216 protein-coding genes, 2 tRNA genes, 1 other RNA gene, 4 pseudogenes and 1 riboswitch (2 of these 224 cut by a window edge) are annotated in these 225,339 nt (G+C 63.0%); of the genes and pseudogenes, 91 read left to right on the top strand and 132 right to left on the bottom strand.

The features are described from left to right. From AC1DPX_RS09910 to AC1DPX_RS09935, 6 genes and pseudogenes are all read left to right on the top strand, one after another. A protein-coding gene (locus tag AC1DPX_RS09910; RefSeq protein ID WP_095204071.1) for a malate--CoA ligase subunit beta crosses the window boundary here: on the top strand, positions 1-598 show its 3' portion. The gene continues 590 nt to the left of window position 1, outside the view; 598 of the gene's 1,188 nt are visible here — the last part of the coding sequence; the start codon falls outside the window, past its left edge; its stop codon occupies positions 596-598. Between the two features lie 128 nt (positions 599-726). Continuing rightward, on the top strand, positions 727-1,626 hold the full coding sequence (sucD, locus tag AC1DPX_RS09915; RefSeq protein WP_477236226.1) for a succinate--CoA ligase subunit alpha: 900 nt from the start codon (positions 727-729) through the stop codon (positions 1,624-1,626). Positions 1,627-1,660: 34 nt separating this feature from the next. Then, on the top strand, positions 1,661-4,432 hold the full coding sequence (locus AC1DPX_RS09920; RefSeq protein WP_477236228.1) for a phosphoenolpyruvate carboxylase: 2,772 nt from the start codon (positions 1,661-1,663) through the stop codon (positions 4,430-4,432). A gap of 302 nt (positions 4,433-4,734) precedes the next feature. Then, positions 4,735-5,598: a MipA/OmpV family protein gene (locus tag AC1DPX_RS09925; protein ID WP_477236230.1), complete on the top strand. Its 864-nt coding sequence runs from the start codon at positions 4,735-4,737 to the stop codon at positions 5,596-5,598. Between the two features lie 17 nt (positions 5,599-5,615). Beyond that, a pseudogene (locus AC1DPX_RS09930) lies at positions 5,616-6,382 on the top strand (response regulator). Further along, complete coding sequence (locus AC1DPX_RS09935; RefSeq protein WP_477236232.1) at positions 6,379-7,704, top strand: HAMP domain-containing sensor histidine kinase; 1,326 nt, start codon at positions 6,379-6,381, stop codon at positions 7,702-7,704. Before AC1DPX_RS09930 ends, AC1DPX_RS09935 begins: the two are co-directional and overlap by 4 nt. A gap of 233 nt (positions 7,705-7,937) precedes the next feature. Here the strand turns inward: AC1DPX_RS09935 and AC1DPX_RS09940 are convergent, their stop codons facing one another. Genes AC1DPX_RS09940 through AC1DPX_RS09950 form a run of 3 tightly spaced genes read right to left on the bottom strand, consistent with a single transcriptional unit; the run spans position 7,938 to position 10,237 of the window. After that, positions 7,938-8,504 (bottom strand): hypothetical protein, encoded by a 567-nt coding sequence (locus AC1DPX_RS09940; protein ID WP_477236234.1) that lies wholly within the window; start codon positions 8,502-8,504, stop codon positions 7,938-7,940. A gap of 45 nt (positions 8,505-8,549) precedes the next feature. Continuing rightward, on the bottom strand, positions 8,550-9,779 hold the full coding sequence (locus tag AC1DPX_RS09945) for a type II restriction endonuclease (RefSeq protein ID WP_477236236.1): 1,230 nt from the start codon (positions 9,777-9,779) through the stop codon (positions 8,550-8,552). Continuing rightward, positions 9,761-10,237, bottom strand: coding sequence for a very short patch repair endonuclease (locus AC1DPX_RS09950; protein ID WP_477236238.1), 477 nt, complete (start codon positions 10,235-10,237; stop codon positions 9,761-9,763). The genes AC1DPX_RS09945 and AC1DPX_RS09950 overlap by 19 nt, the downstream gene beginning before the upstream one ends. Between AC1DPX_RS09950 and AC1DPX_RS09955 the strand changes: the two genes are divergently transcribed. Further along, the gene (locus AC1DPX_RS09955; RefSeq protein ID WP_477236240.1) at positions 10,230-10,538 is read left to right on the top strand and encodes a hypothetical protein; all 309 of its coding nucleotides are present in this window, start codon (positions 10,230-10,232) and stop codon (positions 10,536-10,538) included. The two genes, AC1DPX_RS09950 and AC1DPX_RS09955, sit on opposite strands and share 8 nt — an antisense overlap. On the opposite strand, the gene dcm is transcribed toward AC1DPX_RS09955, so the two are convergent. After that, entirely contained in the window at positions 10,535-11,893 is a 1,359-nt protein-coding gene (gene dcm, locus AC1DPX_RS09960; protein ID WP_477236242.1) for a DNA (cytosine-5-)-methyltransferase, read from the bottom strand. The two genes, AC1DPX_RS09955 and dcm, sit on opposite strands and share 4 nt — an antisense overlap. Positions 11,894-11,978: 85 nt before the next feature. Between dcm and AC1DPX_RS09965 the strand changes: the two genes are divergently transcribed. After that, positions 11,979-12,134 carry a hypothetical protein gene (locus AC1DPX_RS09965; protein WP_477236244.1) on the top strand — a complete coding sequence of 52 codons (156 nt, stop codon included), beginning with the start codon at positions 11,979-11,981 and terminating at the stop codon, positions 12,132-12,134. 259 nt (positions 12,135-12,393) lie between these two features. Here the strand turns inward: AC1DPX_RS09965 and AC1DPX_RS09970 are convergent, their stop codons facing one another. The 3 genes from AC1DPX_RS09970 to AC1DPX_RS09980 are packed head-to-tail and all read right to left on the bottom strand — an operon-like array spanning position 12,394 to position 13,369. Further along, positions 12,394-12,870 carry a hypothetical protein gene (locus AC1DPX_RS09970; RefSeq protein ID WP_477236246.1) on the bottom strand — a complete coding sequence of 159 codons (477 nt, stop codon included), beginning with the start codon at positions 12,868-12,870 and terminating at the stop codon, positions 12,394-12,396. Beyond that, positions 12,867-13,205, bottom strand: a complete 339-nt coding sequence (locus AC1DPX_RS09975; RefSeq protein WP_477236248.1) for a hypothetical protein — start codon at positions 13,203-13,205, stop codon at positions 12,867-12,869. The genes AC1DPX_RS09970 and AC1DPX_RS09975 overlap by 4 nt, the downstream gene beginning before the upstream one ends. Next, positions 13,193-13,369, bottom strand: coding sequence for a hypothetical protein (locus tag AC1DPX_RS09980; protein WP_477236250.1), 177 nt, complete (start codon positions 13,367-13,369; stop codon positions 13,193-13,195). Before AC1DPX_RS09980 ends, AC1DPX_RS09975 begins: the two co-directional genes overlap by 13 nt. Before the next feature lie 225 nt (positions 13,370-13,594). Here AC1DPX_RS09980 and AC1DPX_RS09985 point away from each other — a divergent pair, with 225 nt between their 5' ends. Further along, positions 13,595-14,269 carry a hypothetical protein gene (locus AC1DPX_RS09985; RefSeq protein WP_477236252.1) on the top strand — a complete coding sequence of 225 codons (675 nt, stop codon included), beginning with the start codon at positions 13,595-13,597 and terminating at the stop codon, positions 14,267-14,269. Between the two features lie 282 nt (positions 14,270-14,551). Here AC1DPX_RS09985 and AC1DPX_RS09990 read toward each other — a convergent pair whose 3' ends face one another. From AC1DPX_RS09990 to AC1DPX_RS10000, 3 genes are all read right to left on the bottom strand, one after another. After that, positions 14,552-15,124: a recombinase family protein gene (locus tag AC1DPX_RS09990; RefSeq protein WP_477236254.1), complete on the bottom strand. Its 573-nt coding sequence runs from the start codon at positions 15,122-15,124 to the stop codon at positions 14,552-14,554. A 465-nt stretch (positions 15,125-15,589) separates the two neighbouring features. Next, positions 15,590-16,393 carry a hypothetical protein gene (locus tag AC1DPX_RS09995; protein ID WP_477236256.1) on the bottom strand — a complete coding sequence of 268 codons (804 nt, stop codon included), beginning with the start codon at positions 16,391-16,393 and terminating at the stop codon, positions 15,590-15,592. A gap of 64 nt (positions 16,394-16,457) precedes the next feature. Further along, complete coding sequence (locus AC1DPX_RS10000) at positions 16,458-17,066, bottom strand: hypothetical protein (RefSeq protein ID WP_477236258.1); 609 nt, start codon at positions 17,064-17,066, stop codon at positions 16,458-16,460. Between the two features lie 174 nt (positions 17,067-17,240). On the opposite strand from AC1DPX_RS10000, the gene AC1DPX_RS10005 reads away from it, so the two are divergent. Next, positions 17,241-17,363 (top strand): hypothetical protein, encoded by a 123-nt coding sequence (locus AC1DPX_RS10005; protein WP_477236260.1) that lies wholly within the window; start codon positions 17,241-17,243, stop codon positions 17,361-17,363. Positions 17,364-17,796: 433 nt separating this feature from the next. Here AC1DPX_RS10005 and AC1DPX_RS10010 read toward each other — a convergent pair whose 3' ends face one another. The 3 genes from AC1DPX_RS10010 to AC1DPX_RS10020 all read right to left on the bottom strand — a co-directional run bounded on the left by AC1DPX_RS10010 (position 17,797) and on the right by AC1DPX_RS10020 (position 23,749). Continuing rightward, entirely contained in the window at positions 17,797-21,015 is a 3,219-nt protein-coding gene (locus AC1DPX_RS10010) for a primase-helicase family protein (protein ID WP_477236262.1), read from the bottom strand. A 292-nt stretch (positions 21,016-21,307) separates the two neighbouring features. After that, on the bottom strand, positions 21,308-21,760 hold the full coding sequence (locus AC1DPX_RS10015; protein WP_477236264.1) for a hypothetical protein: 453 nt from the start codon (positions 21,758-21,760) through the stop codon (positions 21,308-21,310). Positions 21,761-22,093: 333 nt separating this feature from the next. After that, the gene (locus AC1DPX_RS10020) at positions 22,094-23,749 is read right to left on the bottom strand and encodes a DUF6538 domain-containing protein (protein WP_477236266.1); all 1,656 of its coding nucleotides are present in this window, start codon (positions 23,747-23,749) and stop codon (positions 22,094-22,096) included. Between the two features lie 159 nt (positions 23,750-23,908). Between AC1DPX_RS10020 and AC1DPX_RS10025 the strand changes: the two genes are divergently transcribed. From AC1DPX_RS10025 to AC1DPX_RS10050, 6 genes are all read left to right on the top strand, one after another. Continuing rightward, entirely contained in the window at positions 23,909-24,346 is a 438-nt protein-coding gene (locus tag AC1DPX_RS10025; protein ID WP_477236268.1) for a GIY-YIG nuclease family protein, read from the top strand. 43 nt (positions 24,347-24,389) lie between these two features. Continuing rightward, positions 24,390-25,250, top strand: a complete 861-nt coding sequence (locus AC1DPX_RS10030) for an adenine nucleotide alpha hydrolase family protein (protein ID WP_477236270.1) — start codon at positions 24,390-24,392, stop codon at positions 25,248-25,250. Next, positions 25,247-25,564, top strand: a complete 318-nt coding sequence (locus tag AC1DPX_RS10035; RefSeq protein ID WP_477236272.1) for a hypothetical protein — start codon at positions 25,247-25,249, stop codon at positions 25,562-25,564. The genes AC1DPX_RS10030 and AC1DPX_RS10035 overlap by 4 nt, the downstream gene beginning before the upstream one ends. Positions 25,565-25,805: 241 nt before the next feature. Beyond that, positions 25,806-26,054 (top strand): hypothetical protein, encoded by a 249-nt coding sequence (locus tag AC1DPX_RS10040; RefSeq protein WP_477236274.1) that lies wholly within the window; start codon positions 25,806-25,808, stop codon positions 26,052-26,054. A 3-nt stretch (positions 26,055-26,057) separates the two neighbouring features. After that, entirely contained in the window at positions 26,058-26,192 is a 135-nt protein-coding gene (locus AC1DPX_RS10045; RefSeq protein WP_477236276.1) for a hypothetical protein, read from the top strand. A 217-nt stretch (positions 26,193-26,409) separates the two neighbouring features. Then, positions 26,410-26,646, top strand: a complete 237-nt coding sequence (locus AC1DPX_RS10050) for a hypothetical protein (RefSeq protein ID WP_477236278.1) — start codon at positions 26,410-26,412, stop codon at positions 26,644-26,646. A 141-nt stretch (positions 26,647-26,787) separates the two neighbouring features. Here the strand turns inward: AC1DPX_RS10050 and AC1DPX_RS10055 are convergent, their stop codons facing one another. The 10 genes from AC1DPX_RS10055 to AC1DPX_RS10100 form a co-directional block, all read right to left on the bottom strand. Then, a complete protein-coding gene (locus tag AC1DPX_RS10055; RefSeq protein ID WP_477236280.1) occupies positions 26,788-27,822 on the bottom strand; it encodes a hypothetical protein in 1,035 nt (344 codons plus the stop codon). Between the two features lie 32 nt (positions 27,823-27,854). Continuing rightward, positions 27,855-28,292, bottom strand: coding sequence for a hypothetical protein (locus AC1DPX_RS10060; protein ID WP_477236282.1), 438 nt, complete (start codon positions 28,290-28,292; stop codon positions 27,855-27,857). A gap of 91 nt (positions 28,293-28,383) precedes the next feature. Beyond that, positions 28,384-28,950 (bottom strand): hypothetical protein, encoded by a 567-nt coding sequence (locus tag AC1DPX_RS10065; protein WP_477236284.1) that lies wholly within the window; start codon positions 28,948-28,950, stop codon positions 28,384-28,386. After that, positions 28,951-29,469: a hypothetical protein gene (locus AC1DPX_RS10070; protein ID WP_477236286.1), complete on the bottom strand. Its 519-nt coding sequence runs from the start codon at positions 29,467-29,469 to the stop codon at positions 28,951-28,953. 2 nt (positions 29,470-29,471) lie between these two features. After that, a complete protein-coding gene (locus tag AC1DPX_RS10075) occupies positions 29,472-30,152 on the bottom strand; it encodes a trypsin-like peptidase domain-containing protein (protein WP_477236288.1) in 681 nt (226 codons plus the stop codon). Between the two features lie 248 nt (positions 30,153-30,400). Then, the gene (locus AC1DPX_RS10080) at positions 30,401-30,730 is read right to left on the bottom strand and encodes a hypothetical protein (RefSeq protein ID WP_477236290.1); all 330 of its coding nucleotides are present in this window, start codon (positions 30,728-30,730) and stop codon (positions 30,401-30,403) included. Further along, on the bottom strand, positions 30,718-30,909 hold the full coding sequence (locus AC1DPX_RS10085; RefSeq protein WP_477236292.1) for a hypothetical protein: 192 nt from the start codon (positions 30,907-30,909) through the stop codon (positions 30,718-30,720). The genes AC1DPX_RS10080 and AC1DPX_RS10085 overlap by 13 nt, the downstream gene beginning before the upstream one ends. Further along, positions 30,894-31,127, bottom strand: coding sequence for a hypothetical protein (locus AC1DPX_RS10090; protein ID WP_477236294.1), 234 nt, complete (start codon positions 31,125-31,127; stop codon positions 30,894-30,896). The genes AC1DPX_RS10085 and AC1DPX_RS10090 overlap by 16 nt, the downstream gene beginning before the upstream one ends. Before the next feature lies 1 nt (position 31,128). Then, positions 31,129-31,353 (bottom strand): hypothetical protein, encoded by a 225-nt coding sequence (locus tag AC1DPX_RS10095; RefSeq protein ID WP_477236296.1) that lies wholly within the window; start codon positions 31,351-31,353, stop codon positions 31,129-31,131. Between the two features lie 12 nt (positions 31,354-31,365). Continuing rightward, entirely contained in the window at positions 31,366-31,950 is a 585-nt protein-coding gene (locus tag AC1DPX_RS10100; protein ID WP_477236298.1) for a lysozyme, read from the bottom strand. Between the two features lie 83 nt (positions 31,951-32,033). On the opposite strand from AC1DPX_RS10100, the gene AC1DPX_RS10105 reads away from it, so the two are divergent. Both AC1DPX_RS10105 and AC1DPX_RS10110 read left to right on the top strand, forming a co-directional pair. Beyond that, positions 32,034-33,284: a glycosyltransferase family protein gene (locus tag AC1DPX_RS10105; RefSeq protein WP_477236300.1), complete on the top strand. Its 1,251-nt coding sequence runs from the start codon at positions 32,034-32,036 to the stop codon at positions 33,282-33,284. Next, positions 33,281-33,550 carry a hypothetical protein gene (locus tag AC1DPX_RS10110; RefSeq protein WP_477236302.1) on the top strand — a complete coding sequence of 90 codons (270 nt, stop codon included), beginning with the start codon at positions 33,281-33,283 and terminating at the stop codon, positions 33,548-33,550. The genes AC1DPX_RS10105 and AC1DPX_RS10110 overlap by 4 nt, the downstream gene beginning before the upstream one ends. Here the strand turns inward: AC1DPX_RS10110 and AC1DPX_RS10115 are convergent. Continuing rightward, positions 33,507-35,555 (bottom strand): beta strand repeat-containing protein, encoded by a 2,049-nt coding sequence (locus tag AC1DPX_RS10115; protein WP_477236304.1) that lies wholly within the window; start codon positions 35,553-35,555, stop codon positions 33,507-33,509. The two genes, AC1DPX_RS10110 and AC1DPX_RS10115, sit on opposite strands and share 44 nt — an antisense overlap. 83 nt (positions 35,556-35,638) lie before the next feature. On the opposite strand from AC1DPX_RS10115, the gene AC1DPX_RS10120 reads away from it, so the two are divergent. From AC1DPX_RS10120 to AC1DPX_RS10140, 5 genes are all read left to right on the top strand, one after another. After that, positions 35,639-35,830 (top strand): hypothetical protein, encoded by a 192-nt coding sequence (locus AC1DPX_RS10120; protein WP_477236306.1) that lies wholly within the window; start codon positions 35,639-35,641, stop codon positions 35,828-35,830. A 63-nt stretch (positions 35,831-35,893) separates the two neighbouring features. After that, positions 35,894-36,733: a hypothetical protein gene (locus tag AC1DPX_RS10125; protein WP_477236308.1), complete on the top strand. Its 840-nt coding sequence runs from the start codon at positions 35,894-35,896 to the stop codon at positions 36,731-36,733. Further along, the gene (locus AC1DPX_RS10130) at positions 36,730-36,969 is read left to right on the top strand and encodes a hypothetical protein (RefSeq protein WP_477236310.1); all 240 of its coding nucleotides are present in this window, start codon (positions 36,730-36,732) and stop codon (positions 36,967-36,969) included. Before AC1DPX_RS10125 ends, AC1DPX_RS10130 begins: the two co-directional genes overlap by 4 nt. Next, positions 36,966-37,139 (top strand): hypothetical protein, encoded by a 174-nt coding sequence (locus AC1DPX_RS10135; protein WP_477236312.1) that lies wholly within the window; start codon positions 36,966-36,968, stop codon positions 37,137-37,139. The genes AC1DPX_RS10130 and AC1DPX_RS10135 overlap by 4 nt, the downstream gene beginning before the upstream one ends. After that, positions 37,136-38,221: a tyrosine-type recombinase/integrase gene (locus AC1DPX_RS10140; RefSeq protein WP_477236315.1), complete on the top strand. Its 1,086-nt coding sequence runs from the start codon at positions 37,136-37,138 to the stop codon at positions 38,219-38,221. The genes AC1DPX_RS10135 and AC1DPX_RS10140 overlap by 4 nt, the downstream gene beginning before the upstream one ends. A gap of 30 nt (positions 38,222-38,251) precedes the next feature. Here the strand turns inward: AC1DPX_RS10140 and AC1DPX_RS10145 are convergent. Then, positions 38,252-38,336 (bottom strand) — tRNA-Leu (locus AC1DPX_RS10145). 188 nt (positions 38,337-38,524) lie between these two features. On the opposite strand from AC1DPX_RS10145, the gene lipB reads away from it, so the two are divergent. Beyond that, the gene (gene lipB, locus AC1DPX_RS10150) at positions 38,525-39,268 is read left to right on the top strand and encodes a lipoyl(octanoyl) transferase LipB (protein ID WP_202359201.1); all 744 of its coding nucleotides are present in this window, start codon (positions 38,525-38,527) and stop codon (positions 39,266-39,268) included. 20 nt (positions 39,269-39,288) lie between these two features. On the opposite strand, the gene AC1DPX_RS10155 is transcribed toward lipB, so the two are convergent. The 23 genes from AC1DPX_RS10155 to AC1DPX_RS10265 form a co-directional block, all read right to left on the bottom strand. Next, a complete protein-coding gene (locus AC1DPX_RS10155; protein WP_477236317.1) occupies positions 39,289-40,539 on the bottom strand; it encodes a site-2 protease family protein in 1,251 nt (416 codons plus the stop codon). A gap of 672 nt (positions 40,540-41,211) precedes the next feature. Further along, positions 41,212-41,940: an ABC transporter ATP-binding protein gene (locus AC1DPX_RS10160; RefSeq protein ID WP_477236319.1), complete on the bottom strand. Its 729-nt coding sequence runs from the start codon at positions 41,938-41,940 to the stop codon at positions 41,212-41,214. Next, the gene (locus AC1DPX_RS10165; RefSeq protein WP_202359199.1) at positions 41,892-43,178 is read right to left on the bottom strand and encodes a lipoprotein-releasing ABC transporter permease subunit; all 1,287 of its coding nucleotides are present in this window, start codon (positions 43,176-43,178) and stop codon (positions 41,892-41,894) included. The genes AC1DPX_RS10160 and AC1DPX_RS10165 overlap by 49 nt, the downstream gene beginning before the upstream one ends. Continuing rightward, positions 43,175-44,503, bottom strand: a complete 1,329-nt coding sequence (gene proS / locus AC1DPX_RS10170; protein WP_477236321.1) for a proline--tRNA ligase — start codon at positions 44,501-44,503, stop codon at positions 43,175-43,177. The genes AC1DPX_RS10165 and proS overlap by 4 nt, the downstream gene beginning before the upstream one ends. Before the next feature lie 654 nt (positions 44,504-45,157). Further along, complete coding sequence (locus AC1DPX_RS10175) at positions 45,158-45,442, bottom strand: DUF1467 family protein (RefSeq protein ID WP_010910093.1); 285 nt, start codon at positions 45,440-45,442, stop codon at positions 45,158-45,160. Next, complete coding sequence (gene mce / locus AC1DPX_RS10180) at positions 45,439-45,843, bottom strand: methylmalonyl-CoA epimerase (protein WP_202359197.1); 405 nt, start codon at positions 45,841-45,843, stop codon at positions 45,439-45,441. Before mce ends, AC1DPX_RS10175 begins: the two co-directional genes overlap by 4 nt. Positions 45,844-45,985: 142 nt before the next feature. Next, a complete protein-coding gene (locus AC1DPX_RS10185; RefSeq protein ID WP_477236323.1) occupies positions 45,986-47,656 on the bottom strand; it encodes a ribonuclease J in 1,671 nt (556 codons plus the stop codon). Positions 47,657-47,689: 33 nt separating this feature from the next. After that, complete coding sequence (locus tag AC1DPX_RS10190; protein ID WP_202359195.1) at positions 47,690-48,511, bottom strand: biotin--[acetyl-CoA-carboxylase] ligase; 822 nt, start codon at positions 48,509-48,511, stop codon at positions 47,690-47,692. A gap of 4 nt (positions 48,512-48,515) precedes the next feature. Further along, positions 48,516-49,952 (bottom strand): NADH-quinone oxidoreductase subunit NuoN, encoded by a 1,437-nt coding sequence (gene nuoN, locus AC1DPX_RS10195; protein WP_202359194.1) that lies wholly within the window; start codon positions 49,950-49,952, stop codon positions 48,516-48,518. A gap of 19 nt (positions 49,953-49,971) precedes the next feature. Then, the gene (locus AC1DPX_RS10200) at positions 49,972-51,477 is read right to left on the bottom strand and encodes an NADH-quinone oxidoreductase subunit M (protein ID WP_477236324.1); all 1,506 of its coding nucleotides are present in this window, start codon (positions 51,475-51,477) and stop codon (positions 49,972-49,974) included. After that, complete coding sequence (nuoL, locus tag AC1DPX_RS10205; protein WP_477236326.1) at positions 51,477-53,450, bottom strand: NADH-quinone oxidoreductase subunit L; 1,974 nt, start codon at positions 53,448-53,450, stop codon at positions 51,477-51,479. Before nuoL ends, AC1DPX_RS10200 begins: the two co-directional genes overlap by 1 nt. A 10-nt stretch (positions 53,451-53,460) precedes the next feature. Next, entirely contained in the window at positions 53,461-53,769 is a 309-nt protein-coding gene (gene nuoK / locus AC1DPX_RS10210) for an NADH-quinone oxidoreductase subunit NuoK (protein ID WP_019858930.1), read from the bottom strand. A 1-nt stretch (position 53,770) separates the two neighbouring features. Next, entirely contained in the window at positions 53,771-54,391 is a 621-nt protein-coding gene (locus tag AC1DPX_RS10215; protein WP_202359191.1) for an NADH-quinone oxidoreductase subunit J, read from the bottom strand. Between the two features lie 234 nt (positions 54,392-54,625). Continuing rightward, positions 54,626-55,117, bottom strand: coding sequence for an NADH-quinone oxidoreductase subunit NuoI (gene nuoI / locus AC1DPX_RS10220; RefSeq protein ID WP_095204089.1), 492 nt, complete (start codon positions 55,115-55,117; stop codon positions 54,626-54,628). Beyond that, a complete protein-coding gene (gene nuoH / locus AC1DPX_RS10225) occupies positions 55,117-56,160 on the bottom strand; it encodes an NADH-quinone oxidoreductase subunit NuoH (RefSeq protein WP_284273884.1) in 1,044 nt (347 codons plus the stop codon). The genes nuoI and nuoH overlap by 1 nt, the downstream gene beginning before the upstream one ends. A gap of 2 nt (positions 56,161-56,162) precedes the next feature. Continuing rightward, positions 56,163-58,244 (bottom strand): NADH-quinone oxidoreductase subunit NuoG, encoded by a 2,082-nt coding sequence (gene nuoG / locus AC1DPX_RS10230; RefSeq protein ID WP_477236328.1) that lies wholly within the window; start codon positions 58,242-58,244, stop codon positions 56,163-56,165. Between the two features lie 73 nt (positions 58,245-58,317). After that, complete coding sequence (locus AC1DPX_RS10235) at positions 58,318-59,013, bottom strand: NADH-ubiquinone dehydrogenase (protein ID WP_202359188.1); 696 nt, start codon at positions 59,011-59,013, stop codon at positions 58,318-58,320. A 79-nt stretch (positions 59,014-59,092) separates the two neighbouring features. Beyond that, positions 59,093-60,397, bottom strand: a complete 1,305-nt coding sequence (gene nuoF / locus AC1DPX_RS10240; RefSeq protein WP_202359187.1) for an NADH-quinone oxidoreductase subunit NuoF — start codon at positions 60,395-60,397, stop codon at positions 59,093-59,095. A gap of 10 nt (positions 60,398-60,407) precedes the next feature. Next, positions 60,408-61,688 (bottom strand): NADH-quinone oxidoreductase subunit E, encoded by a 1,281-nt coding sequence (locus tag AC1DPX_RS10245; protein WP_477236330.1) that lies wholly within the window; start codon positions 61,686-61,688, stop codon positions 60,408-60,410. Then, positions 61,689-62,879 carry an NADH-quinone oxidoreductase subunit D gene (locus AC1DPX_RS10250; protein WP_202359185.1) on the bottom strand — a complete coding sequence of 397 codons (1,191 nt, stop codon included), beginning with the start codon at positions 62,877-62,879 and terminating at the stop codon, positions 61,689-61,691. 9 nt (positions 62,880-62,888) lie between these two features. Then, positions 62,889-63,494, bottom strand: a complete 606-nt coding sequence (locus AC1DPX_RS10255) for an NADH-quinone oxidoreductase subunit C (protein WP_477236332.1) — start codon at positions 63,492-63,494, stop codon at positions 62,889-62,891. A 4-nt stretch (positions 63,495-63,498) separates the two neighbouring features. Beyond that, positions 63,499-64,080, bottom strand: coding sequence for a NuoB/complex I 20 kDa subunit family protein (locus tag AC1DPX_RS10260; protein ID WP_015317338.1), 582 nt, complete (start codon positions 64,078-64,080; stop codon positions 63,499-63,501). Further along, the gene (locus AC1DPX_RS10265; protein WP_095204098.1) at positions 64,071-64,436 is read right to left on the bottom strand and encodes an NADH-quinone oxidoreductase subunit A; all 366 of its coding nucleotides are present in this window, start codon (positions 64,434-64,436) and stop codon (positions 64,071-64,073) included. The genes AC1DPX_RS10260 and AC1DPX_RS10265 overlap by 10 nt, the downstream gene beginning before the upstream one ends. A 333-nt stretch (positions 64,437-64,769) precedes the next feature. Here AC1DPX_RS10265 and AC1DPX_RS10270 point away from each other — a divergent pair, with 333 nt between their 5' ends. From AC1DPX_RS10270 to AC1DPX_RS10305, 8 genes are all read left to right on the top strand, one after another. After that, positions 64,770-65,969 carry a winged helix-turn-helix domain-containing protein gene (locus tag AC1DPX_RS10270; protein WP_477236334.1) on the top strand — a complete coding sequence of 400 codons (1,200 nt, stop codon included), beginning with the start codon at positions 64,770-64,772 and terminating at the stop codon, positions 65,967-65,969. A 29-nt stretch (positions 65,970-65,998) separates the two neighbouring features. After that, positions 65,999-66,204: riboswitch (cobalamin riboswitch) on the top strand. Between the two features lie 39 nt (positions 66,205-66,243). Continuing rightward, entirely contained in the window at positions 66,244-66,672 is a 429-nt protein-coding gene (locus tag AC1DPX_RS10275) for a DUF1636 family protein (RefSeq protein WP_477236336.1), read from the top strand. A 2-nt stretch (positions 66,673-66,674) separates the two neighbouring features. Beyond that, positions 66,675-67,712 carry a cobalamin biosynthesis protein CobW gene (gene cobW / locus AC1DPX_RS10280; protein ID WP_477236338.1) on the top strand — a complete coding sequence of 346 codons (1,038 nt, stop codon included), beginning with the start codon at positions 66,675-66,677 and terminating at the stop codon, positions 67,710-67,712. Positions 67,713-67,731: 19 nt separating this feature from the next. Then, positions 67,732-71,460: a cobaltochelatase subunit CobN gene (locus AC1DPX_RS10285; protein ID WP_477236340.1), complete on the top strand. Its 3,729-nt coding sequence runs from the start codon at positions 67,732-67,734 to the stop codon at positions 71,458-71,460. Beyond that, positions 71,457-72,956, top strand: coding sequence for a precorrin-3B synthase (gene cobG, locus AC1DPX_RS10290; protein ID WP_477236342.1), 1,500 nt, complete (start codon positions 71,457-71,459; stop codon positions 72,954-72,956). Before AC1DPX_RS10285 ends, cobG begins: the two co-directional genes overlap by 4 nt. 2 nt (positions 72,957-72,958) lie before the next feature. Next, complete coding sequence (locus AC1DPX_RS10295; RefSeq protein WP_477236344.1) at positions 72,959-73,591, top strand: precorrin-8X methylmutase; 633 nt, start codon at positions 72,959-72,961, stop codon at positions 73,589-73,591. After that, positions 73,588-74,346, top strand: coding sequence for a precorrin-2 C(20)-methyltransferase (locus AC1DPX_RS10300; protein ID WP_477236346.1), 759 nt, complete (start codon positions 73,588-73,590; stop codon positions 74,344-74,346). The genes AC1DPX_RS10295 and AC1DPX_RS10300 overlap by 4 nt, the downstream gene beginning before the upstream one ends. Further along, a complete protein-coding gene (locus tag AC1DPX_RS10305; RefSeq protein ID WP_477236348.1) occupies positions 74,343-75,107 on the top strand; it encodes a precorrin-3B C(17)-methyltransferase in 765 nt (254 codons plus the stop codon). Before AC1DPX_RS10300 ends, AC1DPX_RS10305 begins: the two co-directional genes overlap by 4 nt. Here AC1DPX_RS10305 and AC1DPX_RS10310 read toward each other — a convergent pair. Next, a complete protein-coding gene (locus tag AC1DPX_RS10310; protein WP_477236350.1) occupies positions 75,071-75,850 on the bottom strand; it encodes a cobalt-precorrin-6A reductase in 780 nt (259 codons plus the stop codon). The genes AC1DPX_RS10305 and AC1DPX_RS10310 overlap by 37 nt on opposite strands. A gap of 26 nt (positions 75,851-75,876) precedes the next feature. Next, a pseudogene (locus AC1DPX_RS10315) lies at positions 75,877-75,999 on the bottom strand (cytochrome c-type biogenesis protein); the annotation flags it as partial. A 5-nt stretch (positions 76,000-76,004) separates the two neighbouring features. Between AC1DPX_RS10315 and cbiE the strand changes: the two are divergent. From cbiE to cobT, 8 genes and pseudogenes are all read left to right on the top strand, one after another. Continuing rightward, the gene (gene cbiE, locus AC1DPX_RS10320; protein ID WP_477236352.1) at positions 76,005-77,231 is read left to right on the top strand and encodes a precorrin-6y C5,15-methyltransferase (decarboxylating) subunit CbiE; all 1,227 of its coding nucleotides are present in this window, start codon (positions 76,005-76,007) and stop codon (positions 77,229-77,231) included. Beyond that, positions 77,231-77,410 (top strand): annotated as a pseudogene (locus tag AC1DPX_RS10325) (cobalamin biosynthesis protein); the annotation flags it as partial. The gene cbiE and the pseudogene AC1DPX_RS10325, both read left to right, overlap by 1 nt. Positions 77,411-77,605: 195 nt before the next feature. Then, positions 77,606-77,776 (top strand): annotated as a pseudogene (locus AC1DPX_RS10330) (cobalamin biosynthesis protein); the annotation flags it as partial. Next, positions 77,773-78,537, top strand: coding sequence for a precorrin-4 C(11)-methyltransferase (cobM, locus tag AC1DPX_RS10335; RefSeq protein ID WP_477236353.1), 765 nt, complete (start codon positions 77,773-77,775; stop codon positions 78,535-78,537). The pseudogene AC1DPX_RS10330 and the gene cobM, both read left to right, overlap by 4 nt. Continuing rightward, complete coding sequence (gene cobA, locus AC1DPX_RS10340; RefSeq protein WP_477236355.1) at positions 78,534-79,352, top strand: uroporphyrinogen-III C-methyltransferase; 819 nt, start codon at positions 78,534-78,536, stop codon at positions 79,350-79,352. Before cobM ends, cobA begins: the two co-directional genes overlap by 4 nt. Then, the gene (locus AC1DPX_RS10345) at positions 79,349-80,668 is read left to right on the top strand and encodes a cobyrinate a,c-diamide synthase (RefSeq protein ID WP_477236357.1); all 1,320 of its coding nucleotides are present in this window, start codon (positions 79,349-79,351) and stop codon (positions 80,666-80,668) included. The genes cobA and AC1DPX_RS10345 overlap by 4 nt, the downstream gene beginning before the upstream one ends. Next, a complete protein-coding gene (gene cobS, locus AC1DPX_RS10350) occupies positions 80,665-81,441 on the top strand; it encodes an adenosylcobinamide-GDP ribazoletransferase (protein ID WP_202359170.1) in 777 nt (258 codons plus the stop codon). The genes AC1DPX_RS10345 and cobS overlap by 4 nt, the downstream gene beginning before the upstream one ends. A gap of 39 nt (positions 81,442-81,480) precedes the next feature. Next, positions 81,481-82,491 (top strand): nicotinate-nucleotide--dimethylbenzimidazole phosphoribosyltransferase, encoded by a 1,011-nt coding sequence (gene cobT, locus AC1DPX_RS10355; RefSeq protein ID WP_477236359.1) that lies wholly within the window; start codon positions 81,481-81,483, stop codon positions 82,489-82,491. A gap of 61 nt (positions 82,492-82,552) precedes the next feature. On the opposite strand, the gene AC1DPX_RS10360 is transcribed toward cobT, so the two are convergent. Beyond that, on the bottom strand, positions 82,553-83,995 hold the full coding sequence (locus AC1DPX_RS10360; RefSeq protein ID WP_477236361.1) for a LuxR C-terminal-related transcriptional regulator: 1,443 nt from the start codon (positions 83,993-83,995) through the stop codon (positions 82,553-82,555). Positions 83,996-84,209: 214 nt separating this feature from the next. Between AC1DPX_RS10360 and AC1DPX_RS10365 the strand changes: the two genes are divergently transcribed. Then, positions 84,210-84,566, top strand: a complete 357-nt coding sequence (locus AC1DPX_RS10365) for a hypothetical protein (protein ID WP_477236363.1) — start codon at positions 84,210-84,212, stop codon at positions 84,564-84,566. A 202-nt stretch (positions 84,567-84,768) separates the two neighbouring features. Here the strand turns inward: AC1DPX_RS10365 and AC1DPX_RS10370 are convergent. Next, a tRNA-Lys gene (locus AC1DPX_RS10370) sits at positions 84,769-84,844 on the bottom strand. A gap of 106 nt (positions 84,845-84,950) precedes the next feature. Next, complete coding sequence (locus tag AC1DPX_RS10375; RefSeq protein ID WP_477236365.1) at positions 84,951-85,859, bottom strand: PhzF family phenazine biosynthesis protein; 909 nt, start codon at positions 85,857-85,859, stop codon at positions 84,951-84,953. 101 nt (positions 85,860-85,960) lie between these two features. On the opposite strand from AC1DPX_RS10375, the gene AC1DPX_RS10380 reads away from it, so the two are divergent. The 4 genes from AC1DPX_RS10380 to AC1DPX_RS10395 all read left to right on the top strand — a co-directional run bounded on the left by AC1DPX_RS10380 (position 85,961) and on the right by AC1DPX_RS10395 (position 89,547). Further along, positions 85,961-87,253 (top strand): efflux RND transporter periplasmic adaptor subunit, encoded by a 1,293-nt coding sequence (locus tag AC1DPX_RS10380; protein ID WP_477236367.1) that lies wholly within the window; start codon positions 85,961-85,963, stop codon positions 87,251-87,253. Positions 87,254-87,257: 4 nt separating this feature from the next. After that, positions 87,258-87,965, top strand: coding sequence for an ABC transporter ATP-binding protein (locus tag AC1DPX_RS10385; RefSeq protein WP_202359164.1), 708 nt, complete (start codon positions 87,258-87,260; stop codon positions 87,963-87,965). Further along, positions 87,962-89,179: an ABC transporter permease gene (locus AC1DPX_RS10390; RefSeq protein WP_477236369.1), complete on the top strand. Its 1,218-nt coding sequence runs from the start codon at positions 87,962-87,964 to the stop codon at positions 89,177-89,179. The genes AC1DPX_RS10385 and AC1DPX_RS10390 overlap by 4 nt, the downstream gene beginning before the upstream one ends. A gap of 125 nt (positions 89,180-89,304) precedes the next feature. After that, positions 89,305-89,547: a hypothetical protein gene (locus tag AC1DPX_RS10395; protein ID WP_202359162.1), complete on the top strand. Its 243-nt coding sequence runs from the start codon at positions 89,305-89,307 to the stop codon at positions 89,545-89,547. Here AC1DPX_RS10395 and AC1DPX_RS10400 read toward each other — a convergent pair. After that, positions 89,544-90,260, bottom strand: a complete 717-nt coding sequence (locus AC1DPX_RS10400; RefSeq protein WP_477236371.1) for a hypothetical protein — start codon at positions 90,258-90,260, stop codon at positions 89,544-89,546. The genes AC1DPX_RS10395 and AC1DPX_RS10400 overlap by 4 nt on opposite strands. A gap of 2 nt (positions 90,261-90,262) precedes the next feature. Further along, a complete protein-coding gene (locus AC1DPX_RS10405) occupies positions 90,263-91,378 on the bottom strand; it encodes an endonuclease/exonuclease/phosphatase family protein (protein WP_477236373.1) in 1,116 nt (371 codons plus the stop codon). Positions 91,379-91,565: 187 nt separating this feature from the next. Here AC1DPX_RS10405 and AC1DPX_RS10410 point away from each other — a divergent pair, with 187 nt between their 5' ends. Both AC1DPX_RS10410 and AC1DPX_RS10415 read left to right on the top strand, forming a co-directional pair. After that, positions 91,566-92,102, top strand: a complete 537-nt coding sequence (locus AC1DPX_RS10410) for a BA14K family protein (RefSeq protein WP_477236375.1) — start codon at positions 91,566-91,568, stop codon at positions 92,100-92,102. 179 nt (positions 92,103-92,281) lie between these two features. After that, entirely contained in the window at positions 92,282-93,571 is a 1,290-nt protein-coding gene (locus AC1DPX_RS10415) for a lipase family protein (RefSeq protein ID WP_202359158.1), read from the top strand. 173 nt (positions 93,572-93,744) lie between these two features. Here the strand turns inward: AC1DPX_RS10415 and ilvC are convergent, their stop codons facing one another. The 3 genes from ilvC to AC1DPX_RS10430 all read right to left on the bottom strand — a co-directional run bounded on the left by ilvC (position 93,745) and on the right by AC1DPX_RS10430 (position 96,065). Next, the gene (ilvC, locus tag AC1DPX_RS10420) at positions 93,745-94,764 is read right to left on the bottom strand and encodes a ketol-acid reductoisomerase (RefSeq protein ID WP_010910140.1); all 1,020 of its coding nucleotides are present in this window, start codon (positions 94,762-94,764) and stop codon (positions 93,745-93,747) included. Positions 94,765-94,788: 24 nt separating this feature from the next. Next, complete coding sequence (locus tag AC1DPX_RS10425; RefSeq protein ID WP_202359157.1) at positions 94,789-95,442, bottom strand: TetR/AcrR family transcriptional regulator; 654 nt, start codon at positions 95,440-95,442, stop codon at positions 94,789-94,791. Positions 95,443-95,606: 164 nt separating this feature from the next. Further along, a complete protein-coding gene (locus AC1DPX_RS10430) occupies positions 95,607-96,065 on the bottom strand; it encodes a MarR family winged helix-turn-helix transcriptional regulator (RefSeq protein ID WP_202359156.1) in 459 nt (152 codons plus the stop codon). A 97-nt stretch (positions 96,066-96,162) separates the two neighbouring features. Here AC1DPX_RS10430 and AC1DPX_RS10435 point away from each other — a divergent pair, with 97 nt between their 5' ends. Further along, positions 96,163-96,468, top strand: a complete 306-nt coding sequence (locus AC1DPX_RS10435) for a Rieske (2Fe-2S) protein (RefSeq protein WP_202359155.1) — start codon at positions 96,163-96,165, stop codon at positions 96,466-96,468. A gap of 1 nt (position 96,469) precedes the next feature. Continuing rightward, complete coding sequence (locus tag AC1DPX_RS10440) at positions 96,470-97,201, top strand: glutathione S-transferase family protein (RefSeq protein ID WP_477236377.1); 732 nt, start codon at positions 96,470-96,472, stop codon at positions 97,199-97,201. A gap of 36 nt (positions 97,202-97,237) precedes the next feature. Here AC1DPX_RS10440 and AC1DPX_RS10445 read toward each other — a convergent pair whose 3' ends face one another. The 3 genes from AC1DPX_RS10445 to AC1DPX_RS10455 all read right to left on the bottom strand — a co-directional run bounded on the left by AC1DPX_RS10445 (position 97,238) and on the right by AC1DPX_RS10455 (position 101,831). After that, positions 97,238-100,018, bottom strand: a complete 2,781-nt coding sequence (locus AC1DPX_RS10445) for a CHAT domain-containing protein (protein WP_477236379.1) — start codon at positions 100,016-100,018, stop codon at positions 97,238-97,240. Between the two features lie 62 nt (positions 100,019-100,080). Next, positions 100,081-101,367 (bottom strand): FAD-dependent oxidoreductase, encoded by a 1,287-nt coding sequence (locus AC1DPX_RS10450; RefSeq protein WP_477236381.1) that lies wholly within the window; start codon positions 101,365-101,367, stop codon positions 100,081-100,083. 53 nt (positions 101,368-101,420) lie between these two features. Continuing rightward, positions 101,421-101,831, bottom strand: coding sequence for a winged helix-turn-helix transcriptional regulator (locus AC1DPX_RS10455; protein WP_202359151.1), 411 nt, complete (start codon positions 101,829-101,831; stop codon positions 101,421-101,423). Positions 101,832-101,966: 135 nt separating this feature from the next. Between AC1DPX_RS10455 and AC1DPX_RS10460 the strand changes: the two genes are divergently transcribed. Continuing rightward, positions 101,967-102,860: an SDR family oxidoreductase gene (locus tag AC1DPX_RS10460; protein WP_477236383.1), complete on the top strand. Its 894-nt coding sequence runs from the start codon at positions 101,967-101,969 to the stop codon at positions 102,858-102,860. Positions 102,861-102,894: 34 nt separating this feature from the next. Here AC1DPX_RS10460 and AC1DPX_RS10465 read toward each other — a convergent pair whose 3' ends face one another. The 4 genes from AC1DPX_RS10465 to AC1DPX_RS10480 all read right to left on the bottom strand — a co-directional run bounded on the left by AC1DPX_RS10465 (position 102,895) and on the right by AC1DPX_RS10480 (position 108,048). Then, positions 102,895-103,026 (bottom strand): hypothetical protein, encoded by a 132-nt coding sequence (locus AC1DPX_RS10465; RefSeq protein ID WP_477236385.1) that lies wholly within the window; start codon positions 103,024-103,026, stop codon positions 102,895-102,897. A 193-nt stretch (positions 103,027-103,219) separates the two neighbouring features. Further along, a complete protein-coding gene (locus AC1DPX_RS10470; RefSeq protein ID WP_477236386.1) occupies positions 103,220-105,139 on the bottom strand; it encodes a potassium transporter Kup in 1,920 nt (639 codons plus the stop codon). Positions 105,140-105,295: 156 nt separating this feature from the next. Then, a complete protein-coding gene (locus AC1DPX_RS10475) occupies positions 105,296-107,209 on the bottom strand; it encodes a potassium transporter Kup (protein WP_477236388.1) in 1,914 nt (637 codons plus the stop codon). A gap of 98 nt (positions 107,210-107,307) precedes the next feature. After that, entirely contained in the window at positions 107,308-108,048 is a 741-nt protein-coding gene (locus AC1DPX_RS10480; protein WP_202359146.1) for a pyridoxine 5'-phosphate synthase, read from the bottom strand. 161 nt (positions 108,049-108,209) lie between these two features. Between AC1DPX_RS10480 and AC1DPX_RS10485 the strand changes: the two genes are divergently transcribed. After that, the gene (locus tag AC1DPX_RS10485) at positions 108,210-108,629 is read left to right on the top strand and encodes a SpoIIAA family protein (RefSeq protein WP_477236390.1); all 420 of its coding nucleotides are present in this window, start codon (positions 108,210-108,212) and stop codon (positions 108,627-108,629) included. Between the two features lie 2 nt (positions 108,630-108,631). Here AC1DPX_RS10485 and AC1DPX_RS10490 read toward each other — a convergent pair whose 3' ends face one another. From AC1DPX_RS10490 to AC1DPX_RS10535, 10 genes are all read right to left on the bottom strand, one after another. Beyond that, positions 108,632-109,759: an ATP-dependent DNA helicase gene (locus tag AC1DPX_RS10490; protein WP_010910153.1), complete on the bottom strand. Its 1,128-nt coding sequence runs from the start codon at positions 109,757-109,759 to the stop codon at positions 108,632-108,634. A 136-nt stretch (positions 109,760-109,895) separates the two neighbouring features. Continuing rightward, positions 109,896-110,255, bottom strand: a complete 360-nt coding sequence (locus AC1DPX_RS10495; RefSeq protein ID WP_202359144.1) for a nitrile hydratase accessory protein — start codon at positions 110,253-110,255, stop codon at positions 109,896-109,898. Continuing rightward, positions 110,242-110,901, bottom strand: a complete 660-nt coding sequence (nthB, locus tag AC1DPX_RS10500) for a nitrile hydratase subunit beta (protein ID WP_202359143.1) — start codon at positions 110,899-110,901, stop codon at positions 110,242-110,244. Before nthB ends, AC1DPX_RS10495 begins: the two co-directional genes overlap by 14 nt. Further along, a complete protein-coding gene (gene nthA, locus AC1DPX_RS10505; protein ID WP_477236392.1) occupies positions 110,898-111,521 on the bottom strand; it encodes a nitrile hydratase subunit alpha in 624 nt (207 codons plus the stop codon). Before nthA ends, nthB begins: the two co-directional genes overlap by 4 nt. Positions 111,522-111,599: 78 nt before the next feature. Beyond that, positions 111,600-114,761, bottom strand: coding sequence for an efflux RND transporter permease subunit (locus AC1DPX_RS10510; RefSeq protein ID WP_202359141.1), 3,162 nt, complete (start codon positions 114,759-114,761; stop codon positions 111,600-111,602). After that, entirely contained in the window at positions 114,758-116,035 is a 1,278-nt protein-coding gene (locus AC1DPX_RS10515) for an efflux RND transporter periplasmic adaptor subunit (RefSeq protein ID WP_477236394.1), read from the bottom strand. Before AC1DPX_RS10515 ends, AC1DPX_RS10510 begins: the two co-directional genes overlap by 4 nt. 221 nt (positions 116,036-116,256) lie before the next feature. Then, on the bottom strand, positions 116,257-116,727 hold the full coding sequence (locus tag AC1DPX_RS10520; protein ID WP_477236396.1) for a nucleoside deaminase: 471 nt from the start codon (positions 116,725-116,727) through the stop codon (positions 116,257-116,259). Positions 116,728-116,848: 121 nt separating this feature from the next. Next, positions 116,849-117,445: a LysE family translocator gene (locus AC1DPX_RS10525; protein ID WP_202359138.1), complete on the bottom strand. Its 597-nt coding sequence runs from the start codon at positions 117,443-117,445 to the stop codon at positions 116,849-116,851. Between the two features lie 116 nt (positions 117,446-117,561). Next, positions 117,562-118,137, bottom strand: coding sequence for an acetolactate synthase small subunit (gene ilvN / locus AC1DPX_RS10530; RefSeq protein ID WP_096447268.1), 576 nt, complete (start codon positions 118,135-118,137; stop codon positions 117,562-117,564). Between the two features lie 77 nt (positions 118,138-118,214). Beyond that, entirely contained in the window at positions 118,215-119,996 is a 1,782-nt protein-coding gene (locus AC1DPX_RS10535) for an acetolactate synthase 3 large subunit (RefSeq protein WP_202359137.1), read from the bottom strand. 476 nt (positions 119,997-120,472) lie between these two features. Between AC1DPX_RS10535 and AC1DPX_RS10540 the strand changes: the two genes are divergently transcribed. Beyond that, entirely contained in the window at positions 120,473-122,275 is a 1,803-nt protein-coding gene (locus AC1DPX_RS10540; protein WP_202359136.1) for an NAD(P)/FAD-dependent oxidoreductase, read from the top strand. A gap of 88 nt (positions 122,276-122,363) precedes the next feature. Here the strand turns inward: AC1DPX_RS10540 and AC1DPX_RS10545 are convergent, their stop codons facing one another. The 3 genes from AC1DPX_RS10545 to tmpA form a co-directional block, all read right to left on the bottom strand. Next, the gene (locus AC1DPX_RS10545) at positions 122,364-123,506 is read right to left on the bottom strand and encodes a PcfJ domain-containing protein (protein WP_477236398.1); all 1,143 of its coding nucleotides are present in this window, start codon (positions 123,504-123,506) and stop codon (positions 122,364-122,366) included. A gap of 711 nt (positions 123,507-124,217) precedes the next feature. Next, on the bottom strand, positions 124,218-124,802 hold the full coding sequence (tmpB, locus tag AC1DPX_RS10550; protein ID WP_477236400.1) for a (R)-1-hydroxy-2-trimethylaminoethylphosphonate oxygenase: 585 nt from the start codon (positions 124,800-124,802) through the stop codon (positions 124,218-124,220). After that, complete coding sequence (gene tmpA, locus AC1DPX_RS10555; RefSeq protein ID WP_477236402.1) at positions 124,799-125,950, bottom strand: 2-trimethylaminoethylphosphonate dioxygenase; 1,152 nt, start codon at positions 125,948-125,950, stop codon at positions 124,799-124,801. Before tmpA ends, tmpB begins: the two co-directional genes overlap by 4 nt. A 119-nt stretch (positions 125,951-126,069) precedes the next feature. Here tmpA and AC1DPX_RS10560 point away from each other — a divergent pair, with 119 nt between their 5' ends. Beyond that, positions 126,070-126,957 (top strand): LysR family transcriptional regulator, encoded by an 888-nt coding sequence (locus AC1DPX_RS10560; RefSeq protein WP_477236404.1) that lies wholly within the window; start codon positions 126,070-126,072, stop codon positions 126,955-126,957. A gap of 10 nt (positions 126,958-126,967) precedes the next feature. Here the strand turns inward: AC1DPX_RS10560 and AC1DPX_RS10565 are convergent, their stop codons facing one another. From AC1DPX_RS10565 to AC1DPX_RS10575, 3 genes are read right to left on the bottom strand one after another with little or no spacing between them, the layout of a single operon-like run. Further along, positions 126,968-127,498: a GNAT family N-acetyltransferase gene (locus tag AC1DPX_RS10565; RefSeq protein WP_477236406.1), complete on the bottom strand. Its 531-nt coding sequence runs from the start codon at positions 127,496-127,498 to the stop codon at positions 126,968-126,970. A 30-nt stretch (positions 127,499-127,528) separates the two neighbouring features. Then, positions 127,529-127,837, bottom strand: a complete 309-nt coding sequence (locus AC1DPX_RS10570) for a hypothetical protein (protein ID WP_095202239.1) — start codon at positions 127,835-127,837, stop codon at positions 127,529-127,531. Between the two features lie 4 nt (positions 127,838-127,841). Further along, positions 127,842-128,405, bottom strand: coding sequence for a helix-turn-helix domain-containing protein (locus AC1DPX_RS10575; protein WP_202359130.1), 564 nt, complete (start codon positions 128,403-128,405; stop codon positions 127,842-127,844). Between the two features lie 154 nt (positions 128,406-128,559). Here AC1DPX_RS10575 and AC1DPX_RS10580 point away from each other — a divergent pair, with 154 nt between their 5' ends. Next, positions 128,560-130,392, top strand: a complete 1,833-nt coding sequence (locus AC1DPX_RS10580; RefSeq protein WP_477236408.1) for an ATP-binding protein — start codon at positions 128,560-128,562, stop codon at positions 130,390-130,392. 226 nt (positions 130,393-130,618) lie between these two features. Here AC1DPX_RS10580 and AC1DPX_RS10585 read toward each other — a convergent pair whose 3' ends face one another. Continuing rightward, entirely contained in the window at positions 130,619-131,410 is a 792-nt protein-coding gene (locus AC1DPX_RS10585) for a GGDEF domain-containing protein (RefSeq protein WP_477236410.1), read from the bottom strand. Positions 131,411-131,514: 104 nt separating this feature from the next. After that, a complete protein-coding gene (gene miaA, locus AC1DPX_RS10590) occupies positions 131,515-132,480 on the bottom strand; it encodes a tRNA (adenosine(37)-N6)-dimethylallyltransferase MiaA (RefSeq protein ID WP_477236412.1) in 966 nt (321 codons plus the stop codon). Between miaA and serB the strand changes: the two genes are divergently transcribed. Further along, positions 132,470-133,357, top strand: coding sequence for a phosphoserine phosphatase SerB (serB, locus tag AC1DPX_RS10595; protein WP_477236414.1), 888 nt, complete (start codon positions 132,470-132,472; stop codon positions 133,355-133,357). The two genes, miaA and serB, sit on opposite strands and share 11 nt — an antisense overlap. Beyond that, positions 133,354-133,926 (top strand): GNAT family N-acetyltransferase, encoded by a 573-nt coding sequence (locus tag AC1DPX_RS10600; RefSeq protein WP_477236416.1) that lies wholly within the window; start codon positions 133,354-133,356, stop codon positions 133,924-133,926. The genes serB and AC1DPX_RS10600 overlap by 4 nt, the downstream gene beginning before the upstream one ends. Before the next feature lie 31 nt (positions 133,927-133,957). On the opposite strand, the gene AC1DPX_RS10605 is transcribed toward AC1DPX_RS10600, so the two are convergent. The 6 genes from AC1DPX_RS10605 to AC1DPX_RS10630 form a co-directional block, all read right to left on the bottom strand. After that, positions 133,958-135,472 carry a DegQ family serine endoprotease gene (locus AC1DPX_RS10605; protein ID WP_202359125.1) on the bottom strand — a complete coding sequence of 505 codons (1,515 nt, stop codon included), beginning with the start codon at positions 135,470-135,472 and terminating at the stop codon, positions 133,958-133,960. A gap of 147 nt (positions 135,473-135,619) precedes the next feature. Next, a complete protein-coding gene (locus tag AC1DPX_RS10610) occupies positions 135,620-135,808 on the bottom strand; it encodes a DUF2065 domain-containing protein (protein WP_202359124.1) in 189 nt (62 codons plus the stop codon). Between the two features lie 3 nt (positions 135,809-135,811). Then, positions 135,812-136,762, bottom strand: coding sequence for a protease modulator HflC (gene hflC, locus AC1DPX_RS10615; RefSeq protein ID WP_202359123.1), 951 nt, complete (start codon positions 136,760-136,762; stop codon positions 135,812-135,814). Beyond that, positions 136,762-137,877, bottom strand: coding sequence for an FtsH protease activity modulator HflK (gene hflK / locus AC1DPX_RS10620; protein ID WP_202359122.1), 1,116 nt, complete (start codon positions 137,875-137,877; stop codon positions 136,762-136,764). Before hflK ends, hflC begins: the two co-directional genes overlap by 1 nt. Positions 137,878-138,045: 168 nt before the next feature. Further along, positions 138,046-138,564 carry a dihydrofolate reductase gene (locus AC1DPX_RS10625; RefSeq protein ID WP_477236418.1) on the bottom strand — a complete coding sequence of 173 codons (519 nt, stop codon included), beginning with the start codon at positions 138,562-138,564 and terminating at the stop codon, positions 138,046-138,048. Continuing rightward, positions 138,564-139,580, bottom strand: coding sequence for a DUF4424 domain-containing protein (locus tag AC1DPX_RS10630; RefSeq protein WP_477236420.1), 1,017 nt, complete (start codon positions 139,578-139,580; stop codon positions 138,564-138,566). The genes AC1DPX_RS10625 and AC1DPX_RS10630 overlap by 1 nt, the downstream gene beginning before the upstream one ends. A gap of 167 nt (positions 139,581-139,747) precedes the next feature. Between AC1DPX_RS10630 and cobF the strand changes: the two genes are divergently transcribed. Continuing rightward, positions 139,748-140,512, top strand: a complete 765-nt coding sequence (gene cobF / locus AC1DPX_RS10635; RefSeq protein ID WP_477236422.1) for a precorrin-6A synthase (deacetylating) — start codon at positions 139,748-139,750, stop codon at positions 140,510-140,512. Between the two features lie 140 nt (positions 140,513-140,652). Here the strand turns inward: cobF and AC1DPX_RS10640 are convergent, their stop codons facing one another. The 4 genes from AC1DPX_RS10640 to modA form a co-directional block, all read right to left on the bottom strand. Further along, the gene (locus AC1DPX_RS10640; RefSeq protein ID WP_010910183.1) at positions 140,653-140,994 is read right to left on the bottom strand and encodes a winged helix-turn-helix domain-containing protein; all 342 of its coding nucleotides are present in this window, start codon (positions 140,992-140,994) and stop codon (positions 140,653-140,655) included. 91 nt (positions 140,995-141,085) lie between these two features. Then, positions 141,086-142,198, bottom strand: coding sequence for a molybdenum ABC transporter ATP-binding protein (modC, locus tag AC1DPX_RS10645; protein WP_477236424.1), 1,113 nt, complete (start codon positions 142,196-142,198; stop codon positions 141,086-141,088). Further along, entirely contained in the window at positions 142,195-142,899 is a 705-nt protein-coding gene (gene modB, locus AC1DPX_RS10650; RefSeq protein ID WP_477236426.1) for a molybdate ABC transporter permease subunit, read from the bottom strand. Before modB ends, modC begins: the two co-directional genes overlap by 4 nt. A gap of 20 nt (positions 142,900-142,919) precedes the next feature. Continuing rightward, the gene (gene modA, locus AC1DPX_RS10655) at positions 142,920-143,714 is read right to left on the bottom strand and encodes a molybdate ABC transporter substrate-binding protein (protein WP_477236428.1); all 795 of its coding nucleotides are present in this window, start codon (positions 143,712-143,714) and stop codon (positions 142,920-142,922) included. A 209-nt stretch (positions 143,715-143,923) separates the two neighbouring features. Here modA and AC1DPX_RS10660 point away from each other — a divergent pair, with 209 nt between their 5' ends. After that, complete coding sequence (locus tag AC1DPX_RS10660; RefSeq protein ID WP_063172453.1) at positions 143,924-144,133, top strand: TOBE domain-containing protein; 210 nt, start codon at positions 143,924-143,926, stop codon at positions 144,131-144,133. Positions 144,134-144,194: 61 nt separating this feature from the next. Here the strand turns inward: AC1DPX_RS10660 and AC1DPX_RS10665 are convergent, their stop codons facing one another. Continuing rightward, positions 144,195-144,989 (bottom strand): thymidylate synthase, encoded by a 795-nt coding sequence (locus AC1DPX_RS10665; protein ID WP_202359115.1) that lies wholly within the window; start codon positions 144,987-144,989, stop codon positions 144,195-144,197. Between the two features lie 205 nt (positions 144,990-145,194). Next, positions 145,195-145,506, bottom strand: coding sequence for a DUF2853 family protein (locus AC1DPX_RS10670; RefSeq protein WP_064983857.1), 312 nt, complete (start codon positions 145,504-145,506; stop codon positions 145,195-145,197). Positions 145,507-145,674: 168 nt separating this feature from the next. Here AC1DPX_RS10670 and ssrA point away from each other — a divergent pair. Together ssrA and AC1DPX_RS10680 are read left to right on the top strand one after the other, a co-directional pair. Then, positions 145,675-146,034, top strand: a transfer-messenger RNA (tmRNA) gene (ssrA, locus tag AC1DPX_RS10675). A gap of 113 nt (positions 146,035-146,147) precedes the next feature. Beyond that, positions 146,148-146,702, top strand: a complete 555-nt coding sequence (locus tag AC1DPX_RS10680; protein ID WP_477237481.1) for an AAA family ATPase — start codon at positions 146,148-146,150, stop codon at positions 146,700-146,702. Between the two features lie 46 nt (positions 146,703-146,748). On the opposite strand, the gene AC1DPX_RS10685 is transcribed toward AC1DPX_RS10680, so the two are convergent. Then, on the bottom strand, positions 146,749-147,954 hold the full coding sequence (locus tag AC1DPX_RS10685) for a multidrug effflux MFS transporter (protein ID WP_010910191.1): 1,206 nt from the start codon (positions 147,952-147,954) through the stop codon (positions 146,749-146,751). A gap of 188 nt (positions 147,955-148,142) precedes the next feature. On the opposite strand from AC1DPX_RS10685, the gene AC1DPX_RS10690 reads away from it, so the two are divergent. The 4 genes from AC1DPX_RS10690 to AC1DPX_RS10705 all read left to right on the top strand — a co-directional run bounded on the left by AC1DPX_RS10690 (position 148,143) and on the right by AC1DPX_RS10705 (position 149,956). Continuing rightward, positions 148,143-148,832, top strand: a complete 690-nt coding sequence (locus AC1DPX_RS10690; RefSeq protein WP_202359114.1) for a TetR/AcrR family transcriptional regulator — start codon at positions 148,143-148,145, stop codon at positions 148,830-148,832. Positions 148,833-148,978: 146 nt separating this feature from the next. After that, the gene (locus tag AC1DPX_RS10695; RefSeq protein WP_477236430.1) at positions 148,979-149,515 is read left to right on the top strand and encodes an SspB family protein; all 537 of its coding nucleotides are present in this window, start codon (positions 148,979-148,981) and stop codon (positions 149,513-149,515) included. Positions 149,516-149,526: 11 nt separating this feature from the next. Then, positions 149,527-149,721 (top strand): DUF4169 family protein, encoded by a 195-nt coding sequence (locus tag AC1DPX_RS10700; protein WP_202359112.1) that lies wholly within the window; start codon positions 149,527-149,529, stop codon positions 149,719-149,721. A 10-nt stretch (positions 149,722-149,731) separates the two neighbouring features. Next, a complete protein-coding gene (locus AC1DPX_RS10705) occupies positions 149,732-149,956 on the top strand; it encodes a ribbon-helix-helix domain-containing protein (RefSeq protein ID WP_477236432.1) in 225 nt (74 codons plus the stop codon). Positions 149,957-150,078: 122 nt separating this feature from the next. Here AC1DPX_RS10705 and AC1DPX_RS10710 read toward each other — a convergent pair whose 3' ends face one another. Further along, a complete protein-coding gene (locus AC1DPX_RS10710; protein ID WP_477236434.1) occupies positions 150,079-151,875 on the bottom strand; it encodes a chloride channel protein in 1,797 nt (598 codons plus the stop codon). Positions 151,876-152,026: 151 nt separating this feature from the next. Between AC1DPX_RS10710 and AC1DPX_RS10715 the strand changes: the two genes are divergently transcribed. The 3 genes from AC1DPX_RS10715 to AC1DPX_RS10725 all read left to right on the top strand — a co-directional run bounded on the left by AC1DPX_RS10715 (position 152,027) and on the right by AC1DPX_RS10725 (position 153,818). Further along, positions 152,027-152,464, top strand: coding sequence for a MarR family winged helix-turn-helix transcriptional regulator (locus AC1DPX_RS10715; RefSeq protein ID WP_244730839.1), 438 nt, complete (start codon positions 152,027-152,029; stop codon positions 152,462-152,464). 127 nt (positions 152,465-152,591) lie between these two features. Then, entirely contained in the window at positions 152,592-152,897 is a 306-nt protein-coding gene (locus AC1DPX_RS10720; RefSeq protein WP_202359109.1) for a hypothetical protein, read from the top strand. Between the two features lie 33 nt (positions 152,898-152,930). Next, complete coding sequence (locus AC1DPX_RS10725) at positions 152,931-153,818, top strand: sigma-70 family RNA polymerase sigma factor (RefSeq protein WP_477236436.1); 888 nt, start codon at positions 152,931-152,933, stop codon at positions 153,816-153,818. A gap of 58 nt (positions 153,819-153,876) precedes the next feature. Here the strand turns inward: AC1DPX_RS10725 and AC1DPX_RS10730 are convergent, their stop codons facing one another. Beyond that, positions 153,877-157,893: an AsmA family protein gene (locus AC1DPX_RS10730; RefSeq protein ID WP_477236438.1), complete on the bottom strand. Its 4,017-nt coding sequence runs from the start codon at positions 157,891-157,893 to the stop codon at positions 153,877-153,879. Positions 157,894-158,026: 133 nt separating this feature from the next. Between AC1DPX_RS10730 and AC1DPX_RS10735 the strand changes: the two genes are divergently transcribed. Continuing rightward, the gene (locus AC1DPX_RS10735; protein WP_477236440.1) at positions 158,027-158,995 is read left to right on the top strand and encodes a Dyp-type peroxidase; all 969 of its coding nucleotides are present in this window, start codon (positions 158,027-158,029) and stop codon (positions 158,993-158,995) included. A gap of 48 nt (positions 158,996-159,043) precedes the next feature. Here the strand turns inward: AC1DPX_RS10735 and AC1DPX_RS10740 are convergent, their stop codons facing one another. Both AC1DPX_RS10740 and AC1DPX_RS10745 read right to left on the bottom strand, forming a co-directional pair. Further along, a complete protein-coding gene (locus tag AC1DPX_RS10740) occupies positions 159,044-159,586 on the bottom strand; it encodes a hypothetical protein (protein ID WP_477236442.1) in 543 nt (180 codons plus the stop codon). 81 nt (positions 159,587-159,667) lie between these two features. Then, positions 159,668-161,083 (bottom strand): FAD-binding oxidoreductase, encoded by a 1,416-nt coding sequence (locus AC1DPX_RS10745; protein WP_477236444.1) that lies wholly within the window; start codon positions 161,081-161,083, stop codon positions 159,668-159,670. 102 nt (positions 161,084-161,185) lie between these two features. Between AC1DPX_RS10745 and AC1DPX_RS10750 the strand changes: the two genes are divergently transcribed. Then, complete coding sequence (locus tag AC1DPX_RS10750) at positions 161,186-161,665, top strand: thioesterase family protein (RefSeq protein WP_477236446.1); 480 nt, start codon at positions 161,186-161,188, stop codon at positions 161,663-161,665. Positions 161,666-161,926: 261 nt separating this feature from the next. Next, positions 161,927-162,124 carry a hypothetical protein gene (locus tag AC1DPX_RS10755; RefSeq protein WP_013894716.1) on the top strand — a complete coding sequence of 66 codons (198 nt, stop codon included), beginning with the start codon at positions 161,927-161,929 and terminating at the stop codon, positions 162,122-162,124. A gap of 33 nt (positions 162,125-162,157) precedes the next feature. On the opposite strand, the gene AC1DPX_RS10760 is transcribed toward AC1DPX_RS10755, so the two are convergent. After that, the gene (locus AC1DPX_RS10760) at positions 162,158-162,637 is read right to left on the bottom strand and encodes an Lrp/AsnC family transcriptional regulator (protein ID WP_477236448.1); all 480 of its coding nucleotides are present in this window, start codon (positions 162,635-162,637) and stop codon (positions 162,158-162,160) included. Between the two features lie 89 nt (positions 162,638-162,726). Between AC1DPX_RS10760 and AC1DPX_RS10765 the strand changes: the two genes are divergently transcribed. From AC1DPX_RS10765 to AC1DPX_RS10775, 3 genes are all read left to right on the top strand, one after another. Next, entirely contained in the window at positions 162,727-163,626 is a 900-nt protein-coding gene (locus AC1DPX_RS10765) for an EamA family transporter (protein ID WP_477236450.1), read from the top strand. Positions 163,627-163,770: 144 nt separating this feature from the next. Beyond that, entirely contained in the window at positions 163,771-164,922 is a 1,152-nt protein-coding gene (locus AC1DPX_RS10770) for a histidine kinase dimerization/phosphoacceptor domain -containing protein (RefSeq protein ID WP_477236452.1), read from the top strand. After that, on the top strand, positions 164,915-165,361 hold the full coding sequence (locus AC1DPX_RS10775; RefSeq protein WP_477236454.1) for a response regulator: 447 nt from the start codon (positions 164,915-164,917) through the stop codon (positions 165,359-165,361). The genes AC1DPX_RS10770 and AC1DPX_RS10775 overlap by 8 nt, the downstream gene beginning before the upstream one ends. Positions 165,362-165,366: 5 nt before the next feature. Here AC1DPX_RS10775 and AC1DPX_RS10780 read toward each other — a convergent pair whose 3' ends face one another. Further along, entirely contained in the window at positions 165,367-166,215 is an 849-nt protein-coding gene (locus AC1DPX_RS10780) for a dienelactone hydrolase family protein (RefSeq protein ID WP_477237483.1), read from the bottom strand. A gap of 267 nt (positions 166,216-166,482) precedes the next feature. Between AC1DPX_RS10780 and AC1DPX_RS10785 the strand changes: the two genes are divergently transcribed. Beyond that, positions 166,483-166,653, top strand: coding sequence for a hypothetical protein (locus AC1DPX_RS10785; RefSeq protein WP_477236456.1), 171 nt, complete (start codon positions 166,483-166,485; stop codon positions 166,651-166,653). Positions 166,654-166,662: 9 nt separating this feature from the next. After that, positions 166,663-167,100, top strand: coding sequence for a hypothetical protein (locus AC1DPX_RS10790; protein WP_202359097.1), 438 nt, complete (start codon positions 166,663-166,665; stop codon positions 167,098-167,100). Positions 167,101-167,106: 6 nt separating this feature from the next. Here the strand turns inward: AC1DPX_RS10790 and AC1DPX_RS10795 are convergent, their stop codons facing one another. Continuing rightward, positions 167,107-169,422, bottom strand: coding sequence for a glucose/quinate/shikimate family membrane-bound PQQ-dependent dehydrogenase (locus tag AC1DPX_RS10795; RefSeq protein ID WP_477236458.1), 2,316 nt, complete (start codon positions 169,420-169,422; stop codon positions 167,107-167,109). A gap of 194 nt (positions 169,423-169,616) precedes the next feature. Here AC1DPX_RS10795 and AC1DPX_RS10800 point away from each other — a divergent pair, with 194 nt between their 5' ends. The 3 genes from AC1DPX_RS10800 to AC1DPX_RS10810 all read left to right on the top strand — a co-directional run bounded on the left by AC1DPX_RS10800 (position 169,617) and on the right by AC1DPX_RS10810 (position 174,655). Then, entirely contained in the window at positions 169,617-170,453 is an 837-nt protein-coding gene (locus tag AC1DPX_RS10800; protein ID WP_477236460.1) for a DUF2059 domain-containing protein, read from the top strand. A gap of 83 nt (positions 170,454-170,536) precedes the next feature. After that, entirely contained in the window at positions 170,537-173,080 is a 2,544-nt protein-coding gene (locus AC1DPX_RS10805; protein ID WP_477236462.1) for an ATP-dependent helicase, read from the top strand. A 21-nt stretch (positions 173,081-173,101) separates the two neighbouring features. Beyond that, the gene (locus AC1DPX_RS10810) at positions 173,102-174,655 is read left to right on the top strand and encodes an SIR2 family protein (protein ID WP_477236464.1); all 1,554 of its coding nucleotides are present in this window, start codon (positions 173,102-173,104) and stop codon (positions 174,653-174,655) included. Between the two features lie 98 nt (positions 174,656-174,753). Here AC1DPX_RS10810 and AC1DPX_RS10815 read toward each other — a convergent pair whose 3' ends face one another. The 5 genes from AC1DPX_RS10815 to AC1DPX_RS10835 all read right to left on the bottom strand — a co-directional run bounded on the left by AC1DPX_RS10815 (position 174,754) and on the right by AC1DPX_RS10835 (position 179,706). Then, the gene (locus AC1DPX_RS10815; protein ID WP_477236466.1) at positions 174,754-175,800 is read right to left on the bottom strand and encodes an ABC transporter permease; all 1,047 of its coding nucleotides are present in this window, start codon (positions 175,798-175,800) and stop codon (positions 174,754-174,756) included. Next, positions 175,797-176,594, bottom strand: a complete 798-nt coding sequence (locus AC1DPX_RS10820) for an ATP-binding cassette domain-containing protein (RefSeq protein ID WP_202359092.1) — start codon at positions 176,592-176,594, stop codon at positions 175,797-175,799. Before AC1DPX_RS10820 ends, AC1DPX_RS10815 begins: the two co-directional genes overlap by 4 nt. Before the next feature lie 85 nt (positions 176,595-176,679). Continuing rightward, complete coding sequence (locus tag AC1DPX_RS10825) at positions 176,680-177,687, bottom strand: substrate-binding domain-containing protein (protein ID WP_477236468.1); 1,008 nt, start codon at positions 177,685-177,687, stop codon at positions 176,680-176,682. A gap of 81 nt (positions 177,688-177,768) precedes the next feature. Further along, entirely contained in the window at positions 177,769-178,674 is a 906-nt protein-coding gene (locus tag AC1DPX_RS10830) for a sugar phosphate isomerase/epimerase family protein (protein WP_477236470.1), read from the bottom strand. Between the two features lie 12 nt (positions 178,675-178,686). Beyond that, positions 178,687-179,706: a Gfo/Idh/MocA family protein gene (locus tag AC1DPX_RS10835; RefSeq protein ID WP_477236472.1), complete on the bottom strand. Its 1,020-nt coding sequence runs from the start codon at positions 179,704-179,706 to the stop codon at positions 178,687-178,689. Positions 179,707-179,901: 195 nt separating this feature from the next. Between AC1DPX_RS10835 and AC1DPX_RS10840 the strand changes: the two genes are divergently transcribed. Beyond that, positions 179,902-180,927, top strand: coding sequence for a LacI family DNA-binding transcriptional regulator (locus AC1DPX_RS10840; protein WP_202359088.1), 1,026 nt, complete (start codon positions 179,902-179,904; stop codon positions 180,925-180,927). Positions 180,928-180,945: 18 nt separating this feature from the next. Here the strand turns inward: AC1DPX_RS10840 and AC1DPX_RS10845 are convergent, their stop codons facing one another. Then, positions 180,946-181,260, bottom strand: a complete 315-nt coding sequence (locus tag AC1DPX_RS10845; protein WP_044548017.1) for a ferritin family protein — start codon at positions 181,258-181,260, stop codon at positions 180,946-180,948. Positions 181,261-181,315: 55 nt separating this feature from the next. Next, entirely contained in the window at positions 181,316-182,260 is a 945-nt protein-coding gene (locus AC1DPX_RS10850; RefSeq protein WP_477236474.1) for a bestrophin-like domain, read from the bottom strand. Between AC1DPX_RS10850 and AC1DPX_RS10855 the strand changes: the two genes are divergently transcribed. The 5 genes from AC1DPX_RS10855 to AC1DPX_RS10875 all read left to right on the top strand — a co-directional run bounded on the left by AC1DPX_RS10855 (position 182,245) and on the right by AC1DPX_RS10875 (position 187,800). Beyond that, the gene (locus AC1DPX_RS10855) at positions 182,245-183,327 is read left to right on the top strand and encodes a sensor histidine kinase (protein ID WP_477236476.1); all 1,083 of its coding nucleotides are present in this window, start codon (positions 182,245-182,247) and stop codon (positions 183,325-183,327) included. The genes AC1DPX_RS10850 and AC1DPX_RS10855 overlap by 16 nt on opposite strands. 5 nt (positions 183,328-183,332) lie before the next feature. Continuing rightward, positions 183,333-183,944 carry a response regulator transcription factor gene (locus AC1DPX_RS10860; protein WP_477237485.1) on the top strand — a complete coding sequence of 204 codons (612 nt, stop codon included), beginning with the start codon at positions 183,333-183,335 and terminating at the stop codon, positions 183,942-183,944. 364 nt (positions 183,945-184,308) lie between these two features. Further along, positions 184,309-184,554, top strand: coding sequence for a hypothetical protein (locus AC1DPX_RS10865; protein WP_477236478.1), 246 nt, complete (start codon positions 184,309-184,311; stop codon positions 184,552-184,554). A gap of 147 nt (positions 184,555-184,701) precedes the next feature. Then, complete coding sequence (locus tag AC1DPX_RS10870; protein ID WP_477236480.1) at positions 184,702-186,456, top strand: ABC transporter permease; 1,755 nt, start codon at positions 184,702-184,704, stop codon at positions 186,454-186,456. A gap of 24 nt (positions 186,457-186,480) precedes the next feature. After that, positions 186,481-187,800 carry an ABC transporter ATP-binding protein gene (locus tag AC1DPX_RS10875; protein WP_477236482.1) on the top strand — a complete coding sequence of 440 codons (1,320 nt, stop codon included), beginning with the start codon at positions 186,481-186,483 and terminating at the stop codon, positions 187,798-187,800. Positions 187,801-187,822: 22 nt separating this feature from the next. Here the strand turns inward: AC1DPX_RS10875 and AC1DPX_RS10880 are convergent, their stop codons facing one another. After that, entirely contained in the window at positions 187,823-189,376 is a 1,554-nt protein-coding gene (locus AC1DPX_RS10880) for a trimethylamine methyltransferase family protein (RefSeq protein WP_477236484.1), read from the bottom strand. Positions 189,377-189,388: 12 nt separating this feature from the next. After that, positions 189,389-191,800 carry a GcvT family protein gene (locus AC1DPX_RS10885; protein WP_477236486.1) on the bottom strand — a complete coding sequence of 804 codons (2,412 nt, stop codon included), beginning with the start codon at positions 191,798-191,800 and terminating at the stop codon, positions 189,389-189,391. Between the two features lie 292 nt (positions 191,801-192,092). Between AC1DPX_RS10885 and AC1DPX_RS10890 the strand changes: the two genes are divergently transcribed. Then, on the top strand, positions 192,093-193,556 hold the full coding sequence (locus AC1DPX_RS10890; RefSeq protein ID WP_477236488.1) for an esterase-like activity of phytase family protein: 1,464 nt from the start codon (positions 192,093-192,095) through the stop codon (positions 193,554-193,556). 153 nt (positions 193,557-193,709) lie between these two features. Here AC1DPX_RS10890 and AC1DPX_RS10895 read toward each other — a convergent pair whose 3' ends face one another. Together AC1DPX_RS10895 and AC1DPX_RS10900 are read right to left on the bottom strand one after the other, a co-directional pair. After that, positions 193,710-195,329 carry a patatin-like phospholipase family protein gene (locus AC1DPX_RS10895; RefSeq protein ID WP_202359078.1) on the bottom strand — a complete coding sequence of 540 codons (1,620 nt, stop codon included), beginning with the start codon at positions 195,327-195,329 and terminating at the stop codon, positions 193,710-193,712. Between the two features lie 185 nt (positions 195,330-195,514). Continuing rightward, the gene (locus tag AC1DPX_RS10900; RefSeq protein WP_477236490.1) at positions 195,515-196,306 is read right to left on the bottom strand and encodes a L,D-transpeptidase; all 792 of its coding nucleotides are present in this window, start codon (positions 196,304-196,306) and stop codon (positions 195,515-195,517) included. A 223-nt stretch (positions 196,307-196,529) separates the two neighbouring features. Between AC1DPX_RS10900 and AC1DPX_RS10905 the strand changes: the two genes are divergently transcribed. Together AC1DPX_RS10905 and AC1DPX_RS10910 are read left to right on the top strand one after the other, a co-directional pair. Next, the gene (locus tag AC1DPX_RS10905; RefSeq protein WP_477236492.1) at positions 196,530-197,990 is read left to right on the top strand and encodes an MATE family efflux transporter; all 1,461 of its coding nucleotides are present in this window, start codon (positions 196,530-196,532) and stop codon (positions 197,988-197,990) included. A gap of 121 nt (positions 197,991-198,111) precedes the next feature. Next, positions 198,112-198,687 carry a TMEM175 family protein gene (locus tag AC1DPX_RS10910; RefSeq protein WP_202359075.1) on the top strand — a complete coding sequence of 192 codons (576 nt, stop codon included), beginning with the start codon at positions 198,112-198,114 and terminating at the stop codon, positions 198,685-198,687. Positions 198,688-198,702: 15 nt separating this feature from the next. Here AC1DPX_RS10910 and AC1DPX_RS10915 read toward each other — a convergent pair whose 3' ends face one another. Continuing rightward, complete coding sequence (locus AC1DPX_RS10915; RefSeq protein ID WP_095773965.1) at positions 198,703-198,984, bottom strand: hypothetical protein; 282 nt, start codon at positions 198,982-198,984, stop codon at positions 198,703-198,705. 135 nt (positions 198,985-199,119) lie between these two features. Here AC1DPX_RS10915 and AC1DPX_RS10920 point away from each other — a divergent pair, with 135 nt between their 5' ends. Beyond that, on the top strand, positions 199,120-199,986 hold the full coding sequence (locus tag AC1DPX_RS10920; RefSeq protein ID WP_202359386.1) for an SDR family NAD(P)-dependent oxidoreductase: 867 nt from the start codon (positions 199,120-199,122) through the stop codon (positions 199,984-199,986). Between the two features lie 11 nt (positions 199,987-199,997). Here the strand turns inward: AC1DPX_RS10920 and AC1DPX_RS10925 are convergent, their stop codons facing one another. The 3 genes from AC1DPX_RS10925 to AC1DPX_RS10935 all read right to left on the bottom strand — a co-directional run bounded on the left by AC1DPX_RS10925 (position 199,998) and on the right by AC1DPX_RS10935 (position 201,984). Then, positions 199,998-200,423, bottom strand: a complete 426-nt coding sequence (locus AC1DPX_RS10925; RefSeq protein ID WP_202359074.1) for a low affinity iron permease family protein — start codon at positions 200,421-200,423, stop codon at positions 199,998-200,000. Positions 200,424-200,738: 315 nt separating this feature from the next. Next, positions 200,739-201,380 (bottom strand): transferase hexapeptide repeat family protein, encoded by a 642-nt coding sequence (locus AC1DPX_RS10930; protein ID WP_477236494.1) that lies wholly within the window; start codon positions 201,378-201,380, stop codon positions 200,739-200,741. 85 nt (positions 201,381-201,465) lie between these two features. Then, the gene (locus tag AC1DPX_RS10935; protein WP_477236496.1) at positions 201,466-201,984 is read right to left on the bottom strand and encodes a CreA family protein; all 519 of its coding nucleotides are present in this window, start codon (positions 201,982-201,984) and stop codon (positions 201,466-201,468) included. Positions 201,985-202,172: 188 nt separating this feature from the next. Between AC1DPX_RS10935 and AC1DPX_RS10940 the strand changes: the two genes are divergently transcribed. Together AC1DPX_RS10940 and AC1DPX_RS10945 are read left to right on the top strand one after the other, a co-directional pair. Then, positions 202,173-202,751: an SCO family protein gene (locus AC1DPX_RS10940; RefSeq protein ID WP_477236498.1), complete on the top strand. Its 579-nt coding sequence runs from the start codon at positions 202,173-202,175 to the stop codon at positions 202,749-202,751. Between the two features lie 10 nt (positions 202,752-202,761). Continuing rightward, positions 202,762-203,634 carry a 50S ribosomal protein L11 methyltransferase gene (locus AC1DPX_RS10945; RefSeq protein WP_477236500.1) on the top strand — a complete coding sequence of 291 codons (873 nt, stop codon included), beginning with the start codon at positions 202,762-202,764 and terminating at the stop codon, positions 203,632-203,634. A gap of 198 nt (positions 203,635-203,832) precedes the next feature. On the opposite strand, the gene AC1DPX_RS10950 is transcribed toward AC1DPX_RS10945, so the two are convergent. Continuing rightward, the gene (locus AC1DPX_RS10950; protein ID WP_477236502.1) at positions 203,833-206,865 is read right to left on the bottom strand and encodes an autotransporter outer membrane beta-barrel domain-containing protein; all 3,033 of its coding nucleotides are present in this window, start codon (positions 206,863-206,865) and stop codon (positions 203,833-203,835) included. Positions 206,866-207,499: 634 nt separating this feature from the next. Between AC1DPX_RS10950 and AC1DPX_RS10955 the strand changes: the two genes are divergently transcribed. Then, complete coding sequence (locus AC1DPX_RS10955) at positions 207,500-209,344, top strand: aminopeptidase P family protein (RefSeq protein WP_477236504.1); 1,845 nt, start codon at positions 207,500-207,502, stop codon at positions 209,342-209,344. A 95-nt stretch (positions 209,345-209,439) separates the two neighbouring features. On the opposite strand, the gene AC1DPX_RS10960 is transcribed toward AC1DPX_RS10955, so the two are convergent. From AC1DPX_RS10960 to murC, 13 genes are all read right to left on the bottom strand, one after another. Further along, positions 209,440-209,736: an AzlD family protein gene (locus tag AC1DPX_RS10960; RefSeq protein ID WP_202359067.1), complete on the bottom strand. Its 297-nt coding sequence runs from the start codon at positions 209,734-209,736 to the stop codon at positions 209,440-209,442. After that, positions 209,733-210,461, bottom strand: coding sequence for an AzlC family ABC transporter permease (locus tag AC1DPX_RS10965; protein WP_202359066.1), 729 nt, complete (start codon positions 210,459-210,461; stop codon positions 209,733-209,735). The genes AC1DPX_RS10960 and AC1DPX_RS10965 overlap by 4 nt, the downstream gene beginning before the upstream one ends. Before the next feature lie 114 nt (positions 210,462-210,575). After that, a complete protein-coding gene (locus AC1DPX_RS10970; protein ID WP_477236506.1) occupies positions 210,576-211,265 on the bottom strand; it encodes a DUF2461 domain-containing protein in 690 nt (229 codons plus the stop codon). After that, positions 211,262-213,466 carry an NAD-dependent DNA ligase LigA gene (ligA, locus tag AC1DPX_RS10975; RefSeq protein WP_477236508.1) on the bottom strand — a complete coding sequence of 735 codons (2,205 nt, stop codon included), beginning with the start codon at positions 213,464-213,466 and terminating at the stop codon, positions 211,262-211,264. Before ligA ends, AC1DPX_RS10970 begins: the two co-directional genes overlap by 4 nt. Before the next feature lie 129 nt (positions 213,467-213,595). Next, positions 213,596-215,269 (bottom strand): DNA repair protein RecN, encoded by a 1,674-nt coding sequence (gene recN / locus AC1DPX_RS10980; RefSeq protein WP_477236510.1) that lies wholly within the window; start codon positions 215,267-215,269, stop codon positions 213,596-213,598. A 122-nt stretch (positions 215,270-215,391) separates the two neighbouring features. Then, entirely contained in the window at positions 215,392-216,261 is an 870-nt protein-coding gene (locus AC1DPX_RS10985) for an outer membrane protein assembly factor BamD (protein ID WP_202359062.1), read from the bottom strand. 264 nt (positions 216,262-216,525) lie between these two features. Then, a complete protein-coding gene (gene lpxC, locus AC1DPX_RS10990) occupies positions 216,526-217,476 on the bottom strand; it encodes a UDP-3-O-acyl-N-acetylglucosamine deacetylase (protein WP_477236512.1) in 951 nt (316 codons plus the stop codon). A 279-nt stretch (positions 217,477-217,755) separates the two neighbouring features. Further along, on the bottom strand, positions 217,756-219,441 hold the full coding sequence (gene ftsZ / locus AC1DPX_RS10995; protein ID WP_477236514.1) for a cell division protein FtsZ: 1,686 nt from the start codon (positions 219,439-219,441) through the stop codon (positions 217,756-217,758). A 66-nt stretch (positions 219,442-219,507) separates the two neighbouring features. Next, entirely contained in the window at positions 219,508-220,815 is a 1,308-nt protein-coding gene (gene ftsA, locus AC1DPX_RS11000; RefSeq protein ID WP_010910249.1) for a cell division protein FtsA, read from the bottom strand. Further along, on the bottom strand, positions 220,812-221,753 hold the full coding sequence (locus AC1DPX_RS11005) for a cell division protein FtsQ/DivIB (protein ID WP_477236516.1): 942 nt from the start codon (positions 221,751-221,753) through the stop codon (positions 220,812-220,814). Before AC1DPX_RS11005 ends, ftsA begins: the two co-directional genes overlap by 4 nt. Continuing rightward, positions 221,741-222,667 carry a D-alanine--D-alanine ligase gene (locus AC1DPX_RS11010; RefSeq protein ID WP_477236518.1) on the bottom strand — a complete coding sequence of 309 codons (927 nt, stop codon included), beginning with the start codon at positions 222,665-222,667 and terminating at the stop codon, positions 221,741-221,743. Before AC1DPX_RS11010 ends, AC1DPX_RS11005 begins: the two co-directional genes overlap by 13 nt. Positions 222,668-223,112: 445 nt before the next feature. Beyond that, positions 223,113-224,078 carry a UDP-N-acetylmuramate dehydrogenase gene (gene murB, locus AC1DPX_RS11015; protein WP_477236520.1) on the bottom strand — a complete coding sequence of 322 codons (966 nt, stop codon included), beginning with the start codon at positions 224,076-224,078 and terminating at the stop codon, positions 223,113-223,115. Then, on the bottom strand, positions 224,075-225,339 hold the 3' portion of the coding sequence (gene murC, locus AC1DPX_RS11020) for a UDP-N-acetylmuramate--L-alanine ligase (RefSeq protein ID WP_477236521.1). It continues 136 nt past the right edge of the window; the window shows 1,265 of its 1,401 coding nt (coding positions 137-1,401); its start codon lies off the right edge, out of view; the stop codon is at positions 224,075-224,077. The genes murB and murC overlap by 4 nt, the downstream gene beginning before the upstream one ends.

The raw sequence follows: 225,339 nt of genomic DNA on the forward strand, positions 1-225,339 counted from the left end.
GATCAACCCGCTGGTGGTGACGCGCGACGGCAATCTGATCGCGCTCGACGCAAAAATGTCGTTCGACGAGAACGCGCTGTTCCGGCGGCCGGAAATCTCCGAACTGCGCGACAAGAGCCAGGAAGACCCGCGCGAAACCTTCGCCAGCGACCGCGGCCTCTCCTATGTCGGCCTCGACGGCAATATTGGCTGCATCATCAATGGCGCGGGTCTCGCCATGGCGACCATGGACATGATCAAGATCGCCGGCGGCGAGCCGGCCAACTTCCTCGACATCGGCGGCGGCGCCTCGCCCGAGCGGGTGGCGAAATCCTTCCGCGCCGTGCTCGGCGACAAGAATGTCGAGACCATCCTTGTCAACATCTTCGCCGGCATCAACCGCTGCGACTGGGTCGCCGAAGGCGTGATCAAGGCGATACGCGAAGTCGGCGTCAACGTACCGCTGGTGGTGCGCCTATCCGGCACCAAGGCCGAGGAAGGCCGCCGCATCCTGGCCGATTCCGGCGAGGCGGTGATCGTTGCCGACACGCTGGCCGAAGCCGCCGAAAAAGCCGTCGCCGCCTGGCGCGCGGCCGCCAAGAAGAAAAAAGCAGCCTAGAGCCTGATAATTTCAGGTCGAATCGACCTGAAATCTGAATCCGTCTCTAAAATCAAACAGATAGAGCATGATGTCGTCCGAAAACCGCTTCACACTTTTCGGCATGATGCTCTAGGGAGGTCGAAAAAATGGCAATTCTGCTCAACCGCAGCACCCGGGTCATCGTCCAGGGTTTCACCGGCAAGATTGGCAGCTTTCACGCCGAGGACATGAAACGCTACGGCACCAAGCTGGTCGGCGGCGTCACGCCCGGCAAGGGCGGCCAGAAGCATCTCGGCCTGCCCGTCTTCAACACGGTCAAGGGCGCGGTGCGCGAGACCCGCGCCGAGGCGAGCATCGTCTTCGTGCCGCCGCCCTTTGCCGCCGATTCGATCATGGAAGCGGCGGATGCCGGCATAAAACTCTGTGTCTGCATCACCGACGGCATCCCCTCGCAGGRCATGATGCAGGTCAAACGCTACATGCTGCGCTACCGCTACGAAGACCGCATGCGGCTGATCGGCCCGAACTGTGCCGGCATGATCACGCCGGGACAGGCGCTGATGGGCATCATGCCGGGCAGCATCTACCTGCCCGGCCGCGTCGGCATTGTCGGCCGCTCCGGCACGCTCGGCTACGAGGCGGCCTCGCAGATGAAGGCGCTCGGCATCGGTGTGTCGACCAGCGTCGGCATCGGCGGCGACCCGATCAACGGCTCCTCGTTCAAGGACATGCTGAAACTGTTCGAGCAGGACGACGAGACCGACGCCGTGGTGATGATCGGCGAGATCGGCGGACCGCAGGAGGCCGAAGCCGCGATCTGGGCGCGCGACAACATGCGCAAGCCGCTGATCGCCTACATCGCCGGCCTCTCCGCCCCGAAAGGCCGCCGCATGGGCCACGCCGGCGCCATCATCTCGGCCTTCGGCGAGTCGGCGCAGGAGAAGGTCGAGATCCTGAAGGAGGCAGGCGTCATCATCGTGCCGACGCCGTCGTCCTTTGGCGAGGTGGTGGCCGATACGCTGGCGCGGATGAAGAAGGCGGCGTGACGGCAGACCGGGCCAAGGCCGCATAGCGCAAGACGTGAAGTCTGTTCCAGCGGCGCTGAAGCCGCTGGAGGACGTCCAGGGCACGGCTATAGCAGCAATCGATGCGGACGGATCAGGAAAGCAGTTGGAACAGAGCAGACGCATCAACTTTCGCGAGGACGAGCGCAGCCTTTTGTTGCGTCTGCTGCTGCAGGTCGCAAGCGCGCGAGAGCCCGAGATCGCCGCCGTCCTGACGGGACGCAGGTCGCTTGTCTCGCTCGCCGCCGAGCAGCGCATCCCGGCGCTTCAGGCGAGCGGCGTATGGTTCCAGTTGCTGGCGATTGCAGACGAGTTGTTTGCCATGCGGGCGCGTCGCGAACTCGAACAAGGCGCGGGTGTCGACGAAGTGCCAGGCTCCTTCGCCAGCGTCATCGCGCAGATGGCAGCCAACGGCCACTCAGCGCAGGAAGTCCAGGCGACGCTCAATGAGCTTTGCGTCGGCCCGACCATGACCGCGCACCCGACCGAGGCCAAACGCGTCACGGTGCTGGAGATCCACCGCCGTATCTATCGCAAGCTGACCGAGCTCGATCAGCCGCGCTGGGCGCCGCGCGAACGCGACCTGTTGATCGCCGATCTGGAAAGCGAGATCGAGCTTCTGTGGATGACGGGCGAGTTGCGACTTGAGCGTCCGACCGTCGAACGCGAGATCGCCTGGGGACTGCATTTCTTTCGCGAAGTCATCTTCGAGGCAACGCCGCAGCTCTACGGCAAGCTTCAAGGCGCCTTCGCGCGTCACTATCCGGGAGAGCCGATCAGCATTCCCTCCTTCATGCGCTATGCCTCGTGGATCGGCGGCGATCGCGATGGCAATCCCAATGTGACGGCCGCAGTCACCGCCCATGCCATGACCGAATACCGCGATACCGCCATAGTCTGGTATCTGACGCAGTTGCAGCGGCTGGTGACGGTGCTCAGCGCCAGCTCGAATGTCGTCGCTCTGCCGGCAAGCTTCGAACCGGTGCTGCAAACCGCGCTTGATAAAAGCGGACAGGCGCACATGATCGCCGCCCGCAATCCTGATGAACCGCTTCGCCAGTTCGCTTCGGCCTTGCTTGCCCGGCTGGAGGCCACGCGAAACGGCGGCATGGCGGCGTACCACTCGGCAGAGGCGTTTCGCGCTGATCTGGACAGCCTGTCTCGTGTTCTCGAAGCGATCGGAGGACGCGCGGCAGCCAAGCGTTTTGTCCAACCCCTGCTCTGGCAAGTCGGAAGCTTCGGCTTGCGTACGGTCTCGCTCGACGTCCGGCAGAACTCCACGGTGGTCAACCGGGTGCTGGCCGAGCTGTTTGCGCTGACAAATCCCGCCGATCCGGTCGCAGCCGGCACGCCGCAATGGTCGGCGCGCATTCGCGCGGCCGTCAGCCAGGGCGAGCGGCTGGAGATCGACGCAGGCCGGCTCTCGCCTGAAGCAGCTGAACTGCTTTCGACATTCTCTGTCATCCGCGACCATACTTCCGGCTTGGACGCCGACGCAGTCGGCGCTTTCGTCCTCAGCATGACCCGCTCGGCCGACGATCTTCTGGCGGTCTATCTGCTGGCGCAATATTGCGGACTTTCAACCCCGCCCGGCGGCGGCACGATCAGGCTGCGGATCGTGCCGTTGTTCGAGACCATCGCTGATCTGCAGGCCGCCCCTGGCATCCTGAATGATTTGCTCGCCGTTTCGCTGGTGAGGCGGACGGTGCGAGATTTCGGGGCGCGCCAGGAAATCATGCTTGGCTATTCAGATTCCAACAAGGATGGCGGTTTCCTCGCGTCCAATTGGGAACTGGCAAAAGCGCAAAAGCGCCTCGCTGCCGTCGGGCACAAGCACAAGGTCAGGATCGGTTTCTTCCACGGTCGCGGCGGCTCTGTCAGCCGTGGCGGCGCGCCGACCGGCCGGGCGATCGCGGCGCAGCCCGAAGGCACTGTCGCTGGAGCCATGCGGGTGACCGAGCAGGGCGAGGTCGTATCGTCGAAATTCGCCAATCGCGGCACCGGGCTCAACCAGCTCGAGATTCTCGCCGCCGGCGTGCTGGCCCACAGTGCCGGATCGCCCGGTGATGTCGAGGCGAAGGAAACGCCGGAGTTCAATGAAGCGCTGGAAGCGCTGGCAGGCATGTCGCAGGCATCCTATGCCGGGCTGATGGCTGAGCCTGGCTTCCTCGACTATTTCAACCAGGCGAGCCCGGTCGCGGAACTGGCGCTCCTGAAAATGGGTTCCCGGCCGGAGCGCCGTTTCGGCGCCAGCGGCATTGCCGACCTGCGCGCCATTCCATGGGTGTTCGCCTGGAGCCAGAACCGTCATCTGTTGACCGGCTGGTATGGCATCGGCAGCGCGCTCAGCGCCTTCGTCACGGTGCGCGGCGAGGCCGGGCGCGAGCTTCTGGCTCGCATGTTCGAGCACTCGCGCTTCTTCCGCCTGATCGTCGACGAGGCGGAAAAGACGCTTTACCAGTCCGACATGGAGATCGCGCGGCTCTACGCCCGCCTGGTGTCCGACAGCGATGCGGCCCGACGGATCTACGCCCGCATCGCCGCCGAATACGGGCTGACGCGGCGCCTGATTGGTGACCTCACGGGAGGTGATCTCTCCGCGCGCTTTCCGATGTTCAAGCGGCGCTTCGACAATCTGCGGCGACAGATGGATGACATTCACCGGCTGCAGGTCGATCTGCTGCGTGAAGTTCGGACAAATACCGGGGCAGTGGATCAAAAGCGGGCCACCGACGCTCTGCTCGTATCGATCAATTGCATCTCGGCCGGCCTTGGGTGGACGGGATAGGCCCGGTTTTCGCCAAGCCGTGGTTGTCCAAGGCACCTGCAGCGCATGGCTTGCGGCGGCAGGAAACAGTAGAAATCCGAAAGAGGCCGGTGTCGTCGTCGTACCAACGCCGTCTTCGCTTGGTGAGGTCGTGGCCGATACGCTGGCTGACGCCAGGCCGTTTGTGGACGCGCTCTTACAGGAGCCAAGATCAGGCCAAGATTGCGCAACAAAACTTAACATCACTTCACGCATGCAGCCATTTTCACCTGAAATAGTCCGAGCATCGGGGGCTCTTACGGCCTCGCTGCTCTGGAGCATGCATGTACAAAATGGTTTCTGGACTCGTCGCCGGCCGGGCCTCTCTCGCGGCGATGGCAATCCTGTTTTCAACGGAGATCGTGCAGGCGGCGGACGCTATTGCCGTCGATACCGATGCCGCCGATACCGGGGATTTGCCCCCACCACCCAATCCTTCGCGTTTCGGGCGCTTCGAACAGAAGCTGGCCGACTGGCATGTCGTCCTGGGCGGCGGCGCCATCATCGTCCCCAAATATGAGGGCAGCAACGAGTTCAAGGTCATGCCGGTGCCTTTCATATCGGCGACATTCCTTGACACTGTGAGGATCGATCCGACGGGCGCCAATATCGCCCTCTATGAACAGGGGCCGTTCGAACTCAGCGCGCGGCTTGGCTACGACATGGGCCGCAAGGAAGACGATGCCGATCGTCTGCGCGGCCTGGGTGATGTCGACATGGGCGCGGTCGTCGGCGCCAAGGCGGCGGTGAAATTCGGTCCGGCGAAAATCTACGCGCAAGTGGACAAGACCGTCGGCGGCAGCGACGGGATGGAGGGCACGCTCGGCATCGAGGTGACCCGGCCGCTTTCCCCGTCATGGATGGTCGGCGCCGGCGCATCGGTCGTCTTCGCCGACGAAAAATACATGCAGGCCTATTTCGGCGTCACCCCGGAACAATCGGCTCGCTCGGGGCTGGCCCAATACAACGCCGGCGCGGGGTTCAAGCGCGCAGATTTTTCGATTTCCGCCACATATATGCTCAATCGCAACTGGATGGTGCGTGGCCAGGCGGGGGTCGGCATTCTTATGGGGGACGCTGCCGACAGCCCTGTTGTCGTCGACAAGGTCCAGCCCTCGGGAATGCTTCTCGTCGGATATCGGTTTTGATGCCCACACATGATGCAATGCAGGCCGCGGTAAGCTCCAGCCGGAGCGATTTGAACGCCGAGTTCAGATCGCCGAGGCAAGGCCCGCATATCCTCATTGTCGAAGATGATATCGAGATCGCCCGCATGCTGGGCGAGACGCTCGCGGAAAACGGCATGATCGTGGAATCGCCGGCAACGGCGTCCGCATGAACGCCGCGCTCCGCAATCAGAAATTCGACCTGATCGTGCTCGACATCATGCTGCCTGGCGAAAACGGCCTCAGCATCTGCCGCCGGCTTCGCGCGCAAACGAACGTTCCGATCGTGATGCTGACGGCGCTTGGCGAGGAAATCGACCGCATCTTCGGACTGGAGATCGGCGCCGACGACTACGTGACGAAACCGTTCAGCGCGCGCGAACTGACGGCAAGGATAAGGGCATTGCTGCGCCGCACGGCCTACGCTCCCGACGAACGCGACCGCACGAAGGTGCTTCGCTTCAACGGCTGGCGCCTCGATCCCGTTCGCCGGCAATTGCATGATCCCAGCAATGCGCGGGTTGCGACCACGACGCATGAATTCGATCTTTTGCTGGCGTTCTGCCGCAATGCGGGCCGGGTTCTGTCGCGCGAGGAGCTTCTCAGCGTCACCCATGCCGGACTTGCCGGCCCGATCGAGCGCAGCATCGATGTCCATGTCAGCCGGATCCGCCAGAAGATCGAAAAGGACGCGCGCGATCCGGTTCTTCTCAAGACTGTCCGGCTGGGCGGCTACATCTTCACCGCCACGGTGGAGGAAGCGTGAGGGATCTGGTCCGCCGCTTCCTGCCGCAGTCGGTGCGCGGGCAGTTCGCGGCAATCATTTTCATGGCCGTGATCGTGATCATGTCCGCCGGATCGGCCTTCGAAGGCCTGATCGAGAATGCCGACCTCCCCGTCGTGGAAGACAGCGCCAAGCGAGCTGCCGTTGTCGCTGACTTGTTGCGCGAAACGCCAACCGAAGCCCGCAGCGCTGTTCTGGCCGCGGCGACGCGCGCCGGCTTTGATTTCAAGATCCTGCCCAGGGAGCTGATCAGCACCATTCCAGATTCCTATCTGCAATGGCGAAGCATCACATGGCTTCTCCAGATCGAGAGCAGCGCGGTCGCCGGGCGCTGGATACGGATCGGCGGCCGATACGCGTTTGTCATCGATCTGGACCAGCAGAGCGTCCTGGCGCATTTCGGCATGCCCGATTCCTGGCTGACATCAGGCTTCGTGCGTGTCTCGTTCTACAGGTTCATGGCTTTCATCGCCTTGCCCGTCCTGATCTGGCTGTTTGCGGTCTGGGCCGTGACGGAGCCGTTGAAGCGCATCTCGAACGCCGTGGGGGAAGCCGAGATCGAGAACGGCAACGAGCTTTTCGCCGAACGCGGCTCCATCGAAATGGTCGGTCTGGCGCGCGCGCTGAACAGGATGAGGACCCGCATCCGCACCATGATCGAGAACCGCACGCGCATGCTGCGCAGCGTCAGCCATGATCTGCGCACGCCGTTGACGCGGCTGCGGCTTCGCGCCGAGCGCATGGATGACGGCCCCGTTCGAACCGCCATATTGTCCGATATCAGGCACATCGAGGACCTGATCGACGAGACCCTGACCTATCTGCGCAACGACGTCTCGACGGAAAAGCTGCAGCGGGCCGATATTGCCAGCGTGCTGCAGACCGTCTGCGCCGAATTCTCCGATGTCGGGTTTTCGGTTTCCTATTCCGGGCCGGACAGGCTTCTGGGCTGGTGCAAGCCCAACGCGCTGGCGCGCGCGATCACCAATCTGTGCGACAACGGGGTCAAATTCGCCGCCAACGTCACCGTCGCCTTGACGCAGACCGACACGGCGGCGCGCATCGCGGTCGGCGACGATGGGCCGGGCATTTCAATGACGGCGCGCTCCCGCGTTTTCGAACCCTTCTTCAAGGAGGACATGTCGCGCGGCGTTGCCTCAAAGCATGGCTTCGGGCTGGGCCTGTCGATCGTGGCTGATATAATCCAGGGTCACGGCGGCAAGATCGAGTTGCACGACAACCAGCCAACCGGCCTCGTCGTGACCGTCGACCTGCCGAATGGACCTGATGTCCAGCCGCAATAGAGCGGCCGGCGCCGTACTCAGGGTCTGATGATCGCCGTATTGCCGGAGGCTACTTCAAGGCGTCCGAAGGCTTGCTTCAGGAAATTTTGGTGCGGTCGAGAAGACTCGATTTTCGAACACGACTATTGGAAATGCAGCCTAATGCGTTGATTCCGAAAGAAAAATTTGCTCATTAACCGAACTGCAAATTAGGTCACCCAACCCCGCTTTTAGGTCACCTTTTAGGTTACTGTTTAGGTCACCTGAAGCGGGGGCGGAGGAAGATACCGCCCGACCTTATCGGTAAAGTCCGCCGATGCACGAAGGGCCGTCTGCACTTCTAAAAGGGCCTTGCTTTTGAGAGTCTCGCAGTGATTTTTCGTTGAAGTGTCAAAAATCTTGCCTGTAATCGCATCTAACTTGAGCCCTCTTTCGTAATCATGCCCATGGAGAGGGGATGGAAATTCGTCCGCGTCGTTCTTGTGAAAGCGCCACTTGTATCCGTTCCCCTTGATCGTCTTCTCGTCCAGACGACGGCTTACTCCGCTTAAAACTTCGACCTCGCTTTCGTCGGTTTCGATTTCAAAACCTACGACCGATTTGACCGGCATGTATTCTGGCAACTTCTGTAGCTGCCACAAAAAATGCGCGATGGGGTCAATCCACTCCTCGCTCACCGTCTCATAGGTAATGTCCAACCGAACGATCGAACGACCATTGACGAAATGGTGCGAACCGACGGTCTTACCATTCACGGTAAAGCGTCCGTCAGGTTCAAGTTGTAGACCCGCAGCGTCGTTAGGCCTGCTCATTCCGCTCATTCTTTCACCAAAACCCGACGAACCGTTTTCATCAATTGCCCATCGCTACGGCAGCAATGTCAGTCGAACGTCGCCCAAGAAACTTTCCAGCGTCATAAGGTGCGGCTGCACTTCTTTGGGATAAGCCTTGTGCAGTTCCTCCGGCACCACAAGCTGCACCTTAGCATCCTGCATTTCCCTGAACTGCCCTTCCGAGACACCTTCCTGCAATGTCAAAAGATGCTTCGTCTCGATCCTGTTGGCTTCGTTGATGACCTGACGCCAGCGATCCTTTACGGTCGTCTTGGCCGCAAGCATACGAAGCTTCTCGGCAGGGAATGTCATGTCCGCGTAGGCCGCTGCGGACGGGAACAGAAAGTCTGGAATCTTGCCGCCTTCGATCACCGGCTTGTGGTGAAACTCTACCAGCGGCCGGAAACCTTCTTCGGTGAAAATCTCTTTGGCGTGTAGCTCTAGCGAATTTCCTGCACGGGATTTTCGACTTTGGAGCACCGATTGCGCCATGCCTACAAAGTCGGTGATTGTGGTGAAGCCCTCTTTGATCTTAGGCAGGAAGAACGCTTCCTCCACGCTCTGGAAAACCTCGTACTCGCATTTGCGGCGCTTCATGAGCCGGTCGTCGGGTTTGAGGAGCTTCACGGGACGAAGCTCAACCGCCTTGCGAATGACCTCGACGCCGCTGGGGAACTTCAACAGCCATGCGGCAGGAATTTCTGCCGTGGTAAGGCGGCAATCGGTGCGTATCGGCTTGCGGAACAGGTCAGGACGCCCCACGCCCGGTATCCAGAACACAGCCTGCTTAGGCTCTACCGGCCCGATGCGCTCTTCAATAAGGTCCTCTTCAAGCGTATGGTCGCAAACCCAGACGTGACACGCCGTTGCCGCTTTCGCGTCATCGAGAGCGAACGCGAAAACCGTCAATGCGCCGGTGCTTTCTGGATTGAGAAGTGGCGACTCCTTGCCGCCGAAGTTGGTCATCCGCGTTTCGTTCCGGGTGCCATCGCCGAAAACCCTGCCATTATACCAGATGGCAGTCGCCGTCACGCGGGCGGCATGGGAATCGATTATGACATCGACCGAAACGCGCGGGTTTTTCTCGTTCGGATTGTTGAGCTTCGGAAATAGGTCGAAGAGGAACCCCTTGGGGACATACGGCCCGGCCTGATGCGCCTTGTTCGCTAGCGTGTCGTTGGCTGAAAGGCGCTTCACATACCAGACGAACTGGTCCGGCTTGTCGAACTCGTCAAGCCAGTCGCTTAGGTCTCCAATTGCCATAGTCTCCCCCTGATCTCTTCCCGCGACGAGCCGCCCTTGATCCATTCCGAAGACCGGGAGATGACTTCGCCAAGCCCGATTTTCCCATGCCCGCGAAGTGCGCATTCCCAGATTGTCAGGGTGCGCCACTCTGTTGACTCAAGCAACTCTGAGACTGTCTGGTCCCTTAGTCTATTAGCCGCGATCTTTTCAGCCCAAAACTCTGTCCGTGTACTAGGAAGCCGGAACAGATTGCACTCATGACCATGCCAGAAGCACCCATGAACGAAGATGGCGACGCGATACCGGGGAAGCACCAGATCGGGTCGACCGGGCACCGTCTTGGGGTGAAGCCTGAAACGGAAACCCTGTGCATGCAGAGCGCGCCGGATCACGAGTTCGGGTTTGGTATTCTTGGCCCGGATGCCGCTCATCATCCGGCTACGCGTAGCGGCGTCCACAATATCAGCCATGGTCATTGCCAGGCAGTGCGGGCAGAAATCTGCGATGAAGTGTACGATTGAATTTATGGTTCAGCAAAAACCGCTGGCTGAGGTCTGGAGTGATGATTTGGCGCGGATCCTCGGACCCTACCGCGACTACATCGAAGCTGTCTTTGCAGCCGCTAGGGAACGGGAGTTGCTGGACGAAATAGAGGTCGTCTTCTTTCTGGAGGATGAGAAATCGTGGGGCGTCCGCTTCACCGGCGCGCCCTTGGCCGTCCACTACGCTACCGATCTCATCGGTCCGATTGCCGACATCAAGCGCCGACCACATTAGGCCGATAGCTTTAGCGGGCGCACAGCCTCCATGAGGTAGGGCTCCATATAGTTGGCCACGGCTTCAACAGCGGGCACCACGACGGCGTTGCCGAACTGCTTGTAAGCCTGTGTGTCGGAAACCGGGATCACCATCGGCGAACGGCCGGGTTGGTCAAAACCCATGAGCCGGGCGCACTCTCGCGGCGTCAATCGACGGGGAATTTTCGCACCTTGCCTTATCAGGATTTCGGAGCCGTCCTTGTAGTATCGGGCGGAAAGTGTCCGTGCGACATCCTTGTCGTCGAACAGGCCAAAGCCGAACCCATTGCCCTTGGCCCGATGCTTGTCGGCGTAGTCCTGTAGGTAGCCCCAAAGGTGCGCGGAAAGGGTGTACTTGGCCGCGACCCGGCCGTCGCTTTCCGTGAAGAGCTTTTCAGCTTCGTCGCCCTTCTTGTGGAGAATCGTGCCAAGCTTTGGACCTTTCAGCGGATCAGGCACGACCATCCGGTCGAAGCTGAAACCAACGTCCTCCTTGAAGCCGACGATGAAGATGCGCTCACGATGTTGTGGCACCCACGACTTCGCGTCGAGAACGCGCTTGTCTACATGGTAGCCAAGCTCCTTGGTGAGTACGTCATAGATTACGCGGAACGTGTGACCCTTGTCGTGGTTCACAAGGTTCTTCACGTTCTCCAGCACGAAAGCCTTCGGCTGACAGTCGCGGATAATGCGCGCTACGTCGAAGAACAGGGTGCCCTGCGCTTCGCAGGCAAACCCGTGCGGACGGTTCAGGGCGTTCTTCTTGGACACGCCAGCAATGGAAAACGGCTGGCAAGGGAATCCGGCAAGAAGCAAATCATGCTTCGGTATAGACGCGGAATCCACAAGGCGAATATCACCTTGGATCTCATGATCGTCGCCGGGAAAGTTCGCCCTATACGTCTTCTGAGAGTAGGCATCCCATTCGCTCGTGAAGACGCACTTTCCGCCGATCGGCTCAAAACCCCTTCTCAGGCCCCCGATACCGGCGAACAGATCGATGAATGTGAACGCCGGGGCGCTTTCCTGTGCGGGCGTCCGGCGGATCGACCGCAGAAGGTCCAGCGCCGCCTTGCGCGGTTTTACTTCGCCGTTCTCCCACCGATAGACCGTGCGCTCACAATAGCCGGTTCGTTCGGCGGCTTCTGGCACCGATAGCCCAGCCTGTTGCCGGAGGGTCGAAAATTCTGTCATGTCACGCGCCTTGCTGGGAACAATTTTGACAGAGTGGCAGATTCGATTCCAGGGAACAATATGAGAACAAATGTTTTGTTGGGGATGAGTGTGCAGGCCTGAAAAGATCAGCCATGCGACGAAGGTCAGTTCGCCAATCAAGGGAACGTCCCGAGGCGGGAAGAAGACCGCCGGTGGGTTAATGGACGGTAGTGCTACGGCCGTCCAGCAGCCGGAGGGCTGCCGCTTGATCGCGTTCGGCCTTGGCCAGCATATTGGCCAACCGAGCGTGATCGAGGCTACCGGGCGGAAGGTTTTCGACCTGCCAACGCAGGCGCTGGATTTCGACTTCGAGGGCAGCGGCAAGATGCATCAATCCCACGGGAGATCACCTGCCGCGTAAGCGGCTCGCTCGCGTTCAAGCACACGGATGGAGGTCGCCAAAGTCGCCCTTTGGTGAGGGTCGCGCGAACGTTCGAAACGCGCGTGCATTGCGCGCAGCCGCGAATCCAACTCGGCTAGAACACGCTCGGACTGTTCATTCATATGATGGACTCCAGAAGGTCCCCGCGCCTGCCCAAAAGCCCCCGAAAAGACAGGCGCGGGGTGTGACCGGCTTTAACCGGCCGGTTGCGCGTGCGGGGTGTCACGCGCAATGAGAATTAGGGGACCAAGTAAGGCTCTACGAACATTCGAGCCCGGTCCACGTGGAAGCGGGTTTGGCGCAAATGCTCCGGGATTTCGGCCTGCGCCTCGCGATGGGCCTGCTCCAAAACCTGAAACCATTCAAAGACCTCTCCCCGCGCCGTAGGAGTGAGACCCGCGTCGGCCAGCTTCTGCGTGTTGAGCTTCGGCGGGCCGGAAGGTTTTGCCGTGCTGATGTCATCGGTCGTGTTGGTGCCATCGACTGGAGTCCCCATGCGGCGGAAGATTTCCCGCTGGAACTCGTCGAGGTCATCGACCGACTGCCCGCACAGGTATTGGAATTGTGCCTCCGAATATCTCGGCACCGTCTCGGATACAGGGTCGGGAACACCGTGCAGATTCGCATATTCCAGCTTCGAAGCGCTGCCCGGTTCAAAGTCCTCGACGGACGCCTTGCCGCAGGCGGCAAGGTATTCTTTCTGGGCGACGTTCATGCGTCCACCTTCGCGTTGATAGTCACCGGCTTGCGCTCTGCTGCGCGCGCAGCAGAAATAGCAGCAAGTGCGACCCCATAGTCGACCCACTCTGCCCCGTAGTGGAGCACCTGTTCTTGGGCATTCTGCCAGTCGAGATAATCGACGGTGCGACCATCTGGCAATCTAATAGCGAAGGCTGTCATTCTGTTTCTTTCTTTTTGAAGTTCGAGTGTGGCGCGCCGCTGGATCAGCGACAGACGAATTAGTTCCGAAACCGTGCGTCCTGTCCGCTCTTGCTCTTCGCAGAGGAAGGCGAATAGCTCATCCGAGACAGATGTACTTACGCGAGGCATCGCTCAATCTCGCTGCGAACCTCATCAGCGCGCATTTCAGCGTCGAGAATCGCCCGAATTTCCGATGAGACGGAAGTCTCATTGGCGCGGGCGCGCCGTTGCAGCCAGTCGACCTGCTTAAGCGAGACGTAGGATGAAAGCTGAGTGCCATTCTTGGTGCGCATTTCGAGGTGTCCAATCTGCGCTCTTCTTAACATAGGAATGTGTTCCTAGTCAAGGTAGCTGGCGGCTCAGATGGAGCTATCATATTAAAATCATTGCGTAATTAAGTTAGGAACGCTTGGGCTGACACAAAGCGCGGTGTGCGGCCGACCGCATGACGCGCGCTATCGCCGCTATCGCGGGGAAAGCGATGTTGCCATATCCTGACTAGGGGCTAGTCTGTGCCAATGGCCAATAACGACACGTCCCCGTGGATGCACTTTGAGCAGAGCACCGAGGACCCGCGTATCGCGATACTACACATAACGCTTCCCACCGCCCCCTCTAATCCTCCCCCACCGTTTTCATTGGATGCGGCGGTGGAGTATGCCATCGCAGCTATGCACGGCGGCCCAGCGGATGATCTCAGGCGCGCGCTCGGCAAGATCGGCGAGGACACCGGGGATGCCTACCGAAAGGTCTTGGAAGCCGCAACGCGCTGTGACCGGGTGCCTGATGATTTTCGAGAGGCGCTGCATTCGGATTGGACGGTGCGAGGGTTTCGCCATCGTGCTGACGTCCGGGATGACGACCTGTTTATCCGCGCCTTTCGTCGGGTGTTCTCACCTTACAGCGGAAGTAGATTAGTGCTGTATCGCGGGGAACGTTCTAGCGAACTTGAGGCTGGACGCATCGGGCTCAATTGGTCGACTGACCAAGATGTCGCGAGGATGTTTGCGTCTGGACTCTGCACGACCTACGGATGCGACGGGGTCCTGCTCACGGCGATCGCAGAGCCCTCGGCGATCATCACAGGCCCGAACGACCATAGCGCCAACAGGCTCGGCGAAATGGAGCATATTGTTGACCCGAGAATGCTAATTGAACTTGTGGAAGTGGCCCGGTTTCCGCCCTACAGCTAGTTTCGTACTCACACATCTGCACTCAATCCCTTCGCGACGATGAAGAGACGACCCTGACCGGTGTAGCGGGCAATCCGCTAGGAGAGTAAACTTGGGGGATGAGTGCAGACACCCCTTGAGACTTTATATTCTCGCCAAACGCATCGTACGCAGTACAACTATGCCAGGTACCCGTTACCCCGATGGGTCCCCTTGAGGGTGTATTTCTGAGAAGTTGTTGAAGGCCAAGAAAAAGGCCGGGACTGGCCCGGCCTTCTGCACTCAATCCTGATCGATCGGACGCTATGCGGGCGCGCGTGCATGCTTCTCCATGATCTTCTGGACCGTGGCCTTGGAGAAGCCGATATCCTTGGCAATAGCGCGGATCGACACGTTGTCGGCCCTCATGGCCGCAACGCGAGCTTCTATATCGTCTGTGAGGCGCTTCGGCCGTCCACCAGTGATGCCCTTGGCGCGGGCGTTTGCAATGCCTTCCATCTGCCTTTCTTTCCGGATGGCCGCTTCGAACTCGGCAATACTGGCGAGGATGGAGAAGACCAGTTTTCCGGTGCGGCTGGAGGTATCGAGCGTCGGGTCGTCCAGCACCTTGAACGCTACGCCCTTACGGTCCAGTTCGGCGACGATCTTGTGCAGATGCAGGGTTGAGCGCGCCAAGCGGTCAAGCTTGGTGACAATGAGCGTGTCGCCTTCCCGAACGTATTCGAGGCAGCGGGCCAGTTCCGGCCGGTTGTCATCCAACCCTGACTTCTTCTCTTCGAACAGCTTGATCGCGCCAGCGGCCGACAGCCTGTCCTTCTGTGTCTGATAGTCCTGCGAACGGGAGGAAACCCGGCAATACCCAATCAGTTCACCCATACGCGTACCCTCTTCTCTAAGACTTTGATGGACAGACGATAGTGTACGCGAAGGGTACGGTCAATCGGAATGTGCCAACAAAGTAAACATTTGTGGACACTGAAAGCCTTAATTTCCAAGGCGTTCAAGAGGGGTCAGTGGCAGGATAACCTTGATGTGGAAGGGTTATCGCGAAGGTCGAGTGCAGATGCCCTCGGCGCGCCTTTTACCGGCCGGGATCGCACTGATACAAGGCTTACTGTCTTCAGCGGTGCGCGTGACTGGCTGGCGTGTGCTTTTCTCAGGCGGGGATCGCATTGATACAGGCCTTACTACCTCCAGCGGCGCACTGGCGCGCGCTTTTTGTTGGTCTGGGTTGCATTGATACAGCCCGTACCGCCACCGGAGTTGCACGAGCGCGAAGGAACGCCCGATATACAGGCGCGACGATTTCCCGACCTGTCAAAAATTTGTGGAAAGCGCGGTCTAATCGAACACAGAAGGGGGCGGAGGGACTTGAGGCGCGATGCGCATCATGAACGACCGAACTGCCGAGAAAATTTCCTCCGCCTCCTGAACGGAATACCTGCGCTGAATGTGCATAGTTGGATTGCGCCAGACCAACTTTACCGCAGTGAGATCGCCTTCGACCAAAAGGAAGAATGGCTCTAGCCCCTTCCAATCAATCGTTTTGGCTGCCCGCTTTTCTTCGGCCTTTTTTCTTATCTGGATGAGGTAGGATTCCCAGCTAGGTGCATAGGGTATCTCCAGCATTGCACCTATGGCCCGCAAGCCATACTCCATGACACGCATGAGATGATAAACCGTGGCAGTCCCTTGCCCGAATGCCAGACACTTTCCAGCGTCCTCCATATCGGGGATGGCCAGTGGAAATTTATCCGCCGCCTCCGGGCCAAAGAGTGGCGTGCCCGGTTCGAAATACTTTGCCTTGGAACCATCCATGACAAATATCTGGACTAGAGATAGTTCATCATGTAGCCGTGAATTTATATCTTTGTACATCCGCCCTAGAGACCCGTAGGTTAACTTCTTCGCGTTGAGCAAGAGTAGAAGATTGCGGACAGCTATGGCCGTCACCCTAGCGTCCAGAACCTCCAGTGATTTCATCAAGTCACCCGCTAGGCCCGCTATGTGATCACTTGGTTCCTGCGGTATGATGGTCTCTGGGTCTAGATCGGTGTCGTGGGTCTTTAGGGCGTCGATGAATGTATGAGACTCCTGCAACAGGGTCGCAGCAGCGTAAAATTCGCTAGCGTTGAATTTCAGCATATCCCAAAACCCCGCGATTTGCCGGACGCTAAGGGAGCGCCCCGTTCCCTGTCGAAATCAATGTCTACGCTGGAGGCGCGCCTGTTGTCGGTAGCTTCGACAGGAAATCTCTGATCATCTGTGGAGGCTCGCTGTCTAATTCAAAAGGAACGCGTTTGAACTCAATAACCCAATCCGTATACCAGACGATAGCGGCTTTAAGCTCGGCGAAATTCTCTGCTATTTGTGTAATTTCCAGCGCTCTATAACCGCGCGTTTCAAAGGCTTTGAGAAATCGCTCTTCAACATTGTCCTTGTTAGTATCAGCGTGCCCAAGAGTTCCCATGTCGGCAGATTGATATTTGGACACTAAGCGATATCCATCCTCAAAGCGAACAATCTCATAGTGGGCCAATTGATTCCTTGAACGATTCCGCTTTGCCACGGCATCACTGATCTTGAACCACAAAGCTTGCGCGGTGGGATCGCTGATGAGCAATGGCAGCATCTGACTCACGATCGTGAGCTTGGGTGCCAAGCTTATAATGTTGCCCCAGACTATCGTCGCTGGCGCGGGGTTCTTGGTCTGCATGAACCGCCACAGCACGGTCGTTAAGGTCCCTTCAACGCGAGACCAGTTGTGGAGAGCCGTCCCCACGGCGATGAAGATTTCATTGTATTCCTCATCGGCCAAGTCTTGCCCCCTTGTGGTTGTGCAACCGAGCAACTACCTCAATTACTGAATTAGGAACAGCCGAAGCGTGTGGGGGCCACCACAGGGCTGTTTAAATCTGGAAACGCCCCCGCTGCTGGTCTTATGCGCGATGTTCGGCTCATCAAGGGACGCGCGCAAGGTAGGAGAACCCGAATGACGGTGTTCCTTTCTATCGAAACCAGCCAGCCAAACGGGGCGATGCACCGTATGGCAATAGGGTGCACACTGCCCCTATCGCTGATTTCGGCAATTGCTGCTCTCGCGCGGCTGTTCTGACGAAAAAGAGCATCTCGGAAACGAGGTGCTCTTTTTTGCTTTTCGCACGTATCATCCCGGCCGTCCTCTCTGCACTCAACCGACGAAGGTGACGGTACTGGGTTCGCGATGGTGAACCGGGCGCGCCAGAGGCAAAGGACAACCGGTTGAGTGCAGAGACCTGAAGCGGTAGGTGGCGGTTTCCCCAACCTCCCCAACCTCCCCAACCTTTTTTTGACCCATGATAGGAATCCCGAAATCACCTTTTTCGAAAGCGTGACAACGGTGTGTGACAATCGAGAGCGGGAGGACTCGCCGTTTCAATACATATTTGAAAATTAGCCCGGGAAGGTTGGGGAGGTGGGGAAATGCGACTTGCCGGGTGGCGTGTTTGACCGGGGGCGCGGACGTAGGTTGGGGAAAGGTTGGGGAGGCGAAAAGCCTCCCCATTGTATCACTCGCGGCCGAAGACGCCATTGATGAAGTTGTCGGCGGCGTTCTCATAGGCTAGCAACGCGGCATCATACTCCACCCCTTCCGCCCTCTTCGGCGGCAAGATCAGGTCGCCAGCACTGACAACCGAGGTATGGTCCAACGGGACCTTGGACTTCTCCGCATAGAACTCCCGCAGGGCAAGCAGCGACGGCAGCACAAAGCTGCGCCCCGTCTTCCCGTCGCCGTCTACCTCGATAAGCGACGGCTCGCCTTTCTGCTTACGGAACGCGCCGATGAAGAACATGCTGATTGCTTCGGGCGATACTTCCTTGCCGTCGCGCGCCTTCACCATCGATCGATAGCTTCGATAGACAGTCTCCTTCGCAACATTGACGGACTTGTCTACCCACTTCTGACGTTCCGGTTCTGTCAATTCGCTATCACCGTCCGAATTGGTGAACGTTCCATCCGCCAGCACGGCGCGCAACCAACGGTCCTCCGCCTTCATGTTGATGAGAATCTGACTGATCAGCGCATCGGTGAGCGGTGGGTTGCGGAGTTCAACGCCGTAGTCGCGTTCCACGGCTGCTATATCGAGCCTAAGCAGGTCATAGAGCATCGCCGCCGCAACCTTGCCAGCCCGAAGCTGGTCCGCGAGCTTCTGAAAATAGGCCGTGTTGCCCTTCATCTCGGCACTGGCTACCGTGACCGCGTAGCGGCGGGCATCTCCCGTAGCCCTCACCACGTTCTCGGCATTCGACAAGAGGATAAAACGCCGATAGTCGCCGACTTCGATGGCGTCCATGAACTTGTTCTCCATCATCATCCGATCGCTGGTAATCATGTCTTTGATGATGGAGTCGATCTTCGGGTCTCCGGCGAAGAAGGCCTCCTCCGCGACGGCGAGCATCTTGCCCGACATGTGGCCGTTAAAATTACCGGTAAGCTGTCGCGGGTCGCTGACCTTAACGCTATGGCGGCTGCCCCAAATCTGGCGCACGAAGTCGGTGAAAAGGCTCTTGCCCGTGCCTTCTACGCTGAGAATGGCAAGCGCTGTGCCGATCTTCCGGCCAGGATTCTGAACCATGTCGGCAAGCCATGCGACGACGTAGGCAAAGAGCCGCTTGTCGCCGTTGCAGACGATGCGGAAGACGTGGCGCTGCAAGTCCGTCCAGTCGCCCGCAACCGGGTCGATCGCGAAACCTCGATACATGTTCAGATGATCGCCGGGAGTACTATCCGGCTCGCCGTGGCGGAAGGGCTCAAACACTACGGCAGTGCGGTGATCGCGGGCGGGTGATTTTACCCATGCCGAAAACACCGGATCCCGATCCTTTCCGGCCGTCCACGGGGCATAGATGTCCTTAGCCGCCCGGAGCTTCAACCAGCCTTCGCCACTGCTTCGCTTCTGATAGATGACGGCGTCGCCGCCACGCTGAACGATCGCGATTTCCTTGTTCAGGGCAGCGATTGCCAGTTCCATCTTCTTGAAATGCGTGGTCGGCTTACTCGATGCGAGCTCATCTGTACTGGCAACGCCGTCGCGCGCCCCGACCGCGCCAAAATCCTCCAGTGCCATGGCGAAGTCCTCTTCGACCATGCAGCTATAGGCCGGATTAGTCAGAGCTTCGATCGGAAACCAGTCCAGTTCAATGGCCCGTTTGATCCGGTCCAGCGCATCGCGATCGGCACAAGAGTCGTGGCTGCAATAGAAGGCGAACCGCTCGGCATGCCCGCCATCCTCGATGTAGGCACCGGGATCGTCTTCCGTTCCCTCGCTTCCGTGGTCGTCACCATGCGGGCAGACGCATGCGAACTTGGACGGGGCGCGCTCGATCCGCCGATGCTCCGGGCAGCAATCGGCGAATACACGGGTCGGCTCGAAATGTCCCCCGAAGATCGCGGCCCACTTCCGCAGATTGAAGCTGGCGATCATATGGCGGTCACGGTCGTCAGCGCCGCCCATGGCACTTCCGGCCGCGTCAAACGGGTCGGCCGGAGCAGCCTTGTAGTCCTTGACCGAAACCTTGGTGATCGTCGTCCAGTCGAGTTTCTTTCCGGCGTTGACGATAATCCGGGCGTTGGCCGCGTCCGGAGCCTTGGACGGCAGGTAGAAGAGCCGTGCGCAGTCGCGCGCGGCGCGGTCGACCTTAATTGCAAGTTCAGTTGCCAGCCCGAGAATCATATCACCCCATGCAGCCTGAGCGTCCTTCTGGCTGCCTGGCTGTTGGGCCATCACGTACGGCTTATGCAGAAGGAAAACCAACCGGAACTTGTCCAGCGGACGGCAACGCAAGTTGATCTTGATGCCATCGACTTCGTGCGTTGTGTCCACATATTCGGCGGACGCGATCACGTCCCCAACGTACTTTCCTTCGTCGGTCATGAAGAGTCGAATGAGGCGGCTGGCCTCATCGCTGGAAAGGTCGTCCAGCTTCGTCGGATGCCCGTTGTCACCCGCCCACTTGATGAAGCGGTCCTTCTTGTAGTCGATCTTCTGAGAACCGTGTGAGTGGGTTGTGTAGGCGATGAAGAAGAGTCCCTTCGACCTGAGCATGGTGACGGTTTTCGCCATGTTCTCACCGCTATCGACGTCGAGCCCCATCATGTGCAGTCTGATGACAGCATTGTTTGTGCGCCGCCCATCCTTTAGGACGCCGAGAACGAAACATTTGCCGTCCTTGTTACCGACTCGAATCTTCGTGAGGTCCGAGTTCAGGAAATTGCTGAACGGCGCTTCCTTCGAGTTCGCAAACACCTTTGCATCGCGCTTACCTGCGGTGGCAAGCTGGAGCTTGGTGTTGAGGATATCGGGACTAAGCTCGCCGATGACGCTCGCGGCGTTGAGAGTCGACTCGACGGACGGACAGAATGCGGCTTCAATCTCCGCTACCGTGACAATGTCGAACTTGCCGCACTCTGTCAGATGCTTTGCATCATCATCACAGAGCCGATAGTCGTCATCAGCGCCCAGCACGTCGAACTCAACGTAAGCGTCTTCTGTGTCCTGCTCCTGCCACCGCGCGACAAGTGCCTTGGCGGGCTCCCCTTCATGGTCGGCAACGAGATAGACAAGATGCGTGCTGTCGCGATCACCATAGAGGACGTACGACGGCGGCAATCGCGCGGCGGCATCTCGGGCTTCGTCACGATCGACAAAAGCAAGGCGGACACCGTGGCGACCGTGTACGGCCGCCCGAAAAGGCGTGAGTGGATCAAGGGAGGTTGTGGCAGTCAAGGGATACTCCGAAAGTCAGGGCGCACGGCGGCGCTCGCCGCGATGTATGTCGCGGGCGTTGGTCAATGACGGCGCGTTTTCAGAGGTTGCTGGCCTTTTTCGAGAACTCGCGTCGTCGGCTAATTGGATTACGTCGTCCCCGACGACGGGCTGTCTTTTCGAGATGCCACCCGCCCCCAGAGTGGGAACGGGTGGCCGCGATTTCTCGAAGTCCAGCAGTTTTGATATAGGATATCTATCCTAAAATGGCAATGGAGCTTAGTAAGAAGTTAGGAACGCTCGTATTCGTGCGTCATGCAATATTTGAAGTGACTGGCATCGCTTCGTCTTCTTCTCGCAATTCGATTTCGTCATTGACTCGGTCGGCCAGCCGCCAAGGATTTCCTGCAAGAAACATGGTTCGGCCAAACGTGGCTTCCGTGTCCGTCTCACCCAGCCGGAACGATTTTCCACGTGGACGCATAACCGAGATTTCGTAGTCGATCGCGCATTCGGCCGTCTCGCCAGAAGTGTCCTCGCGAACGTCGAAAAGAGTCATGTCGATGACAACGTTGCGCCCGCGCCCGCGCAAATCGGCGGCAGCAGCCTTGCATGCAGCCGACCACTGGAAATGATGGTCGATCCACGCCCGCTTGATCTCAGGTGATGCGTGGAAGAGTTCCTGCCATGCGGCTACGCCGAACGGATCAGCGTGAGGATTATAGAGCGCCAGAACGGCTTTGGAGAGGTTCGGAGCATCGAACATGTGTGTCCTTCCAAGCGGGCAAGCCGCTTTGGTTCAAAGGGAATTGGGAGGTTCAGGAAAGGGCTCACCGAGCCTGCGCAAACTTGCGCATTGCACAGTCTGTGCGCGCATCCACCGGATGCGGTGTGCCTCACCGAGGCAGGAATGTCGGGAAAAGGGTGGAGATGTGGCTATGCCACCGTCAGGTTGCTTGTCTCATATTATTGCGGCGCTTTGATGGTGAAATAAACTCCGTCCCAAGTATAATTCGGAGTGAATTGGCGTCGCGAACTGATCTCTGCTCTCAACCGTCACGCCGACTTTTTTCGCGGCGTGACGCAGATGATCTTCGATCTATGCAGCAACGGCGGTGGCAGACTCGTCCTGATCGTCCGACGCCTTTACCCGGCCGGGCCGCACAGTCGTTTTCAGCGGGTCTACCTTTGTAAGGTGCTCCAGAAGAACGCCCATGCTGTAGCCGTCGCCGTAGCCCTTTTCAGAGCTTCGCAGCGCCTCGTCGGACTTCCCGTCCCCTTCCGTCTCCCGGCCCGCCAGCGCTGCTCTAATTTCAAACTGCACGCCTGCATTGCGCGCGGCGTCGGTCCACGTGTGGCGGAAGGAATGGAAGACAAGTTTCTCATCGCCGATCTCTCCCTTACCCCGCAGAAGACGCGCGAACCTCTTGCCGTAGGGGCCACCGAAACGGCCTCGCTGGTCGGGCTCGCAAGAGGCGAAGAGCTTCGGTCCCTTTGACCGGCGTCTGGCAAGTTGCACGAATTTCAAGAAGCCCATTGCGATCAAAGCAGGATGAATTGGAATGGTCCTGACACTTGCCTTGTTCTTAAGCTTCTTGCCGGTGTCGCCATGCGTCTCGTTTATCGCGTCGGTGATGCGCATACAGGGAATGCCCGCCTCATCCCGAATGTCGTTCTCATCAAGTTGACAGATTTCCTCCAAACGCGCCCCCTGATAAAGGGCGATATGCGGAATCCAGAAGTCATCATCCTTTGGCGACTTTTCCGCTTCGAGGGCGGCAAGGAGAGTCCGTAGGTGACCAACAGAAAACGGCTTGCGTCCGTCCTCTCTTGCGTCTGATTTCTTGCCCTTGACCTTTAGATTCCTGAACCCGTCGAAGGGGTTCGAATCGAGGAAGCCCCGCGCCACAGCGTGATTAACGATCACGCGCATTCCTTGCAGGTGCTTGGTGACCGTGGCCTCAGACACGGTCTTCCAACCCTTCCGTTGCCCGAGGAACACGATCTGGTCAAAGGTGAGTTCAAGCTTTGCGACTGGAATGTTGGCAGGGAGTTCGGGAAGCCGGTCCGCGAAGATTCGAAGGTGATCTTTTGTCAGCGACTTCACCGGGAGGTCGCCATTGATCTCGCAGAACCGACGCGCGGCGTAACTGAACTGGCGGACGGTCTGGTCGGGCTGTTTCGTCTTTTCTGCCCAATCCGCAACGATCTCATGCAGACCGGGGTCTGTGATGATGCTGGTCATGCCCTTCATCTCATCGACCACGACGCCCAGCTTATGCAAGGTGCGAGCCTTCTCGCGGATGATCTGTGCCAGTTCGGCAAGCTCGGCAGCGTCGGCCTTTCCTTCGAGCCGCTGGAGCTGTGCGGCAATGCGATCGACGAGCATGTCGTCGGGGACAATGGCCGACATGATGGAACCGGTATCGAGGAACCGGTGCTGAGAAACGTCGCTCACGATCTCTCGGCGAAGAGACGGGACGCCTCCGGCACTCTCCAGTTCACGGCTCTCGGCAGGTGTCAGGTGGGTCGAATAGTCCTGCACGCGCGTCAGCGCCTTGGCGCGGTCGATCGCATCGTCTGTTTTGACGATATAGGGCCTCACCAATTTCTCCGCGATCTTTCGATCGGGCGTGGCGAGCGACCGACTGCGGAACAGCTTCGAGTCGACCTTGTCTTTTAGTTCAGGAGGAATGGCCCGCTGGAAATACCAGATGCCGCCGTCGCCGCCACGCTGTTTCAGATAACTAGCCATGACCGGCCAATTTCACCGGAAACGTGGGCGAGTCAACAAGAGGTTAGGAACGCTTTAGGTCAGTTTTTAGAACACCTGTCAGGTCAGGCGGGGGAAGAAACCTTGCATTTACAAGGGATTCAACGGTTTGGCTAAGAGAGCCATTGGTGCGGTCGAGAATTGTCGCACTATGAGGCCGGCAAAGGACTTAAAACCAAAATGCCCCTCACCTCGTCCCTTGATTCCACAACAGAACCGGCGCTGAAGACCTCACCCAAGCGCAACCCGCCGATGGTCTATCTCATCCGCTCCGGCAAATACATCAAGATCGGGATGACGACAGATATCCGGCGCCGGATCGAGACGCTTCAGATCGGCAACCCGATCAAGCTTGTGCTGGTCGGCCTCATCCCTGGCGGCACCAAAGCAGAGCGTGAATTCCAGGACAAGTTCGGCGATGGTCTGCATCGCGGCGAGTGGTTCAAGATCACGCCCGACCTCAAGGCGTTCATCGACCACGAGTTGGCTGCGCTGAACGAGACGGCAGCCGAACAGATCACAGCGAACCGGCGCGACTTGGCGATGCAGGCATTCATGAAAATGCAGGCGGCGGCATGAAGGGTTCTGTTTTCTGTGCAACGCAACCCCATTCTGAGGCCCCATGACCATAGCTCTGTGTAACGCGGTTTCTTCTTCCGTTCCTCTACAGCAGGACGGATTGTCGCGCCGGATCGATGGTCCACGGCTGCGGGTGCTCAGCCTCGGGGCTGGCGTCCAATCGACAACGCTGGCGCTGATGGCGGCTCGCGGCGAGATTGAACCGCCCGACTGCGCAATCTTCGCGGACACGGGGGATGAACCGAAGGCCGTCTATGAGCACCTTGCTTGGCTGCGTTCCGGCATATTGCCGTTCCCGGTCCATATTGCACAGTGCAGCCGAAGCTTGAGTGGAGCCCTGATCGCTGGCGATGAGGATGGCGCTCGCATCCCGTGGCATGTTGGACATGGAGGCATGGGCGGCCGCAACTGCACCCGCAATTGGAAGATCAGGCCGATCAGGCGAAAGATACGGGATTTGCTTGGCGTTGGGCTTCGCGGCTACATTGCCCCAGGCACGGTCGAAAGCTGGGTCGGCATCTCACTGGACGAGATCACTCGCATCAAGCCAAGCGGATGCCAGTTCATCCACAACCGGCATCCGCTAATAGAAGCACGGATGAGCCGTCAGGATTGCTACAAGTGGCTGGAGGAACGACAGTACCGCATTCCGCCGAAGTCGCGGTGTAAATATTGCCCGTTCCAAGGCAACGAAGGCTGGCGCAGCCTATGGGAGAATCCTGACGAATGGGCTGAGACCGTCGAACTGGACGGTTGGCTTAGGGAGCCTGCGCAGGTCATTCGGTTCCATGGCCAGATGTATCTTCACCATAGCCGGGTGCCACTTGCCGAGGCCAACATTGCGCTCGCTGACACCGGCCCAGACCTATTTGGCCACGAGTGCGAAGGGATGTGCGGCGTATGACAACCGTCAAAACGATCCGATACGACATCTTCATTGCTGGCGATCTTGCCCGCGCGAAACAGACGTGTCGCAGCTACTGTTACGATATCGGCCTATGCGTCACAGTCGAGCCGGTGACATACATCTATACAGGAGGCGAGGAAGAAGGCGTCCGCGTCGGCCTCATCCACTACCCACGGTTCCCAAGCACGAAAGAAGCGATTGCCGAGCATGCCAAGGCCTTGGCGGATATGCTCATGCTGAGCCTGTTCCAGCACTCTTACAGCATCGTCGGGCCTGACGAGACGGAATGGTTTTCGCGCCGTCCGCCCTGACGCTCTCAACCAAGGAGAAGGCAAATGAGTGACCGGACCTTAATGCTTTTGGCTGCTGCGCTTATGGTGGTGGCAATGTCTATTGGGCCGAGGCCATTGGCTCTGATCCCTATCTCGATAGCATTGGTCCTCGTGATATGCGCTCTGCACCAAATCGTTCGCATTGAGATAGGGTGGTTCAAGTTCGGCTCTTACGGCAAAGAGTCCTGACCGCCCTCCCCCACCAAGAAGGAGCCTAGGAATGGAAGACGTGCCAGACGACATCCAGTACGCCGCCGGTCGGGTAGTGGCCGATATGTCCGACGATATGTGCATGACGCTGCAATTTGTGGAGAAGATGGCCAAGCCGATCGCGGCAGCAATCTATGCCGAGCGTGAGCGGTGCGCCAAGCTATGTGAAGGCGACTTTGACAGCGAGATGCGGGCTTATGGCAACGCTTTCGCTGAAATGATACGAGCCGACGCCTCTCCCTCTACCAGAGGGGAATGAACGATGACGAAGCGCGATGTTGTTGAGGCTATGGTTATCGGCCTAGTCGGCGCGGTGATCACCGGCGTCGGACTTTGGCTTGTGCTTGATGCGTATACGCGCATTGCCTACGCTTCGCTTGGGATACAGTATCCTTAAATAGCGCAGGGCTATGGAGCGGGGAAGTGAGGCGTCCCGGCCATTGATGCGCGCAAGTGGCGCAGTGCATGGTTATTCCGGCGCACCGCCTCACTGATTTTTATAGCGCAACCGCGCCGAAAATGCTAGTCTTTTCAGATGAATGAGCAACAAATCAACCGCTTCGATCTGATCACGCGAGGGCGCCGGGATGGCGCACTCCGAGATCGGAGAGAACATGGAAGCGAAAAAGGAAAGACGGCGGCGCGATCTTCAGCGCATGAAGGTCAGGGCCGCGCGGATCGGTAAGCGTAACGGCGGCAACTGGAGCAAGCTCTACAATCACCTAGCCCATTGCTCGCGCGCCTGTTGCGGCAATCCACGCCGCAGCTTTTGGTATTCAGCGGAAGAGCAAATGACGATGCAGGAGCGCCGGTTTTACGCCGAGGAGATCAGCGCTTCACCTCAAACCTAAGAGTTGAAACGAACTGCATAGCAGCCTCTAGCACCTCAACATAGCTGACATCGCCTATCTTAACGCCGTCGAAAAAAAGTTGGCGCACGGGTGTCCTTCCATCTTCAGCGAGAGTGACCTTGATGGCCATCTTGGGTGGCATCATGAGTAGCGCTCCGCCAGTTCTAGCATCGAAACGAACTGATCGCTCTCCACTCGCCCGCCACGCAGCCTCAGCAGATGCACCCCATAGGTTAGGCCTGTAGTAGCGCCATCGCAATATTTTGGCGTATATCCATGCGGCATGGCAGAGCCGAGGTTAGTGATGGTGATCGCATTGTTGATGCCGATCTTTGGAACCGTCACGTTGTTGTTGCGGTGGGTGTGCCCGAAGACGATGGAATGCGTGGCTTGGTTGCCGATGGTGTTTTCGGGGTAGCGCCCGCCGATCGGCTTCTGCATGATGCTCATGGGGACGTGTACAAAGCCAACGCCCTCGAAAAATAGCCAATGCCGGTATGGAGTGGTCCGCCAACGGTAGCGAGCAAAGAACTGCTGGACCTGAAGCGTTAGGGTGCCGGCGAGGTTAGGCGCCAGCTCCTCCAATCGGTCAACTCTGTTCTCATGATTGCCAAATACGACATCGTGCGGGATTTCCCCTGCCCCGATCTCGGAATGGTAGATGTCGAAAGCGTCTTGCCCTGCCTCGATCTCCTCAATGAAGGCTGGGCGCTTCATCTGACTAGCCGAGCCCGCCGCGCTGTGCATTTCGCAGGATTCGAAGTCGAAGCAGTCGCCTATCTGGAGAACGTTGTCAGGGCGCATCTCTGCCACGTAGCGGCCTATCCAGCGCATGTGTTCGAAGTCCATGCCTGGCTTAAGGTGCAGATCCCCGATCGCCACCATGCGCCTTACAGGAAGGTCTTTGGTGACGGAGAGATTGTAGGCACGGACCCGGACCCGAGGCTTGGTCTCCTCGATGCCCTCGATGTCGGGCGTGTAGTTGGTTTGGGCGGCTTCTGCGTCTTCCGCATCTATCTTGGACAGGTATCGGTCCATAGACTGGCGGGGGATTCCTAGCGACCCTGCGAGACCTCGCTTGTTTATTGACCCGTCAGGGCGTTTGAAATCTGGGATGTGCTGCCGAATGCGAAGCAGCAAATCTGGCGGCGTGGCGTTGACACCGTCCGCGTTCATGAGCGGCTCCGATCTGTTGGAGTATTCGGGTATTATGGGAGAGTGATTGCTGGCGTCTCTGCCGTCTTCGGCGGCTCACCGGTTACAGGTGGCGGGCCGTCATATTGAGCTCCACCTTCGCCGTCCAGTTTGACGTGCGGGCCTTGGCCTGTGCCTTGGGCGCCATCCATGGCTTGCTGAAGCGCATCACCTTGGGCAGCCGACCATGGGAGCCGGTAGAAGACAGGCGGGTTGCCGCCCTCTTTCAGGAGCACCCATATTCCCACGTTGGGAACGATGTCAGCGCCAACGACAGTATAGTCTCCGGCCGGCGGCTTGGTGAAGCGCGGTGTGCCAGTTGGCAGATAAATGCAGAAAGCTGCCACAACGACGCAGAATGGCAGGAGGATCGCGGCGAGCTTTCGACCAGTCATCCAGGCCATGACGCAAAGAATGCCGCACAGGCCAAGCCAGGCGCTTGCGATGATCATTCGTCACCCATCCACCAGAGCCCGAACGCACTTGCGCCAACCATGACGACGACAATCCCGACAAAGCAGAGGGACATAAGCGCGAATTGGTTCATTTCGCGGACCTCAGTGGAGAAAACACCGTGTTCAGGCTGTCAGGGACGACCTTGCCGTCGATAAGCCGGAACTGAGCTATCGTGCGCTCCTGCTTCTGGTGGATGTCGAGCGTGGTTTCATAGATGAGCTTGAAGCCGTCAGCGCCCCCGCCAAGCCGGATTTCGGCATGGACGGAGACGACCGGATCGGTGAGGGAGTAGCCGTGCGCGTTGAAAACATAGCGGCCATCGGGAAGCTGGCGGGCGAATTCGCATTCGAAGTGGGGAGCATTGTCGGTGCCGAGATCATCGCGGACCAGATCAATCGTCTTGCCGCTTTTCCGCGAGTATCCAGTTGCCTTGGGATCATCGGGCGACCCGCCCCAGAGGTCGATGTCATTGTGGTTGGATGACCAATAGATGCACACCATGAGCGAGCCAGGTGGCTTGACGCTATCGGCCGGGTTGGACTTGACCGGCGGGTTGATGCTCAGGAGGACAAAGAACACCGTGGAGAGCAGGAGGCTCACCAGCGAAAGCAGCAGATCGACATGACCGAACAGCCACTTGAATGGACCGCCCATCTACATGGCTTCCAGTTCGAGTAGGCGCATCTCTGTATAGAGCATAGTGGCGTTGAAAGTTGTCCACAGCGACAGGGACGCGCCGATAATGGTCGAGCCAAACGTCATGCTTGCGCCGGAAAGCACCTGGACGCCAAGCTTCTGGACGCCTTCAGCGGTAGCCAGGGATTGCACGTCGATACCATGGAACCCCGCTTTGATGCCAATGGCGTTCCCGATGATGCTAAGGATGAAGAGCGAGCCGGAGAAGATCAGCAGATGTTCCGCCCGGATGATCATCGCGCGGATACTCTTAAGCCGCCCATTGGCCGTGTAATCCGGCTTGTCGCGGATTGCCTCAACTTTGAAGGCAATGCGAAATGTCGAGATCAGGCCGATCAGGAACAGTCCGGCCATAATCTCGGCCATGTGGGCGATGTCGCCTTCAGTGACGCGGGCGATATATCCCAGCCATGCAGCCCAGATGACGAGGCAGATGCCGGCGACGTTTGCGACGAAAAGTCGGTAAGGAAGGGTCATCGTTACGCCCTTCCGAGCAAGCGGCAGATCGCGGTGCTTGGGACCATGTAGGAGTAGCCGAACGTGCCCCGGTCACTCACGGCGCCGGACACAAGGATGCCGACGATCTCTCCGTCATTGTCGAAGATCGGGCCACCAGAAACACCTGGAGCCGCCGTGGCATCCATAGTGACGAGTGAACGCCACAGGCCCTTGCCGTCCATGTTTTCGAGGCCAGTCTTTTCCAGGCTGGAGATGCGGCCCCATGAAGTCGCGAACTCAGTGTCGAGCGGATTACCGACAATGGTGATGTCTTCGCCAATGGTCGTTGCGGCGCAAGCCATGGGAGAGCCGGGCTCGTCCTTCAGAGCTTCGACATAGATAATCGATACGTCATAGGCATGGTTTGACCAGAGGACTTCGGCCGTTCCTGATTTGCCGGCGCGCGTCTTGACCGTCAGACTTGTCGCATCTTCGGTCACATGGCCGGCCGTAAGAAAGACACCGTGCCCGAGGCTAACGCCAGAACCGTGGCCGTCACCCTTCTCCTTGGTGATATCGATGCGAACGGTGGTGAATGGCTTTTCGATCAGTGCAGCGGGGGCAGCTTTAATAGGTTGAGGACCGGGCGCCGTGGCCCAGAACAGACAGGCCATAAAAACGATGGCGGCCACCCACACGATCGGACTTCTAAGAGCGTTCATGAAAGGAATCCTGCTGCATCTAGATGAAGTGCGATCGTTTGGCACACAAGGCCAATGAYGATGAGAGCGGACGCAATAACCATAACGCCAAGACACAGGATAGCAGGCAAATGCTCTTTCATCTCAGTCCACCTTTGTTTGAAAAGATGCCAAGCGCGCATTGATTTGCTTGTAAAAGTGTCGTACCGTTTCTGCTAAATAGCAAACGAAACGGTTGTTTTCCCCACGGAATATTAGTGGGTTGTGGATTATGACTTGTTGAAAAACGCCTGCGAGCCAATGACTAGCAGCCAGACAACCCCGGAGACGAGAGCAAGGATGATCGCCCCGCCGATTTTCGCGCTCGCTCCTTCGAATATGGTCCGCATCCGGCGAAGGAACATGAAGTCTGCTGAGGCGGCTACCTGGTTCATGTCGCCATCGAGGCGAAGACCGGCATCCTTGAGTTCAGCCCGGATCGCCGGGGCCATGGAGCGCTTTAGCGCCTCATCGATGATCGATACCAGCTCGGCCTTCTGGTGATCGGTGAAGCCTTTGGAGGCTGGTGCTCGATGCTTCGGCGGCGTCACGGCTTCCACCCGCAAAGCTTCTGGCCTTTTTCATTGTGAGCCAGGATTGCCGCGACTGAGGCGTCAGAGAGCGTTGAAACCTCCGCCTTCGTCGGTCGGATAGGATGTTCGACCTTGCAGAAGGAGCCGCCCGTGGTCGTGCAGCCGGCTATCGCCATCAGGGCAGCAAGCGTCAGGATTTTGACCATTGGCTGAGCCTTCCTCTGTTGTCTTCGGGGGCTCGGCCCGCCACAGCATCATCGATCTTGTTGGCTTCGGAGGTGGCGGCGGCATCAGCCGCAATCTGTTTTGCCCGCTCGGCGGCCTTGCCCTTGGCATAGGCTGTTATAAGGCCGGTGAGTGCTATGCCGCCCGCAAGGAGATAGGGCCATATCTGCCCGAGCATGGATACCAAGAGAGCGCCCATCCTACTTCTCCTCAGCCGGCGGTGGCGGTGCGACCATGCCGGCCGGGCCGTCACGAACTGCATTGATCACCAGTTTGAGCAGCGCCAGACCCCCGCTGATCTGCAATGCGGTATGGTCGGTCACGCCGAACATGGTCCAGTCGAAGCCGACGAGCGCACCGCCGCAGATGAGCGTTATCAGGACGTTGAGGAAGTTGTGGAAACTGTTGGAGTTGAACCACTTCATAGGTCTGCCCTTTCAGAACAGGTTCGAAACGAATGCGGTGATGTGGTGCCAGAAGGCCATGGCTGTGGCTGCGAAAGCGACGAGGAGTCCGGCGGCGGCCGCTGGCTTGTTAATGGTCTGCGGTGGCAACGGTTGCTGCTCGCGCACAACGCTCGCTGGCGGGGCCTTGCTGGCAGCCAGGAACTGCTTCTGCTCTGTCTTGCGCCGCCCTATGATCTCAGACGGCTTGTTCCACATCATGAACGCATCAGCGGCACCAGCCACATTGCCGGCGTTCAAGCGCTTGACGAGCGTGGATTGGGCAAAGGCGCCAGCGCCGATGTTGAGGGCCAGCGACACAAGCGCATCGAACTGGCCCTGAGAGAGCGGCACCGTCACTGCCTTGTTCACCGCCGCCTCAAATGTGGCTAGGTCGCGCGACAGGATCTCATCGGACTGCGCAGCGGTGATCGACATGCCGGCCTTGGGTGCAGGGGCCCCAGCAGCAGCGGTGTGACCTACGCCGATCGTCCAGATGCCCTTGGTGTCTCGATACGCCTTAAGCTTATTACCCTCACGCTGCGCTATGGCCGCGCGGCCGGCTGCACTAGTCTGCATGGAGAGTTTCCTTTCGGATGGTGATTGGATATATGGTCTGCCCGAATTGCTAAATGCGGCCGGCAAACAGGAGACGGGCTAACTTGAAATCAATTGCTCTGCTGACGACATGGCAGGAGGTCTGCGGCATCGCGCACTACTCTGCCTTCTTGAAGCGCGCCCTCGATCCCCATGTTGACATCACGGTCATCCCCACGCCGCGAGAGGTCATCTATGGCGCCAAGACCAGGCTGGAAATGCAGGCCGCCGACGCCCTGATAAGCGACATCGCTGGTCAGTTGAAAAACTTCGATGCCACATGCATCCAGTTCGAGCCGGGCCTATACGGCCGCGACAGTCGGAAGTCCGTACCACGAGTCAGGAAGATCATCGCCGCGTCCAATGACGTGGTTATGTCGTTCCATCACTTCCCGCGCTATGAGCTGTTGTCGTTGCCGGAAATCATTCGCCCCCTTCGCCCAAGGGCCGTTCTCCGCAATCTCGTTGGCAATACCCTGACAAAACGCCGCGAATCCCTATGGAACGGGCTGTGGCAGGCTTTGGACGCACACGCCGCCAAAGGCCACCGGGTGACGGTAATAGCTCACACGAAGACCGACGCCCGCTATCTCAAACTGAACATGCCGCGCGTCCAGGTTCTGGACAATCCGCTTTCCTACATGGACGACGACTTTATCGCGAGTATGCCAAAGCTCGCCGAGGCATCATCGCTTGCCGGCCTGACACCGATCCCTAAACCCGAGACGCGCTATATCGGGGTGTTCGGGTTCCTCGATTTCTACAAAGGCTTCGAGACCGCCATCATGGCGCTGAAGCATCTGCCCGCCGAATATGAACTGCTCATGTTCAGCGGCGTTCACGCTTCCTCGCTCGTCCCGAGCCAAGGCATTGCCCCCTATCTTCAGACGCTGCTCAAACTAGTTGAGAAGCGGAAGATGATGTCGCGGGTGCATTTTATAGGATCGGTCTCCGATAATGACATGTTGCTCGGGATGACGATGTGCGACGCTGTGGTCATCCCCTACATCAATTCACAGCATACCGGATCTGGCCCTGCATCCCAGGCAATCGAATTGTCACGGCCTACCTATGTTTCACGTAACCGGCAATTCGGCGAATTTGCCAAATACTACCCCGACAATTTCGAATTTTTCGACATCGGCAACCATCTGGAATTAGCGCAGAAAATACTGCGCCACCCTCCCGGTCGCGATGTTGAAGTCAATGGAATCCGCATGGTAGAGTACCCGCGCAAGCCAAGGCCAGTCACGATCAAAGACACAGTTGCCAATTATCTTAAGGGTTTTGGTGTGGAGCCAAAGGAAAGCGTATGAGCGTCAAAGCAGAATTTATCAACTGCCTGAACACCATCAGCCATGTCCGCGCCGGCTGGGATTATGACCTCCCGGCAGACCGGCGCACACAGGAAGACGACCTTGGGAAAGAAGCCCTTGACCGGTTGAGATCAATTTGGGTCGAGCATCCGGACCAGCATGACACCTTGCTTGCCGCCTATGCCTTTGTTGCCCCACTGGTATCAATGAGGGAGATCGAGGCTAACAGATTGCCTCAACCAGCGTCGGCAACACAGAGTATGTGACCACCAGCGTATGGTTGGGCCCTAGATGCACAGCGTGGTTGGACGATTGCAGCATGTTGGCGCCGTTCACAGTAACCAGAGAAACGGTGCCGGCATTGATATACACGGTGCGAGGATAGGGCTTGGTTGCGATCGTCGCGGGCGATGCCCCGACCGTGAGTGCCGCAGTGGCGAGCGTGTCGTTGTAGCCGTGGTTGTTGACCAGACGGTTCTTCGTCCCCGATGCGCTATAGGTAACAGGCGTCGTGCTGGTGAGGTTGTTCCCCTCCACGACCACCCCGTCAGTGGTTCCCGCCAGAACAAGGCCGGTGGTGTTGACGGCGTATAGACCGTGGGCGGCAAGGACATTGCCAATGATGCGGCCCTTGGCAACGTCGGTGAACGACACTCCGGTCGTATGACCGCCGATCTTGCAATTGAAGACGCCGATATTACCGACGCCCAGAGCTTCAACACCATTGCCCGTGCCGGTCATCAAGGCGTTCATCACATCGACTGAATTGACCGTACCGCCGCCCGCATTGGTGATCAGCACGTCTTGGCCAACCCCCTTGATCCATGGCGCGTCGATGACGACTTCGTTGACCTTTCCCGTTCCAGTCGGGGCAATGCGGACAGAGGGTCCGGAAGCATCATCATATTGCGTGTTGACGGACTTGAAGAGCCCGATCGCCTGCCCGTTGCCAGGCGCCATGTTGAGGTTGCTCGCTGCCCCGATGAACTGAGAATTGCTCACCATGCAATCCTGAACGTTCGTAATGTTCAGGTGCGCAAAAGGATGCGTGGCCCCACTCTGCCGGCAGATAACATTGTCGAGGATGAGCGCAAAGCCGTCGCTGACATCGATGCTGACGCCAGTTGCGTCGACCGTATCCAAAATATCAACATGGCTGAGGTTTGCCAAAGCTACATTTGGAATGGTGATCCCTCGGAAAGCCCCAACCATATTGACGCGGTGGATGTCGAGGGTCGAGGCATTCGTCGTGACCTTGATAAAAGAACCTGCCGAGCGTGTCACTGTGGCATCGATCCCGAGGTCAAGGACGTGTGCATTCGCACCGTCGAGCGAGATCACATCAAGCGTTGCCGATGTGGTCCTGATTTTCGATACAGCGCGACCGGCGCCCAAGAGAGCGACATTGGCTGGGATATTGCCGAGAGACGTGACGCGATAGATACCGACAGGGAAAAACACAAACCCGCCGCCAGCTGCCGACACAGCAGCAATAGCCGCAACAATCGCGGCGGTGTCGTTTGTCGAATTATCGCCAAGAGCACCAAAGTCCTTGACGCTCACAATATCCAGACCCTTAGCCCGCCATGTGCGCGTTACGGCACCTGTGCCGGCCTGAAGGAACCCTGCATAGGTCGGATCTGTGCCGGCGCCGTTGGCCTGAAGCAGATAGCCAGCGGTTGAAGCGGCGAGCCGCGTGTTCGTCGTGGCATTGCGGAAAATCAGATCGCCGCGTGTCGTGGTTGGAGAAAGGGCATCGAAGGCCGCTGCGGCTGTGGTTTGCCCGGTGCCGCCGTTTCCAATGCCAAGCGTACCCGTCACACCAGTCGAAAGTGGAAGACCCGTCAGGTTTGTTGCAGTTCCAGATGCAGGCGTTCCGAGAGCGCCGCCGACGAAATAGGCCGCTCCCGTGCCGACTTCATCAGACAACAGCGCCCTCAGGTTTGCAGATGACGGAGTGGCTACGAACGTGTCGAAGCCTGCCGCGCGGGTGATTGCGGCCCATGATGTCAGATTGGTGCTGAATGCCTGAACGTCAGTGCCGATTGCGAGGCCGAGATTGGTGCGCGCGCCCGCAGCGGTAGACGCGCCTGTACCGCCATCCACAACGGCAACATCGGTCCCACCCGGGACCACTGCCGCACAATTGATGAGGCCGCCGCCGCTCTCAGCACAGCCGGGGCAGCGGAGCCGGTGAAGCAGCTTGGCGGCGCTCCTGACGATCTGCACAACCTCATCAAGGTTGTCTTCGCCGACATGACGATCGAGCAAATGGGCGAGGTTTGCAGACAGGTCATCGCCCGGCGCATGTCGCCGCTCGCCTCCCCGCCTTCCGATACCGAGGAGAAGGCGTGATGGGCAAGCGATACGTCCAGCATTCCGATCTGTGCGGTTGCGAGCGCTGCGCAATCCAGGCAGATCGTGAAAATCCGCAGCCGGTTTTCGACGTGGTGGAAGACCCGAATATTCTCGATTGCGGTTGCTCCAAATGGCGCGGCTGTGACTGCGCCCTCTATGACGATTTCGGCGAGGATGACGGGCCATAATCCGCGCAATTCGTTGCTTCGATTTGCCGATTATGTTACTGTTTTTCAAAGGAAAAAGCAACCATGAGCGCAAAATTTGACCGCTGGATTGAGAAGCTAACCGTCGATGTCATTGAGGGCGAGTTCGGCTATGAGCCTGGCGAGTTTAACGTCATGCCTGCCAACTGGCATCCGCTTTACAGGCAAGGCTTGACGCCGCTTGAGGCATTCCAACGCGCACTCGCAGCGCATCGTCAGGAGCCGCCTAGCGACGCCCTGAAGAATGCCATGAAGCTTGTCTTAGCCACCGGTCTCGGAGAAACGCTCATGACCGGCGAAACCCCACCCGCCGCCAAGGGCGTGACAGACGAGATGGTCGAGGCTGGCGCAAAGGCATGCCGCAACATCACCTTCAACGCCTTGACCATGGATGAATGCCGCGATGCTGTTCGCGTCGCCCTCCTCGCAGCCCTATCGCTACCCGCTCCAGGGGAGGGAGAGGCGCCGCACCCGCTTGCAATCTACGCGGACAGCTACGCCATGATGTCGCGCATGGATGACGGCAAAGTGGATTGTCGCTCGGTCGAAGTGGACATTCGACAGAACATGATCCCGGTCACACAAGCCCTTTCCACCCCCTCATCTGGAGGACTGGCGGTGAAGGTCAAGCCGCTGCGGTGGGAGCAGCCTGATGGCGACGCGGCGACCGAGACATCCTCTTGGCTAGGCCACGGGACGGACCTCTGCCAGTACTATATCGGCTTTCAGGGTGGTTCGTGGTGGACTCCGTTCGACGGTGAAGACGGCGAGGAATATCCAACTATCGAAGCCGCCAAGGCCGCCGCTCAGTCTGAGTACGAAGCCCGCATCCTGAGCGCCCTCGACCGCACCACCCTTCCTACGGCGGAAGGAGAGAAGCCATGAGCGAGCGCAAGCCGATAGAAGCCCGCAAGGCCGCCGGATGGGCAATGTACAGCGCCTACGGTTGGATCTTCACAGATTCAGTCTGGAGCCGCCGTAGCGAGGTCGTGGCCTATGCCAACAACGACGCCGCTCCCGGCTGGAACTGGGCACAATACCGCAAGCGGGGCTTCTACATCGCCAAGGTCGATATCGTTCCCCGCCGCCCCAACCCTCCCTCAGAGGGGGAGACACGGTGACGAGGGCGCTGGCGCTGACCGAACGGCAGATCACGGTCCTGTGCCGGGGCGCGGCCAAGGCTGGCCATGTGGCGGAAGTCAAGATCGGCGAGGTCGTTGTGCGCCTTATCCCCAAGGACGATGCACAGCCTGAGCGGCGAATTGACCCCGGAGAGGATATCGAGCTTTGACCGAGGGCATGCCAAGAAAGCTGCCTCCATTCGTCACCCGTCAGCGCTCGCGCCACGGAAAGGTTGTTTTCTATTTCCGCAAGGACAAGGGAAAGCGCACCAGGCTGCCCGATCTGAATGCCCCGGACTTCGATGCCAAGTATCTGGCAGCGCTTACGGCCATAGAGCCGCCACGGAAGGCTCTGGCGGGCGCCGGCAGTCTCGCATGGCTCATCACCCGCTACAAGGACAGCGGTGCCTACGCGGCCCTCTCTGCGGCAACCAGACGGCAACGGGACAACATCCTGAAGGGCGTCGTCGCCAAGGCGGGCCATCATCCTTACAAATCCATCTCACGCAAGTCGATCGTCAATGGCCGGGAAGCGCGCGCCGCGACGCCGGCACAGGCGCGGAACTATCTCGACGCCATGCGCGGGTTGTTCCGCTGGGCGCTCGATGCTGAACTGGTCGCATCAGACCCGACCGAGACCGTGAAGAACCCAAAGCGCCAAGATGGTGACGGCTTCATTGCATGGTCAGAGGATGACGTGGACGCCTTTGAGGCGCGGTGGCCGGCGGGAACCAAGGAACGGGTCTGGCTGCACGTCCTGCTCTATACGGGTCTGCGCCGGGGCGATGCCGTCATGATCGGCAAGCAGCACATCCGCGACGGCGTGGCCACCATCCGAACAGAGAAGAGCAAGTTCAAGATGGAGGTCAGCATCCCGATCCTGCCGGTGCTGGCCAAGACGCTGGCGATTGGTCCCACCGGTGATCTGGCGCTGATTGTCGGGAGCAACGGCAAGCCGCTGACAAAGGAGAGCTTCGGGAACTATTTCCGCGTGGCCTGCAATGAGGCTGGGCTCAAGAGGCGATCGGCCCACGGCGTCAGAAAGATTGGCGCAACGCGCGCCGCCGAGGCCGGAGCGACTGATAAAGAGCTTGATGCGCTGTTCGGCTGGGAAGGCGGGATGATGTCCAAACTCTACACCCAGAAGGCCGAGCGCAAGCGTCTGGCAAGGCAGGCTTCGGAAAAAATAGAGAACGCTCAACGCCCCCACCCGATTTCCGATGGCCCCCACCCTGAAAAAATGGTAGGGTAATCAGTGCTTTACAACGGCTCAAAAGCCAAATGGTGCGGTCGAGAAGACTCGAACTTCCACGGGTTGCCCCACAGCGACCTCAACGCTGCGCGTCTACCAATTCCGCCACGACCGCACGTGGTAGGAGCCGGAACCGACCGGCTCGCGGCGTGTAGCAAATCGTTTCCGGCGAAACAAGTGCGCGATGAGCAATAATCTCAACCGATTGGCATATCGGTCCACAGGATCGCAATGAGCATGCGGAACTGGACGTTTGCACCCGATATCGCCATATGGTGTGCACAAGCGAAAAAACGAAAAACCATGACAGAACGCAGCCAGATCGCCACGTCGTTCCTGCCGCTCCCCGGTTCGGCACCCGTCGAGTGGCGCATCGAGCCTGGCCTCACCGCCTATCCCGATGCGCTGGCCTTCATGGAAGCCCGCGCCGAAGCGATCCGCAGCGGGGCCGCCGGCGAAATGGTCTGGCTGGTCGAACATCCCCCGCTCTACACCGCCGGCACCAGCGCCCGCATCGAGGACCTGATCGATCCCGATCGCTTTCCGGTCTTTGCCGCCGGGCGTGGCGGCGAATACACCTATCATGGCCCCGGCCAGCGGGTCGCCTATGTCATGCTCGACCTGAAACGCCGGCGCGAGGATGTCCGCGCTTTCGTTGCCGCGCTCGAACAGTGGATCATCGGCACGCTCGCCGCCTTCAACGTGCGCGGTGAGCGCCGCGAGGACCGGGTTGGCGTCTGGGTGGTGCGGCCCGATCGCCCTCGCCTGCCGGACGGTTCGCCGGCGGAGGACAAGATCGCAGCCATCGGCATCCGCCTGCGGCGCTGGGTGAGCTTTCACGGCATCGCCATCAATGTCGAGCCGGAACTAGAGCATTTCGGCGGCATCGTACCGTGCGGCGTGCAGGACCACGGCGTCACCAGCCTCGTCGACCTTGGCCTGCCCGTCGGCATGGCCGACCTCGACCTGGCGTTGAAATCAGCCTTCGAGGGGGTATTCGGTCCCGTGGCGGCTTTGCCCGCCGAGGCCGCCCGCAAGGCGGGCTGACCCTTTCGGGCCCAACCAGCTCAAAGCAATTGCGCCGACGCCCACAGAACGCCGCAGCCATGAATGCTGAACACCGCCAGCAGCGCGCCGGCGATGGCGAAGCGGTCAGCGGTCCGGATCGGCTCCAGCTCGTGGCGTGGCTTCACGCCGCTGCCGACAGTGAGCAGGCTGAGGATCGAAAAGACCGCTCCCGTCACGATTAGAAAGCCGGAGGAGAAGCCAGCCTGTCGGCCGAGTGCCAGGAAGACGGAAAGCAGGAAGAACGAGGCTAGTGCCAGCGCGACCGGCCCCGGGCAGATCTGGCGCAGCACCTGGCCGCCGTCAAACTTCCACACCGGCACCAGATTGGCGATGTTGAACAGGGCCGCACAGCCCGCCAGCGCCGCCAGCAGCGCGGCTGCGGCCTTGTGCCCCTCGCTGCCCGCAAACGTGCTCGCGGCAATCACGATCGGCACCAGGAAGGCGGAAAACCCCGCCCCCATCAGCGCCACGAAGGCCACTTCGAAACGGCTGTTATAGGGCCGGCCGCCAATGGCGATGCCGCCGAGCAGCGGGATGAAGATCATCCGCGCCTTGCTATGGCCCATCAGCCGGAAGGCCGCCATGTGGCCGAGCTCGTGCAGGGCGACAACCGACGTCAGGATCGCGGCCAGCGCCAGCCCACCGAGATGGAGGCCGAAGAACGGCCACAGGATCAGTGCCGACAGCACGGCAAAGCCGACCTGGCTCAGCGGGTGCTCGAACCAGCCGCCCTTGCGGTACTGCCCCGTCACCGCCCAGCGCTGCAGCTTGGACAGCTCGCGGCGCATGGCGAAGTAACGGAACACCAGAAAGGCAACGCCACGGTAGCGATCCGTCCGGCCGAGCGTCACGCGCGTGCCGCCGCCTTCGGAAGCCAGCTCTGCGGTTTCGCAATAATCTTTCCAGAACGAGGCATCGAGCGCGGTATCCTCGAGCACACGCATCGAGAAGCGGCTGCCCTCGACGACATCGTCAAACCGCGCCCGGCGCTCGATCGGCTTGCCGTCGCGGCCTTCCCACGACAGCATGATGCGCGACACACCCTCCCCGTCCAGCGGTTCGGCCGACAGGATCTCACCGGACCAGCCGGCGTCGCTGCCAAGCGGCCACAGCGCCTCCCAGAGGCGCTGGCGGTCCATCGCAATCACGCGGCTGACCCTGACCGTGCGCGAACCGAGCGGCATGGTCATCAAGAGAAAGATCAGCCCGAGATTGCTGGCCACCAGAATGGCCGTGACGATGGGCGACACCTGGATGTTGCTCCTTGCCTGAGAGACGCACCCTAGCGTCGCGGCGGCAAGAAAGGCTTAACGGGGAAGCGGGTTTCACCCGCCAGGAACGACGGCGGCGAGAGCCGCCAGATCACATGGCGCCGATCCAGATCGCCATGGAAATGAGGAAGGTGCTCATGCAAACCAGTGAGATGACATCCTGAACCAGATCGGTCATAACTCTCTCCTGTTGTTGATATGTTCGCAATTTGTTCTAATTTTGTTTCAAAGTCAACGCGCAGAATCCGGCCTCGCCCAGAATCTCCGGGCGATCAAATCGGCAGGGTTAAGGAAAGGTTGACGGCGCGGCGCCTATCAACAGGTCAGGAAGATGTCGGGCGGGCCATCTTCCCGCAGCGTACGGATGAGCCCTTTGTGGCTCCTTGCACTCAATCTTAGTCGAGACAATAGTGGTAAGCCGTACGACCACCGAGTGATGGATGTGGGGCAACACGAAGGCGCCAATCAAGCTGATCGCTGGCGAAAGCGCATGAGACAAGGCCGCCGGTGGCGCCTCTCCCGCAACGTTGTAACTTGGCTGATTATCCTGGTGATGATCGTGATCTCTTCCACCCTGATCGCACTGAATACTTACTGGCGGTTCTGAGGCAGAGTCGCACGTGTGATACTCGTAAGGCGAAACTCCGCGCCCTAAAGCGGCACAACCTTGCCGTCGGCCAGCGTGACGCGCCGGTCCATGCGCGATGCCAGCTCGTGATTGTGGGTGGCGATCAGTGCCGCGAGGCCCGATTGCTTGACCAGCGCGCCCAGCGCCTCGAAGACATAGGAGGCGGTGACCGGGTCGAGATTGCCGGTCGGCTCGTCGGCCAGCAACACCAGCGGGGCATTGGCCACTGCGCGGGCAATGGCGACGCGCTGCTGTTCGCCGCCGGAGAGTTCGGACGGCCGGTGCGAGGCGCGCTTGCCGATCTGCATGTAATCCAGCAGCTGCGCGGCGCGCTCGGCCGCTTCCTTGCGCGGCAGCCCCTTGATCAGCTGCGGCATCATGATGTTTTCCAGCGCGGAAAACTCCGGGAGCAGATGGTGAAACTGGTAGACGAAGCCGACATCGTTGCGGCGGATCGACGTGCGCTCGTCATCGGAGAGCCGCCCGCAGGCCCGGCCGGCCAGGATCACGTCGCCGGCGTCGGGGCGCTCCAGCAGGCCCGCTGTGTGTAGCAGCGTCGACTTGCCGGTGCCCGACGGCGCCACCAGCGCCACCATCTCGCCGCGCTTCAACGAGAAATCGGCGCCGTTCAGAATGGTGAGCTTGCGCGGCCCCTGGACATAGTGCCGCTCGACGCTCTTCAGCTCGATAATGACCTCGGCCACTACTCGTACCTCAAGGCTTCGACCGGATCGAGGCGAGCGGCCCGCCATGCCGGAAACACCGTTGCCAGGAAGGACAGCCCAAGCGCCATGATGATGACATAGGTCGTCTCGCGCGGATCCATCTTCGCCGGCAGCTGGCTGAGGAAATAGAGTTCCGGGTTGAACAGCACCTTGCCCGTCATCCAGGAGAAGAACTGGCGGATCGATTCGATGTTGGTGCAGATGACGACGCCGAGCAGCACGCCGGCGAGCGTGCCGGTGACGCCGATCGCTGCACCCGTCATCAGGAAGATGCGCAGGATGGCGCCGCGCGAGGCGCCCATGGTGCGCAGGATGGCGATGTCGTGCCCCTTGTCCTTCACCAGCATGATCAGTCCCGAAATGATGTTGAGCGCCGCCACCAGCACGATCAGCGTCAGGATCATGAACATGACGTTGCGCTCGACCTGCAGGGCGGAAAAGAAGGTCTCGTTGCGCTGGCGCCAGTCGACCATGTCGATGGGCCGCTGCGCCGCCTCTTCCACCTTCGGTTTCAGCGCGTCGACATTGTCGGGATTGTCGACGTAGATCTCGATCGTCTGCGCGCGGCCATCCATGTTGAAATACAGCTGCGCTTCGGAGAACGGCATGTAGACGATGGACGTATCATATTCCGACATGCCGACTTCGAAGATCGCCGCGATCTTGTAGCCTTTCATCCGCGGCGTCGTGCCGATCGGCGTCACGTCGCCATCGGGCGAGATGAGCGTGATGGTGTCGCCCAGCGTCAGGCCGAGATTCTCGGCCATGCGCTTGCCGATGGCGACGCCCTCGCCCGAATCGAAACCGGTGAGCGAACCCTGCTTGATGTTGTTGGCGACGATGGCGATCTTGCCGAGATCCTCGCCCCTGATACCGCGCACCAACGCGCCGGTGCCGCCGCCGACATTGCCTTGCGCCAGCACCTGGCCGTCGATCAGTGGAATGGCGTATTTGACGCCGGGCACGCCGTTGATTCGGCCGGCGACCTGGGCGTAGTCCTCAAGCGGCGAATCGAGCGGCTGCACGATCAGATGGCCGTTGACGCCGAGGATGCGCGTCAAAAGCTCGGCGCGGAACCCGTTCATCACGGCCATGACGACGATCAGCGTCGCCACCCCCAGCATGATGCCGAGGAAGGAGATGGAGGCGATGACCGAGATCACCGTCTCCTTGCGCCGCGAGCGCAAATAGCGCCAGGCAACCGTGCGCTCGAAGAAGGAGAACGGGCCGGCGCCCGCCGATCTTGCCGCCGCCGCCTCGCTCATGCGACGACACCGAAGCGATTTATCGCATCGGCGATAGGCAGCGTTTCGCGCTCGCCGGTCCTGCGATTCTTGATCTCCACCTCGCCGGCGGCCACGCCGCGCGGTCCGACGATTACCTGCCAGGGCAGGCCGATCAGGTCGGCGGTGGCGAACTTGCCGCCCGGCCGCTGGTCGCTGTCGTCGTAAAGCACATCCTTGCCGGCGGCGGTGAAGGCGGCATTCAGCTCTTCGCTGACGCGGTCGCAATCGGCGTCACCCACCTTCATGTTGATCAGGCCGATGTCGAACGGCGCCACGGCGTCGGGCCAGATGATGCCGTTCTCGTCATGGCTGGCTTCGATGATCGCCGCGACCAGGCGCGACGGGCCGATGCCGTAGGAGCCGCCGGAGACGAAGTGATCCTTGCCGTCGGGCCCGGTCACCTTGGCGCCCATGGGCTTGGAATATTTGTCGCCGAAATGGAAGATGTGGCCAACCTCGATGCCCCGAGCCGAGACCCGGTCGGCTTCGCCGAGTTTGTCCCACGCCACCTCATCATGCATCTCGTCGGTGGCGGCGTAGGGCGTCGTCCACGTCTTGACGATGTCTGATATCTCAGCGTCGTTGGCGAAGTCGGTGTTTTCCCCGGGCACCTGGAGCGACAGATACTCGCGGTCGCAATAGACCTGGCTCTCGCCGGTATCGGCCAGGATGATGAATTCGTGGCTGAGGTCGCCGCCGATCGGCCCAGTGTCGGCCCGCATCGGAATCGCTTGCAGGCCCATGCGCGTGAAGGTCCTGAGATAGGACACGAACATCCTGTTATAGGCAGCCCTCGCGCCCTCGAAATCGAGGTCGAAGGAATAGGCGTCCTTCATCAGGAATTCGCGTGAGCGCATGACGCCAAAGCGCGGCCGCACCTCGTCTCGGAACTTCCACTGGATGTGGTAGAGATTGAGCGGCAGATCCTTGTAGGACTTGACGTAAGCGCGGACGATTTCGGTGACCACTTCCTCATTGGTCGGACCGTAGAGCATGTCGCGGTCCTGCCGGTCCTTGATGCGCAGCATCTCCTTGCCGTAGTCGTCATAGCGGCCGCTTTCGCGCCACAGATCGGCCGACTGGATGGTCGGCATCAGGATTTCCAGCGCGCCGGCGCGGTTCTGCTCCTCGCGGATTATCTGGCAGACCTTGTCCAGCACCCGCTTGCCGAGTGGCAGCCAGGAAAAACTGCCCTGCCCCTGCTGGCGGATCATGCCGGCACGCAGCATCAGCCGATGCGAGACGATCTCGGCCTCGCGCGGATTTTCTTTCAGGATGGGCAGGAAATAGCGCGACAAACGCATGGACTGGTCCGTGAATGAGAACGGCCACGCCAGAATCGGCGCGACGCAGGCTTGCTTGCCCCGGCTTCATAGCCATTTCATGACGGAATGGAAACCCGGGCATGGTGGCACATCAGCGCGCTACGGCCCGGAATCCTCCGGTTTCCGGACCAGGCCGTGCTGGCATCGAGCGTGCCGAACCTCTTCGGTTTTGGCCGCCAATTCTTTGCGCGCGTCAATCCAGAACATGCCGCAAAGGCTCAGTCGAGCCTTGCTGGTCGTTTCCCAAGCAAAGCATGCCATACTATTGTGCAGTGCAGCACGAGAATGCCTGTTTCGAGGCAAAATTCTTCGTGACATTTTCATTCGGCTTAGGCTAGTGTGCCGCGATAACCGAGAGGGCGGAGAAAAATCTGCTCTCCTACGCGGTCAAAGTCTTGGGAGGATGCGATCTAGGCGCGGTTACTCGCTGCCGCCGGAAACCGGAAACAGATCGGACGCGTTTAATTGCAAGGCCTCGTGCCTTGCATTTTTTTTGTGCAATCATCTGGTTAGCGCGGCGTGCTGCCAACTCACATGACGTTGCGTCAGCAGGCATGCGGCTGCGCAGCACGGCAGCGTCTCACCCCCCGTCCGCAGCGTACCACTGCCGTAAGAGCAGTCTTGCCGGGCGGTCTATTTCGCCGGGGTCTGGCCGAAATCCGGCACGATATGTGGGATGTCGTTGAGGCTGTAGCCCAGCCCGTGCGTCAGCCCATAGAAAATGCCCATCAGGATCGCGGTGGCGATGGTGGTGCGGATCACCGCGCGAAGCATGTGCGGCCCGCGTGGCGCGCTTGGAACCGTGCCCAGCGTCACGTCATGATCGTCGTCCTGCGTCCTGACGCTGAACGGCAGCACGGCAAACAGCACCACCCACCAGGTCGCGAAAAACAGGGCGGTGAACGAAACCCAGCTCATGATTGCTCCAGTTCGATCAGCGTGCCGAAGAAATCCTTCGGATGCAGGAACAGCACCGGCTTGCCATGCGCGCCGGTCTTCGGATTGCCGTCGCCCAGCACGCGCGCGCCGGCGGCCTTGAGCTGGTCGCGTGCGACCAGGATGTCGTCGACCTCGTAGCAGAGATGATGCATGCCGCCCGACGGGTTCTTCGCCAGGAACGCGGCGATCGGCGAGCCCTCGCCCAGCGGTTCCAGCAATTCGATCTTGGTGTTGCCGACATTGACGAACACCACAGTGACACCGTGCTCCGGCAAAGCCTGCGGCTCCGTCACTTCGGCGCCAAGCGTGTTGCGATAGGCGGCAACGGCAGCAGCCAGATCCGGCACCGCCAGCGCGACATGGTTGAGGCGTCCAAGCATGGAATGCTCCGTATCAGGGCAGTATGGCAATAAGGCAGTACGGCAATGGGGAAAGACAGGGCTAGAAGTGAGCGCATTCCTACTGCCCTACTGCCCTACTGCCCTACTGCCCTACTGCCCTACTCCCTTATTCCCCTATTCGTCACCGCGTGACGAAGACAGTCACCAGCGGCTTCTTGCCCCAGGCTTCGTTGGCCGCGCCGCGCACCGCGCGCCGCACCGCTTCCTGCACCAGATCGAGGTCCTTGCGCCGCTGGCGCGGAATCGAATCGACCGCGCCGACGGCCGCATCGATCATCAAATCCTCCAGCGTCTCGCCGCTGGCATCGGCTTCCGCGACGCCGATGGCGACCAGGTCGGGATCGCCGGCCAGTTCGTATTTGTCGTCAAGCACGACATTGACCGCGACATGGCCGGCAAAGGAAAGCTTGCGCCGGTCGCGAATGCCCATCGCCTGGTCGGTGCCGATCAGATTGCCGTCCTTGTAGATGCGGCCGAACGGCACCTGGTCGATGATGGTGGCGGGGCCAGGAGCAAGCCTCAGCATGTCGCCGTCGCGCACCTGCGCCACCTGGCCGATGCCGGAGGTCGACATCAGCGAACCCTGCGCCACCAGATGCGCCGCCTCGCCATGCACGGGAACGCCGATCTGCGGGCGCACCCATTCATACATCTTGCGCAACTCGCTGCGGCGCGGGTGGCCGGAGACATGCACCAGCGCGTCGCCATCCTCGATGATCTTGATGCCGAGATCGATCAGGCGGTTCTTGATCTCGAGGATCGCCTTCTCGTTGCCGGGAATGGTGCGCGAGGAAAACACCACCGTGTCGCCCGCCGTCAGCGACACCGATTTCATCTCGTCGCGCGACAGTTTCGCCAGTGCCGCCAGCGGTTCGCCCTGGCTGCCGGTGCAGATGATGACCAGGTTTTCGCGCGGGATGAAGCCGAAATCCTCCTCGGCGATGAATTCCGGCAGGCCGTCCATGTAGCCAAGCTCGTCGGCGACGTCGATGACGCGCTTCAGCGAGCGGCCGAGCACCAGACACTGGCGGCCGGCATCGCGCGCCGCCCTGGCGATGGAGACGATGCGTCCGACATTGGAGGAGAAGGTGGTGACGGCGACCCGGCCCTTGGCGGCCTGGATGACGCCCTTGAGCCCTTCACCGACGGCAACTTCCGACGGCGATTCGCCTTCGCGCAGCGCATTGGTCGAATCGCAGATCAGCGCCAGCACGCCCTTGTCGCCATAGGCACGAAACCGCGCCTCGTCGGTCTTCGGCCCGATCGTCGGTTCCGGATCGATCTTCCAGTCGCCCGTATGGATGACGGTGCCTGCCGGCGTGGTGATGGCAAGCGACATCGGCTCGGGGATCGAATGCGCCACCGGAATGGCTTCGATCTCGAACGGGCCGACGGTGAACTTCTCGCCTGCCCGGTAGATCGTCAGCGGGATTTTCGGTGCCCCCTGCTCGCCCTGCCGCTTGGCTTCCAGCAGCCCGGCGCTGAACGGCGTCATCCACACCGGCGCCTTCAGCTTCGGCCAGGTGTCGAGCAGCGCGCCGTAATGGTCCTCATGCGCGTGGGTGATGATGATGCCGCGCAGATTGGCGAGGTTTTCCTCGATGAAGCGCGTGTCGGGCAGGATCAGGTCGACGCCCGGATGCGCCGCGTCGGGAAAGGTGACGCCGACATCGATGACGATCCATTCGCGCGCGCTCGGCGGGCCGTAGCCGTAGAGGGCGAAGTTCATGCCGATCTCGCCGACGCCGCCGAGCGGCACGAAGACGAGTTCAGCGTTTTCCGCTTTCGCCATGATTTTTCCCTTCCTGACCCTCAGGCCAGCCCATTATACCCGAGCCGACGCCACTGCGCCGAAATGCACGTCGCCTGCCGCGATCGTCAGGACAGTCCCCTCATCGTCGCGGATCACGAAACGGCAATCCTCGTCAATGGTTTCGAACACTCCACGCACCACATTACCGTCAATTCTGACGGCAACCTCGCCGCCGAGCCCCGCCGCGCGCGCCAGCCAGCGCCGCCTGACGGCGGCAAGGCCGCGGCCTTCATCCCACAGCCGGGCGTTCTCGCTCCAGGCATCCGACAGCGCCAGGAACAGCGTTTCGGCATCGCAAGTCGCGCCCAGAGCTTGCAGCGATGTCGCGGGATAAGGCAAATCGGGCGGATGCGCCACCACATTGACGCCGATGCCGACCGCCACCGCGAAACGGCCGCCCTCCAGTATCGCCGACTCCAGCAGGATGCCGGCGAGCTTGGCGCCGGAGGCCAGCACGTCGTTCGGCCATTTCAGCTCGAAACGGTTTTGTCCCTGGCTCGCCCCATCCAGCCCGACTGATATCCGGCCCTTCGGCACCACGGCATCCAGTGCGTCGGCAAGCGACAGGCCGGCAACGAAACCCAGCGTCGCGGAAAGGCGCAGTTCACCGCCGGTGATGACAAGCAAGGTCGCCGCGAGATTGCCTTCGGGCGACACCCAGGCGCGGCCGCGCCTGCCGCGTCCGCTTTCCTGCTTCTTGGAAACGACCCACAGCTTGCCCGGGTCACCTGCCCTTGCATGGTCGAGCGCCACCGTATTGGTGGAGCCGACGCTGTCATGGGCCTCGAGCCGGAACCCTTCCGACGCCGAGGTTGGGGCCAGCCGAAATGCCATCCCGTCAGAAAAATGTCTTGGCGGCGGCTTCGGCATAGGTGCCGATCGGTCCGCCGATCAGCACATAGAACAGCACGAAGGCGCCGCAGACGCCAAGCACGACACGCAATTCGGTGGCCATCGGCACGAAGCCGCCGACCGGTTCGTCGAACCACATGATCTTGATGATGCGCAGATAGTAATACGCCCCCACCACCGAAGCCAGCACGCCAATTATCGCCAGCGCATAGAGGTTGGCGTTGATGGCGGCGAGGAAGACGTACCACTTCCCCCAGAAGCCTGCGAGCGGCGGAATGCCGGCCAGCGAGAACATCAGGATGGTGAGGATCGTGGCCATGATCGGATTGGTCGAGGAGAGCCCGGCCAGGTCGCTGATCTGCTCGACATTGCCTTCCTTGCGCCGCATGGCGAGGATGAAGGCGAAGGTGCCAAGCGTCATCACCAGATAGATCAGCATATAGATGGCGACGCCGCGCACGCCGGCCTGGCTGTTGGCGGCAAGGCCGACCAGCGCGTAGCCCATGTGGCCGATCGAGGAATAGGCCATCAGCCGCTTGATGTTGGTCTGGCCGATCGCGGCAAAGGCGCCAAGCGCCATCGAGGCGATCGAGATGAAGACGATGATCTGCTGCCAGTCGGCGGCGATCGGCTTAAACGCGCCCATGGTAACGCGCACGATCAGCGCCATCGCCGCCATCTTCGGGGCGGCCGCCAGGAACGCCGTCACCGGCGTCGGCGCGCCTTCATAGACGTCGGGCGTCCACATATGGAACGGCACCGCCGAGATCTTGAAGGCAAGGCCAGCCAGCACGAAGACCAGGCCGAAAACGAGGCCGAGCTGGCGCTCGCCGCTGCCGAGTGCAGAGGCGATTTCCTGGAAGCCGGTGTTGCCGGTGTAGCCGTAGACCAGGCTGATGCCGTAGAGCAGCATGCCCGACGACAGCGCGCCGAGGACGAAGTACTTCAGGCCGGCCTCCGTCGAACGCAGGTTATCGCGGTTGATCGCCGCCAGCACGTAGATCGCCAGCGACTGCAGTTCGAGGCCGAGATAGAGCCCGATCATGCCGTTGGCCGAGATCATCAGCATCATGCCGAGCGTGCACAGCAGGATCAGCACCGGATATTCGAACTTGTCGAAACGCTCCGCCTTGGCAAAGCGCATCGACATGACGAGCGTCACCGCTGAGCCGACCAGCGCCAGCACCTTCATGAAGCGGGCGAAGGGATCCTGGATGAAGGCGTTGCCGTAGGCACTGCCCTGCCCTGTGGAAAAGATCAGCCAGGCGCCGGCGACCACCAGCACGGCGACGGCAAGGCCTGTCACCGTATTGGCGGTGTTGGCGCGCGAATAGGCCCCGACCATCAGCAACGCGAGCGCGCCGATGGCAAGGATCAGCTCGGGCGTCGAGAGCGACAGGCTGGAGAGAAGGTCCGGCGTCATGGTTCGCAAAACCCCTGGGTCAGTTCGCCGCCGCGGTCTGCGCGGCGCCGATGGATGCGGTGACATTGGTGACGAGCGACTTGACCGATTGGGCCGTCGCGTCGAAGACGGGAGCGGGATAGACGCCGAAGAAGATGACCAGCAAGACCAGCGGGTAGATGATCACCTTCTCGCGCAGCGACAGGTCGAGCAGCCCCTTGAGGCTGTCCTTGGTCAGCGCGCCGAAGATCACCCGGCGGTGGAGCCAGAGCGCGTAGGCCGCCGACAGGATGACGCCGGTGGCAGCGAAGAACGCCACCCAGGTGTTGACCCGGAACACGCCGAGCATGGTCAGGAATTCGCCGATGAAGCCCGACGTGCCCGGCAGGCCGACATTGGCCATGGTGAAGATCAGGAACACGGTGGCGTATTTCGGCATGTTGTTGACCAGGCCGCCATAGGCCGCGATCTCACGCGTGTGCATGCGGTCATAGATGACGCCGACGCACAGGAACAGCGCGCCCGAGACCAGGCCGTGGCTGAGCATCTGGAAGATCGCGCCCTGCACGCCTTCCTGGTTCATGGCGAAGATGCCCATGGTGACGAAGCCCATATGGGCGACCGACGAATAGGCGATCAGCTTCTTCATGTCCTCCTGCATCAGCGCCACCAGCGAGGTGTAGATGATGGCGACGACCGAGAGGGTGAACACCAGCGGCGCGAACATTTCGGAGGCCAGCGGGAACATCGGCAGGGAGAAGCGCAGGAAGCCGTACCCGCCCATCTTCAGCAGAATGCCGGCCAGGATCACCGAACCCGCCGTCGGCGCCTCGACGTGCGCGTCGGGCAGCCAGGTGTGCACCGGCCACATCGGCATCTTCACCGCGAAGGAGGCGAAGAAGGCAAGCCACAGCCAGGTCTGCATGTTGGCCGGGAAGCTGTGCGTCAGCAGCGTCGGGATGTCGGTCGTGCCGGACTGGAAGAACATCGCCATGATGGCGAGCAGCATCAGCACTGAGCCGGCGAGCGTATAGAGGAAGAACTTGAACGAGGCATAGACGCGCCGCTTGCCGCCCCACACGCCGATGATGATGAACATCGGGATCAGGCCGGCCTCGAAGAAGACATAGAACAGCACGATATCCAGCGCGCAGAACACGCCGATCATCAGCGTCTCGAGCAGCAGGAAGGCGATCATGTAGGCCTTGACGCGCTTGTCGATCGCTTCCCACGACGCCAGGATGCAGAGCGGCATCAGGAAGGTCGTCAGGATGACGAACAGCATCGAAATGCCGTCGACGCCCATATGGTAGGAAATGCCGGAGTCGAGCCAGGCAACCTTTTCGACGAACTGGAAGCCAGCCTGCGAATTGTCGAACCCTGTCCAGATGAACAGCGAGACGATGAAGGTGAACGTCGTCGTCAACAGCGCGATGGCGCGGATGTTGCGGCGCGCGTTTTCGCTGTCATCCCTGATGAACAGGATCAGCAGCGCACCAACCAGCGGCAGGAAGGTGACCAGCGAGAGGATTGGCCAGGCGGTCATCAGAGCATCATCCAGGTGACGAGTGCGGCAACGCCGATCAGCATGGCGAAGGCGTAGTGGTAGAGGTAGCCGGTCTGCAGCTTGACGACGCGGTTGGTGACATCGACGACGCGCGCCGAAATGCCATCCGGCCCGAGCCCGTCAATGATGGTGCCATCCCCGGTCTTCCAAAGGAAATGGCCAAGGCGCTTGGCGGGCCGCACGAACAGGAAGTCGTAGAGCTCGTCGAAATACCACTTGTTGAGCAGGAAGGCGTAGAGCCCGCGATGCTGCGCGGCGAGATTGACGGGCATTTCCGGCGAGCGGATGTAGAACTTCCAGGCCAGCGCGAAGCCGATCAGCATGGCGATGAAGGGCGACAGCTCGACCCACAGCGGCAGTTCGTGGATTTCGTGCAGGATGTGATTGTCCGGCAGCGTGAACAGCGACGCCTTCCAGAACTCGGCATAGCCCTCGCCGATGAAGGAATTGTGGAAGATGATGCCGGCAAACAGCGCGCCGGCGGCCAGCACGAACAGCGGCACCAGCATCACCGGCGGCGATTCATGCACATGGTGCATCACCTCATGGCTCGCCCGCGGCTTGCCGTGGAAGGTCATGAAGATCAGGCGCCAGGAGTAGAACGAGGTGAAGCAGGCGGCGATGACCAGCAGGATGAAGGCAATGCCGGCGACCGAATTGTGCCCGGCAAAGGCGCTCTCGATGATGGCGTCCTTGGAGAAGAAGCCGGCGGTGCCGATCACGGTCACCGGAATGCCGACGCCGGTCAGCGCCAGCGTGCCGATCACCATCATCCAGTAGGTGGTCGGGATCAGCTTTCTCAAGCCACCCATCTTGCGCATGTCCTGCTCGTCGGAGACGGCATGGATGACCGAGCCCGAACCGAGGAACAGCAGCGCCTTGAAGAAGGCATGCGTGAACAGGTGGAAGATCGCCGCGCCATAGGCGCCGACGCCGAGCGCCACGAACATGTAGCCCAGCTGCGAGCAGGTCGAATAGGCGATGACGCGCTTGATGTCGTTCTGGACCAGACCGACGGTGGCCGCGAAGAAGGCGGTGAAGGCGCCGATGAAGGTCACCACGGTCAGCGCCGAATGCGACAGTTCGAACAGCGGCGACAGCCGCGCCAGCATGAACACGCCCGCCGTCACCATGGTGGCGGCATGGATGAGCGCGGAGACCGGCGTCGGGCCTTCCATGGCGTCCGGCAGCCAGGTGTGCAGCGGCACCTGCGCCGACTTGCCCATGGCGCCCATGAACAGGAGCAGGCAGACGACCGTCATGGCCGCCTGCTTGTCCAGCGCATAGCCGAGGAAGGTCAGCACGGCGGCGCCATGCGGCGCGCCTTCGGCCGGGATGAACGTCGCCGCATTGGCGAAGATGGTGCCGAGATTGACCGAGCCGAACAGCACGAACACGCCGAAAATGCCGAGCGCGAAGCCGAAATCGCCGACGCGGTTGACGACGAAGGCCTTGATGGCTGCGGCGTTGGCCGACGGCTTCTTGTACCAGAAACCGATCAGCAGGTAGGAGGCGAGACCGACCCCTTCCCAGCCGAAGAACATCTGCACGAGGTTGTCAGCCGTCACCAGCATCAGCATGGCGAAGGTGAACAGCGACAGATAGGCGAAGAAGCGCGGCCGGTTCGGATCGTGGTGCATGTAGCCGATCGAATAGATGTGAACCAGCGCCGACACGGTGTTGACCACCACCAGCATCACCACCGTCAGCGTGTCGATGCGCAGCGCCCAGGAGACGTCCAGCCCGCCGGACTGGATCCAGTGCAGCACCGGCACGGTGAACACCTCGCCATGGCCGAAGCCGACGCTGAAGAAGGCGACCCATGACAGAACAGCCGAAATCACCAGGAAACCGGAGGTGATGTATTCGGACGCCTTGGCGCCGAGCGACGTGCCGAACAGGCCGACGATCAGGAAGCCGAGCAGGGGAAGGAAGACGATGGCCTGATACATGGTGGTTCCGTCAACCCTTCATCATGTTCACGTCTTCGACCGCGATCGAGCCGCGGTTGCGGAAGAAGACGACGAGAATGGCAAGTCCAATGGCAGCCTCGGCCGCCGCGACCGTCAGCACGAACAGCGCGAACACCTGGCCGACCAGATCGCCGAGCGCTGCCGAAAAGGCGACGAAGTTGATGTTGACCGCAAGCAGGATCAGCTCGACCGACATCAGGATGACGATGACGTTCTTGCGGTTCAGGAAGATGCCGAACACGCCGAGCGTGAACAGGATTGCCGATACGGTCAGATAATGTGCGATGCCGACGACCATCTCAGACTCCTTCGCCCGACTTGACCTTGCGGATTTCCATGCCGGTGGCCGGCGTGCGGCCGACCTGGGCTGCGATCGACTGCCGCTTGACCCCTTCCTTGTGGCGCAGCGTCAGCACGATGGCGCCGATCATGGCAACCAGCAGGATGAGGCCCGAAATCTGGAAGTAGTAGAGGTAGTCGGTGTAGAGGATGTCGCCGAGCGCGGCCGTGTTCGAACGCGTGGCGAGATCGGGAATGGGCTTCGACACCGTCGCGGCCAGCTTCGGCGCGAATGTGTAGCCGCCGAGTACGACGATCAGCTCCGCCGCCAGGATCAGCCCGACCAGCGCGCCGATCGGCGCGTATTGCAGCGCGCCCTCTTTCATTTCGGCGAAGTCGACATCCAGCATCATGACGACGAACAGGAACAGCACCATGACCGCGCCGACATAGACGACGAGCAGGATCATCGCCAGGAATTCGGCGCCGGTCAGCATGAACAGGCCGGCGGCGTTGAAGAAGGTCAGGATCAGGAACAGCACCGAATGCACGGGGTTGCGCGACGAAATGACCATGAACGCCGAGGCCACGGCGACAAAGGCGAAGAGGTAGAAAAAGGCCGCCTCTAGTCCACTCAGCATTGGGGTTCCCCCGGGTTCCTGTCCAAACAGGACGCTCGTCCTGTTTGTTCTCTGCGACCGCCTCCGGTCGTCAAGTTGCGTGTTCCTATCGCATGTTCCGATCGGGTTGAAAGACCCGATCGAAAGAAACATGCGACACTCTTTTCATCCGGAGGATGATCTGGTCCGAAAAGTCTGCAACTTTTCGGCATCATCCTCTGGACGAGGCCCCTCGCCCCGTCCATGCGTCAAATATCAGCGGTAGGGCGAGTCCAGCGAGATGTTGCGCGCCAGTTCGCGCTCCCACCGGTCGCCATTCGCCAGCAGCTTGTCCTTGTCGTAGTAGAGCTCCTCGCGCGTCTCCGTCGCGAACTCGAAATTCGGCCCCTCGACAATGGCGTCGACCGGGCAGGCTTCCTGGCAGAAGCCGCAATAGATGCACTTCACCATGTCGATGTCGTAACGCACCGTGCGGCGCGTGCCGTCGTTACGGCGCGGGCCCGCCTCGATGGTGATGGCCTGCGCCGGGCAGATCGCCTCGCACAATTTGCAGGCAATGCAGCGTTCCTCGCCGTTGGGATAGCGGCGCAGCGCATGCTCGCCCCGGAAGCGCGGGCTGGTCGGCCCCTTCTCGTGCGGATAGTTGATCGTCTCCTTCGGCGCGAAGAACTGGCGCATCGACAGGAAGAAGGCACTGACGAAATCCTGCAGCAGCAGCGATTTGGCGGCTTGGCCGAGAGCGGACATCACGCAAACCCCGTGATCTTGAGGAAGGCTGCGGTGGCGACCACCATGAACAGCGAGATCGGCAGGAACACTTTCCAGCCCAGCCGCATCAGCTGGTCGTACCGGTAGCGCGGCACGAAGGCCTTCACCATCGAGATGCCGAAGAACACGAAGCAGACCTTCAGCACGAACCAGATGACGCCGGGCACCCAGGTGAAGGGCGCGAAGTCGAACGGCGGCAGCCATCCGCCAAGGAACAGGATGGTGGCCAGCGCGCACATCAGGACGATGGCGACATACTCGCCGAGGAAGAACAGCAGGAACGGCGTCGACGAATATTCGACCATGTGGCCGGCGACCAGTTCCGATTCGGCTTCGACCAGGTCGAAGGGCGGCCTGTTCGTCTCGGCCAGCGCCGAGATGAAGAAGATGATGAACATCGGGAACAGTGCCAGCCAGTTCCAGTCGAGGAAGGTGTTGGGCAGGCCAAGCCGCGTGCCAAGCCCACCCTGCTGCGACAGCACGATATCGCTGAGGTTGAGCGAGCCGGCGGTGAGCAGCACGGTGACGATGACGAAGCCGATCGACACTTCGTAGGAAACCATCTGCGCGGCCGAACGCAGCGCGCCGAGGAACGGGTACTTCGAGTTGGAAGCCCAGCCGCCCATGATCACGCCATAGACCTCGAGCGAAGAGATGGCGAAGACATAGAGGATGCCGACATTGACGTTGGCGATCGCCCAGCCCTGGTTGACCGGAATGACCGCCCAGGCCGAAATCGCCAGCACCGCCGACACCAGCGGCGCCAGGAGGAACACGCCCTTGTTGGCGCCTGACGGGATGACCGGTTCCTTGAAGACGAATTTCAGCAGATCGGCGAAAGCCTGCAGCGTGCCCCACGGGCCGACGACGTTCGGGCCGCGGCGCAACTGCACCGCCGCCCAGATCTTGCGGTCGGCATAGAGTATGTAGGCGACGAAGATAAGCAGCACCACGATCAGCACGACTGACTTCAGAAGAATCAGCAGCGCCGGCAGCACGTAGAAGGAGAAGAAGGTGTCCATGCTTATTCCGCCGCCTGCTTGAAGCCGCTCTTGGCCAGTGCCGAGCATTCCGCCATCACGGCGGACGCCCGCGCAATCGGGTTGGTCAGGTAGAAATCCTTGACCGGCGAGGTGAAGGTGCCCTTGTTCAGACGCCCGCCGAGCTTCGCCACGCCAGCGATATCCTCGGCATTGCCGGCCGCGACCTGATCGATGCGGGCCAGATGCGGGTATTCGCCATAGAGTTTCGCGCGCAGCTGCGGCAGCGAATCGAATGGCAGCTTCTTGCCCAGCACATCCGAAAGGGCCCTGAGAATTGCCCAGTCCTCGCGCGCATCGCCAGGCGCAAAGCCGGCGCGGTTGGTCTGCTGCACGCGCCCTTCGGTGTTGACGTAGGTGCCCGACTTCTCGGTGTAGGCAGCCGCCGGCAGGATGACGTTGGCACGGTGCGCGCCATGGTCGCCATGGGTGCCGATATAGACGACGAAAGCGCCGCCGGTCTTGCCCATGTCGATCTCGTCGGCGCAGAGCAGGAACAGCACGTCCGTTTCGCCCAGCATGCCGGCGACATCCTTGCCGCCCTCGCCCGGCACGAAGCCGAGATCGAGGCCGCCGACCCTGGCCGCCGCATTGTGCAGCACGGCAAAGCCGTTCCAGTCGGCGCGTGCGGCGTTGACGGCCGTGCTAAGCTTCGCCGCCTGGCCGAGCACGGCCGCGCCGTCGGCGCGCGCCAGCGCGCCCTGGCCGACGATGATCAGCGGATGCGTCGCCTTCTTCAGCGTCTGGAAGAACTTGCCATTGCCGTCGGCCAAATCCTTCAGCGAATCCGGCCCGGCGCCGAGCAATTCATACTCGTAGCGCGTGTCGCCGATATCACCGATGACGCCGACCGGCAGATTGCCGACCCGCCAGCGCTTGCGGATGCGGGCGTTGAGCACCGAGGCCTCGAAGCGCGGATTGGCGCCGATGATCAGCACCGCGTCGGCCTGCTCGATACCTTCGATGGTCGGGTTGAAGATGTAGCTGGCGCGGCCCAGCGCCGGATCGAGTGCTGCGCCATCCTGGCGGCAGTCGACATTCTTGGAGCCAAGCGAAGCCATCAAAAGCTTCAGCGCATAGATTTCCTCGACCGCCGCGAGATCGCCAGCGATGGCGCCGATCTTCTCGGGCGTGGTCTTCGACACCGCGTCCTTGATGGCGGTGAAAGCTTCGGCCCAGCTCGCCGGGACCAGCTTGCCGTCCTTGCGCACATAGGGGCGGTCGAGGCGCTGCGTGCGCAATCCGTCCCAGATGAAGCGGGTCTTGTCGGAGATCCACTCTTCGTTCACCTGCTCGTTGACGCGCGGCAGGATGCGCATCACTTCGCGGCCGCGGCTGTCGATGCGGATCGCCGAGCCGACAGCGTCCATCACGTCGATGGATTCGGTCTTGGTCAGTTCCCACGGCCGCGCCTGGAAGGCGAAGGGCTTGGAGGTCAGCGCGCCGACCGGGCAGAGGTCGATAACGTTGCCCTGCAGCTCCGAGGTCATCGCCTGTTCGAGATAGGTGGTGATCTCGGCATCCTCGCCGCGGCCGATCAGGCCAAGCTCGGAAATGCCGGCGACTTCCGTGGTGAAGCGGACGCAGCGCGTGCAATGGATGCAGCGGTTCATCACCGTCTTGACCAGCGGGCCGATATATTTGTCTTCGACGGCGCGCTTGTTCTCGTGATAGCGCGAGGAATCGACGCCGAAGGCCATCGCCTGGTCCTGCAGGTCGCACTCGCCGCCCTGGTCGCAGATCGGGCAATCCAGCGGATGGTTGATCAGCAGGAACTCCATCACGCCTTCCCGGGCCTTCTTGACCATAGGCGTGTTGGTGAAGATTTCCGGCGGCTCGCCATTGGGGCCGGGGCGCAGATCGCGCACGCCCATGGCGCAGGAGGCCTGCGGCTTGGGCGGCCCGCCCTTCACCTCGATCAGGCACATGCGGCAATTGCCGGCGATCGACAGCCGCTCATGGAAGCAGAAGCGCGGCACTTCCGCGCCCGCGTCTTCCGCCGCCTGCAGCAGCGTGTAGTGGTCGGGTACAGTGATCTCTTTCCCGTCGACCTTGAGCTTTGCCATTCGCTTCAAACCCCTGCGGATTTCCCGCAATCTCATTTCCCGGGCGCGGCAGACGCGGCGCCCGGCATTTCATTCACTTCTTGGCGGCCAGCACAGCCGCCTGCGCAGTCCAGTCGTCACGCCCGATGCGGCCGTTGAACGACAGATAATCGTCGACCCAGGCGATCTCCTGCGGCGACCAGGCGGCGATCTGGGCATAGGTCCAGATGCCAAGCCCGTTCAGCACCTTTTCCAGCTTCGGGCCGATGCCCGATATCGCCTTGAGGTCGGACGGCTTCGCCGGCTTGTCGATCGCCCTGGGCTGCCTGAAATCCTCGGGCAGCAGCACATCGGCGGCCTCGCCGGCCGCCGGAGCCGCATTCACCGCCGGTGCCGTGGTGGCGGCTTCCTTGGCGGCGATGTCGGTGACCTCCTGCGCGAAGGACTGCGCCTCGGCGATCATGCTCTTGGCCGTCGCCCGCGCCTTGATGGACGACGCGTTCGCGTCCTCGAATTGCTCGACGCGGGCCTCGAAATCCTCCATCAGCGGCTGCATCAGGCGCTGAGATGCCTCGACGGCGCCCGAAAGCGCGCCCATCCAGACGCCGAACGCATGGTTGGCGAGCCCGATGCCAAGCGCCGACATCGCCGCCGCACCCGCGACAGGGTGCACGAAAAGGTTGACGGCGCTGGCCATCTCCTTCGGCATCATCCTGGTCAGGTCCTGGTTCATCTTTTCGATCTGGTCCAAATTGGGCATCAATGGGTAGGGTGTCGAATACGGCGCCATAGAGTTCTCCTGGTCGTTTCTTCGTTCGCCCCGACCCGTTATTCCAGCTTCGGGCTTTCGCCCGCACTCACGATTTCTACTATTCCGCCGCCACCATCACCGGTTCGGCGCGGTGCGCGTTGCGCGAAAACTCGTCAATGCGCCGCTCCACCTCGCCTCGGAAATGCCGCATCAGGCCCTGGATCGGCCATGCCGCCGCGTCGCCCAGCGCGCAGATCGTGTGGCCCTCGACCTGTTTGGTGACGTCGAGCAGCATGTCGATCTCGCGCTTCTGCGCCTCGCCGCGCACCAGCCGCTCCATCACCCGCCACATCCAGCCGGTGCCCTCGCGGCACGGCGTGCACTGGCCGCAGCTCTCATGCTTGTAGAAATAGGACAGCCGCGCGATCGCCTTCACGACGTCGGTCGACTTGTCCATGACGATGACGGCCGCCGTGCCCAGGCCGGATTTGAGGTCGCGCAGCGCGTCGAAATCCATCGGCGTGTCGATGATCTGCTCGGCCGGCACCAGCGGCACGGAAGCGCCGCCCGGAATGACGGCGAGCAGATTGTCCCAGCCGCCGCGGATGCCGCCGCAATGCGTCTCGATCAGCTCGCGGAACGGGATCGACATCGCCTCTTCGACGGTGCACGGGTTGTTGACGTGGCCGGAGACGCAGAACAGCTTGGTGCCGACATTGTTGGGCCGGCCGAAGGACGAGAACCAGGCCGCGCCCCGGCGCAGGATGGTCGGCGCCACAGCGATCGATTCGACATTGTTGACGGTGGTCGGGCAGCCATAAAGGCCGACATTGGCCGGGAATGGCGGCTTCAGCCTGGGCTGGCCTTTCTTGCCCTCAAGGCTCTCCAGCAGTGCGGTCTCTTCGCCGCAGATATAGGCGCCGGCGCCGTGATGCATGTAGACGTCGAAATCGTAGCCCGAGGTGTTGTTCTTGCCGATCAGCTTGGCCTCATAGGCCTCCTCGATGGCCCGCTGCAGCGCCTCGCGCTCGCGGATGAACTCGCCGCGCACATAGATGTAGGCCGCGATCGCGCCCATGGCGAAGCCGGCGAGCAACGCGCCCTCGACCAGCGTGTGCGGGTCGTTGCGCAGGATGTCGCGGTCCTTACAGGTGCCGGGCTCGGATTCGTCGGCATTGATGACGAGATAGCTCGGCCGGCCATCGCTCTGCTTGGGCATGAACGACCATTTCAGCCCGGTCGGGAAGCCGGCGCCGCCACGGCCGCGCAGGCCCGACGCCTTCATCTCGTTGACGATCCAATCGCGCCCCTTGGCGACGATGCCGGGCGTGTTGTCCCAGGCGCCGCGCGCCATCGCGCCGGCCAGCGACTTGTCGAAGAGGCCGTAGATGTTGGTGAAGATGCGGTCTTTGTCCTGAAGCATTTTTCGTCCCTCAGACCGGCTTCTTGCCGAAGACGCGGATGTATTCGGCGACGCCGCCCTTGGCGAGCGCCTTTGCCTGCTTGACCCAGTCGTCGCGCTCGATGCGGCCGTGGAAGGAGAGATAGCCGTCCATCCAATCGCGCTCGGCCTTCTTCCAGGAAGCGACCTGCGCGAAGGTGAAGATGCCCAGCGTATGCAGGACGCCCTCGATCTTCGGGCCGACGCCGGAAATCAGCTTGAGATCGTCGACCGCGGCCGGCCTGTCGATGCCGGCCGGGCGATTCTTGTCCTCCAGCGATGGTTTTGCCGGCTTTGCGGCTGGCGCCTTGGCTTCCGGCGCCTTGAAGGCGGCGGCCGGTTCGGCCTTGGACTTGGGCCCGTTGCGCTGCTTGGAAACCTTCTCGACTTCCGGCGCTGCCTTGTTGGCATTGGCGGCTGAATGCAGCGGCGCCGAAACGCTCGCCGCCTTCTCCGCCGCCGGCGCCACCTTGGTCTTTGACGGTGTCTTCAACGCCGGGCTGGTTTCAGGCGCATCGGTCTTCGGCTTGCCGGCATTGGACGGCGCGACGGGAGCGGCAGCGGGCGCCGGAACGGGCGCAGCGGTGATCGCGCCGGGTGCCGCCTTGGCGGCATTGGCTGCTTCCCTCGCCTCCCTGTCACGGGTCGACTTGAGGATCGCCTTTTCGCTCTTCAGCGTGGTCAGGCCGGAGGCCGGCTCCGAGCCGGTACGGCCGTTCTGCGGTCCCGGAGCCACCGAGGCGCCCTTGCCCGCGTCATAGAGATCGATGATTTCAGCCAGCCGTTCCGGCGTCAGATCCTCGAACGTGTCCTTGAACACCATGACCATCGGTGCGTTGACGCAGGCGCCGAGGCACTCGACCTCTTCCCACGACAAGGTGCCCTTGTCGTTGGTGTGGAACTGGTCGTGGTGGATTTTCGAACGGCAGACATCCATCAGCGCTTCCGAGCCGCGCAGCATGCAGGGCGTGGTGCCGCAGACCTGGATGTGCGCGCGGGTGCCGACGGGATTGAGCTGGTACTGCGTGTAGAAGGTCGCGACCTCGAGCCCGCGAATCCTGGGCATGCCGAGCATGTCGGAAATCGTCTCGATCGCCGCCTTGGTGACCCAGCCTTCCTGCTCCTGCGCGATCATCAGCAAGGGAATGATCGCCGACTGCTCGCGGCCCTTCGGGTACTTCTTGATCCATTGCTTCGCCGCGGCCGCGTTCGCCCGGTTGAAGGCGAAGGATGCTGGCTGGACGCTGGCTTCTGCGAGACGGCGGACTGACATTTAGCGATCGACCTCACCAAACACGATGTCGAGGGAGCCGAGGACGGCGGTGACGTCGGCCAGCATGTGGCCGCGGCAGAGGAAATCCATGGCTTGCAGATGCGCGAAACCCGGCGCGCGCAGCTTGCAGCGGTACGGCTTGTTGGTGCCGTCGGAGACCAGATAGACGCCGAACTCGCCCTTCGGCGCCTCGACGGCCGCGTAGACCTCGCCGGCCGGCACGCGATAGCCCTCGGTGTAGAGCTTGAAGTGATGGATCAGCGCTTCCATCGACCGCTTCATCGCCTGGCGCTTGGGCGGAACGACCTTGCCGTCGAGGTTCGACACCGGGCCGGTGCTTTCCTTGCCGAGCAGCAGGTCGACGCACTGGCGCATGATCCGCGCCGACTGGCGCATCTCTTCCATGCGCACGAGGTAACGGTCGTAGCAGTCGCCATTCTTGCCGATCGGAATGTCGAAATCCATTTCCGAATAGCATTCATAGGGCTGCGACTTGCGCAGGTCCCATGCCGCGCCCGAACCGCGCACCATGACGCCGGAAAAGCCCCAGGCCCAGGCATCGGCCAGCGAAACGATGCCGATATCGACATTGCGCTGCTTGAAGATGCGGTTGCCGGTCAAGAGCTTGTCGAGGTCGTCGATCGACTTCAGGAACGGGTCAATCCACTTGCCGATGTCCTCGACCAGCTGGCGCGGCAGGTCCTGGTGGACGCCGCCGGGGCGGAAATAGGCGGCATGCATGCGCGAGCCGGAGGCGCGCTCATAGAACACCATCAGCTTTTCGCGCTCGACGAAACCCCACAGCGGCGGCGTCAGCGCGCCGACGTCCATGGCCTGCGTCGTCACATTGAGGATGTGCGACATGATGCGACCGATTTCGCAATACAGCACGCGGATCAGCTGGCCTCGCCTCGGCACTTCGATGCCGAGCAGGCGCTCGGCGGCCAGCGCGAAAGCATGTTCCTGGTTCATCGGCGCGCAATAGTCGAGCCGATCGAGGTAAGGCACGGCCTGCAGATAGGTTTTTGCCTCGATCAGCTTTTCCGTACCGCGATGCAAGAGCCCGATATGCGGATCGACGCGATCGACGACTTCGCCGTCGAGCTCCAGCACGAGGCGCAAAACGCCGTGCGCCGCAGGGTGTTGCGGGCCGAAATTGATGTTGAAATTGCGGACGGAGGTTTCAGCCATTCTGGCGCCTCAATTCGTCTTGGCTTTTTCGTCCCCGGGCAGCACGTAGTCGGTGCCTTCCCAAGGGGAAAGAAAATCAAAATTGCGGAATTCCTGCTTGAGCTCGACCGGCTCGTAGATGACGCGCTTGGCTTCGTCGTCGTAGCGCACCTCGACGAAGCCGGTCAGCGGGAAATCCTTGCGCAACGGATGGCCTTCGAAACCGTAGTCGGTCAAAAGCCTGCGCAGGTCGGGATGACCCGAGAACAGCACGCCATAGAGATCGTAGGTCTCGCGCTCGAACCAGTCGGCACCCGGGAAAACGCCGGTGATCGACGGCACCATCGTCTCTTCGTCGGCCTGCGCCTTGACGCGGATGCGGACATTCTGTTTCGGCGAAAGCAGGTGATAGACGACGTCGAAGCGCTTGGCGCGCGACGGATAGTCGGCGCCGCAGACATCGATGATCGAGATGAACTGGCACCGCGGATCATCGCGCAGGAAGGTCATTACCTCGACCAGATCGCGCGGCTCGACATGGATGGTGAGCTCGCCATAGGCGATATCAGCGCCATTGACGCGACCAATCAGCTTTTCGCCGAGATAGGTCGACAGTTCGCTAAGGGATGCGGCCATGGATTTACCGTTCGATCGTGCCGGTGCGGCGGATTTTCTTCTGCAGGAGAAGAATGCCGTAGAGCAAAGCTTCGGCGCTCGGCGGGCAGCCGGGCACATAGATGTCGACCGGCACGACGCGGTCGCAGCCGCGCACCACCGAATAGGAATAGTGGTAGTAGCCGCCGCCATTGGCGCAGGAGCCCATCGAGATGACGTAGCGCGGCTCCGGCATCTGGTCGTAGACCTTGCGCAGCGCCGGAGCCATCTTGTTGGTCAGCGTGCCGGCGACGATCATGATGTCGGACTGGCGCGGCGAGGCGCGCGGCGCGACACCGAAACGCTCCGAATCGTAGCGGGGCATCGAGGTGTGGATCATCTCCACCGCGCAGCACGCCAGACCGAAGGTCATGAACATCAGCGAGCCCGAGCGCGCCCAGGTGATCAGCGCCTCGGTCGAGGTGACCAGGAACCCCTTGTCGGCGAGCTCATTGTTGATTTCGAGGAAGAAGGGATCGTCCTCCCCCACCGGCCGGCCAGTGTTGGGATCGATAATGCCCTTCGGCTTCGGCGCGACGAGGGTGCCTGAACTGTCGTTCAATCCCATTCCAGCGCTCCTTTTTTCCATTCATAGGCAAAGCCGATGGTCAGCACTGCCAAAAACACCATCATCGACCAGAAACCCAGCATGCCGATCTTCGTGAAGGACACCGCCCAGGGAAACAGGAAGGCCACTTCGAGGTCGAAGATGATGAACAGGATCGACACCAGGTAGAAACGGATGTCGAATTTCATGCGGGCATCGTCGAACGAGTTGAAACCGCACTCGTAGGCGGAAAGCTTTTCGGGATCGGGATTGCGGTAAGCCACCAGGAACGGTGCGGCCAGCAGCGCCAGGCCGACGACCAGCGCCACGCCGATGAACAGGACGATGGGCAGGTATGAACTGAGGAGTGCGTTCATGCAGCGGCTTTCCGTTGGCGCCAATCCACTTTGATTACAGCACCGGACCTTAATGCGGAAGCGTGACAGATTAACCGCTGAACCGTTTTAAGGGGCCTATGCTGCAACGCGGCGAGGGTTAGCGCAGCACTTCCAGCGAAGCAAGTCAAACCTTGTTCAAAACGCCGACCTGGACGGCATATCCGGAGAAACTGGTCCGATCCGCTCCTGTTTGATTTCCTTCACTTTTCACTCCACTTTTATCTCCTGACAGGGTTGCCGCCAAAACCCTGCTAGCATGGGCCGGAATCACCCGTCAGACCAACAGCCGAAGCACCCCAGAGTGATGCCTGCATGAAGGAAAAGATCTCGCTTGCCACCGCCCGGCGCATCGCGCTCGCCGCGCAGGGGTTTCTCGATCCCCGTCCCGCCGGCACGCCCGGCCGCCGCCACTTCGCCCGCGTGCTCTCGCGCACCGGCCTGCTGCAGATCGATTCCGTCAGCGCGGTGGTGCGCGCGCATTACATGCCGCTCTATTCGCGGCTTGGCCCCTACCCGCTCGCTCTGCTCGACAATGCCGCCGTGACGCGCAAGCGCACGGTCTTCGAATACTGGGCGCACGAAGCATCCTTCCTGCCGGTCGAGACCTATCCGCTGATGCGCTGGCGCATGCAGCGCGCCGAACGGGGCGACGAGATGTATCTGGGCCTGGCCAAATGGGGCCGCGAGCACGCCGCCTATATAGAAGAGATCTACCGCGAGGTCGTCGCACGCGGTCCGATCGCCGCTTCGGCACTGGAAGGCCAGAAAGGCTCCGGCGGCTGGTGGGGCTGGAGCCATGCCAAGCATGCCTTCGAGTGGCTGTTCTGGGCCGGGCGCATCACGACGGCGCACCGCCGCGGCTTCGAGCGCTTCTACGACCTGCCCGAGCGCGTGCTGCCGCAGGCGATCCTCGACCTGCCGGTGCCCGCCCCGGAGGACGCGCACCGCGAATTGCTGCGCATTTCCGCTCGCGCCCATGGCATCGCGACATCAGGCGATTTGCGCGACTACTTTCGGCTGTCGCCGGCCAACATGAAGGGCCGGCTGGAGGAACTGGTCGAGACCGGAGAACTGCTGCAGGTGCGAGTCGAGGGTTGGGACAAGCCGGCTTACCTTCACAAGGATGCCCGCCTGCCCCGGAAAATCGAGGCGCGCGCCTTGCTCGCACCGTTCGACCCGGTCGTCTTCGAGCGCTCGCGCTCGGAGCGGCTGTTCGATTTCCACTACCGCATCGAGATCTATACGCCGGCCGAAAAGCGCCAATACGGCTACTACGTCCTCCCCTTCCTGCTCGGCGACCGGATCGTCGCCCGCGTCGACCTCAAGGCGGACCGGCCGGCCAGCGTGCTGCGCGTCCACGCCGCCTACGCCGAGCCCGGCGCGCCGCCCGAAACCGCTGCGCAACTGTTCGAGGAATTGAAACAGATGCAGGGCTGGCTCGGCCTTGAACGCATGGACGTGACGTCCGCCGGCGATCTGGGTCCGGCGCTGGCCGACATGACGGTGTCGTAAGCCCGCGTTGACACCGCTACCCGCAAAAGCCTAAATCCGGTCCAGACGGTCCCCTGCCCGCAACGGCAGGGGCTAAGAGGGAATGCGGTGCGGGGTGAAAAATCTCAAATCCGCGGCTGTCCCCGCAACTGTAAGCGAAGAGCCAAGGCCGAAAGCCACTGGGAGTTTCCCGGGAAGGCGGCACCCAAGGCGATGACCCGCGAGCCAGGAGACCTGCCGTCTGCGACAAAAGAATCCGATCGCCCGGCGGGTTTCCGGGCAAGGAGCCCGGTTTTTGGACCAGAACAGCAGTTTTTCGGCTGGCACAACGGACAATGCGTCCGCCGACAGCGAAGCCTTGGCCGGCGTCACGGTCATCGTCTGCGCCTCCTGTCGCGACGAGACCGGCTCGGACGGGCATCCCCGCGCGGGCGAACTGTTGGCGCAGGACACGCGCCGTGCCGCATCTGATGCAAATATCCGCATCCGCACGGTCGAATGCCTCGGCAATTGCAAGCGCCGGCTGAGCGCCGCCATCCTGCGCGACGGCTGCTGGAGCTATGTCTTCGGCGACCTGACCGTGGCCAGCGGCGCCGACCTCGTCACCGGCGCGAAGCTCTTCGCCACCTCGACGGACGGCCTCATCCCCTGGCGTGGCCGGCCCGATTCCCTCAAGCGCGGCCTCGTTGCCCGTATTCCTCCCCTCGGCCTGTTGAAGGATTGATCATGAGCACTTCCGTATCTCGCGTCCCCTGCACCGTCGTCACCGGCTTCCTCGGCGCCGGCAAGACGACGCTGGTCCGCCATCTCCTGGAAAACGCCGGCGGCAAGCGCATTGCCATCATCGTCAACGAGTTCGGCGACATCGGCATCGACGGCGAGATTTTGAAGGGGTGCGGCATCGACACCTGTCCGGAGGAAAACATCGTCGAACTGGCCAATGGCTGCATCTGCTGCACCGTGGCCGACGATTTCGTGCCGGCACTCGACCAGATCCTGTCGCTCAACCCCAAGGTCGACCACATCCTGATCGAAACCTCCGGCCTCGCTCTGCCCAAGCCGCTGGTCCAGGCCTTCCAGTGGCCGACGGTGAAGAGCCGCGTCACCGTCGACGGCGTCATCGCCGTGGTCGACGGTCCCGCACTTGCCGAAGGCCGCGTCGCCAACGACATGGACGCCCTACAGGCACAGAGGACTGCTGACGACTCCCTCGACCATGACGACCCGGTCGAGGAATTGTTCGAGGACCAGATCGCCTGCGCCGACCTGATCATCCTGTCGAAGAGCGACCTGATGGACGCCGCCGGTTCGGCCCGCGCCAACGCCATCATTGGCGAACACTCCGCCCGCGCCGTGAAGATCGTGCCAACCTCGCACGGCAAGGTCGATCCGTCCGTGCTGCTCGGGCTCGGGCTCGCCGTCGAGGATGACATCGAGAACCGCAAATCCCACCATGACGGCGCCTTCGACCACGAGCATGACGACTTCGACACCTTCATCGTCGACATCCCGTCGATCGCCAATCCGGACGAACTGGCCAAGCGTGTCGCCACTGCCGCCGAACAGGAAAACGTGCTGCGCGTGAAAGGCTTCGTCGAAGTCGGCGGCAAGCCGATGCGGCTCCTGCTGCAGGCCGTCGGCCCGCGCGTCAATCATTACTATGACCGCGCCTGGACGGCCGAGGACGACCGCCGCTCGCGCCTCGTCGTCATCGGCCTCAAGGGGCTGAACCGCCCGGCAATCGAGCGTATACTCGCCGGCTGATTTTCAGACACGGGCCGCGATGCATATCCTCACCACGACCTCCGCCTCGCTCGACGATCTCGCCGAGCCGGTCGATCTGCGGCAGACGCCAGCGGATATCGTGGCCCTGTCCTTCACCGACAGCGATCTCGCCGGGCTGGCGGCCGCCTGGAAGGCGGATGTCGGCCGCCTACCCTCGATGCGGCTGGCGGCACTGCGCGACCTTCGCCATCCGATGTCCGTCGATCTCTGGATCGACAGTGTCGCGCGCCACGCCAAGATCATACTGGTGCGCATCCTCGGCGGCTACGACTGGTGGCGCTATGGCTGTGACCAGTTGGCCTCGACCGCACGCGAGCGCGGCATAAAACTGGCGCTGCTTCCCGGCGAAAGCCACGACGAGGATCTCAGGCTGATCGAAGCCTCGACGCTGCCGCGCCAGGAATTGGACGCGCTGCTCGGCTATTTCCGCGAGGGCGGCCCGGCCAATATGGGCGCACTGGTGCAGCGGCTGGCGGGGTTGGCTGGACAGGATGCTTATGTGACTGAGCCGGTCAGCGTGCCGAAAGCGGGCTACTACGAGCCGAACCGCGGCGTCGTCCCCCTCCCCCTCGAGGGGAGGGTCCGGCCGCAGGCCGGGGGTGGGGTCCTCTCCGAAGCGCGCCAACGCAAAGAAACGTCGCGTCCGGTCGTACCGACCCCACCCGGCCCTGCGGGCCACCCTCCCCTCGAGGGGGAGGGAAAGGTCGTCCCGATCCTCTTCTATCGCTCGATGCTGCTCGCCGCCGATATCGCGCCGATCGATGCGCTCTTTGAAGCACTACGGCAGCGCGGCATGGCGCCTGTCCCCATCTTCGTCTCCAGCCTCAAAGATCCGGCATCCCTGGCCTTCGTGGAAACGGCCCTCGCCACGCTCAAACCCGCCGCCATCATAACCGCGACCGCTTTCGCCTCCGGCGCCGAACCCGGCGTGGAAACCCTTTTCGACCGCGCCGGCGTGCCCGTCTTCCAGGTCATCGTCGCCACCACCCGCCGCGACGTCTGGGAGAACAACCAGCGCGGCCTGGCACCCGCCGACCTCGCCATGCATGTCGTGCTGCMCGAACTGGACGGCCGCATCCTCGCCGGCGCCATTTCCTTCAAGGGCGAAAGCGATGTCGATCCCGGACTTGGCCACCGCGCCTTCGCCAATCGGCCGGAACCGGATCGCGTGGCGCAGGTGGCCGACCGTGTGGCGGCCTTCATCAAGCTGCAGGCGACACCCCGCACCGAGCGAAAACTGGCCATCCTGATCCCGGACTACCCGAGCGCGCCGGGCAGGACTGGCTATGCGGTCGGCCTGGATGTCCCGTCGAGCGTGCTGGCCATGCTGCATGACCTGAAGGAGCAGGGCTATGTGGTTGAAGGGATTCCGCAATCGCCTCGGGCGCTGCTGGGTTTGCTGGAGCGGGGCGATCGGGGGTTGAGTCTGGACGACTACCTTCGCTTGTCCACGGAGTTGCCCAAGGCCGCATACGATGCAGTCGACGGTGCGTGGGGCAACGCCAATGACGAAGCTCACGTCAATGCGCCCCCCTCTGTCCTGCCGGACATCTCCCCCACTAGGGGGGAGATTGGCAGTTCCAGCGGCGGCCTTCCGTCTTCACCCGTGGAAATTGGTGAAAGCGGGCGTGAAGGAGCAATCTCCTCCCTTGAGGGGGGTGAGGAGTGGTCCGCGCAGCGGACGGAAAGCCAATTGCTTGGCTTTCCGAGCGACCAACGCCCGGAGCGACAGCGAAGGGCCGGGTCCGGCAGGACAGAGGGGGGCGCGTCGCGCCAGCCTTCACCATCAGGCAAACAGCACTTCCCCTTCCGCGCCGCGACCTTCGGCAACATCACCGTGGCGCTGGCTCCCGATCGCGGCCGCTCCGCGGATCGCCGCGCCGACTACCACGACCCGACGCTGCCGCCGCGCCACGCCCTGATCGCCTTCGGTCTCTGGCTGCGCAAATCGCTCGGCGTCCACGCCCTGGTCCATGTCGGCGCCCACGGCACGCTGGAATGGTTGCCCGGCAAGACGGTCGCGCTGTCGCAAAGCTGCTTCCCCGAGATCGTCACCGGCTCGCTGCCCGTCATCTATCCCTTCATCGTCTCCAACCCCGGCGAAGCGGCGCAGGCCAAGCGGCGCATCGCCGCCATCACCCTTGGCCATCTGCCGCCGCCGCTGACCGGCGCCGGGCTGGATGAGGATCAGCACAAACTCGAGCGCCTGGTCGACGAATACGCCCAGGCCGACGGCCTCGACCGCCGCCGCCGCGACCGCTTGGCCAAGCTGATCGTCGACACCGCCCAAAAGACCGGCCTTGCCGCCGAAGCCGGCGTCGCCAGGACCGACGCGCCCGACGAGGCGCTGCGCCGCATCGATTCCTGGCTCTGCGACCTCAAGGATTTCGCCATCAAGGACGGCCTGCATATTTACGGCCGTGCGGCTGAGGACGAGCCCGATGCCATGCGCCGCCAGAGTGCCGAGGCTGAAAGATCGGCGCTGCTTGCCGCGCTCGATGGCCGCCACGTCAAGGCCGGTCCGGCCGGCGCACCGGCGCGTGGCCGCTCAGACGTGCTCCCCACCGGCCGCAATCTGTTCACATCGGATCCACGCACAATGCCGACGCCGACCGCCTATGATCTGGGCAAGGCGGCGGCGGAAGAAGTGGTGCGCGGCTATCTGCAATCGCATGGCGACTGGCCGCGTTCGCTGGTCATCGACCTCTGGGGTTCGGCCTCGCTGCGCACCGGCGGCGAGGAGATTGCCCAAGGCCTGGCGCTGATGGGCTGCCGGCCGCAATGGGATGCCGCCACCGGCCGCATCACCGGCATCGAATTGCTGCCGCCGGCCACGCTCGGCCGCCCGCGCGTCGACGTCACCTGGCGCATATCGGGCCTGTTCCGCGACATGTTCCCGACCCAGATCGCGCTGATCGACGCCGCCGCCAACGCCGTTGCCGCGCGCGACGAAGAGGATTCGGAAAACCCGCTCGCGGCCAGGACACGCGCCGACGGCAAGATCAGCCCGCGCATTTTCGGCACCTCGCCCGGCACTTACGGCGCCGGCGTGGAAGATTTGTTGTCGAGCGGCGACTGGGGTGCGCGCGAAGAAATCGGCCGCGCCTATCTCGACGCCACCTCGCATGCCTATGGCGGCGCCGGCGGCGAAGGCATCTCCGCCCCCGGCGCCTTCGAGACCCGCATCGCCGAGGCCGACCTGCTCGTGCACACCGGCGACGACCCTGGCCGCGACATTCTCGAAGGCTCCGCCGACGTCGCCTTCATCGGCGGGTTTTCGGCCGCCCTTGCCGCGCTTGGCCGGAATGCCGACGTCATCGTGCTCGACACCACGGACCCGCAAAAGCCGAAGCCGCGCTCGATCAGTGAGGCCGTGTCGCGGGTGGTGCGCGCCCGCGCCGTCAATGCCCGCTTCATATCGGGCCAGATGCGGCACGGCCCGCGCGGCGCCTCGGAATTCGCCGAGACGGTCGACCGGCTTGTCGGCTTTGCCGAAACCACAAATGCCATTTCGGGCGCGCTGATCGAGGCCGTGCACGACGCCTATGTCGGCGACGCGGAAGTCCGCGCCTTCATCCTGCGCGAAAACCCGGCGGCCGCGAAAGTCATCGCCGAGCGTTTCCTGTCGGCGCGCCGGCGTGGCCTGTGGCATCCCTTGCGCAATTCGATCGACGATGATCTCGCCGCGCTGATTGCCGAGGCCGAGGCGCTGGGAGTGGCGGCATGAACGCCTTCTCGCGCCGCGGCGCCTGCCCGGCTTTGTCGGCGCCGATGCAGACCGGCGATGGGCTCTTGGTGCGGCTCAACCCGGTTGCTGGAGCATTGTCGCCGAAGCTTCTGATCGGACTGGCCGAATCCGCCTTGCGGCATGGCAACGGCATCATGGAAGTCACCGCACGGGGTAGTTTGCAGATACGCGGTCTGACAACGGAAAGTGCTGCACTGCTGGCAGCTGAGGTGGACGCACTGGGCATTGCGGTGCGGACCGGCGTGCCGGTCGAGACTGGCCCGCTGGCAGGCATCGACCCGCAGGAGATCGCCGATCCGCGACCGCTGGCTGAGCGGATCAGGGTAGCGATTGAAGAGGCCGGGCTGACGCCGAGGCTGGGGCCGAAGGTTTCGGTGATTGTCGACGGCGGCGGGCAATTGGCAATGGATGCGGTAACCGCCGATGTGCGGTTGAGGGCGGTACGGGGTGATGCCGGAGTTCAGTGGCAGGTGTCTGTCGCGGGTGATGGGCGGAGCGCACGATTGCTGGTCGAGGCGGAAGACGCCGCCACGCGCGACATTGTCGTCGCAGCGCTGAGGATGGTGGCCGAGAAAGGCCGTGAGGCACACGCAAGGGATTTGTCGGAGCGGCAGTTGGTGTCTCTGGCGGGTTGGCAATGCCTGATAGGTTTGCGCGAGGCGCGCCCCTCTTTCCGACCGGACATCGCCCCCACGAGGGGGGAGACTGCTCTTTCACGCTCGCCTTCGCCAATTTCTGACGCCGAAACGGCTGAGCAAATTTCCACCTTCGCTAGAACGGCGCTGCCGGCCGGGCCGCCAATCTCCCCACCTGTAGGGGAGATGTCCGGCAGGACAGAGGGGGGCACCTCGCGCAAGCCTGTCGGCCTTTTCCCCCTAAACACCGCCACTGCCCTCGGCATTGCCCTGCCCTACGGCAGCATGCCCGCGGACAAAATCATTGCCCTCGCCCAAAGCGCCCTCACCCTCGGCACCACCGAAATCCGCCTCGCCCAAGGCCGCGCCCTGCTTTTCCTTGGCCAGCCTGCCGCCACCAACCAGCCCCTACAAACCACCGCCGCCACCTTCGGCTTCGTCACCGCCCCCACCGACCCGCGCACCCGCATCGCCGCTTGCCCCGGCACGCCCGCTTGCGCCTCCGGCCGGATCGCCACGCGCGAGATCGCAGAGACGATCGCAGCGGAAAACGCCGACATCCTCGACTTCACGCTGCACGTTTCCGGCTGCGCCAAGGGCTGCGCGCATCCCGGTCCGGCGACACTCACGATCGTCGGCGGCGAAAATGGAGCCGGACTTGTCGTGAACGCGACGGCAAAGGCCCTTCCTGCCGGCTACAGGCCGGGCTATGACGCCGCGCGCGGCATCGGTCGCGTCGCAGCGGCAATCCGCAGCGCACGATTTCAGGGCGAGACCGCCGCCGCTTGCCTGACAAGGCTCGGGCCGGCAGCAATCGCCGAGACCTACCAACAGGAATGAGCATGGCCGCCTACGACTACATCCACGACGGCACGGCGATCTACGAGCGCTCCTTCGCCATCATCCGCGCCGAGGCGGACCTGTCTCGCTTCTCCGAAGCCGAGGCCGATGTCGCCATCCGCATGATCCATGCCTGCGGCCAGGTCGAAGCATCGAGCCACTTCGTTTTCTCCACTGACTTCGTCGCCGCGGCGCGCAAGGCCCTTGCCGCCGGCGCGCCGATCTTCTGCGACGCGGAAATGGTCTCGCATGGCGTCACTCGCGCCCGGCTGCCGGCCGGCAACGAGGTGATCTGCACGCTGCGCGACCCGCGCACGCATGAGATCGCCAGGGAGATCTGCAACACCCGTTCGGCTGCCGCGATCGACCTGTGGGGCGAGCGCATGGCGGGTTCCGTCGTCGCCATCGGCAATGCGCCGACCGCACTGTTCTATCTCCTGGAGAAATTGCGCGACGGCGCGCCGAAGCCGGCGGCCATCATCGGCATGCCGGTCGGCTTCGTCGGTGCGGCCGAATCGAAAGATGCGCTGGCCGAGAATTCCTATGGCGTGCCCTATGCCATTGTGCGTGGCCGGCTTGGCGGCAGCGCCATGACCGCCGCCGCGCTCAATTCCCTGGCGAGGCCCGGCCTGTGAACGCGCTCTCCAAAGGCAAGCTCGTCGGCGTCGGCACCGGTCCCGGCGACCCCGAACTGTTGACGCTGAAGGCCGCGCGCGCCCTGGCCGAGGCCGATGTCGTCGCCTATTTCGCCAAGCGCGGCAACAACAGCAATGCGCGGGCCATCGTCGAGGCGCGCTTCCGGCCCGATATGCTGGAACTGCCGCTGCTCTATCCCGTCACCACGGAGATCGACAAGGATCACGACGACTACCGCTCGCAGATCACCGGTTTCTACGAGGAGTCGGCCGAGAAGGTCGCCGAACACCTCGAAGCCGGCAGGATGGTTGCCGTCCTGTCCGAAGGCGATCCGCTGTTCTACGGCTCCTACATGCATCTGCATGTACGCCTCGCCCATCGCTTCCCCACGGAAGTCATTCCCGGCGTCACCGCAATGTCCGGCTGCTGGTCGCAGACCGGCGTGCCGATCGTGCAGGGCGACGACGTGCTGACCGTGCTGCCCGGCACAATGAGCGAATTCGAGCTGACGCGGAGGCTGGCCGACACCGATGCCGCCGTCATCATGAAGGTCGGCCGCAACCTGCCCAAGATCAGGCGCGCGCTGGAGGCTACCGGCAAGCTGACGCGCGCTGTCTATGTCGAGCGCGGCACCATGGCCGGCAGTGTCTCGATGAAGCTCGCCGACAAACCGGACGACAAGGCGCCCTACTTCGCCATAGTGCTGGTCGCCGGTTGGTCCGGCCGGCCTGGTGCCGTGGGAGCGCAGGCATGAGCGGCCGTCTCACCGTCATCGGCCTTGGGCCCGGCAATGCCGATCAGGTCACCCCTGAAGCCAGCCGCGCCGTCGCCGAGGCGAAGTTCTTCTATGGTTACAAGCCCTATCTCGACCGGCTGGAGTTGCGCCCGGACCAGACTCGCGTCGCCTCGGACAATCGCGAGGAACTCGCCCGCTCCAAGGATGCCTTGATCAAGGCCGCCGAGGGCCATGATGTCGCCGTCGTTTCCGGCGGTGACCCCGGCGTGTTCGCCATGGCGGCGGCCGTCTGCGAGGCGATCGAGGCCGGACCGGTGGAATGGCGCGCGATCGATGTCGCGGTCGTGCCCGGCATCACCGCCATGCTCGCCGTCGCCGCCCGCATCGGCGCGCCGCTCGGCCATGATTTCTGCGCCATTTCGCTGTCCGACAATCTGAAGCCGTGGGAACTGATCGAACTGCGGCTGCTGGCGGCGGCCGGCGCCGGCTTCGTCATCGCGCTCTACAACCCGATCAGCAAGGCGCGCCCTTGGCAGCTTGGCCGCGCCTTCGAATGCCTGACGGCGATCCTGCCGGGCACCACGCCTGTCATCTTCGGCCGCGCCGCCGGCCGGCCGGACGAACGCATCGAGGTCTACCTGCTGGCCGATGTCGACGCGCAGAAGGCCGACATGGCGACCTGCATCATCATCGGTTCGCCGGAAACCCGGATCATCAAGCGCGTCGACAGGCCGGCGCTGGTCTACACGCCGCGTTCGGCAGCGGGCTCGACAAAATGATCGACCCCAAATTGGTCAACAATCGCGGCGAGCTCATCGACGGTTTCAGCCGAAGGCACCTCCGGCAGATCAGGCCTGCGCACCATGACCACCTCGATGCCAAGCGCCCGTGCCGCGACGATCTTGCCATAGGTGGCAGCGCCGCCGCTGTTCTTGGACACGACGACGTCGATGCGATGGTTTTCGAGCAGCGCGCGTTCTTCCCCCTCGCCAAACGGCCCGCGCGCCAGCAGATAGCTCGCATCCGGCACGGCCAGCTTCGGCTCGACCGGATCGACGCTGCGGATGAGATAGTGGTGCTGCGGTGCTGCTTCGAAGGCAGCAACCTCTTGCCGGCCAAGCGCCAGGAAGACACGGCGCGGCGCGATTCCAAGCGCGTGAGCGGCACTGGCAACCGTATCAACCTCAGTCCAGCGGTCGCCTTCGACAGGCTCCCAGCCGGGACGGCGCAAGGCGAGGATCGGCACGCCGGTCAGCCGCGCCGCTTGCGCGGCATTGGCGGAGATTCGCGCGGCATAGGGATGCGTGGCGTCGATCAGCAGGTCCGTGCCCGTCTCCCCGAGATAGGCGGCCAGGCCCTCGGCGCCACCAAAGCCTCCGCTTCGCACGGGCACGCCTTGCGCGACGGGGCTTTCGGTGCGCCCGGCCAAAGACAAGGTGAGCGACATATCGGCACGCGCGGCCAGCTTTCCCGCCAGTTGCCGGGCTTCGCTGGTGCCACCGAGGATCAGAATTTTCTTCATGGGCACCATGTTGAACAGCGTCGGCGCTGCCCCTCACCCTTACCCTCTCCCCGTGAAGAACGGGGAGAGGGAGGCGTCAGCGTCGGAGCTTCTCCCTTCTCCCCGTCACTATACGGGGAGAAGGTGCCGGCAGGCGGATGAGGGGCAGCGCGACATGTCAAAACAACAGCCAACGCCAAAATGGCTCACCATCGTCGGCATCGGCGAGGACGGTTTAGCGGGTCTCGGCGACGAGGCCAAGCAGCGGATTGCCAAGGCCGAATTCATCTTCGGCGGCAAGCGGCACCTGGCGCTGGTCGCGTCATTCGCCAAGGGCGAGGCGCATCCCTGGCCGGTGCCATTCGATGCCGGGATGGCTGATGTGCTGGCGCTCGCCGGCAGAAACGTCTGCGTGCTCGCCTCCGGCGATCCCTTCTTCCACGGCGTCGGCGCCACGCTCGCCCGCAAGGTCAAGCCGCGAGAGATGCATGTCATTCCCGCGCCGTCGGCCGTTTCTTTGGCGGCCGCCCGCCTTGGCTGGGCGCTGCAGGACATCGAGACCGTCTCGCTGCATGGCCGGCCGCTCGACCTCGTTCGGCCGCTGCTGCAGCCCAATGCGCGCATCCTGGCGCTGACCTCGGATGCCGAAGCGCCGGCGGCAATTGCCGGCCTGCTCACCGAACTCGACTTCGGCGCATCGCGACTGACGGTCCTGGAAGCTTTGGGCGGTCCCAAAGAGAGCCAGCGCACCGTCCGCGCCGATGCCTTCGATATCGCAAACATCAATCCGCTCAACGTGCTGGCCATCGAGATTGATTCCGATCCGCAAGCCCGAATCCTGCCCCTCACGGTTGGCCTCGCCGATCATCTGTTCGACCATGACGGGCAGATCACCAAACGTGAAATCCGCGCCATCACCTTGTCATCGCTGGCGCCAAGGCGCAGCGAATTGCTGTGGGATATCGGCGCGGGTTCTGGCTCCATCGGCATCGAATGGATGCTCGCCCACCCCCTGATGCGCGCGATTGCCATCGAGGCCGACCCGGGTCGCGCCGCCCGCATCCACCGCAACGCCGCGGCCTGCGGCGTTCCCGGCCTCGTCGTGGTCGAAGGCAGCGCTCCCAAGGCACTAGCCAGGCTGGACACGCCGGACGCGATCTTTATTGGCGGCGGCGGCAGCGACACTGGCGTGCTCAGCGCGGCCATCAAGGCGCTGCGCCCCGGCGGCCGGCTCGTCGCCAACGCGGTGACGCTCGAGATGGAAGCCTTACTCCTCGCCCAGCACACAAAACTGGGTGGCGACCTCACCCGCATAGATATTTCGCGCGCCTCGCCGGTCGGCTCGATGCAGGCCTGGCGGCCGGCCATGCCGGTCACCCAATGGAGCTGGGTGAAGCCATGATGATCGCGGGCATCGGCAGTCGCAAAGGCGTTGGCGTTGAAGACGTGCTTGCGGCGATTGAAACCGCTCTCGAAGCGCATGGGCTGGCCATGACGGCACTTTCGGCATTGGCAACGACCGAGTTCAAACGCAACGAAGAAGCCATTTTTGCTGCCGGCCGTGAGCTCAACCTCCCGGTGATAGTGGTGGATGTTGCTGGTTCCGAACCGTCGCTCCCCCTCACCCAGCCTCCGCTTCGCTCGGCTGACCCCTCCCCGGTGGGGAGAGGAGACGTTCAGCGCCGGCGCCAATCTCTTCTCCCCTCCGGGGGTCCGAAGGACGGGCGAGGCCAGCGACTCGCCCCGGCAAAGGTGGCCGCAAAGCGGCCGGATGAGGGGGCGTCTCTGCTCAGTCATTCCGATCTCTCGCAAGAACTCGCCGGCACGCCCTCGGTTTCCGAAGCGTCGGCCCTCGCCGTAGCCGGCGCCGGCGCGAAACTGCTTGGCCCCCGAATTGTGCTTGGCCCGGTCACCTGCGCCATCGCCATCAGCGGAGACGCGCCATGACTGTCCACTTCATCGGCGCCGGTCCGGGTGCCGCCGACCTCATCACGCTGCGCGGCGCAAAACTCCTGGCAAGCTGCCCGGTCTGCCTGCATGCCGGCTCGATCGTCGCGCCCGAATTGCTGCAGCATTGCGCGCCGGGGACGAAACTGATCGACACCGCTCCGATGTCGCTCGACGAGATCGAGGCGGCCTATGTCGAGGCTCACGAGGCAGGCCACGATGTCGCACGCCTGCATTCCGGCGACCTTTCGGTGTGGAGCGCGGTTGCCGAGCAGATCCGCCGGCTGGAAAAGCACGGCATTCCCTACACGCTGACGCCGGGCGTGCCCTCCTTCGCCGCGGCAGCCGCCGCACTGCGCCGCGAGCTGACCATTCCCGAAGTCGCGCAGAGCCTGGTGCTGACCCGCGTCTCCGGCCGCGCCTCAAAAATGCCGCCCGGCGAAACGCTGGCCGGCTTCGGCCGCACCGGCGCCACGCTGGCCATTCATCTTGCCATCCACGCCATCGACCGCGTCGTCGCCGAATTGACGCCGCACTATGGCGGCGATTGTCCGGTGGCGATCGTCTTCCGCGCCTCCTGGCCGGACGAGCGGGTGCTGACCGGAACGCTGGAAACGATCGAGGCACAACTGGCCGCCGATCCGATGGAGCGCACGGCGATCATCTTTGTCGGCCGCTCGCTGGCGGCGGAAGGGTTTGGCGAGAGTTCATTGTACGACGCCCACTATCAGCGGCGTTTTCGCGGACGGGACGGATTGTGAGCGGCAGCAGCAAAAACAAGGGCGAAAACGCCACGCTCGAACAGGCGCTCGCGCGGCTGAATTTCAAGCCGCGCCCGCTGGAGCCGGGCCATGTCTGGCTGGCCGGCGCCGGCCCCGGCGATCCCGGCTGCCTGACGCTGGAAGTGCTGGCGGCTTTGGCCGAAGCGGATGCGCTGGTCTACGACGCGCTGGTTTCACCTGATGTCGTCGCCGTAGCCGCGAACGCCGAGCTTTTCTTTGCCGGCAAGCGCGGCGGAAAACCGTCGATGAAGCAGGACGACATCACCGCCCTGCTGGTCCGGCTGGCGCATGAAGGCCGCCGCGTCGTCAGGCTGAAGGGCGGCGATCCCTATATTTTCGGCCGCGGCGGCGAGGAAGCCTTGGCGCTGGCGCGCGAAAACATTCCGTTTCGCGTCCTGCCGGGCCTGACGTCCGGCCTCAGCGCGCTAGCCGCCACCGGCATTCCGGCCACCATGCGCGGCATCAACAAGGCGGTGATCCTGGCGACCGGGCATGCCGCCGGCACCGACGACGACATCGACTGGGCTGCCATCGCCCGCACCGGCCAGCCGGTCGTGGTCTATATGGGCATGGCCAATCTGCCGCTGATCGCGGCCGCTCTGCTCGACGGCGGACTGGCGCCGTCGACGCCAGCGGCGGTGATCGTCGCCGCCACCACGCCACAGGAGCGGACCGTCGTCGCCACGCTCGCCACCATTGCCGAGGAAGCGGCTGCCGCAGGGCTGGCCTCGCCGGCGCTGATCGTTGTCGGCGGCATCGTCGCCATGCGCGCGGCATTGACGGGGCAGGCATGACGGCCCGCGCCATCATCATCGGCGCGCCGCGCTCCGGCTCGGGCAAGACCAGCGTCACCATCGGCATTTTGCGCGCGCTCACCCGGCGCGGCTTGAAAGTGCGCGGCGCAAAATCCGGCCCCGACTATATCGACCCCGGTTTCCACACCGCCGCCACCGGCCTGTCCGGCATCAACCTCGACAGCTGGGCGATGCCGCCCTCGCTGCTCAACGCGCTGGCGGCGCAACAGGCCGACGACACCGATTTCGTCATCCTCGAAAGCGCCATGGGCCTGTTCGACGGCATTCCGGCCGCGCCGGGGCGAACCGGCTCCGCCGCCGACCTTGCCCGGCTCTACGGCCTGCCGGTGCTGCTGGTGCTCGACGTGTCCGGCCAGTCGACCACGGCGGCCGCCGTCGCCAAGGGTTTTGCCACCTACGATGCCGATGTGCGCATGGCCGGCGTCGTGCTCAACCGGTTGGGCAGCGAGCGCCACCGGCGCCTGTCCGGCGACGCCATCGAGGCGATCGGCCTGCCCGTCGTCGGCGCCATCTTGCGCGACCCCACGCTCAATCTGCCCGAGCGGCATCTCGGCCTCGTCCAGGCCGGCGAATATGATGATCTGATGGCGCATCTCGACCGGCTGGCCGACATGGCGGAGAAATCGCTCGACCTCGATGCCGTGATGAGGCTGGCGACACCCCTCACCCCGGCGGCCGGCGATTTAGCCGATGCGCTGCAACCGCCCGGCCAACGCATCGCGCTGGCCGAGGATGCCGCCTTCACCTTCCTTTACCCGCACGTCGCCGCCTGCTGGCGCAAGGCCGGCGCGGAAATCGTCCCGTTCTCACCGCTCGCCGACGAGGCGCCCGACGACAGCTGCGACGTCTGCTGGCTGCCCGGCGGCTATCCCGAGCTTCACGCCGGCAAGCTTGCCGCCGCCGGGACCTTCAAAGCCGGCATGTCAAGATTTGCGGCGACGAAGCCGATCCATGGCGAGTGTGGCGGCTTCATGGTGCTTGGTGAAGCGCTTGAGGATGCTGCCGGCGAAACGCATCGCATGCTCGGCCTGCTCGGCCACGCCACCAGCTTCGCCAAGAGAAAAATGAACCTCGGCTATCGCGAGGCGCGGCTGCGCGCCGATTGCCCGTTAGGGGCGCAAGGCGCGCTGATCCGCGGCCACGAATTCCACTATGCGCAGATGACGGCCACCGGCAATGACGAGCCGTTGGCCGACCTCGCCGATGGCCAGGGCAATCCGATCGGCGCTTCCGGCTACCGGCGTGGTCAGGTCAGCGGTACCTTCTTCCACGCGATAGCGAGGGCCAGCGCATGAAGTTCCCGAATTTGACCCTTTCACCCCGGCAAATCCTCGACGACGTCGCGCTTTGCCTGGTCTTCTTCACCCGCCTGCCCTTGCCCGACCTCGACTTTCGCGGCCGCAGCCTCGCCGCCGCGATCTGGGCCGCACCGGTCGCCGGCCTTCTCGTTGGGCTGATCGGCGCCATCGTCTTTGCCACGGCGGAACGGTTCGGCCTCGCCATGGGACCGGCGGCCGCCATTGCCCTTGTGGCGACGGTACTGACCACCGGCTGCCTGCATGAGGATGGGCTGTCCGATGTCGCGGACGGCTTTGGCGGCGGCAAGTCGCGCGGCCGCAAACTCGACATCATGCGCGACAGCCGCATCGGCGCCTACGGCGCCATGGCGCTGGCCCTGTCGCTGCTGATCCGCTGGAACGTGCTTTCGGAACTGGTGGATCCCACTCAGGCTCTCTTTGCCCTTGTTGCCGCGCATGCGGCCTCGCGCGGTGTGCTGGGCGTCTTCATGCACCTCTTGCCGCCGGCGCGCTCCGACGGCCTCTCGGCCGGCGCCGGCACCGTCTCGCTGGAAACCGCGATCGCCGGCGCCGTGCTCGGCGCGATCCCGCTTCTCCTGCTCGGGGTCGGCGGCGCCATTGCCGCGCTGATCCTGCTCGGCCTGTTCTTTGCCGCCTTCCATGCGCTTTGCCTCAACCAGATTGGTGGCCAGACCGGCGACACGATCGGCGCCTTGCAGCAGGTGAGCGAAATATCAGTGCTTCTCGTCGCTTCCGTCGCGCTTTCCTGATCCCATTCGACTTGATTCCTTTCCGGAGACCTTGCCCCCATGCCATTCAAATCCCTCGATGAATTGCGCGCCGCCTGCCTCGACCTGCCCGCCGGCAGCGATACCGCCGCCAAGGCCGTTGCCAGCCGCCAGGACACGCTGACCAAGCCGCAAGGCAGCCTCGGCCGGCTGGAGACCATCGCCGCCTGGCTGGCGCGCTGGCAGGGCCGCGACATGCCCAAGCTTGACCGGGTAAAAGTGTTTGTCTTCGCCGGCAATCACGGTGTCACCGCGCAGGGCGTGTCGGCCTTCCCCTCGGAGGTCACCGTGCAGATGGTGGCGAACTTCGCCGGCGGGGGTGCTGCCATCAACCAGCTCGCCCGCATCGCCGGCGCCGAACTCGATGTCATCCCGCTCGATCTCGACCATCCGACCGGCGACTTCACGCAAGTGCCGGCAATGGACGAGAGAGCCTTCCTCGCCGCGGTCTCGGCAGGCTATGATGCCGTGACTAATGATCTCGACCTGGTCTGCTTCGGCGAAATGGGCATAGGCAACACCACGCCGGCCGCTGCCATTTCGGCGGCGCTCTTCGGCGGCGGCGCGGAAAAATGGACCGGGCGAGGCACCGGCGTCGACGATGCCGGCCTGAAGCGCAAGGTGGTCGCCATCGAAGCAGGCCTCAGGCGCCATGCCGCCGCTCTTGCCGACCCGCTGGGCATTGCCGCGGCCCTTGGCGGCCGCGAACTCGCCGCCATCCTCGGCGCCACGCTGGCCGCCCGCCATCTCGGCATACCCGTGCTGCTCGACGGTTTCGTCTGCACCGCCGCCGCGGCCCCACTGGCCAGGCTGCACCCGACCGGCCTCTCCCACGCCATCGCGGCCCATGTCTCTGCCGAATCGGGCCATCGCGGCCTGCTCGAGGCGCTCGGCCTGCCGCCGCTGCTCGATCTCGGCATGCGGCTCGGCGAAGGCTCCGGCGCCTGCCTCGCCGTCAACATCGTCCGCTCGGCGCTGGAGTGCCATGCAAGAATGGCAAGCTTTGCCGAGGCTGGGGTGTCGGAGAATTAAACTCCATCGAAATTTCAACACTGTTGAAACATCGAAATAACCTCATCTTGATTATTCGAGGCTATGCCAAACCCGCACAACGGGCGCCTTCTCTGATCGCAGCAATGGCGAGAGGATTGGTAACCGGATAGGTTCTGATGAACACTTCGGGCGTGAAGTCCGGGAACTCGTCCTTCAGTCGTGAATTGATCTTAGCGACCTGAGGCGTTTCATTGAGCATCGCATGAGCCATTGCCAGAAACAGAAGTGTGGCGGGCGAATCTAGCGCAGATTGACGTAGCGCGAGCAGCGATTCCCGATAAAGGCCTAGAACGTAGCTGCATCGCGCAAGCATTCCGTAATACCAGGGCACATATGGATTTAGCTGGACCGCTCGCTTGGCCAGTTCGTAGCCACGCTTCGGGTCGCTACCAACAAGAGCAAGGCTACCCGCAAGAAGGGCAAGCGAGTCAGCGTCATTTGGAGCAGCCGCCAACACTCGGTCATGTTCTTCGACAGCAGCTTCGACATCGCCCTGCAATGCCCGAAGATCGGCAAGCATAATGCGGGCGTAAACATCGGCCGGATCGAGCGCCAGCGCTTGCTTGACACATTTGCTCCAGCTCTCGATCGAGCCGGAAACGTTGTCAGTAAACCCGTTGATAGCATCCACAGCATGCGCAAGTGCCAGCGCGGTCCAGGCTCTTGCTAGACCCGGGTCGAGTTCGATTGCACGCGCCAGTAGCCGTATCGCCTCCTTGTTCGACTCACGGGTGAAAAGGTGCTTCTGTTCAAGCCCAAGCAGATAACAGTCATAGGCCTGCAAACTTGCTGGAGGCTTCCGACGAGCCGCATCGCGTCGCAGATTGGCGAGCTGACCGTGGCAAGTTGCAAGGACATTGATGACGTTTTCGGCCACGCTGTCCAGCATCGCAAACAGGTTGTTCGCGGAACGATCGTAACGCACCGTCCAAACATCGACCCCTGTATGGGCGTCGACGAGTTGAACGCGGATGCGCACCCGCTGCCCGTCCACTTGAAAACTTCCCTCGATCACGTAGTCGGCATTCAACTCTCGTCCGAGGGCTCGCACGTCAACACGCCGTCCCTTGTAGGAAAGCATTGTTTGGCGGGCGATCACCGCAAGGTCCCGGTAGCGGGCGAGATCAACTATGAGGTCCGCCGACAAACCATCAGCGATACGAGTCCAGCGCTCTTCTCCGCTTAGATTGTCGAACGGGAGAACTGCGAGGACCGGTGGACCCGACTCGTCGGTCGAAAGGCTTCCGGGTAGTGCCTGGCTGAAGTCCTGCTGGCGATGAGCGGCAAGTAGCGCAGCAAGCGCCACTTTGCTGCGAACATCGAGCTTCCGATAAATGGCCGAAAGATGGGTCCGAACGGTGGTAGGCGCTATGAAGAGCGTTTCGCCGATTTCGCGATAGGTCATTCCCTCCGCGAACTTTGCCGCGACCACCAATTCCCGCTCCGACAAGCCGGCGAGTGGATTGCCTACGGCGCGAAGCATTGTTTCGAACTCCCCATCCGCTGCCGACCCGTGGCTAAGAACCGATGGCCTTGCCTTAGTGAAATACTACAGATGCGACATCGAAAACACTGCATTTGCACGATTCCATCCGACGGGTCAGCATCCTAGCCTCCGCAGGTCGGCAGGGTCTGGTCGCATGGCAGGCCCTGGTCGATTCAGAACACGGAGGGCCTCCATGACAAGGTTGTCTGTCTTGACCGCAATACTGGTGCTGTCGGTGTCGGCGGGGCCATGCTTGTCCGAAGGCACCCAAACTAACGGCAAACTGATTTCGGAAGATGCGGTGGAAGCTGCCAGCGCTGAACTGTATTCCGACATCCTCGTGCGAGCATGCAGGAACGGATGGCGGTATCCTCGCAGCTACGTCGAAAACGGATTTAGGCGCCACCTGGCAGAGCTGAAACTGCAGCTTGTCGATCAGGGTTACATTGTCGTACCCGACATGACCGCGAATGATCCGGAGGTCCAAACAACGATATCGGGGACCAAACGCCGTCTGGTTGGCTCGCGCCAATTCAGCTGTTCCCACCCATACTGGCGCGATGAATGACCTTGGGATTGGGTTTTAGCCCTAGCCCAAGGCTGGGAGTTGCCGTTGGACAATGCAGGATCGCGCCCTTGTTGTCGGCATGTAGGGCGGTCTTGCCCGCCCTCGCAGGCCTGTTACCGGGAATTTTACCGTTTTGGAGATTTGGCGGGGCCAAACTGGCTCCCCATATCGCCTGTAGCATGTTGAAATATCAGCGGAAAAATGGTGGGTGCGCACAGGATTGAACTGTGGACCCGCTGATTAAGAGTCAGCTGCTCTACCAACTGAGCTACGCACCCACTCGGCCGGCAAAAACCGGCGTTGGCGGGCATATAGCCGCCACCATCGGCCATGTCTAGCCCTGCCGGAATCATTTCCCGACAAATCGACAAACCCTTTCAGCGATCAGAGGAAAAGCTTGCCTTCCGCCACCTTCACGGCATGGCCGCCAATGCGCGCCGAGGCCAGTTTTCCGCCTTGCACGGTCAGTTCCAGGCGAATGCGCGACGGCCGGCCCATCTCCAGCCCCTGCTCGATCCACAGCTGCGAAATACCATCCGTCGGAGCATCGAAATGCATGATGGCGCCGGCAAAGGCCGCCGCCGCCGAACCGGTCGCCGGGTCTTCATAGGAAGGCGTGCCCGGCACGATCATGCGCACATGAAAGGCGCTTTCATGGTTCACCGTCTCGCGGCAATAGACGTAGGGGCTGGCAAAGGCCCATTCGCTCTTGCGCGGCGCCAGTTCCGACCACGCCTGGTTGTCCAGCCGTATGCGGCTCGCCGCTTCGAGATTGGCGACCGGGATGGTCACATAGGGCACGCCCGCCGACCAGAAGGCGACGCGGTGATTCTCGAAGCCGACCTCATGCGGCGCCAGGCCAAGGGCGGCACCGATCGCCTGCGGATCGGCCTCCAGCTTCAAAGGCTCCGGCAATTTGGCGAGATCGAACTCGGCGAAGGTGGCGCCATCATGCGAGCTGACCGCGCAGCGCACCGGGCCGATATTTTCTTCCAGCACGAAGATACCGGCGCCGCCCTCGCCGGAGAGTTCCGCAAGCGCGATTGCCGAACCGACCGTCGGATGGCCGGCGAACGGCATTTCATAGTCCGGCGTGAAGATGCGGATGCGGTTCTTATGCTTGGGGTTGTCCGGCGGCAGCACAAAGACCGTCTCGGACAGGTTGAATTCGCGCGCGATGGCCTGCATCGCGGCGGTGTCCAGACCTTTGCAATCCAACACCACGGCCAGCGGATTGCCGGCCAGTCGCTCGGTCGTAAACACATCGTAAAGCAAGTAATTCCGGGTTTGCATTCCTGCCTCAATCCCAACATGGGCGAAATTTAATTTGATATTCGAACCGGCAAGCCTGATCTGTGCACAGATAGGGACATTACGCATCATAGGGGTCCGACGTGGACCAGATTGTCAATCTGCCAAAGACGGAATCGGATTCCGCCATCGAGACGGCGCTCGGGCTCGATAAAAAGGGGCGGAGCAAGACGCGCCGGCGTGGCTGGCTCTATGCTCTGCTGACCCTGATCGTGCTTGCCGCCGGTCTTGGCCTCTATCAATGGTACGCGGGCACGCCCGCCAGGATCGATTACACCACCGTTCCGGCCTCCAAGGCCGACCTCACCGTCCAGGTGTCGGCGACGGGTACGCTGCAGCCCCTCACCCAGGTCGACATTTCCAGCCAGCTCTCCGGCATCATCCGCTCGGTCTCGGTCAACGAGAACCAGCAGGTGAAGAAGGGCGATGTGCTGGCCGCGCTCGACACCACCAAGCTGCAGGTGCAGATCGAACGCGCCGAGGCTTCCGCCAAGGGCGCGGCCGCCAATGTCGAGGATGCCACGGTGACGCTGGCGGAGAACGAGAGCGCGCTGGTGCGCGCCGCCGCCTTGACCAAGCGCGGCATGGCGACCGACCAGTCGCTCGAGGCGGCGACCGCGACGCGCGACCGCTCGAAGGCGGCGCTGGACAGCGCGCAAGCCAATCTCGCCATCGCCAATGCCGATTTGAAATCGCAGCAGACCGACCTTGCCAACTCGACCATCTACGCGCCGATCGACGGCATCGTGCTGACGCGTTCGGTCGACCCCGGCCAGACGGTCGCCTCCTCGCTGCAGGCGCCGGTGCTGTTCATCATCGCCGCGGATCTCAGGAACATGGAACTGGTGGCGGCTGTCGACGAGGCCGACATCGGCGCGGTCAAGTCGGGCCAGCACGCGCGTTTCACAGTCGATGCTTTTCCCGACCGTCCGTTCGATGCCGAGATCCGCGATATTTCCTATGCCTCGGTCACCACGGACGGCGTCGTCACCTACAATGCGCGGCTTGAGGTCGACAACAACGAGCTGTTGCTTCGCCCGGGCATGACCGCCACCGTTTCTGTCGTCACGAGGCAAGCCAAGGGCGTGCTCACGGTCCCCTCCTCCGCGTTCCGCTATCGCCCGGCGCAGCAAGCAGCGCGTGCGTGGAGCTTCAGCGACCTGTTCACCGGCCGCATGGGCCGTCCGGGCGGCAATCGTCAGCGCCAGCCAGCGACGGCCCCCACCGATGGCTCACGCACGCTCTATGTGCTGGAGAATGGCCGGCCGCATGCGGTCAACGTCAAGATCGGCTCGACCGATGGTGAACTGACCGAGATCACGTCCGGCCTGGAGGAAGGCGCGCAGGTCATCACGGCCTCGCAGCTGCGGAGCTGATTCCGTGGCCGCGGGCGCGCCCCTCATCACCTTCGACAAGGTCTGGAAGAGCTATGGCCAGGGCGAGGCCCGCGTGCACGCGCTGGCCGGCGTCGACCTCGCCATCCGGCGCGGCGAATTCGTCGCCATCATGGGTCCGTCCGGCTCCGGCAAATCGACGGCGATGAACATCATCGGCTGCCTCGACACGCCGACCGCCGGAACCTACTCCTTCATGGGCGTCGATGCCGGCCGGCTCGACCGCAACCGCCGCGCCATGCTGCGCAACCTCTATGTCGGCTTCGTCTTCCAGGGCTACAATCTCCTGGCGCGCACCACGGCGGCCGAGAATGTCGAACTGCCGCTGATCTATCGTGGTGTGGCGGCCCGCGAGCGTCGCGACCTTGCCATGCAGGCGCTCGCCCAGGTCGGGCTTGTCGGCCGCGAGCATCACACGCCGGCGGAGCTCTCCGGCGGCCAGCAGCAGCGCGTGGCCATCGCACGCGCCATCGTCACGCGGCCGACGCTGCTCGTCGCGGACGAGCCGACCGGCAATCTCGACACGGCCCGCACGCATGAGATCATGGAGCTGCTGACAAAGCTCAACACCGAGCTCGGCCTGACCGTCACCATGGTCACGCACGAGGCCGACGTCGCCGACTATGCCGAGCGCACCATCCGCTTCCTCGACGGCCACGTCGCTTCCGACACCATGAAGGTGGAGCTGGCATGATCTGGGAAACCGTCCGCCTGTCGCTGCGCTCCATCCGCCGCAATGTGCTGCGCTCGTTCCTGACGCTGCTCGGCATCGTCATCGGTGTCGCCGCCGTCATCGCCATGCTGACCATCGGCTCCGGCACCACGCAAAAGGTCAAGGCCGACATCTCCAAGCTCGGCAGCAACCTGCTTGTCGTCCGCGCCGGGCGCCCCGCCGGCCCCGGTGGTCCAGGCGGGCTCGACCAGGTGGTACGCCCGCTCGCCGAAAAGGACCTTGCCGCACTGGTCGCCCATCTCACCGGGGCGCGCGCCATTTCGCCGGCCTCGCAAAAACAGGTGCGGGTCATTTTCGGCACCGAGAGCCTGACTTCGGGCGTCACCGGCACAGACAGCGCCTATCTCGACGCCCGCGACTGGAAGCTGGTGTCGGGCCGCCCGTTCAGCGATTCCGAAACCCGCTCGGGCACCGGCGTCTGCCTGATCGGCGAGACGGTGCGCCAGCAATTCTTCGGCGCCGGCGACCCCGAGGGCGAGATCATCCGCGTCAACCGCACCTCCTGCAAAATCATCGGCCTGCTTGAGCCGAAGGGTTACACCGGCTTCGGCCAGGACCAGGACAATGTCGTCCTGATGCCGCTGCATGCCTATCAGCGCCGCATCGCCGGTAACCGCGACATCGACAACATCTACATCGCCGCCGACGACAGCACGCCGACCAGCGAGTTGCAGCCCCGCGTCGAGGACATTTTGCGCGATGCGCGCCGCATGACGCCCGACCGCGAAAGCGATTTCGGCATCCGCGACATGACGCAGATCGCCGACGCCATGGCCAGCGCCACCACCACCATGACCGGCATGCTGGGCGCGGTCGCCGGCGTCAGCCTTTTGGTCGGCGGCATCGGCATCATGAACATCATGCTGGTCTCGGTCACCGAGCGCACGCGCGAGATCGGCATCAGGCTCGCCATCGGCGCGCATGAAAAGCACATCCTCATCCAGTTCCTGGTCGAGGCGACGGTGCTGTCGCTGCTGGGCGGCATCATCGGCATCCTGACCGGCCTGGCGCTCGCCGGCCTCGCCGCGGTGACGCTGACCATCCCCTTCGCACCAAGTCCGGCCGTCATCCTGCTCGCCGTCGGCTTCTCTGCGCTCATCGGCATGGTGTTCGGCTTCTTCCCGGCGCTGCGCGGCGCCAGGCTCGATCCGATCGACGCGCTCAGGCACGAATAAAGGGCCGGACCGGGTCCAGCACAATCGACGGCTATCCCCAACCTTGGCGCTTGCCTGCACCGATGGCACTGTCGCCGGCTGGTCGACGATGTTAAGGCAAGACGTCTCCGGCCGAGGAACAAGATATGAGCAAGAAGGCGCGACTGGTCCTGACAATGGTGATCATCGAGGCCGCGCTGGCGGGCATCTGGTGGTATCTCGCCCGTTACGGCATGGCCAATCCCGATCGCGTCACGTCAGATTTCCAGGCCGTCGTCGGCCAGACCATGGGAATGGCCATGGGTGGGTTGCTGGGCATCGGCGTTATCTTGTTCCTCGTCGCGGCCCGCAACGACCGCAAGGCGGTGCAGGACAAGGCGCGCCGCTAGCCCACGCCGAAAAAATGCCACTCGATCAGCGGCTTCATATGCGATGCCAGCCCGTCCGGCAGGTCGCCGGCATGGCCGATGATCACCGGCCCGTCGATCTCCGGATCGGTCTCGCTGGCGACGAAGGCTGAGATTCGGCGCGCGATCTCGTCGGCCGGTCCGTCGACGTGATAGCGGCGGAAGATCACCGTGCCGCTGCTCGTCGACAGGGCGTGGTAGCGCTTGCCGCGTTCGGCGGCCGACAGGTCAAGGCCGGTCTCTTCGCGCACTTCGCGGATCATGTTGAAGTCGACATCGACCAGACCGTCGCGGAAATCGATCGGCTCGAACGAGCCGGCGGCGAAATAGACACTGCCGGCACCCACCGTGTGACGTCCCATGCGGATCGCCACCAGCGCATTGTCGCCGGCCACGAGCATGGCGTGGGCATAGGCATGCTCGGCGCCGGAATTCTCGCGCTGCTTCCGCCAGAGCATGAAGGTGGAGTAATTGACCGCGTGGCAGCGGCCGATCAGGCTGTCGTCACGCCAGGCAAGCTGCGACAGCAGCACCACCGTGCCGTCGAACAGCGCCGGATTGGCCGCAATCTCCCGCTGCCAGTTCTCGGCGATCGCTTCGGCATTATCCCTGGCGAAAGGATGCGGGCCGGGATCGAGCCGGACGTCGACGGCATCGACAGGCAGGATGACATTGCGCGGCAGGTCGAAACTCATGTTTATCGAGCCATATCCAGCGTGATCGCCACCGGGCAATGGTCCGACGCTTTCGGCCGGTCCCAGCCCGCGCGCGGAAAGCGCTCGACTTCCTGGCCAGCCGGAAAGATCGTGCGCCAGGGCTGACCATTGCGGATGATGTCGGGAACGGCGGTGGCGTTCCTGGCCGCCAGCCCCCTGGACAGCAGGATGTAGTCGAGCTGGCAGAGATGCCGCTCTTCGGGTCCGCGCGTGTGATAGAAGGTCCAGCGGTTCATTTCCGGCCGCCGCTCGATGACGTTCTCGCAGAAGCCGCCCGCCGTCAGCACATTGATGCAGGACTGGGCCTCGTCGACCACCTCGAAACGGTAGCCGCCGACATCATCGCCGGCGATCTTCACGCGCTGACGGTAATCGTTCATGTCGCCGCAGATCGCCCAGCGCTTGTCGGCGGCATGATCAGCACCGAAGCGCTCCTCGATAATCCGGCGCACGGCTTGCGCCTCGGCGATGCGCACCGGCATCGTCGCCTCGCGTCCGTCGAGCCCGTTGCGCGGCGAGCCCATCGACTTGAAATGCACGAGATAGAGCGTCAGTGGCACGCCGCCGACGGTGATGTCGACTTCCAGGCAGTCGCGGCGGAAAATGCGTTCATTGGCCTGGTTGCCCAGCGCCTCCAGTTCCGGTGTGTGCAGCCCGAACTGCTCGTAGGTGACGTAGGCATGGCTGGTCATGCGCACGAATTCGATCGGCTGTCCCTGTGCGGTCTCGCTGCGCATCATCACGGCGACATCGATGCCGCGCGAATCATTGCCGGAGGTGGTATATTTCTGCCGGTAACCCTGCCCCACCATCTTGAACAGATAGCCATATTCGAAGGCCTTCAGCGCCTCGATATTGTCCACCTCCTGCATGCAGATGATGTCGGCGCGGGTGGCGGCGATCGCCAGCGCCGTCAGTTGGCGCGTATCGTCGGACTGTGCGATGGCGCGGGCCTGCTCCAGCATCTTGTACTCGGCCTCGCTCTGTATATCGAACAGCGCCAGCGTCCGATCCTCGTTGAGCTGGTTGCGATAGCCGGAAAAATCGAACCTGTTCATCAGGTTCTCGACATTGAAGGTGGCAAGGCGCAGCGACATGCCCTGACCTTTGCCTGCAGGAGCGCCGGAACACAAGATCGCAGGACCACAAGCCAGGATCGGTTGCCCTGGAAGGATTCACGCCATGGTTGACGGAACCTTTCCGTTCATCCGCCGTTCAGACGCAAAGATCCACAGTAGGCCCATTCCAGGGTAGGCGTGGGGCCTTTAGCTCTTGGAGAGTGTTATGAACTCGCTCTTTTCATCGACGGTCAAATCGGGGCTTGTTGCCCTGGGCATCATATCGGGCATCACGGCGCCATCGGCCGCCGCCCCCATCATGCAGCCGGATCTAGCGCTTCCCACAAACACGGCGGTGACGCCGGTGCGCGACGGATGGGCCGGTGGCAACAATCGCCCGGTCTACAATGACGACTGGAGATGGCGCCGATCAGGCAACTGGAACGGTCGTCGTCACTGGAACGGCGATGGCAACTGGAACGGCGGCGATGACTGGCGTTGGCGCCGCCATCACCATCGCCGCTACTACGACGACGGTGCGGGTGCCGCGATCCTTGGCCTTGGCCTGGGGCTCGGTCTCAGCAGCATGTACAACAACTACAATTACTACGACGCACCGCCCCGCCGCCACTATCGCGCCGGGCGGCTTTCCAACGCCCATGTGCGCTGGTGCTATAACAGGTACCGGTCGTATCGCGCCTGGGACAACACGTTCCAGCCCTATGGCGGCCCGCGCCAGCAATGCTGGTCGCCCTATAGCTGAGCCAACCTGAAAGCACATGATAGACGGCGTCGCGATGCGGCGCCGTTTTCTTTTGGCGCTGCCACTGAAAAGTCTTCAACAGCGCAGGAGTTGGCGCAACAGCTGGCTCACTTAACTTTTCTTGCCGCCCCCACTATTATGCACCCCGCAAGACTTTGCGGCTTGAGGGGTAATCTGAAATGTCAGAAGCGCCCATCGTCATCCTTATCCATGGAATCCGGACCGCCGCATGGTGGCAGAACCGGATCGCTTCGGTCATCGAAAGCGAAACATCAGCAACCGTCATTCCGATAAAATATGGCTATTTCGACCTGCTGCGGTTCTGGTGCCCCTTCGGCATCTGCCGGGCAGGCCCGATCGAGAAGCTGCGCCAGCAGATCGAGGGGGTCAGCAAGCACTATGGCGACAGGCCGCTGATCGTCTTTGCGCACAGCTACGGCACCTATGCGCTGACCCGGGTGATCCTGCAGAATCCCTACTTCCGGTTCGACAGGGTCATCCTGTGTGGCTCGGTGGTTCCGCAAGATTTCGACTGGCGCGCCGTCGAAGACCAGATACGCGGCCCGGAGAAGCGCAACGCCATCATCAACGAGTGCGGCACGCGCGACATCTGGCCGGTGCTGGCGCAATCCGGCACCTGGGGTTACGGCGCCACCGGAACCTACGGTTTCGGAACGTTCAATGTCCGCGACCGCTTTCACGACATCACGCACAGCGAGTACTTCACCAACGAATTCGTCAAGGCCAACTGGATCCCCCTGGTGCGCGGCGAGAAGGTGACATTCTCGGATGTGGATACCCAGGGTGGCGGAACCCCGGCATGGTTCAATCTGCTGCGGCTACCGCTGAAGTGGGTCCCGTTTGTCGCGGCCGCCGCGGTGGCGGCGGTGCTTGCCCTGCATCCGGTCTGGATACTCGGTGGCTGTCCCAGCGGCGAGAAGCCCTACAAGGGCCAATGCGTGACCGAGGATTGGCTGGCAGGCCGCAAGGATCTGAAAAAACAACTGGGCGATGTTGTTGCGGAGGTCAACAAGACGCTTGACCTCAAGGGCGGTCGTCTGTTCCCCCTGATGGACGAATATGAAGCCGAGCCGACGCCGGAAAAATGGGCCGAGATCGTCCAGGTCGCCGACGTTTTGCTGAAGCAGATCGATGACGGCGTCGCCAAGGCGCTCGACTATGATTCCAGGCTGTTCGGCGTCGGCAACAACATCATTTTGATTACGTCGACAGGCAAGCAAACCATCGACAAGAAATACAGCAACCCCTTCGTGACCGTCGAAAAGCAATGGAACGGGCGCCAGTTCGTCGTCAACCAGATCATCAAGGTGAAGGAGATGCCGACGGTCGAGCAGGCGCGGGAGTGGCACAAACAACTGTCCGAAATGCATCAGCAGTTGACCGTGGAAATGCAGAAACTGATGGATTTGCTGGATGACGACGGCGAGCCGGGCGGATCGAGCGCTTAAGCAGGATCCCCCGGTGACCGGAAATGAAAAGGGCGGCACTCGCCGCCCTTTTGCTGGATACAACCGAGTTTTCGCTCAGTTCTTGGCCTTGTCGACCAGCTTGTTTTTCGAAATCCCCGCGCGCCCGCAGGGCGAAGCCCGAGGACGCGCAAAGGCCATAACGTGGATTTCGCTCAGTTCTTGGCCTTGTCGACCAGCTTGTTCTTCGAAATCCACGGCATCATCGCGCGCAGCTTGGCGCCGACTTCCTCGATCTGGTGGCTGTCGTTCATGCGGCGGATGCCCTTGAAGCGCGACAGGCCGGCGCGGTATTCCTGCATCCATTCCGAAGTGAACTTGCCGGTCTGGATGTCCTTCAGCACGCGCTTCATCTCAGCCTTGGTCTCGGCGGTGATGATGCGCGGACCCGAGACATACTCTCCCCATTCGGCGGTGTTCGAGATCGAGTAGTTCATGTTGGCGATGCCGCCTTCATAGATCAGGTCGACGATCAGCTTGACCTCGTGCAGGCACTCGAAATAGGCCATTTCAGGCGCGTAGCCGGCTTCCACCAGCGTCTCGAAGCCGGCGCGGATCAGTTCGACCAGGCCGCCGCACAGCACGACCTGCTCGCCGAACAGGTCGGTCTCGCATTCCTCGCGGAAATTGGTCTCGATGATGCCCGAACGGCCGCCGCCGACGCCGCAGGCGTAGGACAGCGCCAGGTCGAGCGCATTGCCAGAGGCGTCCTGGTTGACGGCGACCAGGCACGGCACGCCGCCGCCCTTCTGATACTCGCCGCGCACCGTGTGGCCCGGGCCCTTCGGCGCGATCATGACGACGTCGACGGTCGACTTCGGCTCGATCAGGCCGAAATGCACGTTGAGGCCGTGCGCGAAGGCGATCGCCGCGCCGTCGCGGATGTTCGGCGCGATCTCGTTCTTGTAGATGTCGGCCTGCAGTTCGTCGGGCGTCGCCATCATCATCAGGTCGGCCCATTTGGCGGCGTCGGCCACGCTCATCACCTTGAGCCCGTCGGCCTCGACCTTCTTGGCGGTCGCCGAGCCGGCCTTGAGGCCGATGGCGATCTCCTTGGCGCCGGAATCCTTGAGGTTGAGCGCATGCGCCCGGCCCTGGCTGCCATAGCCGATGATGGCGACCTTCTTGCCCTTGATCAGGTTGAGATCGGCATCACGATCGTAATAGACGCGCATTTTACTTCCTTCCCGTTTCTAAGATCAGAGGCCTCGCGGCCCGGTTTTTGCTCCGAAAAGAGCGAGAAACTGCTGCGTCGCGCGCACGGCATCGCCGCCGATCGTCGCCTCAGTCAATTCCAGCCGGTCGCCAAGCAGCAGACGGATCTGCACGTCGCGGGCGACCAGCCCGAAAAAGGTGCGGAACGCCGTCTCGGCATCCGCGAAATCGAGAAGCCCGGCCTGGCGCCCGGCCTCGAGCACCGGCTTCAGCCGCCTCGCCAGCGCGAACCGGCCATTCTGCAGGACGACGGCGCCAAGATCGTCCTTGCCGGATCCGGCATGGCCGACGGCGACACGGTTGAGCGCGATCGAGGTGTCGCTGGAAATCACCTTCAGCCAGTCTGAAGCAAAACGCTCCAGGCTTGCCGTCAGCGAGGCAAGGTCGAGCCCCTTGCCGTCGACGGACGCCACCCGCACCTTGGAAGCCTGCCACTGCACGGTTGCCGTCAACAGCCCGTCGCGGTCGCCAAACCATTTGTAGAGGGTTTCCTTGGAACAGCTGGCCCGCCGCGCCACGGCGGTCATGGTCAGTTGATCGCCCTCCTCCACCAGCAGCCGCAAGGCCGCATCCAGAACGGCCTTCTGCCGTTCCGTCAGCGCTTGGCTGTTGTCGATGTCGGTGTTTGCCAGCAACACGCTCTGTTCCCGTTCGATGGTCGTGGCCGCGGATCACTCAATAGCCGTACCGTACGTTACGGTTCGGCATATTGCGCAATCCGATAATCGAAGCAAGAGGGAAAAGTAGAAATATTCGCCTGCGAACGGCGACAATGCGCAATGGCCAGCCGGGTTGGCCAGCCTCAATCGCCGGCGGGCGGATTGCGCAGCCGGCCAAGCAGTGCCGACACCGCGTTCAACTCATCCGGCGAGAGCCTGGCGCCAACCAGTTCGGCGATTGACCGTCCGTAGACGGCCCACATCCGGCGGCGCGTCTCGCGCCCCTTGGCTGTGATGCGGATGGTCTGGCCGCGACCGTCGTCGGCGACCTTCAGCTTCTCGACCAGCCCGTCGGCTTCGATCCGGGCCAGCAGCCGAGAGATGTTGTATTGCGCAAACAGAGTGCGTTCGATCAGTTGAAACGGCCGCAGGCCGCCCTCGCCCGCCTCGGCGAGCTCGTGCAGCACGTCGTACCAGGCAAGCGGCGGCAGGCCGCTCTCCTTCAGTGCGTCTTCGGCATTTTCCACCAGTTGGCGCGACACGCGCATCAGGCGGGCCCAGGCCTTGATGGCCTCAGGCGAAGGCGTGGCTTTCTCGGTCATGGCCCACCCTAGATGATAGATGCAAATGCATCAAGCTTGACGATCGATGCATCTGCATCTATATAGATGCAATTGCATCAACCCGAAAGGCAAACCGATGAAACACGAAATCTGCAAGGTCGCCGACGTCCCCGAGACGGGCAGCCTGATTGCCCCGTTCTTCGGCCGCGAGGTCCATGTCTGGCGCAGCGGCGAACGCATCCGCGCCGCCGCCAATGCCTGTCTGCATTTTGGCGGACCGTTGGACTGCAAGGATGGCAAGCTGGTCTGCCAATGGCACGGCGCCGCCTTCGACATGGCATCGGGCGATCGCCTCGACGGTCCTGCGCCCAGGAATTCCCGCCTGATGTTCCTCTCGACGCGCGTCGAAAACGGCGCGTTGAACTATGTCTGGGGAGAGTGAGATGACCGACAAGCTCATCCTCGTCAGCCACCCTCTCTGCCCCTATGTCCAGCGCGCGGCGATCTCGCTGACCGAGAAAGGCGTGCCGTTCGAGCGCGTCGACATCGACCTCGCCGACAAGCCTGTGTGGTTCAAGGCGATCTCGCCGCTCGGCAAGGTGCCGCTGCTGCGCGTCCAGCGAAATGGCGACGAAACGATCGTCTTCGAATCGGCCGTCATCCTCGAGTTCCTCGAGGAGACGCAGTCCAATCCCCTCCACCCGGCCGACCCTTATGCCCGTGCCCGGCATCGTGCCTGGATCGAATACGGCTCGGCCATCCTCAACGCCATCGGCCGCTTCTATTCGGCGCCGTCCGAGGCCGGCTTCCTTGCCGAGTCCGGCGCGCTATCAGGGATGTTTGGCCGCCTGGAGACTGAACTGGCGGACGATGCCTTGCGGAATGGGCCGTGGTTCGCCGGCGACCGCTTCTCGCTCGTCGATGCGGTCTACGGGCCTGTGTTCAGATATCTCGACGCTTTCGACCGGATCGGCGATTTCGGCATTCTGGACGGCAAGCCGCGCGTCCAGGCCTGGCGGCAGGCGTTGAATGATCATCCGTCAATCAAGCACGCCGTGGCGCCGGATTACCCGCAGCGCCTGCATACCTTCCTGCAGGCCAAGGGATCCTTTCTGTCGAGCCTCATCCGCCGAGGCGATCAAGACGGAGCATTTGCGTTGGCACGATCGGCTTGAACGGGGATCACGAGCAAGTCTGCGCTTCGAGCGGCCTCAGTTCTCGAACATGACAAAGGCAGCCCAGACCCGCGGATCCTGGGCGCCTGATATCTTGCCGTCGCGGGCATCGCGGCGGGTCTGGCGCAGCGCTTCCGGATAGGTTTGTCCCGCGGCAAGATGGCGGTAGAACCCGACCATGAAGGCGGCGGTTCCGGCGTCGTCCACGGGCCACAGCGTCAAAAGCGAGCGTTTGGCGCCGGCAATGTCGATTGCCGTCGGCAGGCCGCGCAAGCCTCCGACGAACGTCTCCTGGCCACGGGCCGTCTCGCAGGCGGACAGGACAAGCAGGTCGAGGCCCGACAGATCCCAGTTCATCAGTTCCATGCCATAGAGCCGGCCGTCCTCATCGTCGCGCTTCATCGACTGCCGGTCTCCCGACTGCGACAGCACGACGTGGCTCTGCCAGAGCGCATTCACGGCCCCCGCGCCGCCCTCTTTCTCATCCCGGTAAGCGCCATGGGTGGCCAGATGCGCGATCGTCGCCTGCTCCATATCCTTGCGCAGCGTCCGCTCGCTGGCCGCCGTTCCGGTGAGCATTTCGACTGAATAGTCATCGGCACGCAGGATCGAGGCGATCGCGTCGACCTCCTTGGCTGTGCCCGGCAGCGGCTCCGCCCCTTTTTCCGAACCGCGCGCATAGTCCAGCCCCCCGGCCAGCAGGGCTTTGCCCTTCTTGGGAAAACTCTGATCGACGCCGGCGTTCAACAGCGATTCCGGCCGCGTCAGCATGCGCACGACGAAACGGTCGTCGAGCGACGCGCCCTTGCCGTCCTGCAGCAAGGGAAATGGCACCGAAAACAGTTTCCCGTCCGGCACCACGAAAAGCGTATCGGCGCCACCAAGCGACGGCTCCAGCGGCGCGATCAAACCGGCATAGAGCCCGGTGAACGTGGCGTTCAGATCGATCAGGGTCACGGCGCCCCGCTCCTGCGCCGAACGCGTCGACCTCAGATTAGCCATGCGTGTTTCGCGAGCGGCCGGGATGAGCCGGCGCGGATCGCCAAGGTCATAGAGAGACGGCTTCTGGTCCTTGCGGGTAACGATGGCATAGAGGCGCTCGTCCTCCAGCGGATCGGCGCTCTCCCGATCCGCCCGCCACTTGCGGGTGATGAAGTAGTCGACCAGCGCCTCGTTCGGCTTCAGCAGGGTGCCGGCGGATGGCAGCGGCTTGTCCACCACGCTCTGGCTGAAACTGTATTTGGCCATGACTCTGGCCATGGCCTTTTGGTATGCCGCTTCAACCTGTCCCGGCTGCACCGCCCCGGGATCGTCGGAACTGTCACCGCTAGAGGCCGCCTCCTGATATGCCAGGGACAGTCGGATCCCGGCCTGGATCAAATTCTGTGTCTCAGTGTCGTTCGGATCGATCAGGCGGGACAGTCTGCGCAACAGATCGCGTTTCTCATTTTCAAGCGTCGGCCAGCGGCGCACGGCTTCGGCAAATGCCGGCACCACCGATGCATTGCCTTTTGCGAGGCGCGCATAGTCGTACAGCATGTCGTCGGCCAGGGCGCGGCTGGCCTCGGCCACGATTGGATTGCCGGCAGTGCTCACCTGGAACCAATTCCAACGCAGCATGTCCTCGTCGAGAGCCGCGAAATCGGCAGCCGCCTTCTCCGGGTTCGTCTTCGCCTTGAGATTTGCCATGGCCTGCCGAGCGGCAAAGGCCAGCGGGTGCACCACCCCGTACGTCGCTTCGGCTATGTCTTGGGCTCGCTCAAGCTGGCTCATGCCGTTTTCCTTGTCGCCCACTGCGAAGAAATGCGCGGCGAGCAGGTTGGCGATCTTGATTGCCAGTATCTCGGGATAGTTCGGGTCGATGGTCAGTTGTTGCAGCCTTGCCAGCGTCGGCTGATCGAGCGGCTGCGCACCAGAGAGCACCTTAGTGTAGAGCAGCCAGGCATCGGCCTGTTCGACCAGATTGCCTTCCTGCTTGAGAACGACGGCAATGTCCCGGTTCTGCTGGAAGTAGCGCAAGGCCTCGTCGTATCTGTCAAGGTCCAGATAGTCCTGCGCCGTGTTATTGGCGCTGACCAGAACGTTGAAATGATCTGGGCCGTAGTAGCCGATCCGCTTCTCCAGCACGGCCAGGTCGTACTGCAAGGCGCGCGTCGGAGCCCCCATCTGGCGCAGCATGTCGGCCAGATTGTTCTGCAGCTTCCAGATGAAACGATCGTCGGTACCGGCGACCTGCTCGGCCAACTTCAGATTGCGCTGCTCGATATTGATCGCCGAGGCGATTTGACCGAACGCGGCGACCCCCGTCGCCAACACATCGTTGGCAAACAGGAGTTCCTGAGACTCCTCGCCGTGGTAGTGGGCGTATAGATTGGTGGCCGTCGCGCACATGGAAACGAAGCCCTGATAGTCCTTCTCGGCCTGCTTCAACATCGCGTAGTTGAGATAGAAATCGGCGCGCTTGGCGACATCCTGCTGCATCGCCCGGGTTTTCAGGCCTTCGGCAAAAATCTCCTCGGCATTGTCGAGAATCTGGTTGTTGAGAAAAGTCGCGCCGGCGTTCGAGTAGCTCTCCACGGTGAATTCGTAGAGGTCGCTTCTGGCGGCATCGAGCAGCGTTGCGCGCAATTGCGCGTAGCCTTCGTCAAAGCGCCCGGCGTCCATCATCAGCTTGTAGGCCGCGTCGATCCGGGCCGTCAGGACCTCCTGGCTGTCTGCCGGCTCATGCTGGCTGGCCTGGTCAGGCGTCTGGGCTTGCGCCTGCGGCGAAAGAAACGCCACCACCAGCATCAGCAGGACAGGCGCAACAACGCGCATCAGATGTTGCGATTCTCGCGCTCTCAACATGGCATGCATGCGACCCGGCCTGGGCGAAAACTCTATGATGCAGTCGTATCACGACCTGGACTTTGTTCGAAATCCCATCGCACTTCCGTCAGCCCTGCCCGCCTGAACGGGTCGATCACCGTGCCGGCGACCATCGAGGCGAGAAGCTGCGGTGCCGGCGGGATTTTTGCGATGGTCGCCACCAGCCTGTCGCGGATGAAGGGCAGCGCCACGGAATCCGACTGGTAGAACGGCGTGAATGCCAGCGACAGCGCCTGGAAGACACGCACGTGCCAGCGCCGTGCCCCGGCATAGGCTTCGAGCGCTGCTTCGATGCTCTGCGTGCGCGCCAGCGCGTGGCTGAGCGCGGCCGCGTCGAGCAGCGCCATGTTGGCCCCTTGACCAAGCTGCGGGCTGGTCGAGTGCGCGGCATCGCCGATGACGGCCAACCGCCGGCCGATCGGCAGTTTCATCGTGTGGTGGCCGTAGCGGGCCAGCGACAGCTGGTCGAAACTGTCGATCTGGCGGGTGAACGCCTCGCTTTGCGGCCACAGCCGCACCACCCTCTCCTTCCAGGCGTCGAGACCGACAGCGCGCACCGCGTCGGCATCATCAGGCTTCAGGCTCCAGAAGAAGGCCGCCATCTTTTCGGCGCCCGGCTCCGGCCGGCCGATCGGCAGCACGCCGATCATCACGCTGGCCTTGTCGTAGCGCTGCAACAGCGCGTGTTCGTCAAAGCCTTTGCCGCGCCATCCGAGCGATGCCCAGAACGCGCCATAGGTCAGAGGGCGCGGCGCGCCCGCATTGCCCGCGCTCTGCCGTAGTTTCGAGCGCGAACCGCTGGCGTCGACGACCAGATCGAACGGCCCTGCCCTTCGTCCATTGCTACAGACAAGAGTCGCCCGTTCGCCCGCTTCCACCGCCTCGATCTCGACGCCGGTCTCGATGGCGATGGCCTCGCGCCGGGCGGCGCGAAAGAGCACGCCGAACAGCGCCGCACGGTGGACGGCCAGGCCGAAACGGCGGCCGAGCTGGGCGTCGTAACGAACGTCGAGCACGGTGCGTCCGGTCGAGGCATCGGCGCCGTGCAGCCGGTCGATGCGAGCGCCGAGCGCGACGATGTCGTCGAGCAGGCCGAGATCAGCCAGAACCGTCAGGCCGGTCGGCTGCAGGATCAGCCCGGAGCCGACGGGCTTCGGCTCCTCGAAACGCTCGAAGATGGTGACCCTGTGCCCCGCCCGCTTGAGATAGAGCGCCATGGCCAGCCCCGCCGGACCGGCGCCTGCAATTGCAATGTCGTAGGAAATGCCGATGCCCCCAAGCCGAACCGGCCGGGACAATCCTTCAGCCGCCGGATGAAATCAAGTCGCGACGCCGAACGCCGTCGCGCTGCTCAGGCCTGCGCTGCGTCGAAACCGGCGCGTGCCTCGCGCACCGCATCGTGGTTGAGTTCGGCCCATTGGATCAGATGATGCAGCGCGCTGAACATCGAACGTCCGAGATCGGTCAGGCTGTATTCGACGCTGGGCGGCTTGGTCGGGAACACTTCGCGATGCACATAGCCGTCGCGCTGCAGATCGTAGAGCGTCTGGGTCAGCATGCGCTGCGAGATGTCGGGCACCAGCCGCCGCAACTCGCCGAAGCGATAGGGCTGCTCGGCGAGCGCCGCCATCAGCAGCGAACTCCACTTGCCGTTGAGCCCCTGGATGACGTCGCGGACCGGGCAATCGGCAAGATTGCCGCCGCCGGTCATGGCTTTGAAGACGTCGAGCTTGGATCTCAGATTGACGATCCGGCTGTCCATGGCTGGTTCCCTGCGTGTGCCTACCTCCCGAAAAACTGCCTTCTTTACGGCGCCGGGTCAATTCCTATTCTAGTGCTGGTCTCTTTTTGAGACCATATACGCACCCGCCATGCTGGCGCAGATCAGGACCTCCCCATGACCGAAACCCTTCTCGTCACCGGCGCTTCCGGCCAGTTCGGCCGCAGCGTCATCCGCTATCTCCTGGACACGCACAACGTTCCGCCGGGAAAGATCATCGTCACCACCCGCAACCCGGAAAGCGTGGCCGATCTGGCGGCGCGTGGCGTCGTCGTCCGGGCCGCCGACTTCAACGACGCGACCTCGCTGGAAAACGCATTCAAGGGCGCCGACAGGGTGCTGATCATTTCAACCAGCGATCTCGATCTCAAAACCGGCAGGCGCCTGAAGCAGCATGAGACGGCGGTGGCGGCGGCGAAGAAAGCAGGCGTTTCGCATCTGCTCTACACGTCGATGCCCAATCCGGAGCCGGTTTCGCCGGTGCTGTTTGCCGGCGACCATTACGGCACCGAGCAGGCGATCAAGGCCAGCGGCATCGCCTATACGATCTTCCGCAACGGCTGGTACCAGGAGAACCTGTTCATGTCCCTGCCGCAAGCCATTGCCTCGGGACAGTGGTACACGTCCGCGGGCGACGGCCGCATCGCCCATGGCGCACGTGACGACATGGCCGCGGCCATTGCCGCGGGCCTCGCCTCCGGTTCGACCGACAGCAAGACCTACACGCTGACCGGCCCGCAGGCCTATACGACAGCCGAGATCGCCGCCTTGGTGAGCGAAGTCACCGGTAAGCCGCTGGACGTCATCCAGTTGCCCGACGAGGCCCTGACAGAAGGCGTGAAGGCGGCCGGCGTTCCCGAGGAATTCGCTCGCGTCATCGTGTCCTTCGACGCCAACACGCGGTCCGGCCGCATCGCCATGACGACGGACGCGGTCGAAAAGCTTTCGGGCAGGAAGCCGCGGACGCTGAAGCAGTTCCTCGAGGCCAACAAGGCCGCGCTGGCTGGTTGAAAGGTGCGCGGCGGGAGGTCTCCCTGCCGCCGTGCTACTTCTTGAGCAGACCGAGCCGGACCAGGCTCTCGCCGGTGGCGGCCAGCGCGTCCTCGCGCGGCGCCCAGCCGAGCACACACACCGCCGTGGCGCTGGTGGCATTCTTGACCTTGCCCAGTTTCGTCACCAGCGTCGCGGCTTAAGGGTCGAACAGCCCTAGGATCCGCACCGGCCAATCGGGAAGCTCGCGCGTCGTGGCGCGCGCGCCGCCGCATCGCCGAGCCGCTTTTTCACGGTCTACGCAATTTCCCGCACGGGCATGAAATCGCCCGATCCCGCCAGGAAGCGCTCGTCTCTGACGGCCGGATTGATCGATCGCGTCAGATCGCCACCTGCGTGCCGATCTCCACCACACGCCCGGTCGGGATCTGGAAATATTCGGTCGCATCGGCCGCCGTACGCGCCAGGCCGATGAACAGCCGGTCCTGCCACACCGGCATGCCGGAATTGGGCGAGGCCTTGAGCGAGCGCCGCGACAGGAAGAACGACGTCGTCATGATGTCGAACTTCCAGCCCTGCTTGCGGCAGATCGCCAGCGCGCGCGGAATGTTGGGCTGTTCCATGTAACCGAAGGTCAGCGTCACCCGCATGAACAGCTCGTTGACCGTCTCCATCTTGACCCGGTCCCTGTCGGGCACCACCGGCTGCGGCGCCGTCACCACCGAAAGGATGACGTTCTGCTCATGCAGTACCTTGTAGTGCTTCAGGCTGTGCATCAGCGCTGTCGGCGCACTCAACGGATCGCTGGTCAGGAACACCGCGGTGCCGGACACCAGCTGCGGCTTCTTCTTCAACAGATTGCCGGCGAGGAAATCCAGCGGGATCTCGTTGCGGCGGGTCTTGTCGAACAGATAGCGGCTGCCGCGCACCCAGGTCCACATCCCCAGCACGATGGTGAAGGCCACCAGCAGCGACGCCCAGCCGCCTTCGAACACCTTGACGATGTTGGAGGCGAAGAAACCGATATCGATGAAGGCAAACAGCGCCGTCAGGCTGATCGCAACCCAAAGCCGCCATTTCCAGATGCGGGTCATGACGACATAGAGCAGCACCGTCGTCACCAGCATGTTGCCGGTCACCGAGATACCGTAGGCCGAGGCCAGCTTGCTGGACTCGCCGAAGCCGACCACCAGCATCATCACCACCAGCGCCAGCAAAAGGTTGACCCGCGGCATGTAGATCTGGCCGGACTGTTTTTCCGACGTGTGCAGGATTTCCAGCCGCGGCAGCATGTTGAGCTGCACCGCCTGCCTGGTCAGTGAGAAGGCGCCCGAGATCACCGCCTGACTGGCGATAACCGTCGCGGCTGTCGCCAGCACGACCATGGGAATCAGCGCCCAACCCTCGTTCATCTCGAAGAACGGGTGGCCGACGACGCCATTCTTGGCCAGGACGAAGGCGCCCTGCCCGGCATAGTTGAGCAGCAGGCAGGGAAACACGATCGACAGCCAAGCGAGCACGATCGGCTTGCGGCCGAAATGGCCGAGATCGGCATAGAGCGCCTCGGCGCCGGTGACGGCCAGGAAGATGGCGCCGATGGTGACGAAGGCGACGTCGGGAGAATGGATCAGGAAGGCGACGATATAGTGCGGGCTGATCGCCCACAGGATTTCCGGATCGGAGATGATGTGCTTGAGGCCTGAAAGGCCGATCGCCAGGAACCAGACCGCGGTCACCGGGCCGAAGACCAGTCCCACACCTCCCGTGCCAAAGCGTTGCACCGCGAACACCAGGGCGAGGATGACCAGGGTCAGTGGCACCACGTAAGGCTGGAAAGCCGGCGTGACGACATTCATGCCCTCGACCGCCGACAGCACCGAAATCGCCGGCGTGATGACGGCGTCGCCGAAAAACAGCGAAGCGCCGACGATGCCTATGCCCAGGATCACCGCCGAGCGCTTCGGGAAACTGCCCCGCGCCAGTGCCATCAGCGACAGCACGCCGCCCTCGCCGCGATTGTCGGCGCGCAGCACGAACATGATGTATTTGATGGTGACGATGATCGTCAGCGACCAGATGATCAGCGACAGCACACCCAGAATATCGCCGCGTTGCGCAACGCTGCCGTGGGACGACGCTACCAGCGCTTCGCGAAAGGCATAGATCGGGCTGGTGCCGATATCCCCATAAACCACGCCCAGCGCGCCCAGCATCAGCACCTTGGTGCTATGCTGTTCGATTTCCGGATGGCTCGACTGTTCGACGGGTTCTGCCTCACTACCAGCATTGGCAAGGGCCATGGACGACACTCCGATAAGCGCGCGGTGCTCTACGCTTGCTGCAATGCAATATCAAGTGCCGTCGCGTAATGGCTCCCATGCCGGCAACGCTAGGCTCCTTGGGAAATGGCCGTAATCCAATGGTCGCGGGCTGAATTCGCGGCTGCGGCATTCATCCTAAATAGCGACTTGCGTGCCGATTTCCACGACACGTCCCGTCGGGATCTGGAAATATTCGGTCGCATCAGCCGCCGTGCGCGCCAGGCCGATGAACAGCCGGTCCTGCCACACCGGCATGCCGGAATTGGGCGAGGCCTTGAGCGAGCGTCGCGACAGGAAGAACGACGTTGTCATGATGTCGAACTTCCAGCCCTGCTTGCGGCAGATCGCCAGCGCACGCGGAATGTTGGGCTGTTCCATGTAACCGAAGGTCAGCGTCACCCGCATGAACAGCTCGTTGACCGTCTCCATCTTGACCCGGTCGCTGTCGGGCACCACCGGCTGCGGCGCCGTCACCACCGAAAGGATGACGTTCTGCTCATGCAGCACCTTGTAGTGCTTCAGGCTGTGCATCAGTGCTGTCGGTGCGCTCAAGGGATCGCTGGTCAGGAACACCGCGGTGCCCGACACCAGGTGCGGCTTCTTCTTCAAGAGATTTGCGGCGAGGAAATCGAGCGGGATCTCGTTGCGGCGGGTCTTGTCGAACAGATAGCGGGTGCCGCGTATCCAGGTCCCCATGATCAGCCCCATCATGCAGGCAACCGTGATCGATACCCAGCCGCCTTCGAAGATCTTCACGATATTGGCCAGGAAGAAACCGCTGTCGATGATACCGAACAGCAAGGTCAGCGGCAGGGCGACCGCCAATGTCCATTTCCACAGCTTGCGCATGACGACGAACAGCAGGATCGTCGTCATCAGCATTTCACCGGTCACCGAGATGCCATAGGCGGAGGCCAGCGAACTCGAGCTGCCAAAACCGACGACCAGCAGCATCACCCCCAGGGCGATCAGCAGATTGACGCGGGCCATGTAGATCTGGCCGAGTTGCATTTCGGACGTATGCTGCACCTCGATGCGTGGCAGAAGGTTGAGCTGCACCGCCTGGCGGGTCAGCGAAAAAGCACCTGATATGACTGCCTGGCTGGCGATGACGGTCGCGGCCGTCGCCAGTCCCACCATCGGCATCAATGCCCAGTCAGGCAGCATCTGGAAGAATGGATTGGTCGGCCTCCCGCCATTGGCCAGCACAAAGGCACCCTGCCCGAAATAGTTGAGCAGCAAACAGGGGAAGACCACGGAAAACCACGCCAGCACGATGGGCTTGCGTCCAAAATGGCCGAGATCGACATAAAGCGCCTCGGCCCCGGTCACCGCCAGGAACACCGCGCCGACCGTGACAAAGGCGGCTGTGGGTGTGCTGAAGAGATAGGCGACCGCGTGATACGGATTGATGGCCAGCAGGATCGATGGATCGTCCATCAGGTGATAGAGCCCCGCTACGCCGATAGCCAGGAACCACAGCGCGGTCACCGGCCCGAACACCGCGGCCACCTTGCCCGTGCCGAAGCGTTGCACCGAGAACAGGATGGCCAGGATGAGCAGCGTGATCGGCACGACATAGGGGTCCAGTGTCGGCGTCACCACCGTGAGGCCTTCGACCGCCGACAGCACGGAGATGGCCGGTGTGATGATCGAATCGCCGAAAAACAGCGCCGCGCCGCAAAGGCCGATCGCCAGGATCAGCCGCGCGCCTTTGGGATAGGCGCTGCGCGCCAGCGACATCAGCGACAAGGTACCGCCTTCGCCCTTGTTGTCGGCGCGAAGCACGAAGGCGACATATTTTATGGTCACGATGATCGTCAGCGCCCAGACGATCAGCGACAGCACGCCAAGCACGTGAGCGCGTGTATCGATACCGGGCGAAGCGTGAAGCGCCTCGCGGAAAGCGTAGATCGGACTGGTGCCGATATCGCCATAGACAACGCCGAGCGCACCCAGCATCAGAACCTTGGTGCTGTGCTGCTCGGCCCCCGAATGGCTCGATTGCTCGACGGTTTCGGCCTCGCTACCGCGACTGGCAAGGTCCATGGACCACCCCCCGACAAGCGCGCGATGCTTCACGTATGCTGCAATGCGATGTCAATTGCACGCTATGGCTGCCATACCTGCAAAGCGAAGCTCTACCCCTACCAGCCGCAGGCTCTGAGGAACCGGCCCACCGTGCCGGCCATGCCATACTCCAACGCGTCGGCTGTCAACCCATGTCCGATTGACACTTCGGCCAATGCCGGAATGCGCTTGGCCAGAGCCGGCAGATTGCCCACCGTCAAATCGTGCCCGGCATTGACCTGGAGACCGGCAGCAAATGCGGCGTCGGCCGTTTTTCCCAATCTTTCCAGTTCCTTGGCGGCTTTTTCGGAATCGGAATGATAGCTGCCATAAGGGCCGGTATAGAGCTCGATCCGGTCGGCGCCGGTGTCGCGCGCGGCCGTCATGCCGGCGGGATCGGCGTCGGAAAACAGCGACACCCTGAAGCCGCCCTTCTTCAAGCGCCGGACGATCGGCGTCAGGAAGGCGGCATCGGCGACGAAGTTCCAGCCATGGTCGGAGGTCGCCTGTGCCGGATCATCGGGAACCAACGTCACCTGTTCGGGCTGATGCTTTTCCACAAGCGCCAGAAAATCCTCGCTCGGGTAACCCTCGATGTTGAACTCCGCCTTTGGGAACTCATCGTCGATCAGCGCCCTGATTTCGGGCAGGTCGGAATGGCGCGTGTGACGCTCGTCGGGGCGCGGATGGACCGTCAGCCCATGCGCTCCGGCGGCAAGCGCGAGCCGGCCGATGCCGATCACGCTGGGCCACGGCAGGTCGCGTCGGTTGCGCAGCATGGCGATGGCGTTGAGGTTGACGGAAAGCTTGGCGGGCATGTCTGGCGTCCGTGAAATCAGGCGGTTGGCGGTGCGCCACGGCCACACGTTCATCCGCGGCGCGCTCGAGATCGGGCATCTATAGCGCCTTTGACGGGAACAGATAGGGGTTTCCGGTGTTCCAGAAGACCAACGCTGTTCCGCCAAAGGAGGCCCCACCCGTGAATTTCCTGCAATCCGTGCCGGCGATCCGCCGCATCGACACCTCTCGTGATGACCTGTTCGCCATCGATGTCGTCGGTCATGTATCGGCGGCCGATGCGGAAAACCTGTTCGGCCTGCTGGAGGCGGCCTATGCGCTGCATCAGCGAATCGACGTGGCCGTGCGCATGGTCGATCACGATGGCGTCGACTGGACCGACATCTCCGACGAGACCCTCAAACAGGGTGCTGTCCATGCATCGGAGCATATAGGCCGTTGCGCGGCGATCGGCACGCCGGACTGGACGCCGGACGCACGGCACGCTTTGCCCGCTTCGTCACCCATCGAATTCAGGCATTTCAAGGCCGAGGATGAAGATGAGGCCTGGGAATGGCTCGGCGCCGGGCAGGTCGGCGTGCGAGAAAAGCCGGCGTCGTAGCTCTACCGGACGATGGTCAGCCGTTCGGCGGCCCGCGTAATCGCGGTATAGAGCCAGCGCTGGCGTGTTTCCTTGAAGGCCCAGCTTTCGTCGAACAGCACGATCTCGTTCCACTGCGAGCCCTGAGCCTTGTGCACGGTCAAGGCATAGCCATAGTCGAAATCGTCAAAACGCTTCTTCTGCTGCCACGGGATATCGGCGTCGGGATCCTCGAACGCCGCCTTGAGCAGCTTGATCTTGGCGACGCCGCGGTCCGGATCGTCCTCTTCCGGCGAGACCAGAAGGTTGATGCCAGGTTTCACCGTCTCGCGCGACGAGGTCATCACCTTCCACAGCGAACCGTTGAGYAGGCCCTTGGCGGGATCGTTGCGCAGGCAGACCAGCTTATCGCCGGCCTGGGGATAGTCGGCATTGAAGCCCTTGAGCTCGCGCAGGCGCTGATTGTAGCGGCGGCGGGTGCGATTGGTGCCGACCAGCACCTGGTCCGCCTTCAGCACCAGTTCCTGGGTGACGTCTTCCTTGCCGATCACCTGCGCCGTGCCATAGTCGCCGCGCATGAATTCGCGACCTTCGCGCACGTCGAGGGCCAGCCGCAGGATCGGATTGTCACGCGCCTGCCGGTGGATCTCGGTGAGCAGGAAATCTGGCTCGTGATCGGTGAAAAAGCCGCCGCCCGAGATCGGCGGCAGCTGGCCGGGATCGCCCAGCACCAGGATCGGCGTGCCAAAACTCATCAGGTCCCGGCCAAGCTGCTCGTCGACCATCGAGCATTCGTCGATGACGACCAGTTTCGCGCGCGAGATCGGGCTCTGCCGGTTGAGCGAGAAGGTCGGCGACATCGAGGTCTTGCCGGTCACCTCGTCCTCGACCGATTCCTCTCCCTTGGGCCTGTATATCAGCGAATGGATGGTGCGGGCATTGACCGCCCCCTTGGAGCGCAGCACCTGCGCTGCCTTGCCGGTGAAGGCGGCGAACTGCACCTGGCCGTCGACATGTTCGGCGAAATAACGCGCGAGCGTCGTCTTGCCGGTGCCGGCATAGCCGAACAGCCTGAACAGCTGCGGCTTGCCGGCCTGCAGCCAGCGGGCGACCGCTTGCAGCGCCTCGTCCTGTTGGGGTGAGAATTCCATCTGATCGTGTGACCGGATTCGCGAGGGAAAGACAAGATAGGCGCCACCATCGATACAGACGGCGGCTAACTCCCCACACCCAGACTATCAGGCGAAAATTGGAACGTAAAGAGAACAAACATCGCTCCGCCCGTGATCACCTCACGGCATGCGGATCGTTCTCCAGCAAGATCGGCTTGCCGTGCGGGGTGGCGTGCGCCGCGCGTTCCCAGGCCTGCGCCATCGCATCGACATCGGATTTGGCGGCCAGCCCCTTTGAGGCCAGCAGCCCCTCCAGCGCCGCCAGCCAATGCTCGTAATAGTCATGGCCATCGGCTGCGGCACCCGGCTTCTTCACTTCCGCCGACAGCGCATCCGCCCACTCGCTCCACGAGAACAGGCCCTTGTCATGCAGCGCCACCGTCATGGCGAACGCCTCGGCCTGCCATGGCTCGGCGAAGACCGCCGCATCGAGGCTGGCGGGCAAATCTGCGGCGATCCCGTCAGGCCGGCTCAAGATAACTCTCCCAGGCGTCGATCGAAACGACAAGCGTCGGGTCGGCCCCCTCGCCCCAGATTTCCGGACCGTCGAAAACCACCGTATAGACCCATTGCGGGTTTTCGCCCTGGCCATGCGCGTTGCTGTCGGGAAAGACAAAACCGTCGCGCACCGCCTCGATTGTGCCCCGCTTGCCGCGTGCATAGCGCGGCAGCCTTGTATGGCCGGTCGGGTTGAAGTTCTTCGTCCGCACGGCATCGCCGGCCTTGAAGCGTGGCGCTGTTTCGACCGGCCGATCGCAAGGACCGCCCTTGGCCAGCACGGCAGGCACGTTTTCGGCTTTCAGCACCCGTTTCGGGGTCGCCGCTCTATCGATCGCCTCGCCTGCCTCGAGATCGCGCTCGCTGACGAAACCGTGGCGCTTAAGCAACTTTTCCAGCGCCTTGATCCAGATCTGGTAGTAGCTGGAGGCATAATAATCGGCCGGATGCAGCGATTCCCGCGCATGCCGGCTCTCGTCGATGGTCCAGGCACCCATGGCGCCGGCGCAAAGCGTCACGCCGAGTGCGCGCCTCTCCCAGGCAGCGTGGAAATAGGGCTCGTCCTGTTCGGGCGCGACCGGGCCGAAGCCCATCTGCCCGCCGAGATCGTGCGGCCCGTTCATGCCGGCTGCCTCGTTTGTTGCGGTTCCTGGGCGAGCGCCGTACCGATCATCGCATCGCGGCTCACCAGGTCGGCCAGTTGTTCCTCGCTCCAGCCTTCGGTGCCGGCCGGGCGCATCGGCACGACGAGATAGCGCAGTTCCGCCGTCGAATCCCAGACGCGTATCCTGGTGGTCGCCGGCAGCGTCAGCCCGAATTCCTCAAGCACGCCACGCGGATCGATCACCGCGCGCGAGCGATAGGGCGGCGCCTTGTACCAGACCGGCGGCAGGCCGAGCACCGACCATGGATAGCAGGAGCACAACGTGCAGACGACGAGGTTGTGCGTATCCCCGGTGTTGAACACCGCCTGCATGTGCTCGCCTTGCCGGCCGGTATAGCTCAGCGATTCGATCGCCGCCGTCGCATCGCGCTTGAGCCAGTCCGCATAGGCAGGATCGCTCCAGGCCTTGGCCACCACCCTGGCGCCGTTGCGCGGGCCGATCTTGGTCTCGTAGGTATCGACGATGACGTCGATCGCGGCCGGATCGATCAGGCCCTTGCGGGTCAGGATGGTCTCCAGCGCGCGCACGCGGGCGGCAAACGGATCGAGCTCGTTGTCGTGGTCATGATCATGGGACATGGGCACAAATTACGGTTCCGCCCCGCCGGCTGCAAGCATGACGGCTTGGGCCAGCGGAAATCGGTGCCCGCTGGCCGGCTATTCGGCGGCCGTCTTCTGCGGTTCGGCCGGAATATCGTCGTTGATGCCGAAGAGCGAGGGCTGTTCGGCATCGGCCACCGCGGGCAGGTCGGGCTTGCGCTTCGGCAAGAGCCCGCCCAGCCAGCCCGAGAAATTCTCCATGTAGACGTAGATCACCGGGGTCACGAACAGGGTCAGCGCCTGCGAGGCCAGCAGGCCGCCGACGACGGCAACGCCCAGCGGCTGGCGCAGTTCGGCGCTGGCGCCGGTGCCGAGCGCGATCGGGAACGTGCCCATCAGCGCGGCCAGCGTCGTCATCATGATCGGCCTGAAACGCATCAGGCAGGCCTTGTGGATGGAGTCCTTGGCCGACATACCCTCTCGTCGCAATTCGAGCGCGACGTCGACCATCATGATGCCGTTCTTCTTGACGATGCCGATCAGCATCAGAATGCCGATCACCGCGATCACCGACAGATCCATGCCGGCGAAGCGCAAGGCGACCACCGCGCCCAGCACCGCCGACGGCAGGCCGGTGAGGATGGTGAGCGGGTGGATGAAGCTCTCGTACAGGATGCCGAGCACGATATAGATCGTCAGGATCGCGCCGCCGACCAGCAGGCCCTGGTTGGCCAGCGAATCCTGGAAGGTCTTGGCCGTGCCGGCAAAGCTGGTCGAGATCGCCGTCGGCATGCCTATCTGCTCCTTGAGCGCATCGATGCGCTTCACGCTGTCACCCAGCGCCACGCCTTGCGGGAGGTTGTAGGAGATGGTCACGGCCGGAAGCTGACCGAGCTGGTTGACCGTCAGGGCGCCTGCCGTACGATCGACCCGGGCGAAGGCGCCAAGCGGAACCAGCGAGCCGCTCGCCGTCCGCATCTGGATGGCCAGCATCCGCTCGGGCGACCATTCGATCTTGGGGTCGAGTTCGGTGATGACTTCGTAGCTGTCGGCCGAACCGAAGATCGTCGAGACCTGGTCGGTGCCGAAGCCGCCATAAAGCGCCGAGCGCAGCGTGTCGGTATCGATGCCGAGCTGGGCGGCCTTGTCGCGATCGATGACCAGCGATGCCTGCAGGGCATTGTTCTGCAGGTCGCTGGTGACGTCGGTGAAGGTCGTATGGTCGGCCGCCATCGCGTCATTCAGTTTCTGCGCCCAGATATCGGTCTGGCCGGTATCGAGCCCCTGCACAACGAGCTGGTAGGCGCTGGCCGACGAGCGCGAACCAAGCCGCAGATTCTGCACCGGCTGCATGTAGGTCTCGATGCCGGCCACGCCAGCCAGTTGCTTGCGCAGATCAGCCTGCACCTTCTCGATGTCGGGTCGCTGGCTCTTGTCCTTCAACTGCACATAGAGCTGGCCCTGGTTCAGTGCATTATTGCCGCTGCCTGCTGACCATGCCACATGCGAAACATAAGGCGAATGGGAAAAGACGCTTGCCACCTGCCCCTGCAGCTTCACCATGGCGTCAAAAGAAATGTCCTGGCGCGCAATGGTCGTCACCGAGATCTGGCTGATATCCTCCTGCGGGAAGAAGCCCTTCGGCGAGACCTCGATCAGCCATACCGACGCTGCCGCGGTGCCGATGAAGACCAGGAACACCAGGAACGTGTGGCGCAGGCAGAAGCTCAGAACCCGATCGTAGCCGCGCGTGACAAGGTCGTGCTTGTGTCCCGGGGCGTGCGCTTCGCGATCGGCCTTGGTCACCGACAAGAGCCGCGAGCACAGCATCGGCGTCAGCGTCAGCGATACGAACATCGATGCCAGGATGGCGACCGTCACCACGACGGCGAACTCGTTGAAGATGCGCCCGATGACACCGCCCATCAGAAGCACGGGGATGAACACCGCCACCAGCGAGATCGAGATAGAGATGATGGTGAAGCCGATTTCGCGCGCGCCCTTGAGCGAGGCATCGAATGCGGAAAGCCCGTCCTCCTCCATGTGCCGGAAGATGTTTTCCAGCATGACGATGGCGTCGTCGACGACGAGGCCGACCGCCAGCGTCAGGCCCATCAGCGATATGTTGTCGATGGAAAAGCCGAAGAGGAACATCGCGCCGAGCGTGGCGATCAGCGAGATCGGCACCGCCACGGCCGGGATGATGGTCGCCGTCACCCGGCGCAGGAACACGAAGATGACCATCACCACCAGCGCGATGGTCAGCAGCAGCGTAAACTGCACATCGTTGACGGCCTGACGGATGGAGGTCGAACGGTCGTTGAGCAGCTTGATCTGGGCGGCGGCCGGCATCTGGTCCTGGAAGGACGGCAGCATCGCCTTGACCTTGTCGACGACGTCGACCGTGTTGGCGTCGGGCTGACGCTGCACGGCCATGATGATGGCGCGGGTGCCGTCGTACCAACTTGCGGTCGTGGTCGTCTGCACCGAATCGACGACGCGCGTCACCTCGCCCAGCCGCACCGGGTGGCCATTCTTGGTGGCGATGATCAGGTTGGAGAAGCCGGCGGCGTCGGTCAGCTGGGTGTTGGCTGTGATGGTCAGCTGCTGCTTGTTGTTCTGCAGCACACCGAGGGGCGTATTGCTGTTGGCCGATGAGACCGCCGCCTGCAACTGGTCGATCGAGATGCCGCGCGCGGCAAGTGCCGTCGGATCGATCTGGATGCGCACGGCATATTTCTGCTGGCCGAAGATCGAGACCTGCGCCACGCCGTCGATGGTCGACAGCGACGGCGATATGACGTTTTCGGCGAACGCATCGAGGTCGGTCAGCGGAACCGTGTCGCTGACCAGCGACATCAGGAGGATCGGCGCATCGGCCGGATTGACCTTGCGATAGCTCGGCGGCGACGTCATCTGCGGCGGCAGCGATTTCTGCGTGCGCGCGATCGCGGCCTGTACGTCCGCGGCCGCCGCGTCAATGTCGCGGTTGAGCACGAACTGGATGGCAATCGAGGTCTGGCCGAGCGAGTTGGTGGTCGAGATCGAATCGATGCCGGCAATGGTGGCGAACTGCTTGATCAGCGGCGTCGCCACCGATGTCGCCATGGTTTCCGGCGAGGCGCCCGGCAGCGAGGCCGAGACGTTGACGACGGGGAATTCGGCGCTCGGAAGTGCCGCCACTGGCAGGAATTTGTAGGCGAACAATCCCCCCAGCACGAGGGCGAACGACATTAGAAGGGTGGCGACGGGCCTGCGAATGCAGAATTCGGAGATCATTGGGCCGCCTCGCCGGCGTTGCTCGCCTGGGCCACCTTGGGTGCGGCAGCCCCAACCTTGCCTTCATGCACGGCTGCGCCGTCCTTCAGCCTTGTCTGGCCTTCGGTGACCACCTTCTCACCGCTCTTCAGCCCCTGGCTGATGGCGCTGTTTTCGCCTTCGGTCAGCGCCACCTGAACCGGCCGCATCTCGACCGTGCTGTCAGGCTTGACGACATAGACGAACGGCCCCTTCTGGCTGGGCTGGACCGCGACCGTCGGAACGGAGGTCATCTGCGGCATGATGCCGGCGTCGAGGACGACATTCACATACTGGCCCGGCCACAGCGAAAGATCGGCATTGGGTATGCTCGCCCGTGTCGCGATCGTCCCCGAGGCGGTATCGACGCTGGAATCGACGAAATCGAGCGTGCCCTTGCCGATCGGCGTCGGGTCGCCGTCCTTGGTCAAGGTCACCGCCCCTTGCTGCGGATTGGTAAGCGCCTTGTGCAGCAGCGCCAGATTGCTTTCGGGCAGATTGAAGTTGACCTGCAACGGGTCCATCTGGGTGATGGTGACCAGCGGCGTCGAGGTGCTGCTGTTGCCATTGCTGGTGGTCACCAGATCGCCGACGGCGACATTGACCGCGCCCAGCCTGCCCGCGATCGGCGCCGTGATGGTGGCAAAGCCAAGCTGGACATTGTCCGCGTCGATCGTTGCCTTGTCGGCATCGACGGTCGCGGCCGCCGCCTTCTGGGCGGCCACGGCCTGGTCATAGGTTTGCTGCGTGCCGGCCTGCTTGGCGACAAGGTCCTTGGCGCGCTGAAGATCGGAATTCGAACTGGCAAGCAGCGCCTGGTCCTTGGCGAGCGTGGCCTGGTCCTTGGCGAGTTGCGCCTTGAGCGCCCGGTCGTCGAGCGAGAACAGGGTATCGCCCGCCTTCACCATCTGCCCGTCCTTGACGTCGATCGACACGATCTGGCTGGAGACCCGCGCATTGATGCTGACCACGGCGGGTGAGTAGACGAAGCCGATGGCGTAGCGCCGGATCGGGAAGTCGGCCGTGGTTGCCGTCGCCGAAACGATCGAGGCCGAACGCGCGCCGCTGCCGCCCTGCTTGCCTCCCGCTGCCTGCCCCCCTGCTGCCTGCTTATCGGTTGCCGCCTTGTCCGACGCCGCGACCTGCTTTGCGCCGATGAGCTGCTGAACCCTGCTCAGCGCGTCCGGAGACAGATAGAGCCAGGCCGCGCCCGCGCAGGCGACGACAAGCAATGAAAGAATGACTTTTCCACGCATCGACAAAGGCCTCTCCGTCCGACACGCCATAGCCAGGTGGTGGTCGTATTCTAGCGCAACTCACGGCTCATTGCCGCGATTTCGCCGAATAGATAGGACACACGTTTGTCGGAAAAGGGCCAAAACACGGCATTACGAAGATTTAATGTGCACTGCACAATGGACAGGCAGCCGGCTATCGTCGCGGGCCGAAGCCCGTCACAGGCCTCAAAAGCCCGGCTCTAAGCCTTACCCAGATGCTTCGGCCAGAATTCCTGATGTACTTCGGCGGCTTCGTCTTCGAGGTTCGGCCCAACCACCGTGACTATGCGCGCGCCGGTTTGCAGCACGGCCCGGCTCGGCACGTTCAACCCGATCCCAGCGATCTCGCCAAGCCGCGCTTCGGAGCACGCAAACACCATACACCCGATGCCCGACCAGTATATCGCGCCGGAGCACATCGCGCACGGCTCAGTGCTGGTGTAGAGCGTGCAGTCAGCGAGAAAAGCCGTGTCGTAGTGTTGTGCCGCCAATTTAACCAGGTTCATCTCGGCATGGTTCGTCATATCGCGGCCCGTGAAGACACTGTTTTCGGCGCGCAGGATTACTTCGCCGTCCTTCACCAGCACCGAGCCAAACGGTTCGTTGCCATGGTCCATTGCGGATTTCGAGAGCGCAATCGCCTCGCGTAGAAACGGCTCATGGCTTTCCATCACACTCCCCCAAAGAGGCCAAGCTGAATGATCTTGTCTTCAAGCGTAGGAATTTCCAAGGGGCTGCAAATCAGATTCAAGTCGGCGATCTGCATCTGGCTCGAATCCATGAGTCCTGAGCCTATTTCAGCATCGGCCACAGTGTCGCCGCCAGAAGCACGCCCATGGCGATGTTGAACCATTTCAGCCGCACCGGATCCGACAGGAACCCCCGCAGCGCCGTGCCGAACCCAGCCCATATCGAAACGCTCGGCAGATTGACGACCGTGAAGGCGATCGAGATCAGCGCCACCGACAGGAACGGGTGCTCGGCATTGGCATAGACGGCCATGGCGGTGATCGCCATCACCCACGCCTTGGGATTGACCCACTGGAATGCTGCGGCATCGATGAAGCGCATCGGCCGCGCATCCGTCGCGCCCTTGCCGTTCAACGAGCGCGACATGGCGATCTTCCAGGCGAGATAGAGCAGATAGGCGCCGCCGGCGATCTTCAAGCCGGTATGCAGCGCCGGAAACGCCGTCAACACAGCGCCAAGGCCAAGGCCGACGGCAAGCAACAGCACCAGGAAGCCCATGCTGATGCCAAGCATGTGCGGGACGGTTCTGGCGATGCCGAAATTGACGCCGGAGGCCAGCAGCATGAGGTTGTTCGGCCCCGGCGTGATCGAGGTCACGAAAGCGTAGACGAGCAGTGCGAGGAATGCGTCGAGAGACATGTTATCCTCCCAGATACGTCAGCATCATTGTCGCTTTCCGCCGACTGCGCAAAGCCCAGCGCCCGGCCATTGATCGAGCCAGGCGTTGAGCGGATCTCTTTGCGCGGTAGCGGGTTCTACATGCCCTGCGGGCCGCGATTCATCGCCGCCACGCCGGTGCGACAGATCTCGACCAGACCGAGCGGCTTCATGATGGCGATGAACTGGTCGAGCTTGGAGCCCTTGCCGGTGATCTCGAAGATGAAATGCTCGGTGTTGGCATCGATGACCGAGGCGCGGAAGGCGTCGGCCAGCCGCAGCGCCTCGACGCGGGCGTCGCCGGTGCCGGCGACCTTGACCAGCGCCAGTTCCCGCTCCAGCGGCCGCTCCTGGCCAAGCTCGTGCGAGCGGACAGTCAGATCGACCACGCGATGGACCGGCACGATGCGCTCGAGCTGGTTCTTGATCTGCTCCATCACATGCGGCGTGCCGCGCGTCACGATGGTGATGCGCGACAGGTGCTTCTCATGCTCCGTCTCGGAAACGGTCAGGCTCTCGATGTTGTAGCCGCGCCCGGAAAACAGGCCGATGACCCGGGCGAGTACCCCGGGCTCGTTGTCGACCAGCACGGAAAGCGTGTGGATCTCCGGCCGCTCCGTTTCCTTGGCGATGAAGTAGGCGGAGCCGGTCGGTTGAAGGTGTTGTGCGTTCATGACATGGATCTCAAATTCTTGATCTAATTCTTTGTTTGCGCACGGCTTTTCCGACAAGCCCTGCCTTGGCCCGTCGATTACACCAGTTCCCTGCCCTTGGCATCGATGGCGTTCGCCACGGCCTCGTCGGTGGCCTCGTCGGGCAACAGCATCTCGTTATGCGCCTTGCCAGACGGGATCATCGGGAAGCAGTTGGCGAGGTTCGCCACGCGGCAATCGAACAGCACGGGTTTCTTGACCGAGATCATCTCCTTGATGGCGTCGTCGAGCTCGTCCGGCTTCTCGCAGCGTATGCCGTGGCCGCCATAGGCCTCCGCCAGCTTGACGAAGTCCGGCATGGCCTCGGTGTAGGAATGCGACAGCCGGTTGCCGTGCAGCAATTGCTGCCACTGGCGCACCATACCCATATACTGGTTGTTGAGGATGAAGATCTTGATCGGCGCCTTGTACTGCACCGCAGCACTCATCTCCTGCATCGTCATCTGCACCGAGGCATCGCCGGCGATGTCGATGACCAGCGCATCGGGATGCGCGATCTGCACGCCGAGCGCAGCCGGCAGGCCGTAACCCATCGTGCCCAGCCCGCCCGATGTCATCCAGCGGTTCGGCTTTTCGAAATGATAATGCTGCGCGGCCCACATCTGGTGCTGGCCGACCTCGGTGGTGATGTAGGTGTCCTTGTCCTTGGTCAGTTCGTAGAGCCGCTGGATGGCGTATTGCGGCATGATCACGTCGTGGTTCATCTTGTAGGCGAGTGAATCGCGGCCGCGCCATTTGGCGATCTGCTCCCACCAGGGGTAGAGCGCCTTCTTGTCGGCCTTGGCGGTGGCCCGCCACAGCCGCACCATATCCTCCAGCACGCGGCCGACATCGCCGATGATCGGCACCTCGGTGTGCACGTTCTTGTTGATCGACGATGGGTCGATGTCGATGTGGATCTTCTTCGAGTGCGGCGAAAACGCGCTGAGCCGCCCGGTAATACGGTCGTCGAAGCGCGCGCCGATGCAGATCATCACATCGCAATCATGCATGGCCATGTTGGCCTCGTAGGTGCCGTGCATGCCGAGCATGCCGACCCAGTTCTTGCCCGATGCCGGATAGGCGCCCAAGCCCATCAGGGTCGAGGTGATCGGGAAACCGGTGAGGTCGACCAGTTCGCGCAGCAGATGGCTGGCTTCCGGACCGGAATTGATGACGCCGCCGCCCGAATAGATGATCGGCTTCTTGGCCTTGGCCATCAGTTCGACCGCGGCCTTGATCTTCTCCAGATCGCCCTGGACCTTCGGCTGGTAGCTGGTGCGCGGTGCGATCTGCGGCGGGACATAAAACCCCTTGGCGAACTGCACGTCCTTCGGAATGTCGACCACCACGGGACCCGGACGGCCGGTCGTGGCGACATGGAAGGCTTCGTGGATGGTCGCTGCGAGCTCGTTGACGTCCTTCACCAGCCAGTTGTGCTTGGTGCAGGGCCGCGTAATGCCGACCGTGTCGCATTCCTGGAAGGCATCGGAGCCAATGAGAGAGGTCGGCACCTGGCCCGTCAGGCAGACCAGCGGAATCGAATCCATCAGCGCGTCCTGCAGCGGCGTCACCGCATTGGTCGCGCCGGGTCCCGATGTCACCAGCATGACGCCGGCCTTGCCGGTCGAGCGCGCATAGCCCTCAGCCGCGTGGCCGGCACCCTGCTCATGCCGCACGAGAATGTGCTCGACATCATCCTGCTGGAAGATCTCGTCGTAGATCGGAAGGACCGCGCCGCCCGGATAACCGAAGACATGCTTGACGCCATTGTCCTTCAGCGCCTGCACCACCATTTCGGCGCCCGTCATCTCGCGCCGCTCACTCTGTCCGTTGCTCATCGGTCTGGTCCCGTACTGTCGCCACCTGGGCGTTGCCACTTGGGCGTTGTTGGTCGTTTAGTCGTGTTTCGGGCAATAAAAAAGGCCCCCGAGGGAGCCTGTGTGTTGCGCATGGGAGGTTTTCGCCCGGCGGTTACACCGCCTTGCCCACGCGCCTTCCTACGAGAATGAGTACCTTTTTCATGGTCGCGGACACTACGGGCGGGCAAGGCGCCCTGTCAACGGCAAAAATCGCGCCGGCGATGAAGGCGCCTCCCAATTCGGCAAATGGCCCGTCACGATTTCGCGACCGACGCCAAATCGTGCCGGCGCCGCGCAAGGCCAAACCGGCTCGGGAGCGAGCGTTTTCCGGATAAGTCCTTGAAGCCACGCAAAACTATGGTGGGGCGTGACGAAGGCCGTCCTCTCTGCCGATACTTGATCGTCCGGCTCGGGAGGAGCCACCATGAAGACCCGGATTTGACGGAGGAAGACTTATGCTCGACAAGGCCCCAAACAAGAAACTGTCCGACCTGCTCGACCAATTCGGCGCCGCGCTGGCCGCCAATGACATCGACACGGCCGTCGGCTGCTTCCAGGAGGATTGCTACTGGCGTGACCTCGTCACCTTCACCTGGAACATCAAGACCATGGAAGGCAAGGACCAGGTCCGCGACATGCTGGAAAGCCAGTTGTCGAAGACAAAGCCGTCGCATTGGGCACTCGCCAAGGGCGAGGACGCGACCGAAAGCGGCGGGCTGATCGAGGGCTGGATCAGCTTCGAGACCGAACTGGCGCGCGGCTTTGGCCATATCAGGTTGAAGGACGGCAAGATCTGGACGCTGCTGACCACCATGGTCGAATTGAAGGGCCATGAGGAACCGGCCGGCTTCGCACGGCCGATGGGCGCCAAGCATGGCTCGGGCAAGAACCGTCCGACATGGAAGGAAGAGCGTGAGAAGGAAGCCGCCGAGCTCGGCTTCAAGACGCAGCCCTACACGCTCATCATCGGCGGCGGCCAGGGCGGCATTGCGCTCGGCGCAAGACTGCGCCAGCTCGGCGTGCCGACCATCATCGTCGAGAAGAACGAGCGGGCCGGCGACAGCTGGCGCAAGCGCTACAAGTCGCTCTGCCTGCACGATCCGGTCTGGTACGACCATCTGCCCTATATCGATTTCCCGAAGAACTGGCCGGTCTTCTCGCCGAAGGACAAGATTGGCGATTGGCTGGAAATGTATACCAAGGTGATGGAGCTGAATTACTGGTCCTCGACGGAGGCCAAGAGCGCCTCCTATGACGACAAGAAGAAGGAATGGACCGTCGTCGTCCACCGCGACGGCAGGGATATCACCCTGAAGCCAAAGCAATTGGTGCTGGCGACCGGACAGTCCGGCAAGGCCAATCTGCCGAAATTCAAGGGCATGGAGACTTTCAAGGGCGACCAGCACCACTCCTCGAAGCACCCCGGCCCCGATGCCTATGCCGGCAAAAGAGCCGTTGTCATCGGCTCCAACAATTCCGCCCATGATATCGCCGCGGCCCTATGGGAGGCCGGCGCCGACGTCACCATGGTGCAGCGCTCGAGCACCCATATTTCCAGATCCGACACGCTGATGGAGATCGGACTGGGTTCGCTCTATTCGGAGCAGGCACTGCAGAACGGCATCACCACGGCCAAGGCCGATCTGATTTTTGCTTCGCTGCCCTACAAGATCCTGCACGAATTCCAGATCCCGGCCTATGCCGAGATGAAGAAGCGCGACGCAGCGTTCTACAAGGGGTTGGAGAAAGCCGGTTTCATGCTTGACTGGGGCGACGACGAGTCCGGCCTGTTCATGAAGTATCTCAGGCGCGGCTCCGGTTATTATATCGACGTCGGCGCCTCCCAGCTCATCATCGATGGCTCGATCAAGCTGAAGAGCGGCGTCGACGTCGAAGAGATCAAGCAGCATTCGGTTGTGCTCAGCGACGGATCCGAATTGCCCGCGGATCTCATCGTCTACGCCACCGGCTACGGCTCGATGAACGGCTGGGCCGCCGATCTGATATCGCGCGAAACCGCCGACAAGGTCGGCAAATGCTGGGGCCTCGGCTCGAACACCACCAAGGATCCCGGCCCCTGGGAAGGCGAGTTGCGCAACATGTGGAAGCCGACGCAGCAGGAAGCGCTGTGGTTCCACGGCGGCAATCTGCACCAGTCACGCCACTATTCGCAGTTCCTGTCGCTGCAACTGAAGGCCAGGCACGCCGGACTGCCGACGCCGGTCTACGGGCTGCAGACGGTGCACCACAAGGGATAGCCGGCAGCTCGGGAGGTCTTCTGCCATCCCGCATAGGCAATCGAAAAGCATAACCCCGCGCGGCATCTCCGCCGCGCGGGGTTTCGTTTCAGTCACGCAACATCACGCCCCTCGCCTTGGCCCAGCGCTCGAGGATCTTGCGCTCGTCGGGCGTGGCCAGCCGATTGCTGAAACCCCGCACCTGCACCGCCCGGTGCTGCGGGTTGACCTCGATCGTCAGCAGCCGCTCGATCTTGCCGAGGGCCGTGCGCCGCAGCACCCAGATCGAGGCGTAGCCGGCGATGCATTTGGCCGCATACGTCGAGACGCAGTGATGCATCGCTCGGCTTTCGGCGACCAGATCCTCGGCGGTCTTCAGTTGGCGCACGAAGAAGCGCTCGCCATGCGCCTTCGCCTCCTTGACCGACGGTTGCCACTCCCAGTCTTCGAGCTGCGAGCCCTCCCAGGCGCCCTTGACCGGCGCAGCCCGGCCGCCGGCGCGGCGGCGCATGGCCTCGATGCGCTCGATGGCGGCAATGTCACGGTGCCACTCGGACATCTGCTTGCGCAGCGAGGCGAGCGTGCGTCCCTTCAGGCTGTAGGCTCGATCGTGCCGATACATCGCGCCGACATAGTCGCAGAGATCGTCGATCTCCTCCTTCGACGTCGGTTGCCCGCAGAAGAAGCGAGCCACCTCGCGCCAGAAGGCCAGATCAGCGCGCGGCGTGCGTGCGATCTTGGTGCGTACAAGGCGAGCGGCCAGCCCGAAATCGTCCGTATAGGATCGAATGATCGCCAGCCAGAACGCCTCGTCGAAGGTCAGGTCGCCCGACAGGTTCAGGAAGCAATGCACCTCCTTGCGCGACAGCCACGCATTGGCGCCGGCCTTGTAGAGCGAGTCACCACGCGCAACCGCGACGTACCACCACTTGCGCAGCGCAATCTCGTCGGCCTGCAACCCCGCACCGTCGCGCCAGATGGCCTCGAGCGCGGCCGAGACTGGATAGCGCGCATAGAGATGGCGGGCAGCGGCCAGCCGCAGCCGCGCGGGGTCGCGCGTCTTCAGCTTCGGACGCCACAGCCCGCCGTCGCGGATCGCTATGCCGGCAAAGCCTCGGCGCACCTCGTCGAGCGCCCGCTCGAAATCCGGAGCCGGACGCGGCATGGCGGAAACCCGCCGCAGCGTTGCTTGATATGCTTCAATGCGTTCGCGCTCGGCCTGCTGCCTGCGCTGGATCATGGACCTGGCCATGGCCGTTCTTCCCGATTGGAACCCTGTCAGCCGCACGCAAGTCCAGCGCCGGCACGGAATGTGTCGATCTGGGTCGGCGTGACATCTGACAGGTCTCCTCTTGGGATGACGGGTTGGAATGGGCGGGCTCTCTAGGCTCACAGAGACTTTCGAGCAAGAGCTATTCTTTCAACATTTACAATGGCCTGAGGGAGTGTTGCAAAGGCGCACCCCAGGCCTTCAGGCAGCGGTGATCGTCGGCCGGGAGCTTCTCGGCTCCCACCGTCTCGTTGATATCAGCGGCATAGAAGCAGCCACGGACAACGCCCGCGACGCATGACAGCGTTGCGGTCGTCAGATCGTCAGGAAATCGGAATCCGCTATGGCGCGGGTCAGCCCGTCCAACTACCGTGGAGGCGCGAAATGCGTGAACAAATTCTCATCATGCCTCCTTCAAGAGTGGTCGATGCGGTGGATCAAAGAGGGCCGCATGTCGGGCGTGGCTAATACTCCTGAACCATCCCGACAGCAATATGACGAATGGGGCCAGCATCGGCAGGCTCGAACGAACCGACCGCGCCGAACTGGCTTGGCTCAGCTTGGGAATGGACCGGTTGGTCGACGCCAGCGCCAGGCAAACGCTCGCGGCAGCTTTCCGGTCGGAATGCAGCCACCGCGTTTTCACCATCGAAGCAAAAACACATAGGCTGCCCCTCCCGGAATGAACGGCCGTCAGGCGCGGTTGGCGAAATCGTGCACCACGCGCTGCAGCAGCGGCACGTAATCGCGAAACGCCCGCGTCTTCATGTTGGCGACCTTGCCACCCTCGTCCCAGATGCGCACCCGCACCGCTTCCTCGTGGAACGGGTTCTTGCTAAAATCGGCCACCTCGTCGGCGCTCATCGGTCCGCCCTGCAGCGACAGCGTATGCACCGAAGCCGGCGACAGCCTGGAGAAATAGGTCGGGTCGACGGCGCAGAGATAGCGCTTGGCCGCGACATGCAGGCGGACGCATTCGACGACGACCGGAGGGAAGAACGGCGCAAGCACCTCGCCGCCGGCCTCGTCATGGTGCTTGTCCTCGACATCGTCGGGCGAATAGGTGCCGAACTCGCTGGTGTAGTGGCCGATGTCGTGCAGCAGTGCCGCCGCCACCAGAACTTCGGGCGCACCGTCCTGTTCCGCCAGCCAGGCGCCCTGCAGCATGTGCTCGGACATCGTCACCGGCTCGCCGAGATAGGATTCAGCGCCCCGGCGTTCGAAAATGTCGGCGATGAATTCGACGATGTTGTCCGCGTTCAGGTCCTGACCGCTCATTCGGCGGCCTCCTTGAAGCTGTGCTCGATCGCGGCAAGCGTCGACAGCAGGCCGTCCTTGTCGGCGTAGCAGCCCTGCAGCCAGCGCTTGCCGGTGCCGGAGAACGCCTTGCGCGCATGCATGACGCGGGTGTTGTCGACGATGAAGGCCTGGCCAGGCTGAAGCTTGAACGTCACTTCGAAGGCTGGATCCTCGATCAGCTCGGCGAACCGGCGATAGGCGGCATAGTAGGCGTCCATATCGGCGAACGGCACATCGACGACAGGCGCCAGCGAGCGGTTGTTGAAGCGGATGCAGATCAGCTCGCCATCCGGTCCGAGCTCGATCATCGGGCGCTTCGCCTGCAGCCGTACGCCGGACGAGCCGGCATATTCGAAACGCGCCGGACAGGAACTCAGCAGACGGAAGCCTTCGGGGTTTTCGGCCTGCAGCGCGGCCGCGACGGCAAAGCCGTCGACGACGCTGGACTCGCCACCTTCCACCGTATTCTCGACACAGGCCAGGATCTGCAGCGTCGGCACCGGATCGCGATAGGGATTGTCGGTGTGCGCCTGGAGGCCGAGATTGGTATAGGCGAGATTGTTCGGATTGACCTCGGCGCGCACTTCGAACCAACGGCCGTAATTGGTCTCCCTGATATAGCCGAACAGGTCGGAGACCTTGCACAAGGCGCCGGATTCCGCCGGCAGGCCATCCATCACCGCAAAGCCGTAAGTCCGCACCGCCGAAAGCCATTCGCGCAGGACGCTGCGGCTGTTAGAGGCGGCCGGGTATCGGGCGCGCGGCACCGAATTCTGCATCGTCGCCTTGGTCCAGCGCTGGATGATATCGCCTGTCCAGCCGGGCTCGCGGGGCTCGTCGCGATCATAAGCGTTGGCGATCAGCCACTGCGCGGGAAAGCTGACCGTTTTTCCTTCCGGCACGAAGCTCACTTCCAGCGCGCCGCCCTTGATCGCAGCCGCGCCGATCCTCGTCTCGGCCGGAATGTCGACGATGGTGATCAGCCGCTGGCCATTGCCGGCGCTGCGCGTCTTGTCGTCGAGCGCGTTGTCGCGCAGCCACATTGCATGAAAGCGGGTGCGCCTGCAGCCCTGCCAGCCAAGTTCGATCGTTCTGCCTTCGTCGCCAATCAGCGCGTGGGTGAGCATGAGATCCGTTCCTGTCCTCTACGCCCCGCGGCCCGGTCCGCAGGGTTTCGATTGCATGTTGGCCATAAGACAGGCATAATTCAAATTATCATTTTTCGGCCAAAGACCACAAATTTCTAATGCCTCGAAAACCCATTCCCGCACTGCCTCCCCTCGACTGGCTGCGCAGTTTCGAAGCCGCGGCACGGCTGTCGAATTTCACGGCGGCAGCGGCCGAGCTCGGCCTGACCCAGGCGGCCGTCAGCCAGCATATCCGGCTGCTCGAGGAGCGGTTGAAGACGCGCCTGTTCTCGCGGCTGGCGCGCGGCGTCGCGCTGTCGCCGGAGGGTGCCGCCTACCTGCCGCACATCCAGTCGGCCTTCACCACCATCGCCAGCAGCACCACGGAACTGTTCGAGCCGCGCGCCGTGCAGACCGTGTCGATCCGGGTGCCGATCTCTTTCGCCTTACTGATATTGGTCCCGGCGCTGACCGATCTCGCCGAGGCGCTGCCGCGCATCCAGCTCGATCTGGTGACGATCCATCGGCCGACCGACTATGATTTGCCGGGCTCCGCGCTCGATATCCGTTTCGGCAACGGCTCCTTTCCCGGACGCGAGGCTGACAGGCTGACCGCCGAGCGGCTCGTGCCGGTGGCAAGTCCGACCCTCGCCGGTGCAGCCGATTGGACAGCCATGCCGCTGCTTCTGGTCGCCGGCGCCCGCGAAATGTGGGCGGAATGGTTCGCGGCCGCCGGACTGGCCGGCCACCCTCAGCGGTCGCACCGCTTCGACAGTTTCGTCGCCGCGATGGAAGCGGCGAGCGCCGGCGCCGGCGTCCTTCTGGGGTCGCGGCCGCTTGTCGACGCGGCGCTCAAGAGCAGGAGCCTGCTGCCGCTTTCCGATTTCGAACTCTCCAGCAACTCGGGCCATTTTCTGACCTGCGCATCGACCACGCGGCTGACCAGCGCCGAAGCGGATTTCCGCAAGTGGCTGCTGAGGCACCTCTCCGGTGCCACCTCGGCCTGACCGGTGCGGCCTATCGCGATGCAGCGCCGATGCGCTTCCAGTAGATCAGAGTGCCGGTCAGCCCGCCATGCGGCTTCAGCGCAAAGTCGGGTATTTCCCCGGCCTGGGTGAAACCGAGTTTTTTGTAGAGGCCCGAGGCGCCCTCTTCCGTCGCCGTATCCAGAACCAGTAGCGTGCGCCCCTTCTCCACGGCGAGACGCTCCGCGGCCCGCATCAGCCGCGTTCCGACACCCCTGCCCCGGTGTTCGACCGATGTCATCAGCTTGGCGATCTCGGCCCGGTGCGGCTGGTTGGGTGGGAAGTCGAGCAGCAGCGTGACGGTGCCGATCAGGGTATCGCCGTCCCAGGCGCCGAGCACCACCCGTTTGCCCTTTGCCGCCGCGGCCAGGGATTTCTCCCAGAACGCGCTTGCCGCTTCCGGTGCCAGCGGATGCATGAAGCTGACGGAACCACCGGCCGCAACCGTTTCGACCAGCAGATCAGCCAGCATCGCCAACGTTTGCGCACTGGCGCCGAGCGCTTCGATTTCAATGGAATTCATGCCTGGTCCTCTGGAAACGATGAATGGGCGTCAGTCGAGATGGCGCACGCGCCGTCGCTTGCGCGCGGCCTTGATGGCGCTGATGCGCTCGGTGTCTTCTTCCCTCAGATGCCGTCCGCGCTCCAGGATCTCGAGCGTGTATTCCTCATAGGTCAGGCCCAGCCGTTCGGCCTTGTCCATGCGCATCAGCATCACTTCGCGGCTCGGCGCCTTCCACGCTTTGGCGTGCGCGGCCTGCCAGGCAAGGAAGATGTAGGGATCGCCCTTGCCCCAGGGTGGCCCCTTGTACTCATCAAGAGGCGGCCCCCCATTGTGGGAGCGCTTTGGACGTCTCGCCATGATCTCAGCCTCTGACCAGCGCGACGAGATAGTCGGCGCCTGTCTCCATGGCGTGGAAGGTGCAGTCCGAAGGCGCGCCCAGCGCCAGGCAGTCGCCGGGTTCGAGCCTGTGCACCACATCGCCCTCGGTGAATTCGAGCCGTCCGGAAATCAGCCAGATCTGCTGCTTGATGAAGGCATAGGAAGCCGCCGGCAGGCTGACCCTGGCGCCCGCCGGCAGATGCACCTTGATCAGTTCGAGCGGCATGTCACCGGCCGGTGACAGATGCCGCCTGACATAGCCTGTATCGGGATCGCGCCACACCGGCTGGTCGGCCTCGCGCAGCACCCCGCCACCTTGCAATTCCGCCCGCGCGATGAGGGTCGACAGCGTCATGCCGAAGGCTGCCGCGATGCGCACCAGAAGGGCCGCCGTCGGGCTGGTCATGCCGCGCTCGATCGTGCTCAGCATCGCCTTGGAAACACCGGACCGCTCGGCGAGTTCGGCCAGCGACCAGTCCCGCATGACCCTCTCGGTGTGAATCCGCCGGCCGATCGTCGAAGAAATATCGTTCGCTATATCATCCATTCGTCCATTATAGCGAAAGACATGAATCGGAAAAGAGCCCTTTCGCGACAATTTTCGCCAGACGCTTAATGCTCTCTACACCATCCGACCTCATCCGACCTTAACCCCATTCCGCTAGGGTCTGATCTCCAGGGAAATGGGGATTGGCCTGTCCATGTATGTCGAACGCGAAGCTTCCGTCGGAGAACCGACATCGCAGGAGCGCCGCAACGCAGAGCAGAACGACCGGCGCATCCTGGGCAATGTCGTGCAATGCGACGGCGCGCGCGCCACCATCAGCGCCTATGCCGACGATGTCGACGGTGCGGTGACCGGCCTTTGGACGGTCGGCAAGATGATCTCGATCAATCTGGGCACGACGCGAACCGTTGGCCTGGTCTATGGCATCGGCAAATCGGACCGCGCCTGGAGCAATGAAGGCCAGAACGCCATCGAGGTCAGCATCGAGCTGATCGGCGAAGTGCGCGACGGCGCCGAGCCCGGCGCCAAGCCGATCTTCGACCGCGGCATCACCACCTATCCGCATATCGGCGCGGTGGCGCACCGCATCCGCAGCCGCGACCTGCAGGCCGTTTACGATCTGGCCGGCCGCCATTCCATCACCATCGGCTCGCTGGCGCAGGACGAGTCGATCGCCGCCAACATCGCCATCGACGACACGCTGGCGCGCCATTTCGCCATCGTCGGCACCACCGGCGTCGGCAAATCCACGGCCGTTTCGCTGCTGCTGCGCAAATCGATCGAGGCACGCCCCGATCTGCGCATCCTGATCCTCGACCCGCACAATGAATTTGCGAGCTCGTTGCCTGAATATTGCGTCAGGGTCGATTCCAAAACGCTCGACCTGCCGTTCTGGATGTTCAAGCTCGAGGAATTCGCCGAGGTCCTGTTTCGCGGTCGTGAGACCGACCCGGAAGAAATCGACGCTTTGCGCGACCTCATTCCGCTTGCCAAAAATCTCTACCGCAACCCGAATTCAGGTGCTTATCTCAGGCGCGGCAATGACGCGCTGACCGCCGATACGCCCGTGCCTTACCGCATCGCCGACCTGCTCAAGCAGATCGACGAGCGCATGGGCATGCTCGAAAGCAAGAACGAGCGCCCGACGCTCAAATCGCTGAAGACGCGCATCGAATCGGCCGCCGCCGATCCGCGCTATCGCTTCATGTTCAGCTCGCGCCTGATCGAGGACACCATCCACGAGACGATCGGCAACATTTTCCGCGTGCCGCATCACGGCCGTCCGGTGACCTGCTTCGAGATGGCCGGCATGCCCTCCGAAGTGGTCAACTCTGTCTGTTCGGTGCTGGCGCGCCTGGCTTTCGACCTCGCTCTGTGGAGCGAGGGCAAGCTGCAACTCCTGTTTCTATGCGAGGAAGCGCATCGCTACATGCCGGCCGATCCGCGTCTCGGCTTCGCGCCGACCCGGCACGCGCTGTCGCGCATCGCCAAGGAGGGCCGCAAATATGGCTGCTATCTCGGCGTCGTCACGCAGCGTCCGGGCGAGCTCGACCCGACCATCCTGTCGCAGTGCTCGACCTTCTTCGCCATGCGGCTCGCCAACGAGCAGGACCAGGCGATCATCCGCTCGGCCATCGCCGACTCGTCCGCCTCCACGCTTGCCTTCCTGTCGTCCATGGGCCAGCGCGAGGCCATCGCCTTCGGCGAAGGCGTGGCGACGACCATGCGGCTGAAATTCGAAAGACTGCCCAGCCACCTGCTTCCCGGCACGGCCAAGCGCGAAGAGGCCGAGTCGCCAAAGGCCGGCGACGATGTCGACCTGGTGGCGATCGTCGAGCGGCTGCGCAACGTGCCGAAACCCACCCCACAGGCGATGGCCTTCGCCGAGGTGGTCGATTCCGGCCGCCAGGCCGGCGATCCCGACTACCGCAAGCCGGCGACTGCCCGCGTGGCGTCGGACGACGATTTCGACATGCGCTATGGCCTGAAACCCGCCACCTTCGGCCTGCGCCCCCAGAACGACTGAACCCTGGGCGTCACCCCCATTTGCGGGCAGCTCTGAAAGCCCACATCGCGCTTCCAAGGGCAAGCTTCGGTGGAAAACTTGGGTAAATCCCGTCAGGAAATTCGTCAGGCTGAGTCGATTGGTGTCGACTTCGAGAACCGGAGCGGAGCGGACATTGAGTCCGTGAGCACCGGGAGCGCAGAAGTCGGCATCAAGCGGCCAGCATCACGAATTTAGTGGCGGGATTTTAGGCGCAGACGCGGTTGCGGCCTTGCCTCTTCGCTTCATAGAGCTGGCGGTCGGCGCGGCGATAAAATTCCTCGGCCGTTTCCTTGCGGTCCCATACGGCAAGGCCGACGCTGGTGGTGATCTTGAGCCGGACATTGCCCGAAAGGATCGACATGTTGGCGATCGCCTTGCGGATGCGCTCGGCGAACTTGGCCAGCAGCTCCGCCTCCATATTGGGCGTGACCACGGCAAACTCCTCGCCGCCCAGCCGCGCCACCACGTCGTGGTAGCGCGTCATGTCCTTCAGGCAGCTGGCCACGGCCCTGAGCACCTCGTCACCGACATCGTGGCCGTGGGTGTCGTTGACCTGCTTGAAATGGTCGAGATCGAGGATCATCAGCCCGACCGGCTTCTCGATGCGCCGGAACTCCTCGAGATATTCCTTCAGCGCATCGTCGAAATAGCGCCGGTTCTGCATGCCGGTCAGGCTGTCCGTCAGCGCGGCGTGCTCAAGCGTTTCGGAGCGGGCGCTGAGCGAGACCGTCATGGCGCGCAGCTTGCCTTCTTCCATCGCCTGTTTGCGGATCAGCGGATAGATGAAGAAGATGCCGAAAAACAGTGCGGTCGCGAGCAGCACGCCGGTCGCGAACAACAGCTTGTTGAGGTAGATGACCTTGTCGAGACCAGACTGGGTATGGAGTTCCATGGCGAAGGATTGCAGGAGCCCATAGGCGTGCAGCGTCACCAGACCAGCGGCCAGGATCACGAATATAAAGACGAAAAATGCGGATTCCGCCTTATGGAAACGCATCTGCTCCCCATGGAAAAGTGCCCATCGACCTTATGGCACGGACCGCCTTACGGAGCGTTAATCCCGGCAACTTCGGCGCGAACCCTTCCGTCATGGTCAACTTTTTAAGTTGCATTAGCAACAAGTGTTTGGATCGTGGTTTCGAGATCGTCACCGGGGCGCAATCTCAGCCATTCCGGCCCCAGCTGATTGCGAAACCAGGTCGCCTGCCGCTTGGCATATTGCCGGGTTGCGATCTTGGCGCGCTCGATCGCCTCGGGAAAGCTTAGCTCTCCGGCCATCGCGGCCTGCAGGTCGCGAACGCCGATCGCCTTCATGGCCGGCAGGTCCGGATCAAGGCGAAGGGCCGCGAGTTGCCTGACTTCCTCCAGCGCGCCCTTGTCCAACATCTGGTCGAAGCGCCTTTCGATGCGATCGACCAGCGCGGCCCGGTCCGGCTCGATGACCAGGAAACGCGCCGTCTGCCTGTCGATGAGCGGCCGGCCGCGCTCCGCGTGCCAGTCCAGGATCGAACGGCCGGAGGCGTCGAGCACTTCGAGCGCCCGCACGATGCGCTGGCTGTCGGTTGGCTTGAGCTGCATGGCGGCTCTCGAATCCTCGCGCAACAGCAGGCCATGCAGCTTGACCGCGCCTTGTTCCTTCAACTCGTAGCGCCAGCGGTCGCGGATGCGCGGCGGAATGTCGGGCATTTCCGAAAGACCCTCGGCCAGCGCGCGAAAGTACAGGCCGGTGCCGCCGACGAAGACCGGCCGCCGCGACAGTTCGCCATCGTCGATGAGTTTCATCACATCGCGCAGCCACGCACCCGTCGAATAGGCGGTGGCGGGATGGACGTGGCCGTAGAGAAAATGCGGCACCCGTGCGAGGTCGGCCGGCTGCGGCCTCGCGGTCAGCACGTCGAGCACCGAATAGCCTTGCATGGAATCGGTGTTGACGATGACGCCGCCCGCGCGCTCCGCGAGGTCGAGCGCCAATGCCGACTTGCCGCTGGCGGTCGGCCCGGCTATCAGGATCGCGTTCTTCACGCGGCCTTCGCCCGCATCCGCGCCGGAATTCTCGATGCCGCTCATTGCCACGCTTGTTTCCCGTCCCGCTCACCGCGCGCTGTCGCCGTCGCTTGCGAATATGGCCTCGCGGTCGGTGGGCGCAAGCACTGTCGTCTGGCTGGCCGAAGGCATTGCCTGCGATCTTGCCTTGCCGCAAGAGGCTGACGCCGCCGATATGAGCGCCGCTTTGCGCACCGCATTGGCTGGGGAACCGGTCGATGTAATCGTCCAGCAGGCCGAAACGCGCCGCAAGAAGATCCTCATCGCCGACATGGATTCGACCATGATCGACCAGGAATGCATCGACGAGCTGGCCGATGAGATCGGCGTCAAGGAGCACGTCGCGGCGATCACCGCGCGGTCGATGAATGGCGAGATCGCCTTCGAGCCGGCCTTGCGCGAACGCGTCGCACTGTTGAAGGGGCTCGATGCCGCCGTCGTCGACCGCATCGTCGCCAGTCGGCTGACCTTGGCCTCGGGCGGCCGCGCGCTGGTCCAGACCATGCGCGCCAACGGCGCCTGGACGGCACTGGTCTCGGGTGGCTTCGAGGTGTTCACCACGCGCATAGCGGCCATGCTCAGCTTTCAGGAAAACCGCGCCAACCGCCTGCTCGAACAGGATGGACGCTTCACCGGTCTGGTCGGCGAGCCGATCCTCGGCCGCGCCGCCAAGGCCGAGGCGCTGCTCGAAATTTCCGCGCGGCTTGGCCTGACGCCGGCCGATGCCATTGCCGTCGGCGATGGCGCCAACGACCTAGACATGATCCGCCTCGCCGGCACCGGTGTCGCGCTGCACGCCAAGCCGGCCGTGGCGGCGCAGGCCAAGGTTCGCATCGACCATGGCGACCTCACCGCATTGCTCTACCTTCAGGGTTACCGCAGTGAGGAAATCGTCCAATGAAACCAATGCACACCGAGCGCCTCATCCTGCGCAACTGGGAAGACCGCGACCGCGAGCTCTTCCATCGCATCAATTCCGATGAGCGCGTCATGGAATTCTTCCCGTTCCGCCGCGACCGTGCCGCCGCGGACGCCAAGATGGACGAATTCCGCGCCTGGATCGAAGAGGACGGCTATGGCTTCGCCGCGGCCGAGCTTGCCGCGACCGGCGAATGCATCGGTTTCGTCGGCCTCCTCGCGACCGATGATGTGCCATCGCTGCCGGCCGACACAATCGAGATCGGCTGGCGGCTGGCTCCCGAATTCTGGGCCAAGGGCTATGTCACCGAGGCCTCGGAAGCCTGGCTGGCCTACGGTTTCGAGACATTGGCCGTCGATGAGATCGTTTCCTTCGCCGTCGCGGAAAACCACCGCTCGACCGCTGTCATGAAACGCCTCGGCATGACGGCCGACCCATCGGCTGACTTCGACCATCCCAGCATTCCCGACAGCCATCCCATGCTCAAGCGGCATGTGCTCTACCGGCTGTCGCGCGAGGGCTGGCAGGCAAGAAAAAAGGCGGCTGGTTAGCCGCCTTTTTTGAAGGTCGTGGACTGAAATCTCAATCCATCCGGATCGTCACGAAGCGCAGCTCGCCGGTCTTCGACGCCAGCATCAAAAGCGCGTTCTTGCGGCCCTGCTCTTTCAGCGCGCCGATCCGGTCCATGACATCCTTGGGCGTGGCCACCGATTCCTGCGCGATCTCGGTGATCACTTCGCCCGGCTGGATGCCGCGCTCGGCGGCGGCCGAGTCCTTGGCCACATCTGTGATGACGACGCCGGAGACATCGGCGGCGATGCTGAACTTCTTGCGCGTCTCGTCATTGAGTTCGCCGACGGTCATGCCGAGCACCGAGGCGGTCGAAACGGCCGGAGCCTTGTTGCCCTTGTCCTGGTCGGTATTGCCGTTCTCGCCGCTGGCCAGCTTCTCGCCATCCTCGAGCCGGCCGAGCGTCACCTTCACCGTCTGCTCGACGCCCTTGCGCACGATAAGCACGTCGACGGCCTTGCCGACGGGGCTTTCGGCGACGACGCGCGGCAGGTCGCGCATCTCGTGGATGTCCTTGCCGTCGAACTTGATGATGACGTCACCGGCCTGGATGGTGCCGTTGTCGACAGGTCCGCCCTTGATGACGCCGGCGACCAGCGCGCCCTTGGCGGTTGCCATGCCGAGGCTTTCGGCGATGTCGTCCGTCACCGGCTGGATGCGCACGCCGAGCCAGCCGCGCCGCGTCTCGCCAAACTGGCGCAACTGGTCGACGACGCCCGAGGCGAGTTGCGAGGGAATGGAGAAGCCGATGCCGATCGAGCCGCCGGACGGCGAAATGATGGCGGTGTTGATGCCGATGACTTCGCCGGCGCTGTTGAACAGCGGTCCGCCCGAATTGCCGCGGTTGATCGCCGCGTCGGTCTGGATGAAATCGTCATAGGGGCCGGAATTGATGTCGCGGTTGCGCGCCGAGACGATGCCGACCGTGACCGTGCCGCCGAGGCCGAACGGATTGCCGATCGCCATCACCCAGTCGCCGACACGCATCTTGGTGGAATCGCCGAACTTCACCGCCGTCAGCTTGTGGCCTTTCGGATCGACCTTCAGCACCGCGACGTCGGTCTTGGTGTCGGTGCCGACCAGCGTCGCCTTCAGCGTCACGCCATCGGAGAAGTTGACCTCGATGTCGTCGGCGTCCGCGATCACGTGGTTGTTTGTGACGACGATGCCTTGCTCGGCATCGATGACGAAGCCGGATCCCAGCGACTGCACCTTCTGCGCGCTATTGTCCTTGTCGCCACCGCGGTTCTTGAAGAAATCGTCGAAGAAATCCTGGAAGGGCGAGCCTTCGGGAAGCTGCGGCATCGGCACAGCACCCGGCCCTTCCGTGCCCTTCACCGTCTGCGAGGTCGAGATGTTGACCACCGCGCCGAGCAGGCCTTGCGCCAAGTCGGCCACCGAAGCAGGTCCGTCGGCAGCAAAGCTCGGCGTCACGAAGGACGGGACGGCGACGGTGCCGACAAGAAGCGCTGCCGTGCCGGCGATGAACGTCCGCCGTGCCGCGCGCAAAAGGAGTATGGATGTCATCGAGAAGCCTCCCGGTCTTTCTGAAAGAGAAAGCGCAACGGCAAAAAACCGCGTTGCGCTATGTTGGCAAAAAATACGGCACGTTTGCGGCTACGACTATCGGCAGAGGATTAATCCTCCGTTTGCCGCCGACGAAAACCGGCCATCTCATGCGCCCCGCACCAACCAGACGATGCCGACGCCGATGGCGATCGCAACCAGCCCGGCGATCCGCAATGCGTTCTCCGGCATCGACAGCACCTCGCTCGCGAGCTTCTTCGCCAAGCCGGGAAAGCCGCCATAGACCAGGCCCTCTATGACGAGGACCAGGCCTATCGCCGCGAAGAAATCCTGCACCGGCTATTGCTGGCCGGTGCTGGGTTGTGTTGCCGGCGCGGCGGGTGCCGTCGGCGTCGGTTTCGCCGGCCCTTCCTTGCCGTCCGGATCGCGGAAGTAGCGGAAGAACTCCGAACTCGGCGACAGCACCATGGTCGTTCCGGTATTGTCCAGGGCCGTGCCATAGGCATTCATCGACCGGTAGAAGTCGAAGAAGGCCGGATCGCGCTTGTAGGCGTCCGCGAAGGTGGCGCTGCGTTGGGCTTCGCCCTCGCCGCGCAAGATCTCGGATTCCTTTTGCGCTTCGGCAACGATCTCGACCACTTCACGATCGGCGCGTGCCGTGATGCGTTGTGCCGCTTCATTGCCGCGTGCCCGAAGCCGCGCGGCCTCGGCCAGGCGTTCCGCCTTCATGCGGTCGTAGGTCTGCTGTGAAACCTCGGCCGTGAGGTCGGTGCGGCGGATGCGGACATCCTCGATCTGCAGGCCGAGCGAGGTGGCGTCGGGCCGGAGTTGATCGCGCACTTCGCGCATCATCACCGCACGCTGTTCCGAGAGCGCCGCTTCGAAGTCGCGCAGACCGTAGACGCGGCGCAAGGCAGCGTCGAGACGCGTCCTCAGCCGCGCCTCGGCCAGTTCGATCTGACCGGAGACGGCGGCACGGAAGACGCGCGGGTCCGAGATGCGATAGGCGATGAAGGCATCGACTTCATAGAACTTGCCGCCCGATACCTGGACGCGGATGTTGTCGAGGTCGAAGCGCAGCACCCTGTTCTCGATCAGCTGCACCGTATCGGCGTCGAAGAACGAGAACGGCGCCTTGAAATAGATGCCGGGCTCGCTCTTGACGTCGACGATCTCGCCGAACCTCAGCACCAGCGCCTGCTGGCGTGCATTGACCACGAAGACCGAGGAATAGATCAGGAACAGGATGACCGCCGCGATGACGACGAAAATGGGAAGACGGTTGGCCATCACTGGGTACCTCCCGTGTTCACTGCGGGTGCGGCCGGAGCCGGCGGTTTCGGCTGCAATGCCGGCAGCGGCAGATAGGGCACGACGCCTTGTCCGTTGCCTTGCTCGACGATGACCTTGCTCGAGTCCTTCAGAACCCTCTCCATGGTTTCCAGATAGAGGCGCTTGCGGGTTACATCCGGCGCCTTGGCGTATTCGTCATAGACCGAGATGAAGCGCTGGGCCTCACCTTCGGCTTCCTGCACCACGCGGTTCTTGTAGGCGGCCGCGTCTTCGCGGATCTGTGCCGCCTCGCCGCGCGCCTGGCCAAGCTTCTGGTTGGAATACTGGTTGGCTTGCTCGACGAACTTGTCCTCGTCCTGCTCGGCGCGCTGCACCTCGTCGAACGCATCGGCCACTTCGCGCGGCGGTGCCGCATCCTCGATCGAGACGGCGTTGACGTTGAGACCGGCCTTGTAGCCGTCCAGCGTCGTCTGGATGATCTCGCGCACCGAGGCCGCTATGCCCTGGCGGTCGTCGCGAAAAATGTCCTGTGCCGGCCGGCGGCCGACGGCTTCGCGCATGGCGCTTTCGGCGACCTGCCGCAGCATGCCGTCCGGATCGGAGACGTCGAACAGATAGGCGCGGGGATCGGAGACCTGGTAGGCCACCGAAAACTGCACGTTGACGATGTTCTGGTCGCCCGACAGCATCAGGCCGTTGCCGCTGGTGTTGCCGCCGCCAATGTCGACGAGCTGCTCGGAAATCTTGGCCGTCTCGACGGTTTCAAGCGGCCACCAATGGAAATGCAGCCCAGGCTGCGAGAGTTCGGGTTTCGGCTTGCCGAAACGCAGTTCGACCGCGACCTCGTCGGGCTGCACCGTATAGACCGCCTGGAAGGCCCACAGAACGACCAGCACCGCGGCGATCAGCCCGAACACAGCCGGACTTGCACCGCCACCGCCGGGCAGAGCGCGCCGCAACCGGTCCTGGCCGCGGCGGATAATGTCTTCGAGGTCGGGGGGCGATCCTTGCGGGCCGCTTGGCCCCTTTGGCCCCTGCCCCCAGGGCCCCTGATTGTTACCGCCGCCGCCCCACGGGCCGCCGCCTCCGCCACTCTTGTCGTTCCAGGGCATGAATGTCCTTTCGCTTGGAATTCCCTCAAGCGCCGGAGTTACGGCGCAAATCCAGTGTTGTTCTTCTATAGGGACGCCACGGCACGCTTTCAACGCGATGCGCCGCCGACATCATCTGTTTTGGGCCGGTAGCGACCCTTTGTCGTCCTTCAATGCACTGTTTGTCCATCAAAGTATCGGGCGGCGGCGCTCATAAACCGAATAGCGCGTTGCATGGCTGTCCTTTTCCCCGGCCGCAACCTCCTGCGAACTGACCATGCGCCATGTCTGGGGGTCGATCGGCGGGAAATGCGCGTCGCCGTCGATGGCGGCCAGCACATGGGTAACGTGCAGCCGGTCGGCCAGCGGCAGCGCCTGAGCATAGATCTCGCCGCCGCCGATGACGCAGACCTCGTCCACGCCGGTCATGCAGCGTCCGCGCACCGTTGCCAGCTGAATGGCGGCTTCCAGCGTATGCGCCACTTCGACGCCCTCGGCGCGCCAGGCCTTGTCGCGGGTCACGACGATGTTCAGCCGGCCCGGAAGAGGGCGGCCAATGCCTTCATAGGTCTTGCGGCCCATGATGATGGGCTTGCCCATCGTGTCGGCCTTGAACCGCTTGAGATCGGTGGAGAGCCGCCAGGGCAGTCCGCCGTCCCGCCCGATCACGCCGTTCTCGGCAATGGCGACGTAGATTGCGACATGCATCAGTTCGCGTCCCCGCCATTGCTGTCCGACGGTTCAAGCAGCAGGATATCGATGTCGTGCTCCGGGTAAAAATCGTTCGCGGTCATCTCGAAGGTCGTCGGTCCGACCTTTTTGACATTGTCGCCGCAGAACGAGACCAGGGCTTTTGGATTGCCCTTGTCGATGGTCAGCTTGAACTTGCCGATAGTGCCCGCCGCCCAGTTGCCGCCGGTGGTCAGGATGTAGGCGATGCGGCTTTCGTTGTACTGGGGATAGCCGTCCGGATTGTCCTTGGCCGCCTTCCGCACCGCGTTCTCGAACGTGTCGTCCATGCAGTAGCGGGTCTTGTATGCCGCATACTGCCCCTGGAACTGGCCGTCATAGAAGAAGCTGACCGACGACGTGCCGCCGACGCTCGGCTTGTAGCGATGGGAAACGTGAACGTCCTTGTTGGCCGGAAAGGTCGAGCGCCACCAGTAGGTCGAGCGCAATTGCCAGAACGGCGCATAGGTGGATTTCATGCCGCTGCCGTCGTCGGCGGTGTCCTCGATGATGATGCCGCGGTTGACCCAGTCATCGGCCACCGCTTGCGGCAGCTTCGCCAATGCCGCCTTGGCGGCGTCGCCGAATGGGTTGAACGGCACATTCTGCGCCTTGAGATCGGCGCTGATGTCGATGCCGAGCGCGAACACCTTCTGCTCGAGCTGAGGCTTTGCAGCGGCACCGTCGATCGTTACCTCGAAGCCCAAAAAATTGTCGCTCTGGTTTTCAGGAATCGCCGGCATCTCTTCCGGATCACCCGAAATATCGGGCATCGGGAAGGCGACGATCGCATCGACATCCCGATCGGTGTTGTTGTGGAAGACGTAGTCGACTGTCACCTTTTCGGGCGAGATGAAGAGGTCCTCGCTTTGCATCGCGACAGCATCGCTGCGCGACAGGATCAGGCCGCCGGTGCCGAGCTCGGCAACCGAATCGTTGGCCAATACGGGTGCTGCCGAGAGCGCCAGCGCCGCAGCCAGAACATATCGCAACATCGAAGCCCCCTCGGCAAGAATACCCTGGTGACCCTAGCCGTTTCAATGTGACGTTTCAAAGCCCTTCCGCTTGCGTGACTACGCCACACCGTCTGGATGCGCTAGCAGCGGTCTGGACACGCGAGCGGTCTGGACTAACAGGTTGCGATCGGGCAGGAGTTCGCTTCATGCGCAAGCTTCTCGTCATCGGCATCGGCGCCGGCAATCCCGACCACATGACCGTCCAGGCCATATCAGGCCTGAACCGCGCCGAGGTGCTGTTCATCCCCGACAAGGGCGCCAGGAAGAACGACCTCGCCGAATTGCGGCGCGAGATCTGCGACCGTTTCGTCACCAACCCGAAATCGCGCCGCGTCGAATTCGACGTGCCTGTTCGCGCCGAGCCGACGTCGTCCTACCGCTCGACCGTCGACGACTGGCACGAGGCCATCGCCGCCATCTACGAAGGCCTGATCCGCGACGAGCTTGCGGAAAATGGCTGCGGCGCCTTCCTGATCTGGGGCGACCCTTCGCTCTACGACAGCGCGCTGCGCATCCTCGAGCGGGTGCGCCTGAGAGACAATGTTGCCTTCGAACTGGAGGTCATCCCCGGCATATCAGCCATCCAGGCGCTTGCCGCCAGCCACAAGACGGCGCTGAACCGCATCGGCGATTCGATGCTGGTCACCACCGGCCGCAGGCTGACCGAGGAAGGTCTGGCCAACAACGCCGGCAGTACAATCGTCATGCTGGACGGCAAATGCGCCTTCAACACGCTTGCCGACCCGGATGTCACCATCCATTGGGGCGCCTATCTCGGCACGCCGGACGAGATCATCATCGCCGGCCGCCTTGGCGATGTCGGCGCCGAGATCGAAAAGGTCCGCGAGGAAGCCCGCCGGCAAAAGGGCTGGATCATGGACACCTATCTGCTGCGCAAGCCCGGCGAATAGGAAGGCAATAAGGGAGTACGGCGGTAGGTGAAGGAATTTTCTGTGCTTGAAGACAGCCACGACTGACTGCCCTACTGCCCTACTGCCCTACTGCCCTACTGCCCTACTGCCCTACTGCCCTACTGCCCTACTGCTGCCCCCTAGCCCGCATCGATCTCCGCCTGCAGCGCATCCATGTGTGTCGCCGCCGCCGCGGTGGCCGCGCGCTCGATGGCGCGAAAGCGGCTGACCACCGCGAGCCCAATGGCCGTCAGCTGCGCGCCGCCGCCCTTGCGGCCTCCGGTCTGCGCGGCGACCAGCGGCTTGCCGAACACCCGGTTCATGTCCTCGACCAGGTCCCAGGCATGCTTGTAGGACATCTCCATGCCGCGCGCGGCGGCCGAGATCGAACCGAAGGTGGCGATCTGCTCCAGAAGCTCGATCTTGCCCGGACCGATCCGACCGTCGGGGTCGAGATTTATCCGCAAGCTCAGCGATGGCATCTTTGTTCCTCCGCGGTCACCAGGACTCTTGCCGAAGCCACTTCGGCGATACCGTTATTCCAAAACAATATAGCGCCGATCGCCACCCCTGTCAGCTATCGGCCTCGAGCGGCAGGCCGGCGCCGGTGTTGGCCCGGTCGAAACTGACTGTCTTGATCACGGCAAAAACCTTGCCGCCAAGCCGCAGTTTCAGCGCCTGCCGCGACTGTTCGGTGATGCGGGCGAGCACGGCTACGCCATGACAGTCGATGCCGACCTCGACCGCCGGCCCCTCGCCCGGGCTGATCGCGACGATCGTGCCGGGCAGGATGTTGAGCGCGCTGAGCCCGGTCGGCTTCTCCGTGGCGATCATCACATCGCGGGCACGGATGCGGATGCGCACGGAAGCGCCTGTCCTCATCGCCAGGCGCGGCACGCGGATCTCGCCGGCGGCCGAGCCGAGCACGGTCATGCCGAACACCTCGTCGTGGCGCAGCACTTTCGTGTCCAGCACCGCGCCGCCCTCGCCGCGCTCTTCCACCGGCAACAGGTCAAGCCTCTGCATGACAGCCTCGGTCGCACCGCTGGCAACCACCTTGCCTTGCGCCAGCATCACCACGTCGCTCGCCAGCCGCGCCACCTCGGCAACCGAATGGCTGACATAGACGATCGGGATTTTCGTCTCGTCGCGCAGCCGTTCGATATAGGGCAGGATTTCTGCCTTGCGTGCCTCGTCGAGCGACGCGAGCGGCTCGTCCATGAGCAGCAGTTTCGGACTGGCCAGCAGCGCCCGGCCGATCGCCACGCGCTGCTTCTCGCCGCCCGATAGTTTTGCCGGGCGCCGAGCGAGCAGAGGTCCGATGCCGAGCAATTCGACGACGGTATCCATGTCCGCATAACGCTCCTGTGCGGGCGTGAACCAGCGGCCGTAGCGCAGATTGCCGGCCACGCTCATATGCGGGAACAGCCGCGCGTCCTGGAACACCATGCCGATGCGGCGCTTGTGCTTCGGCACGAAAATGCCCTTGGCAGTGTCGACCAGCACCCGGCCGTCGACCTCGATGCGCGCCCTGTCGGGCCGGATCAGGCCGGCGACCATGTTGATCAACGTGGTCTTGCCCGAACCGGACGGCCCGAACAGCGCCGTCAGCCGCCCGGCGCTCTCGAAGCGCGCCTCGATGGCGAAGTCGCCAAGCCGATGGCTGATGTCGACGAGAACGCTCATTCGATGTCCATCCGCCGCCCGACCCGCCGCGCCAGCACTTCCGAGGCCACCAGTGCCGCCATCGAAATGACGATCGAGATCAATGTGAGCCGCAGCGCGCCCTCATCGCCGCCCGGCACCTGCGTAAAAGTGTAGATCGCCGACGGCAGCGTCTGCGTCTCGCCCGGAATGTTGGAGACGAAGGTGATGGTCGCGCCGAATTCGCCCATGGCCTTTGCGAAGGCCAGTATGGCGCCGGCGATGAGCCCGGGCAGGATCAGCGGCAGCGTGATGGTGGCGAACACCCACAAAGGATTGGCGCCAAGCGTGCCTGCCGCCGCCTCCATCTTGCGGTCCACCGCCTCGATCGACAGCCGGATCGCCCGCACCATCAGGGGAAAGCCCATGACGCCGCAGGCCAGCGCCGCACCGGTCCAGCGGAACGAGAAGACGATGCCGAAATGCTCGGCCAGGAAGGCACCGGCCGGGCCGCGCTTGCCGAAGGCCAACAACAGGAGATAGCCGGTCACAACAGGCGGCAGGATCAGCGGCAGGTGAACCAAGCCATTGAGCAGCGTCTTGCCCCAGAACTGTCCGCGGGCAAGCAGCAATGCGATCAGAATGCCAGGCGGCAGGCTGGCGAGCATCGCCACGCTCGCCACCTTGATGGACAGCCGGACCGCATTCCATTCGTCGGGAGTGAGGTCCAGCAGCCAGTTCATATTGCGCTATCAGGCCCTGTTCAGTTGCTCGGCGTGAGCACGGTAAAACCCTGTTCCTTGAAGAGCGCACCGGCCTTGGCGGACTGCAGGCATTTGAGGAACGCCGGCGTATCCTTGTCCTTCGAATCGGCGGTCCGGGCAACCGGATAGATGATCGGCGGATGCGAATCCTCCGGGAAGGTGCCGACGACCTTGACGCCTTTCTCGGCATGCGCGTCGGTGGCATAGACAATGCCGAGAGCGGCCTCGCCTGTCGAAACCAGCTTGAGCGCCGCGCGCACATTCTCGGCCTGCGCCACCTTGCCCTCGACCGACGACCAGACGCCCAGCGATTCCAGCGCCGCCTTGCCGTACTTGCCTGCCGGCACCGCCTTGAAGTCGCCCATGGCGAGCTTGCCGTCGCCGATCAGCTTGGCGAGGTCGAAACCCTTCTCGATCTTGGTTGCAACCGTCGAATCCCTCGGCGCCACCAGCACGATCTCGTTGCCGAGCAGCTTCACCTCGGTATCGGGCTTGGTCAGCTTCTTGTCGGAAAGATATTTCATCCAGTCGAGATCGGCCGAGATGAAGACGTCGGCCGGTGCACCGCCCTCGATCTGCTTGGCGAGTGCCGAGCTTGCCGCATAGGAGATGGTCGCGGCCTCGCCGACATCGGCCTCGCAGGCTTTGTTCACAGCATCGAGCGCGTCCTTGAGGCTGGCCGCCGCGAACACCACGACCTTGTCTTGCGCATGCGCGGCCGGCGCTACCGCCATCAACGTCGCGGCGAAACCGCCAATGGCGATTGCCTTCAGCCCGAAACCCTTGCGCGTCATGGAAAACTCTCCCTGGTTTGAAATCCGTCGGCGCGAAGCCTGCCGATCGATATATCCGTATGAATATAACAAGGGAAGGCCTGGCGGCTTGCGAAACGCCTATGTCTCGTCGATTGTTCTGCTAAGACGACCGGGAAACCCTAATGTATGCCGCCCAAAAGTGACCTCGGCTTGGGAGAACGACATGCATAAAAGCAAAGGAGAGCCCAATGAAGATCAGCGCCCGCAACGTGCTCAAGGGAACGATCACCGAAATCGTCAAGGGAGCCACCACTTCGCATGTCAGGATCGACATTGGCGGCGGCGCCATCGTCACCGCCTCGATCACCAACGAAGCGGTCGCTGACCTGAAGCTCGAAAAGGGCAAGCAGGCCTATGCCGTGGTCAAGGCCTCGGACGTGATGGTCGGTATCGACTGACGGGCCAAGCGCGAGGTGTTCAGATTCAGGTCAGGCCGCATCACCTGAATATCCACATGCCTTAAACGGCGATCGGCGCCTTGATCGAGGCATCGGCGACATAACTCTCCAGCTGGAAATCCTCGAAGCGGAAGGCGAACAGGTCCTTCACCTCCGGATTGATCCACATCGTCGGCAGAGCCCTCGGCGTGCGCCGCAACTGTTCGCGCGCCTGTTCGAAATGGTTCGAGTAGAGATGCGCGTCCCCCAGCGTGTGGACGAAATCGCCCGGCTTCAGCCCGGTCACCTGCGCCACCATCAGCGTCAGCAGCGCGTAGGATGCGATGTTGAACGGCACACCAAGGAAAATGTCGGCCGACCGCTGGTAGAGCTGGCAGGAAAGCCGGCCCTCGGACACATAGAACTGAAACAGACAATGGCAGGGCGGCAGCGCCATGGCTTCCACCTCGGCCGGGTTCCAGGCCGAAACGATCAGCCGCCTCGACTGAGGATTGCGGCGTATCTCCTTCAGAAGATTGGCGATCTGGTCGATCGAGCCGCCATGGCCGTCCGGCCAGGAGCGCCACTGCTTGCCGTAGACGGGGCCAAGGTCGCCATTCTCGTCGGCCCATTCGTCCCAGATCGTGACGCCGTGGTCGGTCAGATATTTGATGTTGGTGTCGCCGGCCAGGAACCACAAGAGTTCATGGATGATCGACTTCAGATGCAGCTTTTTGGTGGTGGTGACGGGAAAGCCGCGCGCCAGGTCGAAACGCATCTGGTAGCCGAAGACGGAGCGCGTACCGGTGCCGGTGCGGTCGCCGCGGTCGGCGCCATTGTCCAGCACATGCTGCAAGAGGTCGAGATATTGGCGCATTGGTTCCAGCTCGATTCGGGTGTCTGGATATTATAGCGGCCATACCGGCGGCCGAACACAGCAAAACGGCGCTACTTGCGCACCACTCTGTCTAGGCGTCTGCGCCGCCCCTCATTGCCCTGCCGGGCATTTCTCCCCGTATAGTGACGGGGAGAAAGTGGCTGGCCGCAACGCCGGCGCCAGCCTTCGCAAATTGACGCGATCGTCAGAGCGAACCGAGTTTGCCCAGATCCTTGGCCACCAGATAATAAAAGGTCACGCGGCTCTTGGTGTTGTCGGCGTGCATCGCCTTGCAGGTCTTCTCGATCGAGGCGTCGGCCTTGGCCCCGTCGCTGACGCCGAGCTTCTTGGCCACCCAGCTCTCCTTGACGCGCTCGAGCTCCTTCGGATCGGTGCAGGACACCAGCGAGGAGTCGCGGTTCCTCAGCGCAATGCCCAGATGCTTGACGATCTTTTCGACCGCGTCGGCGCTGGCGCCCGCGTCGTATTTCTTCACATCCGCAAGATAGTCGGCCATCAAAATTCCCCTCGTCGGCGCCACGGATCCGATCGATGAGGGCTGTGGCGCGCTTCGCAATCTGTGCGCTAGGTCGCTAACTCCTCACCGCCCGCAAAGCTTCCGTTGAGACCGCGCCCAAGTCAACCCTTGCCGTCGCAATTTGACACAGGGACAAAGCGCCATTGCGGCCTTTCATTTCCACGCAACGCCCCCTATATTCGATTTGTCGGCTTGACCGACTATGGCGATAAATGGGCGATGAAATAAGCCGTTCGGACCCGGGGGCGGTACCCGGCGCCTCCACCAAAAGCTGCTGTTGACGACGAGCGGTTTTTGCTGGGGGCGAAATAGGATCGACGAAGGTGTAAAGATCGTACTTTTGCCCGGCATTGTACCACCGTCATCGGGCTAAACTTATAGTTGCCAACGACAACTATGCGGAAGCACGTCTCGCTGCTTAATGCAGTGCGATAGCTTCAAATCAAGCCCTAGGGGTTCGCACTTCTAGGCGGGGTTCGGAGGTACCTGGCAACAGAAACCTCCACTTCTCCCCCTCAATCCAAATCATGCGCAACGGCCGCTTCTCGCCGTCGAGACTTCGCATGGCCGTGAGCCGCGAAGCCGCCGCATCGCATGTCTCCTTCTTCATGGGCAGAAAAATGCAAAACGATTCCGATCGATTCTTCGTGCTGTCCGGCGGTCCGGGCTCCGGCAAGACCACTTTGATCACTGCGCTGCAACAGGCGGGCTTTGCGACTTCCGTGGAAGCCGGACGCGGCATCATCCGCGACCAGTCCGCCATTGGCGGAACCGCCCTGCCCTGGAGCGACCGCGCACTGTTCGCCGAACTCATGCTGTCCTGGGAGATGGGCTCATATCAGACCGCTATCGAGCAGACAGGACCGGTCTTCTTCGATCGCGGCGTGCCGGACACGCTTGGCTATCTCAAGCTGCTGAGCGGCTTGCCCGTGGCAGCACACATCAGAACCGCCGCCATGCGCTTCCGCTACAATCCGCGTGTGTTCATCGCTCCGCCCTGGCCTGACATTTTTACGCAGGATGAAGAACGCAAGCAGACACCAGACGAGGCCGAGCGCACTTATCACGCACTGGCCGGCGTCTATGCGGAGTTGGGCTACGAACTGGTTCCGCTGCCCCTGGCGCCGGTCGAGGCACGAGTGGGTTTTGTATTGGCCGAGGCGGGGCTCAAATGAAAAAGGCCGGGAAAACCCGGCCTTTTCATGGGATTGCAGACAGCGCCTATTCCGCCGGCGCTTCGACCGCTTCGCGCGAACGGCCAAGCGTGACCTTGGCCAGCGTGAACGAAATCACCGCGCACAGCGTGATGCCGGCGACCATCGGGAGCGGCGTGCCGTCGAAAAACACGCCGGCGACGCCCATGGCGAGCGCGCCGATGGCGAAGTGCAGCGTGCCCATCAGCGCCGAGGCCGTGCCGGCGATCTCGCCATGCTCTTCCATGGCCAGCACCGAGGTGGTCGGAATGACCAGGCCAAGGAAGCCGTAGCCGACGAACAGCAGGGCTGCCATCACGTCGAGCCGGTCGACGCCCGTCGCCATGATCGCGAGCAGCACCACCATCGTCGAGGCATAGCCGGTCACCGCGACACGCACCACGCGCCGCAGCCCAAAACGCTCGGCCAGCAGGCCCGTCAGCTGCGACATGCCGATGAAGGCCACCGCATTGATCGAGAAGAACACGCTGTAGACCGAAGGCGACAGCCCGTAATGGTCGATCAGGATGAAGGACGAGCTCGACAGATAGACGAAGAAGCTCGCAATGCCGAAGCCGGCGATCGCCACCAGGCCGAGGAAATTGCGGTCGCCCATCAGGAAGCGGTAGCCGGCAAGCGCGGTTCCGAACGAGGAACCGACGCGTTCTTCCGCCGGCCGCGTCTCCTTGAGCGAGGTCGCGAGCAGGATCGTTGCAAGGGCCGCCGCGCCCGTCACCGTCCAGAACACGGCACGCCATCCGAAATTCTCGATGATCTGGCTGCCGGTCAGCGGCGCCAGGATCGGCGACACCGAGAAAACCAGCATCAGCAAGGACATCAGCTTGGCCGCTTCATTGCCGGTGTGCAGGTCGCGCACGATGGCGCGCGGCACGGCCATGCCGGCGCTGGCGCCAAGGCCTTGCAGGAAACGGAAGGCGATCAGCCACTCGATGGTCGGCGCCATTGCCGAACCGATGCCGCCGACCATGAACAGTCCAAGGCCGCCATAGAGCGGCAGCTTGCGGCCGACCATGTCGGAAATCGGCCCGACGACGATCTGGCCGAAACCCATGGACAGGAAGAAGATCAGCAGGCTCATCTGCACGGCGGCGGTGCCGGCATGCAGATCCGCGCCGATCGAGGGCAAAGCGGGAAGATACATGTCGATCGCGAAGGGGCCGATGGCGGACAATAGGCCGAGCACGACCGCAATGCGGAGGAATTTGGGACTCATGATATTGGCTTCTTTCGAATTCTGGTTGCCGCCGCCAGGCGACGTCAAACCCTAGGACGTTCCATCCCGCGAGATTCCGACTCCACAGGAACGAATTCTGTTCTTCCCCGGCGCGAAATCTCTTTATCGTATGTCCACAAATTTAGACAGTCTTGTCTAAATCGTCAATCACCTCTATATAGATTTTCATGAGAGCGAGCGTTTCTCCTGACACTTTCCCGCCACGTGGCCATGAGGCCAAGCGCCTGTCGATCGTCGACGCCGCTGCCGGTGTGTTCTGTCGCGAAGGCTTTGCCGGCGCCAATATCGACCTGATTGCCGCCGAGGCTGGAGTCTCGCGCCAGACCGTCTACAACCACCATGGCGACAAGGAAAAGCTGTTCATGGCGGTGGTGCGCGACCTCACCGATCGCTGCAATGTCGGCATCTTCGCCACCATAGCCACCTTTCCCGATCAGCCCGGCGATCTCGAAGCGGATTTGATCGGCTTTGCGGTGCGCCTGAACCAGAACTGCATCTGCAACCGCGACGGAAAATTCCTGCGCAAGCTGATCCAGACCGAAGGCGAGCGCTATCCCGAACTGTTCGCCGAATGGCGCGAACAGGGCCCGGGCAGGACATGGCCGGCAATCGCCGCCCGCCTCGCCCGCCTCGCCTATGGCGGCTACCTCACAATCGACGACCCCGACGTCGCGGCGCGCCAGTTCCTCGGCCTGGTCAATGCCGAACTGCAGATCACTTTCATGCTCGGCGGCTCGCCGCGCGAGGACGAAGTGCTGCAATCGGCGACGAATGGCGTGCGCACTTTCCTGCGCGCTTTCGGCAAGCGCCCTGCCCCGGGCAGCGTCAAAAAGCACACTGCGCTGGCTAACGCATAACATTTACGGTTGCCGGCAAGCCGCGCTGCCGATCAAATCGTTGGCAATAGTTCTCGCTTCGACGCGACGGTGGGCTATATCAGGTTTACGCCGCGCTCAAGCTTGATTACAGCTATGCGGACGATTCAACGGAACCCGACCACCACATGGCCGACGACCACATCCGCTACGACATTCTGGCCCAGGAGGCGTTGCGCGGCGTCATGCGCAAGGTCCTGGCCGAGGTCGCACGCACCGGCCTCCCCGGCAACCATCATTTCTTCATCACCTTCCTCACCGGCGCGCCCGGCGTGCGCGTGTCGTCGCGCCTGCGCGAGCGCTATCCCGAGCAGATGACCATCGTCATCCAGTTCCAGTATTGGGACCTGAAAGTGACCGACACCGGCTTCGAGGTTGGCCTGTCCTTCTCCGATGTGCCGGAAAAGCTCGAAATCCCGTTCTCGGCCGTGCGTGGCTTCTATGATCCCTCGGTCAATTTCGAGCTTGAGTTCGACGTCAAGACCGAGGCGCAGCCCGAAGAGGAACCGGCCCAGCCGGCGTCCGAGCCGCTGACCATCGTTTCCGAGAAGAAGCCGAAGGCCGAGAAGAAGGCCGCCGCCGAGCCGGAGAAAAAGCCCGCAGCGGCTGACGCCGGCGCCAAAGGCGCCGAAGTGGTTTCGCTCGACGCCTTCCGCAAGAAATAGGCTCCCGGGCCATGGCCGATATCGTCAACCTCCGCCAGGCCCGAAAGCAGAAGGCGCGGGACGAGAAGACGCGCGTCGCCGAACAGAACCGGGCCTTGCATGGCCGCTCCAAGGCGGAGAAGCAACGCGACCGGCTGAATGCCGACAAGGCCGAGAAATTCGTCGCCGGCCATCGCCTCGAGCGGTCCGGCAAGGACGAGCCGTGAGTCTCGGGCCGTGAGCGTCGTCGAAAAGCGCTCCGTGACCATTCACGGCCATCGCACCAGCTATTCCCTGGAAAAGCCCTTTTATGACGATCTCGTCGCCATCGCCACGGCGAGAAAGCTGACGCTCGCCGCGCTCGTGGCCGAAGTCGACGAGACGCGCCCCCGCGACACCAACTTGTCCTCGGCGCTGCGGCTGCATGTGCTGGAATGGGCGAAGCGCGGGGCGAACGCCTAGAGCAATTCCAGGAAAAGTGTGAGCGATTTCCCCGGGCAAAGCGCATAGCGCTTTGCCCTTGGGAATTGCGTCAAAACAAAGAGTTAAAGCGGTTCGCCGTTTCCATGAAACGGCGAAACGCTCTAGACGCCCTCGACAGCGTCCGTCTTTTTCCCGCGCCTGGTGCCGAAGCCAAGCAAGGTAGAGCGGTCGCGCTCCTCGGCCTGTTTCCTCGACCGCACGCCCATCAAATCCTTCCAGCCGACATAGCCGACCAGTTGCAGGCTTTCGCGGGTGACGACCGGCAGATGCGAGACGTTGGCCATCAGCAGCTTGTCCGAAAGGCCTTCCAGATATTCGTCCGGAAAAGCGAGCGTCACCTTGCTTCCGGCAAGCAGGTCGCCGAGCGTCGTCGTCCGGTGCTTGCCGGCGCGGCGCCAGCGCAGGATCGCCGGCGGATCGATGAGGCCAAGCACCCGCCTGTTCTCGTCGACAACCGGGAAGCTCGGATGCCGGGTTTCCGGCGCGGTCAGGAAGGCGGCGGCGCCATGCAGCGTCATCGTCGCCGGCACGCTCTCGACCTGCGACGTCATCACCTCGCGCACCCTGGTCAGCGCGAAGGGATCGACGCGGTATTCGCGAACGAGGTGGTGCCCTCGCCTGGCGATCTTCTCGGTCAGGATCGACCGCTTCATCAGGAGCACTGTGACGGCATGCGCCGCGGCACAAGCCGCGATCAGCGGCACCAGCACATGCGTGTTGCCGGTCAACTCGACGGCGAAGAAAGTGGCCGTCAGCGGCGCCCGCATCGTGCCGCCCATGGTCGCGGCCATGGCCAGCAGCGCCCAGAAGCCTGGATCCGCCGCTGGCAGGATGCCGGCGAGCACCGCCCCCATTGCGCCCCCCATGATCAGCAGCGGCGCCAGCACACCTCCTGATGTTCCCGAACCGAGCGCCACCGACCAGATGATGGCCTTGACCACCAGCAGCAGCAGGGCGGCGGCCGCGACCGTGCGGCCATCCAGCATGTCGGCGATGTTGTCATAGCCGACGCCGAGCGCCCGTGGCTCGATCAGTCCGCCGATGCCGACCACCAGGCCGCCGATCATCGGCCACCACATCCAGTGGATGGGCAGTTTCTGGAAGGCGTCCTCGCAGGCATAGACCATCTGCGTGAGCAGCCCCGATAGCAGGCCGGCGCAAATGCCGACCAGAACCCAGCCGCCAAGCCCGGTGAACGAAACCGCCATGCCGCCCTGGAACGGAAAGATCGGCCCGGGCAGATGCAGCACGGTGCGCTCGACCTCCGCCACGATGGCCGCGACCGCCACGGGGATGAAGGAGCGCGGCGTCCATTCGAACAGCAGCAGTTCCACCGCCAGCATGATGGCCGCGATCGGCGTGCCGAACACGGTGGTCATGCCGGCCGCTGCCCCTGCCACCAGCAAAGTCTTGCGCTCATTGTCGCTGACCGGCAGCATCTGCGCGATCAGCGAGCCGATGGCGCCGCCGGTCATGATGATCGGCCCCTCGGCGCCGAATGGGCCGCCGGAGCCGATGGAGATCGCTGACGACAACGGCTTCAGGATCGCCACCTTGGCGCCGAGTTTCGAACGTCCGAGCAGGATCGCCTCGATCGCTTCGGGAATGCCGTGGCCACGGATCTTCTCGCTGCCGTAGCGCGCCATCAGGCCGATGATCAGCGCGCCGATCACCGGCACCACCACCGCGGCAAGCCCAAGCGGCGTATCCTGCAATTTCAGCTCGGCGAGCGAAAACTGGCCGAAATAGGCGATGTTGGTGGCAAGCCGGATCAGTTTCAACAGCGCAATGCCGGCGAACAGCCCCGCCGTGGCGACCACCACGGCAATGGTGGCGATGGTCAGCACGCGCGCGTCGGTGGTGAAATCCCTGAGATGGCTGTTTTCGGAGGGCTTCATGGCTGGCTTTCTGGCGGTGGCCGGATCTCGGATATGCCGGCACGGCGAAGACGCCGGCCAGACTTGTCGGCTCGCTATCTATCGTAACACGATATAAATTCAAGCCGGTTTTGCAGCAAAACCGTTTGAGCCTTTGGCCGGAATGGAACAAATGTCTGGAATGACGCAGCCCAGGAAATCCCGCCCCGCCATCGAACAGGCCGACTACGAGCGGCTGTCCGAGTTCCGCTACCTGATCCGCCGCTTCCTCGAATTCAGCCAGGTGCAGGCCGAGGACGCCGGCCTGACGCCGCGCCAGCACCAGGCGCTGCTGGCGATCAAGGGCTATCCGGGCGGCGGACCGGTGACGGTCGGCGACCTGGCGGAGCGCCTGCGCATCCGCCATCACAGCGCCGTCGAGCTGGTGAACCGCCTGGGCGAAGCCGGACTGGTCGTGCGAGACCAGGACAAGGACGACCATCGCCGCGTGCTGCTGCGGCTGACCGAACGGGCCGACGATTGCCTGGCCGAACTGTCGGCGGCGCATCTCGACGAGCTTTCACGCATCGAGCCTATGCTGAGGCGCCTGCTCGATCAGGGCCGCGAGTGACGCTCTGGCGTCTTGCGCCGGATGGCACCTTTTATTCTTTCGACGCCCGAATCCTTTGGCCTCCCCGCAACGTCTAGGGGGATGAAAGCCTCAAACGCGCGCAAGGCAATCGAGAGGAAGGCCAGCGATGAAACGCCATCTGATACGCTACAAGACCAAACCCGAACGGGCCGATGAGAACGAGCGGCTGGTCAAGGCCGTGTTCAAGGAGCTGCGCGACAAAGCACCGGATGGCGTTCGCTACATGACCTTGCGGTCCGGCGACGGCACGTTTGTCCATCTGGTCGAGACGGAAACCGACGCGCATTCTGATATCATCACGCGGCTGGCCGCATTCGTGGCCTTTCAAAACGGCATCAGGGATCGCTGCAGCGAACCTCCGCAACGCGACGAGATGACCGTGGTGGGCAGCTACCGGATGCTGGATGCGTGACCGAGGGAAGCGACGGCGCAGAACGGGAGACGAATGAACATTCCCATTCCTGGCGGGCAGCACGGGCCCTTTGAGCGCCTGTTTGGAGAATCGCGCCCCAAGCTGCATCGCTACTGCGCCCGGATGACGGGCTCGGTCTTCGACGGCGAGGACGTGTTGCAGGAGGCGCTGGCCAAGGCGGTCGAGGCCTTGCCCGGCGCCGGCCCGATCGCCAATCCGGAAGGCTGGTTGTTTCGCATCGCCCACAATACGGCGCTCGACTTCCTGCGCCGACGATCCCGCGAAAACGCCTATTCCGACGAGGACTTGGACATGATCGTCGACCCGGCCAACCCCACCGTCGATCGTCAGGCCGCGGCTGCGGGGCTGCATACCTTCATGCGCCTTCCCGTGACGCAGCGAAGCAGCGTCATCATGATGGACGTTCTGGGCTACTCCCTGCAGGAGATCAGCGCCACGCTCGACACCAGCATCCCCGCGATCAAGGCTGCGCTGCATCGCGGCCGCGACCGGCTGCGCCAGATTGCGCACGAGCCCGACGACCGCCCTGTCCCGAGACTGGGTGCTGCGGAACGCCAGCTGCTCAACGCCTACATCGATCGCTTCAATGCCCGTGATTTCGACGCGGTGCGCGACATGCTGGCCGAAGAGGTGCGGCTGGAACTGGTGGCCAGGACACGGCTCAACGGCCACAAGGAAGTCGGCACCTATTTCGGCAACTATTCCAGGGTGCGCGATTGGCATCTCGTGCCCGGCCTCGTCGAAGGCAGGCCGGCAATCCTCGTCCGCGATCCCAACGACCCGACGGCCCGGCCCGCCTATTTCATCCTGCTTGCCTGGCAGGACGGCAAGCTCGCCGCCATCCAAGATTTCCGCCACGCTCGGTACGTCGCCGACAGTGCTGAGATGCTCGTTCTCTGAACAATTCCGGAACGGGGAAAGCCTCGCCCTACTGCCCTACTGCCCTACTGCCGTGCGGCTACTGCAACGACTTCAACAAATTATCGATCGTGAACGGATTGGACTTCGGCTTGGCTGGCGGCGGGTTGCCGCTGGCCTCCGGCAAAGGCGCAGGCTCGACCTTGGGCGCCTGTTCAGCGGCCTTGCGCTCGGCCTCGAGCCTGGCCTTTTCCTGTGAGGCGATGCGCATCGCTTCCTCGGCCTTCTGGCGCTCCTGCTCGGCCTGCGCCTTGGCCGCCTCGTCGGCGGCTTGCTGCTCGGCCGCGGCCTTGGCGTCGGCTTCGGCTTTGGCCTTCGCATCGGCATCGGCTTTCGCCTTGGCGTCGGCATCAGCCTTGGCTTTCGCTTCCTCGTCGGCCTTCGCCTTGGCCTCCGCTTCGGCCTGCGCCTGGGCCTCGGCCTCGGCTTTCGCCCTGGCGTCGGCCTCGGCTTTCAGCCGCGCCGCCTCTTCCTGCTGGCGCAGTTCCTCAGCGGCCTTGTCGCGTGCGTCCTGCAGCGCCGCGTAATAGCGCACCTCGCGCCGCAGCCGCTGTTTCTCCAGCAACGCCGCCTGCATCGCCTCGACGCGCTGCTGTTCCTTCTCCAGCGCGCGCTGGGTCAGGAACTGCGCCAAGGGCTCGCTGTCGAACTGCCGCTTGACGGCGCCGAACGGCCCTTCGGCCGTGAAATTGACGACCGGCTCGGAGCCGACCAGCGCCTCGTCGGCGGGCCGATAGGTGATGGCGCCCTTGGCGGAAACCGTGCTGGTGTTGAGATCGGCCGTGATGTCGGCGGACAAGGTCGCCGCAGGGTTTTCAAGGCTGATCGGCGGCGCCCGCAGCGTGCCGCCGGCAATCGTGAAAGCAACATCGGCGTCCCCGGCTGGGAAATTGCCATCGGCAGCGATCCCGGGTGCGAAGCCAGCAGTCTTGGCCGCGTCGATGTCGCGTCCGATCGCATCCGCCTTGGCCAGCAAAGCGCTGAATGCGTCCGGATTAACGCCCGCGACCTGCAACCCCTTGAGCGTCGCCGTGCCGGAACCCGACAGCGCGGCGATCATCGCATCGACGGACTTGCCGCTGGTCGAAAGAGTCGTCGAGAAATCGCCGACGCCGCCAATGCCGCTATCCGGCAGCACGTTTGCCAGATCCGCGCCGGCCAGCTTCATCTGGCCGGTGAAAAGCCCGGTGCCTTCATTGTTCTTCAGCTCGAACAGGCCGGTCAGTGCCCCGCCGAGAAGTTTCGCCTTCAGGTCCGAAACGCGGATGCCTTCCTGGTCGAGCTTCAGCGAAAAGGCGGCATCATAGGCGGTGGCGAACGGCCCGGCGGCAAGGGCGGCCGTCGTCAGGTCGAGATTGGCGGTAAACGGCAGGCTGGACTTCTGGCTGAAGGGTGCTGCCGGCCAGGCGCCGCCTCTGTCGTTTGCGCTCTTGTCGTTTGCGCCCTTGTTGGTGCCGCTCTTGTCGGCCCCACCCTTGTCAGCAAGGAAGGCGGAATCGCCGAACAGCGCCACCGCCATCGGATCGAGGTCGAGCTCGTCAAGCGCCAGCGCGCCGGCCAGATGCGGTACGCCGTCCTTGGCGTCGATGTTGATGTCGCCGGACACCGCGGCCTCGTTGATCGCGCCGCTGACATTGTCCAGCACCAGCAGGCCGTTGCCATAGTCGCCCTGTGCCGAGAGCGATGCCGACATGCCCGCCCCCATGCCCGGCAGGCCGATGCCCGATGTCATCAACCACGGTTCGATGTCGGCCGCATCAAGATTGATCTTGCCCTTGGCGGCAGGTCCTTGCGGCGTGTCCGCGACGGTTCCCTCGAAGCTGGCCTTGAAGTCATTGCCGGCGAGACTGAAAGTCGTCGCCAGCCCGCCGCCCAACGTGCCTTTGGCCTGGATATCGGTGGTTGCCTCGCCCAGCATGCCGAGCGGCAGCGCCGGCAGGCCGTAAAGCGCCAGCAGCGCGGTCGCGTCGGGGTTCTTGGCGTTGAAGGTCAGTGTCACCGGCGCATCGAGAAGCTTGTCCGGCGCCCCCTTCCCCGACAGCGAAGCCGAAAAAGCCGAGCCGCCGGCCTTGCCCTGTCCGCTCACCGCCAGGCCCGTCGTGCCATCGCCATTGTCAGCGGCACTTGCCACAAGGTCTACGCGTGCATCTTGGAATAGGTCGGGATAGGCGGCCGCACGGCTCGCCAACCCTTTCAGCACCGCATTGTCGGGATAATGCTGCGCGGCGACGTCGATCAGCGGCTTCAGATCGACAGCGACAACCGATGCGTCGAGCTTGCCGGTCGGGCTCGCCGGGAAATCCTTGATCCGCCCCGTGGCGCTGATCGAGGCGCCGGCCAATCCGCCGACGGAGAGCCGGTCGACTTCAAGCAAGCCGTCGCGCAGCCTGAGCGCGGTGTCGACCGTGTCGGCGGTCAACCCGCCGGCGCTGACCGGCCCGGCCTTGATCTGGAAATCGAGATCGCTGTCGGCAAAGCGGTTGGCGCCCTTGTCGCTGACGAAGATCGAGGCGAAGGCCGCCAGCCCGTCGACGTCAAGTTCGCCGCCTTCGAGCCGCATCAGCACTGATGGCCTGGCTTCGTCAGGCTGGCTGGAATCGATGCGGCCCGAGAATTTCGCCTTGCCCAGGATCAGCTCGAGATCGCTGAAGGCCTGGTGCTTTTCCGTCAGATCGACCTTGGCCTTGAAGCCGGCCGCCGGCAGACGGCGGATCGCTTCGTCGACATCTTTCGACAGCCAGGCGGCAAAACCGGACGGCTGCGCCACGGCCAGCAGCAGCGAGCCGGTGAAGCCGAAATGGCCCTGCACATTGAGGGCAAGCATGCCATCGGCTTCCAGCGTGGTGCGGCCGGGCAAGGTCGCGGCAAGCGATTTGATCGACCAGCCGCTCTCGACGGGCTCGGCCGAAAGATGGACATCACGCACCGTCGTGTCGCCGGCCACCACCGCCGGCAGCTTGACCTCGACGGTGCCGGGAATGGTCGGCTTCGGCAGATCGAGCAGCGCCTGCTCCAGACCGGCGATGCGCTGGTCGAGCGTCAGGCCTGCGCCGGATTCCGCGCCCACGGCCTCGTCGAACTGCACCTGCGCGCCATTGGCCTCGATGGCGAAGTTCGGCTTCTGGCCGAGATCGACCGAGGCCTTGCCGTCGGCGGTGTAGGGATTGTCCAGCGGCCCGGTCTCGAAGCGGAATTCGTCGACGCCAAGCTTCTGGTGGTCGAGCGAGAACTTGCCGTTCAGGCGAAAGCCCGGATCGGGCTTGCCGGTGCTGACCTTCACGGTCTCGCCATCGGTGCCGCGCAATTGGGCCGAATTCTTATCGGCGCCGGAAATCTTGAACTGGCCGGAGTAGACGGCGGCACCCTTGACGATGCCGGCATTGCCGTCGGTTTCGATCACCAGCGGATAGGCGTCGGGGTCGGCCTTCAGCCGCAGCCGCATCTGGCCATTGCCTTCGGCCTTGCCGGTCGACGCCGCGATCGTGGTGCGCAACCCGTCCAGCCGCAACGTGCCATCCATGCGCCACGGACCGGCCAGCGACTTGGCCGAAATGGTCGAATTGATCTCGGAAAAGATATGGCTGCGTCCGCCGGCGGCGTGGCGCAGTTCGATCTGGCCTTCCGTCACCGTCAGTTTCTCGATCGAGATCTGGTTGAGGTCGAAAGGCGAGGACGGGCGCATCGCCCAGTCGACAGTGCCGTCATTGGCAATGTCGATGGTCGCCTTCGGGTGCTCCAGCCGCATGTCGAAAATCAGCACTTCGCCACGCAGGAAGGGCGCCAGTTCCGCATCCATCGAAAACGTCTCGACGGTCATGGCCGGCTGGCCCTTCGGACCGCCGGCGACGGCAACGTTGGAGAAGGTCACAGAGGGGAATGGAAGCAACCGGGCCGTGGCATCGCCCTGCACGGTCACCTTGCGGCCGAGAATGGCGCTTGCCTCACGCTCGAACTCAGCGCGGTAGCCGGTCCAGTCGATGAAATAGGGCACGACCAGCGCCGCGCACAGCACCAGCACGAACAGGCCACCGAAGATCACGAACAGGCGTGCGAGCATCAGCCCCCAACAGGTTGATTGAAATTCTGCCGCACTCTACCCGCATCCGCGTGTCGATAAAGAGGCAATTCATCCAGTATTGCGTCATCCCGGGCTATCTGAAACAAATCCGGCAAAAGCGGAGATTTTTCGAATGTCAGGCAAGAACTGGGACCGCGTGCCGATCGACGCGCAGAGCGTCGATGCGCCGCTTTCGCAGTCGGCGATTTTCCTGGTCGTCACCGTTGCCGGCGAACAACCGGCCCTGGCCAAGGTCTGTTCCGTGCTCGGCGAACTTGACGATCTGGTCAAGACGGTCGGCTTCCGCGATCTCGGCGGCCGCCTGTCGTGCATTGCCGGCATCGGCCGCGATCTGTGGGATCGTCTAAGCCCCGGGCGGCGGCCGCTGGAGCTGAAGCCGTTCGCGCCGATCAAGGGGGCGGTCCATTCGGCGCCATCGACGCCGGGCGACCTTCTATTCCACATCCGGGCCGAGCGGCCGGACATGTGCTTCGAGTTCGAGCGCATCTTGCTCGACCGGCTTGGTCCTGATGTGACCGTCGTCGACGAAGTCACGGGCTTTCGCTATTTCGACGCCCGCGACCTGCTCGGCTTCGTCGACGGCACCGCCAATCCGACCGGCCTCGACCTGCCCGCCTCGGCGCTGATCGGCGATGAGGATGGCGACTATGCCGGCGGCTCCTATGTCGTCGTCCAGAAATACCTGCACGACATGCAGGCCTGGGCGCGCATTCCGACATCAGAGCAGGAGGCGATCATCGGCCGCACCAAGATCGACAACATCGAGATCGACGATGACGACGCGCCGCGCAAATCGCACAAATCGCTGGCCACGATCGAGGACGCTGACGGCAACGAATACGACATTTTGCGCGACAACATGCCGTTCGGCAGGCCCGGGCAGAATGAGTTCGGTACCTATTTCATCGGCTACTCGAGGTATCTCTGGGTCACCGAGAAGATGCTGCAGCGCATGTATGTCGGCGACCCGCCGGGCGCCTACGACCGGCTGCTCGATGTCTCGACGCCGCAGACCGGCACAACTTTCTTCGCGCCGACCCGCCCGATGCTGCAAGCGCTTGTCGAGGGCGTGCAGAAGTAGCTTCCCGCGGCACGGTAGAGCGGCTGCCGATAGCCCTTGTTGCTGGGATCAGCGTGCGTCACGCTTGGCTTGCGCCACCTTGCCCGCCTTGCGCTGCCGGCCGAGTTCCGCCGGCCGGACCAACTTCGGCGCCCGCTCGTTGGTCACGGACCGCATGCCCTTGTGAGCCGTCCGCGAATTGTGCGCGGGACCATCCGCCGGCGCACTTTGCTTCATCGCCAACGCCTTGCGTGCATTCCCGACCAGCGAAACACGAGCCGCCAGCTGACGCCGCCGTTCCGCCTCGCCATTCAGCCGCCGCATCGCCATGGCCAGCACCGCCAGCTTGGCCTGCGAACCGCCATCGGCCTTCGAGGGCGCAGCGCCCTTGGGCGCGCCCTTGCCGCGTATTTCGCGGCGGCGACGATGTGCTTCGGCCTGCGCCTTGTCGCGCCGCTCGCGCAGCAGCTTGACCAGGCCGGAAAGGTCGGCGTCGGAAAGCTCCTGCACCGCCGGATGGTGCGATTTCTCCACCAGGTCCTTTTCATCGGCGCTCAGCGCGCGGGTTTCTTCCTTGCGTGAAATGGCCGTGACATCCTCCTCCGCTGGCAACGCCCGTCTCGTCAGGCCTGCCGCGGAAAGGAGCCTCGACCCGAATGGTGGCGCGGTCAAGACGAGCTTTTTCGGGAGACCCTACCCCACAGCCGGCAATATCTTGCCCGGATTCATGATGTTTTGCGGGTCGAGCGCCTGCTTGATGGTGCGCATGATGTCGACGCCGTGGCCGAGTTCGCTGCGCATGAAACCGATCTTGCCCTGGCCGATGCCGTGCTCGCCGGTGCAGGTGCCGTCCATGGCGATCGCCCGCATGTTGAGCCGCGCGACGAATTTTTCCGACAGCGCGATCTCCTTGGGATCATTGACGTCCATAAGCACCAGCACGTGGAAATTGCCGTCGCCGGCATGGCCGACGATCGGCGCGATCAGGCCCATTTCGGCGATGTCGGCCTCGGTCTCGGTGACGCATTCGGCAAAGCGCGAGATCGGCACGCAGACATCGGTCGACAGGCCCTTGGCGCCCGGCCGCAGCGTCAGCGACGACCAGTAGGCATCGTGCCTGGCCTTCCACAGTTTGGTGCGTTCTTCGGCGATGCTGGTCCACAGGAACGGCCCGCCGCCATTTTCGTCGGCGATCATGCCGAAGGTTTCGGCCTGTTCGGCAACGCCGGCATCGCTGCCGTGGAACTCGACGAACAGGCACGGGCTTTCCGGGTAATCGAGCTTGGAATAGTTCTTCATCGCCCGCATCTGCAGCGCATTGACCAGTTCGATGCGCGCCACCGGAATGCCCATCTGGATCGTCGCGATGACGGCGTTGCAGGCCGCCTCGACGGTCGGGAACGGACAGACGCCGCCCGAGATCGCCTGCGGAATGCCTTGCAGCTTCAACGTCAGCGAGGTGATGATGCCGAGCGTGCCTTCCGAGCCGACCAGCAGCCGGGTCAGATCGTAGCCGGCAGAGCTCTTCTTCGCCCGCTTGCCGGTAGTCACCGTCTCGCCATCGGCCATGACCGCCGTCAGCGACAGCACGTTCTCGCGCATCGTGCCGTAGCGCACCGCATTGGTGCCGGAGGCCCGCGTCGCGGCCATGCCGCCGAGCGAGGCATTGGCGCCCGGATCGATCGGAAAGAACAGGCCGGTGTCGCGCAGATGCCGGTTCAAATCCTCGCGCGTCACGCCCGGTTCGACCGTGCAGTCGAGATCCTGCGGATTGACGGCCAAAATGCGGTTCATGCGCGAAGTGTCGACCGAGATGCCGCCGCCGGGCGCGTTGGTGTGGCCTTCGAGCGAAGAGCCGACGCCGAAGGCGATCACCGGCACGCGATGCGCGGCGCAGGCCCGCACGATCTCCTGCACCTCGGCTGTCGTCTCGGGGAAAGCGACGCCATCGGGCGCCTGGGTCGGGATATAGGTGGTGGTGTGGGCGTGCTGAGCGCGGATAGCCTGGCCGGTCTGAAAACGTTCGCCGAGCCGTTGCTTGAGGATGCCGAGCACCGCCGCGATGCCTTCCTCGTTGCGTTCGACCGGATTGAGGTCGCTCAGAGCCATGAATTCCTCCGCGAATGGACCAGCGCCCACGCTTGTTATGAGACTATGGATGCGTAGTCTTCGCAGCCGCAATTTGTCCAGCACCAGAACAAGGAAGTTTCAATGTCCATCCCCGCCCCCTTCGTCTCCAAGCCAATGGACATCGAGAAGGACTGGATCGATTACAACGGCCATCTCAACATGGCCTATTACAACGTACTGTTCGACCGCTGCTCGGATGCGGCCTTCGAGGCGATGGGCATGGGGCTGGACTATGTGAAGGGGCGCCGTCTCACCATCTACACCGCCGAAGTCCATGTCTGCTACGTCCAGGAACTGCACCTGGACCACAAGGTCCAGGTGTCCTTCCAGCTCATCGACCATGACGAGAAGCGGCTGCGCGCCTACCAGGAAATCCGCCATATCGACGGCTGGCTCGCCGCCACCTCCGAGACGCTGTCGCTGCATGTCGACATGTCGGGGCCGAAGGTCGCGCCCTTCCCCGCCGATGTGATGGCCAAGGTCGAAGCCATGCGCGCCGCCCATGCGGTCCTGCCGATGCCGGAGCGTGCTGGCCGCTCGATCGGCATCAAGCGCAAATAGGACGCAGCCGATATCCATCCAGCTTCCTTGCGGCCAGGCATTGGGTCTGACTTCAAAGCCACACCCTGAACTCAAAATCGCAGAGCCCCCGATATCCACCAGCAGCGGTGCTTGAAGCCGGTTTGGACCGGCGTTAACCTTACCGAGGATTTAACGGGAACAAGCCAATTGAGCCGTTGAACGACTCAGCGGAGCGGTCGAAAAAGGTCCGCATCGAGTTGCGATACGAGCGGCGGGGCGAAGCCGGTTCGAGGGACGTGCATGAAAACCGACATCAAGGTCGAGGTGGACAGGCTGGCCGCTGATCCGCGCATCACGGACTACGATTTCTGGCGTTCGCTCAAGAACGTCGACAACGAGATCTTCCACATCGCCAACAACAACGAGCCGATCCCGTTCGACATGATCCGCTGGCGCAGCATCTTGAAACGCGCCCGCCTGAAGCGCGGGCATGCGTAGCGTCCTCATCGGGCATTAATCAAACCGCGCCGTTTACGGCGAGCGCTTCATCGCCGCCAGGGGTGAGCGCGCCACCACTGGTGATGACTGGATGATGGCCGTGTTGGTCATCGCATAGGGGATGATGCGGTCGATGACCCGCTCGAGTTCGGCCACCGAAGCGACATGCGCGAGCGCGATGAAGCAATCCTCGCCGGTCACGCGGTCGCATTGCGCGATCTCCGGCGTTTCACGGATGATCTCGGCAACCACGGACAATTGCCCCGGCACCGGCCGGATGCGCAGCCATGCCGACAGCTTCAGGCCGAGCGCGGCGGGGTTGATCCTGACTGAATAGGCTTCGATCACGCCGTTCTCCTGCAGCCGCTTGATGCGCTCGGCTACGCTTGGCGCCGACAGGCCGACCGAACGCGCCAGTTCCGCCGTGCTGGCGCGCGCATCCTTTTCCAGCAGCCGCAGGATCTTCATGTCGGCCGCGTCGAGGTCGATATTTTCAGTTCGAAGGCGTTTCACTGAAAACTCCTTGCTTCCGGGAGAAAAACTGCCGGAGAAGCTGATTATCGCCCATATAAAGCGAAGAAATCGCCTGCGATGCTGATACTATGAAGGATTCAACGCAAGCACAAGCTGCCCGCCCTGCCCTGGCCCTCGACGGCCTGGCGACAAAACTGCCGCCGCATGTCTGGTTCGGTGTCAGTGCCATCTTCCATTATCTCGGCCCGGCCTTCGCCGTGCTGCTTTTCCCGCATGTCGGCGTGCTCGGCATGGCGTGGCTGCGCATCGCCACCGCCGCGATGATCTTCGCGCCGCTGACGCGCCCGTGGCGAAGCTTTGCCCTAGCCGATCGCTCGACACGGCTGCTGTTGCTGGCCTTCGGCGCCTGCCTGGCGGTGATGAACTGCTCGTTCTACCTGGCACTCGCCCGCTCGCCGATCTCGCTGGTCGCGGCGATCGAATTCGTCGGCACCATCGGGGTCGCGGTGATCGGCTTGAGGAGCGTTCGCAACCTGGCTGCCCTTGCCGTGGCCGTCACCGGCACCTTGCTGTTGATCGACGTCAAATGGTCCAGCGATCCCGTCGGCCTGTTCTGGGCCTTCCTCAACGGTGCGCTCTTCGTCGGCTACATCGTACTCGGCCACCGTGTCGCCCGCACCGGCGCCAGCGACGGCATTGCGGGCCTGGGCGCCGCCATGGCGGTCGCCTTCATTCTGGTGCTGCCGGTCGGCTTTGCCGATGCGCTACCGGCTTTTTTCTCGCCGCCGCTGCTCATCGCCGCCATCGGCGTCGGCATCTGCTCCTCGGTCATTCCCTACATTTGCGACCAGCTCGCCATGTCGCGGCTGCCGCGCTCCAGTTTCGCGCTGATGCTGTCGCTGCTGCCGGTCACGGCAACGCTGATCGGCGTCATCGTGCTGCGCCAGATTCCAAGCTTCTACGATTGCCTGGGGATCGCGCTGGTGGTCGCCGGCGTCGCTTTCCACAAGCCGGCTTCGACAGACTAGATGCCAGGAACGCCTTTATCATCAATTGCTTGCACGAATGCCGAGTCGGTTCCCGGTTCTCGCCTGGCTGCGACAAGACGTCCAGGATTGAACCAATTCCTCACTTGAGCCGTTGACTCCACGAAAACGGCTTGGAGTGACACAATGGACTGGAAACGGACCAGGGAGCCTGCCGACGCTTGGCACATGACGGACGACCTTCATGTCGAGCACGGCAAGGGCGACCCGTTCGCGGCGGCCATCCGCGCCACCCGCATGTCGATGATCATCACCGATCCCCGGCGGCCCGACAACCCGATCGTCTTTGCCAATGACGCCTTCCTGCGGCTGACCGGTTATGAGCGCCACGAGGTGCTGGGCAAGAACTGCCGCTTTCTGCAGGGGCCGAAAACCGACAAGGCCGCGGTTGACCAGATACGCGCTGCAATCGAGGACAAAGCCGATGTCAGCGTCGACATACTGAACTACCGCAAGGACGGTTCGACCTTCTGGAACGCGCTCTACATCAGCCCTGTCTCCAACGACAAAGGCGAATTGCAGTTCTTTTTCGCCTCGCAACTCGACGTGTCGGACCGCAAGCGCTCGGAGCATCGCATCAGCGCCGACAAGGACCGCTTCGAGAAAGCGGTGAAGGAGCGCACCGCCGAACTGGAAGCAGCGCTCGAGGCGCAGACCACCTTGCTGCATGAGGTCGATCACCGGGTGAAAAACAATCTGCAGATGATCTCGTCACTCATCATCATGCAGCGCCGGACCATAAAGGATGAGGCGACCAGGCATTCGTTGACCACCATGCTGGAGCGCATCGAGGCGCTCAGCACCGTGCATCGCCGGCTCTATCAGTCGAAGGATGTCAGCCGGTTCGACGTCTCGGATTTCGCCAAGGACCTGGTGACGGATCTGCTGACCGCGTCCGGGCGATCCGGGATCAAGTCGAAACTCGAACTCGAACCCATTGTGATTTCAGCCGAGAAGGCGACGCCTGTCGCGCTGATGGTCAATGAACTCGTCACGAATGCCTTGAAGCACGCTTTCAAGGAGGCGCCGGACGGAACCACGGCGGGCCGCATCGGCATCAAGATGAGCCAGCCCGACGGCCACTTCAATATCGAGGTGTCCGATGATGGCGTCGGCATGGCCGAAGCCAATGGCGACGCCTCGTTCGGCATGCGGCTGATCAAATCGCTCGCTCGCCAATTGCACGCCGATATCGAATGGCGTGACGCCGGCCCCGGCACCACGGTCGTGATCTCGATGCCAAACGAACCGCAGCAAAAAGGACACTCTCATGATTGAACCGCTCAAGGTCCTGATCGTCGAGGACGAAGCGCTGTTGGCGATGGAACTGGAAAGCCTTGTCGAGGAAGCCGGCCACAGCGTCGTCGGCTGGGCGACGTCTTCGGCGGAAGCAAAAAGCATGGTTGAGTCCACGGATGCCGACATCGCTTTTGTCGACATCCACCTCACCGACGGTCCGACCGGCGTCGACGTGGCCCATTATATCGGCGAGAAGAACCGTTCGATGGTGGTGTTCATGACCGCCAATCCGAAGCGCATTCCCGACCATTTCGCCGGTGCGATCGGCGTCATCGCCAAGCCTTACACGATGAACGGGCTGACGTCGGCGTTGCGGTATCTGCAGGAGGGCGTGCGCCGCCCGCCGCCGGTTTCGACACGTCCAGCAGGCTTCACCCTCTCGCCGGCCTTCGCGGCGGTCTGGGCGCCAGCAGCCTGACGTCCCTACGCCAGCTTCTGCTTCAGGAAAGCGATCGTCCTGCCCCAGGCGAGATCGGCCGCTTTCTTGTCGTAGCGGGCCGCCGACGTATCGTTGTTGAAGGCATGGTTGGCGCCTTCATAGACATAGACCGTGTATTCGACATGCGCGGCATCGAGTTCCTTCTTGAAGGCGGCGATGCCGGCATTGGTGCGATCGTCGAGCCCGGCATAGTGCAGCAGCAGCGCGGCCTTGATCTTCGCTGCGTCGGCCGCCTTCGGCTGCATGCCGTAATAGGCGACGCTGGCGGCGAGATCCGGCGCGTTGACGGCCAGCATGTTGGCCGTGCCGCCGCCCCAGCAGAATCCGATGGCGCCGACCTTCCCGTCGCCGTCCTTGTCGGCCTTGAGGAAGGCGACGGTTGCCACGCCATTGGCGATCGTTTGCGCCGGATCGAGTTTCGTGAACATGTCGCGCGCCTTGTCCTCGTCAGCGGGCGTTCCGCCGAGCGGCGATAGGAAATCCGATGCAAGCGCCACGAACCCCTCCAGCGCCACGCGCCGGGCGACGTCGCGTATATGCGGGTTGAGCCCCCTGTTTTCATGGATGACGATGACGGTGCCGAGTTTGCCGTCCTGGTTTGCCGGCTTGACCAGATAGCCCTTCATCTCGCCGCCACTGCCGGGATAGGTGATATCCTCACCCTTCAGCCGCGGATCGTTGTCGGCGACGATCGCCGCCTGGGCGGAATTCGCCGCCAGCATTGGTGCAATGGCGGCCGCCGCGGCCCCCGATCCGGCAAGCCGGGTCAATTGTTCCATGAAGCGGCGGCGGTCGAGCGTCAGATGCGTGTACTCGTCATACGCATCGATCATCGCCTGAGTGATGGCAGGCTTGTCAGCGATGGTGGATTTGGTCACGGGGGGCGCTCCTCGACTTTTGTGTCCTTGCGTCCGCAAGATAGGGGCGAGCCTCGCATCGTCCAGTCACGGCTCGGTCACGCTCCTGTTCCCTGGCAAGCTGCGGCAACCATCATCACATTCTTGTCATCGGCGACAAATTCTGATGGCGCTGCCACAATGTTAGAGGAAACTCACGTTCCGGCCGCCCCATGGCGCGGCCATGGTCCAGAAGGGCCCGACGTGAAAGGAAAGCTGATGACCATGACTTCGCCGATCCTTGCAACCTTCTTCATGGTTGCGGCAGCCGCCATTCTGGCGATGTGCGCAACCGTTGTCGCGGCAAGCCGAAAGTCCATGGTCAAGGTCCGCAGCCGCCAGCGCCATCCGGCAAACACGAAAACCCAAGGTTGAGGTGAAGTCATGGACGTACAGGATATCGTGAACACCGTTTCGCAGAAGGCCGGCCTCGATCAGGCGACGACCGAAAAGGTCGTCGGCACCATTTTCTCGGTGCTCGAACACGAGGCGGAAGGCACCAGCGCCTCATCCTTCTTCGCCAAGATCCCGGGCGCCGATGCGTTGGCGCAGAAATATGACGTCATGGCCGCGGCCCCTGCCGGCGGCGGTGGCGGCTTCCTGTCCTCGCTGCAAGGCGCGCTTGGCGGCGTTCTCGGCGAAAAGGCGGGCGCGCTGGTCAATGGCCTCGCCGCGCTCAAGGCATCCGGGCTCGACATTGCGCAGATCCAGAAGGCCGGCGCCACGCTGGTCCAGCAGGCCGAAGCCGCCGCCGGCCCCGGTTTGACCAACCAGGTGCTCGGCTCTGTGCCCGGCCTTAAGAGCCATCTCGGGCTCGGCTAGCGCCCCCTACTTCGGCAGCGCGTAAGCCATCACATAATCGCCCGGCTTGGTGCCGACCGAGCCGTGGCCGCCGGCGACGATGACCACGAACTGGCGCCCGTCGGCGACCGTATAGGTCATCGGCGTCGACTGCCCACCGGCGGGCAATCGGGCCCGCCAGAGCTGCTTGCCTGACGTCAGGTCATAGGCGCGCAGGTAATCGTCGACCGCGGCCCCGAGGAAGGCGACTCCGCCGGCGGTGATCATCGGCCCACCAATGCCGGGCACGCCGACCTTCAGCGGCAGCGGCAATGGCGTCATGTCGTAGACGGTGCCGTTGCGGTGCTTGTAGTTGATCGTGCCGGTCCTCAGATCGACGCCCGCGACATAGCCCCATGGCGGCGCCTGGCAGGGAATACCAAGCGGCGACAGGAACGGTCCCATCACCACCGCATAGGGCGCGCCCTCATTGCGGTTCAGCCCTTGTTCGCTGCCGCGTCCTTCATCCGGCGGCGGCACCTGGTCGCGCGGGATGAGCTGCGACTTGAACGCCAGATAGGTCGGCATGCCGAACATCACCTGCCGAACCGGATCGACAGCGACGCCGCCCCAGTTGAAGGTGCCGAAATTGCCGGGATAGACCAGCGAGCCCTGTACGGAAGGCGGCGTATAGCGGCCTTCGTAGCGCAAGCCCTGGAATTCGATCCGGCAGGCCAACTGGTCGAACATGGTGATGCCCCACATGTCGGCACCGGTCAGCGGCTTCGGCATGAAAGTGAGATCGGAGACCGGCTGCGTCGGCGACGTATGGTCCCCTTCGATGGCGCCGCCGGGCGCCGGCACTTCCTTGACCGCGATCACCGGTTCGCCGGTGCGTCGGTCAAGCACATAGAGGTCGCCCTGCTTGGTCGGCCCGACCAGCGCGGGCACGACGGAACCGTCGGCCTTGGTGATGTCGATCAGGCTCGGCTGCGCCGGCACGTCCATGTCCCACAGGTCGTGATGCACGGTCTGCCGCACCCATTTCAACTGCCCGGTGTTGAGGTCGAGCGCGGTGATCGAGGAGGAGAATTTCTCGACATTAGCGCTTCGTCCGGCGCCGAGCTGGTCCGGCGTCTGGTTGCCGAGCGGCACATAGAGCAGGCCGAGCTTCTCGTCGGCGCTCGGCGTCGACCACATGTTGGGCGAGTTGGCGGTGTAGGTCTGGCCGGCCGGCAGCGGCGTCGTCTGGTCCGGATTGCCGGAATCCCAGTTCCAGATCAGCTTGCCGGTGCTCGCATCATAGGCGCGGATGACGCCGGAGGGCTCCTGCGTCGAATAATTGTCGTTGACCGCGCCGCCGACGATGATTTTGCCGCCTGATATCAGCGGCGCCGAGGTCGAGTAGTAATAGCCCGACTTCGGATAGGGCATGCCGGTCAAGAGATTGAGCGCGCCGCCCTCGGCGAAGGCGGGACAGACCTGCCCGCTGGCGGCATCGAGCGCGATCAGCCGCGCATCCGAGGTCGGCAGGTAGACGCGGGTCGCGCAAGGCTGGCCGGCGGCGCCGGCCGCATCGGCATAATAGGACACGCCGCGGCAGGTCTGGTGCTGGCGGTCCTTGTCGAGCTTGATCTTGGGATCGTAGCGCCATTTCTCCTTGCCGGTCGCCGCGTCCACCGCGATGGCGAAATTGTGCGGCGTGCAGATGTAGAGCGTGTCGCCGATCTTGAGCGGCGTCACCTGGTATGTGGTCTCGCCGACGTCATCGGGCCCTTTCACGTCGCCGGTGCGATAGGTCCAGGCCGGCTGCAGATTGGCGACATTGTCCGGCGTGATCTGGTCGAGCGGCGAATAGCGCTGGCCGAATTGCGTGCGGCCGTAGAAATGCCACTCGCCCGCCGGCACATCATTGCCGAGATTGGCGTTGGGGATCACCTTGTCGGTGTCGAGCGCGCCGGCAATGTCCTTCGGGTCCGTGGTCATCGAATAGCCGGCCACCGCCAGCGATGCCAGCACCGCCAGGATCAACGGAGCGCGGCCGTCAGGCCCGACAAGGCCCCGCCTTGCCCACGGTGTCAGCAGCCAAAGCGCCACCAGCACGATGATGCCGCCGCGCGGGCCGAGCTCCCACCAGTCGAAGCCTATTTCCCAGACCGCCCAGGCCAGCGTGCCGAGCACGATCGCCGCATAGAGCCAGAGCGCGGTGGAACGGCGCCGGTAAAGTAGCCAGGCGGCGATCAGGAAGGCCAGACCGACGACGATGTAGTACCAGCTGCCCCCCAGCGAGGCCAACCAGATGCCGCCCGCGCCAAGCGCCAGACCGAGGAGAAAGAGGATGAGGGAGGTGATGGTGACAGCCAAGATGATACTCCTTCGACTGTTGCGCGCTCGCGCGCCCATGGGCGATCCGGTACACCGTTCCTGCCCTGCGCGCAGCTTTCTCCCGCCTGCCTCGCCTGTCAAGCCGGCCCACACGCCAAGGTGGCAAACCATCTTGCCTGCATCAGGGTTTTCCCGCAGTCTCCATGGATCATCTTTGTCGTGGAGCAAGCAAAATGCCGTCATTCCTTCCGCCGCTGACGCGCATGGCGCTTGTGCTCTACTGCCTCGTCCCGCTCGTTGCCGGCACGGCGGCCGCCCCGGCGCAGACAATCAGCGAGATCAACAAGGCGAACGGCTTTCACGAGATGCTGATGGGCATCGGCCCGGGTTTCACCGCGGCCGTGAAATCGGCGCCGGGAATGCCGCCGCAAAAGGTCCAGGACGCCCTTGCCGCCGCGATGGAAGGCGCCTTTGACCCAAACAAGATGGAGGCAGCCATCGAAGTCCGGATGGCGGACAGGCTGAGCCCCAAGGACCTGTCAGAGCTGGCGGCGTTCTACGCTTCGCCCCTGGGCAAGCAGGTCACCGCGCTGGAGATCCAGGCGTCCACGCCGGCAGCAAGGGAGGCCAAGAAAATCGAGGGCGCCAAAATCCTCGGCGAGCTTGCTTCCAGGGATCCGGACAGGCTCGCATTGTACAGGAAGATGATGGACGATATCAGCGCCGTCGACACCGGCGAAGCCGTCGCCTTGAACATGGGCTATGCGATGCTTTCCGAAATGCTTGGCGCGGCCGGAAAGCCCCTGCCCGACGACCAGGTCATGGCCCTGCTGCGCAAGCAAACCGAAGGGCTTCGCCGCGACATCGACAGCGATGCCATGGAATCGGCCGCCTATGTCTACCGGGATATGTCCATGGCCGACCTGAAGCTCTATGCCGCCTTCCTGGCCTCACCCGCCGGCGGCCGCTACTACGACCAGATGCAGGACGCCCTGGGCGCGGTGATGAAGGATGAGGCGCGCTCCTTCGGCCATCGATTCTTCGTCGCCCTCGGCTACCGCAAGGCCTGAACCGCGATAGCAGGCACTTTTACCCAGAACAAAACGTAGACAGTTCTGGTCTTTCCCTGCCGAATCACTACATTCGGGGGAAGATGTCCGGCTTTTCGGAAGACATGCCCTTCTTCGACGAACCCAATGCGCGGCCCACCGCCCCGTCGGGCATTGCCGCGCGCGCCATGGCTGCCCGCGGCGGCCAGAACAGTGCGCCCGATTATCTGAAGGGCCTCAATCCCGAGCAAAGGCTGGCGGTCGAGACCACCGAAGGCCCGGTTCTGGTGCTGGCCGGCGCCGGCACCGGCAAGACCCGCGTCTTGACCACCCGCATCGCCCACATCCTTGCCACCGGCAGGGCCTTTCCCTCGCAGATCCTCGCCGTGACCTTCACCAACAAGGCCGCGCGCGAGATGAAGCAGCGCATCGGCATCCTGATCGGTGAAGGCAATGTCGAGGGCATGCCCTGGCTCGGCACCTTCCACTCGATCGGCGTGAAGCTTCTACGCCGTCATGCCGAGCTTGCCGGCTTGCGTTCCGACTTCACCATCCTCGACACCGACGATGTCGTGCGGCTGATCAAGCAATTGATCCAGGCCGAAGGGCTCGACGACAAGCGCTGGCCGGCCAAGCAGTTCGCCCAGATGATCGACGGCTGGAAGAACAAAGGCCAAGGTCCGTCCGATATCGCCGAGGGTGACGCGCGCAGCTTCGCCAACGGCAAGGGTCGAGAGCTCTACAAGGCCTATCAGGAGCGACTGCAGACGCTGAACGCCTGCGATTTCGGCGACCTGCTCTGCCACCCGATCCGCATCTTCCGCGCCAATCCGGATGTGCTGAAGGACTATCACCGGCGCTTCAAATACATCCTCGTCGACGAATACCAGGACACCAACACGGCGCAGTACATGTGGCTGCGCCTGCTGGCGCAACGGGCTGAAGGTCGCACCACCGTCAACATTTGCTGCGTCGGCGACGACGACCAGTCCATCTATGGCTGGCGCGGCGCCGAGGTCGACAACATCCTGCGCTTCGACAAGGATTTTCCCGGCGCCACCATCATCCGGCTGGAGCGCAACTACCGCTCGACCGCGCACATCCTTGGCGCTGCCTCCCACCTCATCGCCCACAATGAGGGCCGCTTCGGCAAGACGCTGTTCACCGATCGCAACGACCCCGAGGACGGCAAGGTCAATGTCCACGCCGCCTGGGATTCCGAGGAGGAAGCCCGCGCCATCGGCGAGACCATCGAGGCCTATCAGCGGCAAAAGCATAATTTGAACGACATGGCGATTCTTGTCCGCGCGTCCTTCCAGATGCGCGCCTTCGAGGACCGCTTCATCACGCTCGGCCTCAACTACCGCGTCATCGGCGGCCCGCGCTTCTACGAGCGCATGGAAATCCGCGACGCGCTGGCCTTCTTCCGCGTCGTCGCCAACAGCGGAGATGACCTCGCCTTCGAGCGCATCGTCAATGTGCCCAAGCGTGGGCTCGGCGAAGCCACCATCCGCCAGATCCACGACACGGCGCGCGCGCTGCGCATCCCGATGCTGGAGGCCGCCGGCAATCTCGCCGAAAGCGACGAATTGAAGCCGAAGCCGCGCGCAGCACTGCGCGAAGTCGCCGCCAATTTCGAGCGCTGGCAGAAGGCGCTGGAAACCAAGCCGCATACCGAGCTCGCCGAGACCATTCTCGAGGAGAGCGGCTACACCGACATGTGGAAGAACGACCGTTCGGCCGAGGCGCCGGGCCGGCTTGAGAACCTCAAGGAACTGATCCGCTCGATGGAGGAGTACGAGTCGCTGCGCTCCTTCCTCGAACATGTGGCGCTGGTCATGGATGCCGAGCACAATGCCGGGCAGGACGCCGTCTCGATCATGACGTTGCATTCGGCGAAAGGTCTCGAATTCGAGACGGTTTTTCTCCCCGGCTGGGAGGAAGGCCTGTTTCCGCACCAGCGCGCGCTTGATGAAGGCGGCCGCTCCGGCCTGGAGGAAGAACGCCGGCTCGCCTATGTCGGCCTGACGCGGGCCAAGAAGAACCTGCATCTCTGGTTCGTCTCCAACCGCCTCATCCATGGGCTCTGGCAATCGACCATCCCGTCGCGCTTCCTCGAGGAACTGCCGGAATCCCATGTCGAGATTGCCGAAAGTGGCAACAGCTACGGCGGCTACGGCAATTCGTACGGCGGCGGCTCCTTCGCGTCGGGCCGTGGCGGCCGGCAGAATCCGTACGGCGCCTCGCGTTTCGACAGTGTCGGCGCCAACACCGAAAAATCCGGCGCCTTCTCCAACACCTATTCGACGCCCGGCTGGCAGCGTGCGCAGGCCAACCGCACCGAAGCCACCGACCGCAACTGGGGCACGCGCTCCGGCCATCAGGTCGAGCGCATCGGCTATGGCGAGACCGACAGCGGCTACGGCGCCGGCCGCACGAGCGTAAAGGGCCGCACCATCGACGGCGAGCTGGTCGCCAAATCCGTCGCCGACAAGCCGTCGCCCTTCAGCGTCGGCGACCGCGTCTTTCACCAGAAATTCGGCAATGGCAACATTTCGGCCATCGAAGGCAACAAGCTGACCATCGACTTCGACAAGGCCGGCCAGAAACGCGTGCTGGACGGGTTTGTCGTAGGGGCAACAAAATAGACCAAAGAAGGCCGGGGATACATGTCAGTTGAGGAAGATCTAACAAGAATATTTAAAGCAAAGGCGGCCGGTCCATTCCTTTTCGTTGGATCAGGATTTTCCAGAAGATATCTAGGGCTCGAAGATTGGGCTGGATTGCTACGGCGTTTCTGTCGCGGTCCCCAGCCGTTTGAATTCTATCTGGCATCAGCAGATGGAAATTTGCCACTCGCGGCCAAGTTGATTGCGGAACAATTCAATGATTTTTGGTGGACCTCCGATGAGTTTAAAGAAAGCGTCGCGAAGAATAAAACCAAGGCAAAAGGGATAACGTCAGCGCTGAGGATCGAAATCGCCAACTACCTATTAAAACTTGATCAGAACATAGCGAAGAAATCCGAATATCAGAAAGAGGTTGAGCTATTATCATCTCTGAATGTTGATGGGATTATAACAACTAATTGGGACCCATTTCTTGAGCAGGTATTTCCAGATTATAAGATATATGTTGGACAAGAGGAACTTCTATTTTCCAACCCGCAAGAAATTGGAGAAATATATAAAATCCACGGGTGCGCATCACGCCCAGAATCCCTCACTCTAACCTCCGACGATTACCACGATTTTAACAATAAAAACGCGTACCTTGCCGCCAAATTGATCACGATATTCGTCGAACACCCGGTAGTATTTATAGGATACTCGATATCAGATCAAAATATCAGCATGATGCTTAGGTCAATCTCATTGTGCATCGGCAAAGAAAACGTCGAAAAGCTTAGAAAGAATCTGATATTCGTACAAAGGCCAACCGACAAGGAGAGTGACGGGATATCTGATACCTATATTTCAATTGACGGGGTGCAAATCCCACTCGTCCTTGTTAAGACGAATGATTTTTCTCAAATTTACCGGGCGCTTGAAGCCACAAAAAGGAAGATACCAGCTAGAGTTCTCAGGTATTGCAAAGAACAACTTTATGAGTTGGTTAAGTCTTCGGAACCAGAGAAGAAGATTTGCGTTGTCGATATTGACGAGATCGACAGAAAAGAGGACGTCGAGTTCCTAGTAGGGGTGGGCGTTGTATCACAACAACTGGCTCCAATTTCGGGGGTAGGTTATGCCGGCATCGACGCGAGAGATTTGATCGCCGATCTGATTTTCGAAAACCGAGGGTATGACCCGCAGCAGGTCCTTGAGCAATCGATAAAGACAGCAGGACGCAATACAAAAAATGTTCCTGTTTTCAAATACTTGCACGCTTGCAAAATTACGAGCAAGGGTGATTATGCGAAGATGGGAAACAATTTGGATAAATGGGTGAATCGGCCTGCCAAAGACTTTAGGTTAGGGCAGTATGCTAAATCCTTTATTTCCAAATACAAAGACTGCAAAATTGATGAACTTATTGGGAAATGCACCCCAGAGAACGCGACGATATACATTCCATTCCTGAAACCGGACGAAATAGACCTGGACTATCTACGTGATTTTCTTAAAGAAAATTTTGAAAAGACCGACTATCTTAAATCAAATTACGCGAGCTATTTTCGCAAATTGGCGGCCTTCTATGACAAGTTGAAATGGGGGTTTTGAGGCCTCGCTACAGCCATTCCTACGCGGCGACGATCCATTCCTCTGGCGAACATTTGCCCACGGCCAGTTAATAACGGCTAGCTCGAAATTCCCTCACCTCACCGATACCGTGCCTGGTTCCACTTGTGCCCCAGCAGCGACAGGATGATGATCAGGCCGTTGAAGAACTGCACGTAGAAGCCGCTCAGGCCTGCCGCCACCACGCCGGTCTGGATGAACGACACGGTGACCGCGCCGATGGCGCCGCCAACGACCGTGCCGATGCCGCCCCAGGTCGGCGTGCCGCCGACGAACACCGAGGCCAGCACCGGCAGGAGATAACCGTCGCCCGCCGTCGGCCACCAGGTGAAGTTGATCATCACCGAGAAGGTGCCGGCGATCGCAGCCCCTATGCCGACGAAGACGAACACTTTCACCCGCACGCGCTTGACGTCGATGCCCATCTGCTGGGCGCTGTCGGGATTGTCGCCGACCACCCTCACCTGTGCGCCGAAACGATGCCTGTTATAGAGCATCGCCGACAGCACGACGAAGGCGATGGCCCAGAAGATCTGCACCGGAATGCCTTGGATCTGGCTGGAGAAGATCTTGTAGGCCCAGCTGCCGCTGAGGCTGGTCAGCGCCATCGACTTGCCTTCGTTGACGATCTGGATCAGGCCGCGCAGCAGGAAATTCATGCCGAGCGTGGCGATCAGCGACGACAGCCCGCCATAGACGACCAGCGACCCGACGAGGAAGCCGAGCAGCATGCCGGTGACGAGTGCGGCGGCAATGCCGAGGAACGGATCGTAGCCGGCCTGCACCACCAGGGCGAAGACCCAGGAGGCAAAGCCCATCGTTGCCGGAAACGAAAGGTCGATCTCGCCGCAGGTGACGACGAAGACCAGCGGGACGACCACGAACAGCGCCACGGGCAGCGTCGTCAGCACGGAACTGTAGAGATACCAGGTGGTGAACACGGTCGGGTTGGCGACCATGAACACCGCCATCATGACGATGAACACGGCGAGCGTGCCGAGCGAGGCGCGGTTGTCGAGGACGAAGCCGCGCAACCAGTGATCGGATGGATGTTTCCACTCCTGGCGGGCGGACCCGGCATGAGCGTGCAGAGGGCTTTCGAGATCGGGTTCCATGGTCTTGCTCATCGCGCTTGCTGCTCCGCTTCGCCGGCCTCGCGCAGTCCAGGCAATCCGCCGGGATGTGCGACGTCCTCCATGAAATTGATCAACTCTTCCGCCGACTTGACCGCGCTGCGATCGGCGGTCAGCGCCACCTTGCCGCGATCGAGCACCACGAAGCGGTCGGCGATGTCGAAGACGTGGTGGATGTTGTGGCCGATGAACAGGATCGAGCGTCCGCTCGCCCGCACCTGGCGCACGAAATGGAACACCTTGGCGGTCTCGGTCAGCGACAGCGCCGTCGTCGGCTCGTCGAGGATGATCAGTTCCGCCTGCTTGTAGATGGCGCGCGCGATCGCCACGCCCTGCCGTTCGCCGCCCGACAGCTGGCCGACGATCGAGTGCGGCGTGAACACCTTCGAGGTGAAGCCGATCTCGCGCATCAGCCGGCTTGCCTCCTCGATCTCCTTGTTGACCTTCAGCCAGCCCATGAAGCCGGTCAGCTCGCGGCCCATGAAGATGTTGCGCACGATGGTCTGCTGCACGGCCAGCGCCCGGTCCTGGAACACCGTCTCGATGCCGGCGTCGCGCGAGCGCGCCGCGCTCCAGCCGCTCACCGGCTTGTCGCGTACCAGGATGTCGCCGCTGGTCGGCCTGACCACGCCGGACAGGATCTTGATCAGCGTCGACTTGCCGGCGCCATTGTCGCCGAGCAGGCCGACAACCTCACCGCGGTCGACGCTGAGATTGACGCCGCCCAGCGCATAGACCTGACCGTAGGACTTCTTGATATCGCGCAGTTCGATGATGCGTTCGGCCATCGGATCCTCGCTTTCATTGTCGCATGCCGGCCCATTGCCGGCGGTCCTGCCGGCCGGGCCTGACCCGGCCGGCAGCCTTGGGAGGTCAGCGCAGCGCCTGCTTGGCGAGCTCTGAGACGATCTCGTAGTTCTGCGGCGTGACGAAGCCGGCACCGGTGTCGACATTCATCGGCGCCAGCCCCAGCACCACTTGCTGGCAGAGGCTGAGGATCGGCAGATAGCCCTGCATGAAGGGCTGCTGGTCGGCGGTCAGTTGAACCCAGCCACCCTTGAAGCCCTCGACGATCTGCGGGCTGGTGTCGAAGCCGAAATTGAAGATATCGCCGGGCTTCTTGCCCGCCGCCTGCATGTAGGTCGGCACATTGCCGAGCATCTGCCCGCCGGGATAGCCGACCGCCTTGACGCCGGGATTGTTGAGTAGTGCCGCGGTGATCACCGGGATGGCGAGGTTTGGATCGGCGGCCCATTCGGTTACGGAATTGATCTGAACGACGTCGACGCCGGCCTCTTTCAGCGCGGCGACCGTGCCACGCTCGCGTGCGCCCCGGCTCTCATTGTCGAAGGGGCCGATCATGATCGCCTTGTCGCCGGATTTCAGCCCGGCCAGCTTGAACGCCTCGACGCCGAGCGCGCGGCCCTGCTGCTCCTGCTGCGCGCCGACATAGCCGCCGCCGAACGCCGCCGTCACCTTCGGCACCGGCACGTTCTGGTACATCATCTTGATTCCGTCCTTATGCGCCTGCTCGGCCAGCGGCATGATCGCGTCTTCGCCTGGATGACCCATCATGGCGATGCCATTGGGCTTGACCGCGACCGCCTCGCGCAATTGCTGCACCATCTTTTCGATGTCCCAGCCGGAGAAGATGTAGTCGACTTTCGGTCCGAGATCGGCCGCCGCCTGCTTGGCGCCATTGTAGACGATGGTGCCGAAAGCGTCGCCCTCGGCGCCGCCGACGAAGAAGCGGATATGGACATCCTTGCACCATTGAGCGTCGAGCGCATTGGCGGGCAAGGTGGAGATTGTGGCGCAAAGCGCCGTGGCGGCAGCCACGACGGTAGAGCGCAAAACAGTCCTTCTGGTCGCGATGCTCATGCACGTTCCTCCCTTTTGATCCCTCGCAACGAGGGTTTTCGACATTGTTCGGGCCGGCTGGCTCCTCCCGCCGGCCGGCTCTCACATCGGGTTTGGCTGGTAGCTTGTCCCTCCCCGGCACTGCTTCAGATAGTCGAGCGCCCGGACCTGGCCGGTGATTTCGAGATCGCCGCGATAGACCGGGTCGTGCCAGCCCTCGATGTCGATGGCGCCCTTGTAGCCGGCCAGCCGCAATTCGCTGATCACCCGCGTCCAGTCGCTGTCGCCGAAGCCGGGCGTGCGCATCTGCACGAATGGCAAGCGGCCGAAGACGCCATGTTCGCGGATCACGTCCCAGCGCACCGTCGCGTCCTTGCCATGGACATGGAAGATCCGCGGCGCCCATTTGCGGATCTGCGGGATCGGATCGATCAGATAGACGAGTTGATGGCAGGGCTCCCATTCGAGACCCAGATTGTCATCAGGCAATTCGTTGAACATCAGCTCCCAGGCGTCCGGATTGTGCGCGATGTTCCAGTCGCCGGCGGCCCAATTGCCGTCCATTGCGCAATTCTCGAAGGCGATGCGCACGCCCTTGTCGGCGGCGCGTTTGGCCAGCGGTCCCCACACTTCGCGGAAGCGCGCCAGGCTGTCCGTTAGTGGCTTGCCGCGGATGCGCCCGGTGAAGCCGCTGACCATCGAAGCGCCGAACAGATGCGCATTGTCGATGACCGTCTCCCAGGCCGCAAGCACGCCGCGATCGACCTCGCCGCCCTCCAGCGGATTGCCGAACACGCCGAGGGAAGACACGATGACATCGGCATCGCCGATCGCCTCGCGGATCTCGCCGGCAAGGCGCGGAAGGTCCTTGCCGCCCAGTGTCTGCCAGAAGAAGGGCTGGATGCTCTCGAAACCGAGCGGCAGGATCTGCCTGACATAGGCAGCGGGGTCTTCGAGATTGGCCCGCACCATGGTGCCGATCCGGATGTCGAGAAGCGGGTTTGGCATCACTTGTGTTTCCTATGAAATCGCCACGTGGCGTCCGGTTTCGGCGCTCTCGATGGCGCCGAAAACCATGGCCAGGCTTTTGATGTTGTCGGTGCCGCGCGTCTCCGGCTCGGTGCCGGTCTCGATGGCGTGCATAAAATCCCGGATGATGCCGAGATGGCCGCCGACGCGGTCGGCTGGATCGAGCGGCGGCACTTCGATCGGCTGGGTCTTGTCGAACAGCCCGTCGCGGCCAGGCACCACCACCTCAGCCGTCAACAGGTCGTGGCCGTCCCAGATGAGGCTGCCGCGCTCGGCGACGATGCGCCAGCTGCCTTCCCAACTGGTGCGGAAACCGTCGGCGCACCAGGAGCCGGCATAGGTGAAGACCTTGCCGCCGCCGAGATCGAAGACAGCACTTGCCGACGAGCCCTGCCGATACCAGGAATTGGCCGGCTCCCATTCCTGGCAGTAAACCCCAGCCGGCTCGCCGCCGGCCATGTAGCGGGCGGCGTCGAATGTGTGGATGGCCATGTCGAGCAGCAGGACATGCGCCATCTCCTCGCGAAAGCCGCCGAAATGCGGCGCGACGAAGAAATCGGCATGGATGCTTGTCGCCGCGCCAATAGCGCCGGAATCCAGGAAGCGGCGGATGCGCCTGACATTGGCGACGTAGCGGCGGTTCTGCACGACGGCATGGATGCGCCCGGCCTGGCGGGCCGCCTCGACAATGGCGCGGGCGTTTTCAGGACTGTCGGCCAAGGGTTTCTCGGTCAGGAGATGGCAATTATGGGCAAAGGCCGAAAGCGCGACTTCGCGCCGCGCGGCGGGAACCACGACATCGAACACCGCGTCGGGCCTGGTCTGGTCGAGCACCGCGTCAAGGCTGGTGCCGATGACAATGCCGGTGAGGCCGTATTCATGCGCCCTCGCCTTCGCCCGCTCGGCGTCGAGGTCGACAAGGCCGACAATGGCGAGCCCGTCGATCTGCCTCGCGGCATCGAGCCACTGCCTGCTCATCGCGCCGCAGCCGACGAGGACGACATTCATCATCCGGCGTTCCTCCTCCGCTCGGCCCCTCCAGACCGATCGTCACGGCATCCACGGCATCACCGTAAACGTTTTTCCGTAAACGTTTACGAGAACACACCCGATGGCGTAGAATGTCAATCGGCTGCCCGCGAAAATTGTCCCGAAGCCTTGGCCTGAGCGGCAGCCAATGATAGCCAAGGCAGGGGAGACTATCCTTTGGCGTCCAGCATCCACGACCTAGCGCGTCATCTGAACATTTCGATCGGCACCGTTTCGCGGGCGCTGAACGGCCGCGCCGACGTCAATGCCGACACCCGACAGCGCGTGCTCGACGCCGCCAAGAAGCTGAACTATTCCCCCAACCAGTCTGGCCGCAGCCTGCGGCAAGGCGCGACCCATTCGATCGCCTTCATGCTGCAGCCGCATCCTGGCGACCAGCAATATGGCGAACCGTTCTTCATCCCCTTCCTGATCGGGCTGCAGGGCCGCCTGGCCGAAAGCGGGCTCGACCTGACCGTCGTCATGGGCGCGCCGGGCGACTATCAGCAGGAACGCCTGCGCCGCGTCGTCGAGACCCGCCGCGCCGATGCCGTGCTGCTGGCCTGGACGCGGCGCGAGGACGAGCGCATCGATTATCTCACCGAGGTCGGTTTCCCCTTCGCCACGCTCGGCCGCAGCCGCACAGGCGGCAAGGCCTATCCCTCGCTCGACCTTGATTTTGAACAGGCAGGCAGCGATGCCGTCGACCGGCTGGTGGCGCGCGGCCACCGCCGCATCGCCGCGATCCGCCCTTCCCTCAACCTCAATTTTGGCTATCTGTTCCTCGACGGCTACCGCAAGGCCCTGAAGCGGCACGGCATCGAGGTCGATCCGGCGTTGATCGCCGACGGCTTCATCAACGAGGCCGGCGGCTACCAGGTGACGCCGCGCGTGATGCTGGCAAAGGACCGGCCGACGGCCATCATCTTCAACAACGACGCCATGGCGCTCGGCGGCTGCAAGGCGCTGGCCGAGATGGGCATCAGACCCGGCCACGACATCGCCGTCACCGTCATCGTCGACACGCCGCTCTGCCGCTATTTTTCCCCGGCGTTGACCGCCTTCCGCCCGGCGCTGGAGCCGATGGGAAGGCGGCTGGCCGAAATGCTGCTGGCCTCGCTGCCCGCCTTTGCCGGCCCCGAAGGCCCGCGCATCATCCGCGAGGTCTGGCCGCTGGAGCTGATCGCGCGCGACAGCGATTGATGGAGCCCGTAGAGGATATCAATCCACCTTCTTCTCGCCCCGCTCACCGGCCTTGACGATGTCGCCGGTGGTGAACAGGATTTCCTTCAATTCCGCGCGCCAGTCCTTCTTCTGGCGCAGCAGGAATTCCAGATCCATGCCGAAGTGCTTGAACTCCTCGCCTTGCGCGTTCTGCATGATGGCCCGCGCCTGCGGATCCTTCTCCACCGAGATGCGCTGTTCGTACCAGCCGATCGCTTCCGCTTCCTCGATCAGCGAGGTGATCATGCGCGCAAAGGTCCGCACCTTCTGCGACAGTTCTTCAGGCGGTTCGTGATACTGGTCGAAACCCATGTCGTCCTCCGGTGCTTCATCCCCATGAATGCCTGGGAATGCCGCCGGTTCCGCCTCAACGCTGCAATTCCGCCAACGCCCGCTCCAGCGGCGCCGACGAAATCTGGATCGGCCCGGAAAATGCGACATCCATGTCCAGGATCAGGTAGATCGCCCCCGCGATCAGCGCGGCCGACACCATAAGCGTTGTGGCTGTGATGGCATTCTTCGGCGCCCTGAAGCCGAAACTGGCGAAGATCAGTGCCAGCCACGCAACCAGCATGGCAATCAGCGGCCAAGGGATGGCGCCCTCCGATTGCTCGATCAGCACCCAGCGCATTTCCAGCACCTTCTGCAGGCGCTGGCGTCCATCCTGCAGGAGGGAACCACGTACAGCGTCGGGCGGCGTCAGCGCATTTAGCCGTGAGCCGATTTCCGTCAGCAGACGTTCGGACAGTTGGTTGGCGGCGATAGTCGTTTCGCTGTTTTGTGACGAGGTGTCCACCACCCGCTGCACATAGGCGACCAACGGCTGGCGCACCGCATCGGTTTCGGGGCCGTACTGGCGCAATGTCCTGTCGAGCAGGATCAGCTCCGTCGCATAGGCGTGCACATTGTGATCGATCGATTCGAAGGTGTTCTTGGCCGAGTTGATCATCAGGCCGAGTATCAGCGAGGTCATGACGCCGAACAGGTTGGCTGCAAGCCGAACCACCGTGTTCGTGTCGTCATCGCGGTGTCTGGTCGGCAGTCTCGGCCAGATTGCCATGCTGCCAAATGCCGATGCGGCCAGGCACAGGACGATCACCACTGCGATCAAAGCTTCGCGCATTCGCTCATCTCTGCACGGGATGCGCCAATTGCCAATGCCGAGGGGGCCTGTTGAAGGCGAAAGTTCAAGTATACTCGCGGATCCGGTGCGATATTGCAGCGCCTTGCCGGGCTGAAACGCGGCGCGGTAATGTCGCCTGCCCGTCGCGGCAGTTCGATCAGCAAGGAGGCGGCATGTCTGGAAGATCATCCTTGCCGCTCCTTGGGCCGCTCCTCGGGCGCCGGCCACTGCTGCCGGTCTTGCTTGCGCTGCTGGCGGCGGCCATCTTCCTGGCCGATACGGTCACCAATCTGGAGATCGCGGTCGCGGTCTTCTACGTCGCCATTGTCCTGATCGCGGTCCGCTATCTCGACCGCCGCGGCGTGGCGATGGTGGCGGCAGCCTGCATGGCGCTCACCGTGCTGAGTTTTTTCCTGACGCGGGCAGGTTCCGTTCCGGCAGGCATGATCAACTGCGCCATCAGCCTGGTGGCGATCGCCGTCACCGCCTATCTGGCGCTGCGCACCGCCGCCGCCGAGGCCGCCGCGCGCGAGGCGCAGGCGCAGCTCGCCCACATCACGCGCGTGACGATGCTCGGCGAATTGACGGCCTCGATCGCCCACGAGCTCAACCAGCCGCTGGCGGCGATCGTGCTGAACGGCAACGCCGCCCGGCGCTGGCTGGCGGGCGGCAATCCGGATGAGGCCGGCAAGGCGGCCGAACGCATCGTCAGGGACGCCGAACGCGCGAGCGAGCTGATCAAGCGCCTGCGCGGTCTGACCCGTAAGGCGGGCGGCAAGGCCGTCCGGTTGGACGTCAACCAGCTGATAGCGGAGACGCTGACCCTGGTGGAAACCGAGGCCGGCAGAGCGCATGTCTCCTTGCGGACGGAACTCGCCGGCAAACTGCCTCGGGCCCAGGCCGATCCGGTGCAGATCCAGCAGGTCATCCTCAACCTCGTCCTCAACGCGCTCGAGGCGGTGAGCGGCGAAGAAGCGCGTGACGTCACCATCGTGACCAGCCCCGGTAAATCCGGCGAAATCGTCATAGAGGTGCGCGATTCCGGCCGTGGGCTGGGCGGCGTCGAACTCGACCATGTCTTCGACGCCTTCTACACCACCAAATCAGAAGGGTTGGGCATGGGGCTTGCCATCAGCCGCTCCATCGTCGAAAGCCATGGCGGCCGCATCTGGGCGCAGCCTGCGGCGCCGCGCGGCGCCGCCTTCTTCTTTTCGCTCCCGGCCGGCAAAACCGGACCGCGCGGGTCAGAGCAATGACGCCTATCGGAGAACCAGAGCAGATCGTTTTCGTCATCGACGACGATCCCGCCATGCGCGAGGCGCTCGACAGCCTGCTGCGCTCGGTTGGCCTGGACGTGCGCTGTTTCGGTTCGGTCGCCGAATTCCTGGGAGCGCCGAGGCCGGACGCACCTTCTTGCCTGGTGCTCGACGTGCGTCTGCCCGGCAAAAGCGGCATGGATTTCCAGAAGGAGCTCGCCCGTTCCGAGACGCCGCTGCCAGTCATCATCATGACCGGGCATGGCGACATCGCCATGTCGGTGCAGGCGATGAAGACCGGTGCCGTCGATTTCCTGCCGAAACCGTTCCGCGAACAGGACCTGCTCGATGCCATCGCCACCGCCCTGGACAAGGACCGGCTGCGGCGAACGCAAGCAGCGGAACTCGATACGTTGCGCGAACGGCTGGCGACGCTGAGCGAAGGCGAACACAGCGTCGTGGCGCTGGTGGTGCAGGGACGGCTCAACAAGCAGATCGCCGGCGACCTCGGCGTCAGCGAGATAACCGTCAAGGTCCGCCGCGCGCGAGCGATGCGCAAAATGCAGGCCGTGTCGCTGGCCGAGCTCATAAAAATGGCCGGCAAGCTCGGAATCTGACCGCTCCGAGGCGGCAAATAAACCGTTATTTTTCAATGCATTGATAGCGCGTTGCGTAACCGGCGCCCGGCCGCCATATGCCTTGGTATCAGGCCATATACTTAAGATTCCGGCGCTCGCGTTGACACGTCGTGAGCGGCGGGCGTAAGGCGGCGTGGCTTCGGCTGACCGAAGCATCAACTCGAGATCGAACAGGTTATGGACAGCTATCCCAGTCGCTGTCCGGATCAAGCCACAGGCACGGTCCGGACACTGGCCCCGTCAACAGATTTGGTTTCCGGCATGTGGCGCCGGTCGGGCCTCGGCAGGGCATAACCCGCCTGCGGCTCGCCTTGCCGTCCCGCCGGACCGCAAGAGGTGAGCCATGAACACCAAAATCATTCCCTTCCGCGCGCGCTCTGCCACGCGCTCCGCTTCGATTGCACGGCCGTCCTTTGCAACAACGCGCGGCCTGGCGGGCAAAGCCGGCTTCGCCATGCCGTCGACCCGGCTCGTCTGCGTCTGGCGCCTCGGCTCGGTGAGCGGCCGCCTGGAGTGCCGCTGGGCGCAGGAGCCCGTCTCCGAAGAGGGCGTCAGTCGTCGATCGGCCCTCCCTCGGCGCGCTGCCTGAGCCCTTTCTCAACGCAGCCCAAACCTCCGCACTGACGGTCAGGCCCTGGCGCCCGGCGCGACCACCTCCCGGTCGCAGCCTTCCGCACGCCCGCAATCATCCTCTCCCAAGCCAAACCGAAATCGGCCCATCCCCCGGAGGTCCGCCATGATCTTCCTGCCCCACAACCGCAATTCGCTTGGCGAGGCCGCGGCGCTCGCACGCGGACGCATCGCCCCCAACATCTACGACACGATCGCCTTTGCCATGCTGGTGGCGTTGCTGGTGCTTCTGGCGCATGGCGCCGCCGGCATGCGCGCCCCAAGCACGCTGCTCACCACCTCGCCGGTCACGCTCGATCTCGCCAACCTGCCGGAATACGCGCTGCGCACCACGCTGCGCATGTTCGCGGCCATTATCGTGTCGCTGGTCTTCACCTTCACGGTAGCGACGCTGGCAGCCAAGAGCCGGCGCGCCGAAATGGTGATCATTCCCGCACTCGATATCCTGCAGTCGGTGCCGGTGCTGGGTTTCCTGACCTTCACCGTGACCTTCTTCATGGGCCTGTTTCCCGGCAGCCAACTCGGCGCCGAATGCGCCGCGATCTTCGCAATATTCACCAGCCAGGCCTGGAACATGGCGTTCTCGTTCTACCAGTCGCTGCGCACCGTGCCTGGCGACCTTGACGAGGTCAGCCGCGGCTTCGGCCTGTCGGTGTGGCAGAGGTTCTGGCGGCTGGAGGCTCCCTTCGCGGCCCCCGGCCTGGTCTGGAACACCATGATGTCGATGTCGGGCGGCTGGTTCTTCGTCGTCGCCTCCGAGGCCATCACCGTTGGCAACACCACGGTGCAACTGCCCGGCATCGGCTCCTGGCTGGCGCTCGCCATCGACAAGCAGGATTTTACCGCCGTGGCCTGGGCAGTGCTCGCCATGGGCGTGCTCATCCTGCTCTATGACCAGCTGCTGTTCCGGCCCGTTGTCGCCTGGGCCGACAAGTTCCGCTTCGAGCAGACCGCCGGCCAGGAAAAGCCCCGCTCCTGGGTCTACGACGTCCTGCGCCGCGCCCGGCTGCTGCGGACCGTGGGGTTGCCGATCGCCTGGCTGTGGCAGCGCGCCATGCTGCTGCGCCTGCGCAAGCGGACCCTGCGGGCGGCCAGCGTCGCCTCGCGCCGCTTGTCCCGGCTGCTCGACTTCGCCTGGCTCGGCCTGGTGCTGCTTGTCGCGCTGTGGGGTGCCGTCGAGACGGTCCTGTATCTCAGGCAGACGCTTGGCTGGAACGATGTGGTCGAAGCCCTCGGCGGCGGCCTTCTCACTCTACTGCGCGTGATCGTGCTGATCGCGGTGGCCAGCGTCATCTGGGTGCCGATCGGCGTCTGGATCGGCTTGAGACCCGCGGTCGCCCAACGCGTTCAGCCACTGGCGCAGTTCCTCGCCGCCTTCCCCGCCAATGTGCTGTTTCCGTTCGCGGTGATCGCCATCTTCGCCACCGGCGCCAGCCCCGGCGTCTGGCTGTCGCCGCTGATGGTGCTGGGCACGCAATGGTACATCCTGTTCAACGTCATCGCCGGCGCCAGCGCCTTCCCCTCCGATCTCAAGGAGGCAGCCCGGGTGTTCAAGATACGGTCCTGGTCGTGGTGGAAGAACGTCATGCTGCCGGGGATCTTCCCCTACTACATCACCGGCGCGCTGACCGCCTCCGGCGGCTCGTGGAACGCCTCGATCGTCGCCGAACTGGCAAGCTGGGGCAACACCAGGCTCGAGGCGTTCGGCCTCGGGTCGTACATCGCCAAGGCCACCGAGGCAGGTGATTTCCCGCGCGTCATCCTCGGCATCGCCGTGATGTCGCTCTTCGTCACCCTCTTCAACCGCACGCTTTGGCGCCCGCTCTACGTCTTCGCCGAACGCCGCATGCGGCTCGACTGACCCCATTCTTTCAGGAGACTGATCATGAACCAAACTGTCATCCCCAACACCCTTCCGCTCGTCGAAGTCCATGGCGTCTGCCAGACCTATGACAAGGGCAGCGCTGGCAAGCTCGTCGTCCTCGACCAGGTCGGGCTGACGCTCGTCTCGGGCGAGATCGTCGGCCTGCTCGGCCGCTCCGGATCCGGCAAATCGACCTTGCTGCGCTCCATCGCCGGCCTGATCCGGCCAAGCGAGGGCGCCATCGCCTTCGAGGGCAAGCTCGTCTCCGGCACGCCGGACGGCATTGCCATGGTCTTCCAGAGTTTTGCGCTGTTTCCCTGGCTGACCGTGCTGCAGAATGTCGAACTCGGGCTCGAGGCGCAGGGCGTCTCGCCGGCCGAGCGCCGCAAGCGCGCTTTGTCGGCCATCGACCTGATCGGCCTCGACGGTTTCGAGAACGCCTATCCGAAGGAACTGTCGGGCGGCATGCGCCAGCGCGTCGGGCTCGCCCGCGCCCTGGTGGTGCATCCCAAGGTGCTTTTGATGGATGAGCCGTTCTCGGCGCTCGACGTGTTGACGGCCGAGACGCTGCGCACCGACCTGCTCGACCTCTGGTCGGAAGGCCGCATGCCGATCGAATCGATCCTGATGGTGACGCACAACATCGAGGAGGCCGTGCTGATGTGCGACCGCGTGCTGATCTTTTCGTCCAATCCGGGCCGCGTCGTCGCAGAACTGCGGATCGACCTGCCGCAGCCGCGCAACCGGCTGGACCCCGCCTTCCGTGCGCTGGTCGAGGACATCTATGCCCGCATGACCGCCAGGAAGGAGCCGGGCACGCCTGCCCGCGACGGCGTCTTCCCGGGTTCCGGCATCGCCATGGTGCTGCCGCGCGTCTCGACCAACCTGCTTGCCGGCCTGATTGAGGCCGTAGCCGCGCCGCCTTACAACGGGCATGCCGACCTGCCGCCGCTGGCCGCCAGCCTTCAGCTCGAGATCGACGACCTGTTCCCGATCGCCGAAACGCTGCAGCTGCTGCGCTTCGCCGAGTTCGCCGAAGGCGACATCCAGCTGACGCCGGCGGGCAAACGCTTCGCCGAAAGCGAGGTCGACGCGCGCAAGCAATTGTTCGCGCAGCAGCTCGCGACCTATGTGCCGCTGGCCGGTCACATCCGCCGCGTGCTCGACGAACGCGCCAACCACAAGGCGCCGGCCCGCCGCTTCCGTGATGAGCTGGAGGACCACATGTCCGAGGACTATGCCGACCAGACGGTGCGCGCCGTCATCAGCTGGGCGCGCTACGCCGAATATTTCGCCTATGACGAGGAGAGCGACCTGTTCACGCTCGACAACCCCACCTAACCAATCTGGGCGCCGCGCCTGGTTACGACACCGGCGCCGCGCCGCCCTCTTCGGTGCGCCGCGCGATGAACTCGTCGAGCACGCCGGCAGTGGCGGCAGCCGAAGCGGGCGGCTCGAAATCGGTAAGGATGCGTTTCCAGATACCGGTGGCGCGCTCGGTGGCGGTCTTTGATCCGTTTTGCGTCCAGTTGCCGAAGTTCGACCAGTCGGCCACCAGTGGCTCATAGAATGCCGTGCGGTAGCGCGACATCGTGTGGCCGGCCGAGAAGAAATGCCCGCCCGGCTGCACTTCGGCGATCGCCTCGAAACCGATCGCGTCGTCGTCGCCAGGAGTCGTCGCGCAAAGCTCGGCTATCGACTGCACCGCCTCGATGTCGGTGATCAGCTTCTCGAAAGAGACACTCAGGCCCCCCTCCAGCCAGCCCGCGGCGTGGATGCAGACGGTGGCGCCGGCAAGCACCGAGCCCCAAAGGGCGAACTGCGACTCATGGGCCGCCTGCGCATCGGAGATGTTGGCGGCACTGCCGGCGCCCGATCGCCAGGGAAGGCCGATGAAGCGCGCCAATTGGCCGGCCCCCAGTGTCGCCTTGACGTGCTCGGGTGTGCCGAACGCCGGAGCGCCCGACTTCATGTCGACATTGGAGGAGAAGGAACCGTAAAGCACGGGTGCGCCCGGGCGCACGATCTGCGCCAGTGCCAGGCCGGCCAGCGCTTCGGCATGCTGCAGCGTCAGCGCGCCTGCGACCGTGATCGGCGCCATCGCGCCTGCCAGGCAGAACGGCGTGATGACCAGGACCTGCCCGGCGCGGGCGAAGTCGATGATGCCTTGCGCCATTGGAATATCGAGCTGGCGCGGCGAGTTGGTGTTGATGATGGTGTAGCAATGGGCGCCAGCGCGGAATTCATCCTCCGACAGCCCGCGCGCCAGCCGGATCATCTCGAACCCATCCTCGACCTGCGGCGTTCCGCGAGCGAAGACAAAGGGGAACTTGTCGGACAGCGTCAGTTGCGCCCGGTTGACGGCATAGTGGCGAAAGCGGTTGTCGACATCCTGCGGCTCGATGCAGGGGCAAAGCATGTGCAGTACGTCGAAATGCTGGATGAGCTTGGTCAACTCCTCGAAGGCGCCGAGCGTTCCCGGCCGGCGGCCGCGTTCGAGATCGGTGACGTTCGGCGCGCCAGCGCCGGCGAGGAACGTCATCGAGCCGAGTTCGAGCAAAAGATCGCGGCTGCGGTCGCCCGCCAGCGCCGGAATTGATTTTGGCGCCGAGGCCAGTGCGGCGGCCACGATGTCGCGGCCGATGCGCACCATGTCGGTGTCCGGGTCCACGAGCGCACCGGCGCGGGCGAAAATTTCCCGCGCCTGCGGCAAGAGCACCTTGATGCCGAGTTCTTCCAGCACGCGCAGCGCCGTGTCGTGGATCGCGGAAATCTGGTCGTCCGAAAAGATCGGCTGCGGCATGAACGGATTCTTCAGCGACCGGTAGTTGGGATGGCGGCTGCTTTCGCTGCCGGCCTCGCCCGTGCGTCCACGCCGGCGCTCACGCCTGCTGTCTCGTGCCGCGTCATCGATCATCGAAAATCCTCCTCATTGCCGCATCGCCTTGCCCGAGCGATCGTAGGGCGAGGCCGCGATGACCCGAGCCGGCCGCTCGACGCCGACAATGTGCACCGAAAGCGCCGTCCCCTCCTCGGCAAAATCGCCGTCGACCAACGCCAGCGCGACGCTCTTGCCGATCGTGTAGCCAAAGCCGCCGGACGTGACGAAGCCGACGCGCCGGCCGTCGCGCCAGACCGGCTCGAAGCCGCTGGCGTCGGCATCGACGGCGTCGACCTCCAGCGTCACGATCCGTTGCGCGGCACCGGCATCGCGCTCCTTCAGCGCCGCCTCGCGGCCGACGAAATCGCCCTTGTCGAAGGTGATGAAACGGTCGAGGCCGGTCTGTCCTGGCGTGTAGCCCTGCGTGAATTCGCGCGACCAGATGCCGAAGCTTTTCTCCAGGCGCAGCGCATTCAGCGCGTAGTAGCCGATCTCGGCCAGGCCAAGATCCTCACCGGCGGCAAGCAGCGTGTCGCGCAGCGTGGCATGCATGGCCGCGGGGCAACTGATCTCGAAGCCGAGTTCGCCAGCGATGGAGAGGCGGGCGACCCGCGCCTGCACCATGCCGATGTCGAACGCGCCGCAGGCCATGAACGGCAGTGCCCCACCGGAGACGTCCTGATGCGTGGTCCGCTCGAGGATTTTCCGCGCATTCGGCCCGGTCAGCAGGAAGCCGCTCATTGCATCGGAGAGATCGGTGACGGTGACTCCCTCTCCCGCCTGGTTCTCGAACCAGCGCATGTGGAATTCCCTGAGATGGTAGGAGCCCATCAGCCAGTAGTCACTGCTGCCCCAGTTGATCACGGTGAGGTCGCCCTTCAGTCGCCCGTCCAGCCCGAGCATCGGCGACAGCCGCGCCTGTCCGGCTTTCGGCAGCTTGCAGGCAAGCAGCCGGTCGAGCCATGCCTCGGCGCCTGGCCCCGACACCGCATAGCGTGAGTAGGCCGAGATATCGACGAGACCGGCGGCACGCCGGACCTGCAACGCCTCGTCGCCGACGATATCGAAGGCGTTGGAACGCTTGAGCGTGGTGTTCTCGCGAAACCCCATCGGCGCGAAATAGGCCGGGATTTCCAGCCCCCACGATGCCGTCCATTCGCAGCCGGCCGCGCTCATGCCGTCATAGGCGCCGGGGCGTTTCAAGGGCCGGCCGGCCGGCAGCCGCTCATTGGGAAAGGTCATGACGAAACGGCGGGCATAGAATTGCCGCGTCGTCTGCCCGAGATATTCGCGGTTGGCGGCAAAGGCGCCGTAGCGGGCAATGTCCATGCCGAAAATGTCGGCCTGCGGCTCGCCGTAAATCATCCATTCGGCCAGCGATTTGCCGACGCCGCCGCCCTGGCTGAAACCGGCCATGACGCCGCAGGCGACCCAGTAGTTTTTCAGGCCGCGCACCGGTCCGACGATCGGATTGCCGTCGGGGGTAAAGGTGAAGGCGCCGTTGACCCATTTGCGAATGCCGGCGCTCGCCAGGCAGGGAAAGCGCTCATGCGCCCTGGCGAGTTCCGGGCTGATGCGGTCTATGTCTTCCGGGATCAGCTCGATGCCGTAGTCCCACGGCGCGCCGTCCATGTGCCAGTGCTTCGGGTTCTGCTCATAGACGCCGAGCAGCACGCCCTTGCGCTCCTGGCGCAGGTAGGAAAAGCCGTCGAGGTCGACGGCGATGCCGATCTCCCGGTCCAGCGCCGCGATCTCGGGGATGTCCTCGGTGATGAAATAATGGTGCTCCATCGGCGTCACCGGCAGGTCGATGCCGGCCATGCGGCCGAGCTGCTTTGCCCACAGTCCGCCGGCGTTGACGACATGCTCGGCAACGATGGTGCCCTGCTCGGTGACGACGTCCCAGTGGCCGTCCGCGCGAGACTTCAACTCGACGACACGGTTGCGCAGGATGATGTCGGCCCCGCGCTTCTTGGCGGCACCCGCATAGGCATGCGTCGTGCCGTAAGGGTCGAGATGGCCTTCGTTGGCATCGTAGAGACCGCCGAGCACACCGCTTACGTCGACGATCGGGCAGATTTCCTTGATCTCGTCAGGGGTCACCAGACGAGCCGTTTCGATGCCGACCGACTGGAACACCGCCCAGGCCGATTTCAGCCATTCCCAACGCTGGGGATCGCTGGCCATGTTGACGCCGCCGGTCATGTGCAGGCCGATATCCCAGCCGGACTCGGCCTCGATCTCCCGATAAAGCTTGATGGTGTAGTCCTGCAGCGCCGCGACATTGGGATCGGCGTTGAGCGCATGAAATCCGGCCGCCGCATGCCAGGTCGAACCGGCGGTCAGTTCGGCGCGCTCGATGAGCGCCACGTCGGACCAGCCGAACCGCGTCAGGTGGTAGAGCACCGAGGCGCCGACCACCCCACCCCCGATGACCACTGCACGGTAGTGCGACTTCAAGGCTTCCCTCCCGGTCTGTCAGAAGCGCACCATATACGCACTGGACATAAGTGTCCAGTGATGCGCCTGCACGCCCGAACGGATGCGTGGGGAGGATCCATTCTTCCGCCAGAGCGCGTGTTTTTCCCGGCCTGCGAATATCCCGGCGGGCACACATGCCGCCCTGTCACGCAAGCATCATGTTCGCGCCGTAGACCGCTTTTGGGGGGGCGCGCGGCATCATCGATGTACCGCCTCTTTAAGCTTTCGCTCTTCGGCCGCTCCGGCACATCTGTCACAAAGAGGATCATCCATGAAACACCTGCACCGAACCGCCTCGCTCGGCGTCGCGCTGGCCTTGTTCAGCGCCTTGACGCCGGCGCTCGCCGACGGCACCGCGACCGTCCTCGTCAACAAGGGCCTGGTCGGCGTCGGCCGCATCCCGGCCGCACTTCGTGACAAATTCGGCGAGACGTTCGGCTCGGGTTCCGGCATGGCGATCGACACATCGAGCTGGACGCATGAGGCCGGCACCTACAAAGGTTCGCTCTGGCTGCTGCCGGATCGCGGCTACAATGTCGCCGGCACCACCGACTACCGGCCGCGGATCAACACGATCGGCATCGAGTTCACGCCGGCGGCAGCAGGCGCCGCTGGCCAGGAGCAGACCGAGGTCAAGGCGACGCTTACCGACACCATGCTTCTGACCGACGACAAGGGCACTGATGCCACCGGTCTCGATCCGCTGTCGGATGTGCGCGCCGGCGCCGGCGACATGCCGATGCTGCCCGTCGCCACCAATGGCAAGCTCGCCCTCGACAACGAGGCGATCGTGCGGTTACCCGACGGCTCGATGTTCATCTCCGACGAATATGGCCCCAACATCTACCGCTTCTCGGCGCAAGGCCGCCTGCTGTCGGCGACCCAGCCGCCGGCGGCGCTGGTGCCGACGCGCAAGGGCGCGCCGAACTTTTCCTCGGACAATCCCGGCCCAGGTGCCGCCGAGCCCGATCCGAAGGATCCGGAGACCGGCCGCCAGAACAATCAGGGTCTCGAAGGCATGGCGATGACGCCGGACGGCAAGTTCCTGATCGCCGTGCTGCAGTCGGCGACCAGGCAGGATGGCGGCGATTCCGGTTCGACCCGGCAGAACACGCGGGCGCTGGTCTATGACGCTTCCGACCTCGCCCATCTCAAGCTGGCGCATGAATATGTCGTGCCGCTGCCGGTGTTCAAGGATGCCAAGGGCAAGACCAAGGTCGCCGCGCAAAGCGAGATCGTGGCGCTGTCGGACACGTCCTTCCTGATGCTGGCGCGCGACAGCGGCAACGGCCAGGGCGTCAGGGGCGACACATCGCTTCTGCGCCAGATCTTCGTCGTCGACGTTTCGGCGGCAACCGACATCGCCGGCGGCCCCTTCGACGCCGCCGACATGCCGGTCGCGCCCAAGGGCGTGCTCGATCCGTCGGTGACGCCGGCCAGGCTGACGCCGTTCATCGACATCAACGACAATGCGCAGCTCAATCGCTTCGGCCTGCACAATGGCGCGCCGAACGACCACAACAACCTTTCCGAGAAATGGGAAGCAATGTCGCTGGCCAGCGTTCTCGATCCGAAGCTGCCCGACGACTATTTCCTGTTCGTCGCCAATGACAACGACTTCCTCGCCCAGGACGGTTTCCAGGTCGGCGCGCCCTACAAGGCCGATGACGGCGCCAATGTCGACACCATGTTCCTGGTCTATCAGGTGACGCTGCCCGGCCTCGCCAAGAAGTAGTTGCCTTTATCCGGGCGGGCGCGCATGTCGCGTCCGCTCTGCGGTTCGCCGATCAAATGGTGGTCTTTCGGCCACACCTCGCTTTTGAAAATGCGCCTGCCTTGAGGCGACTGTCGTCTCGCGCTCAGATCTCGCGCCACTTCATAGTCTTCTTTACTTGTCGAGATTCCTTCTCATGCGCGCACGCCATGTTGGCAGCGAGAGGCCAACGAGGCCAAACAGCGTAGCCCAGAGGATACTTTGCCAACCGCTATTGATCGAATTTCCGAGATAGATCGACCAAAGTACGATGACCGAAGCGTGCCAGGAGGGTCTCCCGGCCTCGTCAGGCTTCACACGGACATCCGGAAACTCAAACTCGCTCTTCGTGAGGTCACTGATATTGCTTCGCTTATAAGGGTGAACCACGCTACAAGGCGGAAGCGCTCGACGAATTAAGCGCAGTCGGGTCCAAAACTTATAATTCAGCCGGTATATTCGCGAAGAATAGCCAGTTCCGCTTCTCAGAACACGTTCTGCTGTGCGCTCCCCAAGTACCATCAAAGCGTTGGTACGCTTTGCGTTGAAATTCAGAGTCCCCATAAGCATGTTGCCAAGGTCGGTTGGCGGTGAAAAGACGACTAACTTTATTTTGTCGAAGTGGCTAAGAGCAGCGCTGTAGGCCTCAGCGCTGATTTGCGGTGGACCTTCGACAAATATCGCCTGCATCAGAACATTGCGCATGTGATCTTTCAAATCAAACAGGGTGGGGCTAAGCGAAATCAACCATATCTCATCAACATCCTGCCCAAGAATTGGAGTAATCGGAGTGTTATCGGCTACCCCCCCATCGACAAATGTTTTGCCATCGATTGTCATTTCGGGAAGAATTCCTAACGGCAGGGCTGCGCTAGCATATGCAAAAGCCGCTTTTAATTGAGCTGGAGCGCGTTGCAGGTCCGCATAAACTGCCTTAAACACGCCAGGGGTGGAAAGCAGAAAGTGCGGTGACCCCGGACCATACTCTTTCGCGACGGTAACGAATGTAGGTATTTTAATTTCGGCCGAGAGGAATTCTACGATCTTACCAGCGAGCAACTTTCCCTCTAGCAGGGTAGACCTAAGCTCCATTGGTGCGCGAGCGACCACGACAATTGCAGCATTGTAACCTACATATGCCCAAGTGAAACCTTGGACCGGCTGGATGAACCTGAACAGTTCAAGCAGCAACGATCCTGCTCCAACGAGTACTGCTATCTCGCCAACAAAAATTTGCGCTCCAACGATCCGGCTTCTGACTCGTTGATCCCAGCCAACCTTTGGCAGTGTGTTCGTGAAAGCGCAAATTGCAATAATAGGAATCAGGATCAGACTCGCGATGGTGAGCCAAGTAGGCATGCCATACGGCGTAAGAGCCCAACACAGTATACCAACAAGGATAGAAAAGATGAGATCGCGGGCAACTTGGGAGCGACCTTCCGGCTCGACGCCATTTAAGTAAAGGAGAAAGATCTTCCCTACTATGCAAAAGATCTTGAGAACGCGTCGAAAGCACCCGTCTGGAGTTTTACCAAGAAAGAGGCTGTGATCGATTGACCTCCAGAGCGCAATGCCTTCTTCAATTTTTTGGGTCGACCAAATGATAGCGCAAAGGCCCCCCGCCGACGTGCCCGCAACCGCAGAAAATTCAATTCCTTGTCGCTGGAACACGCGCAAACACCCAAGAGCAAACGCCCCCTTCGCGCCGCCACCTTGGATCACAAGGCCACGCTTCGGATTGGATCTGGCTGCCATCGAACCCACTCTCGGTATGGTTCATTGCCAAAGTTGCATACAAACATTGGACGTTGCGAGGACTAGTGCCTCAAACCACGACTCTTGCCTGCGCGAGGGCGCATCTCGATCCTGGCCTGTAGTACTAGACTAGCGCCGAATATTGCAAATTTATTGGCCAGTCGATAGCGCGCCAAATGCGATATCTACTTCAGGAACTCCGCGTCCTTCGGCACGCCGGCATCGATCGGCTCGGCCGTCCTGCTCGACACCGCCATGATCTTGCCGGCGGCCGACAAATTGGGGCGCACGAAGACCTGCGCGGGGCCGCTGACGCGGCCGTAGAGGTCGATGATGTCCTGGTTCATGAACCGCACGCAGCCCGACGATGCGTTCTTGCCGATGGATTCCCACTCCGGCGTGCCGTGCAGCCGGTACATCGTGTCCTTGCCGTCGCGGAACAGATAGAGCGCGCGGGCGCCAAGCGGGCTCTGCGGGCCTGGCGGCATGCCATCCTTGAACTTCGCCAGTTCCGGCCGGCGCTGGATCATTTCCGGCGGCGGCGTCCACACCGGCCATTTCTTCCGCGCCTGGACCACGGCGCTGCCGGTCCAGCCGAAGCCGGCCTTCCCTAAGCTGACGCCATAACGGATGGCCTGGCCGCCGTCGCGCACCAGATAAAGGAAGTGCTCGGAGACATCGACGACGATCGTGCCGGGTTTTTCACCGGTCGGGTCGGCCACGATCTGGCGAACGAACTTCGGATCGAGCTTGGCCACCGGGATTGCCGGCAGCTGAAAGCCCTCGTCGGTGCGCGCCGCGTACATGGTTGCGGTATCGCCGAACGCCGTATCGGGCGGCGGCGCGGCCACCGGCGGCGGCGTCACCACCTCCGTCGTGGTGCAGGCCGAGAGAGCGAAGGAAGCCGCGCCCAAAGCGGATGCACCGAGAAAGGCGCGCCTGTTCAGGCGCTCGGAAAACAGCGGATTATCGGACATGAACCCCCCGGCTATTCGCAAGATCTGATAAGGAATGCGGCCCCCACGCCCCCGGGGATCAATATCCCATTCCGGGAGTTTTGAGAACAAGATTAGATCAAGGCCCGCCAGGAGACCGCCGCCCAAGCTTTTCCGACGCCGCATCGACCTGCCCCGTTGAATCGGCAATGATGGTGGAGCGGATCCAGATCAATTTGCCGAGTCGCCAGCCATGGACGAAAAAATGCCCGCGCGCCGGCGCACCGGCGACCTGACCAGCGGCCCGATTCCGCGCACGCTGCTCATGTTTGCCTTGCCGGTGCTCGGCTCCAACGTGCTGCAGTCGCTCAACGGATCGATCAATGCCGTCTGGGTCGGCCGCTTTCTCGGTGAATCGGCGCTGACCGCCACCTCCAACGCCAACCTCGTCCTGTTCCTCATCCTGGGCACCGTGTTCGGCATCGGCATGGCGGCGACCATCCTGGTGGCACAGTCGGTCGGCGCCCGTGACCTGCCCGAGGCGCGCCGCATCGTCGGCACCAGCGCCACCTTCTTCTTCTTCGTTTCGGTGGTTTTCGCCGTCTGCGGCTGGATCTGGGTCGATGCCATCCTCAACACGCTCGGCACGCCGGCGGACGCCTTGCCGCTGGCGCGTTCCTATCTGCGCATCATCTTCGTCGCCGTGCCGATGATGAACCTTCTGTCCTTCGTCATGACCGTGCTGCGCGGTGCGGGCGATTCACGCACGCCCTTCATCTTCATGGCGCTGGCGGTCGTTCTCGACATCGTGCTCAACCCGCTGCTGATCCGCGGTATCGGCCCCTTCCCCGAACTCGGTATCGCCGGCTCCGCCACCTCGACACTGATCGGCCAGACGGTGAGCGTCATCGCCATCCTTGTCGTGCTCTACGCGCGCAAGCACCCGCTGCGGCTGGCCGGCCCCAATCTCGCGCTGCTGCGGCCCGACCCCGCTTTGCTGCGCATCGTCGTCTTCAAGGGCGTGCCGATGGGCCTGCAGATGATCGTCATCTCGGCGGCCGCCCTGACGGTGATGGGCATCGTCAATTCCTACGGTTCGCAGGTCGCCGCCGCCTACGGCATCGCCGCGCAGCTGTGGACCTATATCCAGATGCCGGCGCTGGCCATCGGTGCCGCGGTCTCCTCCATGGCGGCGCAGAATGTCGGCGCCGGCCGCTGGGACCGGATCGGCCGCGTCGCCGCCTCCGGCGTCGGCTTCAACCTCGTGCTGACCGGAGCCCTGGTCGCGCTGCTGTGGCTCTTCGACCGCCCGATCCTCGGCCTGTTCCTGAGCAACGACAGCGCGGCGATCGACATCGCCGCCCACATCAACACGGCAGCGTCGTGGTCGTTCATCCTGTTCGGCGTCACCATCGTGCTGTTCGCCACCGTGCGCGCCACCGGCGCGGTGATGCCGCCGCTGATCATCCTGGTGATTTCGGTGCTCATCGTGCGCACCGGCTTTGCCTATTTCATGCGCGGCGTGATCGGCGAGGAAGCGTTGTGGTGGAGTTTCCCGGCCGGCTCGATCACCTCGCTTGTGCTGGCCGCGGCCTATTACCGGTTCGGCGGCTGGCGCACATTCCATATGATCGAGAACAGGCCGGCCGCCGGCGAGCCGCCGGACACCGGACTTGGCGTGCCGCGCGGCCGCGCCAACATGGCGCCGGAGACGCCGAACGGCTGAATGATTTGGCTTCGCGAGCCGCCTGGACAAGGTGCGGACCATCCACCGTTCGCCCAGCCATATGGCGGGTAGCCGCACATCCAGTCATCGCGTAGATTTTACCAGACAATCGGGGGGCTCCATGGGCAAAGGCAGGGTCGAGGCATTCACCGACGGCGTGGTGGCCATCATCATCACCATCATGGTGCTGGAGCTGAAAGTGCCGGAGGGTGAGGATTTCTCGGCCCTGGTGCCGCAACTGCCGGTCTTCCTGTGCTACGTGCTCTCATTCATCAATGTCGGCATCTACTGGAACAATCTGCACAACATGTTCCACACTGTGCAGCGCGTCGACGGCGGGGTCTTGTGGGCAAACCTGCATCTGTTGTTCTGGTTGTCCTTGATGCCGGTGACGACCGCCTTCATGGGCGAGAACCATTTCGCCACGGTTCCGGTCGCGGTCTACGGTTTCGATCTGGTGCTGTGCGCCATCGCCTATACGATTCTGGCCGCCGCGCTGCATCGCCTGCATGGACAAGACACCGCCTTCGCCAAGGCAATCGGCAGTGACCGCAAGGGGAGGCTTTCGCTTGCCGTCTATATCGTGGCCATTGCGCTGACCTTCCTCAACCGGTGGATCGGTGTGGGGCTCTATGTCGCCGTGGCCCTGGTGTGGCTTGTGCCGGATACGCGTTTTTCGCGCGTTCTCGAGAAATAACTCTAAAAGCAGGCTCTATTTGCGCATCGCCTTCAGCTTTTCGGCAACCGATGCGGCAAGGTCGGCATAGCGTTCCTCCAGCCTTTCGGCTGCCTTGATGATAGAGAAGTCATGGCCGAATTTCTCCAGCGCCATGCGCAGCTTCTCGACGAATTCGGCCTGTTTTTCCAGCGCGGAAAACAGTGTTTTCACCTGGGCTTCGCTGATATCGGGATTGGCCAGCATCTGCGGCACCTCGCGCCCCATCTGGTCGCCGGTGGCGGTCTGCTCTTTCAGAATTGCGATCCAGTCCGTCAATCGAAAGTCTCCATTTGTGAGGCAGCATGCGCAGTCGCGGCCCGGCTGGTCAACCCGAAGTCGCACTGACGGAGGCTTGCGCAAGTCCGTTCCGGCGCTAAGTTCGGCGCCATCGAGAAAAGGATGCTGTTGCCCATGATCACCGACGCCGAAATCCAGACCGCCCTGCCCGCGCTTGGCAAAGGCAACACCGCTGTCATCACCGGCGCCGCCAGCGGCATCGGTCTGGCAGCCGCCAGGCGGCTTGCGCTGATGGGCATGAAGATCGTTCTCGCCGACATCGGCGGCGCGCGCCTTGACGATGCCTCCCGCGCCGTCTCGGCCATTGCCGGCGACGATGCCGTGCTTGCCGTTGCATCGGACGTTTCGAAGGCCGATGAGGTCGACCGTCTCGCCGACCGGGCCTTCGGCGCCTTCGGCGAGGTCTCGCTGCTGATGAACAATGCCGGCATCGGCGACAATCCGGGAAAACCCTGGGAGAACCGCGATGGCTGGAAACGGCTGCTCGACATCAATTTCTGGGGTGTCGTGCATGGTGTCGAGGCCTTCGCGCCGCGCATGCTGGCATCGGCCAAGCCTGGCCTGATCGTCAACACCGGTTCCAAGCAAGGCATCACCACGCCGCCGGGCAACCTCGCCTACAACGTCTCCAAGGCCGGCGTGAAGACATTCACCGAGGGCCTGGCGCATGCGCTGCGCAACGAACCGGGCGACCGCCTGTCGGCGCATCTGCTCATTCCCGGCTTCACCTATACCGGCCTTACCGAGGGGGCGACGGAAAAGCCGGCCGGCGCCTGGACCGGCGAACAGGTCATTGATTTCATGCTGGAATCCCTGGTCAGGGGCGACTTCTACATCCTGTGCCCGGACAATGACGTGGCGCGGCCGCTGGACGAGAAGCGCATGGCCTGGGCCATCGGCGACATCATTGAAAACCGCCCTGCCTTGTCGCGCTGGCACCCCGACCACAAGGATGCGTTCACAGCCTTCATCAAGGGCTGATCGGCAAGCCCTCAAGCCGCGTGCTTTTTCGGAGATCGCTTTTGCGCCACGGCCTTCTTTGCGGCCATGGCGGCGATCTTCTCGTCATGCCGCCGCGCCGCCCGCTCGCACTTGTCGCGGATTTCCTCGACCTCGGATTCCGTCAGGTGCTCGATGCCGATGAAATGGTTATGGCCCGCGCTCACCCGGATCAGCTCATCGAGTTTGGCCTGGATGGCCGCGCCATCGCGGTTCTGGGTGTTCTGGATCAGGAACACCATCAGGAAGGTGATGATGGTCGTGCCGGTGTTGATCACCAATTGCCAGGTGTCCGAGAAGCCGAAGAACGGCCCGCTCACCGCCCAGACGACGACGATCAGACAACAGACGGCAAAGGTCAGAGGCAGGCCGGTTACATGGGCGACCCAGTTGGCGATCCTGGTGAAAAGCTTTTCCATCTGTCGAGACCCTCAATAAACGCCGCGATGAGAAACAACCGGCGGCCGTCTCGGGTTCCCACCGACAGCAAATACATCAGGGTGCAATTGAATACACGCAAAGCGCGCATACGGCGAAAAACACACCTTATCGGTTCAATGCCATAGTAACCGTGCAGGCAAGAGAGCCTGTTCCTTCCGCTTCACAGCGGTTTACCTCCAGCCCCTTCCGCTGCGCCACCCCCGCATGGCGGAAGGGGTTTCAGTCCGGAGAGCGCGGAGCATGGTTTCCCCAAAGCGCCGTCTGGCACATGCACAGACCGCTCTCGGAGGAGCCTAACCGGCGTCGTTTTCCCAACGATCGAGGAAGGCTTCGATCGGCATGGACTGGATGTCGGGAACCGCCCTGGCGAGTTTCTCGACCGGCCAGTCCCACCAGGCGAGCGCTTCGATCCGCGCCGCTATGTCGGGAGCAAAGCGCGGCCGCAGCGGCTTTGCCGGCACGCCGGCGAGGATCGTGTAGGACGGCACATCCTGCGTCACCACCGCATTGGCGCCGATGACCGCGCCATTGCCGATCGTGATGCCCGGCATGATCACCGCGCCGTGGCCGATCCAGACGTCATGCCCGATGGTCACGGCCTTCGCCTGCCGCCGCTCGCGGAAAGCGGCATCGACACCCAGCCAGCGGAAATATTCATTCGGCCGATAGCTGACCTTGTGCTGGGTCAGCCGCTCGATCGGATGTTCCAGCGCGTTGATGCGGCTGTTGGCGGCGATCGAGCAGAATTTGCCGATGCTCGTGTAGATGGCTTCCGAATGGCGCTCGAAATAGGAGAAGTCGCCGACATTCACCTCGCGGAGCACAACCCGCTCGCCGATCGAAGCGTAGCGGCCAAGCTTGCACGCCTTCAGCTCCGCGGTCGGGTGGATGCGCGGCTCGGGATCTTTCAGGACGAGGTTTTCGGTGCGGTCCATGCCGGCGGCTTTACGTCAGACCAATTGCTCCTGCAAGGCAGGAGCAATTGTCGTGGGCCAATCAGCACAAAAGACGCCCATCCGCCTATTTCGGCTTGCCCTTGCTCCACACCACGTTCTGGCCGTAGAGCGGCACTGTGGTGACCGACATCTTGGCCGAGCCGTTCTGCACCTGACGCGAATGCGAGAGATAGATCAGCGTCTCGTTGGTCTTGTCGTAGATGCGGTTCACCACCTGTTTCTTCCAGATCAGGCTGATGCCTTGCTTGAACACCTCCTCACCGCCCTCGCTCATATCGATGTCGCCGATGGTGATCGGTCCGGTCTGACGGCAGGAGATCGACGAATCCGAGGGATCCTCGAACCAGTTGCCCTTGTGCAGGCGATCGATGATGCTTCGGTCGAAATAGGAGACATGGCAGGTCACGCCATCCACCTTCGGGTCCTTGATCGCTTCGACGATGATGTCGTTGCCGACCCAGTCGACGCCGACCTTGCCGACTTCCTCGGCGATGGCGCAGCCGGCGCCAAGCACGACGCACGCGGCCAAGGCGCCACCGATCAGTTTTCGCCCAATCCGTTCGCGTCCAATCACTTCGAACAAAGGAGCCTCCTGCGGTTCGAGTTGCCGGTATCAGGTGGGACGCGTGGTGCGGCTTTGCAAGCACGAGCATCGACACCACAGCAGTTGCGGCATCGCGGCACTTTGCTTGCGCAAGGCCAAACCGCTAAGACTGTCGCACCGGCGCGGCATTGAGCCGGCGCGATGATTTCTGCAGACGGACTTTTCTGATGATGCGTTCTATCCTGGTCGGCATTCTCGTCCTGATGGCGGCCGGCATCGGCTGGCTGACCTTCGACTGGTATCGCGGCCATTATGGCGGCGAACCGTTCGGCGCGCCCTTCACCCTGGTCGACCAGAAAGGCGCGCCGATCACCGAAGCCGCCTTCCGGGGGCAGCCCAGCGTCGTCTTTTTCGGCTTCACCCACTGCCCCGAGGTCTGCCCGACGACGCTGTTTGAGCTGTCCGGCTGGCTGAAGACGCTTGGCGACGAGGGCAAGAGCCTGCATGCCTATTTCGTCTCGGTCGACCCGGAGCGTGACACGCCGGCGGTGATGAACGCCTATGTCAGCAATTTCTCCGACCGCATCATCGGTATCACCGGCGACCCGGACAAGGTCCACGCCATGGCCAAGTCGTTCGGCATCTACTGGAAGAAGGTCGACACGGGCGACGGCGACTACACGATGGACCACACCGCCTCGGTGCTGCTGCTCAACTCCAGGGGCGACTTTGCCGGCACGATCGCCTATGGCGAAAGCGCCGGCACCGCCGTGGAGAAGCTGAAGCGGCTCGCGGCCAAGAACTGATACAGATCAGATGACCCAGACGCGGCTCCATTTCACCACCGGCAAGATCGAGGCCGAGCGCATCTTCGCGGCGCTTGAGCTGGCCTTCGAGGATGAAGGCCTGCCGATCGCCGTGCTCGAGGTCGACGAAGACCAGGACATCCACGAGGTGTCGCTCTATGCCGACGGCGATGTCGACGCGGTCGAGGCGCGGGTGAAGGACATTCTCGCCGGCCTTGCGCTGTCGAAGCCGGTTGAGCGCGAGGTGCTGCCCGACATCGACTGGGTGGCGCGTTCGCTGGAGGGTCTCAAGCCGGTGCGCGCCGGCCGTTTCTTCGTCCACGGCGCGCATGACCGCAGGAAGCGCCACAGCGGCGAACTCGCCATCGAGATCGAGGCCGGCCTTGCCTTCGGCACCGGCCATCACGGCACCACATCAGGCTGCCTGGAAATGCTGGAGAAAGTGGTGCGGCGCGAGCACCCGCGCAACGCGCTCGACCTTGGCACCGGCAGCGCCGTGCTGGCGATCGCGGTCGCCAAGCTGGCGCATATTCCGGTGTTGGCCACCGACATCGACCCGGTGGCGGTGAAGGTCGCCGCCGCCAATGCCCGGCTCAATCACGTCAAGGCGCTTATCGAAACGGTGACCGCGCCGGGCTTTCACCACCCGATCTTCGGCAGACGCGCCCCTTTCGATCTGATCGTCGCCAACATATTGGCGCGGCCCCTGATGCGGCTCGCGCCACAAATGGCCGGGCATATCGCGCTCGGCGGCTCGATCGTCCTGTCAGGCATCCTCGAGCGCCAGCGCGACGCCGTCATATCGGCCTATGTCGGCCAGAATTTCCGCCACGTGCGCACCTTGCACCGCGAAGGCTGGGTGACGATCCACCTCAAGCACTGAAAACGGCAAGGCGATTGCCGCTCTTTGCTCGGCATTGGCTAGGGCGTGCTGAGATTCTGGTCAGGCCGAGCCGAAAACGGTGGCTTTCGAGAACCGGAGCGGAGCGTACTTTTCGTACGTGACTCAGTTCTACTGCGACGCAGTAGAACGGGGAAGCGCAGGAAGCCATCGTTTGCCTCACCTGAATATCAGCACGCCCTAGAACTTGATGCCCAGATTGGCCTTGAACCCATTGTCGAAGGCATCCGCCCCGAACTGTCCGGCATAGGACAGGCCAAGCGTGGCGTTGCGCGCCAGCTRCACGTCGAAGCCGGCTTCGACCAGCATCGCATCCCTGGCGATCGGCGCACCGGCAATGGTGAAGCAGTCGCCGCCGGCAAAGGCGACGCTCGACAGCGGCGTCACGTCACCGAAGGCATGGCGCCAGCCGAGCATGCCGCGCGCGGTCGCCGCCACGCCGCCAAGGGTGATGTCGGTGGAGGCCCTGACACCGAGCGTGGTGAAGGTCGCGTCCGATGTCGAGCTGCCGCTGGTCAGCGCCGCGGCGCCGCCGCGTTCCGCGAAGCCGTCCGTGTGCAGGTTCACATAAGCGAGATTGGCGAAGGGCTCGAAGGCGAACGGCCCGGCATCGGTCTTGTAGGCCAATTCGCCGAAGGCCTGCGCGGTCGCGGCGTCGTACTCGGCCGACAGGCTGTCGGTAAAACCCTGGAAAGCGACGGAGCGCGATGTCGAGATCCGGTGCCAAGTGTAGGCGGCGCCGGTCCGGAAGGCGATGGCGCCCCAATTGGTCCCGCCATAGAGGCCGAGGTGATAATTGTCGCTGTCGCCTGACGAGTTCCTGTCGTCGGCGTCGAAGCTCGTGCGGCTGTAGCCGCCGACCACACCGATCCGCCAGGCGCCGGCCAGGCCGTCGGCGCCGACCAGCAGGCCGCCCGTCGACCGGTCGAAGGCAGCGGCATTGCCGTCGCTGTCGGTGCCGCCCCAGGAACCAAAACCCTGCGACCAGATGGCGAAGCGGTCCGTGTCGGCAGCCATCGGCTGAATGCCGTCCTCGCCATAGGCCATGACCGGCAGCGAGGCGGTCTTGCCGCTGTCGCCGAAGGCACCACGCAAGCGCGCCGTCACCGCATCCTGCAGCAAGCGGCTGTCTTGCAGGAGCATGCCCTTGGCCGAGGCATGGATTTCGCCCGAAAGCTGGTCGAAAGCTGCCTGAGCCGCCGCGTCGCTCGGCAAGGCAAGCACCGCGCTGACCAGGGCGCTGCTGCCCGCGCTCTCAAGCCCGTCAGCAGTGGCGATCTGGTTCGGCGTCACACCGGCCGCGGCGAAGGTCTGTGTCTGGGTGACATCGACATAGGCATGCGTCGCATCGGACGTGGTGCTCAGCCTGACGAAGGCGGAAACCTGCGGATCTCCGACCAGGGTAAAGGTTCCGCTGACGCTGGCGGCTTCGAGCACCGTGTAGCGGGTGCCCGCCACCAGGTCACCCAGCCCGATATTGCTCACCGTCAAGCCGGCGCCGCTGTCGATTGTCGCCGCGCCGGACGCGTGGATCAGGTCGGAAAGGCCAGTTGAATTGAGTTCCACCGCATAGGTCGAACCGGCCCGGAATTGGGCGGAGTAGTCGACGCTCAAAGTGCCGATCGCGTTTTTGCCGGGCGCGACCGTGCCGAAAGTATCGAGCACGCCAACCGTGCCGCCGCCGCCGAGCGTGGCGCCGCTATCGACCGTAATCCCCGCATCGCCAAGCGAGCCGGAGACCAGCAAGGTGCCGGCCTTCACCTCGACCCCGCCCGACAGCGGGCTCGAACCCGACAGTTCGAAAGTTCCCGTGCCGTCCTTGATCAGCCCGTTGGTACCGGTGATGACGCCCGAAAACACCGTCGAGCGGTTGTTGCCTCCGGTCGTCAACCTGCCTGACCCGGCATTAACCGCTCCCGCGCCGGCCAGCGAACCGATCGCCTGGTCGAAATTGTTAAGATCAAGCGTTGCACCGCTTTCGATCGTATAGGCGCTGTTTGCGCTGAAAATGTTGGTGATCAGGCCCGCCTTCAGTGTGCCTTGGGCGACGTTGGTGGCCGTGGCATAGGTGTTGTTGCCAGCAAAGCCGTCCACCGTCAGCGTTCCGGCGCCTGTCTTGGTGAATGTCCCGCTCGGCGTGCTGTCATCTCCCATGCTGGCGGAGGTGCTGACGTCAAAACCGTTTGTGTCGATGGTGCCGCCGGCGGCGCCGAACAGGATCGAAACATTGGGAAGGGTGAGGTTCGCACCCGCCTGCAGCGTGCCGCCGTTGAACGTGATCGGCCCCACGCCCAAGGCATAGTCGGCCGTGACCCGGATCGTTCCCTCCTCGATCCGGGCGCCTGAGCCGAAACTGTTGTTGTTGGTGAGCACGAGCGTGCCGGCACCGGTCTTGACGATCGCGGATGGATCGCTGAGGTCCGAAATCTGGCCGGCATAGGTTCCGGTTGCTCCGGATCCGACGTTGATCGTCTGGCTGAGATCGATAGTCAGGTCGTTGCTGATCGTGACGCCGTTCTGGATATCGATCACCGTTCCGCTGAAGGCGGAAAGCACGCCGGTTCCCAGCGCGTTGTCGTTACCGAGGCTAAGCGTGCCGCCATAGAGATTGGTGCCGCCGGTGTAGGTGTTTGCGCCATTCAAGGTAAGCAAGCCATCACCGCTTTTGGTGAGGCCTGCACCTGAGATCGTTCCATCCGCTGTAAAATGAGCCCCGGCGGCAACCGTGAAAACGGTGTCGGAGATGAGATTGAAACTGCCGCCTGCGTCCAGGTCGGGAATGAAATTGTTCGTCTGCACGTTGACCGCGGCCTGCCCAGAGGCCTGGAAATTCAAAACACCGTTTGAAAACCGGTAACCGCCGGAGGTGCTCGTCGCATTCAAGTTCAGCGTGCCGACCGTATAGGGTCCGCCAGTCAGGAAAACGGTATAGCCGAGCCCCTGGTCCGGCGCATCATGGTTGAAGTTCGCGACCGCATCGACGCCGTTGGGAATCGTTTCGGGAGTCCAGTTCGCAGCTATGCCCCAATCGCCGCTGTTGTGAATGAAATCCTCGGCCGAGGCGGCACCGGAGTTGATCGGCGTTACAGCGGCCGCAATCAGCCCGGCTATCAGCAGAGCCGGAAGCGACGTGGACGACAGAAGCGAGCCCGCAAGCCGCGCATTCACCTCGCCATCGCCTTTGGCACGCACTGTAGAAACGGAATGTCTCATGAAAATCCCCCGACCAGCCATCCCTTGGCTGAATCGACCCTTGAAGCCCATGGCGACGCTACGAAAACCGCCGCCGACAGACAAGCGAATGTAGGCCGTAAAAATTACCGGACCCAAGCAACACGGTGCCCAGACAAGAAATCAGAGCAAATCCGTTGCGAATTTGCATCAATCAATAGTTGGCCACACCAGATGCCGGACTGCGAACAAGCACGGTTTTTGCCGGCTGACTGGCTCAGCATACACATCTTCAACCTCGATCCTGCGCGCACATCGCCAGCATCATGGTTTCCAACAGCGTGGCAAAACCGGTTCCCCGACACCAATCTTGACCGGAAGGTCCTGCGGTCAAGACAAGAAAACCCGAGACAGATAGCTTGCCGCATGAAGTGACGCACGTTCAAAACGCGGTTGTTGCTGACTTTTTCTGGTTACAATTCCCGGCTGACGGCGGGCAGCGCAGCAATGCCGGGTCGCGGCCGGGAGGCAACGACAACCCGGCCTTGGTGCAGCGGCTGGACCAGCCACATTTGGTTGTCAGCCAGCCAGCGCTGTAGCAGGTTGCGCCAGCTGGAAATCGATTCCGCTTTCCAGGTCCATAGGTTACGGTCACGCCGATGTCAGGAGGCCCATCATGTTCCAGACCTTCGATTCCGCCGGCGACCCCTCGGTCGGCAAGCCGCGCGTGGCGTTGCTGCGCCAGTGGCTGGCAGCGAACGGCCTCGACGGCTTTATCGTTCCGCGCGCGGACGAGCATCAGGGCGAATATGTCGCCGATCGTTCGGCACGGCTGAAATGGCTGACGGGCTTCAGCGGCTCGGCCGGCGTCGCCATCGTGCTGCGCGGCCGCGCCTTCATCTTCGTCGACGGGCGCTATACGCTGCAGGTGCGCAGCGAGGTCGATCTCGACATTTTTTCGGTCGAAAGCCTGGTCGACAACCCGCCCGCCGTCTGGCTCAAGGACAATATCGGCAAGGGCGCGCGGCTGGGCTTCGATCCATGGCTGCACACAATCAGCGAGGTCAAGGCGCTGCAGGCCTCGGCCGACAAGACCGGCGCCGTGCTGGTGCCGCTCGAGAACAACCCGATCGACATCATCTGGAAGGACCAGCCCGCCGCACCTGTGACGCCGGTCGAGCTGCACCCGATCGGCTTTGCCGGAGAGCTCGCCAAGGACAAGCTGGCGCGGCTGGCGACGGCGATTGGCAAGGACGGCGCCACGCATGCGGTGTTGACCGATCCCTCCTCCATCGCCTGGGCCTTCAACATCCGTGGCGGTGACGTGCCACACACGCCGCTGGCCCTTGGCTTCGCCATCCTCGCCGCCGACGGATCGCACCAGCTGTTCATGGACAAGCGCAAATTCTCGCGCCAGGTCGCGGCCTATCTCACCCAGCTCGCCGATTTGCACGAGCCCGGCGAATTCGAAGCGGCGATCGCAACCCTTGCCAAGGGCGGTGCGAAAATCGCGCTGGACCCGGTGCTGGCGGCCGACCGGCTGCGCATGCTGGTCGAGGACAATGGCGGCACGGTGGTTGCGGCGCCAGACCCGGCGCGCATCCCGCGCGCCACCAAGAACCAGGCCGAGATCAACGGCTCGCGCGCCGCGCATCGCCGCGACGGCGCGGCGGTGGCCAAGCTCTTGTGCTGGCTGGAGCGGCAGAAACCCGGCTCGCTCGACGAGATCGCGGTGGTGACCAGACTGGAGGAAAGCCGCCGGCAGACCGGCGAGGAAACGCAGATGCCGCTGCGCGACGTGTCCTTCGACACCATTTCCGGCGCCGGCCCGAACGGCGCCATCATGCACTACCGCGTGTCGCGCGCCACCAGCCGGAAGCTGCAGGCGGGCGAGCTGTTCCTGCTCGATTCCGGCGCGCAGTACCAGGACGGCACCACAGACATCACCCGCACCGTGCCGATCGGCCAGCCGACCGAGGAAATGCGCGAACGCTTCACGCTGGTGCTGAAAGGCATGATCGGCATTTCCACGCTGCGCTTCCCCGCAGGCACGCGCGGCTCCGAGATCGACGCCGTCGCCCGCATGGCGTTGTGGAAGCATGGCTGCGACTTCGCCCACGGCACCGGCCATGGCGTCGGCTCGTACCTGGCCGTGCATGAAGGCCCGCAGCGCATTGCACGCACCGGCACCGAAAAGCTGCTCGAAGGCATGATGCTGTCCAACGAGCCCGGCTATTACAAGGAAGGCGCCTACGGCATCCGCATCGAGAACCTGATCCTGGTGACGCCGGCCGAACAGATCGACGGCGGCGACGTTGCCATGCACGGCTTCGAGACGCTGACGCTGGCGCCGATCGACATCAGGCTGGTGCGGTCAGACCTGTTGACGCGCGAGGAGTTGCATTGGCTCGACGCCTACCATGCCCGCGTGCTGGCCGAGATCGGACCGATGCTCGACGGCGAAACGCTGGCCTGGCTGGAAAAGGCGACAGCGCCGCTGCCGCACGACGCGAAGATTTGAGATGAGCTTCTTTCTCCCCGTTCTACGGGGAGAAATGCCCGGCAGGGCAATGAGGGGCGGCGCTTGCGTTCAAAGCAATCGCGACGGCGGAGCTCTCATCCCACAAACTGCCGCGCCAGGATCAGCACCGCCGCGCCGGCCAAAAACATCGACATCAGCCCGCCGCGCAGCGAGACCGCGGCGGTGACGACCAGTGCGGCCCACTCTGCAGGTCCGGCATTCAGCAGTTCCGGCGCCACCAGCGTCGTCAGCACCGCCGCCGGCACGGCGTTGAGGCCGGCCTCGACGCGCGGATGGATATTGTCGAAGCGCGAGATGACCAGATGTCCGCCGATGCGCGTGAGATAGGTGACCACCGCGCCGGCGATGATGATCCAGAAAGTCGTGCTCATGGCCTTGTCTCCACGCCGCTATGGTGCGGTGGCAGGATGACGGCGAGCAGCACGCCCGCAATGGCGCCGATCGAGACATGCCAGGGCGAGCCGACCGTCTTGTAGGCGATGATCGAGGCGCAGGCACTGGCGACCACCACCGGCAGCCACAGCGGCCGCTTGCGGAAGCCCATCACCAGGCCGAGGAAATAGATCGGCAGCAGGAAATCGATGCCCAGCGCATGCGTGTCGGGGATGAGCTTGCCGAACACCGCACCCAGCGCGCTTTCGATCACCCAGAACACATAGACAGGCAGGCCAAGCCCCAGATACCAGGCAAAGCCGACCGTCTGGCCGGACGCCGCCCTCGCCTCGGCCACGGCGAATTGCGGATCGGTGAGGATGAAATAGCCTAGCGCCTGTTGGACAACCGGCCAATGCGTGATGCGCCGGCCGATGCCTGCGGAGTAGAGCACATGGCGGAAATTGACCGCGAAGATCGACAGCACGATCAGCCACGGCGCGACATGCTGGCCGAACAGCTGGATGCCGACCATCTGGCTGGCGCCGCCATAGATCAGCGCGCTCATCAGGAAGGCTTCGAAGACCGAAAACCCATTCTCGACGGCAAGCGCCCCGAACAGCACCGCGAACGGCGCCGCCGCCACGACGACAGGCATGGAGAGCCGCACGCCTTGCCAGAAGTCGCTTCTGCCGCCGCTCTCGGAAATCACGTCCGTTGCCATCGATCGCTCCAGGGTCAAGATGGTCGATGTAGGTGGTGCCGCCCGCCTTGTCACACGAATTCAATTGAGCCAAACGATCAGCGGAAATGATCGTCGCCGGGTCCGAGACGGACCTTAGTCCTTCGCGATTCTGCCCTCGATCGCCCTGCCCCAATCGAGCAGTGGCTTGGCGCGCATGGTGAAGTCGACGAGTTCCTCGACCAGTTCCGGCCCGTGGATGCCAGCCGGATCGATCACGTGGCGGACGGCAAAATGCCGGCTGCGGATCGCAGCGACAAGATCTTTGTCGGTGACGTGCTCGAAGCCCCGTGGCGTGCGTTTCATGGCGTCCTCGGCGCTGAGCTCGAGGCCGTTCTTCTGCAACGCCTTCACCATGGCGCGAAACCTGTCGGGCCACGTCTCGATGGCGCGCCGCATCGCCAGCAGCAACGAGGCTTCCGGCTGCCACCATGCGACCCCGGCAAAGCATCCCTCCAGCCCGATATGGATGTAGAACACGCCCTGCACGGCCTTGCTGCCGTCAGGCGACAGGATAGCCGAGACATGCCGGTTGTAGGGCCGTTTGTCCTTGGCGAAGCGGACGTCGCGATTGATGCGGAACAGCGACTTCTTGCGGTCGCCGCGCAAGCCGAGCCCGGCCTCGGCAAAACGCTGCGTCAGCGTGTCGACGAGATCGCCCAGGGGATCGCGCAGTTCCTGCTCGAACAGGTCGCGGTTTTCCAGAAACCACTCCCGGCTCTGGTGGAAATCCAGCGCCTTCAGGAATGGGATGGCCTTTGGGCCGAAGCCTTTGAACGCCGTCACGCCTTGCCGACCCGTTGCAGCCAGGTGTCCTCGTCGATGACCTCGACGCCGAGTTCGCTGGCAAGCTTGAGCTTGGAGCCGGCGCCGGGTCCGGCCACCAGCAAATCGGTCTTGGCCGAAACCGAGCCGGCCACCTTGGCGCCGAGGCGTTCTGCCATCGCCTTGGCTTCCGAGCGCGTCATCTTCTCCAGCGTGCCGGTGAAGACGATGGTCTTGCCGGCAACCTCGCTGTCGGCCGAGACGGTGACGATATAGGGCTTGGGCTTGACCTGTTCGAGCAGCTTGTCGAGCACGTCGTCATTGCGCTCATTGCCGAAGAAGTCGCGCAGCGCGTCGATCACCGTGTCGCCGATGCCGTTGACCGATGGGAAGACGGTGTGCGGATCTTCCGCCGCCGCCGTTTCCTTGCCGACGCGGATCAGCTCCTCGATGGTAGAAAAGGTCTTGGCGAGCACCGCGGCCGTCGTTTCGCCGATATGGCGGATGCCGAGCGCGAAGATGAAGCGGTCGAGTTCCGGCTCGCGGCGCGAGTCGATGGCGGCGAACAGCTTGTCGAGGCCTTCATAATTGCGGTCCTCGACGCTGCGTACATTCTTGCGCGTCTTGCCGGACGCCGCCTCGCGCTGCCTGGCCTGTTCCTCGCGCCGCTCGGCCAGCGCCTTGGTGACGGCTGGGCGGCGGTCCCTGAGCGTAAAAATGTCGGCGGCCGTCTTGATCAGCCCGGCATTGAAGAAGGTGTCGATGTTTTCGGCGCCCAGCCCCTCTATATCCATGGCGCCGCGCGACACGAAATGGCGAAGCCCCTCCACGGCCTGGGCTGGGCAGATCAGCTCACCGGTGCAGCGCCGGCGGGAATCCTCCTTGCCGGTCTTCTCGTTGATCTCGCGCGTCGCCGGCGAGCCGCAGACCGGGCAGGTGTGCGGGAATTCGTAAGGCACGGCATGGGCCGGGCGCTTGTCGATGACGACGCTGACGATCTGCGGAATGACGTCGCCTGCCCGCTGGATCACAACCGTGTCGCCGATGCGCACGTCGATGCCGTCACGGATCGGCAGGCCGTTGCTGTCGAAGCCCTTGATGTAATCCTCATTGTGCAGCGTGACGTTCTCGACAACGACGCCGCCGACGGTGACGGGCGCAAGCCGCGCTACCGGCGCCAGCGTGCCGGTGCGGCCGACCTGGATGTCGATCTTCTGCACGGTCGTCATTGCCTGCTCGGCCGGGAACTTATGGGCAACCGCCCAGCGCGGCTCGCCGGTGACGAACCCCCAGCGGCGCTGCAGCTCCAGCTGGTCGACCTTGTAAACCACACCATCGATGTCATAGCCGAGCGAGGAGCGCCGCTCCTCGATCAGATGGTAATGCGCGACCAGTTCCTCGACCGACTTCGCCCGCACCATCAAAGGGCTGATCTTGAACCCCCAATCGGCGAATTTTTGCACCGATTCGTACTGCGTCGGCGCCGGATCCGCGGTCGTGAAGCCCCAGGCATAGGCGAAGAATTTGAGGTTGCGGCTGGCGGTGACGGAGGCATCCTTCTGGCGCAACGATCCCGCCGCCGTGTTGCGCGGATTGACGTAATCCTGGCCGCCGGCCGCCGCCGAGCGTGCCTTCAGCGCCTCGAACTCCGCATAGGTCATGTAGACCTCGCCGCGTATCTCGATCGTTTCCGGCCAGCCCGAGCCTTTCAACCTCGCGGGAATATCGGCGATGGTCCTGAGATTGGCGGTGATGTCCTCGCCGACGGCGCCGTCGCCCCGCGTCGCGCCCTGCACGAACACGCCGTTCTCGTAGCGCAGCGACGCCGACAGGCCGTCGATCTTTGGTTCGGCGGTGAAGGCGATGTCGAGGTCCTTGTCGCGGTCGAAGAAGCGCCGCCCGCGCTCGATGAAATCGGTGACGTCCTCGTCCGTATAGGCCTTGGCGAGGCTGAGCATCGGAACGGCATGGCGCACCTTGGCGAAGCCCTCAGCCGGCGGCGAACCGACCCTGCGCGATGGCGAATCCTCGCGCACCAGATCGGGAAAACGCTCCTCAATGGCAAGGTTGCGCCGCGTCAGCGCATCATAGGCGGCGTCCGAGATTATCGGCGCATCCTCAGCATGGTAGCGCCGATCGTGCTCGGCGATCTGCTCCGCCAGACGCTTCAACTCGGCTTCAGCCTCGCTTTCGCTGAGCGAATCGACAGGTTTTTCAGCCATGCTTTTCTCCCCCGAACGGTGGCGCGTCACAATAGATCAGGATTTTGGGAAAATCATTCCTGATCAGCAGGATGGAGCCATATCCTGACTCGCTCCCGTATCCTAAATCGGCCATGACGCCGGATAGTCTCATGCCGCGTTTGTGTTTTCGCGCAGCAGCCGCTCGGCGGCGGCGCGCGCCTCGTCGGTGATCGTGGCGCCGGCCAGCATGCGGGCGATCTCTTCCTGCCGCGCGCTCCTGTCCATCTCGGCAATGCCGGTCGCCACACGGTCGGTGCTACCCGATTTGGAGATCAGGAAATGCGTCGCCGCCCGCGCCGCCACTTGCGGCGCATGGGTGACCGACAGCACCTGCACGCGCTTCGACAGCCGCGCCAGCCTTTGGCCGATGGCATCCGCCACGGCGCCACCCACGCCTGTGTCGATTTCGTCGAAGACCAGCGTCGGCGCCGAGCCGCGGTCAGCCAGCGCCACTTTCAGCGCCAAAAGGAAGCGCGACAGCTCGCCGCCGGACGCCACCTTCATCATCGGCCCGGGCCGCGTGCCGGGATTGGTGCGCACCCAGAACTCGATCTGGTCGATGCCCTCTTCCATGCGGCTCTCGGCCTCGCTCTTCATCTCGACGATGAAGGCGGCGCGTTCGAGTTTCAGCGCCGGCAATTCGGCCATGACGGCCTTGGTCAGGCCGACCGCAGCCGCGTGGCGAAGCGAGGAAAGCTGGGCTGCGGCGATGTCATAGGCCTCGCGTGCCGCCGCGGCCTGCTTTTCCAGCCCGTGCAGGCGTTCCTCGCCGGCGTCGAGATCGGCGAGATCGGCAACCATCGTGTCGCGCAGCTGGGCCAGATCATCGACGGCCACGCTGTGCTTGCGTGACGCCGCGCGCAGCGAAAACAGCCGTTCTTCCGCCTTCTCCAGCCGCTGTGGGTCATACTCCGTTGCGCGAAGGGCCGCCTCGACACCGGATTGCGCCGCATCGAGCGACAGCATGGCTTCGTCCAGCGACTTGACCACGTCCTCGAGCAGGCCGGGCGCCTCCGTCGCCTTGCGCTGCAACCGTCTCAGCAGACTGGCGAGCTGCGGCAAGGGCGAGGATGGGCCGGACAGCACATCCTGGGCGTCATGGATTTCGGACGCAATCTTCTCGGCACGCATCATATGCGCGCGCAGTTCGGCAAGTTCCGTTTCCTCGCCGGGCTGCGGATCGAGCTTGGTGAGTTCCGCAACCGCGGCGCGCAGATAGTCGGCCTCGCGCGCGGCGGCCGCCACCTTGGCGCGGTGGCGGGTAAGCTCCTGCTCACCGGCGCGCCAGTGCCGCCAGGCCTCCCCGGTCGAGCGAACCGCGCCGAGATGGCCGCCGAAAGCATCGAGCACGTCGCGATGGGCGCCGGGATCGACCAGGGCGCGCTCGTCGTGCTGGCCGTGGATCTCGACCAGCGCGCGCCCGACATCGCGCATCAGGGTCACGCTGGAGGGCTGGTCGTTGACGAAGACGCGGGTGCGGCCGTCCGCCGTCTGCACGCGGCGCAGGATGATGTCGCCATCGTCCTCGATGGCGTTTTCGACAAGCAGCGCCCGCACCGGATGGTTGCGCGGCACGTCGAACACGGCAATGACCTGGCCCTGTGCCGCGCCATGGCGCACCAGAGAGGCGTCGCCGCGCGCGCCGAGCGCCAGCGACAGGGCATCGAGCAGAATGGATTTGCCGGCGCCGGTTTCACCCGTCAGCACGGAAAGGCCCGGCTGGAAGTCGATATCCAGCTTCTCGATCAGGACGATATCGCGGATCGACAGTCTGGAAAGCATCAGAACCCGGACCTAGAGCGGCAGGCGACCAGTTGGAATCGCAGTGCCGCACTATCTTTTTGTTTGAGCATCGGATCAATCCGAAAAAGCGGTGCGCGCGCTTCGGTCCGATGGCTCTAAGATCAGGCGCCGGTGATCAGCTTGCCAGCCTTGGATATCCAGGATCCTGCATTCTCGCGCGGCGAAAGCCCGTTGCTCTGCAGGAGCTTGTAGGAATCCTTGTACCACGGGCTGTCGGGATAGTTGGTGCCGAGCACCGCGGCGGCCGTCTGGGCTTCCGAGGTCAGCCCCATCGCGTAGTAGCTTTCGGTGAGGCGAGCCAACGCTTCCTCGACATGACGCGTGTTGGAATAGCTCTCCACCACGGTGCGGAAGCGCTTGACGGCGGCGATGTATTCACGGCGCTCCAGATAATAACGGCCGATCTGCATTTCCTTGCCGGCGAGCTGGTCGTTGGCGAAGCGGATCTTCTCCTTGGCGTCGTCGACATATTCCGACGTCGGCCAGCGCGTGACCAGATCCTGCATCGTCTGCAGCGTCTGGCGCGCTTCCTTCTGATCCTGCGTCACGTCCTTGATCTGGCGATAGTAGCTCAGGCCGATAATGTACTGCGCATAGGGCGCGTCATCGGTGGACGGATAAAGCGCCAGATAGCGCTTGGCCGACGAGATCGCCTCGTCGTAGCTGCCCTTTCGATAGTCGGCGAAAGCGCCCATCACCATCGATTTGCGGGCCCATTCCGAATAGGGATGCTGCCGGTCGACGGCGTCGAACTTCTTGCTCGCCTCGTCCAGGCGGCCGGCATTCAAATTGGCGAGACCCTGGTTGTAGAGAACGTCGGCCGGCTCGGTCTGGTCGACATATTTCGACAGGTCGATGTCTTTCTCCGACGACATGCAGGCCGACAGAAAGAGCGATGGAACAACCAGCGAAAGCGCCAGGAGAACAGACCGCTGGGGCGCCTTCGATTGACTGACTCGCTTGAAGAACATGATTGGATTGCGCCCTTTCGGCGTTATTTTAGTGCCTCTTGCATGCTGTTGTCCCAAAACTGGTCCCCACTTTTGAGCGACATGCACTAATCGACGGCAGCAGCCATAAACCATAACCGCCTTGCCCGGCAACGCTATCTCCGGCCAATGGCGCATTTTTGTGGCGACGCGACGGCGCCGGAGCATCCCTGTAATTTCGCCGACCGATGATGCATTCCTGCAACACCTGGCATCCCGCCACAAGGTGCGAAAACGTTGCGGAGTTCAGATCATCCAGGGCGCGTAGAGCGGCGCATTGACGGCGCTCATCTCCGCCGCGCGGCCGCGCTCGCGGCGTGTCGTCTCGACGATCTCGAAGGCCGTGCGGTCCGACAGCAGGCGCCGCAGCGCCGCCGCGTTCAGCCTGTGGCCGCCGCGATAGGAGCGGAAACAGCCGATGAAGCGAGCGCCGGCCAGAGCCAGATCGCCCATGGCGTCGAGCGTCTTGTGGCGCACGAATTCGTTGGGGTAGCGCAGGCCGCCCATGTTGATGACGCGGTTGTCGTCACCGATCACCAGCGAATTTTCCAGCGACGATCCCAGCGCATAGCCGGCCGCCCACAGCCGCTCGACATCCTTCATGAAGCCGAAGGTGCGGGCGCGCGCGATATCGCGGCGGAAAATGTCGGCATTGAGGTCCGACGCAAACAGCTGACGGCCGATAGCCGGGCTTTCGAAATCGATCTCGACCTCGAAGCGGGTGCCGTCATAGGGCCTGAACTCCGCCCAGGAAGCACCGTTCTCGATGCGAACCGGCTTGACGACCCTGATATAGCGCCGCTTGACCGGCAGCATCTCGATGCCCGCCTGGTCGATGGCCTCCACAAAGGCAATGGCACTGCCGTCGAGGATGGGAACCTCGTGGCCGTCGATCTCGATGAGAACATTGTCGATGCCGAGACCCAACAACGCGGCCATGATGTGCTCGACGGTGGCGATGTGCTCGCCCGAGGGATCGCCCAGCATGGTGCACAGATCGGTGGCGCCGATCTCGGAAAACAGGGCGCGGAACTCGCGGCCCTGCCCTTCGCCACTGATGAGCTGGAACACGATGCCGGTGTCGGCATCCGCGGGCAGGAAACTGACGGAAACTTCTTTGCCGCTGTGAACGCCGGTGCCCGTAAGCGACGCGCGCGTCTTCACTGTCGTCTGATAGTCGTGCAAGACAATCCCCATAAGCCCGATATGCCTAGGTCCGCTTCTCCAGCCCGAGGGCGCGGCTCTTGTTAAATCGGCAGGCAGGGCCACTTCCCCGAAATCCCGGCAGACCGACTATGGTAGGCAGCGAAGATAATGTCCCGCCAGAGAGACTCCAAATCACGGATTCTTACCCTTTGTAACCGCGGACCGGAGCGAACTCCATATCGTAACTATTTGATTCTGCAGCACTTAAAACGTTAACAGGCAAGCAATTCCTTGCTTGCCTGTTAACAATTGTTACGGTCCGTTAACCGCTTAGTTGGCCTGGCGGCGCAGGAACGCCGGAATCTCCAGCTGATCGTCGTCCTGAGTCGCCCTGGTCTGCGGCGTCAGGCGGCCCTGGTCGTCCAGCTGGCCGCGGCGCGGCGCGTAGAGCTGGGCGTCTTGGCTGGCGAGACGGCGCACTTCAGGGGCAGCCTGGCGCAGCTTGGGCTCGCGCGGCTGTGCCGGCTGCAGCCTTGCGGGCTCCTCTTCGCGGCGGGTCAGGCCGTTGGTCAGGCGCTTCAACAGGCCCATCGGCCCGCTGCTGTTCTCGTGGTCCACCGGGCGGCTCTTGGCGTCGACCTCGGCCTTCACGACCGGCGGAAAGTCCTCGACGCGCGGCATGCGCTGCGGCGCCATCGCTACCGGCTGCTGGACCTCGCGCAGCATTTCGCGCGGCTGCGGAGCCGGCTGCATCTGCTGGACGACCGGCTGCGGCATTGGCTGGGGCTGCTGCGGCGGCGCCTGGAAGATCTTGCTCTGCGGACGGAAGTCATCCGCATGGGCGACAGGAGCCGGCCGGGCCTGCGCCATGGCGGCGGCGTTTGCCTCAGCGAGTTGGATGGCTTCGGCGACCGGATCCGCGGCGCGCGGCTCGTAGACAGGCTGCTGGACCGGCGCCGGGCGGCTTTCCACGGCGGCCACGGCCGGACGGACGGCCGGCTTCTGCGGCGCCGTACGGATCGAGATCGGTGCCGCGGCGATTTCAGCCGCCGACTTGTCGATGCCGGTGGCGACCACCGAGACGCGGATGACGCCTTCGAGTTCCTCGTCGAAGGTGGCGCCCAGGATGATGTTGGCGTCCTGGTCGACTTCCTCGCGGATGCGGGTCGCCGCTTCGTCGACTTCGAACAGCGTCAGGTCGCGGCCGCCGGTGATCGAGATCAGCAGGCCCTTGGCGCCCTTCATCGAGGTTTCGTCGAGCAGCGGGTTGGCGATCGCGGCCTCGGCGGCGGCCATCGCGCGACCCTCGCCCGAAGCTTCGCCGGTGCCCATCATCGCCTTGCCCATCTCGCGCATCACCGAACGCACGTCGGCGAAGTCGAGGTTGATCAGGCCTTCCTTGACCATCAGGTCGGTGATGCAGGCGACACCGGAATAGAGCACCTGGTCGGCCATGGCGAAGGCGTCGGCGAAAGTGGTCTTGTCATTGGCCAGCCGGAACAGGTTCTGGTTGGGGATGACGATGAGGGTGTCGACGCATTTCTGCAGTTCCTCGATGCCGAGGTCCGCCGTCTTCATGCGCCGCGCGCCTTCGAAATGGAACGGCTTGGTGACGACGCCGACGGTGAGGATGCCCTTCTCGCGCGCGGCGCGGGCAACGACCGGAGCAGCACCGGTGCCGGTGCCGCCGCCCATGCCGGCGGTGACGAAGCACATATGGGTGTTGGACAGGTGGTCGATGATCTCGTCGATGCACTCTTCCGCCGCCGCACGGCCGACTTCCGGCTGCGAGCCGGCGCCGAGGCCTTCGGTGACATGCGCGCCGAGCTGGATCAGCCGGTCGGCCTTCGACATGGTCAGCGCCTGCGCGTCGGTGTTGGCCACGACGAACTCGACACCGCGCAAGCCCGCGGTGATCATGTTGTTCACGGCATTGCCGCCGCCGCCGCCGACACCGAACACGGTGATGCGCGGCTTAAGCTCGGTGATGTCCGGCTTCTGCAGATTGATGGTCATTGTCTCCGTCCTTTGCCTTTCACGCCGCTTCGCCGCCGCGGCCGCCTATGGGGCTGTCCCCGTCAATTAGAAACTGTCTCTCAACCACTGACTCATGCGATGCAGTTTTCCACCCGTCCCGGTCATCCTGAGACCGGAAATACCTTTTGCAGGATGGCTCTCGAAACTCGCCATCTGCGGATAGATCAGAAGCCCGACGGCGGCCGAGAAGGCCGGCCCCTTCGCTGCTTCGGGCAGGCCCGCCACGCCGAGCGGGCGGCCGATGCGTACATTGCGCCCCAGGATGCGGCGCGCCGCCTCCGGCAGGCCGGCCAGCTGGCTGGCGCCGCCGGTGAGCACGACGCGCTTGCCGACGGCATTGCCGTAGCCGGACTTGTTCAGCCGGTCGCGCAGCAATTCGAGCGTTTCGTCGATGCGGGCGCGCACGATGCGAGTCATCACCGAACGCGGGATCTGCAGCGGCACGTCGCCATCGTCGCCGATCGGCTGGATCGAGACCAGGTCGCGGTCGTCCGCGCTGCCCGGCAGCGCCGAACCATGCATGACCTTCAGCCGTTCGGCGGCGTCGAGCGAAGTCGAAAGCCCCTTGGCCATGTCCAGCGTGACGTGGTTGCCGCCAATGGCGATGGCGTCGCCATGGACGAACTTGCCTTCCGAAAACACCGAGATGGTCGTCGTGCCGCCGCCCATGTCGATGCAGGCGGCACCCAGTTCCAGTTCGTCGTCGACGAGTGCCGCCAGCCCGCTGGCATAGGGCGTCGCCACCATGCGCTCGACCGACAGATGCGAGCGGTTGATGGAGAGCTCCAGATTACGCATGGGCGCCGCGTCACCCGTCAGCACATGCATGTCGACGCCAAGCGCGTCACCGACCATGCCGCGCGGATCGCGCACGCCGCGCTCGGCATCGAGCGAGAAGCCGACGGGCAGCGAATGGATCACCTCGCGCTCTGCCTTGAGCGCTTGCTTGGCGCCGGCGCCCAGCACGCGCTTGATGTCGGCTTCGTCGGCCTCGTGGCCGCCAAGATTGATGGTCGCCGAGAAGGCTTCGCTCTTCAGCCGGCCGGCGGTCATGTTGACGATGAGCGAATCGACCGTCAGCCCCGCCATGCGCTCGGCGGCGTCGACGGAAAGGCGGATGGCATGCTCGGCCCGGTCGAGATCGACGACCACGCCCGACTTCACGCCTTGCGACTTCTGATGGCCGATGCCGATCACCTGGATCCGGTGCGAGCGGCCGCGCAACAGCTTGCCGTCATCGTTCGGCTTGAGCTTGGCCACCATGCAGCAGACCTTGTTCGAGCCGACATCCAGCACCGTCAGAGTGCCGGACCGGCGCGACGAGGCATCGCCTGAACCGCCAAGCCAGCTCATATCTTCGTCTCCGACTTGCGCTTGAGGGTCTTCGGCTTCTCGTTGAGCGCGGCCTCGCGCTGCGTCGCCGCTTCGGGCGTCAGCTCCACGACCAGCCGGTCTGTCAGGCGCATGTCGACAGCAGCGATGTCGCGCGACAGCAAGCCCTTGTCCTTGTCCATCTTGACCAGTTCGGCGAGCGCCTGGTCTTCCTCGTCTTCGGGCAGCTTGACGGTGATGCCGTTGTCCAGCTTCAGGTCCCAGCGGCGATCGCCAACGCGGATATAGCCTTTCACGCGGGTCGCCAGGTCGGGGTATTTTTCCACCTTGGCCAGGAAGTCAGGCGCCTTGGCCGGCGCGCCTTCGCCGATCAGCAGCGGCAGCAGCACCTGCTTGCCGCCGGAGAACGGCGCGATGACAGCGCCATCCCTCTGGATGACCGAGAGATCATTGCCCTGCTGCCAGAGCGCGAAAGCCTCACGCTCCTCGACACGCACTTCCAGCGTATGCGGATAGACCTTGCGCACCGCCGCCATTTCGATCCAGGGCAGGCCGGAGATACGCTCACGCGCGGCCTCGGCGTCAAAGCCGATCAGCGAGGTCCAGCCGTCGAGTTCGAGCCTGTCGAGAATGTCGATCTCGGAGGTCTGCCGGTTGCCGACCACCTTGACCTGATCGACGGCAAAGCCGGTGCGGGCGGTGATGCTCTGGATGATGCCGTCGGCATGGCCGCCGAGATAGGCGCCATAGGCGCCGCTCGAAGCGAGCAGCACCGCCGACATCATCGCGGCGGAGAACCGCGGCACTTCGAATTCACCATCGCCCAGGCGCGCCAGGATGCGCACCGGGCGACGAAGCAGGCGTGGCAGCACGAAATGGCCTGACGACAGCGACAAGCCGAACAGCGACGGCCCGGCCGCGCCCCTCCCCTTGCCTTGTCCCCAGTTCAACGCAGACACGAAGCGTCCTCCACCATCCAACTCAACAACTCACCAAACGAATGCCCGGCTTGGGCAGCGATTTCAGGCACCAGAGACGTCGGCGTCATGCCCGGCTGAGTGTTGACCTCGAGCCATACAACTTCGCCATTTTCGGAGTGACGATCGTCATAACGGAAGTCCGACCGGGAAACGCCCCGACAGCCGACAGCTTGGTGAGCCTTGAGCGCCAGTGTCTGTATTTTTTGGTAAATATTCGGTGAAACTTTTGCGGGGCATTCGTGTTTTGATCCGCCCGCGACATATTTTGAATCGTAATCGTAGAAGGAATGGCCGGTCGGAATGATCTCGCAGACGCCGAGCGCCACATCGCCCATGACGGCGCAGGTCAGCTCGCGCCCATGGATGTAGCGCTCGACCATGACGGTATCGCCATATTTCCACTCGGACGACCCGACGACCTGCGGCGGATGCGACTGCCCCTCCGACACGATGACGACGCCGAAGCTCGACCCCTCATTGACCGGCTTGATCACATAGGGCGGCTTCATCGGGTGCTTGTTCTGGATGGCGAAGCGATTGGCAACCTTCGATTCGGCGACGGGAACGCCGACCGATTTGACGATCTTCTTCGCCTGTTCCTTGTTCATGGCGAGCGCCGAGGCGAGCACGCCGGAATGGGTGTAGGGAATGCCGAGATATTCGAGGATGCCCTGGATGGTGCCGTCCTCGCCAAAGGGGCCATGCAGCGCATTGAAGGCAACGTCGGGCTTGAGCTCGGCAAGCACGGAGCCGACATCGCGCCCGACATCGACGCGGGTGACCTGATAACCCTCACTCTCCAGCGCATCGGCACAGGCCTTTCCGGAGGACAGGGACACGGGCCGCTCGGACGAAAAACCTCCCAGCAGGACGGCCACATGCTTGCTTTTCATTCCCCGTCATCCCCTCTCACGGCGGACCAAAAACCAAGATTTCCGCAACATTGAGTCCGAGTCTCCCGGCAGGTTGCCCCCCAGACGGAAAACGCGGGTAACGCGTCGAACGACTCAAATCAGGAAACGCTTTTAAGCAGAGAATCAGAGAGTTGATTCACTGGCAAGTGCTTATGAATCCGAGAGATTCACTTTGTGAGAAAATGGCTGCGAAAACCGCGTCGCTGAGTCTTTACAGCAACGGTTTTGCGCGTTTTGCGAGCGCGTTGAAGTTCATGCATCACATGAACTTCGTGAACGCCGAAGGTACGTTGAGATTCAGGTCAGGCCGAGCCGAAAACGATGGCCTTCGAGAACCGGAGCGGAGCGGGCATTCGGGTCCGTGAGCACCGAAAGCTGAGAAGGCCGTCGTTTGCAGGCCGGCATCACCTGAATATCAGCGTAACTAGAGGAGCTGCCCCAAAAACTCCTGGACGGCATGGCCGGGCCGGAAATTGCCGATGCGCTTGATCTCCCAGTGCAGCCGGATGCCCGAATGTTCGAGCACGCGGGCGCGCACCGTCTCGCCGAGATATTCGAGATCATAGCCGGTCGCCGTTCCGGTGTTGATCATGAAATTGCAATGCATCGGCGACATCTGCGCGCCGCCGATCATCAGGCCGCGGCAGCCCGCCTTGTCGATCTCCTTCCAGGCCGACGTGCCTTCCGGATTCTTGAAGGTCGAGCCGCCGGTCTTCTCGCGGATCGGCTGTACAGTCTCGCGGTGGTTCTGCACGGCATCCATCGCCGCCTTGATCGTGGCCTGGTCCTCGGCAAAGCCCTCAAACACCGCCGACGTGAAGATCAGCCCGGCAGGGGCGGACGAATGGCGATAGGCATAGCCCATTTCGGCATTGCTCAGCGTCTGGACATTGCCGTTGCGGTCGAGCGCGCGCACCTCGACGACACGCTCGCGCGTCTCGACGCCATTGGCGCCGGCATTCATCCTCAGTGCCCCGCCGATGGCGCCCGGAATGCCGTGATAAAAATGGAAGCCGCCAATGCCGGCCTCGAGCGCAAGGGCCGCCACGCGCTTGTCGGGCGTGGCGGCGCCCGCCTTGATCCTGATCGGTGAAACGATCTCGGCCTCGCCAAAGCCCTTGGCCGAAAGCCGGATGACAAAGCCCGGAATGCCGCCGTCACGAACAAGAAGGTTCGAGCCGACGCCGACAATGGTCAGCGGTATCTCCTCGGGAACCGCGCGCAGGAACGTGGCAAGGTCTTCCTCGTCGGCCGGCTGGAACAGCACCTCGGCCAGGCCGCCGGCGCGGAACCAGGTGATCTTGTCCATCTCGGCATTCGGCGTGAGCCGGCCGCGCAGGCCGGCAAGCCGGTCGCCGAGTTTGTCGATCAGGGCCTGGCCGTGCATCATGAGGCGGCAAGCTCCTTTGGCAGAGCATAGGCCCATTGGGTGATGTTGCCGGCGCCGAGGAAGACGACGAAGTCGCCGGGCTTGGCGAGATCGCGAATGATAGGCGCGATCGCCGTCGGTCCCTCTATATAGCGCGCGTCGCGATGCCCGCCGGCGCGGATGCGTGACACCAGCTCATCCGAGGTGACGCCGTCGATCGGGTCTTCGCCGGCGGCGTAGACCGGGGCGACCATCACCGTGTCTGCGTCGTTGAAGCAGGCGGAGAACTCGTTGAACAGATCATGCAGCCGGGTGAAGCGGTGCGGTTGGGCGATGGCGATGACGCGGCCCTTAGTGGCGCTGCGCGCGGCCTTCAGCACCGCCGAAATCTCGACCGGATGGTGGCCGTAATCGTCGAACACGTCGACGCCGTTCCAGGATCCGGTGAGGGTGAAGCGGCGCTTGACGCCGGCGAAGGACGACAGGCCCTTCTTGATCGCCTCGGCGGACAGGCCAAGCTCATGTGCGACGGCGATTGCCGCGGTGGCGTTGGAGACATTGTGACGGCCGGGCATCGGCAGGCGCAGGCCTGAAATCGTGCTCTGGCTGCCGGTCTTGCGGTCGCGGATAATCACGTCGAACTCGGACGTAGCACCCGCCATGCGATGGTTGGTGAAGCGCACATCGGCCTGCGCGTTCTCGCCATAGGTGATGACGCGGCGATCCTCGATGCGGCTGACCAGCGCCTGCACTTCCGGATGGTCCGTGCACATCACGCCGAAGCCGTAGAATGGCACGTTCTCGACGAACTGGCGGAACGCCTCGCGCACCTTGTCGAAGCTGCCATAATGGTCGAGATGTTCGGGATCGATGTTGGTGACGACGGCGATTTCGGCCGGCAGCTTGAGGAAGGTGCCGTCGCTCTCGTCCGCCTCGACCACCATCCATTCGCCGTCGCCCATGCGCGCATTGGTGCCATAGGCGTTGATGATGCCGCCATTGATGACGGTCGGATCGAGCCCGCCGGCTTCCAGCAGCGTCGCCACCATCGAGGTCGTCGTCGTCTTGCCATGCGTGCCGCCGATGGCGACGGCCTGGCGGAAGCGCATCAGTTCGGCCAGCATCTCGGCGCGCCGCACGATCGGGAGCAATTTTTCCCGCGCGGCCTTCAGCTCCGGATTGGATTTCTTGATCGCGGTCGAAACGACCACCACCTCGGCACCGCCGAGATTCTCGGCCTTGTGGCCGACGAAGCATTCGATGCCCTTGTCGCGCAACCGCT

It is taken from the genome of Mesorhizobium sp. 01N446, assembly GCF_056399285.1.

What these genes read in the sequence shown, in the direction of transcription:
- AC1DPX_RS09925 (WP_477236230.1), top strand. Translation starts at nt 4,735, where the DNA reads ATGTACAAAATGGTTTCTGGACTCGTCGCCGGCCGGGCCTCTCTCGCG.
- AC1DPX_RS09940 (WP_477236234.1), bottom strand. Translation starts at nt 8,504, where the DNA reads ATGAGCGGAATGAGCAGGCCTAACGACGCTGCGGGTCTACAACTTGAA.
- AC1DPX_RS09945 (WP_477236236.1), bottom strand. Translation starts at nt 9,779, where the DNA reads ATGGCAATTGGAGACCTAAGCGACTGGCTTGACGAGTTCGACAAGCCG.
- AC1DPX_RS09955 (WP_477236240.1), top strand. Translation starts at nt 10,230, where the DNA reads ATGGTCATTGCCAGGCAGTGCGGGCAGAAATCTGCGATGAAGTGTACG.
- AC1DPX_RS09950 (WP_477236238.1), bottom strand. Translation starts at nt 10,237, where the DNA reads ATGACCATGGCTGATATTGTGGACGCCGCTACGCGTAGCCGGATGATG.
- AC1DPX_RS09970 (WP_477236246.1), bottom strand. Translation starts at nt 12,870, where the DNA reads ATGAACGTCGCCCAGAAAGAATACCTTGCCGCCTGCGGCAAGGCGTCC.
- AC1DPX_RS09975 (WP_477236248.1), bottom strand. Translation starts at nt 13,205, where the DNA reads ATGCCTCGCGTAAGTACATCTGTCTCGGATGAGCTATTCGCCTTCCTC.
- AC1DPX_RS09980 (WP_477236250.1), bottom strand. Translation starts at nt 13,369, where the DNA reads ATGCGCACCAAGAATGGCACTCAGCTTTCATCCTACGTCTCGCTTAAG.
- AC1DPX_RS09985 (WP_477236252.1), top strand. Translation starts at nt 13,595, where the DNA reads ATGGCCAATAACGACACGTCCCCGTGGATGCACTTTGAGCAGAGCACC.
- AC1DPX_RS09990 (WP_477236254.1), bottom strand. Translation starts at nt 15,124, where the DNA reads ATGGGTGAACTGATTGGGTATTGCCGGGTTTCCTCCCGTTCGCAGGAC.
- AC1DPX_RS09995 (WP_477236256.1), bottom strand. Translation starts at nt 16,393, where the DNA reads ATGCTGAAATTCAACGCTAGCGAATTTTACGCTGCTGCGACCCTGTTG.
- AC1DPX_RS10005 (WP_477236260.1), top strand. Translation starts at nt 17,241, where the DNA reads ATGACGGTGTTCCTTTCTATCGAAACCAGCCAGCCAAACGGGGCGATG.
- AC1DPX_RS10015 (WP_477236264.1), bottom strand. Translation starts at nt 21,760, where the DNA reads ATGTTCGATGCTCCGAACCTCTCCAAAGCCGTTCTGGCGCTCTATAAT.
- AC1DPX_RS10020 (WP_477236266.1), bottom strand. Translation starts at nt 23,749, where the DNA reads ATGGCTAGTTATCTGAAACAGCGTGGCGGCGACGGCGGCATCTGGTAT.
- AC1DPX_RS10030 (WP_477236270.1), top strand. Translation starts at nt 24,390, where the DNA reads ATGACCATAGCTCTGTGTAACGCGGTTTCTTCTTCCGTTCCTCTACAG.
- AC1DPX_RS10035 (WP_477236272.1), top strand. Translation starts at nt 25,247, where the DNA reads ATGACAACCGTCAAAACGATCCGATACGACATCTTCATTGCTGGCGAT.
- AC1DPX_RS10040 (WP_477236274.1), top strand. Translation starts at nt 25,806, where the DNA reads ATGGAAGACGTGCCAGACGACATCCAGTACGCCGCCGGTCGGGTAGTG.
- AC1DPX_RS10045 (WP_477236276.1), top strand. Translation starts at nt 26,058, where the DNA reads ATGACGAAGCGCGATGTTGTTGAGGCTATGGTTATCGGCCTAGTCGGC.
- AC1DPX_RS10050 (WP_477236278.1), top strand. Translation starts at nt 26,410, where the DNA reads ATGGAAGCGAAAAAGGAAAGACGGCGGCGCGATCTTCAGCGCATGAAG.
- AC1DPX_RS10055 (WP_477236280.1), bottom strand. Translation starts at nt 27,822, where the DNA reads ATGAACGCGGACGGTGTCAACGCCACGCCGCCAGATTTGCTGCTTCGC.
- AC1DPX_RS10060 (WP_477236282.1), bottom strand. Translation starts at nt 28,292, where the DNA reads ATGATCATCGCAAGCGCCTGGCTTGGCCTGTGCGGCATTCTTTGCGTC.
- AC1DPX_RS10065 (WP_477236284.1), bottom strand. Translation starts at nt 28,950, where the DNA reads ATGGGCGGTCCATTCAAGTGGCTGTTCGGTCATGTCGATCTGCTGCTT.
- AC1DPX_RS10070 (WP_477236286.1), bottom strand. Translation starts at nt 29,469, where the DNA reads ATGACCCTTCCTTACCGACTTTTCGTCGCAAACGTCGCCGGCATCTGC.
- AC1DPX_RS10075 (WP_477236288.1), bottom strand. Translation starts at nt 30,152, where the DNA reads ATGAACGCTCTTAGAAGTCCGATCGTGTGGGTGGCCGCCATCGTTTTT.
- AC1DPX_RS10085 (WP_477236292.1), bottom strand. Translation starts at nt 30,909, where the DNA reads ATGGTCAAAATCCTGACGCTTGCTGCCCTGATGGCGATAGCCGGCTGC.
- AC1DPX_RS10090 (WP_477236294.1), bottom strand. Translation starts at nt 31,127, where the DNA reads ATGGGCGCTCTCTTGGTATCCATGCTCGGGCAGATATGGCCCTATCTC.
- AC1DPX_RS10095 (WP_477236296.1), bottom strand. Translation starts at nt 31,353, where the DNA reads ATGAAGTGGTTCAACTCCAACAGTTTCCACAACTTCCTCAACGTCCTG.
- AC1DPX_RS10100 (WP_477236298.1), bottom strand. Translation starts at nt 31,950, where the DNA reads ATGCAGACTAGTGCAGCCGGCCGCGCGGCCATAGCGCAGCGTGAGGGT.
- AC1DPX_RS10110 (WP_477236302.1), top strand. Translation starts at nt 33,281, where the DNA reads ATGAGCGTCAAAGCAGAATTTATCAACTGCCTGAACACCATCAGCCAT.
- AC1DPX_RS10120 (WP_477236306.1), top strand. Translation starts at nt 35,639, where the DNA reads ATGGGCAAGCGATACGTCCAGCATTCCGATCTGTGCGGTTGCGAGCGC.
- AC1DPX_RS10125 (WP_477236308.1), top strand. Translation starts at nt 35,894, where the DNA reads ATGAGCGCAAAATTTGACCGCTGGATTGAGAAGCTAACCGTCGATGTC.
- AC1DPX_RS10130 (WP_477236310.1), top strand. Translation starts at nt 36,730, where the DNA reads ATGAGCGAGCGCAAGCCGATAGAAGCCCGCAAGGCCGCCGGATGGGCA.
- lipB (WP_202359201.1), top strand. Translation starts at nt 38,525, where the DNA reads ATGACAGAACGCAGCCAGATCGCCACGTCGTTCCTGCCGCTCCCCGGT.
- AC1DPX_RS10160 (WP_477236319.1), bottom strand. Translation starts at nt 41,940, where the DNA reads ATGGCGGGCCGCTCGCCTCGATCCGGTCGAAGCCTTGAGGTACGAGTA.
- AC1DPX_RS10165 (WP_202359199.1), bottom strand. Translation starts at nt 43,178, where the DNA reads ATGAGCGAGGCGGCGGCGGCAAGATCGGCGGGCGCCGGCCCGTTCTCC.
- proS (WP_477236321.1), bottom strand. Translation starts at nt 44,503, where the DNA reads ATGCGTTTGTCGCGCTATTTCCTGCCCATCCTGAAAGAAAATCCGCGC.
- AC1DPX_RS10175 (WP_010910093.1), bottom strand. Translation starts at nt 45,442, where the DNA reads ATGAGCTGGGTTTCGTTCACCGCCCTGTTTTTCGCGACCTGGTGGGTG.
- mce (WP_202359197.1), bottom strand. Translation starts at nt 45,843, where the DNA reads ATGCTTGGACGCCTCAACCATGTCGCGCTGGCGGTGCCGGATCTGGCT.
- AC1DPX_RS10185 (WP_477236323.1), bottom strand. Translation starts at nt 47,656, where the DNA reads ATGGCGAAAGCGGAAAACGCTGAACTCGTCTTCGTGCCGCTCGGCGGC.
- AC1DPX_RS10190 (WP_202359195.1), bottom strand. Translation starts at nt 48,511, where the DNA reads ATGGCATTTCGGCTGGCCCCAACCTCGGCGTCGGAAGGGTTCCGGCTC.
- nuoN (WP_202359194.1), bottom strand. Translation starts at nt 49,952, where the DNA reads ATGACGCCGGACCTTCTCTCCAGCCTGTCGCTCTCGACGCCCGAGCTG.
- AC1DPX_RS10200 (WP_477236324.1), bottom strand. Translation starts at nt 51,477, where the DNA reads ATGACCGCCTGGCCAATCCTCTCGCTGGTCACCTTCCTGCCGCTGGTT.
- nuoL (WP_477236326.1), bottom strand. Translation starts at nt 53,450, where the DNA reads ATGTATCAGGCCATCGTCTTCCTTCCCCTGCTCGGCTTCCTGATCGTC.
- nuoK (WP_019858930.1), bottom strand. Translation starts at nt 53,769, where the DNA reads ATGGTCGTCGGCATCGCACATTATCTGACCGTATCGGCAATCCTGTTC.
- AC1DPX_RS10215 (WP_202359191.1), bottom strand. Translation starts at nt 54,391, where the DNA reads ATGCTGAGTGGACTAGAGGCGGCCTTTTTCTACCTCTTCGCCTTTGTC.
- nuoI (WP_095204089.1), bottom strand. Translation starts at nt 55,117, where the DNA reads ATGTCCGCTCTCGGCCAAGCCGCCAAATCGCTGCTGCTGCAGGATTTC.
- nuoH (WP_284273884.1), bottom strand. Translation starts at nt 56,160, where the DNA reads ATGGACACCTTCTTCTCCTTCTACGTGCTGCCGGCGCTGCTGATTCTT.
- nuoG (WP_477236328.1), bottom strand. Translation starts at nt 58,244, where the DNA reads ATGGCAAAGCTCAAGGTCGACGGGAAAGAGATCACTGTACCCGACCAC.
- AC1DPX_RS10235 (WP_202359188.1), bottom strand. Translation starts at nt 59,013, where the DNA reads ATGGCGCCGTATTCGACACCCTACCCATTGATGCCCAATTTGGACCAG.
- nuoF (WP_202359187.1), bottom strand. Translation starts at nt 60,397, where the DNA reads ATGCTTCAGGACAAAGACCGCATCTTCACCAACATCTACGGCCTCTTC.
- AC1DPX_RS10245 (WP_477236330.1), bottom strand. Translation starts at nt 61,688, where the DNA reads ATGTCAGTCCGCCGTCTCGCAGAAGCCAGCGTCCAGCCAGCATCCTTC.
- AC1DPX_RS10250 (WP_202359185.1), bottom strand. Translation starts at nt 62,879, where the DNA reads ATGGCTGAAACCTCCGTCCGCAATTTCAACATCAATTTCGGCCCGCAA.
- AC1DPX_RS10255 (WP_477236332.1), bottom strand. Translation starts at nt 63,494, where the DNA reads ATGGCCGCATCCCTTAGCGAACTGTCGACCTATCTCGGCGAAAAGCTG.
- AC1DPX_RS10260 (WP_015317338.1), bottom strand. Translation starts at nt 64,080, where the DNA reads ATGGGATTGAACGACAGTTCAGGCACCCTCGTCGCGCCGAAGCCGAAG.
- AC1DPX_RS10265 (WP_095204098.1), bottom strand. Translation starts at nt 64,436, where the DNA reads ATGAACGCACTCCTCAGTTCATACCTGCCCATCGTCCTGTTCATCGGC.
- AC1DPX_RS10270 (WP_477236334.1), top strand. Translation starts at nt 64,770, where the DNA reads ATGAAGGAAAAGATCTCGCTTGCCACCGCCCGGCGCATCGCGCTCGCC.
- cobW (WP_477236338.1), top strand. Translation starts at nt 66,675, where the DNA reads ATGAGCACTTCCGTATCTCGCGTCCCCTGCACCGTCGTCACCGGCTTC.
- cobG (WP_477236342.1), top strand. Translation starts at nt 71,457, where the DNA reads ATGAACGCCTTCTCGCGCCGCGGCGCCTGCCCGGCTTTGTCGGCGCCG.
- AC1DPX_RS10295 (WP_477236344.1), top strand. Translation starts at nt 72,959, where the DNA reads ATGGCCGCCTACGACTACATCCACGACGGCACGGCGATCTACGAGCGC.
- AC1DPX_RS10305 (WP_477236348.1), top strand. Translation starts at nt 74,343, where the DNA reads ATGAGCGGCCGTCTCACCGTCATCGGCCTTGGGCCCGGCAATGCCGAT.
- AC1DPX_RS10310 (WP_477236350.1), bottom strand. Translation starts at nt 75,850, where the DNA reads ATGAAGAAAATTCTGATCCTCGGTGGCACCAGCGAAGCCCGGCAACTG.
- cbiE (WP_477236352.1), top strand. Translation starts at nt 76,005, where the DNA reads ATGTCAAAACAACAGCCAACGCCAAAATGGCTCACCATCGTCGGCATC.
- cobM (WP_477236353.1), top strand. Translation starts at nt 77,773, where the DNA reads ATGACTGTCCACTTCATCGGCGCCGGTCCGGGTGCCGCCGACCTCATC.
- AC1DPX_RS10345 (WP_477236357.1), top strand. Translation starts at nt 79,349, where the DNA reads ATGACGGCCCGCGCCATCATCATCGGCGCGCCGCGCTCCGGCTCGGGC.
- cobS (WP_202359170.1), top strand. Translation starts at nt 80,665, where the DNA reads ATGAAGTTCCCGAATTTGACCCTTTCACCCCGGCAAATCCTCGACGAC.
- cobT (WP_477236359.1), top strand. Translation starts at nt 81,481, where the DNA reads ATGCCATTCAAATCCCTCGATGAATTGCGCGCCGCCTGCCTCGACCTG.
- AC1DPX_RS10360 (WP_477236361.1), bottom strand. Translation starts at nt 83,995, where the DNA reads ATGCTTCGCGCCGTAGGCAATCCACTCGCCGGCTTGTCGGAGCGGGAA.
- AC1DPX_RS10375 (WP_477236365.1), bottom strand. Translation starts at nt 85,859, where the DNA reads ATGCAAACCCGGAATTACTTGCTTTACGATGTGTTTACGACCGAGCGA.
- AC1DPX_RS10390 (WP_477236369.1), top strand. Translation starts at nt 87,962, where the DNA reads ATGATCTGGGAAACCGTCCGCCTGTCGCTGCGCTCCATCCGCCGCAAT.
- AC1DPX_RS10395 (WP_202359162.1), top strand. Translation starts at nt 89,305, where the DNA reads ATGAGCAAGAAGGCGCGACTGGTCCTGACAATGGTGATCATCGAGGCC.
- AC1DPX_RS10400 (WP_477236371.1), bottom strand. Translation starts at nt 90,260, where the DNA reads ATGAGTTTCGACCTGCCGCGCAATGTCATCCTGCCTGTCGATGCCGTC.
- AC1DPX_RS10405 (WP_477236373.1), bottom strand. Translation starts at nt 91,378, where the DNA reads ATGTCGCTGCGCCTTGCCACCTTCAATGTCGAGAACCTGATGAACAGG.
- AC1DPX_RS10410 (WP_477236375.1), top strand. Translation starts at nt 91,566, where the DNA reads ATGAACTCGCTCTTTTCATCGACGGTCAAATCGGGGCTTGTTGCCCTG.
- AC1DPX_RS10415 (WP_202359158.1), top strand. Translation starts at nt 92,282, where the DNA reads ATGTCAGAAGCGCCCATCGTCATCCTTATCCATGGAATCCGGACCGCC.
- ilvC (WP_010910140.1), bottom strand. Translation starts at nt 94,764, where the DNA reads ATGCGCGTCTATTACGATCGTGATGCCGATCTCAACCTGATCAAGGGC.
- AC1DPX_RS10430 (WP_202359156.1), bottom strand. Translation starts at nt 96,065, where the DNA reads ATGACCGAGAAAGCCACGCCTTCGCCTGAGGCCATCAAGGCCTGGGCC.
- AC1DPX_RS10435 (WP_202359155.1), top strand. Translation starts at nt 96,163, where the DNA reads ATGAAACACGAAATCTGCAAGGTCGCCGACGTCCCCGAGACGGGCAGC.
- AC1DPX_RS10440 (WP_477236377.1), top strand. Translation starts at nt 96,470, where the DNA reads ATGACCGACAAGCTCATCCTCGTCAGCCACCCTCTCTGCCCCTATGTC.
- AC1DPX_RS10445 (WP_477236379.1), bottom strand. Translation starts at nt 100,018, where the DNA reads ATGCGCGTTGTTGCGCCTGTCCTGCTGATGCTGGTGGTGGCGTTTCTT.
- AC1DPX_RS10455 (WP_202359151.1), bottom strand. Translation starts at nt 101,831, where the DNA reads ATGGACAGCCGGATCGTCAATCTGAGATCCAAGCTCGACGTCTTCAAA.
- AC1DPX_RS10460 (WP_477236383.1), top strand. Translation starts at nt 101,967, where the DNA reads ATGACCGAAACCCTTCTCGTCACCGGCGCTTCCGGCCAGTTCGGCCGC.
- AC1DPX_RS10470 (WP_477236386.1), bottom strand. Translation starts at nt 105,139, where the DNA reads ATGGCCCTTGCCAATGCTGGTAGTGAGGCAGAACCCGTCGAACAGTCG.
- AC1DPX_RS10475 (WP_477236388.1), bottom strand. Translation starts at nt 107,209, where the DNA reads ATGGACCTTGCCAGTCGCGGTAGCGAGGCCGAAACCGTCGAGCAATCG.
- AC1DPX_RS10480 (WP_202359146.1), bottom strand. Translation starts at nt 108,048, where the DNA reads ATGCCCGCCAAGCTTTCCGTCAACCTCAACGCCATCGCCATGCTGCGC.
- nthB (WP_202359143.1), bottom strand. Translation starts at nt 110,901, where the DNA reads ATGAACGGGCCGCACGATCTCGGCGGGCAGATGGGCTTCGGCCCGGTC.
- nthA (WP_477236392.1), bottom strand. Translation starts at nt 111,521, where the DNA reads ATGTCCCATGATCATGACCACGACAACGAGCTCGATCCGTTTGCCGCC.
- AC1DPX_RS10510 (WP_202359141.1), bottom strand. Translation starts at nt 114,761, where the DNA reads ATGATCTCCGAATTCTGCATTCGCAGGCCCGTCGCCACCCTTCTAATG.
- AC1DPX_RS10515 (WP_477236394.1), bottom strand. Translation starts at nt 116,035, where the DNA reads ATGCGTGGAAAAGTCATTCTTTCATTGCTTGTCGTCGCCTGCGCGGGC.
- AC1DPX_RS10520 (WP_477236396.1), bottom strand. Translation starts at nt 116,727, where the DNA reads ATGGAAAGCCATGAGCCGTTTCTACGCGAGGCGATTGCGCTCTCGAAA.
- AC1DPX_RS10525 (WP_202359138.1), bottom strand. Translation starts at nt 117,445, where the DNA reads ATGTCTCTCGACGCATTCCTCGCACTGCTCGTCTACGCTTTCGTGACC.
- ilvN (WP_096447268.1), bottom strand. Translation starts at nt 118,137, where the DNA reads ATGAACGCACAACACCTTCAACCGACCGGCTCCGCCTACTTCATCGCC.
- AC1DPX_RS10535 (WP_202359137.1), bottom strand. Translation starts at nt 119,996, where the DNA reads ATGAGCAACGGACAGAGTGAGCGGCGCGAGATGACGGGCGCCGAAATG.
- AC1DPX_RS10540 (WP_202359136.1), top strand. Translation starts at nt 120,473, where the DNA reads ATGCTCGACAAGGCCCCAAACAAGAAACTGTCCGACCTGCTCGACCAA.
- AC1DPX_RS10545 (WP_477236398.1), bottom strand. Translation starts at nt 123,506, where the DNA reads ATGGCCAGGTCCATGATCCAGCGCAGGCAGCAGGCCGAGCGCGAACGC.
- tmpB (WP_477236400.1), bottom strand. Translation starts at nt 124,802, where the DNA reads ATGAGCGGTCAGGACCTGAACGCGGACAACATCGTCGAATTCATCGCC.
- tmpA (WP_477236402.1), bottom strand. Translation starts at nt 125,950, where the DNA reads ATGCTCACCCACGCGCTGATTGGCGACGAAGGCAGAACGATCGAACTT.
- AC1DPX_RS10560 (WP_477236404.1), top strand. Translation starts at nt 126,070, where the DNA reads ATGCCTCGAAAACCCATTCCCGCACTGCCTCCCCTCGACTGGCTGCGC.
- AC1DPX_RS10565 (WP_477236406.1), bottom strand. Translation starts at nt 127,498, where the DNA reads ATGAATTCCATTGAAATCGAAGCGCTCGGCGCCAGTGCGCAAACGTTG.
- AC1DPX_RS10570 (WP_095202239.1), bottom strand. Translation starts at nt 127,837, where the DNA reads ATGGCGAGACGTCCAAAGCGCTCCCACAATGGGGGGCCGCCTCTTGAT.
- AC1DPX_RS10575 (WP_202359130.1), bottom strand. Translation starts at nt 128,405, where the DNA reads ATGGATGATATAGCGAACGATATTTCTTCGACGATCGGCCGGCGGATT.
- AC1DPX_RS10580 (WP_477236408.1), top strand. Translation starts at nt 128,560, where the DNA reads ATGTATGTCGAACGCGAAGCTTCCGTCGGAGAACCGACATCGCAGGAG.
- AC1DPX_RS10585 (WP_477236410.1), bottom strand. Translation starts at nt 131,410, where the DNA reads ATGCGTTTCCATAAGGCGGAATCCGCATTTTTCGTCTTTATATTCGTG.
- serB (WP_477236414.1), top strand. Translation starts at nt 132,470, where the DNA reads ATGCCGCTCATTGCCACGCTTGTTTCCCGTCCCGCTCACCGCGCGCTG.
- miaA (WP_477236412.1), bottom strand. Translation starts at nt 132,480, where the DNA reads ATGAGCGGCATCGAGAATTCCGGCGCGGATGCGGGCGAAGGCCGCGTG.
- AC1DPX_RS10600 (WP_477236416.1), top strand. Translation starts at nt 133,354, where the DNA reads ATGAAACCAATGCACACCGAGCGCCTCATCCTGCGCAACTGGGAAGAC.
- AC1DPX_RS10605 (WP_202359125.1), bottom strand. Translation starts at nt 135,472, where the DNA reads ATGACATCCATACTCCTTTTGCGCGCGGCACGGCGGACGTTCATCGCC.
- hflC (WP_202359123.1), bottom strand. Translation starts at nt 136,762, where the DNA reads ATGGCCAACCGTCTTCCCATTTTCGTCGTCATCGCGGCGGTCATCCTG.
- hflK (WP_202359122.1), bottom strand. Translation starts at nt 137,877, where the DNA reads ATGCCCTGGAACGACAAGAGTGGCGGAGGCGGCGGCCCGTGGGGCGGC.
- AC1DPX_RS10625 (WP_477236418.1), bottom strand. Translation starts at nt 138,564, where the DNA reads ATGCATGTCGCAATCTACGTCGCCATTGCCGAGAACGGCGTGATCGGG.
- AC1DPX_RS10630 (WP_477236420.1), bottom strand. Translation starts at nt 139,580, where the DNA reads ATGTTGCGATATGTTCTGGCTGCGGCGCTGGCGCTCTCGGCAGCACCC.
- cobF (WP_477236422.1), top strand. Translation starts at nt 139,748, where the DNA reads ATGCGCAAGCTTCTCGTCATCGGCATCGGCGCCGGCAATCCCGACCAC.
- AC1DPX_RS10640 (WP_010910183.1), bottom strand. Translation starts at nt 140,994, where the DNA reads ATGCCATCGCTGAGCTTGCGGATAAATCTCGACCCCGACGGTCGGATC.
- modC (WP_477236424.1), bottom strand. Translation starts at nt 142,198, where the DNA reads ATGAGCGTTCTCGTCGACATCAGCCATCGGCTTGGCGACTTCGCCATC.
- modB (WP_477236426.1), bottom strand. Translation starts at nt 142,899, where the DNA reads ATGAACTGGCTGCTGGACCTCACTCCCGACGAATGGAATGCGGTCCGG.
- modA (WP_477236428.1), bottom strand. Translation starts at nt 143,714, where the DNA reads ATGACGCGCAAGGGTTTCGGGCTGAAGGCAATCGCCATTGGCGGTTTC.
- AC1DPX_RS10660 (WP_063172453.1), top strand. Translation starts at nt 143,924, where the DNA reads ATGAAGATCAGCGCCCGCAACGTGCTCAAGGGAACGATCACCGAAATC.
- AC1DPX_RS10665 (WP_202359115.1), bottom strand. Translation starts at nt 144,989, where the DNA reads ATGCGCCAATATCTCGACCTCTTGCAGCATGTGCTGGACAATGGCGCC.
- AC1DPX_RS10670 (WP_064983857.1), bottom strand. Translation starts at nt 145,506, where the DNA reads ATGGCCGACTATCTTGCGGATGTGAAGAAATACGACGCGGGCGCCAGC.
- AC1DPX_RS10680 (WP_477237481.1), top strand. Translation starts at nt 146,148, where the DNA reads ATGCAAAACGATTCCGATCGATTCTTCGTGCTGTCCGGCGGTCCGGGC.
- AC1DPX_RS10685 (WP_010910191.1), bottom strand. Translation starts at nt 147,954, where the DNA reads ATGAGTCCCAAATTCCTCCGCATTGCGGTCGTGCTCGGCCTATTGTCC.
- AC1DPX_RS10690 (WP_202359114.1), top strand. Translation starts at nt 148,143, where the DNA reads ATGAGAGCGAGCGTTTCTCCTGACACTTTCCCGCCACGTGGCCATGAG.
- AC1DPX_RS10695 (WP_477236430.1), top strand. Translation starts at nt 148,979, where the DNA reads ATGGCCGACGACCACATCCGCTACGACATTCTGGCCCAGGAGGCGTTG.
- AC1DPX_RS10700 (WP_202359112.1), top strand. Translation starts at nt 149,527, where the DNA reads ATGGCCGATATCGTCAACCTCCGCCAGGCCCGAAAGCAGAAGGCGCGG.
- AC1DPX_RS10710 (WP_477236434.1), bottom strand. Translation starts at nt 151,875, where the DNA reads ATGAAGCCCTCCGAAAACAGCCATCTCAGGGATTTCACCACCGACGCG.
- AC1DPX_RS10715 (WP_244730839.1), top strand. Translation starts at nt 152,027, where the DNA reads ATGTCTGGAATGACGCAGCCCAGGAAATCCCGCCCCGCCATCGAACAG.
- AC1DPX_RS10720 (WP_202359109.1), top strand. Translation starts at nt 152,592, where the DNA reads ATGAAACGCCATCTGATACGCTACAAGACCAAACCCGAACGGGCCGAT.
- AC1DPX_RS10725 (WP_477236436.1), top strand. Translation starts at nt 152,931, where the DNA reads ATGAACATTCCCATTCCTGGCGGGCAGCACGGGCCCTTTGAGCGCCTG.
- AC1DPX_RS10730 (WP_477236438.1), bottom strand. Translation starts at nt 157,893, where the DNA reads ATGCTCGCACGCCTGTTCGTGATCTTCGGTGGCCTGTTCGTGCTGGTG.
- AC1DPX_RS10735 (WP_477236440.1), top strand. Translation starts at nt 158,027, where the DNA reads ATGTCAGGCAAGAACTGGGACCGCGTGCCGATCGACGCGCAGAGCGTC.
- AC1DPX_RS10745 (WP_477236444.1), bottom strand. Translation starts at nt 161,083, where the DNA reads ATGGCTCTGAGCGACCTCAATCCGGTCGAACGCAACGAGGAAGGCATC.
- AC1DPX_RS10750 (WP_477236446.1), top strand. Translation starts at nt 161,186, where the DNA reads ATGTCCATCCCCGCCCCCTTCGTCTCCAAGCCAATGGACATCGAGAAG.
- AC1DPX_RS10755 (WP_013894716.1), top strand. Translation starts at nt 161,927, where the DNA reads ATGAAAACCGACATCAAGGTCGAGGTGGACAGGCTGGCCGCTGATCCG.
- AC1DPX_RS10765 (WP_477236450.1), top strand. Translation starts at nt 162,727, where the DNA reads ATGAAGGATTCAACGCAAGCACAAGCTGCCCGCCCTGCCCTGGCCCTC.
- AC1DPX_RS10770 (WP_477236452.1), top strand. Translation starts at nt 163,771, where the DNA reads ATGGACTGGAAACGGACCAGGGAGCCTGCCGACGCTTGGCACATGACG.
- AC1DPX_RS10775 (WP_477236454.1), top strand. Translation starts at nt 164,915, where the DNA reads ATGATTGAACCGCTCAAGGTCCTGATCGTCGAGGACGAAGCGCTGTTG.
- AC1DPX_RS10780 (WP_477237483.1), bottom strand. Translation starts at nt 166,215, where the DNA reads ATGATCGATGCGTATGACGAGTACACGCATCTGACGCTCGACCGCCGC.
- AC1DPX_RS10790 (WP_202359097.1), top strand. Translation starts at nt 166,663, where the DNA reads ATGGACGTACAGGATATCGTGAACACCGTTTCGCAGAAGGCCGGCCTC.
- AC1DPX_RS10800 (WP_477236460.1), top strand. Translation starts at nt 169,617, where the DNA reads ATGCCGTCATTCCTTCCGCCGCTGACGCGCATGGCGCTTGTGCTCTAC.
- AC1DPX_RS10805 (WP_477236462.1), top strand. Translation starts at nt 170,537, where the DNA reads ATGTCCGGCTTTTCGGAAGACATGCCCTTCTTCGACGAACCCAATGCG.
- AC1DPX_RS10810 (WP_477236464.1), top strand. Translation starts at nt 173,102, where the DNA reads ATGTCAGTTGAGGAAGATCTAACAAGAATATTTAAAGCAAAGGCGGCC.
- AC1DPX_RS10815 (WP_477236466.1), bottom strand. Translation starts at nt 175,800, where the DNA reads ATGAGCAAGACCATGGAACCCGATCTCGAAAGCCCTCTGCACGCTCAT.
- AC1DPX_RS10820 (WP_202359092.1), bottom strand. Translation starts at nt 176,594, where the DNA reads ATGGCCGAACGCATCATCGAACTGCGCGATATCAAGAAGTCCTACGGT.
- AC1DPX_RS10825 (WP_477236468.1), bottom strand. Translation starts at nt 177,687, where the DNA reads ATGAGCATCGCGACCAGAAGGACTGTTTTGCGCTCTACCGTCGTGGCT.
- AC1DPX_RS10830 (WP_477236470.1), bottom strand. Translation starts at nt 178,674, where the DNA reads ATGCCAAACCCGCTTCTCGACATCCGGATCGGCACCATGGTGCGGGCC.
- AC1DPX_RS10835 (WP_477236472.1), bottom strand. Translation starts at nt 179,706, where the DNA reads ATGATGAATGTCGTCCTCGTCGGCTGCGGCGCGATGAGCAGGCAGTGG.
- AC1DPX_RS10845 (WP_044548017.1), bottom strand. Translation starts at nt 181,260, where the DNA reads ATGGGTTTCGACCAGTATCACGAACCGCCTGAAGAACTGTCGCAGAAG.
- AC1DPX_RS10855 (WP_477236476.1), top strand. Translation starts at nt 182,245, where the DNA reads ATGTCTGGAAGATCATCCTTGCCGCTCCTTGGGCCGCTCCTCGGGCGC.
- AC1DPX_RS10850 (WP_477236474.1), bottom strand. Translation starts at nt 182,260, where the DNA reads ATGATCTTCCAGACATGCCGCCTCCTTGCTGATCGAACTGCCGCGACG.
- AC1DPX_RS10865 (WP_477236478.1), top strand. Translation starts at nt 184,309, where the DNA reads ATGAACACCAAAATCATTCCCTTCCGCGCGCGCTCTGCCACGCGCTCC.
- AC1DPX_RS10870 (WP_477236480.1), top strand. Translation starts at nt 184,702, where the DNA reads ATGATCTTCCTGCCCCACAACCGCAATTCGCTTGGCGAGGCCGCGGCG.
- AC1DPX_RS10875 (WP_477236482.1), top strand. Translation starts at nt 186,481, where the DNA reads ATGAACCAAACTGTCATCCCCAACACCCTTCCGCTCGTCGAAGTCCAT.
- AC1DPX_RS10880 (WP_477236484.1), bottom strand. Translation starts at nt 189,376, where the DNA reads ATGATCGATGACGCGGCACGAGACAGCAGGCGTGAGCGCCGGCGTGGA.
- AC1DPX_RS10890 (WP_477236488.1), top strand. Translation starts at nt 192,093, where the DNA reads ATGAAACACCTGCACCGAACCGCCTCGCTCGGCGTCGCGCTGGCCTTG.
- AC1DPX_RS10895 (WP_202359078.1), bottom strand. Translation starts at nt 195,329, where the DNA reads ATGGCAGCCAGATCCAATCCGAAGCGTGGCCTTGTGATCCAAGGTGGC.
- AC1DPX_RS10900 (WP_477236490.1), bottom strand. Translation starts at nt 196,306, where the DNA reads ATGTCCGATAATCCGCTGTTTTCCGAGCGCCTGAACAGGCGCGCCTTT.
- AC1DPX_RS10905 (WP_477236492.1), top strand. Translation starts at nt 196,530, where the DNA reads ATGCCCGCGCGCCGGCGCACCGGCGACCTGACCAGCGGCCCGATTCCG.
- AC1DPX_RS10910 (WP_202359075.1), top strand. Translation starts at nt 198,112, where the DNA reads ATGGGCAAAGGCAGGGTCGAGGCATTCACCGACGGCGTGGTGGCCATC.
- AC1DPX_RS10920 (WP_202359386.1), top strand. Translation starts at nt 199,120, where the DNA reads ATGATCACCGACGCCGAAATCCAGACCGCCCTGCCCGCGCTTGGCAAA.
- AC1DPX_RS10925 (WP_202359074.1), bottom strand. Translation starts at nt 200,423, where the DNA reads ATGGAAAAGCTTTTCACCAGGATCGCCAACTGGGTCGCCCATGTAACC.
- AC1DPX_RS10930 (WP_477236494.1), bottom strand. Translation starts at nt 201,380, where the DNA reads ATGGACCGCACCGAAAACCTCGTCCTGAAAGATCCCGAGCCGCGCATC.
- AC1DPX_RS10940 (WP_477236498.1), top strand. Translation starts at nt 202,173, where the DNA reads ATGATGCGTTCTATCCTGGTCGGCATTCTCGTCCTGATGGCGGCCGGC.
- AC1DPX_RS10945 (WP_477236500.1), top strand. Translation starts at nt 202,762, where the DNA reads ATGACCCAGACGCGGCTCCATTTCACCACCGGCAAGATCGAGGCCGAG.
- AC1DPX_RS10955 (WP_477236504.1), top strand. Translation starts at nt 207,500, where the DNA reads ATGTTCCAGACCTTCGATTCCGCCGGCGACCCCTCGGTCGGCAAGCCG.
- AC1DPX_RS10960 (WP_202359067.1), bottom strand. Translation starts at nt 209,736, where the DNA reads ATGAGCACGACTTTCTGGATCATCATCGCCGGCGCGGTGGTCACCTAT.
- AC1DPX_RS10965 (WP_202359066.1), bottom strand. Translation starts at nt 210,461, where the DNA reads ATGGCAACGGACGTGATTTCCGAGAGCGGCGGCAGAAGCGACTTCTGG.
- ligA (WP_477236508.1), bottom strand. Translation starts at nt 213,466, where the DNA reads ATGGCTGAAAAACCTGTCGATTCGCTCAGCGAAAGCGAGGCTGAAGCC.
- recN (WP_477236510.1), bottom strand. Translation starts at nt 215,269, where the DNA reads ATGCTTTCCAGACTGTCGATCCGCGATATCGTCCTGATCGAGAAGCTG.
- AC1DPX_RS10985 (WP_202359062.1), bottom strand. Translation starts at nt 216,261, where the DNA reads ATGTTCTTCAAGCGAGTCAGTCAATCGAAGGCGCCCCAGCGGTCTGTT.
- lpxC (WP_477236512.1), bottom strand. Translation starts at nt 217,476, where the DNA reads ATGGGGATTGTCTTGCACGACTATCAGACGACAGTGAAGACGCGCGCG.
- ftsZ (WP_477236514.1), bottom strand. Translation starts at nt 219,441, where the DNA reads ATGACCATCAATCTGCAGAAGCCGGACATCACCGAGCTTAAGCCGCGC.
- ftsA (WP_010910249.1), bottom strand. Translation starts at nt 220,815, where the DNA reads ATGAGCTGGCTTGGCGGTTCAGGCGATGCCTCGTCGCGCCGGTCCGGC.
- AC1DPX_RS11010 (WP_477236518.1), bottom strand. Translation starts at nt 222,667, where the DNA reads ATGAAAAGCAAGCATGTGGCCGTCCTGCTGGGAGGTTTTTCGTCCGAG.
- murB (WP_477236520.1), bottom strand. Translation starts at nt 224,078, where the DNA reads ATGATGCACGGCCAGGCCCTGATCGACAAACTCGGCGACCGGCTTGCC.